Source organism: Rhodanobacter sp. Root627, from assembly GCF_001427835.1.
GTDB lineage: Bacteria > Pseudomonadota > Gammaproteobacteria > Xanthomonadales > Rhodanobacteraceae > Rhodanobacter > Rhodanobacter ginsenosidimutans.
Window position 1 is genome coordinate 779,273 of sequence record NZ_LMGW01000001.1, and the last position, 226,984, is coordinate 1,006,256.

The following is a 226,984-nucleotide window of genomic DNA, read 5'->3' on the forward strand; positions in this document are numbered from 1 at the left end:
GATGCCCATCGGCCGCACCAATGGCTGGCCTACGCCGAGGCCGGGCGGCACGAAATCCCGGTTCCGGAACACCTGGTTGTACAGCCGCACGATGGCCGCCTGCCGCGGCACGCCCACCTGGAACTCCACCGTCATTAGCGCCATGCCCGGCCGGCTCACCGAATAGACGTGCTTGACGCCCTCGATCTCCGACAGCTTCTGCTCCAGCGGATAGGCCACCAGATTCTCGACGTCGTGAACATCGGCGCCCGGAAACGGCACCATCACGTTGGCCATGGTCACGTCGATCTGCGGCTCTTCCTCGCGCGGGGTGATCATCACCGCCGCCAGCCCCAGCAGCAGCGCCGCGATCGCCAGGATCGGTGTCAGCGGAGATGCCTGAAACGCGCGCGCAATACGGCCGGAGAAGCCCAGTCGCGGTACGCTCATGGCGTGGTTTCCGCACGATGCGCAACCAGCCAGCGGGCGGCCGCGGCCGGGTCGGTGGCGATGCGCTCACCATCCTCCAACCCGGCCAGCACCTCGACCTTGTCACCGTAACGGTGACCGATGCGCAGCTGACGCAGCGCCACCTCGTGCTCACCCAGCACGTACACGCCCGGCAATTCCCCGCGTTGCACCAGTGCACTGGCCGGCAGCAGCAGGCGCCTGGCCTCGCCGCGGGCAAAGGCGACCCTCACCGTCATGCCCGGATACAGCCCGGTGGTGCCGGCCGGCAACAGCAGGCGCACATTGAAGGTGTGCGTCTGCGGATCGGCATACGGAAACACGCTGACGCTGCTGGCCTTGATGCGGTGTCCGCCCTCGCCATCGAGCAGCACCTGCGCCGCGCCATAGCGGCGGATCGCCTCGACGGCCGCCTGCGGCACCTGCACGTTGACGCGCAGCGCGTCCAGCGATTGCAACGCGATCAACGGCTGCGGCGATGGCGGCCCGGCCTGCACCGCCTCACCCACCTGCACGAAACGGCGGGTGATGATGCCGGCATACGGTGCGCGCACCACCGTATAGTCCAGCGCCTGCCCCACCTGGTCGCGTTGCGCCCGCGCCGCCGCCAGCGCCGCCTGCGCTGCGTCACGCTGGGCACGCTGCTGATCCATCTGCGCGCCGGACACGAAGCCCTTGGCATAAACCGCCTTGATCCGGTCATACGAGGCCAGCGCTTCGCGGTACGCCGCCTCGGCCGACACCACCTGTGCTTCGGCGGCGCGACGCGAGGACTTCTGTTCCACGTCGGTGAAACGCACCAGCACATCGCCCTTGGACACCACGTCGTTGACGTCGTGGGGCAGTTCGAGCACGCGTGCATTCGTCTGCGCGGTGATGGTGGCCTGGTTCACCGCCTCCACCACGCCATCCCATACCTGCTCGTCATGCACCGATTGGGCGTGCACGACCATGCCGGCGAGCGCGGGTGGCTGGCCGGCATGCTCGGTCGCTGGCTGGCCTTTGCCGCAAGCGGTCAAGGCCACAACAGCTAGCGACATGACGACATGGCGCAGGAGGGGTTTCATCAGGACGGGCTCTTGCTTGGAGGAACGAGGGGAGGCAGGCCTGCGGATGGATCGCTCAGGACTTTTTGCGCAGCGGCAGCATCCGGCGCAGGGTGTCGTCCTGCACGAAGTAGTGGTGGTACAGCGCCGCCGCTGCATGCAGGCCGATGAGGTAGTAGCCCAGGGTGCCGATCGTGCCGTGGAGATCCTCGATGGATTCCGCCAGCGCCTTGTCCGGCCCGATCAGCGCGGGCAGCTCCAGCCCGAAAAACGGGATCGCCTTGCCCGCGGCACTCAGCGTGAGCCAGCCAAGTAGGGGCATCAGGATCAGAAACGCATACAAAGCGCCGTGCATCAGGTGCGCCAGGTGTCGCTGCCACGCCGCTATCTGCGGGTTCATCTGCGGCGACGGCGTGACGAAGCGCACCGCGAGGCGCAGGAACACCAGCGCAAACACCGTCAGGCCCAGCATGAAGTGCCAGGTCTTCAGGTCCGCGCGCAAGTCGCTGCCGCGTGGCGCCAGTTCGTGCAGGTTGATGCAGGCGTAGACGCCGATCAGCAGCGCCAGCATCAGCCAGTGCAGGCTGATCGACAGTGAACCGTAGCGGTGGGTGGTGTTGTTCCAGTTCATCGGCAGTCTCTCGGGCAAAGGGTTTCGGGGCGGTGCTCAGGTTACGGCAAGGGGCTACGGGGATTTTCCGTCGGCTTGAGCCGCTCGATACCAAGCGCCTTCATCACGTATTTCTCGTAGATCGGCTCGGTCTTGCCCACGCGGATCTTGTGCATGAAGTATTTCTCGAACGCCACCTTGGCCACGTGCACCCACTTGCCCTCCCGCGCCCAGGTCACGTTGCGCGGCGGAATCTGCGGAATGGCCACGAATGCCGCACCGCTGTCGCCCATGTCGGCCAGGCACACCGCGTTCCAGGTGGCCTCGGCGGTTGCCGGTTTGCCTTCGATCGCGGACTTGATGTTGGTCGCCAGCGCCGTGACCATCGACTCGATCATGAAGCCGGTCTTCGGTGCGCCGGTCGGTACGGGCGTCACCTCCACCGGTGGGATCGCCACGCAGACGCCGGCGGCATAGATGTTGGGGAAGGTCGGGTTGCGCTGGTACTTGTCGATCAGCACGAAGCCGCGCGGATTCACCAGCCCTACCACCCCGAGCACGGCCGCCACACCGGTGAACGCCGGAATCAGCATCGCGTACGCAAAGGGCAAGGCATGCTGCTGCACCGGCTGGCCATGGGCATCGTGTTCGCTGACCAGCATCTGGCTGGGCTCGACCTTGTCGACACGGGCGTTGGTCACCCACTTGATGTGGCGCTCGCGCAGTTGCTTCTCCAGCAGGCCTTTCGAGTCACCCACGCCGCCCAGGCCCATGTGGCCGATATACGGCTCCGGTGTCACGAAGGTCATCGGCACCTTGTCGCGCAGCTTGCGCCGGCGCAGGTCGGTATCCAGCAGGAACGCGAATTCATACGCCGGGCCAAAACAACTGGCACCTTGCGCTGCACCCACCACGACGGGCCCGGGCGCCTTCAGGAACGCCTCGTAGGCAGCCCAGGCGCGGGTTGCATGCGGCGTCGTGCATACGGATTTGGTGTAGCCATCTTCCGGTCCGAAACCGGGTATCTCGTCGAAGGCCAGGCGTGGTCCGGTCGTGATGACCAGGTAGTCGTAATGCAGTTCGCGCCCATCCTGCAGCCGCACGAGGTTCGCCGCCGGATTCACCGCGCTCGCTGGCGAGTCGAAAAAATCGATGTCGTGCCGGGTCAGCGCCGGGCCGGCGTCGATCTGCACCTCGCCCGGCTTGCGCCAACCGATGCCCACCCAGGGGTTGGACGGCGTGAAGGAGAACTGGCCGCCCTCGCCCACCACCCTGACCCGATGTCCGCCACCCAGCGCATCCTTGATCTCGTACGCCGCGCTCATGCCACCCAAACCCGCACCCATGATGATGACATCACTCATGACAGACTCCTGCTTGGTCGGTGCCCACAGCATGGGCTGGCGCACCTTGCGGGGACTTGATGCTGGTCAATTCGATGGCGGGCGGCAGTCGCGACAAAACATCGCGGCAGCGCTGGCAGCGCGCTGTCAGCGTGCTTCGTCGATGATGCGGGTCAGGGTTTGCTCGACCTCGCCCGCAATCGCTGCAAGTGCGAGGTCGCTGGACAGCATGGCCAGCATCGGCCCCGGCCGGATCATGCCGATCCAGGTCTTGCCACCGTCGGTATAAACCGAAACACGACACGGCAAAGCCATGTTCATCCGCATGTCGGCGGCCAGCACTCCCGCCGCCTGCTTCGGATTGCACACCTCGAAAACCTGGCACTCGCGCTCGAACGCGATGCCCTTGCTGCGCAAGGTCGTGCCCAGATCGTGCACGTGCAGCAAACCAAAACCGTTGCGCGCCACCGCCTCGGTCAGATCGGTTGCCGCCTGTGCCGGCGACTTGGCAGTCTCAACGATGTAATACATGGCTCACTCCGTTCGGACCGATCAAACAATGCGGGAAGGAAAGGCGCAGCCGGGTTTCATGCCCAGCTTCTTCAGCATCAGCGCCAGCGGGCAGAAGCCGGTGAACGATGATTGCAGCAAATTGGCACCCACAAAGACCGACACCCAGATCCAGCCGGGCGCCACGAAATGCGCCAGCGCGATGCCCAGCAGCACAACCGCGCCGGCAAAACCGATGACCATGCGATCGACATTCATGACCCGAGGCTCCTGTGGTGGAAAAGCTTCGCGGCGTGTACGCCCCGGCGGGGCTGGTTCGGCGCGCCTTGAAGTTAGACATTTACTAAATTAGATATAGCTTAATTAGCTATCCATGCTAAAGTCAACCATATGAAACAACCAACGCCATCCATCGCCAGGGCCCGGGCATGAACCTTCCTGCCCACGCGGATATGAATCTCATGCAGTCGCGTTCCGAAGATGCCGCGCGACTGCTCAAGACGCTCGGCAACGCGCAGCGGTTGCGCGTGCTCTGCCTGCTGCTGGAAGCGGAAATGTCGGTGGGACAGATCAACGAACAGTTGCCCGAGCTGAGCCAGTCGGCGCTGTCCCAGCACCTCGCCCGGCTACGCAGCGACAACCTCGTGACGACGCGGCGCGAGTCGCAAACCGTGTGGTATGCGCTGCCACCGGGGCCGGCCCACTCCATCATCGCCGCGCTGTACGAGATCTATTGCATGCCCGATGCCGGCACCCGTAAGCGCAGCAGTCGGAAACGCCGTTGAGCAGGTTCGCGGAGCCCATCGAAAAAGATTTGATGCACGGACACGCGCGGAACTGACCCACGTCAACGCAGCCACGCAAGACAACCGCCACGATGCGCGCCGAATTCACGGTATCGAGGTGCTTATGCAACTGGTCTGTCCTGCCGGCAACCTGCCCGCGCTGCAAGCGGCAATCGATGCCGGCGCCGATGCGGTCTACGCGGGTTTCCGCGACCAGACCAACGCGCGTGCCTTCCCCGGCCTCAACTTCAGCGACGAGGAACTGCGCGCGGGCATTGCCTACGCGCACCAGCGCGGGCGACAGGTGTACCTCGCATTGAATACCTACCCCGACAGCGCGCGGCTGCAGCAGTGGTACACGGCGGTGGACAAGGCGGCGGAGTTCGGTTGCGACGCGATCATCGCCGCCGAGATGGCGGTGCTCGATTACGCCACGCGCAGGCATCCGTCGCTGAAGCGGCATCTGTCCGTGCAGGGTTCGGCGACCACCGCGCCGGCACTGCGCTACGCGCACGAGCGCTTCGGCATCAGTCGCGCGGTGCTGCCGCGGGTGCTGTCGATCCAGCAGGTGGAGCGCCTGTGCGAAGGCTCGCCGGTGCCGATCGAGGTGTTCGCGTTTGGCAGCCTCTGCATCATGGTCGAGGGCCGCTGCCAGCTCTCCAGCTATGTCACCGGCGCCTCGCCGAACCGGCACGGCGTGTGTTCACCCGCCAGTTTCGTGCGCTGGGAGGAGCACGACGACGGCCGCCGCAGCGTGCGCCTGAACCAGGTGCTGATGGACAAGTTCGAGCCCGCCGAACCGGCCGGCTACCCGACCGTGTGCAAGGGCCGCTTCGACGTCGGCGGCGAGATCTTCCACGCGCTGGAGGAGCCCACCAGCCTCAACACGCTGGAGCTGCTGCCGCGCCTGGCGCAGGCCGGCGTCGCCGCATTGAAGATCGAAGGCCGCCAACGTGGCGTCGCCTATGTGGCATCCGTCACCCGCACCTGGCGCGAGGCGCTGGACCGCCACGGCGCCGCGCCCGCCGCGTGGAAACTGCAGTCGGAGTGGCAATCGTCACTGTCCCGCCACGCCGAGGGTCACCAGACCACGCTCGGCCCCTATCACCGCTCCTGGCATTGAACCGATGACGACGATGAAACTGAGCCTGGGCCCGCTGCAATATTTCTGGCCACGCGAACGCACGCTGGCGTTCTATCGCGAAGCCGCCGGCTGGCCACTGGACATCATCTATCTGGGCGAGACGGTGTGCAGCAAACGCCGCGAGCTGGGCACGCGCGACTGGATTGCACTGGCCGCGGAGCTGGCCGAAAGCGGCAAGCAGATCGTGTTGTCGTCACTGGCATTGATCGAGGCCGAGTCCGAACTGGGCGTGCTGCAGCGGCTGATCGACGAGGGCGGCTGCTGGATCGAGGCGAACGATCTCTCCGCCGTGCAGTTATGCCGCGAGCGCGGCATGCCGTTCGTGGCCGGCCCCACGCTCAACATCTACAACCACCACGCGCTGACCATGCTGATGGACGACGGCCTGCGCCGCTGGGTGCCCGGCGTGGAACAGGGCTACACCCTGCTGCGAGAACTGTGCGACGCGATGCAGGCCGAGGAACAACCCATGCCCGAACTCGAGGTGATCGCGTTCGGCCGCCTGCCCCTGGCCTATTCCGCACGCTGCTTCACCGCCCGCGCCCTGGACGTGGCCAAGGACCAATGCGATTTCCGCTGCATCGAATACCCCGACGGCATGCCGCTGGCCACCCGCGAGGGACGCCCCTTCCTGCGCATCAACGGCATCCAGATCCAGGGCGAGGAAGTGACCGACCTCGGCCCCGAAATCCTGCAACTGCGCGAACTCGGCGTCGACGTGCTGCGCCTGTATCCCCAGGCCGAAGGCATGGCCGACATCGTCGACCACTACCACCTCGTCCGTCGCTCCCCATCGCCACCACCGCGCATCGGCGCCCGCAATGGTTACTGGCATGGCGAGCCGGGGATGCGGCCGGTGGTGGCTGAGCAGGCTGTTTCCATTAGTTGAAGGTTGGCCGTATGTGGCAAGGCGTGTTGCGCCAGGCCGGGCGCGACGGGGCCCGGATACGCCAAGCAGAGCAGTTTCGCGTGGCGCATTTGTCTTGGTGTCGTTGTCACCCGCGCGAGCGTGTCGCAACCGTCGAACTACTTGTCCAAGCGGATGGTTACGCCGCCGATCAACCCAAACGTCGTGCCTTCGAAGCAAAGCGCTTGATGCGAGCGTGTCGTTGCACTAACGTCGAGTCGCTGCGAGAGCAGAGCTGGTCCGAGCAATTCGGTCAGTCACCGATGCCAATACCGGCCGGTGCCCGCCTCTGATCCTAAAGACATGCGGGACTTCATTTTTCCTCTGGAGTCCATGCCATGTGCAAGTCACTTGCTCGCGCGCGAGCAATCGCTGCGTACCACCAAAGCTTCCGCTGCTTCTACTGCGGCCTCCCAATGTGGTCAAACAACGTAGTGTCGTTTGCCGCCAAATACGGCCTTTCGCGAAGACAAGCGCTTCAACTCCAATGCACAGCGGAGCACCTTATCCCAAGGTCTATGGGTGGTACTGCGTCTTCAGTCAATATCGTTGCAGCCTGCGCATTCTGCAATCACAAGCGTCACGCACGGCTCACTGCTCCCGAGCCTGAGGCGTACAAACAATTCGTCCAGCAGCGCGTTCGTCGTGGTCGTTGGCTGCCCGCGAGCCTGCCCGGTACGCTGCGCCCGTGCAATTTGGCATGACCGCTCGCTCAACCGGATGTAAACCCGCTGTGCGGATTCCTTCTGCTTAAGTCCAAGCCCCCGAGATAGCTGAAGGGCCGGGGTCATTTTGCACGGAGAACACCGAGTTGGTTCCGCGTGATGCGAACGTCACTTCTCTGTCCCGATACACCAATAACCGCGCGCTGGCCGGCGCTCAAGCCTTCGGCCCGTGGCTGGCAAACACCCGCGTGGTTCCATCCTTTCCGATCAGCATCACGTCGTAGTGCTGCGGCGTGCCCATTTCCATGCCGGGTGAACCCATGGGCATGCCGGGTGCGGCCAGGCCGCGTGCGTCAGGGTGTTCGGTGAGCAGGCGCTGGATGTCTTCCGCGGGGACGTGGCCTTCGATCACGTAGCCGCCGATTTTCGCGGTGTGGCAGGACGCAGCGTCGGCCGGCACGCCCAGACGGGTCTTGACGGCGGCCATGGCCGGCTCTTCGTGCGAGTTGACGGTGTAGCCCTGCGATTCCATGTAGCGAATCCAGTTGACGCAGCAGCCGCAGGAGGGGTCGTGGTAGACCTCGATGGCGCTGGTCATGGCCACGGCGGCGACGGGCGACAGGGCCGCACCCAGGACGAGGGTACGCAGCAAACGGGACAAGCGATGTTTCATGGGATCTTCTCGGTCAATGGTGTGGCTCGATGCTGGATGATGCCAGTTTTGCCGGTACCTGCCTGCTTGAGCCAGAGCCCGACTTAAAACGCATAACCCAGCACCGTGAAATAGTGGCAGCCGGTGCCGGCGAGTACGAACAGGTGCCAGATGAAGTGGCTGTAGCGCAGCCGTTCGTGCAGCAGGAAGAACACCACGCCCAGCGTGTAGGCGGCACCGCCAGCGAACAGCAACGTCAACCCGGCAGCGGGCATGTTTTGCCATAGCGGGCGGATGGCGATCAGGGCCATCCAGCCCATGCCCACGTACAGCGCGGTGGACAGCCGCTCGAAGCGCGCGCCCACCAGCAGTTTGAATACCAGCCCCAGCAAGGCCAGGCTCCAGATCACCGCCAGCAGCGCCAGTCCCCAGCTGTTGCGCAATACGCCGAGCGCGATGGGGGTGTAGGTGCCGGCGATCAGCAGGTAGATGGCGCCGTAGTCGAGGCGTTGCAGCCAGGCCTTGGCACGCACGTGGGAGACCGCGTGATACAGGGTCGAGGCCATGTACAGCAGGATCGCGCTGCCGCCGAACACCGCCGCACCCACCATCGCCGCCGTGCTGCCGATGCGCACCGCGTTGACCACCAGGATCGGCAAACCCACGATCGCCAGCAGCACGCCCAGCCCGTGGCTGATGCTATTGGCGATTTCCTCGCCCATGGTCGAGGGGCGCGATTCGGATGTGGCAGGTGTCGACATGGGCAGGCCTGTGGGTGTGAAAGGTCAACGACTGGACGTTCAGACGTCCATTTCGGGTGCTGCGATGTAGTGGGCGCCGAGGCTTTCATGGCGTTGCAGGGCCGCGTCCAGCAGCGATTGCGCCAGCCGTGCCTGCCAGCCCTGTCCTTGCCATGCCATCAGCTGCAACAGGTAATGGCGCAGCGACTCGGTTCGACGCACCGGCCCGGCGGCTTGCCACAACAGGTCGCGCAGACGGGACAGATCGGTTGCCGCCAGCGCGCTGCCGCGTTCCGCCCAGCGGTGTTCCCCGCGTCCGACGACCGCCGGCGTTGCCGCCAGCACGGCACCGAGACGGCGGCCGCAGAGGATCCCTTCCAGCAGCGAGTTGCTCGCCAGGCGGTTGGCGCCGTGCACGCCGTTGCAGGCCACCTCACCCGCCGCGTACAAGCCGGGGACACTGGTGCGGCCATCGCCATCCACCACCAGGCCACCCATGTGGAAGTGGGCGGCAGACGTCACCGGAATCGGTTGTCGACGCGGGTCGATGCCGTGTCTCAGGCAAGCCGCCAGCACGGTGGGGAAAGCGCTCTCCCACTCGCCCGTGATCGCACTGGCATCGAGCCATGCGCGGCCGTCGTCGTGCCGGGCCTGCCACACGCGCCGCGCCACCACGTCGCGCGGGGCAAGGTCGCCCAGCGGATGCAGGCCTTCCATCAGCAAGCGGCCGCCGGCATCGCGCAGGCGCGCGCCGGCGCCGCGCAGGGCTTCGGTGATCAGCGGCAGGCAATGTGCGCCGGGCACGTCCAGCGCGGTGGGATGGAACTGCACGAACTCCAGGTCGCGTGTACGCGCGCCGGCCGCCATGCCCAGTGCCAACCCGCTGCCATCGGCGCCGGATGGATTGCTGGTGCATGCGAACAGCGCACCGATGCCACCGGTGGCCAGCACCACCGCCGAGGCCTCGATCACGTGCTGCCTCCCCTGCCCGTCGATGGCGCGCACGCCACACACCGCGTCGTCGCGCAGCAGCAAGGCATCGGCATTGAGCCCACCACGCCACTGGATATGTGCGGCGCATTGCGCCTTGGCCAGCAAGGCCCGCAACAGCACCGCACCGCTGGCATCGCCACCGGCATGGACGATGCGCGCCACCCGGTGACCGCCCTCGCGGCCCAGTTTCAGCGCACCGCCCGCGTCACGGTCGAACGCCACGCCTTGCGCCTGCAACCAGGCGATCGCCTCGGGCGCCTGCGCGCACAGCCAGCGGACCATGGCCACGTTGTTGTGATGGGCGCCGGCTACCAGCGTGTCCTCGGTGTGCGCCAGCGGGCTGTCGGCCGGATCGAGCGCGGCCGCGATGCCGCCTTGGGCCAGCGCGCTGGCACTGCCGGTGCCGTCGATGGCGCGGCACAACAGACGCACCGGCGCCGGCGCCGCCGCCAGCGCCGTAGCCAGCCCGGCCACGCCGCCGCCGATCACCACGATGGGTGCGCGCGGATGTTTCACACGCTTTCGCGCCGACCCACCGCCAGCATGCGTTGCAGCGCGGCGCGCGCTCGTGCGCTGACATCGGCGGGAATCTCGATGGCGTGTTGCAGGTCGCGCAGGCAGGCGTAGATGTTCTGCAGGGTGATCCGCTGCATGTGCGGGCACAGGTTGCACGGCTTGATGAACTGCGTGGTGGGAAACTGCGCGCGCAGGTTGTCGGCCATGGAGCACTCGGTGATCATCGCCACCCGCGCCGGTTTCTCGCGTTCCAGCCACTTGCCCATCGCCGTGGTGGAGCCGACGAAATCCGCCTCGGCCAGCACCTGGGGCGGGCACTCCGGGTGCGCCACCAGCTTCGCATCGAATTGCTCGCGCGCATGCCGCGCCTGCTGCGCGGTGAACTTCTCGTGCACCTCGCAGCGGCCATGCCACAGCACCAGCTCGACGTCGGTCTGGCCGGCGACATGACGACCCAGGAATTCGTCGGGCAGGAAGATCACCTTGGGCACGCCCAGCGATTCCACCACCTGCACCGCATTGGCCGAGGTGCAGATGACATCGGACTCCGCCTTCACCGCGGCGGAGGTGTTGGCGTAGCTGACCACCGGCACGCCCGGATGCTGCGCACGCAAGGCCAGCACATCGGCGGCGGTGATTGACGAGGCCAGCGAGCAGCCGGCTTCCAGATCCGGAATCAGCACGGTCTTGCCGGGCGCCAGGATCTTCGCGCTCTCGGCCATGAAGTGCACGCCGCACACCACGATCAGCTCCGCATCGCAATCGGCCGCCGCCTGGGCCAGGCCCAGCGAGTCGCCGGTGATGTCGGCCACGCCGTGGAAGATCTCCGGCGACTGGTAGCTGTGCGCCATGATCACCGCGCCGCGCTGCTGCTTCAGCGCGTTGATCGCGTCGATCCACGGCAGGTGCATCGGCACTTCCAGACACGGCAGCAAGGGTTCCAGGCGTTCGACCAATGCTGCGTATTCGAGTGGCAAGTCATCGCGCCAGGCGGGCACGGGCAAGATGTCAGTCACGGTCATGCGTTTCGCCAACAGGGGGAACGGTGGATGTCAGACAGCCTGGCCGCGATGGGCGGCGCGGGCGCTGCGGGCAAATCGCGCGCCCCGGTTCAGCGCGATACGCAAGCCCAGCGGCACCGATTCCCACGGCAGCCGTTCGAGCAGATTGCGCGCGGTGAGGCCCAGTTCGGTATCACCGGTAAGCACCAATGCGCGCTGGAAGAACAGCGTGTCGGCGTCTTCCAGTCGGCTGGCCAGAAGCAACAGATCGGTGGCACTGCCGCGCACGCTGGCCTCGGGCTCTTCATCGACGACGCCCAGGCAGTCGCCACGCAGGGTCAGCACCCAGCGCAGGCCCAGGTCGGTCACTTCGATGGCGAGTTTGCGCCCGCGCATGAAGTCGAGTGAACCGTCGTGTATCGGCGTGGCCAGCACGCGCGCCATGGCCGCCTCCAGCCATGCGCGTTGCCAGCGTTGTGGCACGACGATGCGCAGCACCGGCTGCAAACGCCGTGGTGGTGGCAGCAGGCGCAGCAGTCGCGGCGCGAAGCGTTTGGATGGCTGTGGCAAAAAATTGGCAGTGAGCATGATGGCGCGCATCATCGCCGCGATTCGCAGGGTGTTGCCTTGACCCACATCAACAACGCGGCAAGCATGCGCGCCCTGCGTCAATCGGTGGCGTCGACGATGTGCCCCGCCGCCACGGCCAACGCATGCGCCGCCGGCAATACGTTGTTGACGTAGACGTGTTGCGCTTCCCCCGGATCGAAGTCGGCGTGCTTGCGCTTCTTGACGCCATAGTCGGACAGCACCAGATGCGTATCGGCCACCACGCCGGCATTGGCCAGGCAGGCCGAGGCGCATTTCAGCACGCAGCCATCCAGCGCCAGGATGCGGCGGCCGCTTTGCGCGGTGCGCACCAGCCCGGTGACGCCGCCACCGACGCCGGCGATGCAGGACATTTCCGCAACGCCTTCGCGATCCAGTTTCAGCGCAAGATCGTTGGCCATCTGCGCGGCGCTGGAACAGCCCGAGCAGGAATAGACCAGCGGCATTGAAGTACTCATGCATTGTTCTCCATCGTTGACACCTCTCGACTCGACACGAAACGGCGGGCACGGCGGTGTACGCCACGCATCGCCAGCCACACGCCCAGCCACGCCAGCACGACCGCCGCGCCGGCAAGCCGTGCCAGCCATGGCGACGGCCACAGCACCGCCGCCGGCAACAGCAGCAACGGCACATGCGCCAGCAGCGCCCGGTGCTTGTCGCTGTCCGGCAGCAGCCGTTGCACGCCGGGCACCTGCACGCCGCGGCCGCAGTGGCGGTGCAACTCGATCCAGCCGATGAACGCCACGATCTCCATCGCCATGCACGCCACCAGCAGCGGCAACGCGATACCCACGCCTAGCGCCGCGGCAAGGCGACCGCCGCCAAGCAGCAGCGCCAGCGATGCCACCAGCAGTACGCTCAGTCCCGCGCGCCAGCCATGCAGCAAGGGGCCGCGTCGCGGTCGCGGCGCACGCCATTGCAACCACAGCAGCGCCGCCGCCAACAGCGCGCCGAACACACCAAGCATCAGCCGCAGGCCAACGTCGTCGCCCTGCTGCAGGCGCCATGCAGCCGCCAGCGGCAAGCCGATCACCACGCCGACCAGCCAGGCCGTCTGGACGGCCGAAGGCAGCGTGCCGGTGCCCTGGAACATCGGCATCACCACGCGCGATACCGTGGCGATCAGCACCACCACCCAACCCAGCACACCCCAACTGGCATGTACGTCGGTCAGCGCCAACGCCGGCCATGTCAGCCAGCCGCCCAGCGCCAGCGTGAGGCCGCCGCCCAGCAATGCCGTAAAGACCGCGCCAAGCAAGGCCACGACGAAACCCGCCCGCAACAAATGTTGTGCAGCCGCGGTCAGCAAACCGGGCAAGGTCATGCCGGCCAGCAGCAGGAAACTTGCGGGCAACAACACGCCGGCAGCACCCAGCGCAAAGCGCCAGTGATGATGCAGGCCGACCACCAGCAACACGCTGCCGAGATTGAACAAGCCGTGCAGCCACCTGCCCCAGCGCAGCCCGCGCACTTGCACGTCGGCGGCTGCGGGCAGGAACTGCAGCACGCTGCCGAACATCGCGTTGCCCAGCACGCCGAGCGTGAACACATGCACCAGCGCCAGCGTGCCCGGGTTCCAGCGCGAGCGCAGCAGTGCGTCGCCATCGAGAATCAGCAACAGCCCCGCGAACATGCCCCACCACGGCATGCAAAGCAGGAAGCGTCGCGGCAAGGCGGGCGCAGGCGCCCGCTCAATCGTCAGCCGGGCCATGCGGATCGGGGCGACGAATCCACACGCGCGCGCCGTGGTCGGGCAGCAGCTCCGCCTCGGCGTGCAGGCCGCGTTCGGCCAACACCTCCAGCAACGGCAGCGGCATGAACGGGGTGAGCACGCTCAGCGCGCCGCCGGGTGACAGCGCGTCGGCGGCGGCCAGCGCGCGTTCCATCGGTTCGGGCATGGGCAGCGCGCGCAGGTCGAGTTCGTCGACAGGCGCGGCAACCGGCGGGGCGACAGCGGATCGGTTCGGGAAGAAAGCCATGCCGTCATTGCAACGGCATGGCCACGGCCGCGCGCTGATCTGGGTCAACGCAGCAGGGGTTGCCTCCCATGCCATTCCAGCTGCAACCAAAGCCGCGCATCGTCGCGACCGAAGCCATCGGCACGGTAATCGGACACCTTCACCAGCGCACTGAGCCCGTCTGTCAAAGGCGCGGACAGCGACGCATTCCACTCGCTGCCGTAATGCCTGTCGCCGTCCGTGCGATGCGTGGCGCGATAGTCATGCCAGCCCACCACCCAACCGAGCCGCGCCGCAACGCCGTGCTGACCGAGGTTGCCGTTGAACGCGACGTAGCGATCATCCAGCCCGCCGGCCGGCGTCACGTTGAACTGGTCGGCCCAGCCGTTGAACGCATGCAGCGTCCCCGGCGGCGTTTGCAAGGCGTGGTGACCGTTGCCACCGAGATGCTCCCAGCCCAGCTTCGCGGTGACGCCGTACTGCGTCCACGACGGCTCCGCCAGCCAGTACGTATGGGCAAACGATTGCGGGTTGCTGGCGTAATCGCGTTGCTGCGCCGCCTCCAGTGCCCAGCCGAAACCGCCATCGGTCGCGGCGGGCTTGCCGGTCCAGCGCAGGCCCGAGGTCACGGTGGAGGCAGTGGCCACATCGCGATCGTCATGCAGGTAGGTGTAGCCGGTCCATTGTTGTCTGCCGTGCACGTAACTGGCGTTGAGCAGATGGGTGTCGAGCCGGCGCTCGCGGGCCTGCGGGTTCAACGCGTCGCGACCGGCCACGCGATGCACGCGATCGAGCCAGTCGTAGCGCAGGGTCCAGCCGCTGGCCGGTTGCCATTGCACGCCGATGCCGTCGAAGGTTTGTTCGTGCTGACGCCAGCCGCTGTTGCCCACCCAGCGCTGGTTGTCCAGCAACAGGCGGCGGCGCCCGGCGGTCACACCGAAAGTGTCACCCTGCCAGGCAAGCCAGGCCTGGTTGAGCTCGCTGCCGCGAGGATCGGTGATGCCGGGATAACGCGTGCGTCCGTTTGCACCGCTGTTGTAGTCGTTGCCCGCGCTGGCCACGCCGGCGCCTTCCAGCAGTGCGCTCCAGCCATCGCCGAAACTGGCGCGCAGGCCCAACCGCAGGCGCAGCGTATCGGCGCGTGCGTCACGACTGAAGGCGTCGTTGTCGACCTGCTCGTGGCGGGCGCGCATATCCCATTCCAGTTGCAGTGGGGCCGCTGCTGCATCGGTTGTTGCTGCGTGCGCGGGCAACGTCAGCATGCCCACTGCCAGCAGGCAGCTTGCCGAAAGAACCTTGTGCTTCACCGTCATCACCATGCTCCCTTGTGGATGGGGAGCAGTCTCTGCGCGGTCCGGGTGATGCCGTTTGACGGCCGTCAAATCCGCACGAAAAAAGCGGCCGGCGTGACAACGCGCCACACCGCCGCCGCCGCGACATGCATGCCATCGCGAGCGCGGATGACCGCACATTCCGGGGGATATATATTCAACGACATTCAAACGGGATGGCCGCATGAAACAAACCAGGCGTCGATGCCTCGCGCTGCTTTTCGTGCTGCCGATGGCGTGCATCAGCGCTACCGCCTGTGCGGCGGATCTGGTGGTTTCCGCGGCGTCCAGTCTCACCAACGCCTTCCAGGAGGTGGCGCGCGCCTACGAGGTCGTCCACCCCGAAACGCATGTGGTGTTGAACTTTGCCTCGTCCGATACCTTGATGCGCCAGATCGTGCAGGGCGCGCCGGTGGACGTGTTCGCCTCGGCGGACCAGACGGCGATGGATCGCGCGCAGGCGCAGGGTGTACTGAGCGCCGGCAGCCGCGTCGATTTCGCGGCCAACCAGCTGGTGCTGATCGTGCCCTCCTCCAGTCATGCACGCGTCGACGCGCTGAAAGATCTGTTGGGGCCAATGTTCAAGCGCGTCGCCTGGGGCAACCCCGCCTCGGTACCGGCGGGACGTTACGCGCGACGCGTACTCGACGATGCGGGGCTTGCCGGTGCGCTTGAGTCGCGAGCGGTACTGGCACAGAACGTGCGCCAATGCCTGGACTACGTCCGCCGTGGCGAAGTGGATGCGGGTTTCGTCTATGCCACCGATGCGGCGATGGCGCGCGAGCAGGTGCGGATCGCCTTGCGGCTGGATTCGCCCACGCCGATCACCTATCCCATGGCGATCGTGGCGCAGGCCGCGCATGCGTCCGCAGCGCGATCGTTCCAGCACTTCGTACTTTCCGCTGACGGGCAGGCCCTGTTGGCGAAGTACGGTTTCCTGAAACCGCACTGATGGCGCCGGATATCTGGCAGCCGTTGTTGCTGTCGCTGAAAGTGGCGCTGTGGGCGACCGGCCTGAACCTGTTGCTGGGCGTGGCCACCGCGTTCGCCCTGTCGCGCTGGCGATCGCGGCTGAGCCCTCTGCTGGATGCGATGTTCACCCTGCCGCTGGTGTTGCCGCCGACCGTGCTGGGTTACTACCTGCTGGTGCTGCTGGGCCGGCGTGGCGCGTTCGGCGCGTGGCTGGAGCATTGGGGGATCAACCCCGTGTTCACCTGGCAGGGCGCGGTGATCGCCTCCACCCTGGCCGCGTTTCCGTTGGTGCACAAGGCTGCCAGGGCGGCGTTCGAGAGCGTCGATCCGCAGCTGGAAAGCGCGGCGCGGGTGTTGGGTTTGTCGCGACTGGCGGTGTTCTTCCGGGTCTCGCTGCCGTTGGCGTCGCGCGGGATCGTGGCCGGTGCCCTGTTGGCTTTTGCGCGTGCGCTGGGCGAGTTCGGCGCCACCTTGATGATCGCCGGCAACCTGCCCGGGCGCACGCAGACGTTGTCGGTGGCGATCTATTCGGCGATCGAAGCCGGTGATGAAGCCGGCGCCAATACCCTGGTGGTCGTCGCCTCGCTCACCTGCATCGTGGTGCTGTTGCTGGCCGGTCGACTCACCCGGGGACATGCCCCGCAGCGGGTGATTTGAGCATGGTGATCGATGTCGACATTCGCCGCACGCTGGCTGGCCCGCATCGACCGTTTTCGCTGGACGTGCGGTTTCGCTCGGAGCATGCGCGCATCGTTTTGTACGGACCGTCCGGCTCGGGCAAGAGTCTCACCCTGCGCGCCATCGCGGGACTGATCACGCCCGATCAAGGCCGCGTCGCGGTGCATGGCCAGACCTGGTTCGATACCGACCAACACATCTGCCTGCCCGCGCCCGCGCGTCGTGTGGGTTACCTGTTTCAGGACTACGCGCTGTTTCCCCATCTCACCGTGGGCCAGAACGTGGCGTTCGGCCTTGGCGCGGGTTGGCGCAATCCGTCGCGTCGTTCCTTGCCCGACGCGGCGCGGCATTGGCTGGCGGCGTTCGAGCTGGATGACCTCACCGATCGCTACCCCTGGCAGATTTCCGGCGGACAGCAGCAGCGCGTGGCATTGGCGCGCGCCTTGGCGCCGGACCCTCAATTGCTGTTGCTGGACGAACCCTTCGCCGCGTTGGACCCACCGTTGCGCGCACGCATGCGCGAGCACCTGCTCGCGCTGCAATCGCGGCTGGGCCTGCAGATGCTGATGATTACCCACGACCCATCCGACGTGGAGGCACCGGGCGAACACGTGCTGGAGATCCGCGAAGGGCGCATCCACGCGGACTCGCGAACAGCAGACGTTACGGGCTGAAGTCTGGTCCGGCGCTCAGGCACAGCGGTGTCGCCAGCTCAAGACTGGCGATCTCCACCGGCATGCCGGCAGCGCAGTCGCCGGCCTGCTCATCCAGCACGATCCAGGCGTCGGCGTTTGCAAAAGGCTGGATGCGAAACGGCTCCTGTCGCTCGACGGGGCGTGCCTGCAGCTGGCCGCGATCGTCCAGCCACAGCGTGGCGCGCAGGAAATGGCGCAACCCGGGTTTGGGGTGCTGCGGCGAAGCCAGCACGGCGCGAAGGGTTGGCTCACTGCCCTGCCCGCCCATCGCACGCAGCACGGGCGCCACGAAGAAACGGGCGCCGACGGCCACCGCCATCGGCGTGCCCGGCAAGCCAAGCACCAGTGGGCCGGTGTGCAGGCGCGCAGCGAGCAGGGGTTTGCCCGGACGCATCGCGACCTTGTGGAACAGCACCTGCGCGCCAAAGTGGCGCAGTGCTGCAGGCACGAAGTCGTATCGGCCCATGGATACCGCGCCGGTGCTGATCACCAGGTCGACGCCCGCCTCGACGGCGCGCTGCAAGGCTTCCAGGTACGGGTGCACCGTGTCGTCGACCGTTTCGCAAGACACCACCTCGGCGCCCGCGCGCTGGAGTGCCGCCGTCAGGTACGGGCCGTTGGAGTTGTGGATCTGGCCATCGCGCAACGGTGCCGGCGGACCGGTCTGCAATTCCTTGCCAGTGCAGATGATCGCCACGCGCGGACGACGGACCACGGCGACGTGGGCGACACCCAGCGCCGCCAGCAACATGACCTGTGCCGGCTCGATGCATGTCCCCGTGGCCAGCACGTTCGCACCACGCGGCACGTCCGTGCCCATGCGGCGCACGTTCCGACCGTGCGCGATGTCATCGAGCAAACGGATGCGATGCGGCGTGCCATCGGGCCGCGCCTGCAGCATCTCGGTGCGCTCCACCGCGACCACCGCGTCGAATCCCTGCGGCAGTCGGGCGCCGGTCATGATTTCGCAGACATCCGCTCCCGCGATGTGGCCGTCGTCGCCCGCCGCCCGGGAGCCGTGAACGTGATGCTCGGAACCGCCGCGTGACCATGCGCCCGCCTTCAGCGCGTAGCCGTCCATGGCTGCGTGATCGAAGGACGGCAAGGCCGACGGGCTGGTTACCGTATCGGCAAGCACGCGGCCGGTGGCATTGGCGAGCGCGCAGGTTTCCGATGGCAGGACCGACAGCGGCGCGAGCAGGCGTTCGATGGCGTCGCGGTAGGAAATCATGGCCGTCCAAACGTTCCAATCATGCGCATACGGCGCTGTAGCGCAGCGCGTTCAGGCCGCCCACCAGCGAGTACGCCTCGACGCCACGCTGGCGCAGTTGCCGCGCGGCATGGTGGCTGCGCTTGCCACTGGCGCATACCAGCAGCACGTCGCCGTGGAAGGGACCGAGCGGACACGTGGCGATCTCGCTGGCGGGGATGCATAGCGACGCGACCGGTAGCGGTGACGCATCGATTTCGTCCGCATCGCGCACGTCGACGACCACGAAGCCACGGGCCACCACGTCCGCCAGATCGTCGAAACGGCGATCGATATCCACCATGGCGGCATCGAGTGCCCGTTGTGCCACGACCGTGCAGCCACCATGCAGGACACAGCCGCTGGCCACATCGACCGGCAGGCGTTGGCGGGTGCCTTCGAGCAGGTCGACCAGTTGCAGTGACGAATCGCCGGCGCCAGGCAGACCAAGCAGCAGCTTCAGCGCCTCCATCGCCTGCAGGGTGCCGAGCACTCCGGGCACCGGACCCAGTACACCGGTCTCGGCGCAGCTCCCGGCCAGGGCTGGTGAGGGTGGCTCGGGCCACAGGCAGCGCAGGCAGGCGTGGCCGGGGAGCGCGCTGACCACCTGGAGCTGGCCCTCGTACTGGTAGACGCTGGCCAGGATCAAGGGCGTGCCGGTGAGCACGGCGGCGTCGTTGGCCAGGTAGCGACTACCCAGGTCATCGGTGCATTCGACCACCAGGTCGAACTGCGCGAACACGTCCGCGATGGTGTCCGCACGCAGGGGCTCGGCGAAGGTCTGCACTTTCACCGCAGGATTGAGCGCCGCCACCCGGCGCGCCGCGAGACCCACCTTGCGTTGACCGATATCGCGCGCGTCGTACATCACCTGGCGATGCAGGTTGCTGGCCTCCAGCACATCGTCGTCGACGATCCCCAGCGTGCCCACGCCCGCACCGGCGAGGTAGCTGATGACCGGGCACCCCAGCCCACCTGCACCGATCACCAGCACGCGGGCCGCGGCGAGCTTCGCCTGGCCGGTATCGCCGACGTCGCGCAGCCGGGTCTGGCGCGAATAGTCGGGCGTGAAGGTGGATGGCGCGTGTATGTGGCTTTCGTGCGAATGGCCGTCTGGATGGTCGTCTGCTTCGATATGCGCCGCGTGCGTGCAGGCAACCCAGGCGGTGTCGCCCTCGATGTAGTGCTCTTTCTTCCAGATCGGCAACCGGTGCTTGATCTCGTCGATGATGTAGCGGCAGGCCCGGAACGCTTCGTCGCGGTGCGCGGCGGACACGCCGATCCACACCGCCAGGTCGCCGATCCTAAGGTCGCCCACCCGGTGCACGCAGTGGGCGGCCAGCACGCCGTAGCGTGCCACCGCCTCGTCCACCACGCGTTCGCCTTCGCTGATGGCCAGCTCGGCATAGGCCTCATAGGCAAGGCCGCTGACCTCGCGTCCTTCGTTGTTGTTGCGTACCCAGCCCTCGAACGAGCAGAAGCCGCCGGCGCCGGAATGCTTGAGCGTGTCACGCAAGGTGGCGACGTCGACGGGTTCGGTGGCGAGCGTGAAGCGCGTCATCCGCCGGCCACCGGTGGAATGAAGACGATGGTGTCGCCGTCGTCGATCGCCCTGCCCCAATCGCTGAAGCGGACATTCACCGCCACCTTGAGCTCGTCGGTGGGCAGCGTGAAGCCATGCCGGCCGCACAGTTCGTCGTAGAGGTCGCGCAGCGTGGTCGCCGCGGTATCGATCTGTTCGATGCTGGCGCCCGCCTGTTCGCGCAACTGGGCGTAGTACTGCACGGTGATCCGGCTCATGAAAGCACCTCCAACTGGCGTTGCATCTGTTCGAATTCCTGCGGCGTGTTGATGTTGTCCAGTGTGTTGCCAGGCGGCGGCAGCAAGCGGATGTCGGCCTGGATCAGCACCTTGCGCGGGCAGTAGCTGCCGGCCTCATAGCGCTGTTTGAGCCGCTGGTGGATCGGTGGCTCCCATAGCGTGCACAGCGGCTCGGGCAGGCCGTCGAAGCGGCTGGCGAAGGCGGTGGCTTCCTTCGCCGGATCGCGTGCAGCGATCAGCGTGCGCAGCGTGGTTTCATCCAGCAATGGCAGGTCGCAGGCGATCACCAGCCAGGCGGCTTCCGGGAAGGCATCGTGCGCCGAAAGGATGCCGGCCACGGGGCCGACCGCGTCGTACGTATCGATCAGTTGCGGCAGGCTGGCGCGCAATGGCTCGTCGTGCTGGCTGTCGCGCACCGAAACGAAGGCGCGTTCGGTGAACGCCGTCAGCAACCGCCATGCGCGCAGCAGTTGCGGCTCGCCGCTGTAGTTCAATTGCGCCTTGTCGCGCCGCATGCGACGGCTGGCACCGCCGCACAGCAACAGGCCGTGGAGTGGCGCGGCGCTCATGCGGATGTTCCCGCGCTGTGGTCGACATCGCGCTTGCCGCCCGTCTTGCCCAGCAGGCGGATCTCGGCGATCACGATGTCGTGCGACAGCGCCTTGCACATGTCGTAGATGGTGAGCGCGGCGACGCTGGCGCCGGTGAGCGCCTCCATCTCCACGCCGGTGCGCCCCTGGCACGACACGGAGCAGGCGATCAGTGCGTCGTCGCCCTGCATGGTGATGTCGATGTGGCAGCGGTCTAGCGCCAGCGGATGGCAAAGCGGTATCAACTGCGCGGTGGCCTTGGCGCCCATCACCCCCGCGATGTTGGCCACGGTGAGCACCGCGCCCTTGGCCGTGACATGCCCGGCGCGATGCAATTGCGCGGCGACCTCGGGCGGAAACTTCACCCGCGCCAACGCCTGCGCGGTGCGCCGGGTCACCACCTTGGCGCCGACGTCGACCATCGCCGGCCGGTTCGCGTCATCGACGTGGGAAAGCGTTTGCGCTGCTGCGGTCATGGGCGTTCTCGGACAGTAGTTCGTGGAAGGGAGTCAGCCACCGATGTAATGCATTTCGATCTTGCGCACGGCGCGCAGGCGGCGCTCCCTGCGTTCCTCGCTGTAACGGTCGTTGCGGCGAAGCCAGGTGTGGCGCAGGCGTTCGCGCAAGGCCTCGTCGTTGCTGCCGTCGCGCAGCAGGCTGCGCAGGTCGGTGCCTTGTGCCGCGAACAGGCAGGTGTAGAGCGAGCCTTCGGACGACAACCGCGCCCGCGAGCAATCGCCGCAAAACGGTTCGCTGATCGAGGAGATCACGCCGATCTCGCCCTGCCCGTCGCGGAAGCGGAAGCGTGTGGCCACCTCGCCTTCGCAACGGGGCGGCAGCGGCTCCAACGGCCAGCGCGCATCGATGGCCGCGATCAGCTCGGCCGATGGCACCACCGCATCGCGGCGCCAGTCGTTGCGGTTGCCGGTGTCCATGTATTCGATCAGGCGCGGCACGATGCCGCTGCCGCGGAAACGCTGCACCAGGTCGAGCACCGTGTGGTCGTTGACGCCGCGTTGCACCACGGTGTTCAACTTGATCCCGCCGGGAAAGCGGGCCGCCTGCGCCGCTTCGATGCCTGCCAGCACCTCGTCCAGTGCGCCACGACCACCGCTCATGCGGTGGAACAACGCCGGGTCCAGCGTATCCAGGCTCACCGTCACCCGATCCAGCCCGGCCTCGCGCAGCGCCGTGGCATGGCGTCCCAGCAGCACGCCGTTGGTGGTCATCGCCAGGTCGGTGATGCCGTCGATCTGGCGCAAGCGTGCCACCAGCTCGTGCAACTTCGGGCGCAGCAGCGGTTCGCCGCCGGTCAGCCGCAGCTTGCTGACGCCGAGCGACGCGGCGATGCGGCACAGCCGCTCGATCTCGTCGAAGCTCAACCGTTGCTGGTTGTCCAGGAAGGTGTAGTGGTCGCCATAGATCGACTCAGGCATGCAATAGGTACAGCGAAAGTTGCAGCGGTCCATCACCGATATGCGCAGGTCGTGCAGCGGCCGGCCACGCTGATCTTTCAGCGCGGGCGACGCGGGGAATACATCGGTGCGGGCGAGTGGAACGCTCATGTCACCACCTGTGCAGATCACCACCTGTATAGAGCCGCAACGGTGCCGACGGGTGCGGCGCCAGCGGCGGGCGCCAGCTCGACCACGCCGTGGGTTTGCGGCAACGAGGAAAAGTCGCCCGAGGTGGGGCTGGGTTGCGGCCGCGCCATGGCCCGGCCGTGGTCGTCGTGTTGCACGTCCACCGGCACGAAACAGGTCAGGGCCGGATGCGTGGCGGCCGCGTCCGCCAGCACGACCTTGACCGGCGCAGCCGCGGTCAGGCCGATGGCGTGCTCCAGCGCCGGCAGCAGGTAACGCACGGCACACACCAGCGCCGACACCGGGTTGCCCGGCAACGCGAAGATCACCTGCCCCTGTGGCCCGATGCCAAACCACATCGGCTTGCCCGGCCGCTGGGCGATGCCGTGCAGCACTTCCTGCACGCCAAGCGCGTGCAGCGCGGCAGGCACAAAGTCGCGCTGGCCGACCGAGACGCCGCCGCTCAATACCAGCACCTGTCGGGTTGCCAGCAAACCGGCAAGCACCTGGGTGGCGATGTTCAGATCGTCCGGCAGCCAGGTGCGCTCCACGTCGTCGAAGCCTCGCGTCGCCAACGCCGCGGCCAGGGCGCGGTCGTTGGAGCGACGGATCTGCCCCGGCGCCAGTGCCTGATCGACCTCCCGCAATTCGTCGCCGGTAGCGACGATCGTCACCGATGGCCGCTTTGCCACCTCGACCTGCGCCGCGCCGTTGGCTGCCAGCACGGCGACCTCGGGCGAGCGGATGCGCGTGCCCGATCGCAGCAGGAGTTCGCCTTCGCCACAGTCGGCACCGCGCGGATGGATGAACTGGCCGGCTGTGGGTTCATAACCATCGCTCAGCACGAATCGTTCGCCATCGCGCCGCGTCTGTTCGATGGGAACCACGCTGTCGCAGCCGCGCGGAAGCATCGCGCCCGTGGTCACTTCGATGCAGGCGGCGGGATCGTCCAGCACCTGCTCGTCCATGCCCGCCAGCGCCAGTCCGGCGCGCCGGAAGCGCTGCTGGGTGATCGAGCTTTGCTCCCTCCCCTGCTCCGCAGGGGAGGGCTGGGGAGGGGTTGCTTTTGATCTGAAAGGCAGAAGCCTTACCCCCTCCCAGCCTCCCCCTGCGGAGCAGGGGGAGGAGAAAACGGTAGCGATCGCGATGCCATCCATCATCACCCGGTCGAACGGCGGCTGGTCGCGCTCGGCCTGCACGCTCTGGCGCAACACCCGACCCGTCGCCGCATCCAGCGCCACGCGCTCGGTGCCGAACGACGGCATGTGCGCGTGGATGCGCTGCTCCGCTTCAGCAACGCTCAGCAGGCTCTTCATCAAGCTGCACCGCCGTGCGGCAAGCGCGACGCCTGCCATGCCGCAGCGATCACGTTGACCAGCGGTTTCAGGTGGAAATTGCGCTCTGGGCGCAGGATGGTGCGGACACCCAGCTCGCGCAGCGTCGTCTCGATCACCGGGCCGATGGCGGCGATCGGCATGCGGGTGAGCGCGTGCAGCAGCGTGTCGCGCAGGCCAGCGTCCCTGGCCACGCCGAGCAGCCGGGTGAGCTGGGCCGAGCTGGTGAACGCCACCATGTCCAGTTGCCCGCCGACCAGTTCCTGGATGGCTTGCAGCACCTCGGTGGTGTCGCTGTCGGAGGCGTAACGGTAAGGCGTCACCGGGAACACGATGGCGCCGCGCGCGCGCAAGCCGTCGAGCAGCGGCAGGCCTCCATCACCCGGATACAGTTGCAGGCCGAGCCGACGGCCGGTCAGATCCTCGGCGGCAAACGCCTGCAACACGCCTTGCGAGGTGGGTTCCGGTGCCGGCAGCCACGGTGCGGGCAGACCCAGTTCGCGCAGGGCGCGGGTGGGCTTGGGACCGCGGGTGATGGCGCGGCTGCGCTTGAGCGCGGCGATCACCGCATCGCGCCGGCCGATTTTCTCGGCGATGCCGACCAGGTGGTGAATACCGTCGCCGGTCATCCAGATCACGTCGCGAAAGTCCCCGGCCAGCAGTTGCCCGATCCACGCCTCGGCCTCGGTGCTGTCCTCGAGATCGAGGATCTGCACCAGCGGACAGCGGCGCGTGGTGGCGCCCTTTTTCTCCAGCATGCCGGCGAACAGATCCAGCTCGCGGCTTTCCGGCACGAGGATGCGCAACTGGTCGAGCGGTCCGCTGATCATGCCTGCACTCCGGTCTCGATGACGTTCAACGCCAGCATTTTCTTCAGCTCGGGCAGGCACGAACCGCAGTTGGTGCCGGCGCCCAGCAGCGCGCCGATCTCGGCCGTGCTGGTCAAGCCATGATCGCGGATGGCCTTGCGGATGCTGGTCTCGCTGACCGACATGCACGAGCAGACGATGTTGCCTGATGTTTGCGGCCCCGCTTCCAGGCCGGCAAGCAGGCCCAGCCGCTTCAATGCATCTAGCGGCCGGCCGAGCAAGGCGCTGGCGGCTTCGGCTTCGGGAAACGTGGCTTGCGGCGCGGCGAAGAACACGCAGGCGTCGAGCTTTCCATCGACCAGGCCGGCGTAGCGGAAGACGGATTTCTTGGGGTCGGCGTAGGAGATCAGCTCGGCCGCGACATCGATCTGCAGCAGGTGGCGAAGCGTCTGTTCGGAATCGATCAGCGCCTGCAATGCGGTGAGGCCGGACAGCTCGTAGCGGAAACCCATGGCGATCGGCGCCTTGCTCCACAGCCCGTCGTCACCCAGCGACAGCTGCCCGTCGCGACGTCGCAGCAGCACGCCACGCCAGGTTTCGCTCAATGCGCTGACCTGCACCGGCGTGCCCTTGAGATCCGGCTGGCCCGATACCGGATCGGTCAGCGCATGCACCAGCCGGTCGGTGGGACCGCTGGAGGCGAACTGGTCGGTCCAGTGCATCGGCGCGAATACCTGGCCCTGGCGCAGGCCCGGATCGATTTCCACCCGCAGGCTGGTCTGCCCTTGCACACTGGTGACCCGCGCCAGGCCACCGTCGACGATGCCACGCAGCATCGCGTCGCGCGGATGCAGTGCGAGTCGCGGGCCGGGGCTGTGCGTCATCAGGTGGGGGATGCGCCCGGTGCGGGTCATGGTGTGCCACTGGTCGCGCACGCGACCGGTGTTGAGGATCAGCGGAAAGCCGGCCAGTTTCGCGTCGGCGCGGATCGCCAGCGGCAGCATGCGCGCGCGTCCGTCGGCGGTGGAAAAGCGGCCGCGTGCGAACAGACGCGCGTGGCTGGCGCCCTGCCCTGATGCGGGACACGGCCACTGCACGGGGTCGAGCGCCTCGTAGGCGTCGTCGTCCAGCGTGGCCAGCGCACCCAGGTCGAGCCGGCGTTGGCCGTTGTTCTCGAACGCGGTGAGCGCGGCATGCTCGCGAAAGATCGCCGCCGGCGTCTCGAACGCAAACGCCTCGCGCCAACCCATGCGCTTGCCGACCTCGGCAAACATCCACCAGTCCGGGCGCGCCTCACCGGGCGCCGCGCGAAAGCGGCGCTGGCGCGAGATGCGGCGTTCCGAGTTGGTCACGGTGCCGTCCTTCTCGGCCCAGCCGGCGGCGGGCAGCACGATATCGGCCAGCGCCGTGGTGTCGGTGGGCCAGGCGTCGGAGACGATCACCAGCGGACAGGCGCGCAAGGCATCGCGCACGAGATCCGCGCGCGGCATGCTGTTGGCCGGGTTGGTGGCAGCGATCCAGATCGCCTTCAGCCGACCATCCGCCGCGGCCTCGAACAGGTCCACCGCCTTGTAGCCGGGCATGCGCGCCACTTGCGGCGCGTTCCAGAAACGGCCGACCCGATCCACGCTTTCCGGCTCGAAACCCATGTGCGCGGCCAGCTGGTTTGCCAGCCCGCCAACCTCGCGACCGCCCATGGCGTTGGGTTGCCCGGTGAGCGAAAACGGTCCCATGCCGGCGCGACCGATGCGTGCCGTGGCCAGGTGGCAGTTGAGGATGGCGTTGACCTTGTCGGCGCCATTGGCGGACTGGTTCACGCCTTGCGAGTAAAGCGTCATCACGCGCTCGGTGCGCGCAAAGCTGTCGTAGAAACGCAGCACGTCGGTAGGGTCGAGATCGGTGGCCGCGGCCACCAGCTCCACCGAGCCGGCTGTGGCGCGGGCAGCGGTGACGGCCTCGTCGAAACCGGCTACATGCTCGCTCACCCAGTCGCGATCGACCTTCCCCGCATCCACCAGATGCACCAGCAAGCCGTTGAACAGCATCACGTCGCCGCCGGGGGCCAGCGGCAGATGCAGGTCGGCCATGTCGGCGGTGGCGGTGCGGCGCGGGTCGACGTTGATCAACTGCGTGCCGCGCTTCTCGCGCGCGGCCATCAGGCGCTGGTACAGCACGGGATGGCACCACGCCATGTTGCTTCCCACCAGCACCACCAGGTCGGCTTCCTCCAGGTCCTCGTAGCAACCGGGCACCACGTCTTCGCCGAACGCACGCACGTGGCCGGCCACGGTGGATGACATGCACAGCCGCGAATTGGTGTCGATATTGCCCGCGCCGATGAAACCCTTCATCAGCTTGTTGGCGACGTAATAGTCCTCGGTGAGGAACTGGCCGGAGACGTAGAAGCCGATCGCATCGGGACCGTGCGTGTCGCGGATGCGGGTGAACTCGGCGGCGATGCGATCCAGCGCCTCGTCCCAACCGGCAATGCGTCCGCCGATGGTGGGTTGCTGCAGCCGGTCCGGCAGGTTCAACGCATCTTTCAGCGCCGCGCCCTTGGAGCACAGCCGCCCGAAATTGGACGGGTGCTCGCGATCGCCGCGCGGCACGCCGCCCTCCACCGTCACGCCGCAGCCCACGCCGCAATAAGGACAGGTGGAGCGGATGGTGCTCACGCGATGGCCTCAACCGCCGGCTCGGGCAGGTAGACGTGGATGTTGCCGTCCACCACGCGTAGCGGTATCGACCTTGCCCTGCCCTCGTCCGGCGCCACGGCTTCGCCGGAGTCCAGCGCGATGCCCCAGTTGTGCAAGGGACAGGTGACGGTCTTGCCCGAGACGATGCCCTCGGACAGCGGCCCGCGCTTGTGCGGGCATTCGTCGATGAGGGCGAACACCTCGTCGTCGCGGGTGCGGAACACCGCGATCGGCCGGCCGGCCTGGCGCAGGCACAGGCGGCGGCTGCCGCTGCGCGGGATGCTTTCCAGCGGGCCGATGTTTTTCCAGTCGTGTGCGCTCATGCCAAGGCTCCCGCGAGTTCCGGCAGGGGTTGAAAGGCTTCGGCCGCCACGCCGCTGGCGCGTTCGTGCCAGGGGTCGACGCGGGCGAAGGTTTGCGAATACAGGAAGCGCTGGCACAACTGCTCGCGTCCTTCGGCGTCCTCCACCAGGCGCCGCTTGACGTAGTCGATGCCGACGCGGGCGATCCATGGCGCGCTGCGTTCCATGTAATGCGCCTCCTCGCGATACAGCTGCATGAAGGCGCCGGCGTATTGCAGCACCTCCTCCTCGGTGGATACGCGCACCAGCAGGTCGGTGACGCGCACGTCGACGCCGCCGTTGCCGCCGACCAGCAGGTCGTAGCCCGCGTCGATGCAGATCACGCCCAGGTCCTTGATGCTGGCTTCGGCGCAGTTGCGCGGGCAGCCGGAGACGGCGAACTTCACCTTGTGCGGCGTCCATGAGCCCCAGCACATCTTCTCCAGCTTCACGCCCAGCCCTGTCGAATCCTGCGTGCCGAAGCGGCACCATTCCTTGCCGACGCAGGTCTTCACCGTGCGCAGTCCCTTGGCGTAGGCATGGCCGGAGACCAGCCCGGCCTGGCCCAGGTCGCTCCACACGGCAGGCAGGTCTTCCTTCTTCACGCCCAGCAGGTCGATGCGCTGGCCGCCGGTGACCTTGACCGTGGGGATGTTGAATTTTTCCGCCACGTCGGCGATCGCGTGCAGCTCGGCCGGCGTGGTCAGGCCGCCCCACATGCGCGGCACCACGCTGTAGGTGCCGTCCTTCTGGATATTCGCGTGCAGGCGCTCGTTGACGAAGCGCGAGCTGGCGTCGTCCTGGTATTCGCCCGGCCATTCGCACAGCAGGTAGTAGTTCAACGCGGGGCGACACTTGTGGCAGCCCTCGGGTTTCTTCCACGCCAGTGCCGTACGCACTGCATCCATGCTCTTGAGCTGCTGCGTACGGATGGCGGCGCGCACCTCGTCGTGATCCGCCTCGGTGCAGTCGCATACGGTCTTCTTCGTTGCCTTGGCATCCACGCCGGCGGCGTACGCCAGGATCTCCTCGACCTGGCCGGTGCACTGCCCGCAGGAGGCCGAGGCCTTGGTGTGCGCGCGCACTTCGGACAGCGTGGTCAGCTTGAGCGTGCGGATCGCCTTGACGATGTCGCCCTTGCACACGCCGTTGCAGCCGCAGATCTGGGTGTCGTCGGGCATGGCCTCGTAATCGACCGCTTGCGCGCCGCCGCTTTCCGCCTCGGCGAAGGCCTTGCCGAACACTAGTCGTTCGCGCAAGGCGGAAACGTCGTCCTTGTCGCGCATCAGTTTCAGGTACCACTGGCCATCGACGACGTGCCCGTACAGCACCACGCCGACCAGGCGTCCATCGCGCAACACGATCTTCTTGTAGACGCCGCTGGACTCGTCGCGCAGCATGATCTCTTCATCGGACTCGTCCGCCGCCATCAGCGCGCCGGCGGAAAACACTTCCACGCCGGTGATCTTGAGGCTGGTCGACAAGGCCTTGCTGGCGAAGATGGCCGCCTGGTCGCCTGCCAGCCGCGCACCGCACACCTTGGCCTGATCCCAGATGGGCGCCACCAGGCCGAACACCTGTCCCCGATGCTCGACGCACTCGCCCACCGCAAAAATGAGCGGGTCGCTGGTGCGCATGTCATCGCCCACCACGATGCCGCGGTTGATCTCCAGCCCGGCGGCAACGGCCAGCTCGATGCGCGGACGAATGCCGATCGCCAGCACCACCAGGTCGGCGGGAATCTCGCGCCCGTCTTCCAGCAGAACGCTTTCGGCGTGATCGACACCGGTGATCTCCTTGGTCTGGCCCTCGGTGAAGAAGGCGATGCCCCGACGATCGAGATCACGCTGCAGCAACTGGCCGGCGGCGGCATCGAGTTGGCGCTCCATCAAGGTCGGCATCAGATGTACCAGGGCCACCGACATGCCGCGCTGGCGCAAGCCCCACGCCGCCTCCAGCCCCAGCAACCCGCCACCGATGACCACCGCGTGCCTGTGGGTGCGCGCGGCCGTCAGCATCTTGTCGACGTCGGCAATATCGCGGAACGCACACACGCCAGGCAGCTCCAGCCCCGGAATGCGCGGCGCCAATGGCTTGGAGCCGGTCGCGATCAGCAGGCGGTCGTAAGGCACGCAGATGCCATTCGCCGAAGTCACCGTGCGCGCATCCCGATCGATGGCGGTGACCTCGTCGCCGGTGATCAGGCGGATGCCGTTTTCCTCGTACCACTCGCGCGGGTTGATGACGATCTCGTCGAGTTGCTTGTCGCCGGCCAGCACGCTGGACAGCATGATGCGGTTGTAATTGACGTGGGGCTCGGCGCCGAAGACGGTGATGCGATAGCGCTTGCCGCCTTCGTGCTTGAGCAGTTCCTCCACCGTGCGCATGGCGGCCATGCCATTGCCGATCACCACCAGTTGCGCGATGGGTGGAATGCGGGCGAGATCGTCGTTGATGTACATGGAGTCGCTCCGGTGGTGTGAGGGAGATGGGCTGAGGGAGATGCGCTTGGGGTCGGCCATGGGTGGCGTCCTCAGACGCGCACGCCGCTGAGTACCGCGACGCCGCGCCAGCGCAGCCGCACGCTGGCAATGCCGCCCCAGGCCAGCAGTGCCAGCAGCGCGAAGGTGCCGAAGCCATAGCCGTAGTTGCCGGTGAATTGCCGGGCGTAACCCAGCCCCGCGGCGAGGCAGAAGCCACCGACGCCGCCGGTCATGCCGACCAGGCCGGTGAGTAGGCCGACGTCGCCACGGAAGCGTTGCGGCACCAGCTGGAACACGGCGCCGTTGCCCATGCCCAGCGCCGTCATCGCCAGCGCCAGCGCAGCCAGCGCGCCGAAGGCCGGCTGGTGGCCGAAGGTGATGATCGCCAGCATCAACGCCACAAACGCGTAGACCATGGACAGCGCGCGGGTGCCGCCGATGCGGTCGGCCAGCGCGCCGCCCAGCGGCCGCACGAACGAGCCCACGAAGACGCAGCCCGCCGTGAAGTAACCCGCGGTCACCGCGGACAGGCCGTACTGGTCGTTGAAGTAGATCGGCAGGAACGAGGACAGGCCGACGAAGCCGCCGAAGCTGATGCCGTAGAAAAACATCAGCCACCACGCATCGGGCGTGCGCAGCACGCGCCGGTAATCCGCCAGCGTTTTCGGCGGCGGCGAGTTGGGGCTGTCCCGGGCGAACAACACGAACGCCAGCAGCACCACCAGCAACGGCAAGGCCGCCAGGCCAAGGGTGTTGCGCCAGCCGATCGCCAGCGCCAGCGCGGGTGCGAACAACGCGGCGAACACGGTGCCGGAGTTGCCCGCGCCGGCCAGCCCCAACACCACGCCCTGGCGTTCCGGCGGATACCAGTACGACACCATCGGCAAGGCAATGGCGAACGAAGCGCCGGCCACGCCCAGCACGACGCCCAGCGTCAGCATCTGGCCGAACGAATGCAGGCCCAGCCACCACGCCAGCAGCAGTCCCACGATCACCACCAGCTGCATCGCGATGCCGACCCGGCGCGCCTTCCACTGGCCGATCAATACGCCGTTGAGCACCCGCAGCAAGGCACCGGCCAGCACCGGCGTGGCCACCATCAGGCCCTTCTGGTCCGGCTGCAGATGCAGGTCGTTGGCGATCAGCACTGCCAGCGGCGCAAGCAGCACCCAGACGGCGAAGCTGAGATCGAAATACAGGAAGCAAACGGCCAGCGTGGGGAAATGACCGGCCTTGAAGAAGGCTTTGCTCATGGCAATGGCTCGCGGTTTCAGCGCTTGCAGCGCTGCCGGATCTACCGGTTGCGAACCGCCATTAGCTCGCGAGGAACTGCATTGTCAGTAGCCAGATCAGCCCGCCATTAGGCTGTCTTCCTCGATCGTACCGGCGGTGCGGGAACCGCGGGTCACGGTTTATGTTGTAGTGCAACAAATCGTCAAAGGCAAGCGTTTTTTATGTGGATTGTCGTTTACCTCCACGCTCAACGCGTGGCGTCGTTTCCGTCGTTGCGTGCGCGGATGGGCATCGCACTCTCGCCCAGCGGCGGCAGCGCGTCGGGGTCGAAAACGGTGCCGTCGCAGAACCGGTCGGACGGCATCGGGATCGGCAGCGGCGTGGCATCGAGCGACCACGCCGCCGCGTGTGCGCCCTCCACTTTCCAGTCCGCCCGCGGTACCGATTCGCCTGAAGGTGACAGCGCGGCGCGATACAGGTCGGGCCGATATACGCGCTCAGCCAGGGTGCGCAGGTCGATGCTGTCGTCGATCAACTGCCAGCGCCGCATCTGGCTGAGAAACCACAAGCCCTGCGAGCGCCAGGGGAACGTCGCCGCGCCACGATGGAACACGCAGCCGTTCGACGTCTCGGCACCGCCGGGCAGGCTCGCCAGGATGGCGTGCGAACCGAGGTTCAGATAGCGCCGACGCGACAGCAGCGAGGCGATGTAGGCGGTGTTTTCGGCGTCGTCGCAGAAGCGGGATGAACGATGCAGTGCGCGCAGCACGCCGGACAATGCTTCGGGATGCTGGTTCGCCCAGCGCGCGCTCACGGCGAACGCCTTCTCTGGCGCGTTGCTCCAGATCTGCTGCGAGCCGGCGATCGAATGGCCCACGCTGTTGCGCCGTGCCACCTCGCCCCACGGTGCGCCCGCACAGAAGCCGGAGATCTGCTTTTCGCGCAGCGCTTCCACGGCACGCGACGGTGGCACCACCGCCAGCTTCACATCGCGATCCACCTCGATGCCGACGCTGGCCAGCCAGTAGCGGCACAGCAGGTTATGGGTGGAAAACGCATGCACCACGCCCAGCGTGAGTGGCTGCTGGCGCAGGCAGGCGGCCAGCGCGGGCAACGGGTCCAGATCGTCGCTTTCGCCCAGCGCGCGCACCCGTGTCGCCAGCTCGCGCTCCAGCGTGATGGCCACGCCGCCCACGCTGAGCGTGTAGGGAATCAGCATGGGTTGCGCCACGCCGCGCAGGCCCAACTGCACCGCGAACGCCAGCGGCGGCACGATCACCGCCGCGTCCAGCGCGCCGAAGGCCAGCTTGTCCGCGATGTTGGCCCACGAGGGCTCGACTGCCAGCTCCACCTCCACGCCTTCGTCGGCAAAGAAGCCGAACTCGTGCGCGGTGACTACCGGCGCGCTATCGGTAAGGCGCAACATGCCGATGCGCAGCTTCGGCGCCGTGCCGCTGCTCGATGGTGTCGGCGCATTCATGGCTGTCTCCCCTTTCCCTTGTGCGAATCCGTGCCCGCGTCGTGCCGGGTCACGAAGGCCGCGACCACCTCGGCAAGTTTCCGGTTCTGGTTCATCGCCGTTTTCTGCAGCCAGCGATACGCTTCCGGTTCGGTCATCCTGCGACCCTGCATCAGCAGCGCCTTGGCGCGCTCCATCAGGTGCCGCTCCTCCAGCCTGGCCTGCGCTTCGGCCAGCTCGCCCTCGACCTTGCGCAGGCGGCGGAACAGCGCGATGGCCGAGGCCATGATCGGCTTGATGTCCTGCAACGGTACGCCGGAGAGGTTGTACGAGCACACGCCCGCGTCGATCGCCTCTTCGGCAAACGCCGGATCGTCGCTGCCGGCAAACATCACGATGGGGTGGCCGGACGATACCAGGCGCAAGTCTTCCAGCGCGTCGCGATCGGGCAACGCCATGTCGACAATGATCAGATCCGGCTTGATGTCCTCCACCGCAGCGATCCGCCCTGCCCCTTCCGGCACCCGCACCACCTGGGCAAAACCGGACTCGCACAGGATCTCCTCGAGCGCGCGCGCACGGCCGGCGTCAGTGTCGATGAGAAGGATTTTCAGGGACATCGGTGGGTGCGATTTCCATCAAGCCGTGATGACGCGTTGAAACATCCGGCGGTGTTATTGCTATGCAGCACGCGCATCAGCCGGCGAAACGCCATTCGTCAAAGTTGTCGTGACCATGGTTCAAATCCGGTTCGATCCATCTTGCTGCGTTGCCACATTCATTGATTGATCTGTTATAAGAAAAGCACGGCGCGTTGTCATTTTGCACACTTGCCTGGCATCCGTATACGGGCGTATGGATGGCCAAATGATTTTCTTGAAATGCACCCGAATACACCAACGCAATCCCCGAATCGGGGAAAGCCCCGCCCCGGAGACACGACATGCGCCTGTATCCCTTGTTTGCGGACTTGAACGGCTTGCCGGTACTGGTAGTGGGCGGCGGAAACGTGGCCGAACGCAAGGTTGCCGCCCTGCTCGAGGCCGGTGCCGTGGTCCGTGTTGGTGCACCGCACTTGCTCCCGGCCCTGGCTGAACAGGTGGCCGATGGACGCATCGCGCACATCGGCGGCGACTTCGAGCCGTCGTGGCTGGACGATGTCTGGCTGGTGATCGCCGCCACCGACAATCGCCAGCTCAATGCCGAGGTCGCCGCCCACGCCACCGAAAGGCGCATCCTGAGCAACGTGGTGGACGACCCGGCGCTGTCGCGTTTCCAGGTGCCGGCCGTGGTGGATCGGGCACCGCTGACCATCGGCATTTCTACGGCTGGCGCCGCGCCCATGTTCGCTCGCCGCGTGCGTGAAACGCTGGAGTCACACCTGGACCCGGCGATCGGCCCGCTGGTGGCATTGGCGCAACGGCATCGCAAGGCGATTGTCGACGCGTTCCCCGATCTTGCCGCCCGGCGCCGGTTTTACGATGCGTTGTATGACGGCCCGGTGCTCCAGCTGCTGCGCCACGCACGCCACGCCGAAGCCGAGGCGGCGTTGCTCGACGCGCTGGATCACGATGCCCCACCCGTACCCGGTTCGGTCGTGCTGGTCGGCGCCGGCCCCGGCGATCCGGGCTTGTTGACGCTCGCCGGGTTGCGCGCGCTCAACCGGGCCGACGTGATCCTGCACGACCAACTGGTCAGCCCCGAGGTCCTGGCGATGACGCGGCGCGATGCCGAGCGCATCGATGTCGGCAAGCGCGGCGGCGGCCGGCACACCCCGCAATCGGAGATCAACGCGTTGTTGCTGCAGCATGCCCGCGCCGGGCGTTACGTGGTGCGGCTGAAGGGTGGCGACCCGTTCGTGTTCGGTCGTGGCGGCGAGGAGATGCAGTACCTGCGGCGCCATGGCGTGGCCTGCACGATCGTGCCCGGCGTGACCGCGGCCGTGGCCTGTGCCGCCTACGCGGGCATCTCCCTCACCCACCGCGAACACGCCCAGTCGGTGCGGCTGCTCACCGCGCACTGCAAGGATTCGATGGACACGCTGGACTGGGCCGCGCTGGCGGGCGAGCGGCAGACCCTGGCGGTGTACATGGGCCTCGCCCAGCTCGCTCATCTCACTGAGCGCCTGCTGGCGCATGGCCGCGATCCGGATACGGCCTTTGCGCTGATCGAGAACGGAACGCTACCGCAGCAACGCGTGCTCCGGGGTGAACTCCATGCCCTGCCCGCGCTGGCATCGATGCACCACATCGAGGCACCGGCCTTGTTGATCATCGGCCAGGTGGCGATGATGGCCGACGAGCTGGGCTGGTTTGGCGAGACGGTCGATACGGCCAATGCCGAACTGGCCGCGTAGCGATGCCGACTGGGCGCATCCGCTCAGTCATCCCAACGCGACACCTCCGGAAAGCCGCAGCGGTAATACCAGTCCAGCACGGGCTCGGGCACCAGGGCCTGCAAGTCGTTTCCCAGCGCGACGTAAGCGTCGAGGACGTCGCGCAACACTTTTTCGGCCCGGCCGTTGCGCTGGTCCAGCGGGATATTGAAGTGCTGGTACTCGATCATCTCCAGCATGCGCGACGACCAGCCGAACAGCAGATCGCTCCACTCATCGAACCGGGCACGGACCCAATCGCGAAGCGGTGCGTGCAAGGTCAGCCCTTCCTGCACGCAGAGCTTGTGCGCCAGCACGCTGACGGGTAAATAGGCGCCGCGGTACCACTCGGTGTGACCGGCAGCCGATCGCGGCACCACCAGTGGCGCCGGTGCGCGGAAATCGGCGAAGGTGGTAATGAACAACCGTTCGATCCGACGCGCATCGCGCAGGCGGTCGGTGTGGATCAGCAGGCCGCGGTCCAGGTCGAAGAATTCAAAAAAGCGCGGATGCAAGGTGCGGAAGCGGTCCACGGGATCGCGCGAGAAGCCGACTTTCAGGATGTCCTCATCGCGGCATGGCAGCACGTAGACATAGGTTCGCCCACGGCTGGTGAAACGGGGAAAGGCAACGTCGTCATTCACGGAAGTCAGGCCGGCAGCACTTGCTTGGGTGTACCGCATTCCCCCGCGCCCGTCGTGGCATGGCGGCAGTGGTTCCATCCGCAGCTAGGGCTGCGGATGGCGAAACATTCAATCGTCGCTGGGAGCCTTGGCCGGAATGAACGGTGAAACGGGATCGCTCGCCGGAAAGGTCTCCTCCAGCGCCTGGTCCTGGTTGTCGCTCTCCTCCTTCTTGCGTGCGGCGCGCTCCGCCTCGGTCTCGGTGTGCTTGGGCAGTTCGTCAGGGCATCCGACGTCTTTGCGGTCGTGTGTGGACATGGTGACTCCTCTGGCGGGAGGCTTCAGCGTGCAGTGCGTGCTGTTAAAAGCGCATGCGTTTTCCGTCTAGACACCGCCGCCGGTCGGGATCATGAATGCGGGGTTTTCACCAGCGGCTCACCGGGGCTCCTGTTGCATGGCGGGAGGCATCGGCGAGCGGAAGGTGATGGGCAAATCGCGTATCGGCATTTCCGGTTGGCGCTATGCGCCGTGGCGCGGGAAGTTCTACCCGGAGTCGCTGGTGCAGCGCGACGAGTTGCACTACGCATCGCGGCAGGTCGCCACCATCGAGATCAACGGCTCGTTCTATTCGTTGCAGCGGCCGGAGAGCTACACGCAATGGCACGACCAGACCCCGCGCGGTTTCGTGTTCGCGGTGAAGGGGCCGCGCTTCATCACCCATGTGCTGCGGTTGCGCGACATCGAACGGCCGCTGGCGAATTTCTTCGCCTCCGGCGTGCTGAACCTGGGGGCGAAACTTGGACCCATGCTCTGGCAATTCCCGCCCAATTTCCGCTACGACAGAAAGCAGTTCGGCGACTTCCTGGCGTTGCTGCCGCGTAACACCCATCAAGCAACCCAACTGGCAACCAGGCACGACAGCCACCTGAAACATCCTGCCGAAAGTTTCCCGGAGGCATCGCACCGCCTGCGCCATGCGGTGGAAATCCGCCACGAGAGTTTCGTCGACCCCGATTTCATTGCCCTGCTCCGCCAGCACGGCGTGGCCCTGGTGGTGGCGGATACGGCCGGCAAGTGGCCGTTGCTGGAAGACGTGACCGCCGGCTTCATGTACCTGCGCCTGCACGGCGACAAGAAGCTCTACGCCAGCGGATACAGCGATGCCGCGCTGGACGACTGGGCTCGCCGCATCCGCGCGTGGCAGCGCGGCGCGCAACCGCGCGGCGCCCGTCGCGCCAGCGGCAAACCGCCGCCCGCGCGCCAATCGCGTGACGTGTACTGCTATTTCGACAACGACATCAAGGTGAAGGCGCCGTTCGACGCCATCAAGTTGCGCGGACGGCTGGACGGCCGTTCATAAGCCCCCAACGGCCGTTAGCCGCAGCCGCACATGCGCATCAAAAGAATGCGTTGGGATTGATCCCGAAGCGGGCGGACAGGTTGCGGATGTGGTGCGCCGTAAGGCTGCGCTGCCCCGCGAGGATTTCGGATACCTCGCTCTGGCGGCCGATTTCCGGCAGCTGAGCCAACTTCAGGCCGTGCTGCTCCATCAGGAAACGCAGCACCTGGGCGCTCTGCGGCGCCGACATCGCGTTGTGCCGCTGGTCGTAGGCGTAGACGAGATCGTTGAGCGTCATGAACAGCAAATGCTGTGGATGCGTCTCCTCCATCGCGCCTTCACTGATCAGCGCATCGGTCAGCTGGATGGACGCCTCATAGTCCTGGTCATCCGCGATGTGGCCGACGTGCGAGATCGCGTGGAAATGGTTCCAGGCGTCAGCAATGGGGGCGATGGCAAGCGGCTGATTCATTCCATTTCCTTGGTCGAGTCGGGGCGAGGGTCAGGACATCGGGCGTTTCACCACGGCGAAGGTAGCACCACTCGGGTAAGCACATCAGCCACGGTCATGCCGATCAACACGGCCAACCAGGCAAAACCCACCGCCGCGGCTATCCGCAACAGCGGCGGGCCGTGGCGCAGGCGCATGAAGAACGCCATCACCAGCAGCGTCTTGAGCACGGAAATGCCCAGCGCGATCAATGTGTTGAACACTCCAATGGGCAACAGCGCCAGGCCGGCGCTGGTCAGCAGCAGCACCAGCAGGGTCGCCAACACGGTCAGATGGAAGCGCAGCGAAGGTGGCGAAACTGGTTTCGTCGGTGTGTTCATCCGGCCCTCTCCACCAGGTAAATCAGCGGATAGACAAAGATCCACACGATGTCGACCAGATGCCAATACAGCGCCGACAGCTCCAGGGGTGTGTAGTGTGCCGCGCTGAATCGCGCGCGCTGGGTGCGGTGGGCCATCACCAGCAGCAGGATCACGCCGATGCCCACATGCAGGCTGTGGAAGCCGGTGATGAAGTAATACAGGCAGAAGAACAGCTGCATCGGCGTGGCCAGCGGGCCTTGCTGGGTGTAATGGATGCCCGGCATCAACCCCTCGCGGTATTCGCTGTAGTACTCGAAGCCGTGCATCACCAGGAAGCTCAGGCCCAGCGCTGAGGTCAGCACCAGCAGCCACACGGCGATGCGGCGGCCACCCAGTTGCACGTCGCGCAAGGCCAGCGCTACGGCGCAGCTGCTGGTCAGCAGCACGGCGGTTTCGATCGTGCCCAGCAGCATGTCGGTATGCCGGCTGCCCGCCGCGAATGCCTCGGGAAAGCGCACGCGGCACACCGTGTAACCAGCGAACAGTACGCCGAAGAACAAGGCCTCCGTGGCCAGGAACGTCCACATGCCCAACGCCGACGCGTCGCGCTGCTGCGCGGCATCGTCGAACTGTCGGGCCAGCATGGCGTTGCCGCTGTTCATGCGTCCTCGTAGGCGTACGGCCCTTCGGTGACCACAGGCGTGACCTCGAAATTGTGCGTGGGCGGCGGCGAGTCGGTGAGCCATTCCAGCCCCTTCGCGCGCCAGGGGTTCGGCCCGGACCGCGGGCCGCAACGCAGCGACCAGCCCAGGTACACCAGCGGCAGCAGATAGGAAACGGCCAGGATCGACGCACCCGCCGACGACAGGATGTTCAGCACCTGAAACTGCGGCAGGTACTCGTGATAGCGCCGCGGCATGCCCTCGTAACCCAGCAAGTACTGCGGGAAGAACGTGAGGTTGAAGCCGAAGAACATCAGGATCGCGGCGAAGCGCGCCCATGCCTGCGAATACAGCCGGCCGGTGACCTTGGGCCACCAGAAATGGATGCCGCCCAGGTAGGCCATCACCGAGCCGCCGACCATGATGTAGTGGAAATGCGCCACCACGAAATAGGTGTCGTGCAGGCTCACGTCCAGTGCGGTGGCGGCCAGGAAGATGCCGGTCATGCCGCCCAGCATGAACAGGCCCACGAAGCCCAGCGCGTACAGCATCGGGGCGTTGAAATCGATGCGTCCCTTGTACAGCGTGGCCGTCCAGTTGAAGACCTTGATCGCCGACGGCACCGCGATGATGAAGCTCAGTATCGAGAACACGATGCTGGCGTACATCGACTGCCCGGCCACGAACATGTGGTGGCCCCAGACCAGGAAGCCCACCACCGAAATGCCCACGATGGCCCACACCATGAACTTGTAGCCGAAGATGCGCTTGCGCGCCCCGGCGGTGATCAGCTCGCTGACCACACCCATCGCCGGCAGCACCATGATGTAGACGGCCGGGTGCGAATAGAACCAGAAGAAATGCTGGAACAGCAGCGGGTCGCCGCCCAGCGCCGGGTCGAAAATGCCCACGCCGAAGATCCGCTCCAGCGCGATCAGCGACAGCGTCATCGCCAGCACCGGCGTGGCCAGCACCATCACCAGCGCCACCGCGTACATCGCCCATACGAACAGCGGCAGGCGCATCCAGGTCATGCCCGGCGCGCGCATGCTGTGGGTGGTGGCGATGAAATTGATGCCGGTGAGGATGGAGGAGAAACCCACCACGAACACGCCCACCACGGTCAGCATCACGTGACCGTTGGAAAACATGGTGGAAAAAGGCGTGTAGAACGTCCAGCCCGTATCCACCCCGCCCAGCACCAGCATCGCCAGGGTGAACAGCCCGCCGATCATGTACAGGTACCAGCTGAAAAGGTTCAGCCGCGGAAACGCCATGTCCCGCGCGCCGATCATCATCGGCAACAGAAAGTTGCCCAGCGTGGCGGGGATCGACGGGATCAGGAAAAACCACACCATCACCACGCCGTGGAAGGTGAACGCCTTGTTGTATGCGTCGGCGGTCAACAGGTCGCCGGCCGGCGTGATCAGCTCCAGCCGGATCAGCAGCGCCGCGAAACCGCCCAGGAAGAAGAAAAACGTGATCGCCAGTGCGTACAGGATCGCGATGCGCTTGTGGTCGTGGGTGAACAGCCACGAACGCAGGGTATGACCGTCATCAAGATAGCTGCGCGGCGGCGGTACGGCGGATTCAATGTTGTTCACGTGCAGCCTCCGTCGCGGTGCGGCGCGATTTGAGATAGGCGATCAGGGCCAGTACGTCGTCCTCGCCGATGCGGCCGCTGTAGCTGGGCATGATCGGCGCGTAACCGGCCGCCACCTGCTTGCGCGGCAACATGATCGCGTCGTGGATGTAGCGGTCGTCGGCGCGTACCTGGCTGCCATCGGTCAGCGGTACGGTGCTGCCGTAAAGCCCATCCAGGTCGGGTGCATGCACGTCGGACTGGCTGCCGTGGCAGCCGCTGCAGCCGAAGCGGCGGAAACGTTCGGCGCCCTGCTCCGCCAGGCCGGTGCTTGCGTGTGCCTGCAGCCAGCGCGCGTAGTCGGCCGGTTTCATCACGCTGACGGTGCCGGTCATGCGGGCGTGGTCGGTGCCGCAATATTGCGAGCACAGCAGCGGGTAATCGCCCTCGCGCGTGGCGGTGAACCACAACTGCGTGTAGCGCCCGGGCAACACATCCTGCTTTTGCCGGAACGCGGGCACGTAGAAACTGTGGATCACATCCTGCGACGTCATCACCAGCCGGATCGGCTGATCCCGTGGCACGTGCAGGCTGTCGATCTCACGCTGGCCGCCCGGGTGTTGCACCTTCCACATCCACTGCTTGGCCACCACGTAGATCGGCGCCGCGTCAGCCGGCGGCGTGCGCATGCGGCTCCACAGGCTGATGCTCCAGCCGAACAGCGCCATGAACATCACGAACGGCACCAGCGTCCAGGTGATCTCCACGCCCACGCGCGTGCGGTTCGCGCCGGTGCGGTCGGCATGGCTGCGGCGGCGATACTTCACGCAGAAGAAGATCATCACCACGAACACCGCCACCGACACCGTGCCGGTCAGCGCCAGCATCATGTCGAACAGCGTGTCCACGCTGCCGGCCAGACTCGACGCCTGCGGTGGCGCCATCGCGATCATGTCGTCCTCCGCCGCCGATGCAGCCACCACACGGCGGCGCCCAGCACGATCGCAAAGCCGATGCCGACGAACTGCATCACGCGTCCGATCAGCAGGCTGTAACGGCCGGTGCTGGGGTCGTAGCCGCAGCACAGCAGCACCAGTTGATCCACCAGGCCGCCGAGTTTTCCGCGCGAGGCATCCACCAGCGCCAGCCGCAGCGAGCGCGGCGGGTAGTCGACGCCGAACATGTACTGGGTCACGCGCCCTTCGGCGGACAGCACCACCACGCCGGCGGCGTGGGCGTATTGGTTATTGCGTGGGTCGAGGAAATAACGGAAGCCGATCGCACGGGCCAGCGAATGGATGTCTGTTTCGTTAGCGGTCAGGAAATGCCAGCGATCGACCTTCGCCGCTGGCTGTTCCCGCGCCAGCATGCGCTGGCTGGCGGCGGCGTCGGCGGGCAGCTCGCGTGGATCGATGCTGACGAACACCATCTCGTAGTCCTGAGCCGGCCGCAGCGTCAGCTTCGCCACGGCGTGCGCCATCCCGTGCAACACCGCATCGCACAAGTTCGGGCAGCGGTAATAGCCCATGGCCAGCAGGATCGGCTTGCCGTTGGCGACCTGGCGCAGCGAGCGCGACTGGCCGTCGCTTTCCCGTAAGTGCAGTTCCATCGGGACCTGCGCACCCAGACGCTGGTCGAAGCCCGCGCGCTGGTCGAGATCGGCCGGCGCCATCGGTGCATGCGCCAACGCGGCTGCACTCAGCCACAGACAGGCGCAGGCGATGAGGGCGCGGCGGATCATCGGGAATCCTCCGCGTCGGATGTCGCCGGTGTGGCATGGTTTGCCACCAGCAAGGCCATCGCCCGCTCGATCGGGATCTGCGCGATGCCGGCATCGCGATCCACCCAACCGTAACGCTCCAGCCGTTGCCGCTGCTGCGCGCGCTCGGCCGCCAGATCCGCCGCGGGATCGGCCTGCAACCGCGGCGCAGGCGGCGGTGCCTGCAGGCCGGCGGTGAGCTGCGGCGCCAGCCAGAAGCGCAGCAGCGGATACATCAGCGCCGCGATCAGCACCAGCGCAATGCCAAGGCCCAGCGCCACCCGATGCAGCAGGCGCGCATTGATCCACGCGGATTCGTGGCGGTGATTGTCGTTCATGGCCATGCCCTCGCGGCGGACGCGTTCACGGGTTGCACGACGGCACGCCAGCGCGCATCGAACAGCACCCACCACCAGCCACCGATGCCCAGCCACGCCAGCGGATCGCTCCACGCCAGGGCAAAACCGCCCGACCGAAAACTGGGCACCACCAGCCAGAACACATAGACGTAATGCATGACCAGCAACAGCGCCGCCACGGCCAGCAACCAGCCCGCGTGATGTTTGGCCTGCCGCGACAACAGCACAGCGAATGGCACGGCCAGATGAAACACCACCAGTGCCACGCCCAGCGCGCTCCAGGAGGTTTTCAGCCGCGGCAGGTACCACACGGTTTCCGCCGGCAGGTCGCCGATCCATGCGGTGAGGTAATCCATGAACGCCAGGTACGACCAGGCCAGCACCAGCGTCAGCAGCAGGTTGCTCACGTCACCGAGCAAACGCGCGGGCTCGGCCGGCGGATGCGATGGCACATCAATGCGCCGATGCCGCAGCGCTGCGTACAACACCGCCAGCGCGGCGGCGGCCAGCAACTGGCTGGTGGCCACGATCAGCCCGAAGATGGACGAGCGCCACGCGGGCACCAGCGACATCACCCAGTCCACCGCGGCCGTGGTCACCGTGAGCAGATAGACGATCAACCCCAGCGCCGCGAAGCGTGACAGGCCGGCGTCGTCGGCGCGATCCAGCCGCCGCCGCAACGCCGAGGCCAGCCACAGCCACAGGCCGAAGCACACCAGCATGCGCACGATGAAAAAGCCGTCGTCCAAGTACCAGCTTTGCCTGCGCAGCGCGGCATTCGCCATGGCGCCCGGCGCCGCCCACGGATAGAGCAGATGCATGCCCAGCAGCAGCGGCAGCCACAACACCGCCAGCCACGGCAAGGGCCGCAGCGCCGCCAGCAGTTGCGGGCGCAGGTACCAACCCCAGCCACCGCCGGTCAGCACGTGCACCATCAGCAGCGCCATCGATCCCAGCGACAGCGACAGGCCGAACATGCCCGCCACCAGATACGACAGCAGCGCCTGTCGCGGTGCATGCCAGCCCAGCAGCAGGCACAGCAACAGCGCGATGGTAGCCACGCAGGCCACCGCCACATGGACGCGCCGCGCGTGCCGTTTATCCATCGCCGGCATCATCGGTGGACTCCCGCGGCGCTGTTTTGCAGTTGCGCACGGTCGCTGGCATCCAGTTGATACACCGGCGCATGGCGGCTCAACTGCAGCGCGCGGATGTACGCCACGATGGCCCAGCGATCGCGCACCGGCACCCGGTCGGCGTAGGGATACATCACGCCGTAGCCGTGGGTGATCACCTGGAAGAAGTGGCTGTCCGGCGCGTTGCGCAATCGCTCGCTGTGATACGACGGCGGTGCCGGAAAGCCGCGCCGCACGATCATGCCGTCGCCATGGCCCGCCGACCCATGACAGACCGCGCAATAGATGTCGTAGCGCTGTTGCCCGCGTTGCAGCAGCGCCATGGTCAGTGGCAGCGGATTGGATTCGGCGCGCCCGCCCACGTCGCCCTGCGCCAGGCTGCGGCCCTGCTCGTCCAGCGGCAACGCGGGCGCAACCGACGTCGCCGCCATCATCTGGCCGCGTTGGCCGCTGCTGCTGTCGGCCGTCTCACCTACCGCAGTTGCCACGCTCCCAGGCGGTGGCGTGCGGGCGGAGTTGCCATTGGCGAACAGCGGGCTGGGTGCCAGCGATTTGTACTTGGGCTGGTCGTACATGTCGTGCATGCCGCGCTCGCAGCCGCTGAGCACCAGCGCGATGACCAGCAAGCCGAGCGCGCGGCGGATCATGCAGGCACCTCATCGACAGATAGTGGCGCCAGATCCAGCAGTGCCTGCCGTGCGTCGTCGTAATGCGGATCGTCAGCCCGGATCACCAGGAAGAAGCCATCGCGGCTGGCCTCCGCGAAACGCGCCACGTTGAACACCGGGTGATAAAGCTGCGGCAGGCCATTCCCCAGCAGCATGCCGACCACGCCGGCCAGCACCGCACAGAGGATCGTCATCTCCAGCGCCGCGGGAATGAACGCCGGCCAGCTCGCCGCAGGGCGGCCGCCCACGTCGATCGGGTAGTCGATCACCGCCGAGTAGTACTGCAGCGCCAGCGTGCCGATGCCGCCGAACAATCCGCCCAGCAGCACCAGCAACGGCAGGCGGTTGCGCGTCGGCCCCAGCGCCTCGGCCAGTCCTTCCACGGCAAACGGCGAGTACGCCTCCAGCCGGGTGTAGCCGGCGTGGCGCAGTTGCAATGCCGCGCCGCGCAAGGTCTCGGCGCTGTCGAACCGGGCCATGCAGCCGTAGACGTTCGCGCCGGTCATGGCCGTGTCCCCTGCAGCCGATGCACCAGCTTGCGCATGTCCGACATCGACACGATCGGCAACACCCGCACGAACAGCAGAAACAGCAGGAAGAACAAACCGATCGAACCGGCGAGGAACGCGATGTCCCAGAAGGTGGGATAGAACATGCCCCAGCTCGACGGCAGGAAGTCGTGGTACAGGCTGCTGACGATCAGCATGAAGCGTTCGAACCACATGCCGATCAGCACCAGTACGCTAATGCCGAACAGCGCGGCACGATTGGCGCGCACCCGCGGCCACCACAGCGCCTGGATCGCCACCACGTTGCACGCGATCGTGGTCCAGAACACCCACGCGTACGCACCGCTGAACCGCTGCATCGTCATCGCCACGTCGTAGCGGTCCATGCCGTAGAACGCGGTGAAGATTTCCATCAGGTAGCTGTAGTCGACGAACAGGCCCGCGGCCAGCATCATCTTCGCGAGGTTGTCGATGTGGCGCGGGGTGATGAAATCGCCCAGCTGGAACCAGTGCCGCAACGGCAGGCCCAGCACCATCGCCATGGCGAAGCCGGAGAACAGCGCACCGGCCACGAAGAACGGCGGGAAGATGCTGGAATGCCAGCCCGGCAGCAGCCCCTCGGAAAAATCCAGCGCCACCATCGAGTGCACGGAAAACACCAGCGGCACCGCCAGTGCTGCCAGCAGCAGGCTCAGCGTCTCAAAGCGCTTCCAGTGCCGCGCCTCGCCGCGCCAACCCAGCGCCAGCAAGCCGTAGAACACCTGCCTGCCCCGCGTCGTGGCGCGGTCACGCAACGTGGCCAGGTCGGGGATCATCGACACGTACCAGTACAACAGCGACACGATCAGGTACGCCACGATGGCGAAGAAATCCCACAGCAGCGAACTGCGCCATTGCGGCCACACGTTCATGCGGTCTGGGTACGGCGCCAGCCAGTAGAAGAACCAGGGCCGGCCCAGATGCAGGATCGGAAACAGGCCCGACACCGACACCGCGAACACGGTCATCGTTTCGGCGTAGCGGGTCAGCGGGCTGCGCCAGTCCTGGCGCGTGAGGTAGAGCGCGGCGCTGATGAAGGTGCCGGCCATGCCGATCGCGATCCACCACACGTAGTTGGCGATCGCGAACGCCCACGCCACCGGCATGTCCAGCCCCCAGATCCCCACGCCGCGCATCAACAGCCACACGATGCCGGTGGCCAGCAGGCCGGTGAGGGCAAGCGACAGCGCAAACGCCGCCAGCCACAGACGGCCGGTGGGGCGTTTAAGCACGATGTCGCTGACATGGTCGGTGACGCCGGCCAGGCTCTGGCCGGGCTCCAGCAACGGTGCGTTGTCGAGGGCGTCGGTCATGCGTCGTCCTCCAGCGCGGGGTTCGGGTTGCGCAGATGCGCGCCGTAGCTGGTGCGTGGCCGCGTATTGAGTTCGGCCAGCAGTGTGTAATCCAGCGGCGAGGCCTTGGCCTTGCTTACCGCGCTGTCCGGGTCGGCGATGTTGCCGAAGGTGATCGCCTGCGTGGGGCACGCGGCCTGGCAGGCGGTGACGATCTCGCCATCGGCGATCTCGCGACCGTCACGGTCGGCGGCGATGTGGGCGGTCTGGATGCGCTGGATGCAGTAGGTGCATTTCTCCATCACGCCGCGGTTGCGCACAGACACGTCCGGATTGCGCCGGGCCTTCAGGCTCTCGGTTTTTACATCGGCGTATTGCAGGAAGTTGAAGCGGCGCACCTTGTACGGGCAATTGTTGGAACAGAAACGCGTGCCCACGCAGCGGTTGTACACCTGCAGGTTCAGCCCCTCGGCATCGTGCACGGTGGCGCCTACCGGACACACCACCTCGCACGGCGCGTGCTCGCAATGCATGCACGGCACCGGCTGGTGATGCGTGTGCGGCGCCTGCGCGCTGCCTTCGTAGTAGCGGTCCACCCGGATCCAGTGCATCTCGCGGCCGCGTTTGACCTGGTCCGCCCCAACCACCGGGATGTTGTTCTCCGCCTGGCAGGCGATGGTGCAGCCCTTGCAACCGATGCAGGCGTTGAGGTCGATAGCCATGCCCCACGCGTATTCGCCCGGCGGCTTCGGCGGATACAGGCTGGGCGGCGTGGCGGGCTCATCGGGTTGCAGGAACCGGGCGTTGTGCAGGTATTCGTCCAGCGTGCCGGCACGCACGGGTGCGCGTCCTTCCATCGCATGGTGATGCTGGGTGGCGGCAAGTTCGACGTGCTCGCCAGTGGCGTGCAGCTGCAGGCCGCCTTCGCGCCACGGCGCCAGGTGGCTGCGCAGCACATTGGCGTCGAAACCCACCCCGTCGCCCACGTGGCCCGCATGCCGGCGGCCATGGCCCAGATGCACGGTGACGCTGCGCGCGGCCTGGCCGGGCATGATCCACACCGGCGCGCGCAGGTGCCGTTCTCCCACGCGCAGTTCCACCACGTCACCATTGGCCAGCTTGCGCTCGGCGGCCAGCGCGGGGCTGATCAAGGCCGCATTGCCCCAGGTCAGCTGGCTCAGCGGCTTGGGCAACTCCTGCAGCCAGCCGTTGTTGGCGTAGCGGCCATCCCACAGCGTGGGGTCGGGACGGAACAGCAGTTCGAGGTCGCCCGATGATGACGTGGATGGGGCAGGAAAGTCGGTGCTGATCGCGGAGGGTGTGGCGGGTGTCGTGGCGCTGTCGGCGATCACGCCTTCGCGCAGGCTGCGGTCCCAGCCCTCGTCATCGCCGGCATGCCAGCGCGACTGCAGCAAGGCGTGGATGTCCGTCGGCTGGCCGAGCATCGCCGCCAGCACCTGATGCGCGGAACGGCCCGCATACAGCGGCTCGATCAGCGGCTGCACGATGCTGGCCGTGCCGTCCCATGCGCGCAGATCCGACCAGCTCTCCAGCGCATGCGCCATTGGCAGATGCCAGTCACACAACCGCGCGGTCTCGTCGCGGTAAAGACCCAGATGGAAGCGTTGCGGCACCTTGGACAACGCCTGCGCGAACGACAGATCGGCGGGCGCGTCGTAGACCGGATTGGCGTCCAGTACCAGCAGGGTCTGGACGTCGCCTGCGTCCATCGCTGTACACAGGGAAGCCAGCGAATCGTCAGACGCGGCGGTTTGCATCGGCGCGATGTACTCGACCGTGTGCCCGATATTGCCCAGCGCCTGGTTCAACCGATGCGCCAGCGCGTGTACCGGCGGCGGCTGAGTTTCGCCGGCGAGCACCAGCGATTGACCTTTGTGGGCACGCAGGTCGTCGGCCACCGCCCGCACCAGATTTTCGTCCGCACCCGCGTCACCGACGCCGCCGACACCGAGCAAGCTGGCAAGCTGGCGCGCGAAGGCGCCAACGCCGTCGTGCGACAGCGGCCAGCAGTGGTCGGCCATCGCGCCGGTCAGCGAAGGTGTGGGCTCCACCGCATACAGCCGATTCATCTGCGGCGGTTTGCGTTGCCGCGCGAAGGCGCGGGCATAGGCGAGCCGGCCCGGCATGCTGCCCAGGAAATCGGCATCCAGCGCCAGGATGCGTCGCGCCTTGTCGAAGTGATAGATCGGTTGCAGCGGCGTGCCGAACGCCAGTGCGGCGCCGGCCAGCATCTGACCCTGCCCTGCTGCTTCGTACTGATGCCAGCGGGCACCGGGAAACTTTTGCAGCAGGGCATCGCGCTGGGCCGCCAGCGTGGGCGAGACGATGGTGCCGCTGAGTATGCGCAAGCCGCGGCCATCACCGCTCGACAGCCTGGCCAGTTCGGCAAAAAAATCGTCCCACGTTGCCGGCACGCCACGATGCAGCGGCGTCTGCGAACGGTCCGGGTCCCACAGTTCCAGCACCGCCGCCTGCAGCGCCGGCGCACTGCCGCCCAGGCTGGCCGGGTGTGCGGGGTTGCCCTCGATCTTGGTGGGGCGGCCCATATGGGTTTCCACCAGCACACCGCTCACATCGCCTGCGCAGGCCAGCGTGCTGGCGTAGAAGCGCGCACTGTCGGCGGCCATGCCTTCGGGCTGGCGCAGCCACGGCACCATCTGCTCCTGCGGCGGCGAGCTGCAGGCGGCGAGGCCGGCCAGCGCCAACGACGCGCCCAGCAACTTCAGGAAGCGACGCCGATCCATCGGCGCCAGCGCGGCCAGTTGCGGCATGGCGACGTGCAGGGTTGCGCGCCAGTGCGCATCATCGGCCAGTTCCTCCAGCGCGCGCCAGAAGCGCGGGCCGCTCGCGCCCTCGCCCGCCGTGGCGCTGGCCATGCGCTGGCGCAGCGCCTGCATCGCGGCCTCGGCGGCGGGTGTCGTGGCGGCGCTCATCGGTGGCATACCGAACAGTCGGACAGGCGGGTATCAATCTGGTAGCGCCGCACCAGCGCCATGCCCAGCGCGGCCTGGTCTTTCGCCTGCCAGGTCATGTCGAACACCTTGTTGCGCGGACGCAGGTATTTCTGTGGTGCGCGATGGCAATCAAGACACCACTGCATCGACAGCGGCCTGGCGCGCCAGGTCAGCGGCATGCCGTCCACCCGGCCATGGCAGGTAACGCAACCCACGCCCTTGGCCACGTGGATGCTGTGATTGAAATACACGAAATCAGGCAACTGGTGCACCCGCTGCCAATGTAGCGCCACGCCGTGGCGCCAGCTGTCGACCACGGGCTTCAGCGCGGCGGTGTCGGTGTAGAGCTGGGAGTGACAGGTCATGCAGGTGGACAGCGGCGGGATGCCGGCGAAGGCACTGGTCTCCACCGAGCTGTGGCAATAGCGGCAGTCGATGCCGTCGTCGCCCACGTGATGCTTGTGGCTGAAAGGCACGGGTTGCTCCACCGCCTCACCGACGCCATGCGGTTCGGCTGTACTCGCGCGCCAGATCAAGGCGCCGCAAACCAGCGACACGAGAACGGCGAGCAGCGCGAGTTGCACGTACAACCCGAAACGCGGATGAAAAACCTGACCCATGGATGTTCCATTGCAACACCGCGCGATCGCGCGGGATTCACCCGCGACGCGACGCGCGGACGCCCTTGCTCACGTCATCAACGTGGGCTTGTCGAACGGCAACGGCGTGGCGGAGGTGGCCGCCAGTGCGGTATCGGCGCGTGCCAGCATGTCGTCCGCGCCGTCTACTACCACCAACACGTGACCGGCGGCGATCTCGTCCTCGAACGTGCGGCGCACCGTGTCGGGCTCCTCGGTACCGGTGAGCATGCCCATCCAGCCGCCCACGGCTGCTCCCACCAGGGTCATCGCAGCCACGCCCGCGAGCGTCAGGCCGAGCGGCGCAATGGTGACCGCCACGATACCCGCAAGCAGGCCGCTGGCGCCGCCGCCCACCAGACCTTTCACACCACCGCCAGCGAAGTCGCCGCTGGTCTCCTGGTGATCGTCCGGGATCGCCTCTCTCTCGATCCTGTCGCTGGCGATCAGCGAAATATCCTCTTTCGGAATGCCCGCGCGGCGCAGCGCATTGACCGCCTCTTCGGCCGCACGGACGTCGGGCGTGGTGAATACATGGCGTGTCTTCATGTCACCTCCTGCGCAGTCGACGGATACCGTCGATCTTGGTGGCGGCGCGGTGACCAGTGCGTGATGGACGGCTGAATCGCACCTTCGCTGCGGCGCTCACGGCGCATCCGCATCCATCCTGATCAAGGCCAGGGCGGCGTCGGGATCGAAGCGGCGATGCAGATGCGCCGGTGTTTCCGTCACCACCACCTCCAGCGTGGGGCGTACGTGGCCCTCCAGCAAATGGCCGCCCAAAGCCTGGCCGTCCGGCTGGCCCAATACCGCGTGCATGTGCAGTTTCGGCTCGCCATCCTTCAACGCCACATCGCCCAGCAGCGCCACCACCTCGCACTGGTTGTCCACGGGATTGCGCCGGTAGGTTTTCCTGTCCCACTCGAAGTAACCCAGCACGGCGCGCTCGAACGCGCCGATCGCGGTGAGGTGCGCGGCGCTGAGCTTCTGTGCCGTGGCGAACGACTGCAGGCAGGCGGTGACCTCGTCGCCGGTTTCCAGAATCACCACCCAGGTCTTGCTGCCATCGTCGTGGATCAGTTTGTGTTGCATGGTTGCCTCCGCGTTGATGACCGTTTCAACGGTTGCCCGTATCGAGCGACTGGAACGCCGCGCCTTCGTGCTGCCGCAACGCCATCGCCAGCACCTGCGCCATGCCCAGGGCTTCGCGGCCGGTGCATTGCGCGATCTGCTGGCGGCAGCTGAAGCCGTTGGTGATGATCAAGGTGTCCGCGCTGGCGGCGCGCACCGCCGGCAGCAGTTGCAGCTCGCCGATGGCGCGGGACACGTCCACATGGCGCGCATCGAAACCGAACGAGCCGGCCATGCCGCAGCAGCCGGCATCGAGGAACTCCGCATCCAGGCCCAGCTTGTCGAGCAGATGTTTTTCCGCATCGGTGCCGATCACCGCGTGGTGGTGGCAATGCGCATGCACCAGCGCCTTGCGCTTCAACGTCGGTGGCGCGTAGCCGATCTGGTCCAGGAATTCGCTGAGCAGGAAGGTGTTGCGCGACAGCCAGTGCGCCCGTTCGTCGCCCGGAAAAAGATTGGGCAGCTCGTCGCGGAAGCTGGCTATGCACGACGGCTCCAAGCCCACCACCGGCAGTCCCAGGTCGATGTCCGTTGCCAGCGCCTGCATGCTGTCACGCAGTTGATGACGCGCCAGATCCAGCATGCCTTCGGCATAAAGCGGACGGGCGCAACAGACGGCGGGTCGCGGCACGCGCACGGTGTAGCCGATCGATTCGAGCACGGCGACGGCGTCTTTCAGCGGCTCGGGGTGCAGGTAGTTGTTGAAGGTGTCCGGCCACAGCACCACGGCGGGCTTGTCCGCGTCGCCGGGCGGGCGCGCGAAGAACCAGTCGCGGAATGTCTCGCTGGCGAATCGCGGCAGGGTGCGATCGGCAGCGATGCCGCCGATCGCCTTGAACAGGCGCGACACGCCCGGTGCACGCAGGAAGAAGTTCGCCAGCCAGGGAACCTTCGAGGCGGCGCGCGCCCACCAGAAGATCAGCCCCATCGCATACGCGGCGCGTGGCCGCAGTCGGTGGCGGTAGTGATGCGACATGAACTCGGCCTTGCAGGTGGCCATGTCCACATTCACCGGGCAATCGCTCTTGCAACCCTTGCAGGCAAGACAGAGGTCCAGCGCGTCGCGTACCGGTTCACTACGCCAGCCGCCGCGCATCGGATCGCCCTGCAGCATCTCGAACAGCAGATGGGCGCGGCCGCGGGTGGAGTATTTCTCCTCGTGGGTGGCGCGATAGCTGGGACACATCACGCCGCCGCGCTTGTTGCGGCAGTTGCCCACGCCCACGCAGCGGCGCGTGGCCTGGGCAAAGCTGTTGCCGTCGTCGCGCCAGGCAAACGCCGTTTGCAGCTTGGGCGGCCGGTAGCCGGGGCCGGTACGCAGGTCGGCGTCCATCGGGTTGGGGTCGACGATCTTGCCCGGATTCATGCGGCCATGCGGATCCCACAGTGCCTTGAACTCGCCGAACGCGCGCACCAGTTCATCGCCGAACATCTTGGGCAGGAACGACGCCCGCACCTGGCCGTCGCCGTGCTCGCCGGAGAGCGAGCCGCCATAGCTCAGTACCAGGTCCGAGGCCTCGTCCATGAACGCGCGCCACTGCGACACGGCCTCGGGCGTGGACAGGTCGAAGTCGATCCGGCAATGGATGCAGCCATCACCGAAATGACCGTACAGCGCGCAGGTGTAATCGTATTTGGCCAGCAGTTGGCGGAAGTCGCGCAGGTACGCGCCCACTTTGTCCGGCGGGATCGCCGCATCCTCCCAGCCCGGATGGCCATCCGGTTGGCCTGGCACCCGAGCGGTGGCGCCGAGGCCGGATTCGCGGATCAGCCACAGCATCTTCTCCTCGGCCGGATCGTCGAACAGTTTCATGCTGGGTGCGTCGTCCCTGCCCTTGAGCGCCTCCATCAACTGCCGCGCCTTGCCGTCGGCCTCATCCTTGCTGTCACCGCCGAACTCCACCAGCAGCCAGCCGCCGCCGGGCGGCAGCAGTGCGCGATCCTTCGGGTGCATGTCCTTGCGCTTCATGTCGGCGATCAGCGCGTCATCGATACCTTCCAGCCCGATCGGCCCGAAACCCAGGATCTGTGGCACGTGGTCGCCGGCCAGGAACACGTCGCGATAGCCCAGCACCAGCAGCGAGCGCACCGGCGGGCTGGGCACCAGCCGCAATTCGGCCTCGAGGATGGTGACGCAGGTGCCTTCGGTGCCCACCAGCGCGCGCGCCACGTTGAAGCCATTCTCCGGCAGCAGTTCGTCCAGGTTGTAGCCGGATACGCGACGCGGGATCTTCGGGTAGCGGGCACGGATCAGGTCGGCGTAACGGTCGCGGATGGATTTCAGCCCCGCGTAGATTTCGCCGCGTCGCCCGCCGCCACGGATGATCTCCTCCAGCTCGTCGTCGCCGGTCGGCCCGACGTGCATGCGCACGCCGTCGCAGGTGACGATGTCCAGCGAGTGCACGTTGTCGGCGGTGCGCCCGGCCATCACCGAATGCACACCGCAGGAATTGTTGCCGACCATGCCGCCGAGCGTGTTGTGCGCGTGGGTGGAAGGATCGGGGCCGAAGGTGAGGTGGTGCTTTTCCGCCGCATCGCGCAGGTCGTCGAGCACGCAGCCCGGTTCCACCCTGGCGCGTCGCGCGTCCACGTCGATCGCCACGATGCGATCCAGGTGACGCGAGAAATCCATGACCACCGCCGTATTGCAGCACTGCCCGGCAAGGCTGGTGCCGCCGCCGCGCGAAAGCACCGGCGCGTCGTGCGCGGCGCAGATGCGCAATACCGCCAGCACGTCGTCCACGTCGCGCGGCATCACCACGCCGATGGGAACCTGACGGTAGATCGAGCCATCGGTGGCATACAGCGCGCGGCTGCCATCATCGAAGCCGACCTCGCCCTTCACCTGCTGCCGCAGGTCGTTCGCCAGCGCGGCCGCCGCATCGGCGGAAAACGCACCATCGCTGCTGTGGCTGTGGTGTACGCGCGGCGGCGGCAACGGCAGGCCTTCGGCCGAAGCGCTGTTGGCACGACGCGAGCCCAGCCGCTGCGTGTCGGCCTGGCGCGGCGGGCGCAAAGCGGGATCCGCCGTGCGTGGGTTCACGCTGGTGTTGTCCGTCGCACCAGACGATTGCTCCGGCTGCCGTGGATCAGTGAACATGATCGGCCTCCTGATCGCTCGCCACGCGGTAACGCTGCACGTCGGCCTGCTTCAGCACCAGGCCCAGGCCGGCGCGATCCGCATCGACCCGCAGCGCGCCGTCGCGCAGCGTCGGCAGGCCATCGAAGAACATCGCTTCGATGCGGCTGTGGTCGTGGAAATATTCCAGATGCAGCACGTTGTCGAGCGCGCTGCACACGTGGGCGTGCAAGGTCGGCGCGCAGTGCGCGGACACCGGCACGCCAAAACCACGTGCCAGCGATGCGGCCTGCAGGAAACCGCTGAAACCGCCGCAGCGGGTGCTGTCGATCTGCAGCACGTCGACGGCGCCGGCGGCGAGCATGCGGCGGAAGTACCAGGTATCCCAACCGTATTCACCGGCCGCAATCGCCATGGAGCGCGGCGCACGATCGCGCAGCAGCCGCAGCCCTTCCAGATCGTCGGACGACACCGGCTCCTCCAACCAGCACACTTGCTCCCGCGCGTATGCATCGGCCAATGCCAGCGCCTGCTGGCGCGTGTAGGCGCCGTTGGCATCGACCATCAGATCCACTTCGGGACCGATCGCCGCGCGTGCCGCGTGCACGCGTGCCGGATCGTCCTGCGGCTGGCTGCCGACCTTCATCTTGACGCGCGCGATGCCGTCGTTTGCCCAGCCAGCGAGTTGTTGCTGCAACCGTTCGGTCGTGTAGGACGTGAAGCCGCCGCTGCCGTACACGGGCACCGCGTCGCGCGCCGCGCCGAGCAGGCGCAGCACCGAGGTTTCATGCAGCCGCGCCTTCAGGTCCCACAAGGCGTGATCGACGGCGGCGATGGCCATCAGGCCGATGCCGGGGCGGCCGATGTTGCGCAAGGCGCGGTTCATCGCACCCCACAAGGCGGGGATGTCATCGGCATCGGCGCCCAGCAGGCAACCGCGCAGCGGGTCGGCGATCAACGCGGCCGCGGCGGCGTGGGCGTAGGTGTAACCCAGCCCGCACTGGCCGCCCGCGCTCACCTGTGCCAGCACCAGGGTGGTGGCGTCCCAGGCGATGGTGCCGTCCGCTTCCGGCGCGTCGGTGGGGATGCAGTATGCAGTGGCCTCGACGCTGGCGATCCGGCGCCCCGCCGCGATGGGCGGGGCCGCGGTCACGAGCCGGCCTTGTCGCTGTCGTCCCTGTCGCCACGCGGCAGGATGCCGGCCAATACCTGGCGCAGGCTCTGCTTGATGATGCCCAGCTCGTCCGGGTCATTCTTTGTCAGCGCGGTCATGTACGCGCGCGCCTGCTGGAAACTGATGTGCGGCGGCAGCGGCGGTACGTCGGGGTCGCTGATGAACTCCAGCACCACTGGCCGATCGGCGCTGAATGCCTGCTCCCACGCCTCGGCGATGTCCTCGGGCTTGTCCACGCGGATGCCCTTGAAGCCCAGCATCTCGCCGTAGCGCGCATACGGGAATTCCTCCACATCCTGCGCGGCGGAGAACTTGGGATCGCCGGCCAACGCCCGTTGCTCCCAGGTCACCTGGTTCAGGTCGTTGTTGTGCAACACCATCACCACGAAGCAGGGGTTGCCCCAGCGCTTCCAGTATTCCTTGACGGTGATCAGCTCGGCGTTGCCGTTCATCTGCATCGCGCCGTCGCCCACGATAGCCAGCACCGGGCGATCGGGATAGGCGAATTTGGCGGCGATCGCGTACGGCACGCCGCTGCCCATGGTGGCCAGCTTGCCGGACAGCGACGCCATCATGCCGCGGCGCAGTTTCACGTCGCGGGCGTACCAGTTGGTATGCGAGCCGCAATCGCCGCAGATGATCACGTTGTCGGGCAGGCGCGGCGACAGCTCCCAGAAAATGCGCTGCGGGTTGATCGGGTTGGCTGGCTCCATCGCCTTGGCTTCCAGCGCGCGCCATGACTTGCGCACGTTCAACTCGATCCGCTCGCGCCAGTCGGGATCGGTTTTCGCCTCCAGCAATGGCAGCAGCCGGCGCAGCACCTCGCCGCTGTCGCCGATCAGGTTGACCTCGGTGGCGTAGCGCATGGACACGTTGCGCGGCGCGATGTCGATCTGCACCGCGCGCGCCTGGCCGTCCTCGGGCAGGAATTCGGAATACGGGAACGTGGTGCCGATCATCAGCAAGGTGTCGCAGTCGTTCATCATCTGCCAGCTGGCCTTGGTGCCGAGCAGGCCGATGGAACCGGTGACATACGGCAGATCGTCGGGCAGCACCGCCTTGCCCAACAGCGCCTTGGCCACGCCCGCGCCCAGCCGTTCGGCCACCGCCGCCACGTCGTCTCCCGCACCCAGCGCACCGGCACCGGCCAGGATCGCCACCTTGCGACCCGCATTGAGCACGTCGGCGGCGGCCTGGATCTCGGTATCGCTGGGCACCGGATGGGCGTTGGCATAACCGATGCCGGAGTAGACGTCGCCATGCTTGCGCGGCGGGCTTTCCACCGCGGGCAGTTCCTGCAGATCGTTCGGCAGGATCACGCAGGTGACGGTGCGCTCGGCCGCCGCGATACGCACGGCGCGGTCGATCACGTGACGCACCTGCACCGGCGACACCACCGTTTCCACGTAGCCGCAGACGTCCTTGAACAAGGTCTGCAGGTCCACCTCCTGCTGGAAATCGCTGCCCAGCGACGAGCGCGTGGCCTGACCCACGATCGCCACCACCGGCATGTGATCCATCTGCGCGTCGTACAACCCGTTCAGCAGATGGATGGCGCCGGGGCCGGAGGTGGCGAGACACACGCCCACCTCCCCGGTGAACTTGGCGTGGCCGCCGGCCATGAACGCGGCCATTTCCTCATGCCGCACGCGCACGTATTCGAAACGGTCGGCGGCGCGGCCCATCGCGCCCATCAGGCCGTTGATGCCGTCGCCCGGAAAGCCGAACACGCGCTTGATGCCCCAGTCGGTAAGGCGTTGCAGGATGAAATCGCCGACGGTTTCGCTCATGGCAGGGTCCTCGCGGATGTGCAATGGAGAGGTCGGGATCGGCTGGCGCGTGGATCCCGGGAATCCGGTGGCCGTGGGCCTGCGTCGCGAACGGACGCGAGGGGAGCGGCGGAAAGCAGGCAGCTACCTTCGCGCCGCGGAAGTCATGTGGGGGTGAAGTTTCTGGGAGGCAGGGATTCGGGGATTCGGGGTTCGCGCTTCCCCCAAACCGTTCACCCTGAGCGTAGCCGCGCAGCGGCGAAGTCGAAGGGCGTACGCGGGAAGCTTCGACGTCGCCGCAGTGCGGCTATGCTCGGCCCGACCAGCGGGAGGGAATGCGAAGGGTGGCGCCCGGCAGTTACCGCGCCCCTCCCCGTTCTGCGCATCTCAGGCCTTTTCCACCGCACCTGCCTGCACGCTGCCGCCGATCATGTCGCCGATGCGCCGTGCCAGCAGTTCGACGGTGAACGGCTTGGTGATCAGTTGCATGCCCGGCTCCAGGAAGCCGTCGGGCACTGCTGCTTCCGAGGCGTAACCTGTCATCAACAGGACCTTGAGGCCGGGCCGCTGCTGGCGCGCCATCCCCGCCATCGCGCGGCCATTCATGCCCGGCAGGCCGATATCCGACACCAGCAGGTCGATCGGCTGGCTGGTGTCGATGATCCGCATGGCCGCTTCCGCATCGACGGCTTCGAGCGCCTGGTAGCCGAGCTGGTGCAGTACTTCGACCACCAGCAGGCGAACCATCTCCTCGTCCTCCACCACCAGCACCACCTCGCCACTGCCTTCCGGATGCGTCGCGTCCGCTGCCGGCGCTGACGTGGTGGTCTCGTCATCGGTCGTGCGCGGCAGGTAGAGCGTGATGCGCGTGCCCTGGTCGATATGGCTGTCCAGCTCGCAGTGGCCGTTGGACTGGCGCGCGAAACCGTAGACCATCGACAAGCCCAGCCCGGTGCCCTTGCCGCTCGGCTTGGTGGTGAAGAACGGATCGAACGCGCGTCCGGCCACATCCGCCGGCATGCCGGTACCGGTGTCGGAAACCTCGATGCCCACGTACTGGCCGCGGTCGCCGACCTGCCAGGTGCGGGCACGCAGTTGATCGACTTCGACGTTGCGCGTGCGCACCGTCAGCAAGCCGCCATCGGGCATGGCGTCGCGCGCGTTGATGGCGAGGTTGAGCAGCGCGTTCTCCAGCTGGTTGGGGTCGCACAGCGTGGCCCACAGGTCGGCGGCCAGGTCCAGTTCGATGCGGATGTGTTCGCCCATCGTGCGGCGCAGGAACTCCTCCATCGAGGCGATTAGCGGGTTGGCCTGCACGCGCCGCGGGTCCAGCGGCTGCCGCCGCGAGAAGGCCAGCATGCGGTGGGTCAGCGCGGCGGCCCGGTTGGCCGAGGTCAGCGCGCCGTTGATGAAGCGGCCGAGGCGCTCGTCGTCGTTGTCGCGCACGCGCATCTCGACCAACTCCAGCGCACCGATGATGCCTTGCAACAGGTTGTTGAAGTCGTGCGCGATACCACTGGTGAGCTGGCCGATGGCGTCCATCTTCTGCGCCTGCCGCAGTTGCGACTCGACCAGGATCTTCTCGCTGAGGTCGCGGATGAAGATGTTGAACCAGTCACCGCTGCTGAGCCGCAGCGCGCTGATCCGGAACTCCACGGTGAAGGTCCTGCCGCCACGGTGCACGGCCTCGAACTGGTCGTCGGCACCGTGCTGCAGCGTGGCGCCGGTCACCGTGGGAAGGGCTTGCAGGAAGCGTTCGCGATCCTTGGTCGCGATGGCCAGCTCGACGAAGTCACGGCCCAGTACCTCCAGCCGATCCCAGCCGAAAAGGCTTTCGGCGCGCGGGTTCCATTCGGTGATACGACCGGACTCGTCCAGTTGCGCAAAGCCGTCCAGTGCGGTGTCGATCACCCCGCGCGCCTGTTGCTCGCTTTCGATCAGGGCCAGTTCGTGCTCGCGCCGTTCGGTGATGTCGCGGGTGATCTTCACGAAGCCGACCAGCTTGCCTTCGTCGATGGTGGTGTGGATCACCACGCTAGCCCAGAAGCGGCTGCCGTCCTTGCGCACGCGCCAGCCCTCGGCGCCGAAAGTGCCGTTGCGTCGTGCCGCCGCAAGTGCGGCCAAGGGCAGGCCTTTGTCGCGATCCTCCGGCGTGTAGAAGGTCGAGAAATGCCGGCCCATGATCTCCGCCGCGGTGTAACCCTTGACGCGTTCGGCGCCTTCGTTCCAGCTGATGACGTTGCCGTCGGGGTCGAGCAGATAGACGGCGTAGTCGGTGGCGTTTTTCACCAGCAGCTCGAAATGGCTTTCGCTGCGGTGCAGTTTCATGAACATCTTCTCCACCGTGTTGGTGCGGTGGACCACGCGTTTCTCCAACGTGTTGTTCAAATCCTGCAGGGCCTGCTCGATCTTGCGGTGCTCGGTGATATCCACCATCAGGTTGACGGCGCCGACCAGCTGGCCGGCCTCGTCGAACAACGGCGTGGGATAAGCCTTGAACGCCAGGCGCAGGCCGCCGGGCTGTTCGGTGATCGCCTCCTCGCCGTGCAGCGGCCGCGCCTCGCGCAGCGCGGTGGCCATCGGGCCTTCGCTGTGCGGCATCGGCCGACCATCGAGATGGAACAGTTTCCAACTGATCGACCACGGCTCACCCAGCTTCGGCGCGCGCCCCACGAAGTGGACGGCGGCATCGTTGAAGAACGTGACCCGGCCTTCGGCATCGGTCATGTAGATGGCCACGGGCAACGCCCGCAGCACGCTGCGCCACAGCTGGTCGCGTTGGCGCGCGGCGGCGCTGAAATCATGGCTGCGGCCACCCGCCTGATCGGCGTGGGGAATCATGCCGATCCCGACCGAGGCCTTACCGTTCTCGACGTCCACCATCTGGAAACTGTTGACCACGCCCCACAGCGCGCCATCGTCATTGACCAGTGGAACCACGCTCGCGATGGCGCGGCGCGGCGGGCCGTCCGCGGGTTGAATCAAGGCCTCGACGTCACGCAGCGGCTGTTGCTGGCGTCGCACGCACGCCATCGGGCTCTCGGCGGGTGGCGCATCAGGCTGCGATGGAAAGAAACCCTCCCCCGCGGCGCCCTCGCACATGGCGTCGCCCCACAATGCGCGTGCATGCGCATTGCAATCGATGACGGTGCCGGCAAGGTCGCAGGCGAAGGCGGCGCCCGGCATCGCCTCCAGCAACGAATGGCCCAGTTCACAACGTGACGGCGGTTGCGGGCCGGTGCAGCCCTGCGTTGATGCCTGTTTCCCCGTCACGACTGGTCTCCGGAATCACGATGGCTGGATGATAACCGGCGCCGCGTCGGCCTCGCCTGGTATCAGGGCGAAGGCGTTGCGGCTGCGGCGGCGTTGAGTGCAGCCGCCAGCGCCGCATCGCCATTCACCAGGTCGGACCAGTACAGCTCCAGTCCTTTGCGGCGGCCCTTTTCCACCAGCTTCAGCCCCTGCGGGTCGATGGTGAGCGTATACGCCGCGTCACCCACGGCAAGCGAACGCTTCAGCGGTCGATCCAGCGGCGTCACGATTGCGCACCTTGCATGTGGCTTGATGGGATGCGTTGTGCATTCATGACTTGCTCCGTCTAGCGCAGCCCGGTATTCAGGGCCGCCCGCCGGGGGCGCCCCCCGTTTCGGCCGTCTATGCCGCCGCTTTCGCTTCGCTCTTGAACTGCTTCAGCAGCTCGGCCTTGCGCGTTTCCATCTGCTCACCCAGGGTCTTCAGTTCCGCTGCGCTCATCAGTTTCTTCGCGCGCTTGAACATCTCCTTCTCTTCCTCGTCGGCGTGGTGTTCGACCAGTTCCTTGAGCACCTTGGCACGACCGGAGAATTTCTCGCTGTCCGGAGCGGTACCTTGCAGGTCAGGCAACACCAGATCGCCGGCGGCGCGGTGTTCCTCCATCGCCTCGAAGTACATCTTGGCATCGTCGGACTTTTCGCCCGCCGCCTTGAATGCGGGATAGAAAATCTCTTCCTCGATGGTGGTGTGCGCCTTCAGCTGCGTGGCGATCTGCGATAGAAGTTCGCCGCGCTTCTTCACCGCGCGCGTCGTCGTCTCGGCCAGTTCGCTCAGCAGGGTGCGAACGGCCTGATGATCCTGGGTGAGCAGTTTGATGGCATCCATAACGTGTCCTGGTGAGGTGGTGGGAGCCATGAGGTTCCCTTACGCCGGATCAAAGCCGCGTCAATCACAACCGCGCCGAAGCGGGCTGCGAACGGGAGAACAAAATCTCCAGCCTGCCGAAGGGGGTGTGGCTGCTCTCCCATGGTTGCCTCCGGTTCCTGATGATTGGCCGAGGTGTCGCCGTACACATTCACGCGCCGGCGATTCCCCCGGCGCCATGCTTGCGCGCGCTCCAACGTTCCAAAGGGGAACCCGCATGCACAACCCATTGCCCCCGCCGGCGCCTCCGGCGCAAACTGGCCAGGCGTGATTCCCTCCCTCTCCCCGGTACTTGCGGCATTTCTGAGCGGCTGCGTGGCGGCGGCGGCCACGGCGGCAGGCACCTTGCCTGCGCTGTTCGCGCGCACCATCGCGCAACGCACGCAGGACACCATGTTCGGTTTCGGCGCCGGCGTGATGCTGGCGGCCAGCGCATTCTCGCTGGCCCTGCCCGGCATCCACGCGGCGCAAAGCCATGGCGCCGGGCCGTGGCATGCGGGCGGCATCGTGGCGGCGTCGATCCTGGTCGGCGCGTCGCTGCTGCTGTTGCTGGACCGCGTCGTGCCGCACGAGCATTTCATCAAGGGCCCGGAGGGGCTTTCCTCGCAGCGGATCAAGCGCGCGTGGCTGTTCGTGTTCGCCATCTGCCTGCACAACCTGCCCGAGGGCCTGGCCATCGGCGTGGGCTTTGCCGGCACCGATACGGCACACGGCCTGGCGCTGGCCACCGGCATCGCGATCCAGGACATACCCGAAGGGCTGGTGGTGGCGGTGGCGCTGATGGCCGCCGGCTATGCGCGCGGCTATTCGGTGATGGTGGGCATGGCCTCAGGCCTGATCGAACCGGTGGGTGCGGTGATAGGCGCCGGCGTGGTGGTCGATTTCCCGCTGCTGCTGCCGGTCGGCCTGGGCTTCGCCGCCGGTGCGATGCTGTTCGTGGTGAGCCACGAAATCATCCCCGAGTCACACCGCCAGGGTCACGAGAATTTCGCCACTGGCGGCCTGATGGTCGGTTTCGTGATGATGATGATGCTGGATACGGCCTTCGGTTGATGCTGCCGCGCCCGGGCCGGTTCGCGGCCCGGGCAGGTGGTCGATTTACTTGCGTTTGGTCTTTTTGGCGGATCCCAGATCGACACCGGTACGCGGGTCGGCCTTGGGATCGGACGTGGTGCGCTTGGCCATCCGGTTGAGCGCCTTCTGCTCCTCCGCGGCAAGCGTGACTTCGGGCAGGCCGCTGCCGCCATCCATCGCCAGGAACCGCTCGCGATCGCTGAGGTAGTCGAAGTTGTCGTCGCTGTTCCAGGAGCCGCGCATGTCGCCTTCGCCCTGGGAGGTGTTCACGTAGACACTGGCGAATTCAGGCATCCCCGGCAGCTTGCCCGGCGGGAAGTTCGGCTCGATCGAGTACAGCGCCTTCTCGAACGATTTCTGATGCGACATTTCCCGCGTCATCAGAAACCCCAGCGCCTCCTTCACTCCCGGGTCGGCGGTGACGTTGATAAGGCGCTCGTAGACGATCTTGGCGCGCGCCTCGGCGGCGATGTTGGAGCGAAGGTCGGCAGTGGGTTCACCGATGCTGTCGATGTAACCGGCAGTCCACAGCTGGCCGCCTGAATTGGTGAGCGCCGGCCCGCCGCCGTACAACACCTGGGTGACATGCGAATCGTTGCCGGCTCCTTGCAGCGAGCGGAACAGTTCGGCTTCCTCCTCGACAGCTTCGGCCAGCTTGCCCTTGGCGCCCTTGTTGAGCATGGCCACGATCGTGCCGATGATCTCCAGGTGGCTCAGTTCCTCGGTGGCGATGTCCAGCAGCATGTCCTTGCGCCCTGCATCGTCCTCGGCAAGAGCCTGGGTGAAGTAGCGCATCGCAGCGGCGAGTTCGCCTTGCGGGCCACCGAATTGTTCCAGCATCAGGTTCGCGAGGCCGGGGTTGCACTCGGAAACGCGAACGGAATATTGCAAACGCTTGTTGTGGGCGAACATGGAGCTCTCCTGTGGCAGGTGGGCCTCGAATTACATCGTTGCCTGTTCATCCATGAGTGACCGGTCACGTGCTGCCGGCAGGCGCCGGCCATGTCGACGAAGGGACCCGACCGATCACCGGCCGTACTGGAAGGTCCCGGGAACTGTCGGCGAAGCTCGCCGACATCCATGTCGAGGTGGATGCATTGGGAGGATCGCCAGCCTTGCCCATCCAGCATCAATGGCCCGTCAAAAGTACGTGTCATGAACCGTAATCAACCGCGCCCAACGACATGACAGGTGTTGAACATTGCCTAGCCATCGTCGTCACGCGTGCGCTTGTCTACTGATCCGGCACGGCGACTCCCCCTCGCCCCAACCCGGCAGGCGCCCGACGCCTGGCACAAAGGAGAGCAACACATGAACAATGATCACGACATCAAGGTGTTGAACAGCCTCGTCGAAACCACCCTGGATAGCGCCGAAGGCTATGCCGAAGCGGCGAAGGACGCCAAGAGCACGCAGCTCGTCTCGCTGTTCCAGGGGCGCGCCGGCGAACGCCGCCTGGCCGCCTCGACCCTGCAGCAATGCGTGCGATCGCTGGGTGGCAAGCCCAAGGACGATGGCACCGTGCTCGCATCGGCCCACCGCATGTTTGTGAACCTGCGTACCAGCGTCACTTCAGCGGACAACACCGCCGTTGTCGACGAAGTGGAACGCGGCGAGGACCACATCAAGCACAAGTTCGAGGACGCCATGAACGACAACGAATTGTCGCCACCGGCGATGTCCGCCATCAGTGACGTCTACGTTTCCGTGCGCAATGGTCACGACCAGATGCGCGACCTGAAGAAGATGCTGCACGCGGCCTGATCGATCTCGCGGGAGGGACGGCCGCTGGCCGTCCCTCCCCCAGGGCCCAAACGCTTTCCGCGAGGCCGGCTTCAACCAGGCTATCGCACAAACCCGTCGAGCGACCGCTCCGGGCATGGCGAATCCCCCCCCGGCGTTACCCGCCCACGCAACGCCCCCGCTGGCAAACGCCGCGTTCACTGTCCATGTGCGATTTCATGCCTACTGCCTGATGAGGGACCCTCATGCGTGTATCGCAATTCGTCGTCGCCGTACGCAAGGCCATCAGCGGTGTCGGTGAAGATGCGCTGTTGACCCGCGCGGCGGCCATCGCGTTCTACTCCGCGCTTTCGTTCGCGCCATTGATCGTGTTGCTGCTGTGGGTGCTGGCTGCGCTGCGTCCGGAGTGGCAGGGGCAGCTCACCGATGGCCTCGCTTCCATGCTGGGCGAGAAGGCCGCGGGCGCCATCACCCTGGTGCTGCAGAACGCGGAATCGCAACCCACGCTGGGCAATATCGCGGGCATCGTCGGCCTGGGCATCACCCTGTTCAGTGCCTCCGTGGTGTTCGCGCAATTTCAGGAATCGTTGAACGCGATCTGGGATATCGAGGCGAAACCGGGCAAGGCGATCACGGCGTGGCTGTGGGCCCGGGCGCGCGCCATCAGCCTGCTGGTGGGTATCGCCTTCCTGCTGATCGTGTCATTCGTGGTGAGCACCCTGATCCACATTTTCGTGCCCGCCGATTCGCTGGCCTGGATCATTGCCGAGCGGGTCATCTCGCTGCTGGTGTTCATTGCCGCGTTCGGTGCGATGTACCGCGTATTGCCTGATGCCCACATCGCCTGGGCGGACGCGTGGCGTGGCGCGCTGTTGACGACAGTACTGTTCATCGCGGGCAAATACGTGATCGACCTCTATATCCAGCACGCCAGCGTGGGTGGCGCCTACGGCCCGGCCGGCGCCCTGGTGGTGCTGCTTACGTGGGTCTACTACGCCGCCACCATCGTGCTGGTGGGTGCCGAACTTACCCACGGCCTGTCCCTGGCCCGCGGCGAACCGGTAAGACCCCAACCCCAGGCGGACAAGACAGACGACACCCATCCGCCAGGCTGAGTCTGCAAGCCCATCGACCATGTTTTCACTGGCGGTATGCAACATCTGCCATCCCCTTCCCCGAGGATGACACGATGAGCGACGACAAGACCCTGCGCACGCCCGCCGACGCCCAGCGCGTGAACGTGGGCGAGGATTACGAAGTGCGGTACTGGACCAACAAGTGGAACGTGACGCCGCAGCAATTGCGCGCCGCCGTCGACAAGGTCGGCGTGATGGCCGATGACGTGGAGCGTGAATTGCGCAGGTAGCGTGGAGCGCCCCCTTCCGCCCTATCGGGCACCTTCCCCCGCAAGCGGGGGAAGGAAGCTTGCTGTTTCGAGGGTATGACTGCTTCCTTCCCCCGTGCAACGGGGAAGGTGCCCGGCAGGGCGGATGGGGCGGCCTTCAGAACCGGAAGCGCGCAAACAGCGACGGACCCGAGAATTTCATGTCCAGGCCGTCATTGAAGTGCTCGCGATGCTGGTGCAGGGAAATCCTGCTGTATCCGTACTCGGCGCCCAGGCCCACGTGCTCCCAGGGAAACCATTCAAACCCTACCGATGCGTTGTAGATATGTCCGCCCAGGCGGCTGCTGTTGCGCTTGACGCCGGAGAGGTCGACGTACATGCGCATGGTGTTGGCAAAGGCATGCCGCCAGCCCAGCTGCAGCATCGGCGCCCACGCGTTTTCGCTGGAACTGCTCGATGCCTGCACTACTTCGTCGTTGAGCCGCGCTTTGCCGCTGATGCTCGCATGCACGCCGTAGTAGGCCGCACCCAAGCCGATGCCGAAGACGTCGTTGCCACTGCCCATCCACCAGCGATAGGCGGCGCTGCCGAAATTGAAATTGAGCTTGCCGCGGGCCGATGCCGAGGCGATGTAGTTGGTGCCGCCGTAGGAGAAATCGCGGGTCATCGATTTGGAGCGGGTACGCCGGGCATCGTAATAGTCGAACGAAAAGCCCTGGTGGTCGCCGATGAGGAAATCCAGCCTGGCGCGTGGCGTGGTCTTGCGGGAGTCGAAGCCGAGGTCGTTCTCCAGATCCACCGAACCGTAGTGGTCACCGCTCTTGTCGCTGGCGCCAATCACCGTGTCCATGTGCGTGTAATAGCCACCCACCCACAAACTGGCGCGATCGAGTGCTGGCGAGTGTTGGGCCAATGCTGCGGTACTCATCATGGCCAGCGGAAACAACAGCAGGCTGCGGGCGCGACGATGCGCGCAAGTGGAGAAACCTCGATTCATCTTGTTTCGGACTCCGGGGATGGGGAGTTCGCAATCTAGTCAGCGCGTCGTGTACGCGTTGTTGATGGGCGGCCTCGACAATGAACGGCTGCGCGGTTCATTCATCACGCAGCACAAACCTGGATGGCGACACTGTGTCGTTTGTGCCGCCCATCGTGTGGTGGTCGGTGCGACAAACGCCGACGCCCCTGCTTTCAGCACTGCACCAACCTGCGAGGTAATCGATGATCATCTTCAATGGCTCCTCCCTGATGACCCGGTTCGCGGGCAGCGACATGAAGTACGTGCCGCCCGGCCCACCCCCGCCCACGCCAACCGATCCCACCCGACCGGGTGAACCGGCACAGACGCCGCCGGAACCCGAGCTTCCACCCGTCGAACCGCACAACCCTGACCTGCCCGAGCGCCCCCTGCGCGCTGGCATCCGGCGACTGACGCCATAAGCGTCAGCGCTCAGGCCGATTTGCGACGCGTGGTTTTTTTGGCCTTCTTTACCGCTGGCTTCTTCTTGCTGGCCGACTTCTTGGCCGCCGCCTTGCGCGGCACCTTCTTTTCGGCCGTCTTCTTTCCTGGCGCCTTGCTGGCCGGCGTGCGGTGCTTCGTTTCCAGGCTTTTCTGCAGCAAAGCCATGAAGTCGACCACGTTGGTGCTGGCGTTCTCGGGTGCCTCACCTTCATCCTCGGTCGGCGGTGTGACCACGCCCTTGGATTTCATACGCTTCTCGATCACCGCGCGCAGGCGCTCACGGAATTCGTCGCGGTAATCGCCGGGCGTCCACTCGTCGCTCATCGAATCGATCAACTGCTCGGCCATTTCCATTTCCTTGGACGTGATGCGGTAGTCCGACACGTCGCCCTCGGGAATCTTGTAGTCGCTGGCGTCGACCAGCTCCTGCGGGTAGCGCAGCAGCATCAGCAGCAGGCCGTTGTCGCGCGGCATAACGGCCGAAAGATATTCGCGGGTGCGAATCACCACCCGCGCGATGCCGATCTTGCCGGTGCGCTTGAGTGTCTCGCGCAGCAGCACGTAGCCCTTCTCGGCCTTCTTGCCGGGCACCAGGATGTACGGCTTCTCGAAATACTCCGGCCCGATCGAACCGGCATCGACGAAAGTCTTCACCTCCACTGCCTCGCGTCCTTCGGAGGATGCCGATTTGATGTCGTCCGGCTCCAGCACCACATAGCTGCCTTTTTCGTATTCGAACGCCTTGACGATTTCCTTCCACGGCACCTCCTCGCCGGTTTCCGCGTTGACGCGCTCGTAGCGCACCGGTGTGTTGCTGCGGTTGTCCAGCATGCGGAAATGCAGATCCACGCTGCGCTCGCCCGACATCAGCGAGACGGGCACGTTGAGCAATCCGAAGGAGAGGGTTCCGGTCCAGATGGGACGCGCCATGGTGTGTGCTCCGGCGAGGGATTCGCCAACCGACTATGGCCATTGACCCGTGGAGGGGCTGTCAAGTTTTCACCCCGGATCAACGTGGCGCTGGATAGCGTCGAACGTCCTGCCACCGCACGGGTTTCACCATGGCCACCAGCAAGAACACCCCGCATAAAGCCCGTACCCGCAAGACCGCGGAGAAAGCGCGGGATATCCAGCGCGGCGTGGAACGCAGGGACCAGGACAAGCCTGCCAAATCGGCAAAAGCCGCCAAAAAAAGTGCACCACAAACCGCCGAGCGCAAGAAGCCGGAAAACCCGTTGCCGAAGCAGCATCAAAGCAAGCCCGGCAGCGAAAAGGATCTGGACCCGCGGCCCCAATTCACCGCCCCCACCTATGCCGGCAGCGGCAAGCTGACCGGCATGACCGCCATCGTCACCGGGGGCGACTCGGGTATCGGTCGCGCCGTGGCCGTGCTGTTTGCCCGCGAGGGTGCCGACGTGGCCGTGGTGTATCTGTGCGAGGACGAAGATGCCGCCGAAACCCGCGATTACGTGGAGGCGGAAGGCCAGCGCTGCCTGCTGATCCGTGGCGACGTGAGGGACGCAAAGTTCTGCAAGAGCGCGGTGGAGAAAACGGTGAAGGCGTTCGGCAAGCTGTCGATCCTGGTCAACAACGCCGCGTTCCAGCAGCACGCCGAATCCATCGAGGACGTCACCGACGAGCATCTGGACCAGACCCTGCGCACCAACCTGTACGGCTATTTCTACATGGCGCGCGCCGCGTCCCCGCACCTGGGCAGCGGCGATTCGATCATCAACACCGGATCGGAAACCGGCCTGTTCGGCAGCAGCAAGTTGCTGGATTACTCGATGACCAAGGGCGGCATCCATGCGTTCACCAAGGCACTGGCGTCCAACCTGGTGTCGCGCGGCATCCGCGTGAACGCGGTGGCGCCGGGCCCGGTGTGGACGCCGTTGAATCCCGCCGACAAACCCGCGGAGAAGGTGAAGGATTTCGGCAAGCACAACCCGATGGGGCGCCCCGCCCAGCCGGAGGAACTGGCTCCCGCCTACGTGTTCCTGGCCGCGCCCTCGTGCGCCAGCTACATCTCCGGCGCGGTGATTCCGGTGATGGGCGGGCCCACCGGCTGACCACCACACCGTCGCCGTTATACGCGACCACTCGCCGGACAGGCACGATGACCGAACTGCAGGAATACCGCCGCAAGCGCGACTTCAGCAAGACCCGCGAACCCGCGCCGGACGCGGCGGTGGCGCTGGAGCGGCGCTCGCTGTTCGTGGTGCAGCTGCATCACGCCAGCCGCCGCCATTTCGATTTCCGGCTGCAGGTGGGCGACGTGCTGAAAAGCTGGGCGGTGCCCAAGGGCCCCAGCTACGACCCGGAGGTGAAGCGCCTGGCGGTGGAGGTGGAAGATCATCCGGTGGCCTATGCCACGTTCGAGGGCGACATCGAGCACGGCTATGGCAAAGGCCATGTCGACCAGTTCGACTTGGGTGTGTGGACCACCGAAGGCGACGCCGAAGCGCAGATACAAAAAGGCCACCTGCGTTTCGAGCTGTTCGGCAAGCGGCTCAAGGGTGGCTGGCACCTGGTGCGCAGCGGCCGCAAGGAGCGCCAACCGGCGTGGTTCCTGATCAAGGCCAGGGATGCCTTCGCGGGCGACGTGGAGGCGGACGATCTACTGGACAAGAAGATGATCGCCAGCACCAAAGCCGCCGCGAAAACCCCCGCCACCAGGGCCGTCGCCAGGAAATCCACGGCGCGCAAGAAGGCCATTCCCAAGGGCACGAAAAAGATACCGCGCGCCCGCCTGGTTAACATCGCCGCCGGCCTGGATGGCGCGCGCAAGGCCAAGGCCAGCAACGATTTCTTCAAACCCGAACTGGCGCGTCTGCGCGACACGGCGCCGGCCGGTGACGACTGGCTGCACGAAGTGAAGTGGGACGGCTACCGCATTCTCACGGCGATTGCCGATGGCGAGGTGAAGCTGTGGTCGCGCAATGCCCTGCCCTGGAACGACAAGCTGCCCGACATCGTGCAGGCGCTGGAGTTGCTGGGACTGCAATCGGCGCAACTGGATGGCGAGCTGGTGGCGCTGGATGCGCAGGGGCGCAGCGATTTCAACGCGCTGCAGAAAACCCTCTCCGGCGAGATGCAATCGCCGCTGGTCTACATGCTGTTCGACATGCCCTACTTCGAGGGCTTCGACCTGTCGCGCGTCGCCCTGCTCGATCGCAAGGATCTGCTGCAACAACTGACGGCACACGCGCCACGCCACCTCGCCTTCAGCACGCATGCCATCGGCAACGGCGAGCAGGCGTTCAAGATGGCCAGCGAGCAGCAACTGGAAGGCATCATCTGCAAGCGCGTGCAGTCCACGTATCACCCGGGCCGGGGCGACGACTGGATCAAGGTGAAGCGGCTGGAAAGCGACGAGTTCGCCGTGGTGGGATACACGCCACCCAAGGGCAGTCGTAGCGGTTTCGGCTCGTTGCTGCTGGCCCGGCCCGATCCCGACACGCCCTCGGGCTGGATCTATGCCGGCCGCGTGGGCAGCGGCTTTTCCGACGAGCAGCTGCGCGCGCTGAGCAAGACCATGGACGAAAAAGGCAGCCCGAAGCCCACGGTGGCGCTCGCCGGCGTGGACCCGCTGCTGCGCAACGCGCGCTGGATCAAGCCGACCGCTGTCGCCGAGGTGTATTACCGCGGCATCGGCAACCAGAACCTGCTGCGTCAACCGAGCCTGAAAACCATGCGCACCGACAAAAGCCCCGCCGACCTGCTTGATTCCGACCGCGCCACCGGCAAGGCCAAGGGCAAGGCGACGAAGAAAGCCGCCAAGGCCAAACCGCGCACCAACGCCACCAAGCCGGCGGATATCACCATCAGCCATCCCGATCGGGTGGTGTTCGCCGAAGGCAGCATCACCAAGCAGGATGTGGCCGACTATTACCTGGCGGTCATGAAGTGGTTCCTGCCCGGCGTGATCGATCGCCCCACGTCGGTGATCCGCTGCCCCGAGGGCGCGGGCAAGGCCTGCTTTTTCCAGAAGCACCTGATGCAGGGCCTGAAGCATGTGGGCAGCGCCAAGCTGAAAGAGGAGTCGGGCGCGCAGGCCGTGTACATCTATCCACTGGATGCCAGCTCGGTCATCGAGCTGGTGCAGTTCGGCGTGCTGGAATTCCATCCCTGGGGCTCGACCGTGGAGAATCCCGACAAGGCCAACCGCGTGGTGTTCGACCTGGATCCCGGCGACAACGTGGCGTGGGAGCGCGTGGTGGCCGCCGCCCGACTGGTGCGCAAGCTGCTGACGCAGCTGGGCCTGGAATCGTTCCTGCGCACCACCGGCGGCAAAGGCCTGCACGTGGTGGTGCCGCTCAACCCCGGCTGCCCCTGGCCGATGGTGAAAGGCTTTGCGCAGGCATTCGCCTCCACCCTGGCGCAGGCGCATCCGCTGGATTTCGTGGCCACCGCCACCAAGTCGCAGCGCAACGGCAAGATCTACGTGGACTACCTGCGAAACAGCCGCGGCGCCACCAGCGTGGCCTCGTATTCGCTACGCGCCCGTGCCGGTGCGCCGGTAGCCGTGCCGCTGCGCTGGAACGAGTTGGGCAAGCTGAAAAGTGGCCACGATTTCGATATCCATTCCACGCCCAAACGGCTGGCGCGACTGCGCTCGGACCCGTGGAAAGGCATCGACGATGTGCAACAGAACCTGGACAACGTGATGAAGCGCCTCGCCTGATCTACCGATATGGACGTCCATTCAAACCCCCGCCACTGAACGGAGCAGCTCATGCCGGATACGGATCGACCAAAACAACCACCAGGTACCTCGGGCTATCCCGAGCCGCAGCCAAGACCGAAGCACGATCCCGCGCAAATGCCCGACGCAGATACGCCGCACGAGTCGCAGAATGTGCCGGAGAGCAAACCCGATCAGCCCAAGTAAGTGTGCTTGACGGGAGGTTCGAGGGCGCCCTTCGACTTCGGCCCTGCGGGCCTACGCTCAGGGTGATCGGTGGTGAAGCATCAGCGCCTCACACTCCACCGATCACCCTGAGCGTAGCGAAGCGAAGTCGAAGGGCAATCCATCGCCAGGAACGATCTACACGCCACCCACCTCTTCCAGCGCCGCCATGACCGCACCCGAAAACGCGGGAATGTCCTGCGGTTTGCGGCTCGTGATCAGCTGGCCGTCGCGCACCACTTCGCTGTCTTCCCATTGAGCGCCGGCGTTTTCCAGATCCTTGCGCAGCGACGGCCACGAGGTGAGCTTGCGCCCCTTCACCAGGCCCGCGTCGATCAGCGTCCATGGCCCATGGCAGATCGCGGCGATCGGTTTGCCTGATTCACCAAACCGGACGATGAAGGCAATCGCATCGGGTTCCAGCCGCAGCTTGTCCGGGTTCATCACGCCGCCGGGCAATACCAGCGCGTCGTAGTTTTCCGGCCGTGCGTCCTTCAGCGCCACATTCACGTTCACCGAGTCGCCCCAGTTCTTATTGTCCCAGCCCTTGATCTGCGTGGCGCCGCCCGGCGCGATCACGTCGACATGGGCGCCGGCCACTTCCAGCAGGCGTTTGGGTTCGGTCAGTTCGGATTGCTCGAAGCCATCGGTGGCGAGTACGGCAACACGGCGGCCGCTGAGTTTTTCGGATTCGGTCATGGCGTTTTTCCGGGGTGGGGAGAACGCGCAGCTTCGGCCTTTTCGCATGGACGTCGCGTCAAGTTTCTTTGACGGGGCATGCACGAGGGGCTTGCCATGGTGCATGCCGTGACAGGCGCCACGCCTGCACCCGCATCATTCGCTCATCACTCAAGGACGCTGCCATGTCGATGTCACTTCTGCTGATCATCGTGCTGATCATTTTGCTGATTGCCGCGTTGCCCACCTGGCCGTACAGCCGCTCGTGGGGTTATCGCCCGATGGGCGGGTTGGGCATCATCGTGATCATTGTCATCGTGTTGTTGCTGCTTGGCGTTTTCTGACCGGCGGATGCGCCAATGAAGGCCGCCACCGTGGTGTCCGGGCGTGCCGCAGGCACTGCAGGAAACGCCCGGCACCTTCCCTTGGCCAAGCCCGTGGCGGAGATCCCCACGGGCAAGCTGGTGACGTTGCGCCGCAAGGCGAAAACCTGTCGTGCCTGCCCGCTGTGGCGCAACGCCACCCAGACCGTATTCGGCGAAGGGCCCGCCTCCGCCAAGGCGATGTTGATTGGCGAACAGCCAGGCCTGCAGGAGGATCAATCGGGCAAACCGTTCGTGGGGCCGGCCGGACATTTGCTCGATCGCGCCCTGGACGAAGCCGGGCTGGATCGCGACACGCTTTACCTCACCAATACCGTCAAGCATTTCAAATACGAAATGCGTGGCAACACCAAATTGCACAAGCGCGCCAACGCCTCCGAACAGGCCGCGTGCCGCATGTGGCTGGCAGCCGAACTGCTGCGGGTGCAGCCGCGGGTGGTGATCGGGCTGGGCGCGATGGCGGCCCAGACACTGTTCGGCGATGCCTTTCGCATCACCCGCGAGCGCGGGCAATGGCGCGAACTGGGCGAAGAGGTACGCGGCATGGCGACCTGGCACCCTTCCGCGGTGCTGCGCATGCCCAAACCCGACCAGCGCCATCAGGCTTACGCGGAACTGGTGGCCGACCTGCGTGACGTGGTCGCCGTGCTGGCGGACATGGCGTGATGTTCGACCTGATCCACAAGCGCAGCAGGAGGCTGTCATGAAAAAGCGCCGCCGATGGATAGGGCTTATCGTGCTGATGGCCGCCCTGGTCACGATCCTGGCGATCGGCTTCTATCGCAGCGTCACCGGCCAGGATACCCATCCCGAGGACAGCAGCTCGCCGACTGAATCGTCCAAACCCTTGTAGGAGCGCACCCTGTGCGCGATCGCTCGTCGTCACGTCACCAAAAGCATTTGCGCACAGAGTGCGCTCCTGCAACAAACGGGGCACCCTGCGCCTAATGGAAATCCCGTGAGCGCGTATCCAGTGCACCGAGCAGCGGGGTGAGATCCTTGAGCCGGTGCGCGATCAGGTGGCTGACGCCATCCACCTGCTCCCACTGCCCTTCCACCGCTAGCAACCGTGCCTGCAGCAGCGGCAGTCGCTGGGCTTCAGCCACATGACGCCATATCACTACGTTGATCAGCCCATGCTCGTCCTCCAGCGTCACGAAGATGATGCCGCTGGCGGTTTGCGGTTGCTGGCGTGATGTCACCAGGCCGGCCACGCGCACACGGCTGTTGTGGGGTTGCCTGCGTAGTGCCTTTCCATCGATGCAGCGTGCGGCATTCAATCGACTGCGGATCTGCCGCAGCGGATGCACGCCCAGACTGAGGCCGGTGCGTGCGTAGTCCGCCAGCGTGTCTTCGGCCTGCGTGGGCAATGGCAGGATCACGGCTTGCTCGGTCGGACTTGCGTTGCCGAACAACGGCAGTTGCGGTTCGACCCCGGCCACGGCCCAGCGCGCTCGATGGCGATGGCCGGCCAGCCCTCGCAGGGCCGCCGCATCGGCCAGCAGTTCCTGGTGACGACGATCGAGACCGGCCCGCGAACACAGGTCGGTGATGTCGGTAAAAGGCCGCTGAGCACGCGCGTCCATCAACCGCAGCGCGGCCTTTTCGGAGCATCCACGCACCATGCGCAGGCCCAGGCGGATGGCGCGGGTGCGGGTGTTGCCATGTGGATCGGGCTCCAGCGTGCAATCCCAGTCGCTGAAACGCACATCCACCGGATGTACTGCGATGCGGTGGCGCCGCACGTCCTGCACGATCTGGCTGGGCGCGTAGAAACCCATCGGCAGCGAATTGAGCAAGGCGCAGGCAAACGCCGCCGGGTAATGGCATTTCAGCCAGCACGAGGCATAGACCAGGTTGGCGAAACTGGCTGCGTGCGATTCGGGGAATCCGTAGGAGCCGAAACCCTTGATCTGCTCGAAGATGCGGGCGGCGAATTCCGCCGTGTAACCGTTTTTCAGCATGCCCCGCATCAGCTTGTCGCGATGCGGTTCCAGCCCGCCGTGGCGTTTCCATGCAGCCATCGAGCGGCGCAGCTTGTCGGCCTCGCTATGGGTGAAGTCGGCCGCCACGATGGCCAGTTGCATCACCTGCTCCTGGAACAGCGGCACGCCGAGCGTGCGTTGCAACACCTTCTTGAATTGCGGCGATGGATAGTCGACGGTTTCCTCGCCATTCCGCCGCCGCAGGTACGGATGCACCATGTCGCCCTGGATCGGGCCGGGCCGCACGATCGCCACCTGGATCACCAGGTCGTAGAAAGTCGCCGGCCGATGCCGCGGCAGCATCGCCATCTGCGCCCGGCTTTCGATCTGGAACACGCCGACGGTATCGGCGCGCTGGATCATGGCGTAGGTTGCCGCGTCGTCTGGCTCGATGGTGGCGATGGTCTTGACGACGCCATGCTCGCTTTCCAGCAAGCCGAAGCATTTGCGCAGGCAGGTCAGCATGCCCAGCGCCAGGCAGTCGACCTTCAGCATGCTCATGTAATCCAAGTCATCCTTCTCCCACTGGATCACGGTGCGATCAACCATCGCCGCGTTTTCCACGGGCACCATCTCGCTCAGCGAGGTGTTGGAAATCACGAAGCCGCCCACGTGCTGTGACAAATGCCGCGGCATGCCGATCAGCTCGTAGGTGAGTTTCAGCACGCGGCGGATGATCGGGCTGTCCGGATCGAAACCCTGTTCGCGCAGCCGCTCCTCCGCCGAGCTGTCGCCCCAGCCGCGCGCAAAGATGTCGCTGAGCTGGTCGACCTGATCCAGCGGCAGGCCCAACGCCTTGGCCACGTCGCGCACCGCGCTGCGGCCGCGGTAGCAGATCACGGTGGCGGCCAGCGCGGCACGCTCGCGACCGTATTTTTTGTAGATGTACTGGATCACTTCCTCGCGCCGCTCGTGCTCGAAATCGACGTCGATGTCGGGCGGCTCGTCGCGGTCTTCGCTGATGAAGCGCGCCACCAGCAGTTCGTTGACCTCCGGGTCCACCTCGGTCACGCCCAACGCGAAACACACGGCGGAGTTGGCCGCCGAGCCGCGGCCCTGGCAGAGAATTTCCTTGCTGCGCGCGAAGCGGACGATGTCGTGGACGGTGAGGAAAAAGGCTTCGTATTCCTTCGACGCGATCAATGCCAGTTCGTCGTCGATCAGCTGGCGCACCTTGGCGCTGATGCCGTTCGGCCAACGCCACTGGATGCCTTCTTCGGCCAGATGGCGCAGCCAACTGCTGGGCGAGTGGCCTTCAGGTACCAGCTCAGCCGGATAGTCGTAGTGCAGCTCGCTCATGTGGAAGGTGCAACGCTCGGCGATGCGCACGCTTTCCTGCAGCAGGGCATCGGGATAGAGCTCGGCCAACACATCGCATCGGCGCAGGTGTCGTTCGCCATTGCGGAAGATCAGCGCGCCCGCCTCGGCGATCGGCACGCGATGGCGGATCGCGGTGAGCGTGTGCTGCAAGGCCAGCCGTCGGCGCACGTGCATGTGCACGTCGCCGCTGGCTACCAGCGGCATTCCGAGCGTGTGGCCAAGCGCCTGCAGTTCGCGCAGGCGGGCGGCATCGTCGGGGCCGCGATGCAGTTCCACTGCCAGCCAGGCGCGGTCACCGAAGGTCTCGCGTACCCAGCGGCCGTGCGCGACATCTGGTTGCAGCCCGGGCATCCACAACGCCAGCGTGCCCGGCATGCCGCTTTCCATGTCTGCCCGGGTGAGCCGATACGTGCCCTTTTCCGAAGCGCGGCGGCCGCGCGTGATCAGTCGGCAGAGTTCGACATAGCCCTGCTTGTTCTCGCACAGCAGCACCAGCTTCGGACCATCCTCGAGCTGGAATTCGGCGCCCACGATCAGTTTCAGGTCGAGCTCGGTCGAGGCCTGGTAGGCGCGCACGATGCCGGCCAGCGAGCATTCGTCGGTGATCGCCAGCGCGTGGTAACCACAGGCCTTGGCGCGCTCGAACAACTCGCCGGCCTTCGAAGCGCCGCGGCCGAAGGAGAAATCGGACAGGCAATGCAGCTCGGCGTAATCCGTCATGCGAACCAGCCCTGCAGCATCCAGCCTGCCTGCTCGCCCGGCGCGCAGAACGCCCACGCGTACTGGCCCAGCGACGTCTCCACCACGTAGTAATCGCGACACACCTCGCCGCCATCCCACCAGCCGGTTTCCAGCCGCTCGGGGCCGGCCAGGATGCGTGGCTCGGTGCCGCGCAAGGGAATGGGGCGACCGAGCAGCCAGGTGGGGCGTGGTCCAATCCCCTGTAGGAGCGGCTTCAGCCGCGACGCTTTTGAAGCCGAGGCAGATTGAGAAGCGTCGCGGCTGAAGCCGCTCCTACAGGGATTTCCCGCAATCGACTGCGCCCGCTCAGGCCGCGGATCGGTGGTGCTGTCCAGTTGATGCACGGCGCGATCGCCCAGCCGTGCGCGCAGGCGTTCGCGCAACTGATCGATCGGCAGCGCGTTGGCAGGACGGTCGTCGAACAGGTCGCGGCCGGCTGGCACGAACGGCGGCAGTTCGCGTGCCACCAGCCGCATCGCCAGCACCGGCTCGGGCAGTTGCACCTGATCCAGCCGCCCGCGCGCCAGTTCAAACAGCATGCCAGGTTCGCGCTCCGGCGTGAGCAGGCCCACCGGCACCTCGGTAACCCTGCCGTCACGATGTTCCAGCCGCAGCGTGAACCGCTGCACGCCACCATCGCGCCCCGCCAGATAGGCGGCCAGATCGCCGGTCATGCGACGCAGGGGGAACACCAGCGAGGCGATGTTTTCCACCTCGTGCATCAACTCGATGCGCAGGTCGAAAACGTCGGGCGGACGATAGGCATCGAGCCCCGCGGGCAGATCGCCGGTCAGCCGATCGAGTGCCTCCAGCAGTTCGGTGCCGAAACGTCGGCGCAGGCCATCGCGCGGCAGCGCCAGCAATTGCCCCAGGCTGCGGATGCCCATGCCGGGCAAGGCTTCGGCCGCCAGCGCCGGCAGGCGGCTCTTGGCGATAGGCACGCCTTGCAGCGCGCGGCGCATGGCATCGGACGTCAGCACCGCCTGCCCGTCGCTGACGCCGGCCAGCACATACGCGGCGTGCGGCGTGGGCGCAGCGGTGATGCGGTGGCGAAAACCCAGCGCGGCAAGATCCGCGCGCAGCATCGCCTCCAGCCGTGGCCAGGGACCGAACAGGCCCATGCTGCGGCTTACCTCAAGCACGATCGCATGCGGCAGCAGGCTGACCTCGGAGCTGTAGCGATACGCCACGGCCGCAAGGAAATGGTGCCAGCGATCCACCGCATTGCGGTCGTATGGCACGGCATCGAAACGGGTCAGCAGGGCCTGCGCGGCACTCAACCGCTGACCCACGTGCAGGCCCGCCTCGCGCGCCTCGCGATTGGCGGACACGATGCTGCGCGCGTTGACCGGGCCGCTCACCAGCACCAGCGGCCCGGTCTGGGGGTTACGACGAAGGACGCCGTCCAGCGCCAGGTGCGGCAGCACGATGCAGGCCCACAACATACCGGCCGACCATCAATGCAGGGCGCGGCCGAGCGGCACCGGCTGTGCCGGCACCGACCCGCCACGGCATTTGCGCACCCACACCTGGGCGCGGGGCGCAGCTTCCAGCTCCAGCCGCAGGGCCGCCGGCGACGCGTGCGGCAGGTGCTTGCGATCGCGGAAGGCGAACGCCAGCGCCTGGCCGTGATCCGCCGCCACCTGCAGTCGCCGCAGCGTGCGGTCGTCAGCCTGGCGCGGCCACGCCAGCACCGCCGCGCAACTGCCCGAGCGCAGGCATTGCTCCATCGCCCAGGCCACGTCGTTGTCGCCCGCGGCGACGATGTCCACGCGGCGCATGTCCACACCCTGCTGCTGCCAGCCGGCCACGCACGGCAGGTAGGGCGGCGCCACGATCACCACCGTCCGCCCGCCCTGGGTGAGGCGCGCCAGGCTGGGCAGCACCAGCCGCAGCTCGCCCACGCCATCGGCGGGCAGCAGGATTTCCGACAGCGCTGCCGGAGGCCAGCCGCCAGCCGGCAGCACATCATCGAGCGCGGCCCAACCGGTGGGCTGCTCGCCCGCCGGCAGCGGCGCCGCTCGCCCGCGCCAGACCTGCTGGGCATCCAGCAGCGTGGACAAGGCCACCACGGCGCCCATCAGCTGCCCCTCAACAGGCCTGCGAACAGACCTTCGATGGCGAAATCCTCGGTGGGGTCAGGATCGATCGGCTGATAGCCCGGGCTGTTCGGCAGCAGCCGGATCACGTCGTCCTGCCAGTACAGCCGCTTGATGGTGAAGCGGTCGCCGCCCACCCGCGCCGCCACCACCTGGCCGTGGCGCGCCACCGACGTGGCGTGCACGCCCACGATGTCCTGGTCCAGAATGCCTTCGTCGCGCATCGAATCGCCCACCACGCGCACCAGGTAATCCGGCTTCAGCCGGAACAGCCAGCTGGATACGCGCAGCGTGCGCTCCACCCGTGCATCGGAAAACAGCGGCTCGCCGGCGGCGATACGGCCCACCAACGGCAGTTCCATGGTGTCCGCGTCCAGCGGGTCGGCCGAGGTCACCAGGCGGATGCCGCGCGAGCGGTTCGGCTCGATCTGCAGCCGCCCTTTCGCCTCCAGCGAGCGCACGTGTTTCAGCACCGCGCTGACGTTGGCCAGGCCCATGGCCTGGCCGATCTCCTCCAGCGTGGGCGCCTGGCCGGTGTGGTCGAGGCGGTCGCGGATGAAATCCAGGATGTTGGATTGGCGGGCGGTGAGCTGCAGGGTCATGGCTGGTATCTTTTCACCTTTTGTGGTGAAAATGAAGAAGGGAAAGATGAACGTCGCGGTTCGACCGAGTCTCGCCCTGCGTGATCTCAGCGGATGAGACCGCCCCTTGCTGTCATGCCGCCCTGCTTGCCGAGATCCGCCGATGAATGCCCTGCCCGACCGTTACCACGCCGCCGACGAACTGGTGCTGCGCAGCCCCGGCGATGGCCGTTCGCTGGCGCAACGGCTCAACAAACGCTACGGCGCGCGCATCACCGGCGCGTTCGTGCTGCCCGCGCAGGAAGGCCGCTACGCGCCACTGCCGCCCGACCTTCCCCCGGCCCTGGCGCAGGCGCTGCGCAGTCGCGGCGTAAACCAGCTCTACAGCCACCAGGCCGAGGCCTGGGCCGCCACCCAAACCGGCGCGCACGTGGCCGTGGCCACGCCCACCGCGTCGGGCAAGTCACTGTGCTACACGCTGCCGGTGATCAGCGCGGCGATGCAGCAGCACGCCAAGGCGCTGTACCTGTTCCCCACCAAGGCGCTGGCGCAGGACCAGGTGGCCGAGCTGCTGGAGTTGAACAACGCCGGCGAGCTGGGCGTGAAAGCCTTCACGTTCGACGGCGACACGCCCGGCGACGCGCGCCAGGCAATCCGCCTGCATGGCGACATCGTGGTCAGCAACCCGGACATGCTGCACCAGGCGATCCTGCCGCATCACACCAAGTGGGCGCAGTTCTTCGAGAACCTGCGCTACGTGGTGATCGACGAGGTGCACACGTATCGCGGCGTGTTCGGCTCGCACGTGGCCAATGTGATCCGCCGGCTGAAACGCGTGTGCGCGTTCTACGGCGTCACCCCGCAATTCATCCTGTGCTCGGCCACCATCGGCAACCCGCAGCAACACGCCGAGGCGCTGATCGAGGACGCCGTCACCGCCATTGTTGAAAGCGGCGCACCGGCCGGCGAGAAGCACGTGCTGCTGTGGAATCCGCCGGTGGTGAATCCCGACCTGGGCCTGCGCGCATCGGCACGTTCGCAGACCAACCGCATCGCGCGGCTGGCGATCAAGTCGGGCCTGAAGACGCTGGTGTTCGCCCAGTCGCGCAGCATGGTCGAGGTACTCACCAAATACCTCAAGGACGTGTTCGACCACGACCCGCGCAAGCCACCGCGCATCCGCGCCTACCGCGGCGGCTACCTGCCGAAGGAGCGCCGCGCGGCCGAACGCGACATGCGCGCGGGCAGCGTCGACGGCATCGTCAGCACCTCGGCACTGGAGCTGGGCGTGGATATCGGCTCGCTGGACGTGGTGGTGTTGAACGGTTACCCCGGTTCCGTCGCCGCCACGTGGCAGCGCTTCGGCCGTGCCGGGCGGCGCCAGCAATCCGCACTGGGCGTGCTGGTGGCCAGCTCCGATCCGCTGGATCAGTACCTGGTGCGGCATCCGGAATTCTTCCAGGGCGCCACGCCCGAGCACGCGCGCATCCAGCCCGATCAGCCGCTGATCCTGCTCGACCACATCCGCTGCGCCGCGTTCGAGTTGCCGTTCGCAGGCGAGGAGATGTTCGGCAACGAGGTCGCCACGCCGTGGCTGGATGTGCTGGGCGAGGAAGGCGTGCTGCATCGCGAGGGTGACCGCTGGGAATGGATCGCCGACAGCTACCCCGCCATCGCGGTGTCGCTGCGCGCGGTGGCGGACGGCAATTTCGTGGTGGTGGACCGCACCAACGGCCGCCAGACCATCATCGCCGAAGTCGATTACTCGGCCGCGCCGGTGACGCTGTACGAAGGCGCCATCCACATGATCCAGTCGGTGCCCTACCAGGTGGAACGGCTGGACTGGGAAGGCCGCAAGGCCTACGTCACGCGCACCGAAGTCGACTACTACACCGACGCCATCGACTACACCAAGCTGAAAGTGCTCGATTGCTTCGACAGCGCTGGCGCCGGCCGCGGCCAGGCGCATCACGGCGAAGTGCACGTGGTGCGCCGCGTGCCCGGCTACAAGAAAATCCGCTTCTACACGCACGAAAACATCGGCTACGGCCCGGTCAACCTGCCCGACCAGGAACTGCACACCACCGCCGTGTGGTGGCAGTTGTCGCAGACGGTGCTGGCCTCGGCGTTCGAGGATCGGCAGCAGGCGCTGGATGGTTTCCTGGGCGCCGCGTACGCACTGCATATCGTGGCCACCGTGGCGGTGATGGCCGAAGCGCGCGACCTGCAGAAATCGGTGGGCAGCGGCGACGGCGCATGGTTTGTCAGCGCCGACCTCAGCGGTCGCGGGCAGTTGCGCGGCAGTGACGGCCAACCCACCGCGCTGGCGCCCGATGCGCCGTTCACGCCCACCGTCTATCTGTACGACGCCTTCCCCGGCGGCATCGGCCAGAGCGAGCCGCTATTCCAGCGCCGCGAGGATCTGGTGGCCCAGTCGATCACCCTGATCGAACGCTGCGATTGCCGCGCGGGCTGTCCCGGCTGCGTGGGGCCCATACTCGCGGCCGACGAGCACCATGACGAAATGGACGTCCAGACGCCCAAGGCGCTGGCGTTGCGTGTACTGGCGCTGCTGGTGGCGCTGTGAGTGCCCTGGCCACCAAGCTGCGGCAATTGCGGGCGGATGCGGGGCAAACGTCTTCCATTGCTTCCGCTCGCTCCCCTATTACCGTTCTTCCTGAGCGTAGCGCAGCGAAGTCGAAGGACACGTCGCCGAGCACGCACAAAACCCTCTCCCCCGACCTCCGCCGCCTGCTGCAACGCCACGCCCAGCTCAAACGTGGCCCGGCGTACCTGGCATCCAATGACCGCGACGTTCCCGGCATCGAACTGTCCCCCGGCCTGCGCTACACCGAAGCCAACGTCGACTGGCTCGCCCCGCCCGACATCGTCGACGCGGCCTTCGCCCGCATGGAGTCGATACACCATCGCCGCCTGCTGCATTTCGACACCGAGACCACCGGCCTGGCCGGCGGCACCGGCACCCGCGCCTTCATGATCGGCGCCGCCGACTGGCACGACGGACGCTTCCGCATCCGCCAGCTCACCATCACCAGCATGGCCGCGGAAACCGCCATGCTGCGCACCTTCGCCAGCTGGCTGGCCGACGACACCGTGCTCGTCAGCTACAACGGCAAATGCTACGACTCGCCCCTGCTGAAAACCCGCTACCGCCTGGCGCGCCTGCCCGATCCGCTGACCGGGCTGGGCCATCTGGACCTGCTCCACCCCGTGCGCCGACACTGGAAAGGCCAATGGGAAAACTGCCGCCTGGCTACCGCCGAACGCGAACTGCTCGGCGTGGTGCGCGAAGATGACCTGCCCGGTTCGGAAGCCCCGGCCGCGTGGCTCACCTACCTGCGCGGCGGCTCCGCGCGAAACCTGCGGCGGGTGCTGGCCCACAACAACCAGGACCTGAAGAGCCTGGCGGGTGTATTGCTGTACATGGCGCGGCTGCCGCACCAATGAATACGCTGGTGTCCCGCGCGCCTCACGGCAAACTCGATGCGGCCCTCCCCCAACTCACTCCGGAGCCATCCCCATGACAGCGATCAATCACGCAGCCACCTTCCGCCAATTGCATCAGCACGGCTTGCTCCTGCTCGCCAACGCGTGGGACGCCGGTAGCGCCCGGCTGATTGAAAGTCTCGGCGCCAAGGCCATCGCCACCACCAGTGCCGGTGTGGCTTGGGCCAACGGTTACGCCGATGGCAGCCACTTACCCATGCAGCAATCGATCGCCACGATCGCCAATATCGTCCGCGTCATCCGCGTGCCGCTCAGTGTCGATTTCGAGGACGGCTACGCCAGCGATCCCGCGACTGTCGCCGACAACGTCGCCCGCGTGATCGACGCCGGCGCGGTCGGCATCAATATCGAGGATGGCGCCGACAGTCCCGACCTGCTCGCCAGCAAGATCGAGCGGATCAAGCGCATGGCGGCCCAGCGCGGCGTGGACCTGTTCGTCAACGCCCGTACGGACGTCTATTTGCGTGGCCTCGCCAGCGACGATCGGCGCGTCGAGGAAACGCTCGCCCGCGCAGCGCGATATCGCGCGGCCGGCGCCGACAACCTGTTCGTGCCCGGCGTGGTCGATGCCGACGACATCCGCCGCATCGTCGCGAACGCGGGGTTGCCGTTGAATGTGATGAGCCGGCCTGGCCTGCCCGGCGTCCCGGAACTGGCCGCCCTGGGTGTGCGACGGCTGAGTGCAGGAGCGTCGATTTCGATAGCGACCCTGGATTGCGTGGCCGGGCTCACGAGCAGTTTCCTGCACCACGGCGAGGGCAACCCGGTACCCGGCAAGGCGCTGGATTACGGCGTGATCAACAAGTTGTTCGACGGCATCGAGGCCAGGCAACAGTAACGCCGCGCTCGTCGTACGACGCCATGCCCCGGGCGCTGGGTCGCAACCGATCCGGCCGGGTATCTGCAGTGGCCGAGCGTTTCAGGCGCCCCGGACCTCCCGTTCGCCCAGCCGATTGCGGTCATGCGGAGCGTCGAACGCGGGGACCGGGCCGATCGACACGATGCCGTACGGGTTGAGCGTCTTGTGACTGCGGAAGTAGTGGTGGCGGATGTGATCCATCCACACGGTATCGGCCACGCCAGGCAGCTGATGGATGTCGCGCAGCAAACCCTCGAGGTTGGGGTAATCGCGGATTCGCTTGCGGTCGCATTTGAAGTGCGTCGCGTACACCGCATCGAAGCGCACCAGTGTGGTCCACAGGCGCAGGTCCGCTTCGGTCAGCGTATTGCCGACCAGGTAGCGGTGTTGCCCCAGGCGCTGCTCGAGTGATTCCAGCGTGGCAAAAAGCGCGGCGACCGCCTCGTCGTAGGCTTCCTGGCTGGTGGCGAAACCGGCCTTGTAGACGCCGTTGTTGACGTTGTCGTACACGGTCGCGTTGATGGCGTCGATGGCGGCGCGCAGGTCGTCGGGATAGTAATCGCCCGCCCGCGCGCCGATGCCGTCGAAGGCTGTCCCAAGCATGCGGATGATTTCCGACGACTCGTTGTTGACGATGGTTTCGCGCTGCTTGTCCCACAGCGTCGGTACGGTCACCCGGCCGCTGTAGTGCGGGTCGGCTTTCAGGTAAAGCTCGTACAGCTTGTCGAAGCCATGGAGCCGGTCGCCGGTGGCACCCTCGAAGTCGGTGCGCAGTTCCCACCCGTTTTCCAGCATCAACGGATGTACCACGGATACGTCGATGTGTTTTTCCAGGCCTTTCCACGCCCGCATCACCAGTGCGCGATGCGCCCACGGGCAGGCGTAGGACACGTACAAATGGTAGCGACCGCTTTCCGCCTTGAAACCGTCCTGCCCGGATGGCCCGGCGCTGCCGTCGGCGGTGACCCAGTTGCGGAACCGGCTTGCCGAGCGTTCGAAACGCCCGCCCGTGCTGCCGGTGTCGTACCACTGGTCGTGCCACTTGCCGTCTACCAGCAATCCCATGATGGTCTCCTCATCGCGTGTGCAGGTTGCCACCTGCCGGGCCGAGCCAAGGCGGTGACGTCGCGTACAACTCCTGTACCAGTTGCTTGATCAACACGATGTAAGGCGAGTCGTCATCGCGACGGTGGCTGAGGATGATCGGCGAGGTCGCGTGTTCGTCGGCGATCACGCGGTAATGCAGATCCTTGCGGTGCAGGCTGGCGGTGTACGGAACCACGCAGATACCGGTGGCAGCCGCGGCCAGGCCCAGCGCGATCTGCATCTCGCTGACCTCGTGCACGTTTCCAGGCCGCACCCCGTGATCCTCCAGCAGGGCCAGCACCTGGTCGGCGAATGAGGGGTGCTGGCCTTTCGGGTAGACGATCAGGTCCTCGTCCGCCAGCTCGGCGATCGCCACTGGCGCATCACTGTCGGCCAGCCGGCTGCCCGGCGCCACGGCGAGCACCAGCCGCTCCTCGCGCAGCACGGTGCGTTCGACCGCCGCGTCGTTGCGGCGGATGCGGCCGAAGCCGACGTCGATACGGCCAGTCTTGAGCGCCTCGATCTGCTGCACCGACATCATCTCCACCAACTGGATGTCCAGCTCCGGGGCGTGCTTGCGCAGCTCGCGCACCAGCGCGGGGACGCCGCCGTACAGGGTGGAGGCGACGAAGCCAATCGAGAAAACACGCCGCTGCTGATGCCCCACGCGTTGGGTCGCAACCTTCATCTGCTCTACGCGGCCGAGGATCTGCAGGGCCTGTTCGAGGAACAACTTGCCCGCATCGCTAAGCCGCAACGGACGGCTGGCGCGGGAGATCAGGGTCACGCCCAATTCCTCCTCCAGCAGCTGGATCTGGCGGCTCAGCGGCGGCTGGGCGATATGCAGCTTTTCGGCAGCGCGGGTGAAGTTGCGCTCGCGGGCGACGGCGATGAAATAGCGCAGCTGACGCAGGTCCATGGCTGATCTACCGTTAAGTTTTCATACCCTGAATGAACTCAGGCGTGGCTCGAAGCGGCCACGTGGCGCCCGTTTCGGCATGACTATACCTTCAAGGTATTCATGAAGAGTTATTCAGTGTTGGACGGCAAGGGTGCGGACAGCCGATAACCGAATCGTGATGAAACTCTCCCCTGCCCCCGCCATGCATCCTTCCGCCACGATCGAGCGCATCGAGACCGTGCTGCTCGACCTGCCGACCATCCGCCCGCACCGACTGTCGGTGGCCACGATGAACGGCCAGACCCTGATGCTGGTGCGCATCCACTGCTCGGACGGCGCGGTCGGCGTCGGCGAAGGCACGACCATCGGCGGGCTGGCCTACGGCGGCGAGAGCCCCGAGGGCATGAAGCTCGCGGTCGACACCTATTTCGCGCCGTTGCTCAAGGGCGCCGACGCCACCCGCGTGCCGGCGTTGATGGCGCAGTTGGACCGGTCGATCAAGGACAACCGCTTTGCCCGCAGCGCGGTCGAAACCGCCCTGCTCGACGCCCACGGCAAGCGCACCGGCCTGCCGGTGTCGGAGTTGCTGGGCGGCCGTCGCCGCGAGCGCCTGCCGGTGGCGTGGACGCTGGCTTCCGGCGATACCGCGCGCGATATCGAAGAAGCCGAGCGGATGCTCGACCTGCGCCGTCACAACGTGTTCAAGCTGAAAATTGGCGCGCGCACCGTGGCCGAGGATGTCGCCCACGTCGCCGCGATCAAGCGCGTGCTGGGCGACCGCGCCGCGGTGCGGGTCGACGTCAACATGGCCTGGAGCGAATTGCAGGCCGTGCGCGGCATCGCCGCCCTGGCCGATGCCGGCTGCGAACTGGTCGAGCAACCGGTGGCCACCGCCGGCGCATTGGCGCGGCTGGTGCGGCGTTTCCCGGTCGCCTTGATGGCCGACGAATCCCTGCACGGGCCGCGCTCGGCATTCGAGCTGGCGAAGGTCGCCGGCGCGGACGTGTTCGCGGTGAAGCTGGAGCAATCCGGCGGCGCGTACGCCGCGCAGCACGTTGCCGCGATCGCCGACGCCGCGGGCATCGAACTGTACGGCGGCACCATGCTCGAGGGCGCGGTCGGCACCGTCATCTCGGCCCATGTGTTCGCCACCTTCGCCAATCTGCAGTGGGGCACCGAACTTTTCGGCCCGCTGTTGTTGACCGAGGAAATTCTCACCGAGCCGCTGGACTACAGCGACTTCCAGCTCACCGTACCCGCCGGCCCTGGCCTGGGCATCAGCCTGGACGAGGACCGCGTGCAGTTCTTCTGCCGTGACCGTGCCACGCGCGCGGTGAGCCTCGCCGACACCACCACCAAGGGAGGTTAAGCCATGCTTTTCCAGGTACGAATGGACGTCCAGATTCCCGCCGACCTGCCGGCCGACGTGGCCAACGACATCAAGGCGCGCGAGAAGGCGTACTCGCAGGAGCTGCAGCGCAGCGGCAAGTGGCGCCACATCTGGCGCGTCGTCGGCGAGTACGCGAACTACAGCATTTTCGATGTCGACAGCAACGAGGAACTGCACGAGCTCCTGACCGGGCTGCCGCTGTTCCCCTACATGCGGATCGCGGTGACCCCGCTGTGCCGGCACCCGTCGTCGGTCCGCGAGGACGACCGCCAGGAATAGCAGCGACCGGGGCTTCCGCGAGGAGCCCGGGGCCGCCAACGCAAACTCGAGAGGAGTGGAACCATGAGCGTCAAGATCTTCGAAACCACCGAAGTGCAGGATTTCCTGAAAACCGTCGCCGGGCTGGACAAGCAGGATGGCGATCCGCGCACCAAGCAGATCATCCACCGGCTGATGTCGGACCTGTACAAGGCCATTGACGACCTGGACATCACCCCCGACGAGTACTGGACCGCGGTCGCCTGGTTCAACGCGCTGGGCACCGCCGGACAGGCTGGCCTGATCTCCCCCGGGCTGGGACTGGATCACTTCCTCGACCTGCGCCTGGACGCCAAGGACGCTGCGATCGGCGTGGAGAACCCCACCCCGCGCACCATCGAGGGGCCGCTGTACGTGGCCGGCGCACCGGTCGAGCAGGGTTATGCGCGGCTGGACGACGGCAGCGACACCGACGGCCAGCCGCTGGTCATGCACGGCACCGTATACGACGCCAGCGGCAAGCCGGCACCGGGCGCCAAGGTGGAGGTGTGGCACTGCGACACCCGCGGCTTCTATTCGCATTTCGACCCGACCGGCAAGCAGGCGCCGTTCAACATGCGCCGCACGATCATCGCCGACGAGCGGGGCCAGTACCGCTTCCGCAGCATCCTGCCCTGCGGCTACGGCGTGCCACCGGGCAGCCCGACCGAGCAGTTGTTGAGCGCGCTCGGCCGCCACGGCCAGCGTCCGGCGCACATCCACTTCTTCATCAGCGCCGACGGGCATCGCAAGCTGACTACCCAGATCAACCTGGCCGGTGATCCGCTGGTCAACGACGACTTCGCCTACGCCACCCGCGACGAACTCGTGGCCGAGGCGATCGGGCACACCGATGCGGCGGCTATCAAGGCCGCCGGCATGGAAGGCCCGTTCTCCGAGATCGCGTTCGACTTCCGGCTCAGCGCACTGGTGGACGGCGTCGACAACCAGATCAACGAAGCCCGCGTGCGCGCGGCCGGCTGAGCAAACCTCTCGGCGACTGCACGCCGCCGAGCGGCCACGTCATCCTCCCATGCCCCAAGGGGCGTCATCGGAATACTCCAGGAGACCGTCATGTCCGCAGTGATCGACAAAGCCCGGGATCTCGACCAACTGCTCGCCACGGCCGTGCAGGACGACAAGGACGCGGGCGTGTTCCGCTGCCGCCGTGACATCTTCACCAATGCCGACCTGTTCGAGCTCGAGATGGAGGCCATCTTCGAGAGCAACTGGGTCTACCTGGCGCACGAAAGCCAGATCCCCGAAAACAACGACTACTACACCACGAGCATCGGCCGCCAGCCGGTCATCGTCACCCGCGACAAATCGGGCGAGCTGCATGCGGTGATCAACGCCTGTGCGCACAAGGGCGCGATGCTGTGCCGGCGCAAGCGCGGCAACAAGGGCAGCTTCACCTGCCCCTTCCACGGCTGGACCTTCTCCAACAACGGCAAGCTGCTCAAGGTCAAGGACGCGAAGACGACGCAGTACCCGCCGCAGTTCGACCAGCAAGGCTCGCACGACCTGCGGCGCGTCGCCCGCTTCCAGAACTACCGTGGCTTCCTGTTTGGCAGTCTCGATCCGGACGTGCAGTCGCTGGAGGATTACCTGGGCGAGACCCGGGTGATCATCGACCAGATCGTCGACCAGTCCCCGCATGGACTGGAGGTGCTGCGCGGCAGCTCGTCCTACGTCTACGAGGGCAACTGGAAGCTGCAGATGGAGAACGGCTGCGACGGCTATCACGTCAGCAGCGTGCACTGGAACTATGCGGCGACCATGAACCGGCGCAACGCGGAAGGCACCAAGGCCGTCGACGCCAACAGCTGGAGCAAGAGCACGGCTGGCGTCTACGGTTTCGAGCATGGCCACATGCTGCTGTGGACGCGCACGATGAACCCGGAGGTGCGGCCGGTGTATGGACGTCGCGACGAGATCGCGGCGCGCGTGGGCGCGGACCGGGCGGATTTCATCGTCAACCAGACCCGCAACCTGTGCCTGTACCCGAACGTGTTCCTGATGGACCAGTTCTCGACCCAGATCCGGGTGATCCGCCCGATCAGCGTCGACCAGACCGAGGTCAGCATCTTCTGCTTCGCGCCCCGGGGCGAGAGCGCCGAGGACCGTGCCATGCGCATCCGCCAGTACGAGGACTTCTTCAACGTCTCGGGCATGGGCACCGCCGACGACATGGAGGAGTTCCGCGCCTGCCAGGCCGGCTACGCCGCCACCTCGGCAGCGTGGAACGACATGAGCCGCGGCGCGCCGCTATGGATCGACGGCCCCGACGAGAACGCCAGGCGCATGGGCCTCAACCCCTCGCTGTCCGGCGAGCGCAGCGAGGACGAAGGCTTGTTCGTGCGCCAGCACGCGTACTGGGCGAAAGTCATGCGCGACGCACTGGAACGGCAGCGCGAAGAGGTGTCGGCATGAGCTTCGACTACCAGCGGATATGCGCCTTCCTCTACCGCGAAGCGCGCCTGCTCGACGAGCGCCAGTGGGACGAATGGCTGCTGACGTACGCCGAGGACGTGACCTACTGGATGCCGGCATGGGACGACGACGACCAGCTGACCGAGGACCCGCAGTCGCAGATCTCGCTGATCTATTACCCCGACCGCTCGGGCCTGGAGGATCGCGTATTCCGGATCAAGACCGAGCGCTCCAGCGCATCCATGCCCGAGCCACGCACCGGCCACGGCGTGCACAACGTGGAACTGTTGGCAGAACGCGGCGACGAGGTCGACCTGCGCTACAACTTCCACACCCTCAGCCACCGCTACAAGGTCACCGACCAGTACTTCGGCACCGTGTTCGCCACCCTGCGCAAGGCGGGCGACGGATTCCTGATCAGCCGCAAGAAGATCGTGCTGAAGAACGACTACATCCGCCAGGTCATCGACATCTACCACGTCTGACAGGTGTCGTTGCCTGCGAGGAGGCCACATGAATCACAGCATCGCTTTGAATTTCGAGGACGGGGTCACCCGCTTCATCCAGTGCCGGGAAGGCGAGACGGTACTCGACGCCGCGTACCGCAGCAGGATCAACCTGCCGATGGACTGCTCCGATGGCGTGTGCGGCACCTGCAAGTGCCGCGCCGAGAGCGGCAACTACGACCTGGGCGACGACTACATCGACGACGCCCTGGGCGAGGATGAAAAGGACAACGGCCTGGTGCTGACCTGCCAGATGGTGCCCTCGTCGGACTGCGTGATCGCGGTGCCGGCGGATTCCACCGTCTGCAAGACCGGCAACGCGAAGTTCAACGCCACGGTCGCCCGGGTCGAGCAGCACAATGACGCCGCGATCGTGCTGGAGCTCGACGTGGCGGATGACGCGCCGGCGTTCCTGCCGGGCCAGTACGTCAATATCGACGTACCGGGCAGCGGCCAGCACCGCTCCTACAGCTTCAGTTCGGCGCCGGGCGAGCGACGCATCAGCTTCCTGATCAAACGCATCCCCGACGGATTGATGAGCGACTGGGTGGGCAAGGCCCAGCCGGGGCAGGCGCTGGAATTGACCGGGCCACTCGGCAGTTTCTACCTGCGCAAGGTCGACAAGCCATTACTGTTCCTGGCCGGCGGCACCGGTCTGGCGCCATTCCTGTCGATGCTGGAGACACTGGCGCGCACCGGCGCGGACCAACCGGTGCACATGATCTACGGCGTGACCCGCGACGCCGACCTGGTTCTGGTCGAACAGATCGAGGCCTACGCGGCGAAGCTGCCGAACTTCAACTTCATCACCGTGGTCGCCGAGGGCGCGAGCGCGCATCCGCGCAAGGGCTGGGTCACCCAGCACATGCCGGCCGAGGTGCTGCACGACGGCAACCTCGACGTGTACCTGTGCGGGCCGCCGCCGATGGTCGATGCGGTGCGCAAGCACTTCGACGACTGCGGCGTGACGCCGGTCAGCTTCCACTACGAGAAGTTCACGCCGAACGCGCCGGCGCGGGACAAGGCGGCATGAACGCACCGCGCTTCGCCGGCAAGGTCCTGGTCGTGACGGGTGCCGCGCAGGGCATCGGCCGTGAGGTTGCCCTGCGCGCGGCGGCCGAGGGCGGCAAGGTCGTGTTCGTGGACCGCGCGGACTTCGTCGGCGAGGTGGCCGCCCAGGCGCAGGGTGAGAGCGCCGCTTTCCATGCGGATCTGGAAACCCACGCCGGCGCCGAGGCGGCGATGGCGTTCGCCGCGGCGACCTTCGGCGGCATCGACATCGTGATCAACAACGTCGGCGGTGCAATCCGCATGCGCCCGTATGCCGAGTTCGAACCGGAGCAGATCGATGCGGAGATCCGCCGTTCGCTGATGCCCACGCTGTACTGCTGCCACGCGGCGCTGCCGCACCTGTTCGCGCGCGGCGGCGGCACCATCGTCAACGTGTCGTCGAACGCCACCCGCGGCATCCACCGCGTGCCGTACTCGGCGGCGAAGGGCGGGATCAATGCGATCACGCAATCGCTGGCGATGGAGCTAGCGCATCGCAACATCCGCGTGGTGGCGACCGCACCGGGCGGGACGGATGCGCCGCCGCGCCGGATACCGCGCAACGCCGTCGACGAGAGCCCGGCCGAACAGGCATGGATGGCCGAGACCGTGGCGCAGGTCGTGGGCTCCAGTTTCCTCAAACGCTATGGAAGCATCGCCGAGCAGGTCGCGCCGATCCTGTTCCTGGCCTCCGACGAGGCGTCCTACATCACCGGCAGCGTATTGCCGGTGGCGGGCGGAGATCTGGGATGAACACCCCGGCATCGCTCCACTCCGCATCGACAGGAGAGACAAGACAGCCATGATCGACAAGACGACCTGGACCCTGCAGTCCGCGGTGGCCGACATCCCCGATGGCGCCAGCGTGATGGTCGGCGGTTTCGGCACCGCCGGCATGCCCGATGAGTTGATCGATGCGCTGATCGCGCATGGCGCGCGCGAGCTGACCATCATCAACAACAACGCCGGCAACGGCGACGCCGGGCTGGCTGCGCTGATCGCCAACAAACGGGTGCGCAAGGTGGTCTGCTCGTTTCCGCGGCAGACCGACTCGTGGCATTTCGACGCCGCCTACAAGGCCGGCGAGATCGAACTCGAATTGGTCCCGCAAGGCAACCTGGCCGCGCGCATCCACGCTGCGGGCAGCGGCCTGGGCGCAATCTTCACCCCCACCGGCTACGGCACCGAACTGGCCGCCGGCAAGGAGACACGCGAGATCGACGGCCGGCACTACGTGCTGGAGTACCCCATCCACGCCGACTTCGCCCTGATCAAGGCCGACCGCGGCGACCGCTGGGGCAACCTTGTCTACCGCAAGACCGCGCGCAATTTCGGCCCGCTGATGGCGATGGCCGCCAAGTGCACCATCGCCCAGGTTTCAGAAGTGGTCGCGCTGGGCGAACTCGATCCCGAGTCCGTGGTGACGCCGGGCATCTTCGTGCACCGCGTGGTCGCTGCAGGAGGCAAGTCATGAGCCGCTTGAACCGTGAACAGATGGCCGCGCGGGTGGCGCGCGACATCCCCGAGGGCGCCTACGTGAACCTGGGCATCGGCCTGCCGACCCAGGTCGCCAACTACCTGCCGGCGGACAAGGAGATCTTCCTGCAGAGCGAGAACGGCCTGCTCGGCATGGGCCCGGCCCCGGCGCCCGGCGAGGAAGATCCGGACCTGATCAACGCCGGCAAGCAACCGGTGACGCTGCTTACCGGCGGCTGCTATTTCCACCACGCCGACTCGTTCTCGATGATGCGCGGCGGGCACCTGGACATCTGCGTGCTGGGCGCGTTCCAGGTTTCGCAGCACGGCGACCTGGCCAACTGGAGCACCGGCGCGCCCGACGCCATCCCCGCCGTGGGCGGTGCGATGGATCTGGCGATCGGTGCCAAGCAGGTGTTCGTGCTGATGGAACTGCAGACGCGCAAGGGCGAGAGCAAGCTGGTCGCCGAATGCAGCTACCCGCTGACCGGCCTGCGCTGCGTGTCGCGCATCTACACCGATGTCGGCGTGTTCGCGCCTGGACCCGAAGGTGCGCGCGTGATCGAGCTCGTCGACGGCGTGAGCCTCGACGAGGTACGTCAACTGACCGACCTGCCGCTGGAGATGATCGAATGAACCACGCTTACATCTGCGATGCCGTGCGCACGCCGATCGGCCGCTACGGCGGCATCCTCTCCGCGGTGCGCGCCGATGATCTTGGCGCGCTGCCGCTCAAGGCCCTGCTGGAGCGCAACCCGGGCCTGGACCCGGCGGCGATCGAGGAAGTGTTCTACGGCTGCGCCAACCAGGCCGGCGAGGACAACCGCAACGTCGCCCGCATGAGCCTGCTGCTCGCTGGGTTGCCGGCTTCGGTGCCGGGCGTGACGCTCAACCGGCTGTGCGCCTCGGGACTGGAGGCGCTGGGCCAGGCGGCGCGCGCGATCAACACGGGGGAAATGGAACTGGCGATCGCCGGCGGCGTGGAGTCGATGACCCGCGCCCCGTTCGTGATCGGCAAGGCCGACCGGGCGTACGGGCGCGGCCAGCAGCTCGAGGACACCACCATGGGCTGGCGCTTCGTCAACCCGGCCCTGGACACACGCTACGGCACCGAAAGCATGCCGCAGACCGGCGACAACGTAGCCGCGGATCACGACGTCAACCGTGTCGACCAGGATGCGTTCGCGCTGCGCAGCCAGCAACGCGCCGCGGCGGCGCAGGCATCGGGCTTCTTCGCCGAGGAAATCATCCCGGTCACCGTGCCTGGCGCCCGGCGCGGGCAGACCGAATGGGTCGATATCGACGAGCACCCGCGCGCCGACACCACCGCCGAAGCGCTGGCCAAACTGAAGCCGCTGTTCCCGGGCGGCACTGTCACCGCCGGCAATGCCTCGGGCATCAATGACGGCGCCGCCGCGTTGGTGATTGCCAGCGAAGAAGCGATCCAGCGCTTTGGCCTGCGCCCGCGCGCGCGCATCCTCGGCATGGCTGCCGCGGGCGTGGAGCCGCGGGTCATGGGCATCGGCCCGGTCGCGGCCACGCAGAAACTGATGGCACGGCTGGGCCTGCAGATTGGCGACTTCGATGCGATCGAACTCAACGAAGCCTTCGCCAGCCAGTCGCTGGCCGTCATGCGTGCACTCGGCCTGCCCGACGATGCGAAACACGTGAACCCCAACGGCGGTGCGATCGCGCTGGGTCATCCGCTGGGCATGAGCGGCGCGCGGTTGGCGCTGACCCTCGTGCACCAACTGGAAAAGACCGGCGGCAGGCGCGGCCTGGCCACACTGTGCGTCGGCGTCGGCATGGGCCTGGCGCTGGCTGTCGAGCGGGTCTGAGGCACGCGATGGCTTTCCTCAACCTCCCCACCCACCGCCTGCGCTACCGCATCGACGGCGAGCGCGGCCCGTGGCTGACGTTCTGCAACTCGCTTGGCACGGACCTGAACATGTGGGATGCGCAGGTCGGCGTGCTGTCCAATACATTCCGCATATTGCGTTACGACCGCCGCGGCCACGGCGCGTCAGGCGCACCGCCCGGTCCCTATTCGATCGCCGATCTCGGCGGCGATGTACTTGCGCTGCTTGATTCACTGGCGATCGGACGCACGCATTTCTGTGGCCTGTCGATCGGTGGCATGGTCGGCCAGTGGCTGGGCATCCATGCCGGCGACCGCGTGGATCGCCTGGTGGTCTGCGCGACCGCAGCCCGCATCAGCACTCCCGAAAGCTGGCAGGCTCGCAGCGAACAAGTTCGCGAGCACGGCCTGGCGCCGCTGATGGAAACCACCGCCGAACGCTGGTTCACCCCTTCCTTCAACGCCTCCCACCCCGCGGTGGTCCGCGACATCCTGCAGCGCTTTGCCGGAACGTCGGTCGACGGCTATCGCGGTTGCTGTGCTGCGCTGGCGGGCACCGACCTGCGAGCGGAACTGGGGCGGATAGAAACACCGCTGCTGGCGATCTCCGGCAATGACGATCCGGTGTGCACCCCGACCGACCTGCAGGCCATAGCCGGCGGCGTGGTCAACGGAAGCCATCTGTCCCTGCCCGGTCGCCATATCGTGAACATCGAATCGGCGCAGGAATTCAACGCCGCGCTGCAGGATTTTCTGGTGTCACCTGACAGCGGGAATATCGACAAATCCCGCGATAGAAGCGCGAGTGCCCGGCGCCTTTCGGTGCCGGGCACTTCGTGACGATACGACTCAGCGTGACCGGTTACGGTCCGGCATGACCTTCGCCGGCCACGCCACTCACATCACTGGGTGTTGGCAAGCTGGCCGCAATCGCCTTGCTTGCAATCGAAATCGACCTTGATGCCACGACCCACGATGACGCCGACATTAAGGTGCTTGACCACGGGCTTGCCGTTTTCCTCCAGCGTTACCGTGTAAACACCCACCGGCAGCGAGCTGAGCATATAGCGGCCTTTTTCGTCCACCTCGACGTGACGCTGCATGCCGTTGGTCGTGCTTTTTGCCCGCACGGTGTCGCCCGCCGGTGCCTTTCCGAAGATGTGGCCCGCGGTGGCCTGCGCCTGGACAGCGACAGATCCCACCATGCCGCAGATGCCGATGACAGCCGCAACCGCCAGGCCACGGAAGGAGACGCGCTGATGGGAACGACGGGGAGAGGGAGAGCTGAAATGGTTCATGGGATTTTCCTTCTTGTTTTCCATGCGTGGGGATGAGCCGCCATGGGGTTGGCAACCAGCTCATGCGGAGTTGAAGTGTCGATCTGCTGCCGATGGAATCACTGTCACCGGAACCAGATCGACGCGCGCAGCGTATGTCGCGCAAACACCTTCCACGAAGGGTCAGAGGTCACGAACAGTACATGACGTATGGGGGAGGACGAAGGCGTTGCTTGACGATATCCACGACTCGCCGGACGATCTGTCGGCGCTTGCCGCGATCACGAAACAATGGAAGCCACACACATGCGAACGCACGGAACGCTGGTGAAATGGAATGACGATCGTGGCTTCGGTTTCATCGAACCGGCGGCAGGTGCGGAAGAAGTTTTCGTCCACGTTTCCGCATTCCCGCGCGACGGCATCCGACCGCGCATCGGCGAATTCGTATCGTTCGGGATTGACCTTCGAGAGGACGGGAAAAAACGCGCCGTCCGCATCATGCGTCCCGGCAAAAACAACAATACCGTGCGTCGGGCGACACGCGATGTACCGTCGGCGACGAGTCGCTCCGGCGCGTTAACCACGATCCTGGGTTTGCTGACGCTGATCGCCATCGGCTGGTATGGCTATGCGTCGTTTGCATCGAAACAGATGGCGCCTGCGGAGCCCATGTTGCCCGCGACACGTGCCCTGCCCGCGTCCGCGCCAAGTTTCAACTGTGATGGCCGCACCCGCTGCTCGCAGATGACCTCATGTGCCGAGGCGACCTATTTCCTGAAGCAATGCCCTGGCACGCAGATGGATGGCGATGGCGACGGTGAACCGTGCGAAAGCCAGTGGTGCGGCGCCAGTTGGTCGGATTGATGGCGGCCCGCACCGCCAACGTTCTAGGCGTTGACGGCGCGAACCACGCGCGCATGCTTGATCCGGCGCAACCAGTCGTAGCCGTTCAATTCGACCGGCATGGTGGTCGCCGCGCGGCGGGACGCCGGTGCAGCGGCGGGAGCCGCTCCATCGAATTCGGAGCGCTTGCCCTGCAACAGATTGGATAGATGACGTTTCATCGAAGTTCTTCCCGGTAAGAGCCGCTGTGACAACGGCGCATGACGTGTTCTCTGTGTGTCCAGATATCGGCGCGAAACCGCTGGAATCAACGATTCGCCACGCGATCAAAGCGTTTCCCGTCGCGAACAAATCGGCGCCGGCATCAACCAGCCCCCTGCTCCGCCCGGTGATCGAAGCGCTACACCGGCAGGGAACGATTGTTCGCATAGCGAAACACTTTGGGCGCGATTTGCGGGGTTTTGCCCGGCCTCGCCGGTGCCCATCTATCGGCACTCACGCACATTCGAGTGCCGCGCCATGCGCAAATCACTATCTTCAAGGCTATTGCCCACGCTGTTGTTGTTCGTCCTCGCCTTCGCGGCGATCGCGTCGCCGGGTGTCCGCGCGGCCACGCTGTACGGCACAGGCTACGCGCGGGTTGGCGTGCCGGATCTGGCACAGGCGGTCACGTTCTTCCAGGACGTGCTGGATTGCCGCGTGATCGGTCCGAGCTTCACGAAGAAGCCGGCCACCTCCCGTTTGCTGTCCTGCGACACGGGTTCCATCGTGGAACTGTTCGACAACGGCGACGCCTCCGCCACGCCGGGCCAGCCCTTGCGGTTCGTCTCCGACGACGTACGGCATGGCGGCGAGTGGCTGCGGCGTGCGGGCGCCACGGTGAATGGTTCGCCGCACCGACTGACCTCCGGTTCACTGGCGGGCCGGATGGTGCTCGATTTCAAGTCGCCGTGGGGCATGCCGCTGCAGTTGCTCGACAGCCATGCCTACAACCCGGTGGACGGAACCCTGGCCACCGTCGCGGCGGATTGATCGCTCAGAGTCTGTGAGGAAAACCACTTCCTGTGGTTTTCCTCTATCGCGCGTCCGGCGATGCATGGGCGGTTCGACAGGTTGAACAAATCCAACCGCTCAGCGGCGGGCGCGGAAGAACTCGCGCAACATGCTGGCCGATTCCTCGGCCAGCAGGCCACCGGATACCTCGATGCGATGGTTGTGGCGGGCGTCCACCAAGGTGTCGAACATGCTGCCGGCAGCGCCGGTCTTGGGATCGATCGCCGCGTAGACGACGCGACCGAGCCGGGCGTGGATCATCGCCATCGCGCACATCGCGCACGGCTCCAAGGTGACGTACAGCGTGGCGCCGGTCAGTCGGTGATTGGCCAGTTTCTCGCCGGCCGCGCGCATGGCCATCACTTCGGCATGGGCGGTCGGATCGTGCAGGGTGATGTTGCGGTTCCAGCCAAGGCCGACGACCTCGTCCCCCTGCACCAGCACCGCACCCACCGGCACCTCGCCCTCGGCGTCGCGGGCATGCCCGGCCAGTTGCAGGGCATGACGCATATGCCGGACGTCGGCCGCCGAAAATGCACTTGGGGTTTCAGGGCTTTCGTCAGTCATTTCAATGCATTGTGGTTCATACATGAGAAAGCCGGCAAGTTGCCGGCCTCCTCGGATGCGTGCAAGTGACTGATTTTACTATTCCCACTCGATCGTGGCAGGCGGCTTGCCACTGATGTCGTAAACGACGCGAGAAACACCACGCAACTCATTGATAATTCTGTTGGAAACCGTGCCAAGAAACGCGTACGGAAGGTGCGCCCAGTGCGCCGTCATGAAGTCGATGGTTTCCACCGCGCGCAGCGCGATCACCCATTCGTAGGCGCGCGCATCGCCCACCACGCCCACCGATTTCACCGGCAGAAACACGGCGAACGCCTGGCTGGTGGTGTCGTACAGGTCGGCCTTGCGCAGCTCGTCGATGAAGATGGCATCGGCCTGCGCCAGCAGTTCGGCGTATTCGCGTTTCACTTCTCCCAGGATGCGCACGCCCAGGCCCGGGCCGGGAAACGGATGGCGATAGACCATCGCGCGCGGCAGGCCCAGCGCCACGCCGATGCGGCGTACTTCGTCCTTGAACAGTTCACGCAGTGGCTCGACCAGCTTCAGCTTCATGTGCGCCGGCAGGCCGCCGACGTTGTGGTGGCTCTTGATGACGTGGGCCTTGCCGGTCTTGCTGCCGGCCGACTCGATCACGTCGGGGTAGATCGTGCCCTGCGCCAGCCACTTCACCTTGCTGCCGTCGGCGGTGATCTTTGCCGACTCCTCGTCGAAGATCTCGATGAAAAGCCCGCCGATGATCTTGCGCTTGGCTTCGGGATCGGCCACGCCTTCGAGCGCCGTGAAATAGCGATCGGCCGCGTTGACACGGATGACCTTGACGCCCATGTGCTCGGCCATCGTGGCCATCACCTGGTCGCCCTCTTTCCAGCGCAGCAGGCCGGTATCGACGAACACGCAGGTCAGCCGATCGCCGATGGCCTTGTGCAGCAGCGCGGCCACCACCGAGGAATCGACGCCGCCGGACAGGCCCAGCAGGACGTGGTCATCGCCGACCTGCTCGCGCACGCGGGCGATCTGGTCATCAATGATGTTGGCTGCCGTCCACAGCGTGGCGCAGCCGCAGATCTCGCTGACGAAGCGCTTCAGCAGGGGCTCGCCCTGCTTGGTATGGGTGACTTCCGGATGGAACTGCACGCCGTACCAGCGCTTGTCGTCGTTCTCCATCACCGCGACGGGGATGCGCGCGGTGCGGCCGGTGACCACGAAACCGGGCGGCGCGGTGGCGACGTGGTCGCCGTGACTCATCCACACATCGAGCTTGTGGTCGCCCGGATGGTCGTTGAGGCCGTTGAACAGGCGGCTGGGCGCGATGATGTCCACGCTGGCGTGGCCAAACTCGCGCGCCTCGGCCGCTTCGGTGGCGCCACCCAGTTGCGCGGCCATTGTCTGCATGCCATAGCAGATGCCGAGGATCGGCACGCCCGCATCGAACACCTGCTGCGGTGCCTTCGGTGCATCGGCCAGCGTGGTGGATTCCGGCCCGCCGGACAGGATGATGCCCTTGGCACCGAACGCGGCGATCTGCGCCGGGTCGTGGTCCCACGCCCAGATCTCGCAATACACGCCGATCTCGCGGATGCGCCGCGCGATCAGCTGCGTGTACTGCGCACCGAAATCGAGGATGAGGATCTTGTCGTCGTGGAGCCGGGATTGAGGATTCGGGATTCGGGATTCGGTCATGACGGCGTTTCAGCAGGGAATCGGGAATCGGGAATCGGGAATGGGAAAAGCGTCAAGCCCGAGCGCTGGCCATGACGCGCAGGGAACCGATCTACCGATTCCCCATTCCCTATTCCCCATTCCCGGCACACTCAGGAATTCAGCCGATAATTCGGCGCTTCCTTGGTGATCTGGATGTCGTGCGGATGCGCCTCGGTGACGCCGGCGGAGGTCACTTTCACGAACTGCGCCTTGTTGCGCACGTCTTCGATCGTGGCCGCGCCCAGATAGCCCATCGAGGCACGCAGGCCGCCGATCAGCTGATGGATGATGTTGCGCAGCGGGCCACGATACGGCACGCGGCCTTCGATGCCCTCGGGCACCAGCTTGTCCGCGTCGGCCTCTTCCTGGAAATAACGGTCCTTCGAACCCAGCGCCATCGCGCCGATCGAGCCCATGCCGCGGTAGCTCTTGTACGAACGGCCCTGGAACAGCTCGACCTCACCGGGTGATTCTTCGGTACCGGCAAACATCGAGCCGAGCATCACGCTGGAAGCGCCTGCGGCGAGTGCCTTGGGAATGTCGCCGGAATAGCGGATGCCGCCATCGGCGATCAACGGGATCTCGTCCTTCAACGCGGTGGCAACCATGTCGATGGCGGTGATCTGCGGCACGCCGACACCGGCAACCACGCGCGTGGTGCAGATCGAGCCCGGGCCAACGCCGACCTTGACGGCATCCACGCCCACGTCGAGCAGCGCTCGCGCCGCCTCGCCGGTGACGATGTTGCCGGCGATGACCTGCACGTTCGGGTAGTTCTTTTTTACCCAGCCCACGCGATCGATCACGCCTTGCGAATGGCCATGCGCGGTGTCCACCACCAGCACGTCCACACCGGCATCCACCAGTGCCGCCACGCGCTGCTCGGTGTCACCGGATACGCCAACGGCAGCACCGACCAGCAACGCCTCGTGGTGATCCTTCGCCGCGTTGGGGTTGTCGCGGGCTTTCTGGATGTCCTTCACCGTGATCAGCCCGCGCAACTGGAACGCGTCGTTGACCACCAGCACTTTCTCGATGCGGTGCTTGTGCAGCAGCAACAACACTTCGTCCTGGCTGGCGCCTTCGCGCACGGTCACCAGTTTGTCCTCGCGGGTCATGATGTTGCGCACCGGGTCGTCGTGCTTGCGCTCGAAGCGCAGGTCGCGACTGGTGACGATGCCGACCAGCTTGCTGCCCTCGACCACCGGCACGCCGGAGATGTTGTGCGCATGGGTCAGCCGCAGCACTTCGCGAATGGACGTCTCGGGGTTCACGGTGATCGGGCTGCGGATCACGCCGGCCTCGAATTTCTTCACCAACCGAACTTCGGCCGCCTGCTGCTCGGCCGTCATGTTCTTGTGGATGATGCCGATGCCGCCGTTCTGCGCCATGGTGATGGCGAGGCGGGCTTCGGTCACGGTGTCCATCGCGGCCGACACGATGGGAATGTTCAGACGAAGGTCGCGGGTAAACCGGGTGGAGGTGTCGACGTCGCGCGGCAGCACGAGGGAGTGGCCCGGAACCAGGAAAACGTCGTCGTAGGTCAAGGCCTCGGCGAGGATGCGCATGCGAAAAGTCCCGCTGGCAAAGAGGGAATTATACGCGTCCCACCATGCTGCTCGCCAGATGGCTCGCCAACCATCGCGCCTTTTTCAGGCGGATCGCGTGGAAACAGCGCCCGCTTCCGCCGCTTCCAGTGTGTTTTCCAGCAGCGTGGCCACCGTCATCGGACCCACGCCACCAGGCACCGGCGTGATCCAGCTCGCGCGCTCCGCGGCCGCCTTGAAATCCACATCGCCCACCAGCCGACCATCGTCCAGGCGATTGATGCCCACGTCGATCACCACCGCGCCGGGCTTGATCCAGTCGCCTTTCACCAGCCCCGGCTTGCCCACCGCCACCACCAGGATGTCGGCCTGGCGCACGAAGCTTTCCAGGTCTTGCGTGAAACGATGGCAACAGGTCGTGGTGCAACCGGCGATCATCAACTCCAGCACCAACGGGCGCCCCACGTGATTGGACACGCCAACCACCACGGCATGCTGTCCGCGCACGGGGCGATCGGTGTGCCCCAGCAAGGTCATCACGCCCTTGGGTGTGCACGGGCGCAGGCCGAAACGGCGCAATGCCAGGCGGCCCACGTTGATGGCCTGGAAGCCGTCGACATCCTTGGCCGGATCGATCCGGTCGACCATCGCGTCTTCGTCGATATGCGGCGGCAGCGGCGACTGCACCAGGATGCCGTGCACCTCCGGATCGGCATTGAGCCGGTCGATCAGCGCGAACAAGGCCTCCTGGGTGGTGTCGGCCGGCAGGTCGTGTGCGAACGAGCGAAACCCGACCTGATCGCAGGCCTCGCGCTTCTTGCGCACATACACCAGCGAGCCGGCATCCGTCCCCACCAGGATCACCGCCAGGCCCGGAGGCGGCAAGCCGAGTGCCTTGCGCGCCGCAACGCGACGGCCGATGCGCCCCAGCAATTCCTGCGCAATACGTTTGCCGTCGAGAATGCGTGCGCTCATGATCGTGCCTGTCGATAAAGGCAAGCATTATCGATGCTAGCCGACACGCACACAAACAAAAGGGAGCCTGGATGCCTGCCGGGACCGCGCCGCCCATCGAACTCGACGGCAAGGGCTTGCACCTGCGCCCCTGGCAATCGCGCGATGCCCGGGCGTTGTGTGACGCCGCGCAGAGCTCGCTGTCCACGGTGGGCCGCTGGCTGCCCTGGTGCCACGCCAGTTATTCGCTGGATGATGCGCGCGCGTGGGTCGCTTATTGCGAACAAGGCTGGGCGAATGCGGAGGATTTTGCCTTCGCGGTGTTTGACGATCGCAACGGCGAATTGCTCGGCGGCGTCGGGCTCAATCAACGCAACCCGATGCATCGCAGCGCCAACCTGGGTTACTGGGTGCGCCAATCGCGGCAAGGTGAAGGCATCGCGGCGCGTGCCGCATCGCTGGTTGCCCGTTTCGGGTTCGAGCAGTTGGGATTGATCCGGATCGAGATCGTCACCCTGCCCGACAATGGCGCCAGCCGGCGCACTGCGGAAAACATCGGTGCGACGTTCGAAACCCTGGCCCGCCATCGGTTGTGGGTGCGCGGGCAACCGATGGACGGCGTCGTGCACGCACTCATTCGCGCGGACATGACGTAAGCGTCGCGGCTCATTCGACGGGTTGGCGCTGCGAGGGCGCCGTGGAGCGGCGCAACCTCAGCGGGTGCGCTTGATCAGGTCGCTGACCCGGCGTCGCGCCTTCTTTTCCTGTTCCTTGGTCAGTACTTTCTTGCGGCCGGCGTACGGATTCTCGCCTTCGCGGAAGGCAATGCGGATCGGCGTGCCTTCCAGCTTGTAGCGCTTGCGGAAGAAGTTTTCCAGGTAACGCTGGTAGGCCGGTGCGATGTGTTTGGTGCGCGTGCCGTGGATCACGATGGTCGGCGGGTTGTTGCCGCCCGGATGCGCGAAACGCAGCTTGGGCGAATGCCCGTGCACCAATGGCGGCTGATAGCTTTCGTACGCCTTTTCCAGCGTCTTGGTGAGGTCGGAGGACGCCAGCACCTTGGTCGCTGACGCGTGCGCACGCACCACGGCGCGCATCAACTCGCGCAGGCCCGAACCGTGCAGTGCGGAAATCTGCACCTGCTTGGCCCAGTCGACGAACACCAGCCGGCGATCCAGCGCGCGGCGGCATTCGTCGCGCTGGTATTGATCCATGTCGTCCCACTTGTTGATCGCGATGACCAGCGCCCTGCCCTCGTCCATCGCATAGCCGATGAGGGTGAGGTCCTGGTCGGCCAGGTTTTCGCGGGCGTCGATCATCACCACCACGACCTGCGCCGCGGCGATCGACTGCAGTGTCTTGATGACGCTGAATTTCTCCACCGCCTCCTCGACCCGCGCCTTGCGCCGCACGCCGGCGGTATCGATCAAGGTATAGCGCTTGCCGTCGCGCTCCAGCGGCACGCGGATCGGGTCGCGCGTGGTGCCGGCCACGTCCGACACGATCAGCCGGTCCTCGCCCAGCAGGCGATTGATCAGGGTAGATTTGCCCGCATTGGGGCGGCCGACGATGGCAACGCGGATGGTGCCATCCTCGCCGTTGGCATCGGTGGCGTCTTCCTCGTCGGCCGGCAGCAACGGCAGCACGACGCGGATCAGGTCATCGGTGCCGCGATTGTGCGCCGCCGACAATGGCAAGGTGGTGGCGACGCCGAAAGCGGAAAACTCGGCCAGCACGGCCTGCTCGTCGAGCCCGTCGGTCTTGTTGGCCACGGCGATGATCGGCTTGCCGCTGCGGCGCAGCTCGCCAAGGATCACGTAATCCTGCGGCAGCAGCCCGTCGCGGGCATCGACCACGAAGACCAGGATGTTGGCTTCCTCGATCGCCAGGCGCACCTGCTTTGCGGTGAGCACATCCATGGCGTCCTCGACGCCCGACAGGCCGCCGGTGTCGACCACCACGAACGGCCGATCGCCACTGCGGCAAATGCCGTAATGGCGGTCCCGGGTAACCCCCGGCATATCGGCCACCAACGCGTCGCGACTGCGCGTCAGTACATTGAAAAGGGTTGATTTACCGACGTTGGGACGACCAACCAGAGCGACGACAGGCAACATGATGGAAGGTCGGTTCCCGGATCAGCGCGCGGACAGACGGTAGGCGCCGATGCGGCCTTCCACGTCTTCCACGTAAACGATGTCACCCACCACCAGCGGCTGGGCACGGATGGCTTTCCTGGAGAGCCGCTTGGTGGCCGCGAGCGCGCCGTCGCCGGTTTGCAGCCAGTGCACGTAGCCTTCCAGATCACCCACCACCACGTAATTGCCCTGCACGGCAGGGCCGGTGACCCAACGGTACTTCAGCGCGTCGTTCTTCCAGATATCGGAGCCGCTGTTCTTGTCGAACGCCCAGACCTGCGACTCGTCGTTCACGGCAAAAATGGCGTTGCCATTGACCGCGAGCCCATCCGTCGTCGAAAACTGGTGGGCCCACAGCGGCCGACCGCTGGGGCCATCGATGGCCACCAGGTTGCCGTGGTAGGCGCTGCCATACAGGGTGGTGCCGTCGAGCAGGATGCCATTGTCGGCGTCATTCAGGCGCTCGATGTCGGTGCGGCCTTCGCCAGTGGAGAGCTTCTGCTCCCACAGCTTTTCGCCGTTGTCCTCGCGCAGCGCCACCAGCTTGCCGTCGTCGGTGCCGAAAAACACCACGCCGTTGGCAGCCAGCAAGGCGCCATTTCCACGCAAACTGAGCAGCGGCACGCTACCCTGGTCGTACACCCAGCGACGTTCGCCGGTGCCGGCATCCAGACCATAAATCCGGCCATCCTGGGTGCGCACCAGCACCAGCCCGCCATTGATCAACGGCGAGGCCAGCACTTCGGAGTTGAGCGTCGCATCCCAGCGCGGGCTGCCGTCCTTGGCGTTGATGCCGTAGACGTGGCCATCCAGCGTGCCTACGGCGAGCAGATCGCCACTGACCGCCGGGCCACCCGCATAAAACGCGTCCGGGCGCTTCTTGTCGCCCCAACCGAACCAGCCGTGGGTCTTCGAGCTTTTCGACCAGAGCTTCTTGCCGCTGACCGCATCCATCGCCACCAGCTTGCCATCGGTGCTGTCGGCGTAGAGCACGCCGTCGACCACGGTCGGGCGCAGCCGCGCGCCACTGTCGCCAGCGCCTTCACCGACGCTGTTGCTCCACAACTTTTCCACCTGCACCGTCGGCTTGAAATCATCCGGCAGCGGTGTCGGTGGCTGGATGTTTTCCTTCTTGAAGGAATGGCAGCCGGCGATGGCAAACGTCGCCACAATGGCGAGCAGGCCCAGCGAATGTCGTTTCATGGATCCGGATTTCATGCGCCCTGCTTTCCGGCCGCGGCCAGATCATCGAGTTTCATCTGTAAGGCGGCGCGCTGCGGTGCTGCCTCGGTCAGTATCGACAACGCAGCCTGGTAGGCCTTGCGTGCCTCGTCGATACGCCCAAGCTTGACCAGTGCATCGCCGCGGAGTTCCTGGCTCAGGCCCTGATACTGCCCGGCAGGAATGCGGTCGAGCGCCGTCAGCGTGGCCGCGCCATTGTCACGCGCCAACTCGACCCGCGCGATGCGCAATTCGGTCAGCGACTTGAGCGCCTCATCACTGGCATGGCTGGCAGCCCACTGCAGCGAGGCTTCGGCCTTGTCCAGCTGGTTGGCCTCCAGTTGCTGGCGCGCGCGATCGCTCACCGCAAACACGGTGAAAGACGATTTCTCGAAATCCTTCATCATCTTGTCGACAAGCTGATCCGCGGCACTGGTTTTGCCGGAAGCCAGCGCGGTTTGCAGCTGCTGGTAGATTTCCGCCGCCTCGCCCTGGCTGCGCGCCTGATGGCTGCGCCATTGCTGCCAGCCGAAGATACCGACCAGTCCGATCACGATGCCCACGATGATGGAGGCGCCGTTTTCGCGCAGCCACTTCAGTACCAGCTCGCTCTGTTCGTAGTCGTCGTATGCGTCAAATGCCATGCAAAAATCCTTCGGAAGTCCGCGCCCCGCCGGCGTGCTCGGAAGCCGGCGTGGAAGATAAAAGCAAAAAGCCCACCGATACCGCTCGGTACCGGGCGGGCAATGGGCAAGCATAACCGAAATGTGGCACCCGGACGGAGCCGGGCGCGTGGATCAGAGGGCGGTCGGGGTGGCCTTGCCGTCGCGGATTTCAACGCTGAAGTGCGCGACGTTGGCGTGCCGGAAATCGTCGAGGCCAACCGGCTGCCCATCGATGGTGGCGCTGGCGCCGGAAACGTTCCCGATGCGCACGTCGAGCGGCTTGTCGCTCTGATAGATCTTGTGGCTGCCCGCGGGCAGCAAACCGTATTCCAGCCGCACGCCGGCCGCGTCAGTCACTTCGACCCAACTGGCGGAGGTGAGGTTGAGCTCGAGGTTGTGGCCGCCCACACCTGTCTCGACCGCCGCGGGCGGGGCCAGGACAGACGGCTTCTTCGATGCCGCGCTGCTGTCGAGGTTCGGAAAAGCGGCCATCGAGGCAAGCAGGGGTTGTTCCTGCACCGGAGGCGGCAGCGCCACGTGACTGGGCAGCCGGGCTGCGTCATTCACGGCGGATTCCGGGGCATCAACCTGCGCAACCGGCGTCGCATCCAGGGGAGCTAGATGGCTGAGGTCGCGATTGAGCGTGCCGCGCACACCCATCCACACCATCGGTACCACGATGACGGCGGTCAGCACCACATACGTGGCAGCCGTCGCGTAACGGTCGAGCAGAAAACGTGAATGCGAAATGCCGCCGGTGGCCACCAGGGTGGGCTCGGTCTGCTTGATGCGGTCGAGCTCGGTCTGGATCAGCGCCGGATCCATGCCGAGATAATGGCCGTATTTACCGATGTAACCGGCCAGATAGACCTTGGAATCGATGTCCTGATAATCGTCGCGCTCCAGCCGCCGCAACATACGGACCGGCAATCTGAGTGCGTGGGCGCAGGCTTCGATTTCCAGTCCCCGCGCTTCACGCGCCTCACACAAAAGGGCGCCGAAACTGGGGCTTCCCAGGGTTGCTGCTGAAGCCGGCTCCGCATTTTGGGGAGCATCAAAGACGATCGACTCGCTGGCATCCTGGCCAGGGAAATTGGGTTGCATGGTCATTGGCTGACGTTGTTGTCCAGAGCACGCGCCTGTTCCGAGTCCGGGAAACGGCTTTGCAGACGCTGATTGTAAGTGCGAGCGCCTTCCAGGTCGCCCAGACGAGATTCGATATCGTGACCGAGTTTCAAGGTCGCGGCGTCAGCCGCGCCCAGCCCCTCCCGGCGTTGCAGAAACGCGCGGGCGTGAAAGGCATCATTGCTCAAAAAAAGCAAGTTTGCCAGTTGATATAGTGCCTCGGCGTTCTTGGGGTTACGCACGAGCGCGTCACGAAAGCTCTGTTCCGCACCCTTCGAGTCGCTCATCTGCATCTGGCACACCCCGGCGTTGGTCAGTGCCACATCCGGGGTTTGATAGAAGGGATCGGTAACAGCCTTGCGGAAATAACCGATCGCTTCGCCGCCCCTGCCGGTATGGCAAAGGAAGGCGCCGAGGTTGTTGTTCGGCGCACCCTTGGTCGGATCCAGCGCAACCGCCTTGCGGTAATGCTGCTCGGCTTCGGGAAGCTTGTTGATCCGCTCATACAGCACCGCGATGACGGTGTGCGCGGGCACGTAATCGGGATCGAACTGCAGCGCCTTGGTCAGTTTGCCAAGCGCTTCCTGCAGGTCGCCGTTGGCCATGTAGCGCTGGCCCAGTTCGGTATGTACCCGCGCCGCATCGACGGCCTGTTGGGCCTTGGACGTCTTGGGCATGTGCGCCCCCAACGCACTGCTGTTGGTGTGCGTCGTGACACAGCCCGCCAGGGTCAACGCCAAGGCAACAACCAGGACCCGCTCAGCTCGCATGCAATGTCCCCTCGTCCTGCCGCTTGCGAATATCGGCGCTGCGCCGGGTGCGGTCCGTCACCTGCCCCGCCAACTGCCCGCACGCGGCATCGATGTCGTCACCGCGGGTGCGGCGCAGCATGGTAAGTACGCCGGCGTTGAGCAGCCGCGTCTGGAAATCGTGGATGTCGTTGGCGTCCGAGCGCTGGTACTGGGTGCCCGGGAACGGGTTGAACGGAATGAGATTGACCTTGCAGGTGGGCAATTTGCGCATCAGCTTGATCAGCTGGCGAGCATGCTCAGGCTGGTCGTTGATGCCCTTCATCAAGGTGTATTCAAAGGTGATCGAGGTGCGCGGCTTGCGCGCGATCCAGCGCTGGCACGCCGCCAGCAGCTCGGCGATCGGATAGCGCTTGTTGATCGGCATCAATTCCGTGCGCAACTCGTCATTGGCCGCATGCAGCGATACCGCCAGCGAGACGTCGATCTGCGCCGAAAGCTGGTCGATCAGCGGCACCATGCCCGCCGTGGAAAGCGTCACGCGCTTGGCCGCCAGGCCGAAGCCCAGGTCGTCGCGCATCAGGTGCATCGCCCTGACTACGTTGTCGAAATTGGCCAGCGGCTCGCCCATGCCCATCATCACCACGTTGGTGATGCGGCGGTTCTGGTGGGTGACGTTGCCCAGCTGTTTTGCCGCCACCCAGACCTGGCCGATGATCTCGGCGGTGGACAGGTTGCGGTTGAAACCCTGTGCGCCGGTGGAGCAGAAGCTGCAGTTGAGCGCGCAGCCGATCTGCGAGGACACACACAAGGTGCCGCGCGTCGGCTCGGGGATGTACACCGTCTCGATCGCGTTGCCGGAGTCCATGCCCAGCAGCCACTTGTGCGTGCCGTCGGTAGCTACCTTGTTCAGCAGCGTCTTCGGCGCGCCGATGTAGCAGACCTCGGTGAGCTTGGCGCGCAGCGCCTTGCCCACGTCGGTCATGTTTTCGAAGTTGTCTTCCAGGTCGTGGTAGATCCACTTCATCACCTGCTCGGCCCGATACGGCTTCTCGCCGATTTGCGTGAAGAAATCACGCAGACCCCGGCGATCGAAGTCGAGCAGATTGACCTTTTCGGGTGGATTGACCACAACCTGGTTCACAACGCATGCCTCACAAACAGGGGATCGCTCAGCGCGACAGGACGTCCGTCGCGGCGAAGAAATACGCGATTTCCACCTTGGCGGTTTCCACGGCGTCGGAGCCATGCACCGCGTTGGCGTCGATGGAATCAGCAAAATCCGCGCGGATCGTGCCCGGCGCCGCTTCCTTCGGATTGGTGGCACCCATAAGGTCGCGATGAGCCAGCACGGCGTTCTCGCCCTCCAGCGCGGTGATCACCACCGGGCCGGAAATCATGAAATCAACCAGGGCCTTGAAGAACGGGCGCTCACGATGGACCGCGTAGAAGCCTTCGGCCTCCTGGCGCGACAGCTGTTTCATTTTGGCAGCGACGATCTTCAGGCCGGCCTTTTCGAAACGGGCGTAGATCTGGCCGATGACGTTCTTGGCGACGGCATCGGGTTTGATGATGGAAAGGGTGCGCTCCAGCGCCATACGAATCTGCTCCGGTGACGGATAAAAAAGATAAAGAGGGTCGGCCAGAACGGCCGGCGGTGACGTAAACCTTACAAGGATTGAGGGTTTAGCCCCGGAAAGTCTGACAGATTCTAGCTCATACGCAAGTCATATGCAGTTTGCAAGTAGCGAGGCGGTTTGACGTTCGTGAAGTGGGCCGCGTATGCTCAAACGATCGTTTGAACGCCTGTTCACCGCTGACGGATGGAAGCTATCGTGAATCGCTCAAGCTCGACCAAGGACCGCATACTCGGCGCCGCCGAAGTCCTGTTTGCCCAACGCGGTTTCGAAGGCGCGTCATTACGCCAGCTGACCGCCGCTGCCGGCGTGAACCTGGCCGCGGTGAACTACCACTTCGGCTCCAAGGACAAGCTTGTCGAACAGGTCTTCCGGCGCCGGCTGGACACGCTCAACGCACAACGACTCGCTGCACTGGGCAATGCCAGGGAAAGCGGCAACGACCGCCTCGAGGACGTGCTGGACGCGTTTATCCGCCCTGCGCTGAAGCTGTCCCACGAGGATAGCGGCTCGCTGTTCATGCGCGTACTGGCGCGGGCCTTTGCCGAACACGACGACTCGCTGCGCCAGTTCCTGTCCGAGAACTACGGCCACGTGATGCGCCAGTTCACCGCCGAGTTCGCCCGCCTGCTGCCGCATCTCAGCAAGGAAGAGCTGTACTGGCGCATCGACCTGGTCACCGGCGCGCTGACTCACGCCATGTCCGGCTTCGGCATGATCCAGCGCAAGCAAGATGTCAGCGAAGGCGTACATCTCGAACAAACCATCCAGCACCTTATTCGTTTCGCCGTCGCCGGGCTCACCCATCCCTAGATCCGGGTGCGTCAGTCAGGACCTCGCTCGGCACTTCATGTCGGTACTTTCGGAGAAGCCAATGACTACATCCCCCCGCCAATCCCCCTCGACGCCTTCCGCGCTGCGCATCCGCAAGGCCGCCGTGCTGGGCGCCGGTGTCATGGGCGCGCAGATTGCCGCGCACCTGACCAACGCCGGCGTTGAAACCGTGTTGTTCGACCTGCCCGCGAAAGAAGGCCCCAAGAGCGGCATCGCGCTGAAGGCGATCGCCAACCTGGCCAAACTGTCGCCGGCTCCGCTGGCCGACAAGGCGCTGGCCGCCTCGATCATCCCAGCCAACTACGACGATGACCTCGATCATCTGAAAGATGTCGACCTGGTGATCGAGGCGATCGCCGAACGGATGGACTGGAAGCTCGACCTGTACAAGAAGATCGCCGGCCACCTGTCGAAGACGGCGATCATCGCCTCCAACACCTCAGGCCTGTCGATCAACAAGCTGGCCGAAGCGCTGCCCGAGGAAATGCGCCACCGCTTCAGCGGCGTGCACTTCTTCAACCCGCCGCGCTACATGCATCTGGTCGAGCTGATCCCGACCAAGCTCACCGACAAGAACGTGCTGGACGGCCTCGAAGCGTTCCTGGTCACCACCGTCGGCAAGGGCGTGGTAATCGCCAAGGACACGCCGAACTTCATCGGCAACCGCATCGGCGTGTTCTCGATGCTGGCCACCATGCATCACACCGAGCAATTCAAGCTCGGCTTCGACACCGTCGACGCACTTACCGGTCCGGCCGTGGGTCGCCCCAAGAGCGCCACCTATCGCACCGCCGACGTGGTCGGTCTGGACACCATGGCGCACGTCATCAAGACCATGGCCGACACCCTGCCCGACGATCCATGGCACCAGTATTTCAAGGCGCCCGCGTGGCTGGCCGGGCTGATCGAGAAGGGTGCGCTGGGCCAGAAGACCGGCGGCGGCTTCTACAAGAAGGTCGGCAAGGACATCCAGGTGTTGGATGTGGCCAAGCAGGATTTCCGCCCCTCCGAACAGAAGCCGTCCGATGAAGTCGCCGCGATCCTGGGCGTAAAGGACCCGGCCGAGAAGTTCGGCAAGCTGCGCGCCTCCAGCGACCCGCAGGCGCAGTTCCTGTGGGCCACCTTCCGCGACCTGTTCCACTACACCGCCTACCACCTGGCTGACATCGCCGACACCGCGCGCGACGTGGATTTCGCGATTCGCTGGGGCTACGGTTGGAAGCTCGGCCCGTTCGAGACTTGGCAGGCTGCCGGCTGGCAGCAGATTGCCGAATGGATCAACGAAGACATCAAGGCCGGCAAGGCGATGAGCAACGCGCCCCTGCCCGTCTGGGTCACCGACGGCCGCAAGGGCGTGCACGGCAAGGACGGTTCTTACTCGGCCAGCGCCAACGCCGACAAGCCGCGTTCGCAGCACCCGGTGTACCAGCGCCAGCTGTTCCCCGATCCGATCCTGGGCGAGAAGTTCGATACCGGCAGCACCGTGTGGGAGAACGACGGCGTGCGCCTGTGGACGCTGGGCGACGACGGCATCGGCATCATCTCGTTCAAGACCAAGATGAACACCGTCAACGACCACGTGCTCGACGGCATCCAGCACGCGATCAAGCTGGCCGAGGAAAAGCTCAAGGCCGTGGTGATCTGGCAGACCGGCGAACCGTTCTCCGCCGGCGCGGATCTGAAGGGAGCACTGGGCCTGCTGAAGGACGGCAAGTTCGACGACTTCGAGCACATGGTCGCCAACTTCCAGCGCACCAGCATGGCGATCAAGCATGCGCTGGTGCCGGTGGTCTCCGCCGTGCGCGGCATGGCCTTCGGCGGCGGCTGCGAATTCCAGATGCATTCCGCCCGGACGGTTGCAGCACTCGAAAGCTACATCGGCCTGGTCGAGGCCGGCGTCGGTCTGCTGCCCGCTGGCGGCGGCCTGCATGAGCTGGCCGTGCGCGCGTCCAAGGCGAATCCGGCCGACCCGTTCGAGGAGTTGAAGAAGGTGTTCGAAACCGTGGCGATGGCCAAGGTTTCCGCCAGCGCATTCGAGGCGAAGAACCTGGGCCTGCTGCGCGACAGCGACGTGGTCGTGTTCAACGCCTACGAACTGCTGTACGTCGCCAAGAAGGTGGCGCTGTCGCTGGCCGAGGCCGGCTACCGCCCACCGCTGCCCGCCCATGTCACTGTCGCCGGCGATGTCGGCACCGCCACGTTCAAGGCCTCGCTGGCCAACCTGCAGGCCGGCTATTTTGCCTCCGAACACGACGTCGACATCGCCTCGCGCATCGCCGACACCCTCTGTGGCGGCGTGATCGAGCGCGGCTCGACCGTCGACGAGGAATGGCTGCTGGCGCTTGAGCGCAAGCACTTCGTGGAGCTGGCGAAAACGGAGAATACCCAGGCCCGCATCGCCCACACCATGACCACCGGCAAGCCGCTCAGGAACTGATCACGACCCTCCACACCGTCATCCCGGCGAAAGCCGGGATCCAGCGACTCAAGGCACCACCAAAGGCACTGGGTTCCAGCTTTCGCTGGAATGACGAACAAAAACCAAGACGCGTCGCCGCATCCCTGCGCGACGCCACGGAGCAAATCCCATGACCAAGCAAGTGCAAGACGCCTACATCGTCGCGGCCACCCGCACCCCGGTCGGCAAGGCGCCGCGCGGCGTGTTCCGCAACACCCGCCCGGACGACATGCTCGCCCACGTGATCCGCAGCGTGATGGCGCAATACCCCGGCATCGACCCGCACCAGATCGGCGACGTCATCATCGGCTGCGCCATGCCCGAGGCCGAGCAAGGCATGAACGTGGCGCGCATCGGCCTGCTGCTGGCCGGCCTGCCGCACACCGTGCCCGGCGTCACCGTCAACCGCTTCTGCTCCTCCGGCCTGCAATCGGTGGCGATGGCCGCCGACCGCATCCGCCTGGGCCTGGACGACCTGATGCTCGCTGGTGGCACCGAAAGCATGAGCATGGTCCCGATGATGGGCCACAAGGTCGCCATGAACCCGGCGATCTTCCAGGACGAGAACATCGGCATCGCCTACGGCATGGGCATCACCGCCGAAAACGTGGCCAAGCAGTGGAAAGTCAGCCGCGAACAGCAGGACGCGTTCTCGGTCGAGAGCCACCGCCGCGCCCTGGCCGCCCAGGCTGCCGGCGAGTTCAAGGACGAAATCACCCCGTTCCAGCTCGACGACCACTACCCGGATCTCGCCAGCCGCGACATCACCACCGACAACCGCGTCATCGACCAGGACGAAGGCCCGCGCGCAGGCACGACCCCGGAAGTATTGGCCAAACTGCGCACCGTATTCCGCAACGGCCAGTTCGGCGGCACCGTCACCGCCGGCAACTCCAGCCAGATGTCCGACGGCGCCGGCGCCGTGCTGCTCGCCAGCGAAAAAGCCATCAAGCAATACAACCTGCAGCCCCTCGCCCGTTTCGTCGGCTTCTCCGTCGCTGGCGTCCCGCCCGAAGTCATGGGCATCGGCCCGAAGGAAGCGATTCCCAAAGCGCTCGCGCAGACCGGCATCACCCAGGATCAGCTCGACTGGATCGAACTCAACGAAGCGTTTGCTGCACAGGCGCTGGCCGTGATGGGCGACCTCAAGCTCGACCCGGCCAAAGTGAACCCGCTCGGCGGTGCCATCGCGCTCGGCCATCCGCTCGGCGCCACCGGCGCGGTGCGTATCGCCACGCTGGTGCACGGCATGCGCCGCCGTAAACAGAAGTACGGCATGGTGACTATGTGCATTGGCACCGGCATGGGCGCGGCGGGGATCTTCGAGGCACTCTAAAGCTCGTCATTCCGGCGAAGCCTGAATCTGAAACTGGAACGGCGCCGTAGCGATACGGCGCCGTTTGCGTTTGAGCGGCCCTGATCCGCTTGCCACACCTTCTCTGGCCAAGGTGGTGACGTATCCTATGGATAACGGCATGTTCTCGGCGGTGGCGACAAGGGCACACAGCGCAAGGACATCAATGCAGCCCGGAAACTCGCTGCCAGCCTGTGAGGTGAAACATGCGCACCAAGACCCACCCCTTTGACCCCGCCGAACACCTGGGTACCCCCGAAGCCCAGGCTGAATACATCTCCGCCGCCCTGGAAACCGGCGACCCCGCCTTCATCGCCGGCAGTCTCGGTGTGGTTGCACGCGCCCGCGGCATGTCCCAACTCGCACGCGACACCGGCCTGCGCCGCGAAAGCCTGTACAAGGCGTTGTCCGCCGAAGGCAACCCGGAGTTCGCCACGATCATGAAGGTCGTGCAGGCGCTGGGAGTGAAGTTGAGTGCCGAGGCGGCGTAACAGATCTGGTGATGCCGCCACCGGTGATCGGATTAACTTCCTCCGTCCCAGTTACGCCGAATCCGATATGACCCCGGGCTCATCCCCATCACGGTACGGAACCGTTGATTGAAGGTGGACAGGTCGTTGAATCCGGCCGCGAAGGCGATGCTTGAAATGGAGCCGGCCGAGTCGCGCAATTGCTCGGCGGCGCGCTGCATACGTGTGCGCAGCACATATTGATGCGGCGTCATGCCCACTACGCGGCGGAAGACGCGCAGGAAATGCCAGGGGCTGAGATCCGCGTCGTGGGCAAGTTCAGCCAGCGACAGGGTCTCGCCCACCTCATGCGCGTGCGCTTCAATGCGGCGCACGGCATCCGATACACGCTGAGCATCGTGGTTTCGCAATGGACCTGGTCGGGAGCGAAGCCCGGCATCCGCATGCAGCACGGCGCCAGCCAGATCGATGGCGACTTCCTCCAACGCAGCGGTATCTCCCTGCCTGAAGGATGCCAGCCGGGCCAGCATGCCGGTCAGCGAGGCGGCGGGTGGCACATGCGAGTGGGCGAACGTCGCCCGGCGCATGCTGGGCATGGCGGCCACCAGGCTCTCCCAGTAAGTCGGCGTGAAGTGGAACGAAAGGCAGCGATCACCGATGCCATGTTCGTGCCTGCACTCGAAGCATTGGCCATGATTGCCGAGCAGCAAAGCGCCGGGAGCCAGCAGCGCGGCGCCCTGTTCGCTGCGGTACTGGAACGTGCCGGCGAGCACCGCCGCTATCGACACCGTCTCGTGGCGTTCCTCGAACGCGCGGTCGCGCGGCCCGGCGTTGCAGGTTACTTCCTGCACGCTCCAGCCGTTGCCGGCAGCCCATGTTGTGGCATCCATCGTCATCGAATAACGGCTCTTGCGTGGACCGCAATTTTTCCCAAGCCACCCAGCGCGGCAACGCCGATGATCCTGCCACCGACCATCCATGGAGTCACCCATGATCGACCATCTTTCCATCGGCGTTCGCGACATCACGCACGCCAAAGCCTTTTACGACGCCGCGCTGGAGCCGCTCGGTTACCGCTGCCTCAGTGAGGACGCGACCTCACTCGGCTACGGCGCAACTTCCGTGGCGTTATGGGTGTTGCGCAGCGAGGTGCCGGTTGCCGCCAATGACGCCTCCGGCTTGCACATCTGTTTTGCGGCGCCCAGCCGTGCCAGCGTCGACGCCTTCCATGCCGCTGCCCTCGCGCATGATGGCCGCGACAATGGCGGACCTGCATTGCGGCCGGATTACGGCACAAGCTATTACGCCGCATACGTAGCCGATCCGGACGGCTACCGCATCGAAGCGTATTGCAGCAGTGCTCGCTGACCACAGCGGAAAGCTGCCGCTCACATCTGACCAGGAGAATCCTTTGGCTACCGTACGCAAGGACATAGTCACCACGGCACATTCCGACGACGTGTGGGATGCGATCCGCGACATCGGGGCGCTGCACACCCGCCTGGTGCCGGGCTTCGTCATCGACACCCGACTCGAACCCGGTGCGCGGTGGGTTACCTTCGCCAATGGCCACTGCATCCGCGAGCCAATCATCACGCTGGACGAACAGGCGCATCGCCTGGTGTGGTCGGCCGAAGGTGTTGGCGCCACGCATTACAACGCCTCCGCGCAGGTGGTTGCCGAACCGGGGATCACCCGCGTCATCTGGCTCGCCGACTTTCTGCCCGACGACATCAGCGGCGCGATCGAACTCGCGATGGACACGGGTGCCGGCGCCATGAAGGTCGCACTGGACAAACTGGCGCGTTGAGTCGGCGGCATGACAAGCGCGTCGACTCCGTCGGCTGCGAGGGCCACGCCCAGCACGAACAGTCAGTGGGCCGGCCTCCTCAACGTCGTCGCGCCGATACCGGGCTATCGCTGGCATGGAGCGACCACAGTCGCCGCAGTTGGCGTGCCGAGCCCAGGCCGGCGCGTTCGGCAGCGCGCTCTACGCTGTCACCGCTGGCCAGTGCCTGGCGGGCGAGTGCCAGACGCAGACGGGCATGATAAGCATTGATCGACATGCCGCTGGCCTCGCGGAAATGCCTCGTGAGGCTGCGTACGCTCAGGTGGCCGATGTCGGCCAGACGCGCCAGCGGCCAGTCCTGTTCGGGCGCTTTGGCCAGCGTATCCTGTACGTGGTGGATCGCCGTATTCATGTGGTTGCGCCCTTCCAGCCACGGCGACAGCGCGGGATCGCCTGACGCCCGCCGCATGTAGACGGCCATTTCGCGCGCCACCGCGGCGGCCAAGCGCGACGAGCCCAGCCCGGCGATCAAATGCAGTGCCAGGTCGATGCCCGCGGTGATGCCCGCGCTGGTATACACCTCGCCATCCTCGACAAACACACGGCTGTCCAGCACCTCGGCCGTCGGCGTGAGTCGGCGCAGCGCATCGAGCAAGCTGTGGTGTGTGGTGCAGCGCCGGCCGTCCAGCAACCCGGCGGCAGCGGCCAGCAACGCACCCGAACACACACAGGCCAGACGCCGGCCATGGCTGCCGTGTCGTCGCAACCATTCGATGAGCGCCTTGTTGGCGGGCAGTGACAAAACCTGCTCGCCACTGCCGCTGGCGCCGCACACCACGATCATCGCGTGCGTATCCAACTGCGCCGGCAGCGGTTCGATACCGACGAGCCCGACACCCAACGCCGTCATGGCGGTGTCCCCACCCTCGATCGGCGCCAGCATGCGCAAGCGCAGAGGTAGGCCCATCGAGGCGGCGATACGAAACGCATCGGCCGCGCCGGCCAGATCCAGCAGGATCAGGTCCGGCGGCAGCACGAAGCACACCTCAGTGATCGGCGAGGACGTCATCGACGGTGCAGATGCGGGCAAAGCGGCCATCCAGAACCAGTTCCGTGCGTTGCTTGATGTCCTGCGCATCGTAGCGAGTGCCGCTGCCGGCGTGGACCATCGGGAAGGTCAGCGTGGCTTCGGTGACGTAGTCGACGGCGAAGCCGAGATCGGAAGCGACCCGCGTGGTGGTTTCGCAACACTGCTCGGTGCGGATGCCACTGACGATCAGTCGCCCAATGCCACGTTCGCGCAGCCAGGCTTCCAGTTGCGTCCCGGTGAACGCGTTGTGCACCTGCTTGCGGAACACCACATCGTGCGCCTCTGGCACCCACGTCATCGGTTTCACCAGGCCCGACGCCTCGGAAAAGTGTGCATCGCCATCCTCGTGCAGGATGCGCACCACTGGCCAGCCGCGCGCGACCGCTGCATCGATCAGCTTCAACAGGTTCTCGCGGAACACCGGCATATCGTCCTCGCGCCAGTACGGCGCATGCAGAAACGATTGCTGCACATCGATGACCAGCAAGGCGGGGTTATCGAACATGGGACGACTCCATCGTTGAGGGAGCCGTCACTCTAGACAGCCGGGCGATAGTCAACGAGCACCGTGCCGGACCGTGAGCGGACGGATCCGGCCAGGTGTGCATCAACGGCGATCACCGCTTCGCTTCTGGAAAACGTAGTGACGGCTACATCGACGCCGCGATGCGTCCCACCGCCGCCAGCACCGCCTTGCGTTCTGCCGGCTCGGCGTGGGAGCCGGCGTAGTACGCGCTCACCAGCAACGGTTTGCGCCGCGGTGGCCAGATGATGGCCACGTCGTTGGTTTCGCCCTGGCTGCCGCTGCCGGTCTTGTCGCCGGCCGTCCAGTTTGCGGGAAGGCCGGCGCGGATGGCGTCGAGGCCGGTACTGCATCCGCGCAGCCATTGAAGCAGCAGGTCCCGCGATCCAGCGGAAAGCCGGTCACCCAGCAGCACGCGATGCAGGTCCGCCAGCATGGCGTCCGGCGTGGTGGTGTCGCGGATGTCGCCGGGGCTGCCCAGGTTGAGCTCGGGTTCGATGCGGTCGAGCCGGGTGGTTTCGTCGCCCAGGCTGCGCGCAAATGCGGTGATCGCGGTCGGGCCGCCCATGCTGGCGAGCAGGAGATTGGCGGCCGTGTTGTCGCTCAAGGTCACGGCAGCAGCGCAGAGCTCGGCCACGCTCAGGCCCGGCGCGCCTACGTGCTTGCTGGTGACCGGAGCGTAGTCCAGCAACACGTCTTTGCCGTAGACCACGCGGCGATCGAGTCGCTCCCTGCCGCTATCCACCCGCGCCAGCACGGCGGCAGCGGCAAGCCACTTGAACGTGCTGCACATCAGGAAGCGCTCGCCCGCGCGATGCCGGATGCGGCGGCCGCTCTGCGCGTCCAGAATGGAAACGCCCAGCCGCCCGCCATGCTTGCGCTCCAGTTCGGTGAACTGTGCCGTGGCGTCGTCAACAGACGCCGCCCACGCGAATCCGGGGCGGAGTGCCAGCGCAAATGCGCCCATCAAGGTGCCTTTCAACAAATCGCGACGATGCATGGGATGGCCTTTCAAAGAGAAGATGCAGCGGTTATGGGGTCACCAATGGTGGCTGGCATGACCGTCCATTCGCGGCGCAAACCATGGCATTGCCGGGGCAGCACAACCTGGCCACGATTCCCTTCTCATGATGGTGTGGATGGCGCTTCGACTCCGCCCGCTGCGCGGGCTGCGCTCAGTGCGAACGGTTGGGGGGCGGGCGAGTGGTCATCGCATTGCCAAACGTCGCAAGCAAATTGGCGCGGTCCGCTATTGATCGCTCGAACGGATATGGTCCAGCCCGGCCGGGCTCAGTTCGAACCGTTGACGATCCACCTTGTCGCGATCGGTCTGCACCAGGAGCCCAGCCGCCAGCAAGCGGGCGCTGACGTCGGCGGGCACCATCGCCGCCCTGCCCTCGGCCACCCAGGTGAGATAGTCCAGATCGGTCGGATCGCGTTGTTCTGTCATTGGCACGGGTTCCGTTGCTTTGGTGCATGCAGCTTGCCCGCTGCCTGGCGACGATGGCGTCGACGCATCAATCGGCGGGCGCATTGAATAGGGGCGCCTCGTTTACCGATACACCCAATGGCGTGAAACGACGAAGCTGATGACGGCAAGACACGCCTCGACCGCTGGCTTTGCCAGCCACGCCATCTGCAAGCCGAGTTTCGCTTCCACCAGCGTGACCAGAAGGGTGCTGAGCACGGTCAGCGGCAGCCACATGGCCAGGAAGCGCAAAAACCGGTGAGGGCCGAGCCGGGTGGCGTCGGGTGTGCCGAACGTGAAGCGGCCATTCGCCCAGAAGCCCAGCAGCGCACCGGTTATGCGCCCAAGAACATTGGCCACCGGCGCCGGCGTGCCGAGCGCCGTCAACACCACGAACACCGCCCAGTCGGCGGTCAGCAGACCGAGCCCGACCATCAAGAAGCTGACTCCCTGTCGCGCCAAACTCATTGAATCTCCCGCTGGATTGCCGTGTGCAGCAGCAAAGTCTCGCGTACTTGGCGCAGGGGTGGAAGCGTGGCGGTGCGTTCCGTCATCGCATGGGGACACGGCAACACGCGTCGACAACCGTCGGAAGCCCTGACGGCAATGCCATCGGCGGCGTTCCAGCAGTCGTGGACAAGCTTGCTGAAAGCGCAATTGAACTTTGCGATGAATGGTGTGGTTGCGGCATGTGCAAACGCAGACACTCTGTTTGCGCGGCGCCACCCGGCAAACCCGGCGCCGCTCCACCACCCCACCCATCAAGGCCAACATCATGAAGTTCTACTACCACCCGTCCCCCAACCCCGCCAAGGTCGCCTTGTTTCTCGAAGAGTCCGGGCTTGATTACCAGATGGTGCCGGTCGACACGGCCAGGGGCGAGCAGCACGGCGCCGCCTACCGCGCCATCAACCCCAATGGCAAAACTCCGGCCCTGGTCGATGGCGATGCCGTGGTTTTCGACAGCACGGCGATCCTGCTTTATCTCGCGGTGAAGCACGGCAAGTTCCTGCCCGAGAACACGCCGGAAGTTCGCAGCCGGATGTATTCGTGGCTGATGTTCATCGCCACCGGCATCGGTCCGTTCTCCGGCCAGGCGGTGCATTTCAAGCACTTCGCCCCCGAGCCCAAGGCTTACGCGCTCAATCGCTACGACTTCGAGGCACGGCGCCACTGGCGGATCCTCGATGAGCACCTGGCCACCCGTACGTTCATGGTCAACGAGGAATACACCATCGTCGACATGGCCTTGTGGGGTTGGGCGCGCGCCCTGCCCTTCATGTTTGGCGAACAGGGCTGGGTCGACTTTCCCCACGTCAAACGCTTCCTCGACCGCATCAATGCACGCCCGGCCGCCCAGCGCGCCGAAGCGCTGAAGGATGCACACACGTTCAAGACCGAGATGGACCAGGAATACCTCGACGCGATGTATCCCCACAACGCGGATCGCGCGGCGACAGCTGCCGCCTGATTCGCCGGTGCCGTGGTGGCTCCATGGCCACCACGGCATCCCTTGTTCCCCGCCGTCGGATCAGCGTGGCGTCGTCGCCGGCGCTGCCTGTGCCGGCGGCGGGCCGTAGGTGGGCGTGTCGCGGTATTGCGCCGGCACATCCCACATGCGCCCGGCGTAGAAGACCGCCCAGGCCACCACGAACAGGCACATCACCCACACCCACACCGGGATCGACGAACGCGCTTCGGCGCGCCGCGGGTCGAACGGGTCGTCGGTGCTGAAGGCGTCCACGGTCAGGCGCAACTCGCCGCGCCGGGTCGAACCCGGGCGCAGGCCCGACACGATGATGCCGGGGCCGTTCTGCACGTGGAACGGGATTTCCTCCACACCTTCGGCGCCGCTGTGATCCTCGGCGCGGATGATCAGCCGGTGCGGGCCGTCGGCCAGCTTGCGGGTATCGAGGGTCAGTGCGGTCGGCAGTTCGTGATCCGCCACCGGTTGCAGATCGTCGTCGAGGTAGACGCGTACGTGGGGCTTGGACATGGCGGGTTTCCTCAACGGTCCTTGCGCAGGATCTCGTACTTGGCGTGGTGCGGGTCTTTCTCGCCGGGCCGGAAGATCATCCAGAACATCGCGACGAAACAGCCGATGGTGATCGCCCCGGCGATCGCGATGATGGCGACGTTGCCCCAGAACGGCCCGAGAAAAGCATGATGCATGGTGACCTCCTGCTCACGGGCCCTTGGCGCGCACGGCGGCCACGGCGGCCGCGGTCGCCGGCTTGGCGTGGTTGCCCCACGAGCTGCGCTCGTAGTTGACGATGTTGGCGATGTCCGCGTCGCTCAACTGATCGGCGAACGGCGGCATCACGCTGCTGTAGGCCACGCCGCCGATGGTGACGCCGTGCGCACCGTGCAGCACGGTGTGGATGTGCAAGGTCGGGTCGTCGGCATCCACCGCGGCGTTGCCCTTGAGCGGCGGAAACGCGCCTGGAATGCCTTCGCCGGTGGCCTGGTGGCAGGCCGAACAGTTCGCCATGAACAGGCTCTGGCCCTTGCCGGCGTCGTAGCTGTAGCCACCACCGGCAGCCGCGGTTGGCGCCGGTGCCGTTGCGGGCGCCGCCGAGGTCATGCCGCCCATGCCACCGTTCATGGCGTAGCCCGGAATCGGCGTCTGCTTCAACGACAACAGGTACGCCACCAGCGCCTTGGCCTGCTGGGTCGGGATCACCTTGCCCTGCTTCGGCGCAAACGCCGCCGGCACCGGGACTGCCGTCTCGCCGGGCGGCACGGTGGCGACCACATGGAACAGGAACTTGAAGTTCGGCATCACCGACTCGGGCACTACCGCGCGCGGGTCGAACAGATGGATGTACTGCCACACGTCGCTGGGTTTGCTGTTGCCGATATTGGAGAGATCCGGCCCGGTGCGCTCGGAACCGAGCAGCTCCGGCGTCTGGTAGCTGAAATCGCCCGGTGCGGATGGACGTCCAAACACCTTGTCCTCGGCCAGCGGCCGCACCTGCTGGGTATGGCAATACGCGCAACCGTTCGCGGCATACACGACGCTGCCTTCCGCCTGCAAGGCCGTCAATGGCTTCACGCCCGGGCCCGGCGGGGTTTTCGACAGGTCGATGGCCGGGATCACCGCAATCCCCATCACGATGACGATGTAGACAAGCAGCGCACCGCCGGCAATCTGCAGCAACTTTTTCATGCGGCGGCCCCCTCGGTGCGCGCCAGGATGGGTGAGCCCGCATTACCGGTTTGCCCCGACGTCATCCGCCACACGTTCCATGCAAACACGATGTGGGACAGGAACATCAGCAAGCCACCGGCACCGCGCCAGACCCAATACGGCGCCATGTCCGTCACCGACTGAATGAAGGGCCGCTGGTGCAGCCAGTCCAGCCCCTGGATGGTGCCGCCGATCGACAGCGCGATGACGTAGATGAAACTGCCTACCAGCGCCATCCAGAAATGCAGGGCAATGCCCAGCCGGCCCGGACTCTTGTGGGTGGCCAGCGGCAGCAGCGCATAGATGCCACCCCACACCGCAAACGTGACAAAGCCATACATCGTCAGGTGCGAATGCCCGACCGTGAAGTTGGTGAGGTGCCAGATCGCCTGCATCGAGCGGAACGCCTCGACCGTGCCCTGGGTCGAGCCAAACAGGTAGCCGATCACCGCCACGAAAATGAACATCAGCGGATACGAGTGGGTCATGTCGCGATAGCGCCCGCGCATCGTCAGCAGGTAATTCGCGCTGCCACCCCACACCGGCACCAGCATCGCCACGCTGAACACGATCGCGGTGGTCTGCAACCACCACGGCAGCGGGCTGAACAGGAAGTGGTGCCCGCCAAGCAACGGATAAAACAGCAGGTTGGTCCAGAACGCGAACACGCCCAGCGCATAGGAATAGATCGGGCGGCTGAGGATCTTCGGGATCGCGTAATAGAAGACGCCCAACGCCAGCGGCGTAAACCACATGCCCACCGCGTTGTGCATGTAGAAGCCGGAAATAGCGACCTGCCCCAGGCCATGCTGATACCACGGCAGCGTCGCGACGATCGCGATCACGCAGGTCCACAGCACGCCGCACACCGTGTACCAGTTGGAAAGATAGATGTCCTCGGTGGTGCGTCGCGCCACCGTGCCGATCAGATTCCAGCCGGTCACCAGCAACGCGGCGAGGAATACCAGCCGGATCGGCCACGGCCACTCGCGGTATTCCAGATCACCCCAGTTGTAGCCCAGCTCCAGCGCAATGGTGCCGGCGATGGCGGCAAGGTTGAACAGCGCCAGGCCGATCCAGGCCAGCTTGATGCTGTAAAGCTTCGTGCCGCAACTGCGTGCGGCCACGTAATACGCCAGCCCGACCAGGCCGATGCTGGCCCAGCCGTAGAAGGTGTCGTTGGTGTGGATCGGCCGCAACCGGCCGAAGGTCAGGTACTTCGCCGCCCAGAAATCCGGCGCGCCAAACTTGAATGCCAGCAGCAACCCCACCGCCGTGGCAAAGAGCAGCCAGCAGGTGGCCGAAACGGTGTATGCCGAGAACACGGCGGCCAATGCGCGATCATCGTCCGCGCTCACCGCCGAATGCTGTGCCGTGACAGTTGCCTGCATCGTCCATCCCATCGCACGTGGTACGGCGTCCACACGGGCGTCGGGGTTTGTGACCGTATACCCGCACGGAACACACACCCATGATCTGGATCAGAAAATCGCAGCCGAATGTCTGCGCCGTTGGCGCCACGAAGGCAACCGATACGGCAAGTAGTGCACGTACAAACCACCGCAATTAACATCGCGCCACGCGACAATTCCGATACCGCGCAGCGCGCCTGGTCACCTACCGGTTGTTGCTGGTAGCTACCCTGGGGTGGTTGTTGCTGACGTTGGGAACATTCTTGAAGCCGCTCGACATCGGGCCCCTGGCGGGACACGCGATGGACCTGATGAATAAATCGCTATTGCAAGCCGCATTGTTGGCGCGCGCCACGTAGCGCTCATATTCCGCATGCGAGAGGCGATGGTTCGAGCCGCCGTATTGACTGAAGTACGCACGCAGGTCGTACAAAGTCTTGGGCACCTCGGAGCGGCTGACCTCGCCATCCCCGTTCTTGTCGAGTTGGGTGAAACTCGGTAACGCGTCACCCGGATTCTTTGTCTCGGGTTGCTGTGCCCAGGCCACCGACATCGTGGAGACTGCCATAGCCGCAGCAACACAAAGCCCCGCCATTCCATTTCTTCCCATTACCTATCTCCCGATAAGCGACGCATCCAACAAGTCGAGGAACGCCAACCCGTGACGCGTCGCGCCGGATTGGCGAACCCAGCATAGCGCGACTGGGGATGACGAAGGGACGGATTTCGCGCCACGTACACATCATTCTGGTAAGAGGGGCATTTCACTGCCGTTCGCTCCCCGGAGAACCCGCATGACCAGCAAGAACACCATTTGCCTTTGGTATGACGGTACCGCCCTGGACGCCGCCACCTTTTACGCCAGAACATTTCCGGACAGCGCCGTGGGCGCCGTGCATCACGCGCCTGGCGACTATCCGGCCGGCAAGCAGGGCAATGTCCTGACAGTCGAGTTCACGGTCATGGGCATCCCGTGCCTGGGTTTGAACGGCGGCCCGGCATTCCGGCACAACGAGGCGTTTTCATTCCAGGTGGCCACCGACGATCAGGCTGAAACCGACCGCCTGTGGAACGCCATCATCGACAACGGCGGCCAGGCCAGCGAGTGCGGCTGGTGCAAGGATCAGTGGGGCCTGTCCTGGCAGATCACCCCACGCGCCCTGACCGCCGCAGTCACCGACCCCGACCCCGCCGTCGCCAAGCGTGCGTTCGACGCCATGATGACGATGACGAAGATCGACATCGCCGCGATCGAAGCCGCACGACGCGGCTGATTACGGCCACGCCACCATCAGCTTCCTTCCCCACCCGCGAGGGAAGGTGTTCGAGATCGCTGTTCGTGACGTTGGCCCTGACTTCCTTCCCCCGCCCGGTGGAGAAGGTGCCGAAGGCGGAAGGGGCGCTCTTGCTCCTGATCCTTTGCTCCCCCTCCCCCACTACACCGCAAACTCCCTCCAATCCCGCCCCACGGCACGCGCACACCGCCATAACTCGGAGTACCGTCCTCGCCCCTGGGGCTCGAAAAGGAAGCATCCCCGGCATGCATGGGGGCTTCAGCGCTTCGGGTGGATCCCGGCCGTGGTATCAATCAATGCGAGGGCTTGCGATGAAAAGATTGATGAACAAAACGTTGGTGCTGACAGCCTTGCTGCTGCCGTTTCCGCTGATGGCAGCGAGTGCGTTCGATGGCACATGGAAGATCGATGTCAGCAAGATCCACGGCTCCGGAACAGCGGAGGTGATGACGCTCAAGGACGGCCTGTACACCTGCAACTGCGCGCCGCCCATCCACATCAAGGCCGACGGCACCGACCAACCCGTCAGCGGGCGGCCGGACATGGACCACATGGCCGTGAAGGTCGTCAGCGACCACGTCGTCGAGCAGACCGCCAAGAAGGACGGCAAGCTCATCTACAGCCGCACTTATACCGTGGCCCCGGATGGCAAGACCGCCACCTTCGACACCACGTCCGATCGCGGCAAGCACGCCAACTTCCACGGAACCCTGAAGCGCGTTGGTCCCGGTGCACCGGGTTCGAACGCCCTGGCCGGCTCCTGGCAGATTGCGAGCTACCAGAGCGCGTCGGAAAACAGGTTGACCTCCACCTACAAGGTCGATGGCGACACGGTGACCATGTCCAACAAGCTCGGTGAGTCCTACACGGCCAAACTCGGCGGCAAGCCGGTCGCTGTAGCGGGTGACCCGGACCATGACACCGTCGCGGTGAAAATGGTGGGGGAAGCCCTGCAGGAGACCAACTACCGGGACGGCAAGCTCACTTCGATATCGAAGATGACGGTGTCGCCGGATGGCAAGCAGATGACCACCGTGGCCACCTTCAAGCCCACCAACCGTGGCCTCACCCTGGTGGCCAACAAGCAATAACCGAGGGCACCCGCCCGATCGTTCCACCGACGAAAGCCCGGCCAGATGCCGGGCTTTCGTCCGGAACCAGCGCAGATCGAAACCTGCTTTCTCCATGCCGATCCAGCGCACTCGTTCGTCGCTACACGAAGGCGGCCACAACGGACGCCATGACCTCAGGAGACAGCCATGCCCTACATCGACGGTTTCGTCCTCGCCGTGCCCAACGCCAGGCGCGAAGCGTTCACCACGCACGCCACCACGTTCGACACCATCCTGCTGGAATTTGGCGCCACGCGCGTCATGGAGTGCTGGGGTGACGACGTGCCCGACGGCAAGCTCACCGACTTCCGGCGCGCCGTGCAGGCCACCGAGGATGAGTCGGTGGTGTTCTCGTGGATCGAATGGCCCGACAAGGCCACCCGCGACGCCGGCATGGCAAAGTTCATGAAAGATCCCCGGCTGGAAGGCGCCAGCGACATGCCGTTCGACGGCCAGCGCATGATCTTCGGCGGCTTCGTGCCGGTGGTCAGCCTGCCCGGTTAGCCGCCGCGACGCCCTATGCCAGCAACTGCGAGATCGTCTGCACCAACGCATCCCCGCTATACGGCTTGAGCAGCACCTTGGTGCGCGAATCCAGCAGATCGGTATCCGCGTCGAAGCGACCGGTGGTGAAGACCACCGGCAACTCCGCGGTGGTTTGCCGCAGGGTTTTCACCAGATCGATACCGGACGAACCCGGAAGCCTCAAGTCCGCGACCAGCAGATCGATCCGCTCGCGCCGATGCTTCTCGATGGCGGTTTCCGCCGAGCCCGCTTCCACGACGACATATCCCCTCGATTCCAGCATGTCCTTGACCGTGGAGCGAATGGACACGTCGTCCTCGCACAGCAGGATCCTCGACCGTCCCGCGTGGGTGGTGCGCGATGGCCGGGGCCGCGCGAAAAGTGCGGTGTCGGCGGGCGGTCGCGTCGTCCGTGCGGAAAGCACCTCGCGCAGCTTGAGCGCCAACGCTTCCTGCGTGTAAGGCTTGCTCAGCAACTCCACGCCCTGGTCGAGGCGGCCGGCGTGAACAATGGCGTTTTCGGTATAACCCGAGGTGAACAGCACCGCGATGTCAGGCATGCGTTCGCGCGCCTTGATGGCCAGCTCGGGGCTGCGCATCGTGCCGGGCATCACCACGTCGGTGAACAGCAGATCCAGCGCGACGCCGCTTTCGATGATGGACAGCGCACTGCGCGCATCGGGCGCCTGCAGCACGCGGTACCCGAGGTTGCGCAGCAGCGAGACAGCCGTTTCCCTCACCGCCTCGTCATCCTCCACCACCAGGATCGACTCGGTGCCCCCGCGCATCCGATCCGGCGCGCCGATGGCCTGCGCCTCCTCCGCCTGCATGCTGCGCGGGAGATAGATCTTCACGGTGGTGCCATAGCCCGTTTCGCTGTAGATCTGCACATGCCCGCCCGACTGCTTGACGAACCCGTAGACCATCGACAGGCCAAGCCCCGTGCCGCTGCCTTCCGGCTTGGTGGAAAAGAACGGCTCGAACACCTTCTCCAGCAGATCCGCCGGCACGCCGCAGCCGGTATCCGTCACCGCGATGAGCACGTATTGCCCGGCCTTCACTTCATGCTGGCGACGGACGTATTGATCGTCGAGATAGGCATTGCCCGCCTCGATGGTCAGCCGGCCGCGGCCGTCCATCGCATCGCGCGCGTTGATCGCGAGGTTCAGGATGGCGTTTTCCAGATTCGTCCGGTCAACGGACGTGTTCCAGAGCCCGCCACCGATGACGGTCTCGATCTCGATGCCCTCCCCCAGCGTATGTCGCAACAGGTCGTCCATGTCACGGACGAGCTTGCCGGGGTTCATGACCTTGGGCGCCAACGGTTGGCGGCGGCCAAATGCCAGCAACTGCGAGGCCAGTTTCGACCCGCGCGCCACGCTGGCCATGGCATTGTCGATCCGGCGTCTTGCCCGATCGTTGTCCGCAACGTCATCGCCCAGCAGTTGCAGGTTGCCGCTGATGACCTGCAGCAGGTTGTTGAAGTCGTGCGCCACGCCGCCGGTGAGCTGGCCGATGGCTTCCATCTTCTGAGCCTGATGCAGCGCCCGCCGCATTTCGTCCATCGCCTCCTCGGCGCGCAGGCTTTCGGTCGCGTCGCGGGTGATTTTCGCAAAGCCGATCGGGTTGCCCTCGTTGTCGTCGACCCGGTCGATCACCACGTGCGCCCAGAACAGGGAGCCATCCTTGCGCACACGCCAGGCCTTGTTCTCGAAGCGACCGTGCTCCAGGGCGTGCGCCAGCCCTCGCTCGGGTTCGCCCGCCGCGCGGTCGGATTCGGTGTAGAACGTCGAGAAGTGCCGCCCCAGGATCTCCTGCTCCGTATAACCCTTGATGCGCTCCGCACCCGCATTCCACGAATGCACGTGGCCTTCCAGATCGAGCATGTAGATGGCGTAATCGATGACGCTCTGCACCAGGCGACGAAACTGCTCGCCGGTGAATTCATGCGCGTCGGCTTCGGCCTGCTGCTGGGAAAGGTCGCGCGCGACCTCCCACCATCCAATCAGCGCCCCCGTGGCGTCGCACACCGGCTGCACCGTGATGGACATGGCAAATACCGAACCATCCTTGCGCCGAAGCACGCCCTCGATCTTCTGGCCGTCGCCATCGTTCCGGCAGGCAGTCCGGGCAATGGACAATGTCGCCGTCTGCTGCTCATCCGGGTACAGCGCGGCCACCGGCATGCCGATCGCCTCCTGCGGCGAATAGCCGGTCAACTGCTCGGCACCCCGGTTCCAGGTCTCGATGCGCCCTTGGGCGTCCACCATGTAAACAGCAACGTCTTCCAGCGATTCGACCAGAAGCCGATAGCGATCACCAATATCCACGGGTCTTCCTTCAGCGATCACGCACGTCAGCTCGACTCTGCCTCCGCCTGAACTACCGGGCGGGAAGCATGGGCTGACCGAAACGCAGACGATACAACGCGGGGGACGGTCCGGACAGATGTGGCCACGCCCCTTCGCAGGATTGCTTGACATCATGTTTCCATGGAAACAATAATGAGTTCCACGGAAACCATGGCGGGACCGACGATGAAACATCAGGCAGGCCACGCGGCGCCGGACAAGCCGCTCGAAATCCACCTGGGTTACTGGCTTCGACTCGTTTCCAACCATGTCTCTGGAAGCTTTGCCAGCGCCCTGCAGGCCAGGCAGCTCTCCGTCGCGGAGTGGGTGGCGCTGAACCATATCGAAGGGCGCGCCGACATCACGGCGGCCCAGCTCGCTGACGCGATGAACCTGACACGCGGCGCCGTCTCGAAAATCGTCGACAAGCTGGTGAGGAAGCAGTGCGCCGTGCGGGCGTCGAACCCACGCGACAATCGCGCGCAACTGCTCTCGCTCACCCCGTCCGGCAAGCGCACCCTGCCCCGCTTGCGGGCGATAGCCGACCACAACGACGAACACTTCTTCAGCCGACTCGACGCCGCCGAAAGAGCCGAGTTGCGGCGCCTGCTGCAAAAACTGGCGGAAGCTCACGCCATAAGCACCGTTCCAGTCGACTGACCAGCGCCTTTCGGCGCCACGGTCCGATCCCCTGAAAATTACCCGGGAGACACACAATGAGCGAGGCGATTTCCAACCTGCAAGCCGCACAGCAAAAGGCGATGGCCGGACGCCCGCGCGTGGGTGGGTTCCCCTACCTGGCCGAAACCCTCCGGTGCGCCGGTGTAACGCGCAACGTGTGGCACCTGCCCGCCTGCGCGAGCCTGTATCAGACGCGGCTGGGCAGCGTGATCCAGCAAGGCACGCCGCTGGTGTCGGGAACCGTCGATGTGCCGCCCTTCGACGAACAGGCGCTGGTGGCCGCGATCCGCACGGATCAGGCCGGCGAAAGCACGTTCCCGCAGTTCCTGCTGGCCGCCTGGCAGGCGGGTGTCGTTCGCTACGAGGTCGATTTCGCCGAACGTCACGTGACCTATGAAGGGTGTTGCGGGGAGTCGTACGTCGAACGCTACCCGGCCCCGCCGGCACAGGCGGCCGGCTAGCGCCCGCTCCTCACTCCCGCAACGCGGCATCGCCCCAGGTCACCACCAAAGGCAGGTCGCTGGTCGGTGCTTCGCTGCGCGCGACGAGTTCGACGGTTTTCACATTGGCGAGGTCGGCGCTCAGCGTTTGCGCGGCCTGGCCATAAGCCGCCGTGGCCTGGGCAAGCAGGTGGCCGTCACCGAAGACCTGGAACACCACTTTGTCTTTCAGGTTGCGGGTGGAATCGTCCACGCCCACTTTCGCCTCGAAGTGCCTGAAGCCGGCGGCTTTCACTTCCATGCGCGAGTTGGCCAGGATGCCGATGCCGGAGGCGAAGACTTTTCCATCCACGGTCAACGCCTGGTCGTACGGCGTGGCATCGGCGCGGGCGCCGCCCCAGCCGCCATAGCTCGGACGCTCGCCGCTATTGGTGGTGGCGCCCCACGGGTTGCTCATGCGATGGACGATCGGATCGGGCAAGGGCACGATCACGCCATCACGGGCGATGTTGATGGCGCCGGGTATTTCCGACAGGTACATGCCATCGGCAAGCTGCCGTTTGCCCTTGGCCTCGAACACGCGCGACTCGCGCGGCTGCAAGGTGAAGGTCCGTTCGCCGCCCGTCAGCATCATGGTTTTTTTCGACCACAGGTCGGTGAGCGCCACATCGCCCACCATCTTCAGCTGCGCGGGCGTCAGGGTGATCTCGGCAGGCCCCGAACCGCGGTTGAGCAGCAGCACGGCCTTGGTGCCGGAGTCGCTGAGCGTCTTGACGAAGATCTGCACGTCATCCGAGTCGTAGGCCATGACCGCCTGGTGGCCGCCACTGTCCTGGTTGAGCCGCACGATGTCCTTGTTCGACCAGATGTCCATCAACGCTTGCGGCGCGTTGCGCAGGTCGTAGCCGATGATCAGCGGCGCGTCGATCATCGCCCACAGCGAGAAATGCGTGCGCGCTTCGGTGAGGTGGTGCACGTCGAAATCGCCGTGGCCGACGAACAGCATGTCCGGGTCGTTCCAGTGGCCGGGGCCGGCGTAGAGCGCACGCGTCGAGGCGCTGTCGAAGGTGTGCAACATGCGCGACCACTGCGGCGTGATATCGCCGCTGGTGCGCCACAGGTTGCCCACGTCCTTGCCCCACGCGCGCACGTTGGCGGCGCCCCAGGCACAGATGGAATACACGTAGTCGCCATCGGGATTGCTGGCGGCCAGGGCGTCGGCCACTTGCTGGTACAGCGCGCGCACGGCCGGGATATTCGTGCGGTTGATGCTGGCCTGGTCGATCAGCGGCGGATACGCGTTGTACTTGTGTTGCTTCACGAAGGGGCGGTCCGCCCCGTACACGTTGATGCCGCAGGCGTCGACCTTGATGTAGTCGAAGCCCCAGTCGGCGAAATACAATTTGATGTCCTGCTGCACGTGGCCGTGCAGGCCGATCTGCCGTTCGGCGATGGTGCCCTCGGGCAGGTTCGGCGAATGCAGGTCATAGGCCTGCGAACAGGCGTTGCCGCCGATGTCGGTATAAATGCCGGCCTTCAGGCCCATGCTGTGCAGCTTGTCGGTGAAGGGGCGGAAGCTGGATGTCTCGCTGCCGCCCACTTTCGCCGACGGGAAGATCGCGGTGCGCACCTGCATGCGCCCGTCACTGGTGCGCCGTTTCAGCCACCAGCCGTCGTCGATGTTCACGTAGATGTAGCCCAGATCGCGCAGTCCGCTGTCGACCAGCACTTTCGCCGTACCCATCACCTTGGCCTCGTCGACGTCGGTGCGGAACGCGTTCCACGAATTCCAGCCCATCGGCGGCGTGGCGGCGCGTCCTGCCGTGGCGCCCGTCCAGTGGCCCGCGGGAGCGAGCGGATCGGCGGCGGGTTGGGCAGCCGTCGCAGACAGCGCTGTAGCGGCAAGCAAGGTGAAAGCGAGAAGCGTGGCCTTGAGCATGGGTCGTCTTTTTCCCTGATGGATTCGCGGCGGACGTCGGGGTTGTTTCATCAAACCCGGAACAACGGATGATTGTACCCAGCCCCGCGGGACCAACCGGGATGGCGGTTGCAGATCGGCGCCGCCGACGTGGTGCGACGCAACGCTAATCCTCGCGTCGGCCCGTGTGCTCGCGATCGCGCGCGTAGTGATGCGCCAGCGCAAACGGCGGCAGCCAGCTTTCGCGGCGGATGGTCCAGTTCTCGTAGGTCGGCACCAGTTGATCGGGCGCATCCAGCGTCCCCAGGTGCACTTCGACCTCGTCCTCGACGCGGGCGAAAACCGACGAGCCGCAGCGGGGGCAAAAGTGCCGCCCGGCGTAATCGCGCGTTTCGCCTTCGATGACCACCGCGTCCTGCGGAAAGATCGCCCCCGCGTAGAAAAGCGCCCCGTGATGCTTGCGGCAGTCGAGGCAGTGGCACAACCCCACCCGATAAGGCTGGCCCGTGGCGCGCAGGCGCACATCGCCGCACAGACAGCCGCCGGTGAATGTTGTCATGGTGTACTCCTCTTTATGCCGGTAAGCCGCGAGTATCCGGAATTCCTGGTGGCGTCGCCGTGCAGGCCGCACCCGCCCCGAGAAACACGACGCCGACCGCCAGCGGCCCCGGCCGGGTTAAACTGCCCGATTTGCTCCGGAATACATGGCCCAAGCAGCACACCGCCCGCCGGTTCGCGGGCCCACCTTCATCCGCCTGCTGGCGCGCCTGACCGAAGCGGAGCTGGCGCCTTCCGGCCCATCGCTGCCCGACCGGCTGGGCCAATGGCTGGATTGGAAGCACGCGCTGGCGCTGGCGGCAGCGCTCGACGCCCGGCCAGCCGAGGCGGCGGGCGATGCGGGGGCGCCGGACGACCTGCACGCCGAGTGCGCGCGGGCACGCGAGGTGCTGGCGGCCGCGATCAACGACGCCCCGCTGCTTGCGCCGGCGACACCTGCCGAACCGGACTACGCTGCGTTCCGCCAGCTCTGCCTCAACCGCCAGCGCGCCACACAGGCCGCCGTGGGTCGCCTGCGCGGCAAGCTGCGCGACGCGCTCGCGGCGTCACCCGGCATGAACCAGCTGGCCGAGGTGGACGCCGCGATGGAAGTGGCCATCACCCCGCGCGAGCACACCCTGCTGGCCAAGGTGCCCGAGCTGCTGGGCCAGCGCTTCGAACGCCTGCGCACCGCCGGGGACGCCTCAACCACCTGGCTCGACAGCTTCCGCCGCGACATGCGCAGCGTGTTGCTGGCCGAGCTGGATCTTCGTTTCCAACCGGTGGACGCGCTGCTTGCAGCGCTGCGCACCTCCTGACCCGGTACACCATGTTCAAACGTCCCTTGCTTCTTTCCGTATTTGCCCTGGGTCTCGCCGCTATCGGCTGGATCGTGGCCGGCTACATCGGCAACAACCTGCTGGGCACGGCCATCGCCCTGCTGATCGGCGCCTGCTACCTCGCCGGTGCGTTCGAGCTGTTCCGCTACGGACAGGCCACCGCCACGCTGCGCCGAGCGGTGGAGGAACTGACCGAGCCGCCCGCCGAACTTGGCCGCTGGCTGGAGCGCCTGCATCCGGGGCTGCGTCACGCCGTGCGGCTGCGTGTCGAAGGCGAGCGCACCGCGCTGCCGGCGCCCGCGATGACGCCGTACCTGGTCGGCCTGCTGGTGTTGCTGGGCATGCTCGGCACCCTGCTGGGCATGATGGCCACGCTGCGCGGCACCGGCACGGCGCTGGGCAGCGCCAGTGATCTGCAGGCGATCCGCGGCTCGCTGGCTGCGCCGGTCAACGGCCTGGCCTTCGCTTTCGGCACCTCCATCGCCGGCGTCGCCAGCTCGGCCATGCTCGGCCTGCTCTCGGCGCTGGTCCGCCGCGAGCGGCTGGAAACGGTACATGCGCTGGACGCCAGCATCGCCACCACCCTGCGCATCCATTCGCAGGCCCATCAGCGCGAGGAATCCTTCCGCCTGCTGCAACAGCAGGCTGCCGCCATGCCCGCCCTGGTCGAGCGCCTGCAGGCGATGGCCGCGACGCTGGAACAGCAAGGCTCCGCCGCCCACGAGCGCCAGCACGCCGATCGCGAAGCCTTCCATCGCCATACCGAAGAGACGTATACGCAGCTGGCCCGTTCGGTCGAGCAGTCGCTGCAGGCCAGCGTCACGGACAGCGCGCGCACCGCCGCTAGTGTGCTGCAGCCAATAGTCGAATCCACCTTGGCCAGCCTGGCCCGCGAGAGCACCGCCATCCAGGCCAGCGTGGGCGACGCCGTGCAGCGCCAACTCGATGGCCTCGCCGCCGGTTTCGACACCACCGCGCGCACCGTCATCGGCGTCTGGAACGACGCGCTCGCCCAGCACCGGCAGACCAACGAAGCCCACACCAGGGATCTGGGCGACGCCCTCGCCCGCTTCGCCGACACCTTCGAGCAGCGCTCGTCCACCTTGCTGGATGGCGTGGCCATCCGTCTGGATGCCAGCGCCGACCGCGCGGCCAGCGCCTGGCAAACCGCCCTGTCGAAACAGGACGCCGTCCACGCCGAGCTGGCCGAACGCAACCGCCAGGCGCTGGCCGCCGCCAGCGAAACCTTCGCGTCGCACGCGGCCGCGCTGGTGCAGGCGGTCGACCGGTCGCACGCAGCATTGCAGTCGGCGCTGCAAAGCCGCGACGAGGAGCGTCTGGCGGCATGGGCGCAGAAGCTGGAGAGCATCGGCACCGAGCTGGGCGCGCAGTGGAAGGCGAGCGGCGACGTCACTGCCGCTCGTCAGCAGGCGATCTGCGACACGTTGGAACAAACCGCCGGCACCATCGCCGCGCAAACCGAGGCCGCCGCCAGCAAGACTCTCGCGGAGATCGCCCGCCTGGTCGAAGCCGCCTCCGAGGCGCCACGCGTGGCCGCCGAAGTCGTCGGCGAGCTGCGCCAGAAACTCTCCGACAGCATGGTCCGCGACACCGCCATGCTGGAGGAGCGCAGCCGCCTGCTGGCCACGCTGGAAACCCTGCTCGACGCCGTCAACCATGCTTCCACCGAACAACGCAGTGCCGTCGACGCCCTGGTCAGCACCTCGGCCGAGCTGCTCGATCGCGTCGGCACCCGCTTCGCCGCGCAGATCGAAACCGAAACCGGCAAGCTCGACACCGCCGCCGCGCAAGTCACCGCCAGCGCCGTCGAAGTCGCCAGCCTCGGCGAAGCCTTCGGCGCCGGCGTGGCGCAATTCGGCCAGGCCAACGACGCGCTGATGGAACGGCTGCAGCAGATCGCCGGCGCCCTCGACAGCTCGCTCACGCGCAGCGACGAGCAACTCGCCTACTACGTGGCGCAGGCGAAGGAAGTGGTCGAACTCAGCGTGCTCTCGCAACAGCAGATCATCGCCGACATGCAGCAGCTTGCTGGACCCCGTGCGCCGGGCAAGGCGGCGAAAGCATGAGCATGCTGCTTTTCCAATGCCATCATTCCCGCGAAGACAAGCGGCTGCCCAGGATATTCCCGGCGGCCGGATCAGCTCCTCCCCCTGCTCGCAGGGGGAGGTTGGGAGGGGGTAAAGCTCTTGCCTCCAAACCAAAATCACCCCTCCCCAACCCTCCCCTGCATGCAGGGGAGGGAGCCTTCGATCATTGCCGTCCCGCCACGACAACACCATGAGCCACGAAGTCGAAGCCGACGCCGAATCCACCGCCCCCATCTGGGCCTTTGGCGACCTGATGTCGGTATTGCTGGGCGTGTTCGTGCTGATCCTGGTCGGCGTGATCGGCGTGCAGCTGCAGCTCTCGCACAAACTTGAAGTGGCCGAGAAACAGCGCCTGGCCGAACAGCGGCGTCGCACCACGCTGGAGCAGGCGCTGGCCACGCCGCTGGCGCAAGGCCGCGTGACGCTGGTGAACGGCCGCATCGGTATCCGCGGCAATCTGCTGTTCGCACTCAACTCCGACCAGTTGCAGCCCGACGGCCGCCAGCTCATCCAGAGCCTCGCCGCACCGCTGACGCAGTACCTGCAATCGCGCGACGAACTGCTGATGGTCAGCGGCTTCACCGACGACCAGCCGGTGCACGGCGACAACCGCCAGTTCGCCGACAACTGGGAGCTCTCAGCCCAGCGCGCCCTCACCGTCGCCCGCGCGCTGATCGCTGCCGGCGTGCCCGCCAACGCCGTGTTCGCCGCCGCCTTCGGTGCGCAGCAACCGGTCAGCGCCAACACCGACGAAGCCGGCCGCGCGAAGAACCGCCGCGTGGAAATCGCCCCGATCCCCCGCTCCTCGGCCGCCAACGCCGCGCCGAAAGACGCCGACCCTGGCCATGCGCGCTGACACCACCACGGCCATCCGTGCGCGGCTGATCGCGGCGATGGAACAGCGCACCGCAAGTCTCGATGGCGAAGCACGCCGTGCCCTGGAAACGCGGCTGGCCGAACTGCGCGCACCAGACGCGGCGCCCGACAAAACACCCGCCCGCCCGCCGCACTCCGGCTTGCGCGAGCTCATTGCGAATCTCACCCGCGAAGCCTCGCTGCAGAGCGCCGCGTATCCCGACATCCCCGCCCTCGCCGATTTCCGCCAGCTGTGGTCCACCCTCCGTGCCGACAGCCAGCTCCGGCAATCCGTCGCCCATGCCACCACCGACGCCGGCCCGCTCAACTCCACCGCCCTGGCCAACCGCGCCATCGCGCTGATGCGGGAACTTTCACCCACATACCTGCGCGCATTCCTGGCCTACGTCGATGACCTCGCCTGGCTGGAGCAGATGGACAACGCAAGCTCGAGCGTGGGGTCAGCCGGCTCGAAGAAAAAGCGCGCCCGACGCAAACCACCGGGTTGAGCGTTCGTCATTGACGGCGCGCCCGAATCGCAACGAAAACACGCGCGCCTCACGCGGTACGCCGCCCCGTATGGCGCGTGTAAATCAACTTCTCCACCGGATAGCCAAGCGAACGCGCGTACTCGAGGAACGCGTCGCGCGCGGCCGTGTCCAGTTCCGGCTCACGATGCAGCAGCCACAAATACGCATAGTCCGGCGAGCCGACCAACGCCGTGCGGTAGCCTTCATCCACGCGCAGGATCCAGTAGTCGCCCTTGGTGAACGGAATCCAGCGCAACCCTTCCGGCAGGAAGCTCACCTGCAAACGCCCCGGTTCGGCCGGATCGGCCACTGTGGCCACGCCCACCGACTCCTCCAGTTCACCGTCGCCATTGTGGGCGCGGTTGTCCACGCGCAGCGTGCCGTCGGGCTGGCGACTGTAGCTGGCGCTGATGTCGGTGTATTCGGGTGGCTCGTGGCGCATCGGCAGCCGTGCGATTTCGTACCAAGTGCCGAGGTAGCGATCCAGATCCAGCGGAGACACGGTGGGCGGTGGTTGGCGGTCCATACGTTGGCCTCAAGAAAAGAAAACGCAGCTTGGGCGAGCGCGGATGAAGGCCACGACAAAAGGCAAGCCATTACACCGCGTTCGCACGCGCCATGGAAAATGACCGAACATGGCCTGGGACGATATCGACCTCGATGCGTTGAGGCGGCTCCGGAACGTCTCGTACTACTTCCGCTACCCGCTGACCCGGCGCGACTTCCACGTCCTGCGCATGGACGACCGTGCACAAGGGCATTACGCGTCCAAGGCGCTGCATTCGGGCTTCACACCCGATGGACGCGTCGACCGGACGACGCCTTACAACGGCGACATCGCCACCCTCTTCCTGCCGCTCGACGCCCGCGTGCCGGCCGACGCACAGTTGCTGTTGACCCATGTCGATCCGGCGCGGATCGTCCATCCGAATGGCTCGCGCAATTGGGTAGCAATCCGCGATGCGGCGGAAAACTGCATTCGCGAAACACTCCGCCAGCGCGACGCGCGGTGAGCGGGCGGCCCGAGGCGGGAAGAATCCGTTCCTGTTCCGACGATGCCACCGGATTCGACGCGGTGTCGAAATAGCTTACATGTCCGTGGCGCGGAGCCATGACCGTTAATGCGTAACTGACTGTAAACAAAGTTATTTAGTTACTGGCATGAGACTTGCTTAACATAGGTAAATCTTTCCCGCTCTACGGGAGAGGCAACTCGACCTACAGGGATCAACATGAATTTCTTCAAGAAAAAAGCCGGGACCGCTCTTGTACTGTTGGCCGGCCTGCTGGCCGGCGGCGCTGTTACGGCCACGCCCGTCACCATGGACTTCAACGGCCTCAATGCCCTTACGTCTGTGGACAACTACTACGACGGCGGATGCACCAGCGGCGGCTTTTTCTTTGCCAAATGTGGCGGTCCTGACTACGGCGTGGTGTGGAAGAACGCTACCGTAGGAGACGACTTCGCGGGTCTGGCGCTGAAAAACAAAGCCACTATGAACGTGACCTTTGGTTTCACGGACGGTCTGTCGTTCAACTACTACAACTTGACCAACCGTTTTTTTGATGGCGACGTCCGCGTGTACACCGGCAAGAACGGCACAGGGCAACTGTTGGCACAGGCCGATCTGGCCGCGAGCGATCCTTGGGATTTCCTCGAGCTCACCTTCTCCGGCTTGGCCAAGTCGGTAGTCTTCAATGGCTCACCGCTCTTTTCCACCGGCTTCGACAACGTGACGCTGGGCGTGACCACCCCCACCCCGGTCCCGGAACCGGCTGCTCTCGGCGTATTTGGCCTGGGCCTGCTGATGATGGGTGCATTTGTGGGCCTGCGTCGCCGTTACAACTGACGCCTGCTGTCGTACAGGAAGGCACCGACACCCCCGGCAACGGGGGTTGTTCTTTTGGGTTTGAGGAAAAGCAGGGCCACGTTCCAGGCGTCCGGACACTTCCCTTCCTGGCACGTAACGGTGAAGTGCATCCGGCGCCAAAGCAAGTCACACTCGGCGCATGAAAACCATCCCTGCGCTGCTCATCACCCTGCTGCTGGCCACGGCCCTGTTGCCCGGCTGCACATCGCCCGCCACCGACGCGCTCAGCAAGACAAGCGCAAGCGCGACGCCTGCGGAAACCCCGAATATCCTGGTGTTCACCCGCACTGCCGGTTACCACCATGAGTCGATCCCCACCGGCGTGCAGACGCTGCGCGAGCTTGGGCAAGCGGAGGGCATCGACGTGACGCAAAGCGATGACCCGTCCCTGTTCAACGACGCCAGTCTGGCCCGCTTCGATGCGGTGGTGTTTCTCAGCACCACCGGCGACGTGCTCGATGACGCCCAGCAGGCAGTGTTCGAGCGCTACATCGGCAAGGGCGGCGGTTACATGGGCGTGCACGCCGCGGCCGATACCGAGTACAACTGGCCCTGGTACGGCCGCCTCGTCGGCGCCTGGTTCCATAGCCATCCCAAGGGGCTGCAGACCACCGTGGTGCGGTTCGAGGGCGATGAAGCTGCGTTGGCAAACGAGTGGCAAACCACCGACGAGCTGTACAACTACCGCAGCAACCCGCGCGCCGGCGTCAACGTGATCGCCACCGTGGACGAAAGCCGCTATCAGGGCGGCACCATGGGCGCCGACCACCCGATCGCCTGGTGCTCGAACCGCCTGGGCGGACGTGCCTGGTACACCGGCCTCGGGCACACCGACGCGCAATACGCCGATGCCGTCTTCCGGGCACACCTGCTGCGTGGCTTGCGCTACGTGATCGGCCGCGCAAACGCCTGCTGATGGCCTGCCGATAACGGGCAGCTTCGACCCGGTGCCGGAAAGCGCTCACTGCCCCGCGCTTTCGCCGGGTCGAGGCATCGCACCGGACAGCGCCGTCCCATTAAGATGTTCGATCATCCGGACGCAAGGACACATACAATGATGAAGCTGGCGAACGCGGTCTTTCTTGCGGCTCTGCTCACAAGCACAGCTCACGCGCAGACCAACGCAGGCGAGCAACCCGCCGATCCCAACCTCCCCTTCACCATCACCAAGGTGGCAAGCTTCGACCTGCCCTGGCGGATCGCCTTCCTGCCCGATGGCCGCATGCTGGTGACCGAGAAAGTCGGTCGCGTGCAACTGGTCACGCCCCAAGGCGCCAAGACCGAACTCAAGGGCGTCCCGGCCAGCTGGTTCCAGGGCCAGAACGGCATGCTGGGCGTCTACCTCTCGCCCCATTACGCCAAAGACCACAACGTGTACCTCACCTATGTCGCACCGGGCGAGTACGGCGGCGGCCTGGCGCTGGGCCGTGGCCAGCTGGTGCTGGACGACAAGCAACCACGGCTGGACAACTTCCAGGTGCTGTGGCACCAGATGCCCACCGGCAAGGGCGGCCAGGCCGGCGCCGCGGTGGCGTTCTCGCCGGATGGCAAATACCTCTTCCTCACCGTGGGCGACCGCCAGCGCTTCACGCCTGCGCAAGACCCCGACCAGCCGGTCGGCAAGATCCTGCGGCTCACGCTGGACGGCAAACCTGCGCCCGGCAATCCGGGGGCCGGCAAGGTCGGCGCCCACACCATTCCGCTGATCGATCCGCCCGCCGATACCGAGGCGGCCAAGAAAGCGCCCGTGGTCAGCACCTATACCTTTCCCGGCCCCAACCTCACGCCGGCCGAAACCTGGAGCACCGGCCACCGCACGCCGTACGGTCTTGCCTTCGCACCCGATGGCCGACTGTGGGAACTCGAGCACGGCCCGCGCGGCGGCGACGAACTGAACCTGATCAAGCGCGGCAAGAACTATGGCTGGCCGCTGGTCTCCTACGGCATGAACTATGACGGCGTGCCCATCCCCAGCCCCGACACGCGCCCCGATCTGGTCAAACCCGTGATCTATTGGGTGCCGATCATCGCGCCGGGCAACATCATGTTCTACAAGGGCAGCATGTTCCCGCAATGGAACGGCAGCGCCCTGATCAGCGGCCTGGCCAGCGAAGCCATCGTCCGCGTCACGTTCGATGCCAAGGGCGGCGCCACTGCAACCAACCGCTGGAACGTCGGCAAACGCGTGCGCGATATCGAAGAGGCACCGGATGGCTCGCTGTGGATGGTGGAGGATTCCAAACCGGGTGGCTTGTATCGTCTTACGCCGAAGAAATGATTTGGCGCATCGGCCACCTTTGACGTGGCCGACAGGACCTACCAGCTACCAGGAAGCGTAGCTGGCCCGAAACCCATGGGTGTCAGGCAATTGTCCCTGACACCTTTCTTGCCGCTGCCTGGCGGTTGCCCTCGCAAATAGTGCGACGGCCCACGACCGCCAGATAGGCTTCCGCGAGGCGGGCTCCGGCTCGCTTGAGGTTAGCCTCCGATAGTCCGGCGTAGCTGAGCACCAGCGTGACGTGATCGGGCGGCATCCTGTGGAAACACTCCGCCGAACGGATGCGCACGCCGCGCGCCAGCGCTTCGGCCATCAACGCATCGGTGGCATCGCGCGGCAATCGCGGCAAATGCAGAAAGAGCGACCCTCCCGCCACCGAGCCGGTCACTTCCACGGCGTTGCCCAGCCGCGTTTGCAACGTGTCATGCAGGGCGCGATGCCGGGGCGCCAGGCGATGTGCGATGCGCCGCAGATCACGCAGATACTGTCCGCTGGTGATGCACGCAACCAGCACGTGCTGCTGCATCGATATGCTGCCGCGATCGGCCAGCCACTTGACCGCCAGGAACCGCTCGCGCAGCAGCCGTGGTAGCAGCATGTAGCCCAGTTGCAGCGCGGGAAACATGGATCGGGCGAAGCTGCTGACGTGGATCACCCGCCCGTGGCGATCCAGCGACCACAACGACGGCGAGCTGGACACGCCGAAGCGGTGCTCGCAGTCGTAATCGTCCTCCACCAGGCAGGCATCGTGCGCGCACGCCCATTGCAGGAGGGCCCTGCGCCGCTCCTCGGGCATGACTACACCGGTCGGAAACTGGAACGACGGGCTCACGCTCACCAACCGCACACCGTCCAGTGCCGCGGCATGGAGGTCGATATCCAGTCCGAGCGGCCCGACGCTGCACGGCACAATGCGCGCGCCCAGCGCCTCGTAGGTGTGGCTCACGCTCCAGTGGCAAGGTTCCTCAACGCCCACGCCATCGCCTTCGTCGAGCAGGACCCGGGCGATCAGGTCGCGGGCCTGCTGGGCGCCGCTGACGATCAGGATGTCGTCTGGGTCCACCTCGATCGCCCGCTCCACGCTCAGGTAGCCGGCCACCGCCTTGCGCAGCTGGACGGCTCCCTGCAATTCGGGGAAGTCGGGCGCGTCGCGGCGGCGCAGCAGCGCCATCAGGTTTTGCATCCACGCTTTCAGGCTTCGTGGATCGGACTTCACGCGCGGCTGCGAAAGATCGATCGCCTCCCCTTCCAAACCGGCCGGCACACCCGCGGACGTGTTGGGCAACGTGGCGCGCCGCGCCAGGCGGGACAGCCGCGGCTCGTCCGGCGCCCGGGGCTGTTCCTCCACCGATATGCGGCATGCCGGCACGCCGGTGGGAGGCGCGCTCACATAGGTGCCGCTGCCCGAACGCGAATCCAGGTAGCCCTCGCTTTCCAGCTGGTCGTAAGCCATCAGGACGACCGTGCGGGAATACCCCAGGGCTGCAGCCATCGAGCGGCTTCCGGGCAGGCGCGCGCCCACCTGGAAACGACCCGAGTCGATGTCCCGCCGGATCGATTCGGCGATCTGGACATACATCGGTTCATCGTTTCGCCGCCTGTTCCCCATTCATGCTCCCCGGCCGGATCGAAGTGGTGCTATCGAAAAACCCCTCGACCGGTCATTTACGCTCCCGCTCGCCCCAAAGATGATCATGCCACGGCTGGCTGGCAGGCCTGCTCGCGCATGCCGTCTCCACGGCCGTCGCTTCGGGCGGCCGGCCTCCGTCTTTTTCGCCATCGCAACGGCACGCACCGCTGGAACATGCGGCGATGGCGATCGCTACGCGAGCGCCGGGTTCACGTGTTCCGCCCGCCACTAACGCTCTCCAAGGAGGCACCAGGATGAAGCTCTTTACGTTGTCTGTGCGCACGTTGGCGTTGATCGGTTGCGCGGTGTTCGCGGGGCTGGCCAATGCCCACGATGTCGACGATCACAGCCTCGATCCCGCCTACGCCAGGTATTACCAGCAGCAGGTGAACTGGGGCGCGTGTCCGCCGTCGCTGTTCACCGACGGCAGCACCATCCAGTGCGCACTGGTCACGGTGCCAGTCGACTGGGCCGATCCACGTCAGGGTGACATCACCATCGGCATCTCCAAACCGCTCCATCCCTCGCCCTACGCCCGCCTGTTGCTGGTGAACGCGGGCGGTCCGGACAACTCCAGCGCATCCCAGGCGGAGATGCTCGAGCAATGGCAGCCGCAGGTGCTGGTCGATCACCTGGTGGTCGGCGTCGATCTGCGCGGCATCACCGACGGCCTGGGCACCAAGGTGAGCTGCAACTACGCCCGACGCAGCGGCGCCGAAAACTTCATGGACGGGGACAGCCGCAATCCCACGGTCGACAGCGTGCGGGCTCAGCAGGAATGGTGGCATCGGTCGATCAGCGCCTGCCTGCGAAAGCACGCCGCCTTCCTGCGGGGCATCAACACGCCGAACCATGCCCGTGACTTGAATCTGGTGCGTGCCGTGCTGGGCTTCCGCCATGCCGACCTGTTCGGCGTATCGAGCGGCACCGGGTTGATGGCATACGCGGACCGCATGTTTCCCGACCGCTTCGAGCGTGTCGTGCTCGATAGCAACATGAACTGGCGGCACCTGGACTGGCAGCAAGAAGGGTTGCAGCAGGCGTCGATGGACCAGTTGAACCTGCAGCAGGCGCTGATCCCGTTCATGGCCCGTCACGACGACCAGTTCCACATGGGCACCACCCCGATGCAGGTCATGACGACGTTTCGACGGATCTACCAGGCCGCATCCGAGCACCGAATGGGCAGCGTGACGCCGGACCAGGCACTGGGTTCGCTCCAGGGCACCGGCATGTGGGTTTTCTGGGACCTGATGGTGTCGCCATCGCTGAGTGCCATGTCAGCGGCGCTCGATGGCGATCCGGCCCACATTGCCAATGCCGAGCAGATGGCCGCGATGACCTTCGCCGACCTGCGCAACCTGCCGAGCTTCAACCCCATGGCCGATGTCTTGCAGTGCAACGATTCGGGCTCGACCGACCGGCGCAGCATCGCCAGCAAGATCGCGGACGCGCACTCGTACTGGGCCATCGGCTCCTCCAACCTGGTGGACAAGTGCCGGCGCTGGCCGTGGCGTCCGGCGCTCGATCGCGGTCTGGAATGGCGTACCCGAGTGCATGCCCTGATGGTGCAGAACGAGTTCGACCCCTCGACGCCGTACGCCGAGGCGCTCAAGAATCGTCTTGAGAACGGACCTGCCGCGCGGATGGTGCTGGTCGACAACGCCGCCACGCACGCCATCATGTTCGACGACAACGCCTGCATCACCAACGCCGAATCCGCCTACCTCTCTTTCGGGGTCATGCCGGCCAGGGATCTGGTTTGCCAGGCCAAGCCGATGCACTCCTTCGCCATGCAGGACAGCGGCAGCTACGAATACGGCTATCCCGCGGCCGGTGGGCGGCTGCCGCCGCCTCCGAATGTCCGCCAGGTGAGCTGGACGCTGACGCCCTGACGCTTGCTGATTCCATCCCGCAGGGATTCACCCCTCCTGCACCCCAACGAAGGAGGCCCCCGCAACATGGGGCCTCCACGGCTTCGGCGGATGGTGCGGGATCAGCCTGGGTGCTTCTCCAGCCACCTCGTCGATCGACGGCAGGCGGTCCTGGCGGATCATGATGCGGTGCCTGATGTTCGCAATCCCCCAGTCGGCCGCACGGCAGAGCCGGGCGCAATGTACTTCGGCGCGAAGCCTGAGGTTTCACTTCCGCACCCTACTTGTTTGACTGGATCCCTTTCGCAGTTCCCCGCTTGTTCATGTGCCGAATCGGGAACAGCCGTTTCGCGGTCACACACTGGCAGCCATTGGGGCTGCACGACAGCGAGGCACGGCATGAGCAAATACCTGATCTTCTTCAACGAATGGCGCTTACTTAAGCGCCGTTCGTCCTGAGCGTAAGCCGAAGGCTGAAGCGGGCGACACGGACAGATCTCACTTGGCGGCGCTTCGACTTCGCCCGCTTCGCGGGCTACGCTCGGCGAGAACGGGGTAGAACTGTCGCCAGCTCCAGATCAGGTGTCAGGTCTAACGCACGCCAGCAAGCAACTGATCGACGACAGGGGCCATCTTTGATTTCACGCCCTGCCACTTGGCCAGGGAGAGGCCACCCTTGCCCCTGAGGTGATATTCCGCTGATCCGATTTGCAGGCCGTCTTTCCACAAGTGGAGTTCGGCATGTGACAGATAAGGCGAGAAATCCCAGGAACGGAGCGCCGTGTAGGTCAACGTCACCGTGCACGAAGCGGCTTCGTTTTCGTTCACCAGCCTGGTTGGCAAGCCGTGCCGGCTGAAGCCTTCCCGCACGACGTCCACAAAGCCCTCAACAATCACCTTGGGATTGTTGACGATGCACACTTGGGTGCCCGGCGAGACCGAACGGGCCGGCTTCACCTTGACGGACGTGCAGCCGCCAACGGCGACAAGCGCCGCCAGAAAAATCATCTTCTTCATGTTTTCCCCCTGTAAGCGCGTGACGATACACCTTGCAGCGCGACAGCACTCTCCCTGCGGATGGCCCGCACCAAGGTGCATGTAACGAATCGCATGCGCTGAGCGAATACCCCCTCAGCAGCCGTGTCGCAGCCAGCGCCCTTCGTGCGGCCTTGCGACACGACAACGCCAGTGAATGACGTTCGCAGACATGCCCCTGGAGTCGAACATGCACGATCCCACACCACCCCATACGCCGCCACGCCGAATCGGCGCGTGGAGCCTGATCATCGGCATCGTCGTCATTGTCGCCATAGCGTTCGGCTACGTCGGCGGCTGGCTTGCACCGCATCGGCTCACACCGGAAAAGCTGGTGAACCAGTTGCAGCACGACGCCGGTACGTTCGCCGGCTATCGCCGCAACCATGCGAAAGGCGTGTGCGTGGTCGGCCACTTCGACAGCAGCGGTCAGGCGCAGACGTATTCCGTCGCGCAGGTGTTCGCGCCGGGGCAACGCACGCCGGTGGTCGGGCGGTTCGCGATACCCGGTGGCAATCCGTATGCGCCGGATTCCAGCGTGCCGATCCGCAGCATGGCGCTGCGTTTCGCGCTGGCGAACGGACAGCAGTGGCGTACTGGAATGAACAGCATGCCGGTGTTCCCGGTCGCCACGCCGCAGGCGTTTTACGCGCAACTGCAGGCGAAGCAACCGGACCCGGTCACCGGCAAACCCGACCCGGCGAAGATCGCCGCTTTTTTTGCGGCGCACCCAGAAACCGCCGCGTTCCGCGCCTGGGCGAAAACGGCCAGGCCATCGGCAAGCTTCGCTACGGAGAGCTACTGGGGCCTCAACGCTTTCGTGTTCGTCGACGCGGCCGGCCGACGCCAGCCGGTGCGCTGGCGCATGGTGCCCGAGGCGAGTGATGCCGGCGTCGCGACTACGCCGGGCGGCGCGGATTACCTTGCCGCCGACCTCACCGAACGTCTCGCTCGCGGCCCGCAACGCTGGCAGTTGCAGGTGACCCTGGCCAATCCGGGCGACCCGACCAACGACGCGACAAAGACCTGGCCGGACGACCGCCGCACGATCGATGCCGGCACGCTGGTGCTGGAACGCAGCGCGCCGCAGGCCAGCGGCCCGTGCCGCGACATCAACTATGACCCGCTGGTGCTGCCGGCCGGCATCGAGGCTTCCGACGATCCGCTGTTGCCCGCCCGCTCCGCCGCGTACGCGGACTCGTACCTGCACCGTACCAGTGAGGAAGCCCACCTGCCCGGCACCGCCACGCCCAAGCCGGAGACGAGCCGATGAACGCCACCCCCGACCGGTTCACGCTTGCCGCGCGCACCTTGCACTGGCTGATGGCGGTGATGATCGTGGCGATGCTGTTCATCGGCGTCGGCATGGTCGCCACCGTCTCCGCGCGGCACGAATGGCTGCTCGCCATCCACAAGCCGCTCGGCATCGCGATCCTGCTGTTGGCGGTGATCCGGCTGGCGGTGCGCCTGCGCCATCCGCCACCGCCGTTGCCGGCCGACCTGCCCGCGCTGCAGAAACTCGCGGCGCTGGCCTCGCACTGGCTGCTGTACTTCCTGATGCTGGCGATGCCGCTGATCGGCTGGGCGATGCTCTCGGCCGGCGGCTATCCGGTGATGCTGGGCGACTCGCTGCGGCTGCCACCGATCTTCCCCACCAATCCGGTCGCCTTCGCCGTGCTGCGCCACCTGCACACTGCGTTCGCGATGCTGCTGTTCCTCACCTTCCTGGCGCACATGGGCGCGGCGCTTTACCACGGGCTGATCCGCCGCGATGGGGTATTCGCGTCGATGTTGCCCGCGGCGTCACCGCCGGTGGATGGTGATGGCGAAGAAGTCGATGCCGACAACGCTGGTCGTCTTTCCGCCGCCCCTCCGGACGACTGAGGAAAAGGAGGCAGGGGCTAGCTGGGCCACTTCACTCTGAGGCCAGTTTTCTCCGCTCTCCCTTCCAAATCGGGAAGGTGTCATTTGTCCTGAACTGCTTCGACCTGAATGCGGAGGGTAACTTTCATGTCCATCCCGAACGACTTGCCGCCATCAAGTCCGAATTCGTCCCGCTCGAACGTGCCCAGCGCATCGGCACCGCAACGCAGCCGTGGCTTCAGCATGAAATCGGGGACACATTTGAACCTGTCGATGGTGAGCGTCAGCGGCCTGGTCACCCCGCGCAACGTCAATGCACCGATGGCTTTGGTTGGCGCCCCATCAACAAAATCCGTGAGCTTGCCGCGATAGTGCGCTGTCGGATATTTCTCCACGAAGAACGTGCCGCACTCCGTCTGGCACATCGGTGCTTTCGCACCAAGCATTACCTTGTTCAACGCCGGGTTGCCGAAATCGATGCTGGCGATGTCGACGGTCACATCAATCGCTCCCGTTTTACCGGCCGTGTCGAGTGTGGCCGTGCCGGTGCTGTGATCGAACTTGCCGCGCCAGATCGACAGGCCCATGTGATCAGCTTCGAAGCTCGGGTACGTGTGGTCCGGATCAAGGGTGTAATGCACCGGCGTGGGCCCGGCGATGGCCGTGGTTGCGGCCAGCAGCATCAGCAGTGAGGGCGTGAGAAGGCGCATCGTGGGTTCCCCGTGACGTTGACGTGGTTGATCGTGGCCGACCGAATGTCGACTTTCAGAGTTACGACGAACGGCAAGGCTGCAGATCGACACGCCGCGGCAAGACATTTCGCGCCTGCAAAGACGCCTATGCCGCCCCATCCTGTTTCAGCAGGTCACCCACATGGTGTCATCTCTGGGAAACCGGGAAAAACCGGGGCCAGAAAGTGAACCTGGTCCCGGGTTCCGAGATCGTTGATTGCCATGCCCCTAAAGCCATCGGGCAACGCCACCATGATGAGAACAGGTACCGCGATGGCTCATGCTGAAGCTGAATGATCCGTCCCGACACTGTGCAGTTGCACCCGACGGAATCGCTCCATTGGTCGTATGCGCAGGGCGATGAACGTCGAACCCCTCACGGTTCGTGTAGCTTCCCTTCTCCACAAGCGTGGCCACACGGACAGGGGCAGTAAGTGACGTTGAAGGTTCATGCTTCTGCGCCAGCAACGGGCTGGGAGCGGCGCCAAGCACGAGAATCAGCGGGACGAGCCTAAGCATGGAGCGACCTGGGGCAATTCAACCTACCCAGGTAAGCAACAGCCCTGCCAGAACTCGATTGGAAAATCCGGCAAGCCCGGATCTTGGACGCTTAGGCTGAAACTGTCGGCAAGGACGGGGCAAGCTCACTCCGCCGGGCGACGATCGAATTTAAATAGCCCCTTTAATTTCGCTCTTGGACCCCTGTCTTGCTACATCTTGTACTCGACCCTGGCGCTTTTCTTCCCCGAGAGGACCAGATACGCGATAGAGAGGAGCGCGATCAAGGCGCTCAGTTTCGCCACCCTTCCGCAGACCGAAGGAAGCACGCGATACCAGTGGATGGCGGCAACGCAGACCGCCAGCGAAAGAGCAGGAAGTGCCTTGAGATACAACGCAAACCACTTCTTCGGAAACAGCAAGGCAACTATGGCAGGTATCAACAGGGCATCGGCTGTCATGCCGACCGCGAGAAAACCCAGCCCCGCCTCAAAGCACTTCTCCAACGGCCCGGAGTCACAAAAAACATTCGCTACCACGAAGAGTCCAAAACCAAACAAGGTGGCCAACTGTGCCGCCCACAAGCGCACGGCAAGCAGGCCGAACCGGGCGCCCTGCGCCCAGGTCTCCCGAAGGCAAGCCCACTCTTTGGCACGCAAGGCAAGAACCCCCACTTTTCGCACGAGCCATCGCCATGACGACACGAGCGATGATCCCATTGATACCCGATGCGTCCCGTCCACCTCGTCAAGGTCTGACGTCGCGATTTCGACCGCGTTGCGCCTTTCCAACGCTTCCGCGGCGTAACCGCGATCCGCGAGCACCTCCAACAATGCGGCCTCCGCTTCCGGCAACAAGCCGCCGCTGCGGTAACGAGCCAACAGGATGCGCGTGTCCATCGCCCGGTACTGATGAAAAAAATCCTGCGTCCGCTCACTCACAGAGGCAATCTCCGTAGGGCTATCACCCGATTTGCGGGAAAGGGAGGTGGGTGGGTTTACTCCGCACCCTACTTACGTGGATCCGACCCCGTTGACCGGAAAAAAGGGGGCAGAGGCAATTATCCCGAATTAATTGCCCCTTCGCCTTCGCCTTTATTTGGTCCGAAAGCCAAGATCTACCCGGTCAAGGATGAGCTGTTGGCGGGGTTCCACTGAGGTTGAGATATCCGCAAAAGCAGAGGTCAGAGTCGACTTTCCACAACGATCGCCTCAAGAAAGTGCACTCTGACCCCCGTTTTCTTAACTTCCTCCGTCCCTTTTTCCGAATTTAATTAGCCATGCCCCTTTATGCTGTTTTTACTCCGGGAGGATCTGCTTCACAGACGCAGCAAAGGCATCACGTACATCTTCCTTCAAGCAGACGCGACACCATTCCGTCGCCATAGTTTCCCAAACATTTGTCCTGCTCTTAAGAATTTTGTCACCAATCCGTTCCGGCCAAGAATGAAAATCAGCGCTGAGCATGGCATCTTCTAAATATGCGTGTAAACTGCCAGCCCCAATGCCAAATCTCTCATGGAGTTGCCCCCAATTTGCCTGTCGCAGGTCTTCAAACACCACCCGCTCAGGCGCCTTATCACCAGGCAACATGGCGCAACCAGGCTTCATTTCCTGATCGCCGTCTAGAATACCCAGACCAGGCTGCGGCAGTCTTCCTTCAGAAGCCAGCTTGCCCATCATAGCAACGACGTTAGATGGACCTACTGGTGAAATTTTTATGTGAGAAAGCAAGTCTCCCCCTTCGGGATGCGCCGCTAGAATTTCACGTGCCCATATCTCCGCGAAAGGATCCTCGACATAGAGGAAAGCCTCTGGATGCGACACGTCGTCTAACTTAGTTAAAGAGAATTCTGGGCTGGCACCATAGACCACGCTTGGGCCAGTGGATGTCGGAAGAAGCAGGACGCGCGCCTCGGGCGGAAGCTCCTCAAGGATGTAAGGGCTGTGCGTAGATACGATAACCTGAGCACGGCGCAGACGACTCAGCTCGATGAAAAAATTAATTAACCTCCGCTGCGCCTTTGGATGGAGTGAAGCCTCCACCTCGTCGATAATAATGAGAGAATTCTGGGGGACGGCTTGCAGTGCTCGCATCAAATCAAGGGAAGTATCCTCACCTGCGCCTTGATGAAATTGAGATATCTCACCAAACTCCCTGCGCAAAAGACCGACGGTTCTTTTTTCGTTTACATCCGGAGCGGCAAATCTAGCATCTTGATACTCACGACCAAGAATATAAGATAATTTAGAGCGGTATTCGTCACTTAGCGCTTCAGTCGATATCTCACCTGCAGCGAGCCGCGCAACCTTTGCATACCCTGCTGTTGCATCCAAAGGAAGCGTTCTCGCGACGTCAAACCAAAATATGCGCCTGCTATACCGTTTTTCTGGAAAGCTCCATCGCTTGGTTGGCTTTTTAATCTTAAAATTGACCGAATTATCGCCAAGTTTTATGGCATATCCAAGTTCAACTTCGCTTAACGTGTCCCAATGAGTATCTAAGAAAAAATCAGATGGGTAATACCCTGTTTCCTTGGTTCGCTCATAAGCCGAAGCCGCAACTTTTAGAACCGTGCTTTTTCCTGCACCATTCTCGCCAACGATGGCCGTCACGGGGAATTTGAATTGCACGGATTGCCCTTGCCAACCTCGAAGCCCCTTGATGTCAACGCGATCAAGGAACTGAGGCCATAGACCGCCCTGGAATTGATCGCGAATCCGCTGGATTTCCCCTGTATTCATTCGATTTCCCCGTCTTGGCCGAAGGAGCCCCTTAAGTTATCTACGGAATTGACGCAGCGGAAAAGCACTCGTCATCAATCGATAGGCGCACGGCCTGGGTGCTGAAAAAAAGTTCGCCACCGACTGTCGCCTGGACATTCTAAAATTTTTTGACCCACAGAACATCCCGCCACGACCGACGCGTAGTTGGTAAATCAGATTTACTCTCCTAACCCAGTGATTTCACCGCGATAAAGGAGGGACGGGATTCCAGCCCACTCAAACCATCGGCAACTTCAACCTCATCTCTCCCGCACACTCCACCGCCACCTCATAGCCCGCATCCGCATGCCGCATGATGCCTGAGGCAGGATCATTCCAAAGCACCCGCCCAATCCGCTCATCCGCCTCAATCGACCCATCGCAAACAATCACCACCCCCATAAAGGGGTCAGGTTCATATAATCACGCCGCCGCCAACACCTTGCGCACCGTCTTCGGCGCCGCAACCGCCACTTTCAACAGCGCCTTCGCCGCACCGCTCGGCTCGCGCCTGCCCTGCTCCCAATCCTGCAAGGTGCGGGCGGAGACGCCCAGCATCGCGGCAAAGTCAGCCTGGGACAGCCCGAGCTTGAGCCGCGCCTCGGTGGCTTCCGTCACTTGCACGGTAAAGCGCCGGCCGCCGCCGGCCTTGATCTCGCGAATGGCCTGCAGGACTTCCTGCCCGATATCGCGCTTCGCGTCCCGTTCGAAGATTGCCTTGCTCAACTTCTTCATGGTTTCACCACCTGCTCCTTGAGCAATCGGATGACGTTTGCCGGCAAGTTCGCCTGTCGTGACTTGGCGTAGATCGCCAGCAACCAAATGTGGCCTTGCTCAGTCACGCCGTAGTAGATCACGCGTACACCGCCACGCTTGCCCTTGTCATAGGCGCCCCACCGGAGCTTGCGGCAACCGCCCGATGCGGGAATGACGTCGCCAGCATCGGGATGGCTGGACAGGTACCACTGCAAGCCGGCGTACTCCTCTTCCGTGAGGTAGTCATGCACGTATTTCGCGAACACGGACGATTCGATGAACTCGTACATGGCAGACTCCTTTCCGCATGTCGGAACTATACGGCAATGCCGTATAGCCCGCAAACTGGTTCGTGACGATCAAACCATCGGCAACTTCAACCCCTGCTCCTTCGCGCAATCGACAGCAATCTCATACCCCGCATCCGCATGCCGCATCACACCGGTGCCCGGATCGTTCCACAGCACTCGCGCAATCCGCTCGTCCGCTTCCTTCGTACCATCGCAGACAATCACCAGGCCGGAATGCTGGGAGTAGCCCATCCCTACTCCGCCGCCGTGGTGCAGCGACACCCAGGTGGCGCCGCCCGCGACGTTGAGCATCGCGTTGAGCAGCGGCCAGTCACTGACGGCGTCGCTGCCGTCCTGCATGGATTCGGTTTCGCGGTTCGGTGAGGCGACGGAGCCCGAATCGAGATGGTCGCGCCCGATCACCACCGGCGCCTTTAGCTCGCCGTTGCGCACCATCTCGTTGAACGCCAGGCCCAGCTTGTCGCGCAGGCCCAGCCCCACCCAGCAAATCCGCGCCGGCAACCCCTGGAAGCTGATGCGCTCCTTTGCCATGTCGAGCCAGCGGTGCAGGTGCTCGTCGTCGGGGATGAGTTCCTTGACCTTGGCGTCGGTCTTGTAGATGTCTTCCGGATCGCCGGACAGTGCCACCCAGCGGAACGGGCCGACGCCGCGGCAGAACAGCGGGCGTACGTAGGCGGGGACGAAGCCGGGGAAGGCGAACGCGTTTTCGCAGCCGACGTCCTGGGCCATCTGTCGGATGTTGTTGCCGTAGTCGAAGGTGGGAATGCCCTGGGCGTGGAAGGCCAGCATCGCGTCGACGTGGGTTTTCATCGACAGCTTGGCGGCGCGCGCGGTGCCGACGGGGTCGGCCTTGCGGCGTTCGAACCACTGCTCCACGGTCCAACCCTGCGGCAGGTAGCCGTTGACCGGGTCGTGCGCGCTGGTCTGGTCGGTGACGGCGTCGGGCTTCACGCCGCGCCTGACCAGCTCGGGAAGGATGTCGGCGGCATTGCCGAGCAGCGCGATGGATTTCGCCTCGCCCGCTTTCGTGTATTTCTCGATACGCGCCAGCGCGTCGTCGAGGTCGCTGGCCTGCTCATCGACGTAGCGGGTCTTAAGGCGGAAATCGATGCGGCTCTGCTGGCATTCGATGTTGAGGCTGCACATGCCGGCGAGTGACGCCGCCAGCGGCTGCGCCGCGCCCATGCCGCCGAGGCCGGCGGTGAGCAGCCATTTCCCTTTGAGGTTGCCTCCGTAGTGCTGGCGGCCCATCTCGACGAAGGTTTCGTAGGTGCCCTGGATGATGCCCTGCGAGCCGATGTAGATCCACGAGCCGGCGGTCATCTGGCCGTACATCATCAGGCCTTTCTTATCGAGCTCGTTGAAGTGCTCCCACGTCGCCCAGTGCGGCACCAGGTTGGAGTTGGCGATCAGCACGCGCGGCGCGTCCCTGTGCGTGCGGAACACGCCGACCGGCTTGCCGGACTGCACCAGCAGGGTCTCGTCGTCGTTCAGTTCGCGCAGCGACTTCAGGATCGCGTCGAAGCACTCCCAGTTGCGCGCGGCCCGACCGATGCCGCCGTACACCACCAGTTCGGCCGGGTTCTCCGCCACCTCCGGGTCGAGGTTGTTCTGGATCATGCGGAACGGCGCTTCGGTGAGCCAACTCTTGCAGCTGAGCTCGGTGCCACGCGGCGCGCGGATGACGCGGGTGGTGTCGATGCGGGTGGGTGCGCTCATCGATGGGCCTCCGTACGAAGACGATGGAGTATAGGTCACGCGCTGAAGCACGAGCCGCCGCCGCGAGCGTGCGCGGACGTGAATCGACGGTCACCTGGTGCTATGTACACTCGGGCGCCTCATTGGAGAACCCGGACATGCCCACGGTGACGCAATTGGCGGACGAACTGCGCATCGCGAACGAAGCGTTGGCGACGGCGAACAGGAAACTGGCCGACGCCGACGCGCGACACAAGACCATGATCGGCGAACTCAACCACCGCGTGCGCAACATGCTGGCGGTGGTCAGCGCCGTGGCAAACCAGACCCTGGCGAAAGCGGTCGATGAGAACGTGCTGGACGCGTTCCAGGACCGGCTGCAGGCCATGGCGCGCATCTATAAGCTGCTGACGGAAGCGGGCTGGTCGCACCTGCCGTTCCAGGAGCTGGTGCGCGAAACGCTGGCCGCGAACGTCGATCCATCGCGCTTCTCGCTGGACGGGCCACCGTTGAACCTCGCCCCGCGCGAGGCCCTGGCGCTGGGCATGGTCATCCACGAACTGGCGGCGAACGCGCTGAAACACGGTGCGTTGTCCACCGCGAACGGGCATGTGGAGGTGCGCTGGGAAAACCCCGCCGACCGGGCCGATGCCATCGACATCCGCTGGGCGGAATCCGGCGGCCCGCCCGTGGTCGAGCCGCAACATCGGGGCTTCGGCATGCTGATGGTGGAGCGCCAGCTGGCGTACGAGCTGCAGGGTCACAGCACTGTCACCTATGCCCATGGAGGATTGCGGGCCACGCTGCACCTGCCCCCACAGCAGGCGCCCCAGGAGCATGAGCATGAACGCGGCACATCCCGATGGCCAGGTCGTCATGGTGGTGGAGGATGAACTGCTGGTTGCCGCCACTCTCGAAGCCGCACTGGAAGATGGCGGCTATCACGTGCTGGGGCCGGTCGCGACCGTACCGGCGGCGATCGGCCTGCTGCGGACGTCGCAGCCGGACGTGGCGCTGATCGATTACCGCCTGGCAACAACCACCACCGAAACGCTGTTGCCCTCGCTGAAATCGCGGCACATACCGGTTTGCGTGCTGACCGGCTACGGCGCCGGTCAGCTTCCGGCCGCGTACGCCGGGTTGACGGTGCTGGAAAAGCCCTTCCGCATCAAGACGTTGATGGCGACCCTGAGCCAGATCGGCTCCGACAACGGCCCACACGCTGCAACATGATTGCGCTGGCAGAGCGCTCCTCGGCTGCGTATGCTGGTCATCGGGGACACCGATGAAACCGGCACGGCAGGAGTGCACTTATGGACATCGCAGGATTGCGAGTGATGGTGTTCGAGGATGATTTTCTCCTCGCCGGGACGCTAGCGGACGTACTCGGCCGATTGGGCTGCACGGTCGTCCGCTGCATTGCCGCACTTGATCAGGCCATGGAAGCGGCGCGCACGGAAAACTGCGATTTCGCGGTGGTCGACCTGCAACTGCAAGGCGTGATGGCCTACCCGCTGCTGGACTGCCTGGCGCAACGCGGCATCCCCTGCATCATCGCCAGCTGCCAATCGCGCCAGGACATCCCACCCCGTTACATGTCGATGCCGGCGATCTCCAAACCGTATACGACGCGCGAACTGCGCCGCGCGATCGACGTCGCCTGCGGTGCCCAATCCGTGCGCGAATCCTCGGGCGATTCACGCGACTGAACCGCGATGCATTGATGTCCGAAAACGGCGAGTTCGCGCCGCAGCGCAGTGCTAGCCTGCGCACATGGACATCACTTCATCCCTGCCCGACCCGCATATCTGCGAACAGGCCCGGCTCAGCCGCGACGCGCGTTTCGACGGGCTGTTTTTCACCGCGGTCAGCAGCACCGGCATCTATTGCCGGCCCGTATGCCCGGCACCCGTGCCGAAGCGGGCGAACGTGCGTTACTACGCGAATGCAGCCGCCGCCGAAGCGGCCGGGTTCCGCCCCTGCCTGCGCTGCCGGCCGGAGCTTTCGCCGGGCAACGATCAATGGCAGCGCGGCGACCACGTGGTGGCGCGTGCGCTGAAGCTGATCGAAAGCGGTGCGCTGGAGGAAAGCTCGCTGCCGCAACTGGCCACCCACGTCGGCGTCGGGGCGCGCCAGTTGCGACGGCTGTTCGTCGAGCGCGTGGGTGCGCCGCCGATCAGCGTGCACACCACGCGACGGCTGTTGTTCGCGAAACAATTGCTGACGGAAACCGCGTTGCCGGTGACCGAGGTGGCGCTGGCGTCGGGATTCCGCAGCCTGCGCCGTTTCAACGCGGCGTTCGCCCAGGCGAACCGCATCGCGCCACGCGAACTGCGCCGCCACCCGCGCGCGGCTGCCGGCGATGCGCTGGTGCTGCGGCTGGGCTACCGGCCGCCGTACGCGTTCGGCGAGCTGCTGGCATTCCTGCGCACGCGCGCCATGCCCGGCGTGGAGCGCGTGGATGACGACAGCTATGCGCGTGTGTTCGGCCCTGCGGATGCGCCGGGCTGGCTGCGGCTCAGTGCGTGGCCGGGCGAGCATGCGCTGCGGCTGCAATTGCATTGCCCGCAATCGAGCCAGTTGCTCGGCGTGGTGACCACGCTGCGACGGATGTTCGACCTGGACGCGAATCCGCAGGCCATCGCCGATACGTTCCGCGATGACGCCATCCTCGGTCCGCTGCTGGCACGCCGGCCGGGCCTGCGCCTGCCCGGCGGCTGGGACGGTTTCGAGATAGCGGTGCGCGCGATCCTGGGCCAGCAGATCAGCGTGGCGGCGGCGCGCACGCTGGCCACACGCATCGTGCAGCGCTGGGGCCAGCCCCTGGCCGAGGCGCCGATGCCGGGGCTGGAGCGATTGTTCCCGACGCCGGAAGTGCTGGCGCAGGCGGAACTGCGCGAAGTCGGCCTCACCACCGCGCGCGCCGCCACCGTGCGTGGCATGGCGCAGGCCCTGCTGGACGGACGCGTGGACTTTCGCGCGGATCAGTCGCTGGATGAATTCGTGGCCCGCTGGGTCGCCCTGCCCGGCATCGGCGAATGGACGGCGCACTACATGGCCATGCGCGCATTGAGCGAACCGGACGCATTCCCCGCTGCCGACCTGATCCTGCGCCGTGTCGCCACCACCGACCCGACCCCGCTGAGCACGAAGGCGCTCAGCCAGCGCGCCGAAGCGTGGCGGCCCTGGCGCGCGTACACCGTGATCCACCTGTGGCGCGGCACGGCGGATGCACCGCCCGCACCGCGCTCGAAGAAATCGGAGAAGACCCCATGAAAACCCCGACCGACACGATTCACCACGACGAAATGGCGAGCCCGGTCGGCCGCCTGCAACTGGTGGCGGACGCCGATGGCCTGCGCGGCATCTGGTTCGAGCACGAGCGTGATCCGCTGGTCATCCCGCCGCACTGGATTCAGGTGACCGCGGCGCACGCCTCGGCACCGATCGCTATCGCCCGCGCCCAGCTGACGGAATACTTCGCCGGTAAACGCCGCCAGTTCGACCTGCCGCTGCACCCGATAGGCACGCCGTTTCAGCTTGAGGTGTGGGAGGAACTGGCACGCATCCCCTACGGCGTCACCATCAGCTACGCGGACCTGGCCCATCGCATCGGCCGGCCCCGCGCGATGCGGGCGGTAGGCGCCGCGAACGGCCGCAACCCGTTGCCAATCATCGTGCCGTGTCACCGCGTCATCGGCCGCGACGGCAGCCTCACCGGCTTCAGCGGCGGCCTGGAAATCAAGCGCCTGCTACTGGATCACGAACACGCGGCGCCGGCTGGCGACTTGTTCGCGTAGTTTCTGTTTGTCTGCGCAATCCCTGTAGGAGCGGCTTCAGCCGCGATGCTCTTGCTCTGGTGTCAGCAGGTGCAAAAAGCGTCGCGGCTGAAGCCGCTCCTACAAAAAGTGCAGGCTTTCACCCGCCGCTATTTGCCGGCGCCGGTGCCGGCGGCTGCACCGGCACGCCCCAGTAGCGATCGATCAGGCTTTGCTGCTGGGCGCGGTCACGGTCGCGCCGTGCATCGTCCGCACGGTCGAACTGCCGGCCGGCGGACGGATTGTTCGCATAGGGTTGCCTGGCCACGTCCGACACACCTTGCTGCAGTTGTCCGCGCAGCTGGCTTTGCTGGAATTCCTTGCGCAGTTGCTGTTGCTGCACCTGCTGCTGGAATTGCAGATTGGGCCGCGGCGGGATGGGTGCCACCCGCAGCGGCGGCGCGGTTTTCGGCACCGGCGGCGTGGCGGGTTTGCGCTGCACGGATTGTTGCGGCGCGGCCAACGCAATGCCAAGCGGCAACGCCAGGCTGAGGCCGGCGAGCCAGCGGATACGTGCGTCAAAACGTGTGCGTAGCCATGTCATGGTCATGCATCTGCGCGATCATGGAGGAATCATTCCGCTCCATTTTCAGGCATTGCACATGAACATCCTGTTTCGCCTGCTGTGCGCGTTGCTGCTGGCGCTCGGCGCCGGCTGCGCCACGCAGCCGCCCAGCGCGGGCAAAACCGCCAGCACGCATCCGCTCCTGCTGATCTCGATCGACGGCTACCGTCCCGACTACCTCACGCGAGGCTTGAGCCCCACCCTGGCGATGCTGGCGCGCGACGGCGTGCGGGCGCAATCGATGCAGCCCTCGTTTCCGTCGCTGACGTTTCCCAACCACTACACGCTGGTCACCGGCCTGCGTCCCGATCACCACGGCGTGGTCAACAACACCATGTTCGATGCGCGACTGGGCAAGTTTTCGCTGGGCAACCGGCGGGCGGTGAGCGACGGCCGCTGGTGGGATCAGGGCACGCCGATCTGGGAGACTGCCGACCGCCACGGCCTGCGCACCGCCACCATGTTCTGGCCCGGTTCGGAAGCGGATATCCACGGCCACCATCCGGATTACTGGAAGCCGTACGACGGCGCCGTCACACCCGACCAGCGCGTGGATCAGGTGTTGGCATGGCTGGATCTGCCCGCAGACCAGCGGCCTGGTTTTCTCACCTTGTATTTCGATGGCGTCGACCACGCCGGCCATCATCACGGCCCGGATTCACCGCAGGTGGACGACGCGCTGCGCCAAACCGACGCCGCGCTGGCACGGCTGGTGAAGGGTTTGCGGCAGCGCGGCCTGTTCAACCGCATCAACCTGATCGTGCTGTCCGACCACGGCATGGCCAGCGTGCCGCTGCAGAACAGCGTGCTGATCGACAAGCTGATCCCGCTGGATCAGGTACAGACGGTGAGCCTGGGCGTGCTGGCCGGCTTCAATCCGTTGTCCGATTCGCCCGCCGCGCAGGCCGCGTTCACCCGCATCGAGAAGAAACTGGAGCAACCGCAGCCGAACATGGATTGCTGGGACAAGACCCGCGTACCGGCGCGCCTCGCCTACGGCCACAACGCCCGTGTGCCGCAACTGCTGTGTTCGGCGCACGTGGGTTGGCGCATCACCACCACGGCGTACATGACCAGCCACAAGGGCCGCGTCAGCGTGGGCGAGCATGGCTACGACAATGCGGCGCCCGCCATGCAGGCGCTGTTCGTGGCGCACGGGCCGGATTTTCGCGCGGGCCTCACCGTGGCCCCGTTCGCGAACGTGGATGTCTATCCGCTGATGGCACGCCTGCTGGGTATCCCCGCGCTGCCAAACGATGGTGATTACACGGCGGTGGAGGACATGCTGCGTCCGGCGTCACGCTGATACCCGGGGAACGGCCGCCACCCACCTTCCCGCAAGTTACACTTGCCCGCTTGTCTCCACGTCATCGCCGCCGGCGACCGTGCCCGCCGACGCCATGGCGCGGGGCACGCTTCCGCAACGGCAAGATTGCCCTATGTCGAAATCCCTGCCGCACCCGCCCCTGCCCACCACCCCGAAACAGCGCCGCTACTGGTCGCCACCGGATGGCTCGGCGCGCGCGCTGCTGATCGCGGAAACCGCCCGTGCGCATCCGGGGCTGGTGGTCGCGGTGACGCGCGACACCCAACGCGCCCGCGCGCTGGAAGACGAGCTGCGCGTGTTCAGCAGCGGCTTGCCCGTGCTGCATTTCCCCGACTGGGAAACCCTGCCCTACGACGCGTTCAGCCCGCATCCGGAGATCGTGTCGCAGCGCATCGCCACGCTATACCGGTTGCCCAGCATCCAGCGCGGCGTGCTGGTGGTGCCGGTGGCCACGCTGATGCAGCGGATCGCCCCGCGCAGTCACATCACCGGCGCGGGCCTGGTCTTGGACAAGGGCCAGAAACTGGACCTGGCGCACGAGCAGCGACGGCTGGAAGCCTCCGGCTACCGGCACGTGCCGCAGGTCGCCGAGCCGGGTGATTTCGCGGTACGTGGCGCGCTGATCGACATCTACCCGATGGGCAGCGACACGCCCTACCGCATCGAGTTGTTCGATGACGAAGTGGAGTCGATCCGCAGCTTCGATCCCGAAAGCCAGCGCTCGCAACAGCAGGTGGAAAAGATCGAGCTGCTGCCCGCGCGCGAATTCCCGCTCACCGAGGAATCGGCCAAGTCATTCCGCAGCAACCTGCGCGAGCGCTTCCCGATCGACGTGCGCCGCTGCCCGCTGTACCAGGACATCAAGGAAGGCGTCACACCCGGCGGCATCGAGTACTACCTGCCGCTGTTCTTCGAGCAAACCGCCACGCTGTTCGACTATCTCGCCGACGATGCGCTGTTCGTGCTGGGCGAAGGCGCGGGCGAAGCGGCCGACCAGTTCTGGGCGCAGACCGCCGAGCGCTACGACCAGCGCGCCCACGACATCGAGCGCCCGGTGCTGCCACCGGCGGAGCTGTACCTGCCGCCGGAGCAATGGCGCGCGCAACTCAACAAGCGGTTGCGGGTGGAAGTGGTGGAACCCGGCCACGAGCACGCCGTGGCCGTAGGCACCCAGCCTGCGCCGGAGCTGCCGCTGAACCGCAAGGGCGAAGAGCCCGGCACCTCGCTGCGGCATTTTCTGGCCAGCTATCCGGGGCGTGTGCTGATCGCCGCGGATTCGGCAGGTAGGCGCGAGGCCTTGATCGAAACGCTGGCGGCAGCAGGGCTGAAGCCGCAGAACGTGGAGAGCTGGCCTGACTTTCTCCTCCCCCAGGAAGCAGCAGAGGGAATCAAGTTCGCCATCACCATTGCCGGGCTTGAGCAGGGTTTCGCGCTCACCAAGCCGCAGATCACCGTGCTCACCGAACGCGAGCTCTATGGCGAGCGCGTGCGCAGCGAGCGCGACCGCAAGCGCCGCCGCGGCACCGCGCGCGATCCGGAAAGCATCATCCGCGATCTCACCGAACTCACCATCGGCGCGCCGATCGTGCACGTCGATCACGGCGTGGGCCGCTACCAGGGCCTGGTGTCGATGGATGTGGGCGGTATGGATGGCGAGTTCCTCACCATCGAATACGCCAAGGGCGACAAGCTCTACGTGCCCGTGGCGCAACTGGGCCTGGTCAGCCGCTACTCCGGCACCGCGCCGGAGTTGGCCCCTCTGCATTCGCTGGGCGGCGATGCGTGGGAGCGCGCGCGCAAGAAGGCCGCCGAGAAAGTACGCGACGTGGCGGCCGAGCTGCTGGCGATCTACGCCCAGCGCGAGGCGCGCGGCGGCGAGTCGATGCCGATCGATCGGCAGATGGTGGAAGAGTTCGGCCGCGGCTTTCCGTTCGAGGAAACGCCCGACCAGGAAAGCGCGATCGAAGCCGTGCTGAACGACCTGGCCGCACCGCGCGCGATGGACCGGGTGATCTGTGGCGACGTGGGTTTCGGCAAGACCGAGGTGGCCCTGCGCGCCGCATTCGCTGCCGCCACCGCGGGCCGCCAGGTGGCCGTGCTGGTGCCCACCACGCTGCTGGCGCAGCAGCATTACCGTAATTTCGCCGACCGTTTCGCCGATTGGCCGGTACGCGTGGACGTGCTGTCGCGCTTCAAGTCCAGCAAGGAAGTGAACGAGGCGCTGAAGCGCCTGGCCGACGGCCAGATCGATGTGATCGTGGGCACGCACAAGCTGCTGATGCCCGACGTGAAGTTCAAGAATCTCGGCCTGGTGATCGTGGACGAGGAGCAGCGTTTCGGCGTGCGCCAGAAAGAGCAGCTGAAAAAGCTGCGCGCCGAAGTCGACCTGCTGACGATGACCGCCACGCCGATCCCGCGCACGCTCAACATGGCCATGGCCGGCCTGCGCGACCTTTCGTTGATCGCCACCCCGCCTGCCCACCGCACCGCCGTGCGCACCTTCATCGCGGCATGGGACCCGGCCACCATCCGCGAGGCACTGCAACGCGAGCTGTCGCGCGGCGGCCAGGTGTACTTCCTGCACAACGAGGTGCAGAGCATAGAGCGCACCGTGCGCGAGCTGGAGGAACTGGTGCCCGAGGCGCGTATCCGAATCGCCCACGGCCAGATGCCCGAGCGCGAGCTGGAAAGCGTGATGGCGGATTTCCACCGCCAGCGCTTCAACGTGCTGGCCTGCACCACCATCATTGAAACCGGTATCGACATCCCCACCGCCAACACCATCATCATCGACCGCGCCGATCGTTTCGGCCTGGCGCAGCTGCATCAGTTGCGCGGCCGCGTGGGCCGCTCGCATCACCGCGCCTACGCCTACCTGGTGGTGCCTGATCGCAAGTCGATCACCGCCGATGCGCAGAAGCGGCTGGAAGCGCTGGCCTCGCTGGAGGAACTGGGTGCGGGCTTCACCCTGGCCACGCACGACCTCGAGATCCGCGGTGCCGGCGAACTGCTGGGCGATGAACAATCCGGCCAGATCCAGGAAATCGGCTTCGGCCTCTACACCGAGCTGCTGGACCGCGCGGTGCGCGCGCTGAAATCCGGCAAGGTGCCCGACTTCGACTTGAGCAGCGAACACGAGACCGAAGTGGAACTGCACCTGCCGGTGCTGATCCCCGACGACTACCTGCCCGACGTGCACACCCGCCTGACGCTGTACAAGCGCATCGCCAGCGCGCGCAATGAGGCCGACCTGCGCGACCTGCAGGTGGAGATGATCGATCGTTTCGGCTTGCTGCCGCCGCCGGCCAAGCAGTTGTTCGCAGTGGCCACGCTGAAACTGATGGCCACGCCGCTGGGCATCCGCAAGCTAGATCTGGGCGCCGCCGGCGGGCGCATCGTGTTCCGCGAGAAGCCCGAGATCAACCCGATGACCATCATCAACCTGATCCAGCGCCAGCCGCGCATCTACAAGCTGGATGGCCAGGACAAGCTGAAGATCATCATGGATCTGCCGGGCGCGACGGAGCGCGTGCGTGCTGCGCAGGAATTGTTGGTGACGTTGGGCGCGCGGAGGCCGGGTTGAAGCGCGGCCAAGGAGTGAGCGCCTGCTTTTTGCTCGTCATTCGAGCGAAAGCTGGAATCCAGTGCCTTCATGCAGTGCCCGGAAGTCGCTGGATCCCAGCTTTCGCTGGGATGACGGCAATATCCAGCGCCAGCCGCGCATCTACAAGCTGGATGGGCAGGACAAGCTGAAGATCATCATGGATCTGCGGGCGCGACGGAGCGCGTGCGTGCTGCGCAGGAATTGTTGGTGACGTTGGGCGCGCGGAGGCCGGGTTGAAGCGTGGTCCGAACAAGCCGTCATTCCAGCGAAAGCTGGAATCCAGTGCCTTCATGCAGTGACCGGGAGTCGCTGGATCCCAGCTTTCGCTGGGATGACGGCAATGGCCTGTTTCACCAGGACAACGCGCGAGCCTCGATCAGCGCACCCTAAGCATCAGCCGCCAGAGCTGCCGCGGCTTCATTGATAAACCCGGCCAGCTCACCCGGATCATTGGCGATGGCAGTCGCCCCGGCCAACGTCAACTCCTCGCGGCTGCCAAAACCCCACAGCACGCCAAACCCGCGCACCCGGTTCGCCACCGCGCCTTCGATGTCGAAACGGCGGTCGCCGATCATCACCGCATGTTCGGGCGCCGTCTGGAAATCGGCCAGCGCGGCGGCGATCATCGATGCCTTCTCGCAATGCGGATTGCCCGGCTCCGGGCCATACACATGCTGGAAAGCCGCGCCGAACGGCAGGCTTTCCACGATCGGCAACGCGTGCAGCCGCGGCTTGCTGGTGACCACCGCCAGTTGATGGCCAGCCGCCTGCAGTCCTTCTATCAACTGCTCCAGGCCCGGATACACGGCGTGCTCGCGCCAGCCGATGGCGGTGAAGCGGTCGTGGTAATGGCCGATGGCAGCAGTGACTTTCGCCGCATCGTTGTCCATCAGCGCGGCGAAGCCCTGGTGCAGCGGCGGACCGATCCAGTCACGCAAGGCCTCGGGCGCGGGTGCGGGCACCTGCATCTGCACCAGCGCATGGCGGATGCAGCTGAAGATGCCCAGCTCCGAATCGATCAGGGTGCCATCGAGGTCGAACAGGCAAAGCATTATTCCGACGCCCGCGCCTTCAGGGCGGTGACCGCCGGCAGCTCCTTGCCTTCCAGGAATTCCAGGAACGCGCCGCCGCCGGTGGAGATGTAGGAGACGTCATCGGCGATGCCGTACTTGTCCACCGCGGCCAGCGTGTCGCCGCCGCCGGCGATCGAGAACGCCGGCGAGGCGGCGATGGCGCGCGCCAGGGTTTCGGTGCCCTTGCCGAACGCGTCGAACTCGAACACACCGACCGGACCGTTCCACACCACCGTGCCGGCCTTGGCGATCAGCTCGGCGTACATCTGCGCGGTGCGCGGGCCGATGTCCAGGATCATCTCGTCATCGTGCACCTCATCGACCGCCTTCACCGTGGCCGGCGCCTGCGCGGAGAACGTGGGCGCCACCACCACGTCGACCGGCATCGGCACTTCGGCGCCGCGGGCCTTGGCGTCGGCCAGCACTTTCTTGGCGGCGTCGATCAGATCGGCTTCGTACAGCGAATTGCCGATCGGCAAACCCATCGCCGCGATGAAGGTGTTGGCGATGCCGCCGCCCACGATGAGCTGGTCGACCTTGCCGATGAGGTTGTCGAGCAAGGTCAGCTTGGTCGATACCTTGGAGCCGGCCACGATCGCCAGCAGCGGCCGCGCGGGTTGCTCCAGCGCCTTGCCCAGCGCGTCCAGTTCGGCCGACAGCAACGGGCCGGCCGCGGCGACCGGGGCAAACTTGATCACGCCATGGGTGGAAGCCTGCGCGCGATGCGCGGTGCCGAACGCGTCCATCACGAAGATGTCGCACAGCGCGGCATATTTCTGCGCCAGCGCGTCGTCGTCCTTGCCCTCGCCCACGTTCATGCGGCAGTTTTCCAGTACCACCACCTCGCCGCTGGCGACCTCGACGCCGTCGAGGTAATCGGCCACCAGCCGTACCGGCGTGCCGAGCTGCTCGCCCAGCCAGGCGGCCACCGGCGCCAGCGAGGACTCGGCATCGAACTGGCCTTCCTTCGGGCGCCCCAGGTGCGACAGCACCAGCACCTTGGCACCGGCATCGCGGGCGGCGCGGATCGTGGGCAGGGCGGCGTCGAGGCGCTGGGTGGAGGTGATGTGGCCGTTGTCGATCGGCACGTTCAGGTCTTCGCGGATCAATACGCGCTTGTCGCGCAGATCAAGATCGCTCATGCGGGTGACGGACACGGCAGGACTCCAGTGATATGTTTGGACGACCGCCCGGACCAGGGCGGCCGGGCAGGAACCGCCTATTGTCCGGCGCGGCCCGCGCTGACGCAAACCGGGGCACCCTTCCGGACCACCCGCAGGAGCCGAGCCTTGAGCCCTACCCTGACCCTGTACGGTTACTGGCGCTCCAGCGCCGTCTACCGCGTACGCATCGCGCTGAACCTCAAGGCGCTGGATTACCACTACAAGCCGCTGCACCTGTTGCGCGACGGCGGCGAGCAGCACGGCGCCGATTACCGCGCCTTGAACCCGCAGCAACTGATCCCCTGCCTGCTCGACGGTGACCGCGCGATCACCCAGTCGCTGGCGATCATGGAATACCTGGACGAGACCTTCCCCGAACCGGCCCTGCTGCCGGCCGACAGCCGCGGCCGCGCACGGGTGCGCGAGCTGGCGATGGCAGTGGCCTGCGACATCCATCCGCTGGGCAACCTGCGCGTGCTGCAGCGCCTGGAAGCGCAGTTCGGTGCCGACGACGTGCAACGCGCGGAATGGTCGCGGCACTGGATCGCGACAGGGTTCGATGCGCTGGAAGCCATGTTGGCCGACAACCCCGCCACCGGCCGCTTCTGCCACGGCGACACGCCGGGCCTGGCCGACGCCTGCCTGGTGCCCCAGTTCTACAACGCCTTGCGCTGGAAGCTGCCGCTGGAAAACTACCCCACGCTGCAACGCATCCACGCCGCCTGCAACGAGCTGGAGGCGTTCCAGCAGGCCGCGCCGGAAATGCAGCCGGACGCTGTCTAGAAACGCAAAACCCCACGTGATCCCTTCTCCCGCTCGCGGGAGAAGGTGCCCGACAGGGCGGATGAGGGCGCTCTTGCTCTGCGCCGTGAAAAGCGCCCCCCTCAGCCCTCCGGGCAGCTCCCCCCGCGAGCGGGGGGAGCGAAATCCGTCAGATCTTCGGGCAACTCAACCGGGGAGCGACATCATTGTTGCGCCCGCACCAGCAACACATCACTGGGCACCGCCGGCACAATGCGCCGCGAGGTGCCGCCCACCAACAGATGAAAGGCCAGGCCGCGGCGGAAGGCGCTGATCACCACCAGATCCGCCTCTTCCCGCATCACATGGTCGCGCAGCACGATTTCCGGGTGGCCATGTTCGATCAGGGGCACGACGCGCTCCTTCACGTCGGCGGCAAGCGGCGTGTCGTCCAGGAATGATCGCATCGTGGCCATTTCCATGCGGGCCAGGTCGCTGCTGTGTTCCGCATCCAGCCACAACGAGGTGTACGGGATATCCAGCACGTGCATCAACGCCAGCCGAGCCGCGGGAAACCACTTGGCGGCGGTGGTCAGGCCAAAGCGGGATTCCGCGGTGAAATCGGTACCGACCACCACGTTGGCGTAGGCATCGTGCGGCCGGCTCTTGACCACCAGCAACGAAGCCGGCGACTTGCGCAGCAGTTGCTCGGTAACGCGCCCCAGCGCACTCGGTGACGACGGTTCGGACGCGCCCAGCACGATCAGGTCGCAGCCCTGTTGCACGGCGGTGTCGAGAATGGCGTCGGCCGGGTTGCCATCGGCCACGTGGATGGTGAGGCCGGCGATCTCCTGGCGCAGATCACGGCGGATCTGTCGCTCCACCAGGACCGGGCTGGAGTAGCCCTGTCGCCACGACGGCTGGCTGATCGGCGACAACTCGTCCTCGGCGGGACACGACTGCACGTGCACGACATGCAGCGGCACCTGCCACTGTTGCGCCAGTTGCGCGGCGCGATCCAGGGCGCGGTCGCCGTGGCTGCGCAGATCGGTCGCCAGCAGTATTTTTTGCGGTGGCGCGAGGCTTGAAGCGATCGCAGTCATGCGCGCTCTCCGTGGTCCCTGCAGGTTGACATGATGGCGCGGCCGGCTGTTTGAAGCCGACAGCGCGACCACGACTATAGAGCTTTGCGGGTAGATCGACGCGGCCTGTAGACTCGGAAATGGCGCTCGTTTTCGCGACTCATGCCTTCCGTCCGCGGAAGCGCATGGCGATGCGTGCGCTGCGCGACCGGTGCTGCCGGCGTATTCCCCGAACGGTGGCCCGATGCCTTACGACCTCGCTGCACTCGCCATGCTCTGCCTGCCCTTCCTGGCCAGCGTGGTCGTGTTGATGGTGCGTGGGCGGCAATGGGCGACATGGCTGATGATCGCCACCGCGGCGGCGTGCCTGTTGCTGGCGGTGGGCATCTATCCGGCGATGGATGGCGGCCACGCGTTGCGCCACGTCGTCCATTGGGTGCCGTCGCTGGGGCTGGATCTGGTGCTGCGCGTGGATGGCTTCAGCTGGCTGTTCCTGATGCTGATCTGCGGCATCGGGCTGCTGGTGGGTGTGTATGCCCGCTACTACATGCCGCCGGACGATCCGCTCAATCGTTTCTGCGCGCTGCTGCTGGCGTTCATGGGCTCGATGCTGGGCATCGTGATGTCCGGCAACGTGATCCAGCTGGTGTTTTTCTGGGAGCTGACCAGCATCTTCTCGTTCCTGCTGATCGGCTACTGGAACCAGGGCGCGTCGGCGCGCGAGGGCGCGCGCATGGCGTTGATCGTCACCGCCGGCGGCGGCTTGTGCCTGTTCGCGGGGATGATGTTGCTGGGTCACATCGCAGGCAGCTACGACCTGGATGTGATCCTGGCCGCCGGCGAACAGGTGCGCGCCGACGCGTTGTACACGCCGATGCTGGTGCTGGTGCTGCTGGGCGCGCTGACCAAGAGCGCTCAGTTCCCGTTCCACTTCTGGCTGCCGCAGGCGATGTCGGCGCCGACGCCGGTCTCGGCGTTCCTGCATTCGGCCACCATGGTCAAGGCCGGCGTGTTTCTGCTGCTGCGTTTCTGGCCGGTGTTGTCAGGTACCGACGCCTGGTTCTGGCTGGTGGGCGGCGCCGGCCTGCTGACCCTGTTGCTGGGCGCAACCGCAGCCGTGTTCCAGCAGGATCTGAAGGCGGTGCTGGCGTATTCGACGATCAGCCATCTGGGTTTGATCACCATGTTGATTGGCCTGGGCAGCACGCTGGGCGCGGTGGCGGCGATCTTCCACATCGTCAACCACGCTACTTTCAAGGCATCGCTGTTCATGGCCGCCGGTGCGGTGGATCACGAAACCGGTACGCGCGATCTGCGGCGGCTGGGCGGCCTGCGCCACGTCATGCCGATCACCGCCACGCTGGCGGTGATCGCCAGCGCCGCGATGGCCGGCGTGCCCTTGCTCAACGGTTTCCTGTCCAAGGAGATGTTCTTCGCGGTGGCGCTGACCACCCATCGCGGCCCCGCGGTGGACATGGCCGCCGCGGCGATCGCCGTGCTGGCCAGTGCGTTCAGCGTGGTCTATTCACTGCGTTTCGCGCTGGGCGTGTTCTTCGGCCCCGCGCGTGACGATTACCCGCGCCAACCGCACGAACCGCCGCGCTGGATGCGCCTGCCGATCGGCCTGCTGGCGCTGGCCTGCGTGCTGGTGGGCATGTTGCCGGCGCGGGTGATCGGGCCGCCGTTGCGCGCAGCGGCGTATTCGGTACTCGGCGAGGCCACGCCCGCGTTCAGCCTGGCGGTGTGGCACGGGTTGACGCCGCCGCTGTTGATGAGCGCGATCGCGCTGGTGGCCGGGTGTGTGGTCTACGTGGTGCTGCGCGGTTATTTCGCGGGGCGCGAAACGCTGCCGCTGCTCGGCCGGTTCAGCGGCAGGCGGATCTTCGAATGGATGCTGACGCTGCTCACCGCCACCTTGCCGGCCGCGCTGGAAGGCTTGTTCCCCAGTCGCCGGCTGCAACCGCAGTTGCTGTTGATTGTGCTGGCCGCATCACTGGCGGCGGGCATGGCGATGTGGGGTTCGTCGCTGCCGCTGTCGCTGCATGGCTCGGGTGTCGATCCCGCGTTCGCACTGCTGTGGCTGCTCGGGGGCGCCTGCGCGATAGGCGCCGCGACGCAGGCGAAGTTCCATCGACTCGCCGCGCTGCTGCTCACCGGCGGCGCCGGCCTGGTGTCGTGCATCAGTTTCGTGTGGTTGTCGGCGCCGGATCTGGCGGCGACCCAGTTGCTGGTCGAGGTGGTCACCGCCATCGTGATCCTGCTCGGCCTGCGCTGGCTGCCCAAGCGCATCAGCGGCATGGCACCGGACAGCCGCCGTGCCCGCCTGCGCCGCCGTCGCGACATGGTGATCGCCGCCGGCGTGGGATTGGGGCTGGCGACGTTGGCCTATGCAGCCATGCTGCATCCGGTGGCCGATTCGATCTCGCACTTTTTCCTGGAGCGCGCGTACACCGAGGGCGGCGGCCACAACGTCGTCAACGTGATCCTGGTCGACTTCCGCGGCTTCGACACCCTGGGCGAAATCAGCGTGCTGGCGATCGTGGCGCTGACGGTATTCGCGCTGCTGCGCCGCTTCCGTCCGGCGATCGAGAGCGTGGACGCGCCCGCACAGCAACGGTTGCAGGCAGCCTTCGAGGCCAGCGACAACGGCACCGCTTCGGTGGTGGCCGATTACCTGCGCATCCCGGGGCTGATCGTGCAGTTGATGGCGCCGGTGATCGTGCTGTTCGGCCTGCATCTGTTCCTGCGCGGGCACGACCTGCCTGGTGGCGGGTTTGCCGCTGGCATCACCGTGTCGGTGGCGCTGGTGCTGCTGTACATGGCGCGCGGCGCGCGCTGGGTGGAGGTGCGCCTGCGGGTGGCGCCGTTGCGCTGGATCGGCGCCGGCCTGTTGCTGGCGGTGAGCACCGGCCTGGGCTCGCTCGCGTTCGGCTACCCGTTCCTCACTTCGCACTCGCGCCACGCCGACATACCGTTGCTGGGCGAGCTGCCGCTGGCCACGGCGATGCTGTTCGACCTGGGCGTGTTCTTCGTGGTGGTGGGCGCCACGTCTTTGATGCTGGTGGCGCTGGCGCACCAGTCGCTGCGCCGCCCGCGGGTATTGGGCGAGCCCGTGGTCGATGCCGAGGGAGATCGCTGATGGAGGCGGTATTGGCATTGGCGATCGGCGTGCTGGCGGCATCGGGCGTGTGGCTGCTGCTGCGCCCGCGCACGTTCCAGGTGATCATCGGCCTCACCCTGATTTCCTACGCGGTGAACCTGTTCATCTTCTGCATCGGCGGCTTGCGCACGGGCGCGGACCCGGTGCTGCGCAGCGGCGCCGACATCACGCAGTACGCCGACCCGCTGCCGCAGGCGCTGGTGCTGACCGCGATCGTGATCAGCTTCGCCACCACGGCGTTGTTCCTGGTGGTGCTGCTGGCCTCGCGCGGCCTCACCGGCAATGACCACGTCGACGGCAAGGACGGCACGCCATGAGCGCGCATCTGCTGGTATTGCCGATCGTGCTGCCGCTGCTGGTGGCGGCGTTGCAATTGCTGCTGGGCGAACGGCGGCGACGGCTGGTGGCCGCGTTGAGCGTGGCGTCCTGTGTGGCGCTGGTATTGCTGGCCGCCGCCCTGCTGGTGGGCGTGACCGGCGCAGCGGCCGGCGACGGCCTGACGGCGGTCTACCTCATTGGCGACTGGCCGGCCCGGTTCGGCATCGTGCTGGTGGCCGACCGGCTGTCGGTATTGATGCTGCTGCTTACCGCGGTGCTGGCGCTGGCCCTGTTGCCGTGCGCGCTGGGTCGCTGGCAACAGCCCGGCGGCCCGGTGCAGCCGATGTTCCAATTCCTTCTGATGGGTTTGAACGGCACCTTCCTCACCGGGGACCTGTTCAACCTGTTCGTGTTCTTCGAGGTGCTGCTGGCGGCTACTTATGGCCTGGCGTTGCATCGGCCGGGCGCGCGCCGGGTCAGCGCCGGTTTGCATTACATCGCGGTCAACCTGCTCGCCTCGATGCTGTTCCTGGTGGGCGTCAGCCTGATCTTCGGGGTCACCGGCACGCTCAACATGGCGGCGCTGGCCCAACTGATTCCCACGGTGCCGGACAACACGCGCGCCTTGCTGCATGCGGGCGCCGCGATCCTGGGCGTGGCGTTCCTGGTGAAGGCGGCGATGTGGCCGCTGGGGTTCTGGTTGCCGCGCACCTACGCGGCGGCGACGTCGCCGGTGGCCGCGATGTTCGCGATCATGACCAAGGTGGGGGTCTACGTGCTGCTGCGGTTGAGCCTGTTGCTGTTCGGCGATGGCGCGGGCCCGGCCTCGGCCCATTTCGGCGACACCTGGCTGTTGTGGGGCGGCATGGCGACGGTGGTGGTCGGGGTGGTCGGCATGCTGGGCGCACGCGACCTGGGCAAGCTGGCCGGCTACAACGTGCTCATCTCCTCGGGCACCCTGCTCGGCGCGATCGGCCTGCAGCATCCGGCGGTCACGGCGGGCGCGCTGGCTTACCTGGTGATCTCCACCCTGGCGATCGCCGCGTTTTTCCTGCTGGCCGGCATGCTGGCGCCCGACGACGAGGCCGAGGCGACGCCCCTGCTGGAACCGTACGACCCAGCCGGTGAAGCGCTGTACGCGGACGAAGACGAGAACCGCGCCACGCTGCCGGCGCCGGTGGCGCTGCTGGGCATGTGTTTCCTGGTCTGCGCGCTGGTGCTGGCCGGGTTGCCGCCGTTGTCCGGCTTCCTGGCCAAATTCGCCCTGCTGGCACCGATGCTGGAAACCGGGGCGGGCCGCGGCGCAATAGCGTTGTTCACGCTGGTGGTGGTGGCGGGCTTCTGCACGGTAATCGCGATGTGCCGCACCGGCATCCAGATTTTCTGGGCCGATGAGGATTGGACCTTCCCCCCCATCCGCCTGGGCGAGGCCGTATCGGTGCTGATCCTGCTGGGATCGTGTCTGGCCTTGAGCGTGTGGGCCGACGCCCCGCTGCGCTACCTGGCGGCCACCGCCGAGCAATTGCACGCACCGGCCTATTACATCCGCGCGGTGTTCCCGTGAGGCGCTGGCTGCCGCATCCGCTGATGGCCGGCTTCCTGCTGCTGGCCTGGTTGCTGCTGCGGCAGAGCCTGGCGCCAGCCACGGTGGCCAGCGGCGTGGTGATCGCGCTGGGGCTGGCGTGGGCGTTCGGCAAGCTGCGTCCGCCACGGGCGCGGGTGCGTCACTACCCGCTGCTGGGCAAGCTGCTGTTGCGGGTGTTGCGCGACATCGTGCGCTCCAACCTGGCGGTGGCGTGGATCGTGCTGCGCCGACGCGGGCGGTTCACCTCGGGCTTCGTGGCGATCCCGCTGGAGCTCACCGACCATTACGGGCTGGCCGCGCTGGCCTGCATCATCACCTCGACGCCGGGCACGATCTGGGTCGATCACGACTCGGCCCGCAACGTGCTGCTGATCCACGTGCTGGATCTGGTCGACGAGGCAAGCTGGATCGACACCATCAAGCAACGCTACGAGCGGCCCCTACTGGAGATCTTCCAATGAGCCATGGTTTCCTGGCGTTCGCCATCGTGGCGGCGCAATACCTGCTGTTGCTGGCGATGGCCTTTTCGATCATCCGCATGGTGCGCGGGCCGCGCGCGCAGGACCGCGTGCTGGCGCTGGACGCGCTGTACGTGAACGCGATGCTGTTGCTGCTCAGCATCGGCATTCGCACCGGCAGCGAGCTGTATGTGGAGGCGGGCCTGATCATCGCCCTGCTGGGCTTTGCCGGCACGCTGGCGTTTTCCAAGTTCCTGCTGCGTGGCGAGGTGATCGAATGAACCATCTCGACGCGCTGCCACCGTGGGCCGCGGTGATGGTGGGGGTGCTGGTATTGCTGGGCTCGGGCTTTGCCTTCGTCGGCTCGCTGGGACTGCTGCGCCTGAAGGATTTCTACAAGCGCGTGCATGCACCCACGCTGGGTACCACCTTCGGCGCGTTCTTCATGCTGGCCGGCTCGATCATCTGCTTCTCGGTGGCGCACGGGCGGCCGATCTTCTACGAGATCCTGATCGGCGTGTTCCTCACCCTGACCACGCCGATCACGCTGATGCTGCTGGTGCGCGCGGCGCTGTACCGCAATCGGGTGGAGGAAGCACAGGAGCCGCCCCGGCGCACCACGCTGGAATGAGGCGTGGATGTTTGTCCTTGTGGGCGCCCGTTTGGACCGGCGCCCGGTGGCTCAGAAACCCATGCCGTAAGGGTCGTTGCCCGCCAGTTCCGCGTTGCTGCCGCCTTCGGCCAGGCGGATCTTCAGGGCCAGGCCATCGCGTGAATCGGACTTGTTGAGCGCTTCTTCCAACTCCACGCGGCCTTCCTTGTACAGCCGGTAGAGCGACTGGTCGAAGGTCTGCATGCCTTCCTGCAGGCTGCGATCCATCGCTTCCTTGATCTCGTGGGTCTGGCCACGGCGGATCATGTCGCGGATCAGCGGGGTGTTCAGCAGCACCTCGGCGGCCGGAATGCGCCGGCCATCCTTGCCGATCACCAGGCGCTGGCTGATCACCGCGCGCAGGTTCAGCGCCAGGTTCATCAACACGTTCTTGTGCGCCGATTCGGGGAAGAAGTTGAGGATGCGTTCCAGTGTCTGGTCGGCGTTGTTGGAGTGCAGCGTGGCCAGGCACAGGTGGCCGGTTTCGGAGAACGCGATCGCCGCTTCCATGGTGTCGGTGTCGCGGATCTCGCCGATCATGATCACGTCCGGCGCCTCGCGCATCGCGTTCTTCAGCGCCTCGTGGTAGCTGTGCGTATCCAGCCCCACCTCGCGCTGGTTGACGATGGATTTCTTGTGCCGGTGCAGGTACTCGATCGGATCCTCGATGGTGAGGATGTGGCCGGACGAGTTGCTGTTGCGCTGGTCGAGCATCGCCGCCAGCGTGGTTGACTTGCCCGAGCCGGTGGCGCCCACCACCAGGATCAGGCCGCGCGGCTCCATGATCAGGTCGCGGAAAATCGACGGCAGCTGCAGCTGGTCGATGCTGGGGATCTCGCTCTTGATCGCGCGAATCACCATGCCCACTTCGCCGCGCTGCTTGAACACGTTGATGCGGAAACGGCCGGCGTCCTTCACCGCCAGCGCCATGTTCAGTTCCAGGTCGCGCTCGAACTGCGGCACCTGGCCTTCGTCCATCAGCGAATAGGCGATTTTCTTGACCATGCCGTTGGGCAGGCCGGTATTGCCCAAGGGGTAAAGCTTGCCCTCCACCTTGATGTTCACGGGGGCGCCTGTCGACAGGAACATGTCGGACGCGCCCTTGTCTACCATGAGCTTCAGGAAGTAACCGATGTCCACGTATGACCCCTGTAACAGTGTGCGTTGCAATGAAGGATTATGCCTGCACACAATACGCTTCAAAACTCGATTAGGAATGTGATGGTGCACATCTTTTTCCAGCCGGCGCGGGCCTCCCGCCGACTTTTTGCGATGGCGACCGCCCTGGGCGTGGCGCTGATTATTGGCGGTTGCGCCAGCGTGCCGCCACCGGACAATGCGATGAACCTGGCGCAGAACCAGTTGCAGGCCGCACGCGACGCCGATGCGGCCGATTACGCGCCGGTCGACCTGGGGTTTGCGCAGGACAAGTTCCAGCAGGCACAGAACGCGATGGCGCAGCGCAAATATGCCGACGCCGCCAATCTGGCCGATGAATCGCGGGCCGACGCCGAACTGGCCAGGGCCAAGGCACGACTGGGCGCGGCGCGCGCGCAGATCCAGGCCAAGGTGCAGGAGAACGCCCGACTGCGCCAACAGGGTGAGCAGGATGCGTCATCCCCTGCCCCGGCGGAGAACGACTACGCACCCACCGGGAACGCCGCCCCGCAACTCGACGACATGCCGGCACCGGCGGCTTCGGCACTCACCACACCGGCGCCGGGCGAAGGTTTTCAGACCGTACCCAGCACCCCGGCCCAACCCGACCAGACTCCCGATCCCACTGCACAGGGGAGCCAGCCATGAAACGTTTCCCGACCCTTTTCGCCGGCGCACTGCTGGCACTGGCTGGCGCACAAGCCGTGCATGCGGCGCAGGACGACATCGACGTCAACCGCCTCAACAACAGCCTCGATCAACTGGCCAACGATCCCACGTTGGGCAATTACGCCCAGGCCGAACAGGGACGCGCCCACGATGCGATCAACCGGCTGGCCCAGGCGCGTTCGCGCGATCGCGCGCACGAGTTGTATCTGGCCGAGCGCCGGGTGGACCTGGCCAAGGCCGCGGCGCAGTTGCAGGATGCCCAGCTCAAGCTGACCCAGCTCGATCGCGAGCACGACCAGATCCTGCTCGACAACAGCCGCCGCGAAGCCGACCGGGCACGCCGCGAGCTGGAGCGCCAGCGCATGCAGTACCAGATGGCGCAGGAAGAAACCGCCCGTCTGCAACAGCAGGGCGAAGCGTATTCGCAGGCTGCCGAGCAGGCCCGCAACGAAGCCGCAAAAGCCAAGCGGCTCGCCGCCGCCCAGAGCAAGGTCGCCAGGGCCGCACGGCGTGAAGCCGAGCTGGCGACCAAGGTGGCCAAGGCGATGCGTTCACAGATGCAAAGCGGCGACGAAGCACCCGCGGCCACCCCGGCACCGAAACCGAAGAAGCCGTAAATCGCGACGTCGGTTTCCCGCGAGCACCCCCTCTCCTCGCAGGGAGAGGGGGCTATCCGGTGTCCTCGAAGTAGGTCCGTAGCGCCAACGCACCGCAAAGTCCGAAGCGACCCTGACCTCCTCTCCCCCTTGGGGAGAGGACACAGGAGAGGGGCCGGTGCTTGCGAAAATGCCCAAAAATACGGGCACCCGACAGCCCGAAGACCGCGCCACGCCAAGCCCCGTCATCCACTTCCGGGGCCACCTCCAAGCTGAACGCAAAAGCCTGTTTCGACAGGTTTTTTCTTTTAATTTGACCGCGTTCAAACAAGCCATGAAACCAGCTTGCTAACCCCCTCGGGCCGGTGTAGGGTCAAAGTCCCATGGGCACCCTGACCCATGGGTCACTGACCTGAATTCATGCCCATCAGCGTTCACATCCCCACCCGCGATTCCGGAGTCCCGGCGCGGGTCGTTGGTGCGCGCATGCATTCATACGTCTGCGGGCGACCGCAACCAGGCGCCCGCCAGCCCACTCGCGAGGAGGTCGGATCATGTTTGAAAACCAGCAGCGTGACGATGTCGAGGCTTTGATGAAGGCGGATGCCGAATTCCGCCGGCTCTATCAACGGCACAAGCAACTCGACAGCAAAGTCCACGATGCCGACATCGGCGTACTCCCCATCGACAACCTCACCCTCAACAGCATGAAGAAGGAAAAGTTGCAGGCCAAGGCTCGGCTCGAACGGATGTGGGAAAGTCGCAGAACCCTCACGCATTAACCTGCCCGGTTTGACATGACACGCGGCCCCGGCCTCCTTCGAAAGACGGATGCCGGGGCCGCCGCCGTTCTGGCACCACGCGCGCACCGGAATCGCCCATCTGCTCGGCTATCATTGGCGTCTGTCACGCGGCGCATGGCGCCCGACCCCTTCTTGCAACGGAGCAACCATGACGATTCACCAAAGTGTCCTGGAACTGATCGGAAACACCCCGATGGTGCGCACGCAGCACCTCGACACGGGGGTCTGCGAGCTGTTCCTGAAGCTGGAGAACGCGAACCCCGGCGGCTCGGTGAAGGACCGCATCGGCCTTTCGATGATCGAAGGCGCCGAACGCGCGGGCAAGATCAAGCCCGGCGACACCCTGGTGGAAGGCACCGCTGGCAATACCGGCCTCGGCCTTGCGCTGGTGGCGCAGCAAAAGGGCTACCGGCTGGTGCTGGTGGTACCCGACAAGATGAGCCGCGAGAAGATTTTCAACCTCAAGGCGATGGGCGCCGAAGTGGTGCTGACCCGCTCGGACGTGGCCAAGGGCCATCCCGAGTATTACCAGGACATGGCCGAGCGGATCGCCAACGAAACGCCCGGTGCCTACTTCATCAACCAGTTCGGCAACCCGGATAACCCCGCCACGCACATCCAGTCGACCGGCCCGGAGATCCTCGCCCAGATGGATGGCAAGGTGGACGCCATCGTGGTCGGCTGCGGCTCCTCCGGCACCCTGACCGGCCTGTCGCAGTATTTCGCCGAACACTCGCCGGCCACCGAGATCATCCTGGCCGATCCGGTCGGCTCGATCCTCTGCCAGTACATCAATGAAGGCACGCTCTCGACCAAATCCGCCAGCTGGATGGTCGAGGGCATCGGCGAGGACTTCCTGCCGCTGATCAGCGATTTCTCCCGCGTGCGCAAGGCCTATGCGATTGCCGACAAGGAAAGCTTCCTCACAGCGCGCGAATTGCTGGCGAAGGAAGGCGTGCTGGGTGGTTCATCCACCGGCACGCTGGTCGCCGCCGCGCTGAAATACTGCCGCGAGCAGACCGAGCCGAAGCGTGTGGTGACGCTGGTCTGCGACACCGGCAACAAATACCTGTCCAAGATGTACAACGACTACTGGATGCTCGACAACGGCTTCCTGGAGCGCAAGCAGCACGGCGACCTGCGCGACCTGCTGCTGCGCCCCTATGCCGAGCGCGACACGGTGGTGATCGGCCCCAACGAACTGCTGGTCACCGCCTACACCCGCATGAAACTCTACGACGTGTCGCAGTTGCCGGTGATGGATGGCGACAAGCTGGTGGGCATCGTCGACGAGTCGGATGTGCTGATGCACGTCCACACCGACGAGACCCGCTTCCGCGATCCTGTCTCCGTGGCGATGATCAGCGACCTGCACATGCTGGACATGCGCGAACCGATTACCGCGCTGTTGCCGGTATTCGAGCGTGGGCACGTGGCCATCGTGGTCGACGGCGACGATTTCCTGGGCCTGATCACGCGCATCGATCTGCTGAATTACCTGCGCCGCAAGGTCAACTGACCACTTCCGGCGCGTCACCGCGACCCGCCGCCAACCAATCCAAAAGGATTTCTCCGATGTGTGGAATTGTTGCTGCCGTTGCCCAGCGCGATGTGGCGCCATTGCTGATCGTTGGCCTGAAGGCACTGGAATATCGCGGATATGACTCGTCCGGCCTGGCCGTGCTGGCCGGTGGCGATATCCAGCGCGTGCGCGCCAAGGGCAAGGTGCGCGAGATGGAAGCGCTTTACCTGGCCGCCCCCCTGCCCGGCGGCACCGGCATTGCGCACACGCGCTGGGCCACCCATGGCGTGCCCAGCCAGGCCAACGCCCATCCGCACATCGCCGGCCACGTGGCAATCGTGCACAACGGCATCATCGAGAACTACGCCAGCCTGCGCGCCGAGTTGCAGCAGGCCGGCCACGTGTTCACCTCGGAAACCGATACCGAGGTGATGGCCGCGCTGATCGACCGTCAACTGAGCAGCGGACTGAAACTGCGTGACGCCGTGCTGGCTACCGTGCGCGAACTGGAAGGCGCCTACGCCATCGCCGTGGTCAGCAGCAAAGAGCCCGACCGCGTGGTCGGCGCCCGCCGCGGCGCACCGCTGCTGGTGGGCCTGGGCATTGGCGAGAATTTCCTGGGCTCGGACGCGCAGGCGTTGATCCAGGTGACCAACAAGATCATCTACCTCGACGAAGGCGACGTGGTCGAGATCACCCGCGACAGCGTGCAGATCTGCGGCCTAGACGGCCAGTCGGTCGAGCGCGCCATGCACGAAAGCGAGCTGTCCGCCGATGCGGTCGAGCGTGGCGAGTACCGCCACTACATGCAGAAGGAAATCTTCGAGCAGCCGCGCGCCGTGGCCGACACGCTGGAGGCGCGGCTGGGGCCGCACGGCGTGCTGCCCAACATCTTCGGCATCGAGAGCGACGAACTGCTGCGCCGCACGCGCGGCGTGCACATCATCGCCTGCGGCACCAGCTACCACGCCGGCCTCGTCGCCAAATACTGGATCGAGGAATTCGCCCACCTGCCGGTGAGCGTCGAAGTAGCCAGCGAATACCGCTACCGCGACGCGGTGGTGCCGCCGGACACCTTGCTGGTCGCCATTTCGCAATCGGGCGAAACCGCCGACACGCTGGCGGCGCTGCGCGAGTCGACCCGCCGCGGCTATCTCGGCACGCTGGTGATCTGCAACGTGCCCGAGTCGTCACTGGTGCGCGAGGCGGATCTGAAATTGATGACCCGCGCCGGCCCGGAAATCGGCGTGGCCTCGACCAAGGCCTTCACCACCCAGCTCGCCGCATTGGCGCTGTTCGCGCTGGAACTGGCGCAACGCAACGGCATGGACCCGGCGCGTCATGCGCAACTGTGCGCCGAGCTGCAACACCTGCCGCGCGCCATCGAGGACGCCCTGAAACTGGAGCCGGCCATCGTCGAACTGGCGGCCGAATTCATCCATCGCCAGCACGCCCTGTTCCTGGGCCGCGGCGCGCATTACCCGGTGGCGCTGGAGGGCTCGCTGAAGCTCAAGGAAATCTCCTACATCCACGCCGAGGCCTACCCGGCCGGCGAGCTCAAGCACGGCCCGCTGGCGCTGGTCGACGAGAAGATGCCGGTGGTGGCGGTGGCGCCGAACGGCCCGCTGCTGGACAAACTGAAATCCAACCTGCAGGAAGTGCGTGCCCGCGGCGGCCGTCTGATCGTGTTCGCCGACGGCGCGGCCGGCATGGACGACATGACCGAAAACGGCGCCACCTTGCGCGTGGCTTCCGGTGGCAGCTTCATCGCGCCGATCGTGTTCACCGTACCGCTGCAGTTGCTGGCCTACCACGTGGCCGTGCTGCGCGGCACCGACGTGGACCAGCCGCGCAACCTGGCCAAATCGGTGACGGTGGAATAAGCCGGACGGACCTGCGCGGGCGGCAGCACGCCGCCCGTCTCAGGAGCTGCACGAAAGCATCGAGCATCCCGCCTTGTGCCGCGCCCAGTCAGGGCGTTTCTGCGCGAACGCCTCGCGCCCCGGCTGGTCGTCGTAAGGCCGCCGCATCACGTCGAGCAGTTCTTGGATGCCGCTGGCATCACCGGCTTGCGCCCGGTCGATCACGTTCTGCACCAGGTAATTGCGCAGGACGTAGCGGGGATTGGCCGCGCGCATGCGCTCGCGGCGCTGGGCGACGGTTTGCGGATCGGTGGCCAGGCGCTCGACATAACGCTTCAGCCACTCGTCCAGCGCCGGCTCCGCGTCGCGCCGCTTCGAGGCGTCGTAGAACGCGTCGTCCATGGGCGCCAGCGTGGGCGCGTCAGGGTCGATGTCGCTCAATCCGCGAAACCACAGCGTCATGTCCACTTCCGCCCGCGCCATCAGCGTGTGCAGCGACTGCATCAACGCCACGTCCTCGTCGCGGCATTCGACCAGGCCCAGCTTGGTCGCGATGTTGGCGCGGTCGGCCGCGGCATACGCGGCGGCGTAGCGATCCAGCCCGGCCTGCAAGGGTTCGACACCCGAAAACAGCGGCGCCAGCGCGCCGGCCAGCCGGCTCAGGTTCCACCACGCCACGTCCGGTTGCTGGCCGAAGCGGTAACGGCGACGCTGCGCGTCGGTGGTGTTGGGCGTCCAGTCCGGATCGAAGTTGTCGATCCAGCCGTAGGGGCCGTAATCGATGGTGAGACCCAGGATGGACATGTTGTCGGTGTTCATCACGCCGTGCACGAAACCCACCCGCATCCAGTGCGCTACCATGCGCGCGGTGCGTTCGCACACCTGACCGAACCATTCGCCGTACAGCGCCTCGCCCTCCCCGCCAAGCTCGGGAAAATCGCGGCGGATGGTGAAGTCGACCAGTTGCCGCAGCAACGCGTCATCGCCTCGCGACGTCGGCAATTCGAAGTTGCCGAAACGGATGAACGAGGGTGCCACACGGCACACGATGGCACCCGGTTCCGGCGCAGCATGGCCGTCGTAGAACATGTCGCGCAGTACCGGCTCACCGGTGTCGATCAGGCTGAGCGCGCGTGTGGTCGGCACGCCCAGGTGATGCATGGCCTCGCTGCACAGGAATTCGCGGATCGACGAACGCAACACGGCGCGCCCGTCCGCACCGCGCGAATACGGCGTGCGTCCGGCACCTTTCAACTGCACTTCCCAGCGCTCGCCGGCCGCATTGATCACCTCGCCCAGCGAGATCGCGCGCCCATCCCCCAACTGGCCGGCCCAGTTGCCGAACTGGTGGCCGCCGTAATTAGCCGCGAACGGCTGCATGCCCGGCAAGAGCGCGTTGCCGCCGAATACCCGCGCGAAAGCCAGCGTGGTGATGTCCGTCGCGCGGATACCCAGCAGGGCCGCGGTTTCTGCCGAATACGCCAGCAACCGCGGCGCGGCCACCGGCGTGGGCTCGACCAGCGAATACAGCGCGCCTTCCACCTGGCGCAAGCCCGCGCCCCGCTCGGGGTCGGCGGGCAATTCGCGGACAAACGCATTGTCGAAACGCAGCTTGAGCATGCGGAGGCCGATCGGCAGGAGAGACCCATCCTATATCCGGTCGGCGACGATGCCTTGCAAGGCGTCGTCACATGCCGCGAGCCGTAACGCCCATGCGGCTATAGTCCGCCACACCGACATCTGCGGAAACGCCCATGCCCGATACGCCCAGCCTCAACGCCGACGCCCTGCCCGAGGACGCCTCGTACATCGCCGACACCACGCGCTGGGTGGAGCGCGCCGTGATCGGCTTGAACCTCTGCCCATTCGCCCGTGCCCCACACGTGCAGGGCAAGCTGCGCATGCGCGTCAGCCATGCACGCGACACCGACGCGCTGCTCGATGATCTCTGCGGCGAACTGCAATCGCTGAACGCGCTGACGCCCGAAGAGTGCGAAACCGGCCTGCTGATCCATCCTTACGTGCTCACCGATTTCCTGGATTACAACGACTTCCTCGACGTGGCGGATGCGGCATTGCAGACGCTGGGGCTGGAAGGCATATGGCAGGTCGCCAGCTTCCATCCGGACTACCAGTTTGCCGACAGCAGCCCCGACGACATCACCAATTTCAGCAACCGCTCGCCCTGGCCCACGCTGCACCTGCTGCGTGAGGCGAGCGTGGAGCGGGCGATGGAATCGATGAGTGACACCGATGCCATCTACCGCAACAACATCGCCACCCTGGAGCGGCTGGGCCACGCGGGCTGGCAGGCGCTGTGGCGCGACGACAAAGACTGAACGCAACGCGCCATCGCGCAAGGCGCGTGACTTTCGGCAGGCGGCCCTTTTCAGCGCGGTTCTATAATCGAAGCATGCGCGAGAGCGCGCGCCGATCATGGAACCGTGATGCCCAAGATGATGAAGGCGCTGGTCAAGCGCAAGCCCGAACAGGGCATCTGGATGGAAGAAGTCCCAGTGCCGGAGGTCGGCCCGAACGAGGTGCTGATCAAGATCGAGAAAACCGCGATCTGCGGCACCGACCTGCACATCTACAAGTGGGATGAGTGGAGCCAGCGCACGATCAAGCCCGGCCTCACCATCGGCCATGAATTCGTGGGACGCATCGTGGAGATCGGCCCCGGCGTCACCGGCTACAAGATCGGCGACCGGGTCTCGGCCGAAGGCCACATCGTCTGCGGCCACTGCCGCAACTGCCGCGCCGGCCGCCAGCATCTGTGCCCGCACACCGTCGGCATCGGCGTGAACCGCAACGGCGCGTTCGCCGAATACATGAGCATGCCCGCCTCCAACCTGTGGCCGATCCCCGACCAGATTTCGTCCGAACTGGCCGCGTTCTTCGACCCCTACGGCAACGCCGCGCATTGCGCGCTGGAGTTCGACCTGATCGGTGAGGACGTGCTGATCACCGGTGCCGGCCCCATCGGCATCATTGCCGCCGGCATCTGCAAGCACGTGGGCGCGCGCAACGTGGTGGTCTCCGACGTCAACGACTACCGGCTGAAACTCGCCGCCGACATGGGCGCCACGCGGGTGGTCAACGTGGCCAACCAGTCGCTGGGCGACGTGGTGAAGGACCTGCACATCGAAGGCTTCGACGTGGGCCTGGAGGTGAGCGGCAACCCGCGCGCGTTCAACGACATGCTCGACTGCATGTACCACGGCGGCAAGATCGCCATGCTCGGCATCATGCCGCGCGGCGCCGGCATCGACTGGGACAAGGTGATCTTCAAGGGCCTCACCCTGCAAGGCATCTACGGCCGCAGGATGTACGAGACCTGGTACAAGATGACGCAAATGGTGCTGACCGGCTTTCCGCTGCAGAAAGTGCTGACCCATCAGATCGCCATCGACGATTTCCAGCGCGGCTTTGACCTGATGGATGCGGGCCAGTGCGGCAAGATCGTCTGCTCCTGGAGCTGAACGATTGCGACGCATCACCGGCACCCGCATTACGGTATCTGCGTAAACTTCCCGTAGCCGGTCGCCACCGGCCGCAAGGAAGGCCCGGCAGGCTGTTGCCGGCCCATGACGCCACCGGAAAGTTCGCATGAATGCCCTTCGCTCCATGGCAGGTGCCCACCTGGCGACAACCCGCGACAAGACACGGCAGCTGTACCAGTCGCATCGCGCGCGCAAGATCGCGCTGATCGCCGCCATCGTGCTGGTGGTGTTCGGCCTGCTGGGTTTCCTCGCCGCGCCGCCGATTATCCGCGGCCAGATCGAGAAGCGCGCCAGCACTGCCCTGTCACGGCCGGTGACGCTGAGCGCGGTGCACTTCAACCCGTTCACCTTGCGCCTGCAGCTGGACCAGCTGCACATCGCCGACCACGACGGCCGCGCGCCCTTTGTGGACGTCGACGAAGCCGTGATCAACGTCTCGTGGACCTCGCTGTTCCGCCGCGCGCCGGTGCTGGACGAGCTGCGCCTGCAGCACCCGCGGATCCACATCGTGCGCACTGCCGACGGGCGCTTCAACTTCACCGACCTGCTGGAACGCTACGCTTCCGAGCCCGCGGACCCAAAGGCGCCACCGGCGCGCTTCTCGCTCTCCAACATCGGCGTGCACGCGGGTGACATCCAGTTCGATGACCAGCTGACCAAGGCCAGCCACCACGTCGAGCAACTGGAGCTGGGCATTCCCTTCATCGCCAACCTGCCCAGCGACACCGACGTGTTTGTGCAGCCGCTGTTGTCACTGCGGGTGGACGGCAGCCCGTTGCGCATCGACGGCCACACCAAGCCCTTCACGGATACCCGCGAAGCAGTGATGCACTTCCAACTCGACCAGCTGGACCTGCCGCGCTACCTGACCTACGTTCCCGTGCCACTGCCGGTGGCCGTGCCCAAGGGGCGGCTCAGCGGCGACCTGGAGCTGCATTTCGCGCAAACCAAGCCGACGCCCCAACTCCAACTGACCGGACACCTGCAACTGGACGACTTCGCGCTCGCCAGCAATCACGGCGAGCCGATCCTCGAACTCGGCCACGGCCGCGTCGAGCTGGCCGACGTGCAACCGCTGCTTTCGCGCTACCACCTGGGTGCGCTGCAACTGGACCGTGCGCAGTTGCACTACACCCAAGGTGCCAACGGTCACAGCAACTTCGACAGCCTGACCACCAACTCAGCACCAGCCGCGCCCGACGCGACGCCGACCGATCTGCGCATCGCCTCGCTGGCGCTGGCTGGCAGCACCATCCGCTACACCGACGCCGCCAGGCACAAGCTTGATCTGGATGACCTGCATGGCGCGCTGCAGGGCCTGAGCCTGCAACCTGCTCCCGCCGGCCGGATCGATCTGGCCGCCCGGCTCGGCGGCGGCACGTTGTCGACCAAGGGCACGCTGGATCTGGCCGCCGGCCGGCTGGCCGCCCGACTCGGCCTCAAGCAGGTGGACGTGGCCCCGTTGCAAGCCATGGCACCGCCCATGGCCGCTCAGGTCACCAAGGGCAAGCTCGACGCCGACGGTCAGTTGCAGCTCGACTGGGGCAAGACGTTCAACGTGCACCTAGCCGACGCGCACGCCACGGTAAGCGACTTCGCGCTTGAAGCACCGTCGAAGGAACACGGCACGCCGCTGGCCTGGGGCAAACTGCAGGCGGAACTGCGCCTGCTCGACCTGGCCAGCCGCCAGGCGCAATTGGGCACGGTCACCGTCAGCAAGCTCGACCTGAAACTGCAGCGGCAGCACAACGGCGACCTCAGCTTGCTGGAACTGCTGGCAGCACCGGCCGGCCAGCGAAAGGCCGCTGTCGCGGCAGAACACGACCAGCCCTGGCACTGGAGCATCGCCCACCTCGGTCTCGATGATGGCGCGCTCGCCTTCACCGACTTCGCCGCCGGCGCCAAGCCGGTCAGCCTGCAGATGAAGTCGCTCAAGGGCAGCATCGACAACCTGGACGACAAGCTGGGCGACGCACGTCCGTTCAAGCTGCAGGGCGCCATCGATCGCGGCACGTTCGCCGCCTCCGGCAAGCTGCGGCCCTCGCCCTTGGGCGCCGATCTGCAACTGCAAACCAGGCGGCTGGACATCGCCCGCTTCGAGCCGTACATCAGCGTGCCGCTGAACGTGACCGTGGCCGCCGCCCGGCTCACCAGCAACGGCAAGCTGCATTACGACGGTCGCGGCGATACGCCAAAGCTGCGCTACCAAGGCAACGCCGCGCTGGAACGCGTGCGCGTGCAGGACAAGCTCACCGATGACGACTTCCTGCGCTGGCGCACGCTCAGCGCCGTGAACCTCGACGCCAGGGTCGGCGAGGACGCTCCACGCATACACATCGGCGCCCTCGCGCTCACCTCGTTCTACGCCCGCATGATCGTCAACGCGGACGGCAAGTTGAACCTGGCCGACGTGGTTGCCTCACCCGAAGCCGCGCCGGTGTCGGTCACCCGCGCCGCCGGCACCACGCCGGCCACGCCGACACCACTGCCGCAAGCTCCCGCCGCCACGTCGACCGCGACAGTCGCCACCTCCGCGCCAGCCACGCCTCCGCCCGACATCCATATCGGCGACATCACCCTGGTCAACGGCCAACTCAACTACACCGACAACTTCATCAAGCCCAACTACACCGCCAACCTCACCAAGCTCACCGGCAGGATCGGCGCATTCGGCACCACCCCCGGCGATCCGCCGGCCGCGCTGTCGGTGCAGGCGGCGCTGGACGACGATTCGCCGGTGGACATCGACGGCAGCATCAACCCGCTGCAACCAGTGGCCTTCCTGGACATCAAGGGCAAGGCCAACGAGGTCGAACTGACCCGTCTCGCCGCCTACTCCACCCGCTACACCGGCTATCCGATCACCGCCGGCAAGCTCAACGTGGACGTCCACTACATGCTGGACAACCGCAAGCTCAAGGCTGACAACCACATCTTCATCACCCAGCTCACCTTCGGCGCGCGCGACGAAAGCCCGGGCATCAAGCACATGCCGGTGAAGCTGGCGGTGGCCTTGCTCAAGGACACCCAGGGCAACATCGACGTGAACGTGCCGGTGTCCGGCTCACTGGACGATCCGCAATTCAGCATGGGCGGGCTGATCTGGCGCGCCATCGGCAACCTGATCGCCAAGGCCGCCACCGCCCCGTTCCGCCTGCTGGCCGGCGCCTTCGGCGGCAGCGACGAAGACCTCGGTTATGTCGAGTTCGCGCCGGGCTCGGCCGTACTCGATACGGCGGCGCAAGCACGCCTGGGCAAGATCGTGACCCTGCTGCAACAGAAACCATCGCTCAAGCTCGGCATCATCGGCCGGGTCGACCCAAGCAAGGATCAGGACGGCTTGCGCAAGGTCACGGTGGAAAACCTGGTGCGCCGCGAAAAGTTGCTGAACACCGAAGGCAAGGACGCCGACACGTCCGACGCCGCATTGGCGGCAGTCAACGTCACCCCCGACGAGTACGGAAAATACCTGCGCCGCGCCTATCGCCATGACGATCTGCAGGACAAGCCGCGCAACTTTCTCGGCCTGAAAAAGTCGCTCGAACCCGACGAAATGCGCAGCCTGATGGAAACCGATGTGCCAGTGGACGCCAAGGCCATGCGCGCGCTGGCCGAGCGCCGCGCCGCAGCCGTGCAAACGTGGCTGAAGGGCAAGCTGGACGATGCACGCGTATCACTGCAGCAACCGCAGCTCGACGCCAATGGCATCGACGACAAGGGCAAGAGCACGCGCGCGGATTTCAGCCTGAAGCAATAGCGCCCCGCACACCGTGTCGGGCTTCCTTCCCTGCACCGCGCCAAGCGGTCAAAATCGAGCTTTCCCATCGGCCGGAATCCCCATGAGCTACTCAGCCAAGGCACGTTACGCCAGCGAACTCCAAACCATCCGCGAACAGGGCCTGTTCAAGGCCGAACGGATCATCACCTCGCCGCAGTCCGCCGAGATCGAACTGGAAGACGGTCGCAAGGTGTTGAACTTCTGCGCCAACAATTACCTCGGCCTGGCCGACAACGCCGAGGTGATCCAGGCCGCCAAGGACGCGCTGGACACGCATGGTTTCGGCATGGCCAGCGTGCGCTTCATCTGCGGCACGCAGGACCTGCACAAGCAACTGGAGGCGAAGATCGCCGCCTTCTTCGGCACCGAGGACACCATCCTCTATGCCGCCTGTTTCGACGCCAACGGCGGCCTGTTCGAGCCGCTGCTGGGCGAGCAGGACGCCGTCATTTCCGATGCCTTGAACCACGCCTCGATCATCGACGGCATCCGCCTGTGCAAGGCGCAGCGCTACCGTTACGCCAACAGCGACATGGCCGACCTGGAAGCGCAGCTGCAGGCGGCCGAAGCGGCCGGCGCACGAACCAAGCTGATCACCACCGACGGCACGTTCTCGATGGATGGCGTGATCGCGCCGCTGGCTGAGATCACCGCGCTGGCCGCGAAGTACAACGCCATGGTGCATATCGACGAATGCCACTGCACCGGCTTCCTCGGCGACACCGGCCGCGGTGCGGCGGAAGTGCATGGCGTGATGGACAAGATCGACATCTTCACCGGCACCCTGGGCAAAGCGCTCGGCGGCGCGGTGGGTGGCTTCACCACCGGCCGCAAGGAAGTGATCGAACTGTTGCGCCAGCGCTCGCGGCCGTATCTCTTTTCCAACTCGCTGCCGCCGCACGTGGTCGCCGCCGGCATCAAGGTGTTCGACATGCTGGACAGCGCCGCCGAACTGCGCACGAAGCTGCAGGAGAACACTCGCCATTTCCGCAAGCAGATGACCGCCGCGGGTTTCGACATCAAACCGGGCGTGCATCCGATCGTGCCGGTGATGGTCTACGACGCACCCAAGGCGCAGGCGATGGCCAGCGCCCTGCTGGATGAAGGCATCTACGTCACCGGTTTCTTCTTTCCCGTGGTGGCCAAGGGCCAGGCACGCATCCGCACGCAGATGAGCGCGGCGCATACGCGCGAGCAACTCGACCGGGCGATCGCGGCATTCACCCGGGTGGGTCGCAAGCTGGGCGTCATCGGCGGCTGAAGCATCGCGGACAATGTCGCGGCGGGACGTATCACATCCCGCCGCGACGCCCTCCACGCATCACTTTGCGGGTTTGCGGAACCGGTACATGAACTGGTCGGTGTGGCCGCGTATCGACTTGTCGAACACCTTGATGTCGTGCGGATCGGCCGGGTTGCGCAGCGCATCGCTCTCGCCATCGAACACGAAGCCGGCCGATTCCACCTGCGTCTTCACGATCGCCGGATCGATGCGGTGCAGCGTGTTGGTATCACGCATGCCCGAACCTGCCGGCGCCACGTGGTCGATCACCACGAACACGCCACCCGGCTTCAATGCCGCAAACGCTTGCCGATCCAGCGTCACCGGATCGACCTTGCCCATGAACGGGTCGGGATAGTCGTGGTAGTTCTGCGAGGTAAACACCAGGTCGACGGATTCCGGTGCACGCAGCATCGCCGCCGGCTGGGTCAGCACGCTCACATTCGCGTAGTGCGGGTTCGCCGCCAATGCCTTGATCGTCGCGACACCTTCATCGTCGACCTTGGCGTATTCATTCGGCACCACCGCATACACGTGCCCCTGCGTACCCACGACGCCGCTGAATACGCGGGTGAAATAGCCGCTGCCGGGAACCAGCTCCAGCACGTTCTGGCCCGGCTTCACCTCGGTGAAGGCCATGACCTGCGCCACCTTGCGCCGGGCATCATCGGACTTGTCGGCTTGCCGCGCGGGATCGGCAACGGCCTTGGCGACGGCATTGGAAACGATGGGGGCCGATGCTTCGGCCAGGGTTACCGAGGGCAAGGCGAGAACAAGCAACGCCGCGAGAACAGTCAGACGCATGACCTACTCCTGCATCGAAGGGGGAGCGCCGATTGTGCGCCTGATGCGCCGCGTGATCGATAGTCACGAAGGGCGCCAGCCCAGGAGTGTGGACGGCAGAAACGCAAGGGGCTACGGCTTTGCGCTTTTGGCCGGGTTTTCCGCTCCATTTCGTCAGATAGCTACGGCTATCTTCCTCAAACGATCGAAAAACCCGACTCAAAAGCGCTTCGCCTCGCTCCCTTGGTTTCCACCGCCCACGCTCCCAGCCGGCGCCCTTCCCTGTTACCAGGTGATCGGCTTGTCGTCATCCTTGGCGCGCATGGCGGCGGGGAACGCCTCCATCAACGGCCGGATCAGGTCCAGCGGCAGCGGAAACACGATGGTGGACGACTTGCCGGTGTGCGACATGTCGGCCATCGTCTGCAGGTAGCGCAACTGCAACGCCTGCGGTTGCTGCGACAGCATCGCCGCGGCATCGCGCAGCTTCTCGGCCGCCTGCATCTCGCCCTCGGCATGGATCACCTTGGCGCGGCGCTCGCGCTCGGCCTCGGCCTGGCGGGCGATGGCACGCACCATGGTTTCGTTGAGGTCCACATCCTTGATCTCGACGTTGGCGACCTTGATGCCCCACGGGTCGGTGGATTCATCGAGAATGGCCTGCAAGGTCTGGTTGATCGAATCGCGCTGCGACAGGATCTCGTCCAGCTCGTGCTGGCCCAGCACCGAGCGCAGCCGCGTCTGCGCCAGCTGGCTGGTGGCCTGCAGGAAGTTCTCCACCTGCAGCACGGACTTGTCCGGCTCGACCACGCGGAAATACACCACCGCGTTGACGCGCACCGACACGTTGTCGCGCGAGATCACATCCTGTGGCGGCACGTCCATCACGGTGATGCGCAGATCCACCCGGATCATCTGTTGCACCACCGGCAACAGCAGCACCAGGCCCGGCCCACGTGTGCCCGTATAGCGACCCAGCGTCAGGATCACGCCGCGCTGGTACTCCGGCAGGATCTTCACCGCGGAGAACAACAGCAATATCGCGATGATGACCAGGACACCGACAAATCCAAACATGACTCTCTCCCATCAACAGTTTTTGGAACGGCATCGTGGAATGGCCCGCGGCGCCGCTTTCCGAGCGCTTCAGAGGGGCTCGACCCGCAACAGCAAACCCTCCCGCCCGACGACACGCACCCGCGCGCCGCTGGGCAGGGCGGTTGCGCAGCGGGCGCGCCAGCGCTCGCCGCGCACCAGGACCCATGTTTCGTTGTTGTCCCCCACCGGTTCGAGCAGCTCGGCGACATCGCTGCGCATGGCGTCGTCGCCAGTCACCTGGAGCGAGCGGCGCGAGCGGAACACCAGCCATACGACCAGTACCAGCAGACCCGCGGCGCATACCGCGATACCGCCAATGACACCCAGGTTCACCGCATAACCCGGCACGCCGGTATTCATCAGCATGATCGACCCCAACACGAAAGAAACCAGTCCACCCACGCCAAACACTCCGACGGTGGGCGTCACCGCCTCGGCCACCAGCAGGCCGATGCCCAACGCCATCAACGCCAGGCCGGCGTAATTCACCGGCAGCAACTGCAACGCATACAGACCGACCAGCAACGCGATGCCACCCACGATGCCCGGCAACATGGCGCCGGGATGCAGGGCTTCCAGCCCGAGCCCGAAGATGCCGGCCAACAGCAACAGATAGGCAATGGTGGGATTGGTGATGATGCCGAGAAAGCGGCTGCGCGAACCCGGCGCGTAATCACGCACGGTGGCATCAGCCAACTGCAGGGTGACCGTCTCGCCGTCGACCTGCACGCGGCGCCCGCTGGCCTTGGCCAGCAGGTCGGCGGCGTCGTTCGCCACGAAATCGATGACGTGCTTCTGCGCCGCCTCGCTGGCGGTCAACGTGGCGGCGCCGCGCACAGCCTGCTCGGCCCAGGCCGCGTCGCGCCCACGCAGTTGTGCCAGCGAGCGGATATAGGCGATCGAATCGTTGAGGACCTTGTTCGATTCGGCGTCCTCGGACGCCGCGGCCTTGCCCGTACTGGATGCCGCCGCCGGCCCGGCATCCGGCTTCTGCAGTGGCATCGGCGTGCTGCCGCCCAGTTTTACCGGCGTTGCCGCGCCAACATGGGTGGCCGGTGCCATCGCGGCGATCTGGGCCGCATAGAGAATATAGGTTCCGGCCGAGGCGGCTCGCGCCCCGCCCGGTGCCACGTAGGCCAGCACTGGCACCTTGCTCGCCAGCATGCCGGCGATGATCTGGCGCATGGAATCGGAAAGACCGCCGGGCGTGTTCAACTGCAGCACGATCGCTACCGCGCCATCGGCAACGGCGCGTTCCGCGGCATCGTCGAAATATTCCGCGGCGGCGGGGCCGATCGGTCCGTTGAGCGACACGCGGGCGACCATCGGCGAGTTCGCTGGCGTCGGCGCAGGTGCCGCCGTCGCAGTGAGCGCGAGCAAGATCGCCAGCAACAAAAGCCAACGCGTCATCACGAACCTCCTGCATCCATGACGGCACTGTAGCGCGGATCATGTTAGTGATCGGGCAAGTTCAAACCCTACCGGAGTACATGATGCCGAAAATAGATATTGCCAGTGTCCCCGAACGCACCGGCTCGAACTACCCCGCACCTTTCGCCGAACAGGCCGGCAAACGCATCAAGCTGGCCCTGGGCAATGCTGGCAACTTGCAGGACTTCGGCGTCAACCTCACCACGCTGCCGCCAGGCGCCTCATCCAGCCAGCGGCACTGGCACAGCCACGAGGACGAATTCGTGTACGTGCTGTCCGGCGACGTGGTGCTGGTGACCGACGCGGGCGAGCAAACCCTGCACGCCCACGACTGCGCCGCGTTTCCGAAAAACGTGGCGGACGGCCATCAGCTGCTGAATCGCGGCAAGGTCAACGCGGTGTATCTGGAAATCGGCTCGCGCCATCCGGACGACGCGTGCACCTATCCGGATGTCGACCTGCATGCACCCGCCGGTGACGCTGGCTATACCCACAAGGACGGTTCACCGTACTAGTGCGGCAGCCCGGCGGGCATCTCAGAGCGCGGCGTCCGAACCCCACAGCGCCTCCATGCTTACGTTCATGCCCAACTCGTCGAGATCCACCACCTCGGTCACGGCGTGAGCCGTGGGGTCGCCATGGCGACGAATCGGCGCACCGATGCGCAAACCGTCCTGGGTGGTGATCGAGGACACCCGCGGATTGCGGTCGGTGGCGCCCCGGCGCGTGACCACCGCAATGCTGCCGTTGTGCAGACGCACGCCGGTGCCCGGCGGGTAAATACCCAGGGTCTTGATGAACAGCGCCGCATGATGCTCGTTCACCGCCGCCCCCTCGTTGAGAAAGAGCCGCCGCAAGGCCACGTTGGGCAGCATGGCACTGCGGCAGGCGCGGCTGGAAACCCGCGCGCAATAGACGTCGGCCAGCGATACCAGCTGGGTCAACGGGTGAATGGCGTCGCCGGATTTCTTTGCGGGGTAGCCGCTGCCATCCGGGCGCTCGTGATGGTCGCGCACGATTTCCAGCCAGCGTTCGTCGCCAACGCCGCGCTGCTGCAGCCAGTCCACGCCGCGTTCGCAATGACCGGTCACGTCACGACGCTGGTCGTCGTTCAACTCGCCCACTTCCTGCAGGCGTTGCTGCAGATCGAGCATGCCGAAGTTCATGGTCAAGGCCCCCGCCACCACGGTGGCGAGGTCGGCCGCAGAGAACGACATGGCCACGCCGGCGATCTGGCATGCGATGGCCGCGTTCACCGAATGGCGAATGGCGTAGGAACCCTCGCGATGCATCAGGATCGAAGCCAGCGCGACATCCGCGTTGGCCCGGCAGGCACGCTGCACCGTGGCGGCCACTTGCAACAGCGGCGTGGAGACCTCGTCTCCGACCGGCGCGGCGGACAACAACTGCAACTGGCGTCGTGCACCGAGAATGAGCGACAGCGGCGACGGGTTTCGGTCGGGTTCCGGCGCCGCGGGCTCGTGGGTGGGCGTCACCCCTGCCCACAACGCATGACGTTCCAGTTTCTCGATCTGGCTTGCGCTGGTTATCACGTGACCGCGGCGCAGGAGAAGCGTGCCCTTCACATCATAGGCATCGCATGGCAACGGTTCGCCAATCTTGAGATCCGATGGATCGATCAGACGCTTTTGCACATTCGCCCCGCTTTCAGGTACCGAGCGGTCGAAGCGGTGTGCTCCCGGGTCGATGGTCTCAACCAACCGACCCTCCATTGCGGCAGGCCTTGCAACTGCAACCGCAACCAGCACCGTGTACCTGTACATACCTGATCGGCGGATGCGCCGTGATCTTTAGCCTGGGCCGGAAGAAGCACCAGGCGCGGGACGTCCGGCGGCCGGCAAATCGGTGCCGACAAGGATCGCGCGGATGGCACGCAGCTTTGCCTTGATCAACGCCTCGTTGGCCGGCCCCGTACGCAACAGAAGCCTCTGGCCCGCCGAAAGGGATTCCAGCGCGGGATCCGCGAACACGTAATGGCTCTTCGATCGCAACAGGAGTGCCGGCTGTGCCAGCTCCGGCGCCGCCAGCAGGTCGTCGATCACCACAATCAACCGGTCGTTGAAATAACCATGGGGGTAGCCAAGCTCCTGATAAGCCTGCTGGAACATGGGGTATGCACGCGCATACCAGGCGACCAACTGCGCCGGATCGACATGCTGCATCACCTCGATATAAGGCGTATAGCGGTCACTGTTCTGCGCGGCCACGGTGATATGGCCATCGGTTTCGACCGTCGCAAACGCACCCTTGGGCGGGTGCGCGGGCAGCATCAACGTACCCATTGCACGCCGCGGCAAGGCATCGATGGTGGCGACGATGCGCGCCACCACCCGTGTCGATACCAGCAAATCACGCCCCTGGTCTCCACCTGTCAGCGCCATGAGCGCGGCGATCACGTCGTCGTCGCTTTCACCGAGCGGCGGCAGTGAGGCAGTGGACGCAGTAGCTGGCACCGCCGCCTGCGTGATCGGATGGCGGGGTGACGTCGCCGTCGCTGGTGCGACCTGCGTTGTGGCCGATGGCGCCGTTTCACCGGCCGCGGGCGGTTGCTGCTTCATCTTGTGCGACACATAAAGAGCCACCACCGCAACCACCAGCACCACGACCACAGCCAGCACCCAACTTGCCACCGATGTTTTCTTTTTCACGCGTACTCCGTCGTTGCCATTGCACAAGCGGTTCGACTGAAAGCGGTCCGGATCGTTCACGGCCCCGCGTCACGCCGACGACACCAGCATGTCCGAAGTGGCCTGCGCATGCGTTGATCTTTCGTTAGCCGCCGTGCTTTCACCTCGCGTGTCCATGTATTTCCGCACCATGGCACCTCCTGCACACCGCGCTGCCTTCATGCCCGCCTCCCCCATCCGCTTCGCCGGCGAACGCGCTCCACGGGCCTGATCATGAAGCAGGCCAGTCTTTTCGATGCGGGCGGCACGCGGATACTGCTCGACGATGTCAGCGGCAAGATCACGCTGACGCCGGACCTCATCGATGCGCAAACCGCAGCCCAGTGGTTCCGGGCGTTGCACGACGGCATCGTGTGGAAGAGCGGCCGTCGGGTGATGTACGAACGTGAAGTGGACGTACCGCGATTGCGTGCGCATTTCCGCACCGACGACCCGGCGCTTCCCGACGTGTTGCAACAGGCCCTTGGCCGTGTTCGCGCCGCCTTCGGCGCACCGTTCGACAGTATTGGCCTGAATCTCTACCGCGACCAGCACGACAGCGTGGCGCCACACAACGACAAGCTCGCGGATATCATCAGAGGCCAGCCGATCGTGTTGCTGTCGCTCGGCGCCACCCGCACCATGACGATCCGCGGCAAGCAGCCGCCGCGCCATGTATTGCGGGTGGATCTGGACGCCGGCAGTGCGCTGTTGATGAGTTGGGAAACCCAGCTCCACTACGACCACGCCATTCTCAAACAGCGCGCTCCCATCGGACCGCGCATCAGTCTGGCCTTTCGGGTGCGCGAAGCGGGCAAGACTGGCGATGTTTCCTAACGGCTGTCGCCCTTGGGAAAGCGCACCCGCTCCGGCTCGGCGTTGAGCCGCTGCAGCATTGCGGCGATCAGGCGGGATTTGACGCTGCCGGCCTGTTTGGGATCCACCACGTAGCGCACGATCGCGTCGATCCAGGTATTGGCGTTGACCCGAAACAGCACCGACGGCCGCTCGTGCACCTGCACCTGGTCCACCGGGGTGGACGCCAGGATGTCGCGGAAAACCTGCACGCGTTCGATCATCGCCTCGCCCAGTTCCGCCTCCGCCGCCTCGCGCATCACCCGGCCCACGAACTCAAAGTCGCTGTCGTAGCCCACCTGGAAGGAAATCTCGTTCCAGATATACGGAAAAACCGGCCATGAATAGTTGTAGATGGCGCTGGTCAGCACGTTGGCATTGGGAAACTTCACCAGGCGCCCGCTCGGATGATCGGTGGAGACATAGGGCCCGCCAACCTCCCACAGCGTCGTATCCAGGTAGGTCACGTCGATGACATCGCCGGTGGCCTCGCCGATGCTTATGCGGTCGCCCACGCGATAGGGCTCGCGCGCAAGGATGTAGATCCAGCCGATGAAGCTGGTGATCGGCGTCTGCAACGCAAAACCCAGCACCAGCGAGATAAGTCCCAGCGAAGCGGCGGCCGCGTACCAGTTGGCGAACAACACCGAAACCACGATGGACGCCAGCACCACGTACACCACCAGGCGCAGGATGCGACGCAGGTTGTAGCGGGTGACCGCCGTCTCCGCCCGCTCGATGGCGTAAACGCGCACCAGCCTGGCTGCCGCCAGGGTCAACACGATTGCCATCGCGCCCCCGCTGGCTCGCCGCAGCAGCGGGACGTAGCGCGCGGCGAAATCGAAGTAATGCAGCCGCAACAGGTAAAACACCACCGCCAGCACGATCAACGCCAACGCATAGGTCCCCAGCCAGAACTTGTGCCGGCGCGGTACCGCCGGCGGCTTTTCATCGCCGCAGTCGCGCGAGCGCTGCCGCATGGCGCGCTGTACCTGTTCATCCTGGGCCTTCGCCGGGTCGAGGGCGCTGTTGGCGACGGATGGGGAGGGATCGGTCATGCATGCTTTCCCGGCTGGCCGAAGTACGGCGTAGGGCCAGCGAACTACACCGGCGGTACCGATAAAGTGAAAGCCAGCGCCTGCATGCTCACTGCGCGTGCACCATCGCGCCCGCTAGCATCCGGCAGTCCATCCCGATGGAGCCGTCGCGTGTCCCCGCTCAAGCTCGCCACTTTCAATATCAATGGCATCCGCTCGCGACTGCCGATCCTGCTGGCATGGCTGGAGCGCGAGATGCCCGACATCGTCTGCCTGCAGGAACTGAAGGCGCCCGATGATGCGTTTCCGATCGCCGAGATCCGCGCCGCCGGCTACGGTGCGCTGTGGCAGGGGCAAACCTCCTGGAACGGCGTGGCGATTCTCGCCCGCGGTGGCGACCCGGTGGAAAGCCGGCGCGGCCTGCCCGGCGATCCGGCCGACAAGCAGAGCCGCTACCTGGAAGCGGCGGCGCATGGCGTCATGGTGGGTTGCCTCTACCTGCCCAACGGCAACCCGCAACCGGGGCCGAAATTCGACTACAAACTGGCGTGGTTCGAGCGGCTGATCAAGCACGCCGCGCGGCTCTACAAGAGCGGCCACCCAGTGGTGCTGGCGGGTGATTTCAACGTGGTCCCCACCGACGAGGACATCTACAACCCGCGCTCATGGCTGAAGGATGCCCTGCTGCAACCGGAAAGCCGCGCGTGCTATCAGCGACTACTGGCGCAAGGCTGGACCGACGCCTTGCGTGCCCGTCACCCGGATGATCGCATCTACACGTTCTGGGATTATTTCCGCCAGCACTGGCCGCGCAATTCGGGCCTTCGCATCGACCATCTGCTGCTGAGCGCCGATCTGGCGCCGCGGCTGAAAGATGCCAACGTCGATCGCTGGGTACGCGACCTGCCCCATCCCAGCGATCACACACCGACCTGGATCACGCTGGACATGGCGGCCCGGTGCAAATCCGCCGCGCCGCGCAAGACCGCCCGCCCGCAGCCGGCCAGGCCTTGACCAGGCAACGAGCGGGCGCGATGGCTGCAGCCCCATCGATTTCTCGGCAAGCGGCCGGTGACAACCGACCCTGGCCAATCCCTGGCCGGGCCATCAAGCGCCGTCAATGGCGACGGTCGGCTTCCCGCTTGGCGTCGTCGTTAGCCTTGCCAACCTTTTTCTGGACTTTGCCGACGTTTTTCTCCACGGCGCCCTTTGCTTCCTGCCATTTGTCACCCGTGACCTTGCCGGCCACTTCCTTCACGGCACCCTTGACCTCGTGCTTCGTACCCTCGACGCGATTGTGATCCATGCCAACTCTCCGCAAGCCTGCGGCGTGCAGGCGCTTCGTTTGTACGACGAGGGCGGTCGACAGGCCGTGACCGGCCTGTTTGCACGATGTTTGCGGGTGCCGATGCGCACGTTGCATTCACGGTCCGGGCCGGCAAGCTGTGTGACCACCTCGTCCGGACGCTCCGCATGGCCCACACCTACGACTGTCTGATCATCGGCGCCGGTCCCGCGGGACTCACGGCGGCGACCTACCTGGCGCGGTTCCGGCGCGACATCGTGGTGCTGGACGGTGGCCAGAGCCGCGCCCGCTGGATTCCGGCCAGCCACAACTGCCCCGGCTTTCCCTTCGGCGTAGCGGGCAACGAATTGCTGGCACGTTATCGCACCCACGCACGGGAATACGGTGTGCCGATCGTGGAAACGCAGGTAGAGACCCTGGCCAGAGAGGGCCCTGCCTTTGTCGCCGGTGATGGAACGCGCGAATGGCGGGCGCGTCATGTGATCCTGGCCACCGGCGTGGTCGACCGGCTGCCCGAAATGGCGGATGTGGAAGACGCCATCCACAGCGGCGTGGTGCGCTTGTGCGCGGTTTGCGATGGCTACGAAGCCCGCGACGAAGCGATCGGCGTACTCGCCCCGGCCGCCGACGCGCTCGACCACGCCGAATTCCTGCGCACGTTTTCACGCAAGGTCGCCGCCTTGGTCATGGATGAACCCGGCATGCTTGATGACGCATGGCGGCGGCGCGCGGACCGTGCCGGTATCACGTTGTACCCCGCGCCCACCCGGCTGTCGCTGCGCGACGGCGGTTGCCAGGCGGATTTCAGCGACGGCACCACGCTGCGCATGGATACGCTCTACCCCGTGCTTGGCGCCGAAGCGCAATGCGCGCTGGTTCGCGCACTCGGCGCGCGGCTCGATGCCGTTGGGGCGCTGCATGTGGACGAACGGATGCACACCAGCGTGGAGGGTTTGTATGCGATTGGCGATGTGGTCAGCGGGCTCAACCAGATCAGCGTGGCGGTGGGCCATGCCGCGCTGGCCGCCAGCGCAGTGCACCAGCGTCTTCCGCCAAACCCCCGGTGAGGATCGGTTCCCCGCGCCGTGCCGACAGCCGAGGCCACGGCTGTGCGGGTAGAAGATCAGGTGTTGATCAAGGGCGCGACGTTGCGAACCGACACGCGGTGGTATCGGCAAAAACCAGCCAACGGCAATGCCCGGGAAAGCGCATATACGCGCGAATCAATTCACCGTACCGGCGCCACCACTTGCGGATCGGGGCGAACGACGACGGAATGTTCGAGCCATCGGACTGACGATGTATTCAACACCGCCGGAAAACTTGCATATACTTCCGCCGCTGGGGGCAGCAGGGGCGGCGGCATATAACCGTGCGTCAGGGAGATTCGCCAAGTACCGCCGATATACACCACCGCCCATCACCTGGGCACGACGCGGATGGCGGACGACCCGAAGAAAGGCGTGGTCGATCGCCACGGCAAGGTGCATGGCGTAGCCAACCTGCACATAGCCGGCAGTTCCGTGTTCCCGACCGGCGGCTGGGCGTTTCCGACACTCACGATCGTCGCGTTGAGCCTGCGCCTGGCCGAAAACCTCAAGGCGAAACTGCGGTCGGACGCACTGGCCGAGATGGGGGATCAGGCGAACGCCGCCTGACTCCCTTCATTACAGAATTCTCGGGTGTTGCAAACACTCGCCGCCTGGCGCCATGGCCAGGCGGCAGCGGTCGCTGCGACGTTCAGGCCAGGTGCCGGCGCACCCATGCCACGTAACGGTCGACGAAGTCCTGCAGGAATTTTTCGGTGCCGTCGTTGCTGATGTGGCCCTTCTCATCGATCAAGGTATCGTCCTTGAAATGCACGAAAACCTCCGGCTGCGCCAGCGTCGACACGTCCAGATAGGCCAGCGTGTTGCGCAGATGCTGCTGTGCCATGGCGCTGCCCACCGCGCCGATCGAGGCGCCGATCACCGCCCCCGGCTTGCCCGCGAACGAGTTGGTGCCCCAGGGCCGGGACCCGATATCAAGCGCGTTCTTCAGCACGCCGGGCACCGAGCGGTTGTATTCGGGGGTAACGAACAACAGCGCGTTGGCGGCCTCCACCTGGTGTTTCAGCCGCTTGCACTCGGCCGGGTAATCGCCGTCGAAATCCTGGTTGTAGAGCGGCAAGTTGTCGATCCGGATGTGCTCGAACTCCACCCCTTCGGGCGCCAGCCGCTCCACGGCCAACGCCAATCGGCGATTGATGGATGCCTTGCGCAGGCTGCCGACGAATACCGCTACCTTGATCTTACCCATGTGTTTGGCTCCGACAGGTTGAGGTCCATTTTGATGCGCCGACCAGTATAGGTTCCTCCGCGTTAGGCACCGTGATGACGCCCGGTTTGGCCCGAAACGACCCAGTGGCACGCCGATTGCTTTGTCGATCTCACGGATCACACTGATTTTTCAGGTTTTCTTGCCGACCCACCCCGTGCAACAATGGAGAGACGCCAGAGCTCATGCCCAGGGCATGACGGACTTGTTGCAGGGAATACGCATAGTCCGGTGAGGGGAAGTCAACGTTCAAGGAACGGTCGATGGCCAGGTCGAAAACAATCAGCGCTTTTTGCCACCTCCCGTGGCTCGGCTGTCTGATGCTGAGCCTGCTGTCGATTGGCATTGTCCGCGCCGCCACACCACTGGATGGCGCCTGGCGCACGGTGCATGCGGGCGATACGCCGCAACAGGTGCTGCAGGATTTTCACAACGGCACGCTGACCCGCTTCGATCCCGCCATGCTGCAGCAGTTCCCGCGCAGCAACCTTGGCAGCTGGGTCGTGCTTGCGCCGCAACCCCCCTGGGTCGATGAAGAAAGGGTGCTGGCGATTTACCCGCCCCCGGCCGGCGTCATCACCATCTATCCCGCGGCAACCGACGTCGTCGCCCCCTTGTCGCGCAGGGATTTTTCGGCACCGGCCCATGGCCACGGCCGGCTGGCGTGGTACGTGCCGACAACACAACCGCCCTCCGCACCGATTGTGCTGAAGTTCGAACCCACGACCGCCGTCGCCGCGCCCGTGCGGTTCGACCTGCAGCCGTGGGGCGAATACCTGCAGAAGGACGCCAGCTGGCTGGTCTTCGCCACCGCGTGCTTCGCCGTGATGCTGGCGATGGTGCTGATGGCACTGTGTTTTTCGCTGATGCTGCGCGACGTCACCTACACCTGGTACGCGGGCTACATCCTCTGTTATGCGCTGATACAGGCCGCGCAGAGTGGCTTCCTGTTTCATCCGCTGGAGTGGCATTGGCTGGACGGGATAGCGCCCGCGCTCGAAGCCATAGCCACCGCCGCCTCGGTGGCATTCGCGTCGCTGTTCATGGTGCGGTTCTGCGAATTGCAGCGCTACGCACCGCTGCTGCGTGTTCTCATCGGCGGGCTGGCCGTCTGCATGGCGGCACTGGTCATCATGCAAGGTAGCCGCATCGACCTGCTCCAGCAGAGGATGTCATTGCTGCTCAATCCGCTGCTGTTGCTGGGGGCCACCTTGCTGTCCATCGCCGCCATCATCGCCGCCGCACGCGGTTCGAGGCATGCGTGGTTTTTCCTGGTCGGTTGGGTACCGCTGCTGGCGCTTACGGCAATCAGCAGCGCACAGATGAACGGCGCGCTGCCCAGCCTGGGCTGGATCAACCAGGCGGCGCTTGGCGTAGGTGCGTTCGAGGCCATCGTGTTGTCGCTGGGTCTGGCCGACCGTGCGCTGGTGCTGCGCCGCGACCGCGACACCGTGCGCGTACTGGCCGAACGCGACATGCTGACCAATGCCTTCAACCGCCGCGCATGGATCGAGCGCGCCGAGAAAGCGCTGGCCAGCGATCCCCCGCAATCACTGGCCGCCCTGTTCCTGGACCTGGATCACTTCAAGCAGCTCAACGACCACCACGGCCACAGCGCGGGCGATCACGCACTGACGTCGGTGGCGGCAGCGCTTGAAACGGAGCTGCGGCCCGCCGACTTGTTCGGCCGCTATGGCGGCGAGGAATTCGTGGTTTTGCTGACCGGTGCCACGGTGGCGCAAGCGATGCAGGTGGCCACCCGGCTGTGCCGCCGCGTGCACCGGCTGGAGATTCCGGTGGACGAGGGAGAGCAGCGGCTCACGATCAGCATCGGCATCGCCATGCGTATCGAGGGCGACACCGTTGCGTCACTGGTGGATCGCGCCGACCAGGCCATGTACAAAGCCAAGCTCGGTGGTCGCAACCGCACCTTTCTGCATCGTGTCGCCACGCCACACTCGGCACGACCACGGTTGCATATCATCGATGGAAACGGCCGGTAACAGGCTTTCGCCGCCGACGCCCACACTGGCGCCTGCTTGAGCCTCTGGTTCGGTCACCCCAGCTCGCGGGCAGCCGCCACCACATCGTCTACACCCGGCAAAACCAGCAAGGCGGCACTCGCCAGCGGCGTGAAGGTGTCGGCGCCCACGACCCGGCGCAACGGCGTGGCACCGCAGCCACCTTCGACGATGGCGGTGATCACGCCCTCGCCCACGCCCGCGCTCTTGCGGCCTTCATCCAGCACCAGGATGCGCCTGGCGCTCTTCGCCTGTGCCGCGATGAAGGCATCGTCGAGCGGCGCCAGCCAGCGCAGATCGACCACGCGCACCTGCCACTTCAGCTCCGCTTCGATCGTGCGCGCGGCGCGCAACGCCATCGGCACGCCGTTGCCGAAGGTGAACACCACCAGGTCGTTCGCCTTTTCGTTGTAGACACGGCCCTCGCCCAGCGTCATCGCCTGGTCGGGCGCCGGATAGTCGAACTGCCACTGGCCGTCGCCGGCCTCGTACAGATCCTTGGTCATGTACAGCGCGATCGGTTCGAGGAAGGCGCAGACGCGGCCATCGACCTTCGCCAGCGCCATCAGCGTGCGCAGCATCATCGCCGCGTCGTCGCCGCGGCTGGGGCAACCGACCACCAGGCCGGGGATGTCGCGCAGCGCGGTGATCGAGTTGTCGTTGTGGAAGTGGCCGCCGAAACCCTTCTGGTAACCCAGCGAGGCCACGCGCATCACCATCGGATTGCGGTACTGGCCGTTGGAGAAGAACTGCAGCGAGGCCGCCTCGCCGCGGATCTGGTCGCAGGCGTTGTGGAAATACGCCAGGTACTGGATCTCCGGAATCGGCAGCATGCCCATGTTGGCGTAGCCCTGGGCCAGGCCCAGGATCATCGTCTCGTCGAGCAGCGTGTTGAACACGCGGCTGCCCTTGAAGGTCTTGTTGAGGCCCTTGGTGACGGTATACACGCCGCCCTTCTGCGCCACGTCCTCGCCGAACAGCAACGCCTCCGGATACTTCGCCATCAGGTCGTGCAAAGCCTGCCCGATCTGGATGGCCAGATGCCGTGGCGGCAGTTTTTCCGGCAGCTTCGCTTCGCCGCCGAACACTTTCAGGCGCTGCGCCGCGTAGTCGGCGCGCGTGGCCTCGGCCTTCACCGCGGCCGGCGTGTACGGCGCCAGCGGCTTCATCACGTCGTCCAACGAGGTCAGGCGATGGCGCGAATCCGCATCCTCGGCGGCAGCGAAGCAACGCTTGCGGGTGGCCTCGTAGAGATTCAGCAGGTCGTCCTTCGAATACAGGCCAGACGCCAGCGCGATGGCGGCCGAGCGCAGCAGCGGATCGGAGCATTCGACCGCAAAGAGTTCCTCGATGCTGCGCCACTCGATCTCGAAATCGGTGCCGGCGTGGCCCATCACGCGGGTGGTCTTCAGGTGCAGGAAGGTTGGCCGGCGCGTGCTGCGGCAATGCTCCACCGCGCGCTGCACCTGGGCGTAGCCCTCGGCCACGTCGAGGCCGTCGGCGAAGAAGTAGTCGAGATTGGCGCGATGCTGGTAATTGTTGGCGACCCAGCCCGACGGCGTCTTCACCGAGATGCCGATGCCGTTGTCCTCGCACACGAACAGCACCGGTGCGGGCAGTTTCTGGTACGCCGTCCAGGCCGCTGTATTGAACGCGGTCTGCGCACTGGCATGGTTGCTGGAGGCATCGCCGAACGAGCAGATGGTGATGCTGTCATCAGGAATCGGCAGCTGATGGCCGATGCGGCGCGCCTGCTCGATCGCCACCGCGGTGCCCAGCGCCTTGGGCAGGTGCGAGGCGATCGTCGAGGTCTGCGGCAGCACCCACAGCGGCTTGGAACCCCACACCTTGTGGCGGCCACCGGAGGCCGGATCGTCCTTGCTGGCGGCGAAGGACAGCGCCGAGTCCATCACCGGGTCCATGCCCGGGATCTTGCGGAAACGTTCGGCCATGAAGGCGCCGGAGCGGTAATGCAGGAACGCCGGATCGGTGTGGCGTGCCAACCGCGCCACCATCGCGTTGCCTTCGTGGCCGGACGAACCGATCGTGTAGAACACCTTGTTCTGCACGCGCAGCACGCGCGCCATCAGGTCGAGGTGGCGCGAGATCAGTTGCGATTCCAGCAACTCGCGGAAGCCGCGCGCATCCAGCGCACTGCCCGGCAACACCGCCTCGTCGTCGCGTGGCGCGGCACGGGTTTCGCCCTGCCACAGCTGCACGAACTCCAGAAAATTCTGGTCGACGACTTCGGCGCGATTGAAGCCCTTGTGGCGAGCGCCGAGGGCGAAGGGAATGGCTGTCATGGTGTGGTCGTTCTGATCGGGCGGTAGTCAACGGGAAGACAGGACAGGAATGGTGAAAGCAGCAGGCGTGAGTGCCCGCAACGCTTCGGCGTGCCGCATGTCCTTTTCCCGTCCGAAACTTTTGAAGAGGCGAATCTGGTCGTCGAGGGAAGGCACCGGTACCGCCAGGCCGTTCACGCCCACCAGCACCAGGCGGCCGGGCGATACCGCCTGCCAGCGCTCATCGGCATGAACTTCAAGCGCGCCCATGATCTCCACCGCCGCGCCGGGAAAACGGAAACGGGCGAAATGCGAACGGAAGCGGCCGGCATCCGGCGGCGTGAACGCGGTTTCGCGCTGCGATGCCCAAACCGCCATCAACGTCTCGGCATCGGCACGCGAGGTCAGCACATCCACATCCGCCGCGCTTGCCTGCGCGCCGAGCAACAAAGCCGCGGTGCTGCCGATCAGGCACCACGGATCGACGCAGTGCACGTGCAGGTCGGGCACGATCTCGGCCAGGGTGGTGTAAAGCGCTGGCGAGAGGTGGCTCATGCGCGTCGCCTGCGCCATTGCTCGCGCGTCTGCGCCCAGATCTCGGTGGGCGAACCCTCGTGCGGTGCGGGCAGCTTGCCGGGGCCGCGGAGGGTCGAACCCAACCGCCGCGCCAGTGCCTGCGAGGCATGATTGTCGGGATGGATGGAGTGGATCACTTCATCCCAGCCGAGTCGGTCGAAGGTCCAGTCGATCGCCGCGATACAGCCTTCCAGCGCATAACCCTTGCCCCAGGCGTGGCGCGCCAGGCCCCAGCCCACTTCGGTTCCCGGCCACCCTTCCGGATGCCATGGGCCCAACTGGCCGATCCATTGGCCACTGGTCTTCTCGATCACCGCGAACATCGAGAACCCCTGGATCGTCCATGCACCGGCTTTGCCCAGGAAACTCCGCCACGCCAACGCCCGCGTCTGCACGCCGCCGGTGAAGAGGGTTGCCTCCGCATCCGCCATCTTCGCCGCATAGGCGTCAAAATCCTGCGCAAGCGGCGGGCGCAGGATCAGCCGGTCGGTTTCGATGCGCAGCGAATCGAGGTCCATGCGCCACATCCTTTCAGAACGCGTTGATGCCGGTCAGCTCGCGGCCGACCACCAGCTCGTGCACGGTTTCGGTGCCTTCATAGGTGATCACCGATTCCAGGTTCAGCGCATGGCGGATCGCACCGTGCTCGGTGGTGATGCCGGCGCCGCCGAGGATGTCGCGGCACTGGCGCGCGATGTCGATCGCCATGCGGCAGTTGTTCCATTTCGCCAGCGACACCTGGGTCGGCTGCATCTTGCCGGCATCCTTCAGCCGGCCGAGCTGCAGCGACAGCAACTGCGCGGTGGTGATGCGCCGGGCCATGTCGGCCATCTTCAGCTGCACCGCCTGGTTGGAGGCCAGCGGCTTGCCGAACAGGATGCGCTCGGCGGTGTAGTCGAGCACTTCCTTGAGGCAGGCCTGCGCAGCGCCGATCGGGCCCCAGGTGATGCCGTAGCGCGCTTGGGTGAGGCAGCCCAGCGGACCCTTCAAGCCCCTCACGTTCGGCAGGCGCGCGCTGTCCGGCACGCGCACGTTGTCGAAGAACAGCGCGCTGGTGACCGAGGCGCGCAGGCTCATCTTCTTGTGGATTTCCTGCGCCTTGAAGCCGGCCGTGTCAGTCGACACCACGAAGCCCTGGATGCCGTCGTCCGTCTGTGCCCACACGATCGCGATGTGCGCCAGGTTGCCGTTGGTGATCCACATCTTGGCGCCGTTGATGACCCAGTCGTCGCCATCCTTCTTCGCATGGGTCTTCATGTTGGCCGGATCGGAGCCGCCGTGCGGTTCGGTCAGGCCGAAGCAGCCGATCACTTCACCCGCGGCCATCGGCGGCAGGTAATGTTTTTTCTGCTCCTCGCTGCCGTAGGCGAAGATCGGGTACATGCACAGCGAACTCTGCACCGAGGCGAAGCTGCGCAGGCCGGAATCGCCGCGCTCCAGCTCCTGGCAGATCAGGCCATAGCTGACGCCGTTCATGCCGGCGCCACCGTATGCCTCGGGAATCGTGGCGCCGAGCAGGCCCAGGCCGGCGATCTCCGGGATCAGCTCCTTCGGGAAGCGGCCCTGGTCGAAGCAATCGCCGATGATCGGCAACACGCGCTCATCGACGAAACGGCCGACGGAGTCTTGCACCATGCGCTCCTCGTCGGTGAGCAGCGAGCGGACATCATAGAGATCGAGCGGGTCGAGACGGGTAGCCATGCAATGGAGTCCGTAGGTCAAGGCAAGCTTCGCATTCTAGTCCGGCCGTCCGGAGCGGTCATGGCAAGCTGCAGCATCGGCGATAGGCGCAGCGGCAGGGCCGTGGGACAATCGTCGCGCCCGCCTCATCGCGCTGCACGCATGCTGCGATCGAAGTTTCCCCCGCCCTCTTCGGATACCCATGTTCAAAGGCATCCTGCTCGGTTTCCTGGCCTTTGCCGCCTTCGCGCTCAGCGACGCGTTCGTGAAGCTGTTGCACGGCTCGCTGCCTGCTTATGAGGCGGTGTTTTTCGGCGCCTTGTTGGGCCTGAGCGCACTGCCCTTCATCAAGGGAGAGGGCGACCGCTGGCGCGAGGTGCTGCTCGCGCAACGCCAGGGTTTGTGGGTCGTGCGCGCCGTCGCCAGCGCCATCGGTACGACCGCCGCCGTGATCGCGTTCACCGCCCTGCCGATGGCCGAGGCTTTCGCGCTGATCTTCCTGATGCCGATCTTCGTCACCATCCTGTCGGTGCTGGTATTGAAGGAGCATGTCGGCTGGCGCCGCTGGTCGGCGGTGGTGGCGGGTTTCCTCGGCGTGCTGGTGGTGTTGCGGCCGGGCTTCCGTGAACTCGGCGCCGGCCATCTTGCCGCGCTTGTCTGCGGCCTTGCCGGTGCCATCTCGATGATTGCCCTGCGCCTGTCCGGGCCACACGAAAAACGCATCACGCTGTACGGCGCCGGCGTGATCGGCTCGACGACGCTCGCCGGCATGCTGATGCTGACCAACTTCCGCTGGCCGCATTTGAGTCAATGGCTGTTGCTGCTCGGCTACGGTTTGCTCGCCGCACTCGGCGCGGTGCTGCTGATGCTGGCCACGCGCAGGGCGCCGGCGAATCACGTGGCACCCACCCAGTACAGCCAGATGCTGTGGGCCGTGCTTCTGGGCTATGTGCTGTTCGACGACCAGCTGGATTGGCCCATGGCAGTCGGCATTGCCATCATCCTCGGCGCCGGCCTGTTCACCTTCGTACGCGAGGACAAGGTCACGCGCTGGTGGAAGCGAACTCGCGTGGTGTGACGATCGATGGCGCGATACCGCAGCGGCTCAGCGGTTGCTGACGCCATGCGGGACATGCCCGGTCGCCACGTGCTTGCGTGCGGATTCCACGTTGGCCGGTGAGTCGTCGAAAAAGATGTCGGCACCGAAGGCATCCAGGAACGGGCCCTTGTCGCGGCCACCCAGGAACAGCGCCTCGTCGATGCGCACGCCCCAGCGGCGCAAGGTGAGGATGACGCGCTTGTGTGCGGGCGCGGAACGGGCCGTGACCAGGGCCGTGCGGATCGGTGAATCTTCGGCGGGAAACGCCGCCTGCAGGCGGTGCAGCGCGGTAAGAAAACCGCGGAACGGGCCCACCGAAAGCGGTTCGGCGGCGTGCTCGGCCTCGCTGCGATGGAACGCTTCCAGCCCTTCCTCGCGCGACACCCGTTCGCCCTCGTCACCAAACAGCACGGCATCGCCATCGAATGCGATGCGCAACTGCTCGCTGGCGCGCGGCGGCGCGGTGCTGGGCAGGATGGTGGCGGCGGCGACACCGGCGGCGAGCGCGCGGCCGACGTCCTCGGCATTGGCGGAAAGAAACAGATCCGCCTTGAACGGCGCGATGTAATCGGACGTCGGCGCGCCGCTGGTAAACGCGGCGCGGCTGATCTCCAGCTTGTAATGCTGGATCGCGTTGAAGATGCGCAGGCCGGTATCGCCCGAATTGCGCGACAGCAGGATCACCTCGACCGGCGGCACGTCACCGGCCAGCTTGTTGAGCCCCAACAGTTTCTGCACCAGCGGAAACGCCACGCCAGGCTGCAGGATCTCGTTCTCGTGCTCGATCTGGAAGTTGCGGTATGCATCCAGCCCGTCGCGCTCGAACAGCGAGTGGCTGTCACCGAGGTCGAACAACGCGCGCGAGGAAATGGCCACGACCAGTCGGTTGTCGCCGGCAGCTACCGGATCGTGCGCGTCGACGGGAGGAGTGGTCATGCGTCCTGTGCCTGATGGGAGGGATGGTTTTGAATCTAGCAAAGGTGGGGGTATGGGTGGGTGGAGAAGAGCTTGCCCTCATCCGCCCTGTCGGGCACCTTCCCCCGTAAACGGGGGAAGGGAGCTGGCTGGTTCGGGGGAGCTCGATGATCCGCCGTTTACGGGGAAAGTGCCGCAGGCGGATGGGGGCAGCTCTTCACTCCGCCGCGAACTGCTCATCCAGTATCCGCTGCTCAAGATTGTGCTCGGGGTCGAACAGCAGCCGCACGCCCTGATCGCCCGATTGCCGGATCGTCACGGTCAGCACGTCGCGCACTTCATGGAAATCCGCGGTGGCGCTGACCGGTCGCTTGCCCGGGTCGATGACGCGAAACGCCACTTCCGTGCGATGCGGAAGAATGGCGCCGCGCCAGCGGCGGGGGCGGAACGGGCTGATCGGGGTCAGCGCCAGCACGTTGGCATCCAGCGGCAGGATCGGGCCGTGCGCGGACAGGTTGTAGGCCGTGGAGCCAGCGGGGGTCGAGACCATGATGCCGTCGCACACCAGTGAGGTCAGCTTCACCGTGCCGTTCAACTGCACTTCCAGATGGGCGGCCTGGTTGCTCTGGCGCAGGAGCGACACCTCGTTGAACGCCTTGGCGACATGCGCGCGGCCGGCCACGTCGGTCACCCGCATTTCCAGCGGAAACAGCGACGCCACGTGCGCCCGCTCGATGCGTTCGGGCAGGTGGTCGAGCTGGTGCATGTTCATCAGGAAACCGACCTGACCCAGTTTCATGCCGTACACCGGCACGTCCAGGTCGCGATAGGCATGCAGGGTGCGAAGCATGAAACCATCGCCGCCCAACGCCACGATCAGTTCGGCCTGGGCTGGCGGTACATCGCCATACCGTTGCACCAAGGCATCGCGCGCCTGTTGCGCGACGGCGGTGTCGCTGGCGACAAAGGCAAAACGCATCGGGAACCCTGACTGGCGGGAGAAGGCTGAAGGATACGACAGAGGGGGAGCTGCGCCCTAAAGTCCCGAGCGTCCCCGCACGCCCGCCCCCTCCCAACCTCCCCCTGCCAGCAGGAGGAGGAGCCAAAAGCCGCAAACACCGAACACGAACCACCACAAAGCCAGAGCGTGCCGTAATACCCTCCCCTGCTCGCAGGGGAGGGACGGGGTGGGTCAACCCGCGGGGAACTCCAACCGAAGCCTCAAACCGGCAACTGCGCCAGTTGCGCCAGTCGCCTCACGGCCACCGATGCAATCGGGTAATCGGCATTCTGGGTGAGGATCTCGGCCAGCATGCTGCGCGTGTGTTGCAGCGTGGCGTCGTCGCGTTGCAACCATGCCTGCACCGCGGAGACATCGCCGCTGTCGTCGACGCCCATGCTCAACACCTGCTGTGCCAGCGCCCGGTGCTGCTGGTTCAACTCATCCAGCAGCGAGCCGCGCGCCTGCGCATGCCAGTGGCCTTCCACCGGCAACGCCTCGATCTGGTCGCGCAACCAGCCCAGATCCAGCGCTTCGCCCAGTTCATAGAAGATGCGCGCCACTTTCTCGATCGGCTCGTCGCTTTGGCGGGCGATCTCGGCCATGTCCAGCGCCGCGCGCAGGTCTGGCATGCGGGCCAGCCGCAGGGCCAGTGCCGATGGCATGCCAAGGCCTTCCCATTTCTCGCGGTCGCAGGTGAAGTCGCCCTGGCCCGCCTTGCCCAGCACGTGCGGCAAGGCCTTGCGCAGATCCGACACCACGCCCTGGTAGCGCTCGACGTTGGCGGCGATATCCAGCGTGCCACCGGGTCGGTTCAACAGCCAGCGCGTCATGTGCCGCAGCAACGCCCAGATTTTCAGGATCGCGTCGGTCTGGGTGCCTTCGGCCACCTTGCTGTCCAGCGCCTCAAGCTCGGCCCACAGCTCGCGGGCATCGAGAATCTCGCGCGCTGCGGTGTACGCCTTGGCGATGGCGGCGGGCCGCTGGCCGGTGTCCTCCTGCATGCGCATCATGAAGGTGGCGCCCATGCGGTTGATGGTGGAGTTGGTGACCGCGGTGGCGATGATCTCGCGCTTCAGGCGGTGGCGCTGCATGTGCTCGGCGTACTTCTCGTGCAGCGGCTCTGGGAAATAGCGCACCAGCTCGCGCGAGAGGTAAGGATCTTCCGGTACGTCGGAATCGAGCAGTTGCTGGAACAGCCGCATCTTGTCGTACGACAGCAGCACCGCCAGCTCCGGCCGACTCAGGCCCTGCTCCCGGCTCTTGCGCTCGGCCAGCTCGGCATCCGATGGCAGGTTCTCCACCTGGCGGTCCAGCGTGCCCTCAGCCTCCAGCGTGCGGATGAAATGCGCCATGGAACCGAGCCGGCGCACCGACTGGTGCTCCATCAGCGTGATCGCCTGGTTCTGCCGGTAGTTGTCCCACAGCACCAGCTTGCCGACCTCCTCCGTCATCGACGCCAGTTGCTCGTTGCGGGCGTCGACGCTGAGCTCGTTGCGCTTCACCGCATCGTTCAGCAGGATCTTGATGTTGACCTCGTGGTCGGAGGTGTCCACGCCCGCGGAGTTGTCGATGAAGTCGGTATTGAGCAGCACGCCGTTCTGCGCCGCCTCGATGCGGCCCTTCTGGGTGAAGCCCAGGTTGCCGCCCTCACCCACCACCTTGCAGCGCAGCTCCCCGCCATCCACGCGCAGCGCGTTGTTGGCGCGGTCGCGCACGTCGGCATGGCTCTCGCTGGCGGCCTTGACGTAGGTGCCGATGCCGCCGTTCCACAGCAGGTCCACCGGCGCCCGGAGGATCGCGCTGAGCAGTTCGTTGGGCGGCAGGTGCTCGACATCGGCCTTCAACCCCAGCGCGGTACGCACCTCGGCCGAGATCGGGATCGACTTGGCGCTGCGCGGATACACGCCGCCACCGCTTGAGATCAGCGAGCGGTCGTAGTCGTCCCAGCTGGAACGCGGCTTGTCGAACAGGCGCTGGCGCTCGGCAAAGGAGCGTGCGGCGTCGGGCGTGGGGTCGAGGAAGACATGGCGATGATCGAACGCCGCCACCAGCTTGATGTGCTCGGACAACAGCATGCCGTTGCCGAACACGTCGCCAGACATGTCGCCGATGCCGACGCAGGTGAAATCCTGCGACTGCGTGTCCACGCCCAGCGAGCGGAAATGGCGCTTCACCGACTCCCATGCGCCACGCGCCGTGATGCCCATGCCCTTGTGGTCGTAGCCATGCGAACCACCGGAGGCGAACGCGTCGCCCAGCCAGTAGTCGTGCTCGATCGAAATGGCGTTGGCGATGTCGGAGAACGATGCCGTGCCCTTGTCGGCGGCCACCACCAGATACGGATCGTCGCCGTCGTGGCGCACCACATCCTGCGGGTGCACCACCTCGCCCTCGACCAGGTTGTCGGTGATGTCGAGCAAGCCGTTGATGAAGATGCGGTAGCAGGCGATGCCTTCGGCCAGCTGTGTGTCGCGGTCGCCATCGACCGGCGGCCGCTTGACGAAGAACCCGCCCTTGGAACCGACCGGCACGATGACGGTGTTCTTCACCATCTGCGCCTTGACCAGGCCCAGCACCTCGGTGCGGAAATCCTCGCGCCGGTCGGACCAGCGCAGGCCACCGCGCGCCACCGCGCCGAAGCGCAGGTGGATGCCTTCGACGCGCGGCGCGCAGACCCAGATCTCGCGGTAGGGGATCGGCTTGGGCAGCCCGGGAACCTGATGCGGATCGAGTTTGTAGCTGATGTAATCGCGCGGCGCACCCTCGTGATGCTGGAAGAAGCTGGTGCGCAGCGTGGCACCGATGACGCTGACGAAGCTGCGCAGGATGCGGTCCTCGTCCAGGCTGGCGACGTTCTCCAGCAGCACGCCGATGGCGCTTTCCACGGCCTGGATCTGCTCCGCGCGCGGCCGCGACAGGGCGGCGCCGAGATCGGCGATCAACGAAGGCTGCGCGCTCTGCACGTTGGTCGGGATCAACGCTTCCATCTCGGCCGCCAGCGTGGCGCCAGCCGCCTTCAAGGCCTCGGCGGACATATCCTCGCGGCGCGGATCGAACCGCGCCAGGAACAGCTCCACCAGCAAGCCGGCGATCGCCGGATAGCGGTTGAGCGTGTCTTCCATATACGCCTGCGAGAACGCCGCGCCCGTCTGCAGCAGGTACTTGCAATAGCCGCGCAACATGGCGATCTGGCGCCAGCTGAGCTTGGCGCCCAGCACCAGCCGGTTGAAACCGTCGTTCTCCGCGTTGCCGCGCCAGATCTGCTCGAAGGCTTCCTCGAACAAGGTACCGACCTGCTCCACGCTGAAGGTGAGCTTGCCGGCCGGTTGCACCTCGAAATCCTGGATCGACAGCGACGCGCCATCGCGCGGGATGTCGTAGACGTGCTCGGTGAGCACGCGCAGGCCCAGGTTCTCCAACTGCGGCAATACCTCGGACAGGGCGATGTCGCCGCCACTGCGGTAGACCTTGAAACGCAGCGTCTCCGGCGCCTTCAGCGGATGGTAGAACGACATCCGCAGCGCGTTTTCGCCCGACAGCAGCGATAGCGCGCGGATGTCCTCGGCGGCCACGGCGGGGCTCACGTCATCGACGTAACCCGGCGGCATCGCCTTGCCGAAACTGTTGGCGAGCAGCATGCCCTCGTGCTCGCCCTGCGAACGCACCAGCGCATCGCGCACATCGTCGTGCCAGTTGCGCACGATCGCCTCGACACCCTGCTCCAGCGCGCCCAGGTCGTAATCGGGGTGATCGCCGATGCGCGGCCGCACCACCACGTACAACCGGGTCAACGCGGCCTCGCCCATCTGCACCGACGAATCCACCTGCTCGGCATGCAACGCCTCGCCCAGCAGCGCCTCGATGCGCTCGCGCACCGAGGTGTTGAAGCGTTCGCGCGGCACGAATACCAGGCAGGCGAAGAAACGGTCATAGCGGTCGCGGCGGACGAACAGTCGGGCGCGCGCGCGCTGGCGCAGCTCCAGGATGCCGCTGGCGGTGGCAAACAGCTCGTCCTCGTTGCTCTGGAACAGCTCGTCGCGCGGCAGCACCTCCAGGATGTGGCGCAGCGATTTGCCGGAGTGGGAATCGCGCTTGAGCTCCGAACGCACCAGCACCGATTCGACCTTGTGCCGCACCAGCGGCACATCCTGCGGCCGGGTCATGTAGGCACTGGAGGAGAACATGCCGATGAAGCGTTCCTCCGCCACTGCCTTGCCATCGGCATCGAATTTCAGCACGCCCACGTAATCCATGTAGCCGCTGCGATGCACGTGCGAGCGGGCATTGGTCTTGGTGAGGATGATGGCGTCGGTCGCACCCGAGTGCGGCAGTTCGCTGGCCGCCAGCGAGCGCACCGACCGCGGCGCCAGCGAATGATCGCTGTCACGCAGGATGCCCAGCCCGGTGGAATCCACCGCGCGCAGCACCTGCTCGCCATCGGCCGCCACCACCTCGTACTGGCGGTAACCGAAGAAAGTGAAGTTGTCGTCGGCCATCCAGCGCAGGAAATCCGCCGCCTCGCGCACGGAATCCTCGTCCAGCGAAAGCTTGCGGTGCGGCAAGTCGGCGGCGATCGCCAAGGCCTTGTCGCGCATGGCCGACCAGTCGCCCACGGCCTGGCGTACATCATTAAGTGCGTCGGCAACCTGTGTCTGCAGGCGCGAGCACAGCGCCTCGTCGACGATGCGGTCGATCTCGAAATGCATGATCGACTCGGGCACGCCGGACTCGTCACCGAGCCGCAGGAGCTGCCCCTCGGCGTCGCGCACGGCGTTCAACACCGGGTGGATCACCGCCTGAATCGACTGCCGGTTCTCCGCCACGATCATGCTGACGGTGTCCACCAGGAACGGCATGTCATCGGTGACCACCTGCAACAGGCTGCGGCCGGGGTGACCAGGCACCGCATCCAGCACCCGCACCAGCGCCTGCCCACGGGGTCGGCGTTGCATGAATTGCAGCAAGCCCGCGATCAATCCGGCCCACTGCTGCGGCGTGTGTGCGGCCACGTCGCCCGGCGCCATGCGGGCAAAAAAGACGTCGGTGAAGATGTTCGCCCCCGCCAACTGGGAGGGTTCGAGCCCCTGTGCTTTCAGGGCGTCGAGTACGGCATTGCGGGGGGATGTTGCGGTGGTCGCTTGGATCGCATTCATGGCTTCTACTGGGTAGTGAAAACAAAATGGCGTCATGCAACGTCGCCCCAGAATACTGCCGCGTCGCGAAGCACCACCACCGACCTCCGCCACTTGCATATTTCGCGCGGACAGTGATCCAGTTACGTGGCGCGCAAACGCGTGCGGCATCGGCTGCCTGCCGGCGCTTGTCCATACCACCACACCCGGTGTCAACGGGTGGATTCACACCTGATTTAAAATGTAAACTGTCCGGTATAGTCTTGCCGGCCAAGGCCCGATGCTCCGCGAGGATTCGCGAAGCATCCGTCGGGCGCCCCTACCGTCGGCAAGACCCAAAGACATGAGGCAGCCGAGGCACGGCGCTGTATCGATCCCCTGGATCGGCAGCCGCGCACCGGTGCATCCCCACTCTTCCCCGATTCGAGCATCGTTCTGGAGCCGCCATGAAGTCCTCCCTACTGCGCGCACCGTTGTGCCTCTGCCTGCTTGCCCTCGCGGCATGCGGCGGCAAAGGCAAGGAACAAGGCCCGCCGCAAATGCCCCCGCCGGAAGTGGGTGTGCTGAAGGTGCAGCCGCAAAACGCACCCCTGACGCGCGACCTGGTGGGGCGCCTGTCGCCCTATCGCAGCGCCGATGTACGCGCCCGCGTTGCCGGCGTACTGCTGAAGCGCACGTACGAGGAAGGCACCGACGTCAAGAAAGGCCAGCTGCTTTTCCAGATCGACCCGGCGCCGTTGAAGGCATCGCTCAATGCCGCGCAGGCATCGCTGGCGCAGGCGCAGGCCACGGCAACCAACGACAAGGTCACCGCGCAGCGGGTGCGTGAGCTGGCCCCGAAGGGCTACGTGTCGAAAGCCGATCTCGACAACGCGCTGGCCGCCGAACGCAATTCCGCCGCCGCCGTGCAGGCTGCACGCGCCAACGTGGAAACGGCCCGCATCAGCCTGGGCTACGCCAACGTGACCTCGCCCATCGATGGTCGCGCCGGCCAGCAGCAGGTGACTGAAGGCGCGCTGGTGGGCAATGGCGAAGCCACCCTGCTCACCACGGTGGACCAGATCGATCCGCTGTACGTGAACTTCACCATGAGCGTGGCCTCGCTGGAGAAGATGCGCAGCGCGCAGCGCAGCGGCGACGTCACCCTCGCCGGCGCAAACAAGACCAGCGTGCGGATCACCCTGCCCGATGGCAGCACCTATGCGGAATCTGGCGTGCTGGATTTTTCCGACACCTCGGTCAACCCGGCCACCGGCGCGGTGAACCTGCGCGCCACCATCCCCAACCCGCAACGCACGCTGTTGCCCGGCATGTACGTCACCCTGACCGCCAACCTCGGCCAGCAGCACAAGGTGTTCCTGCTGCCGCAGGCGGCGGTGCAGCGGGACACGGTCGGCGCCTACGCGATGGTGGTTGGCGCCGATGGCAAGGTCGTGCGCAAGGACCTCACCACCAGCGACATGCGTGACGGCCAGTGGGTGGTCAACGACGGCCTCGCCGCGGGTGATGCGGTGGTGGTCTCCGGCCTGCAGAAGGTCAAGGCCGGCGCACCGGCCAAGGCCACGCCGTGGCAGCCTGCGCCACCCGCCGGCGCCAAGTCGGCCGCCAAAGCCCCGAGCGGCAAGTAACGGAGCGCGATCATGCCGAGTTTCTTTATTGACCGCCCCATTTTCGCGTGGGTGGTGGCCATCCTGATTTCGCTGGGCGGTGTGCTGGCGATCCTCAACATGGGCGTCGAATCGTACCCGTCGATCGCCCCGCCGTCGGTCACCGTCAGCGCCACCTACCCCGGCGCCAGCGCGGCCACCACCGAGAAAACCGTCACCCAGGTGATCGAGCAGCAACTGACCGGCATCGACCACCTGCTGTATTTCAGCTCGTCGTCCAGCGCCAGCGGTCGCGCCAGCATCACCCTGACGTTCGAAAGCGGCACCGACCCGGACATCGCCCAGGTGCAGGTGCAGAACAAGGTGGCGCTGGCCACCCCGCGCCTGCCCTCGGAAGTAACCCAGCAAGGCGTGGTGGTGGCCAAGGCGAACGCCGGCTTCCTGATGGTGGTGGCGCTGACGACGGACAATCCGGAGATCGACCGCAACCGCCTCAACGACATCGTGGGTTCCAGCGTGCTGGACCAGATCGCGCGCGTACCCGGCGTGGGCAGCACGCAGCAGTTCGGTTCCGAATACGCCATGCGGATCTGGCTGAACCCGGACAAGCTGCAAGGCTACAACCTGTCCGCCACCCAGGTGCTCGCCGCGATCCGCGCGCAGAACGTGCAGTTCGCCGCCGGTTCGCTGGGCTCCGACCCCGCGCCGGAAGGCCAGGGCCTCAGCGTCACGGTATCGACCGAAGGGCGCTTCACCACGGCCGAGCAGTTCGCCGACATCGTGCTGCGTGCCAACAGCGACGGCACCACGGTCAAGCTGGGCGACGTCTCGCGGATCAGCTTCGGCCCCGGCAGCTACGGCTTCGACACCAGTTACGAGGGCAAGCCGATCGGCGCCTTCGCGATCCAGTTGCTGCCCGGCGCCAACGCGCTGGACGTGGCCACCGCGGTACGCGCCAAGATGGACGAGCTGGCACCCAGCTTCCCGCAGGGCGTGACCTGGTTCAGCCCGTATGACAGCACCAGTTTCGTGCGGATCTCGATAAACGAGGTGATCCACACGCTGATCGAGGCGATCATCCTGGTGTTCCTGGTGATGCTGCTGTTCCTGCAGAACTTCCGCGCCACGATCATCCCCACGCTGGTGATCCCGGTAGCCCTGCTGGGCACGTTCCTGGGCATGCTGGTGCTGGGCTTCACCATCAACCAGTTGACCTTGTTCGGCATGGTGCTGGCCATCGGCATCGTGGTGGACGACGCGATCGTGGTGATCGAGAACGTCGAACGCATCATGACCGAGGAAGGCCTCTCGCCGCGCGACGCCACGGTCAAGGCGATGGGCCAGATCACCGGCGCCGTGGTGGCGATCACGGTGGTGCTGGCGGCGGTGTTCGTGCCCTCGTCGCTGCAGCCGGGCGCCACCGGCGTGATCTACAAGCAGTTCGCGCTGACCATCGCGGTGTCGATGGGCTTCTCCGCGTTCCTGGCCCTGTCGTTCACGCCGGCGCTGTGCGCCAGCTTCCTGCAGCCGGAACACCACAAGAAAAAGAACATCGTTTTCCGCAAGTTCAACGACATGTTCACCTGGATCACGAAGACCTATACCGGTCACGTCCACGGTGCGGTGAGTCATGCGCCACGCTGGATGATCGTGTTCGTGGCGGTGGCCGTGCTGGGTGGTTTCCTTTACTCCCGCCTGCCCGGCAGCTTCCTGCCCGAGGAGGACCAGGGCTACGCGCTGGCCATCGTGCAGTTGCCGCCAGGCGCCACCCTGCAGCGCACCACCAAGGTGATGAAGCAGATGCGCGAGATCCTGGACAAGGACGACGCGGTCGCTGGCGTGCTGCAGGTCACCGGCTTCAGCTTCGTCGGCGCCGGCGAAAACGTCGGCATGAACTTCATCAAGCTGAAAGACTGGGCCGACCGCGATGCCTCCGCCACGGAGTTCATCGGCCGCGCCAACGGCGCCTTGCAGCAGATCCGCGACGCGCAGGTGTTCGTGGTCAACCTGCCGACAGTGCAGGGCCTGGGGCAGTTCGGCGGCTTCGACATGTATCTGCAGGACCGCAGCGGTGCCGGTCGCGACGCGCTCACCCAGGCGCGCAACACCTTGCTGGGCAAAGCCAGCCAGAGTCCCGTGCTGGTGGGCGTGCGTCCCAATTCGCTGGAGGATGCGCCGCAGTTGCACCTGGATGTCGACCGCATCCAGGCGCAATCAATGGGCCTGTCGGTGGGCGATATCTACAACGCGGTCGGCCTGATGCTGGCGCCGGTCTACGTCAACGACTTTGCCTACGGCGGGCGCGTCAAGCGCGTGATCATGCAGGCCGATGCACCGTATCGCATGGGCCCGGATGCGCTGGAGCACTTCTTCACCCCCAGCTCGCAGCTCACCGCCAACGGCACACCGGCGATGATCCCGCTGTCGAACGTGGTGCATACCGACTGGATCGTGTCGTCGCCGTCGCTGACCCGCTACAACGGCTATTCCGCGGTGGAAATCGTCGGCTCGCCCACGCCAGGGCATTCCTCGGGCGAGGCGATGGCCGAGATGCAGAAGATCGTCAACGACGACCTGCCCAAGGGCTTCGGCTACGACTGGACCGGCCAGTCCTACCAGGAGATCCTCTCCGGCAACGCCGCCACCTTGCTGATGGTGCTGTCGATCGTGATCGTCTTCCTGGCTTTGGCGGCGCTGTACGAAAGCTGGTCGATCCCGATCGCCGTGTTGCTGGTGGTGCCGCTGGGCATTCTGGGCGCGGTGGTATTCACCCTGTTGCGTGGCCTGCCCGACGACATCTACTTCAAGATCGGCATGATCACGGTGATCGGCCTGGCCGCGAAGAACGCGATCCTGATCGTGGAGTTCGCGGTGGCCGAACAGCAGGCCGGGCGCACCCTGCGCGAAGCCACCGTCGACGCGGCCCGACTGCGCCTGCGGCCGATCCTGATGACCTCGCTGGCCTTCATCCTGGGCGTGTCGCCGCTGTTCTTCTCCACCGGCGCCGGCGCCAACGCCCGCCACGCCATCGGTACCGGCGTGATCGGCGGCATGCTGTTCGCCACCTTCCTGGGCGTGCTGCTGATCCCGGTGTTCTACATCGTGGTGCGACGCCTTCTGGGCGACAAGCTGGATGGCGATACGCCGGCCAAGCCCGCACTGGATGGGCCGAGCACGTTCGACTCCGATCCGCGACGGGGCGCCTGATCCCCGGCAACAACGAAAAGCCCGGCAGGAAACTGCCGGGCTTTTTTGTGTCATCGCCAGCGCAGGGCCGCCGCCAAATCCCGTTCATCCTGAGCGTAGGCCGAAGGCCGAAGTCGAAGGACATGCCAGTGCGCAGCCACGTTTGGCGGCGCTTCGACTCCGCCCGCTGCGCGGGCTACGCTCAGCGCGAACGGTTGGGGGGTTAGTCAACCGCGGCGGGTGCCTGCTCCCGCGTGCCAATCAGCGCAACCCTGTTTCGGCCCGCGCAATCACCATCCGCTGGATCTCGCTGGTACCCTCGTAGATCTCGGTGATTTTCGCATCGCGGAAGTAGCGCTCCAGCGGCATTTCTTTCGAATAACCCATGCCGCCATGGATCTGCACCGCCTGGTGCGCGATCCACATCGCCGCTTCCGAGGCAGTGAGCTTGGCCACGGCCGCCTCGGTGCCGAAGCGGCCACCGCGTTGCTCAGCTTCGCCCTTGGCCCACGCCGCGCGCAGGGTCAGCAGCGTGGCGGCGTCGAGCTTGCACTTCATGTCGGCGATCTTGGACTGGGTCATCTGGAAGCTGCCGATCGGCTGACCGAAGGCCTTGCGGTCGCGCGACCATTGCAGGGTGGCCTCGTAGGCGGCGCGGGCGATGCCGACTGCCTGCGACGCGATGCCGATGCGCCCCGCGTCAAGCACGCCCATCGCGATCGAGAAGCCCTTGCCCTCCTCGCCCAGCAGGTTCTCCTTCGGCAATACGTAATCGGTGAACTCGATCTCGCAGGTGGCCGAGGCGCGGATGCCCAGTTTCGGTTCTGTCTTGCCGGCGTGGAAGCCAGGTAGTTGCGTGTCGATGATGAAGGCCGACACGCCCTTCGCGCCGATGCCCGGAGTGGAGATGGCAAACAGCACGATGTAGCGCGCCACGGGGCCGGAGGTGATCCAGCTCTTCTTGCCGTTGATCACCCAATCGCCAGCGGCGTTCCTGGTGGCGCGCGTGTGCATGGCCGAGGCGTCGGAACCCGATTGCGGTTCGGTCAACGCATACGCGCCGATCGCCTCGCCGGTGGCGATGGCGCGCACGTACTTCTGCTTCTGTTCCTCATTGCCGTGCTTGAGGATGCCGTGGCAGAACAGCGAGTTGTTCACGCTCATCACGGTGGCGGTGGCCGCGTCGGCCGCGGCGATCTCGATCATCGCCAGTACGTAGGCGATCGGGTCCATGCCGGCGCCGCCGTAGGCTTCGGGCACTTCCACGCCCATCAAGCCCAACTGGCCCATTTCGCGGATGTTCTCCAGCGGAAACTCGGCGCGGGCGTCGAACTCGGCCGCCACCGGCGCAATGCGCTTTTGCGCGAAATCACGGGCGATCGACTGGATCGACAATTGCTCTTCGGTAAACCGGAAATCCACGGGCGCCTCCAAAGTTACGTCAGCAACCATTTTAGAACGTAAGAAGTGAAAGCCTCTGTGCGAACGCAACATGGCCCGACAGCGGGTTGCGGCATGGCCTCTGCTTGACGCATCGCACCACCCGGCCTAGCCTTGTCATCTTTCTATCGCGATAAAGGGATGACGATGGATCTCGCTACCGCCTCCGGCGTGCTGCGGCTACTCGCCGATCCCACCCGGGTGCGCCTGCTGGCCCTGCTCGAAAACGAGGAGCTGACCGTCGCCGAACTGGCCGCCGTGCTGCATCTGGCGCAGCCGCGCGTATCGACCCACCTGGCCAAGCTCAAGGAAGCCGAGCTGGTGCGCGACCGCCGCGCCGGCGTGTCCGCCTATTATCGCGCCAACAACGAGGGCGACGAACACCAGCATGCGCTGCTGCGCTCGCTGCGCGAAAGCATCGACGACGCGTTGCTGCGCGAGGACGCCGCGCGCCTGCCCGGCGTACTGGCCCAGCGCGCCCGCGAACAGGGCTGGGCCGACACCGTGGCCGGCGACATGGAGCGCCACTATTCGCCCGGTCGGACCTGGGAAACCGTGGCCCGCTCGCTGCTGCAATTGCTGGCCACCGGCGACGTGCTGGACATCGCCTCCGGCGACGGCGTGACCGCCGAACTGCTGGCCCCGCATGCGCATTCCATCGTCTGCGTGGATTCCAGCGAGCGCGTGGTCGAAGCCGCCGCCAAGCGACTCAAGCCGTTCACCAACGTGCAGGTGCTGCAGGGTGACATGCACGCACTGGAGCTGGGCGACCAGCGCTTCGACCTGGTGTTGATGCTGCACGCCCTGACCTACGCCGAGGACCCCGCCGGTGCCATCGCCGAAGCGGCCCGCATGCTGCGCCCCGGTGGTCGTCTGCTGGCGGCGACGTTGGGCCGGCACGACCATCGGGCCGCCGTGGAGCCCTTCGACCATCGCAACCTGGGATTCAGCAGCGACCAGCTGGAAGGTTTCGCGCGCGCCGCGGGGTTGGAGGTACTGAACTGCTCCCGCCTCAGCCGCGAACGCAAGGCCCCGCATTTCGAGGTCATCAGCCTGCTGGCACGCAAACCGTCATGACCCCCGACTTTCCTTTTCGCCACCCTGATCAAACGAGCATTGCCCCATGAGCGCCCTCCCCTGGATCCACCCCGAACGCGTCGCCCTGCTGGAGGCGGCACTGGCCACGCGCATCCTCATCCTCGACGGCGGCATGGGCACGATGCTGCAGGCGCATCAACTGGATGAAACCAGCTTCCGCGGTGAGCGCTTCGAGCACGGCCACGACGGCCACGCGCACGACCATGCCGGCAGCTGCGATCTGAAAGGCAACAACGACCTGCTCTCGTTGACCAAGCCCGAGATCATTCGCGGCGTGCACGACGCCTACCTCGAAGCCGGTGCCGACCTGATCGAAACCAACACCTTCAACTCCACCCGCATCAGCCAGGCCGACTACAAACTGCAGCACCTGGCGCAGGAACTGAACCGCGAAGGCGCCAGGCTGGCCCGCGCCGCCTGCGACGCGATGACCGCGAAAACGCCGGACAAGCCGCGCTTCGTCATCGGCGTGCTCGGCCCCACCAGCCGCACCGCCTCGCTTTCGCCGGATGTCAACGATCCGGGTTTCCGCAACGTCACGTTCCAGGAACTGGTGGAGAACTACACCGAATCGGCGAACGGCCTGATCGAAGGCGGCGCCGACGTGCTGATGGTGGAAACCATCTTCGACACCCTGAATGCCAAGGCCGCCCTGTTCGCGCTGAGCGAACTGTTCCACCAGCGCGGCGCACGCATGCCGGTGATGATCTCCGGCACCATCACCGACCGCTCCGGCCGTACGCTCTCGGGCCAGACCGCCGAAGCGTTCTACTACTCGGTGCGCCACGCGCGGCCGCTGTCGGTGGGTTTCAATTGCGCGCTGGGCGCCGAGGACCTGCGCCCGCACCTGCAGACGCTGGCGGGCGTCGCCGAAACCTACGTCAGCACACATCCCAACGCCGGCCTGCCGAACGCCTTCGGCGAGTACGACGAAACGCCGGAGGAGATGGCCAGCGTGATCGGCAGCTTCGCCCGCGAAGGCTTGCTGAACCTGGTCGGCGGCTGCTGCGGCACCACGCCGGCGCACATCAAGGCGATTGCCGAAGTGGTGCGCGATTGCGCACCCAGGGCGCCGCTCTCACTGGCCACGGAGGCCGCATAACATGACACGCCACACCCGCCTCTCCGGCCTCGAACCGCTGGTGATCACGCCCGACCTGTTGTTCATCAACGTGGGCGAGCGCACCAATGTCACCGGCTCGGCGCAGTTCAAGAAACTGATCAAGGAAGAGCGCTACGACGAGGCCGTCGAAGTCGCCCGCCAGCAGGTCGCCAACGGCGCGCAGGTGATCGACATCAACATGGACGAGGGCCTGATCGACTCCGAGGCGGCGATGACCCGCTTCGTCAACCTGATCTCGTCCGAGCCCGACATCGCCCGCGTGCCGTTCATGATCGACTCGTCCAAGTGGACGGTGATCGAGGCCGGCCTGCGCTGCCTGCAGGGCAAGGGCATCGTCAATTCCATCTCGATGAAGGAAGGCGAAGCCCCGTTCCTGGAGCAGGCGCGCAAGGTGCAGCAATACGGCGCCGCTGCGGTGGTGATGGCGTTCGACGAACAAGGCCAGGCCGACACCATCCAACGCAAGGTGGAGATCTGCTCGCGCGCCTACGAATTGCTGACGAAGGAACTCGACTTCCTGCCCGAAGACATCATCTTCGACCCCAACATCTTCGCCATCGCCACCGGCATCGAGGAGCACAACAACTACGCGGTGGACTTCATCGAAGCCACCCGCGAGCTGAAAAAACGCTTCCCGGATTGCCACATCTCCGGCGGCGTCTCCAACGTGTCGTTCTCGTTCCGCGGCAACAACATCGTGCGCGAGGCGATCCACTCGGTGTTCCTGTACCACGCGATCCGCGCCGGCATGGACATGGGCATCGTCAACGCGGGCGCGCTGACGATCATGGACGACATCGACCCGCCGCTGCGCGAGCGCGTCGAGGACGTGGTGCTGAACCGCCGCGAGGACGCCACCGAGCGCCTGCTGGAGATCGCCGACAACTACAAGGGCAAGCGCGGCGCCGCCGAGGTCGAGACGCTGGAATGGCGCGAGAAGGACGTGCGCTCCCGGCTCAGCCACGCGCTAGTGCACGGCATCGACCAGTACGTCACCGAGGACACCGAGGAAGCGCGGCAGATGTCGACGCGCCCGCTGGACGTGATCGAAGGCCCGCTGATGGACGGCATGAACGTGGTCGGCGACCTGTTCGGCGCCGGCAAGATGTTCCTGCCCCAGGTGGTGAAATCCGCCCGCGTGATGAAAAAGGCCGTGGCCTACCTGCTGCCCTACATCGAGGCGGAAAAACTGCGTACCGGCGACACCGGCAAGAACAACGGCAAGATCGTGATGGCCACGGTCAAGGGCGACGTGCACGACATCGGCAAGAACATCGTGGCCGTGGTGCTCCGCTGCAACAACTTCGAGGTGATCGACCTGGGCGTGATGGTGCCCGCGCAGAAGATCCTGGAAACCGCGATCGCCGAGAAGGCCGACATGATCGGCCTGTCCGGCCTGATCACGCCGTCACTGGAAGAGATGGCCAACGTGGCCAAGGAAATGCAGCGGCAGAACTTCCACGTGCCGCTGCTGATCGGCGGCGCCACCACCTCGCGCGCACATACGGCGCTGAAGATCGAGCCGCACTACAAGGCCGGCACGGTGTGGGTGAAGGACGCCTCACGCGCGGTCGGCGTGGCACAGTCGCTGGTGAGCAAGGACCTGGTCGGTGATTTCCTGGCCAAGGTGCGCGTGGAATACGCCGACGTGCGCGAACGCCATCGCAACCGCGGCCCCGGCAAGAAACTGGTGTCGCTGGAGAAGGCACGCGCGCAGCGCTTCAGCTGCGACTGGGCCGCCTACGAGCCGCCGCAGCCCAAAAAACCCGGCATCACCGTATTCGACGACTACGACCTGTCAGTCATCCGCCGTTACATCGACTGGACACCGTTCTTCCAGGCATGGGAGCTGGCCGGCCACTACCCCGCCATCCTCACTGACGAGGTCGTCGGTGCCCAGGCCACCGAGCTGTTCCGCGACGCCCAGGCGATGATGGACAAGATCATCGGCGAAAAATGGCTCACCGCCCGCGCCGTGGTCGGCCTGTGGCCGGCCGCCAACATCATGGATGATG

Annotated in this window: 217 protein-coding genes and 1 pseudogene (2 of these 218 cut by a window edge); 94 read left to right on the top strand and 124 right to left on the bottom strand. The window is 65.7% G+C overall.

Translation table 11 applies throughout. The annotated features are described in order from the left end of the window. The 6 genes from ASD68_RS03715 to ASD68_RS03740 form a co-directional block, all read right to left on the bottom strand. Nucleotides 1-429: the beginning of an efflux RND transporter permease subunit gene (locus ASD68_RS03715; RefSeq protein WP_056603545.1), read on the bottom strand. The gene continues 2,814 nt to the left of window position 1, outside the view; only the first 429 of its 3,243 coding nucleotides appear in the window; the start codon lies at nt 427-429; its stop codon lies off the left edge, out of view. Next, nucleotides 426-1,514, bottom strand: a complete 1,089-nt coding sequence (locus ASD68_RS03720) for an efflux RND transporter periplasmic adaptor subunit (RefSeq protein ID WP_056603548.1) — start codon at nt 1,512-1,514, stop codon at nt 426-428. The genes ASD68_RS03715 and ASD68_RS03720 overlap by 4 nt, the downstream gene beginning before the upstream one ends. A 55-nt stretch (nt 1,515-1,569) precedes the next feature. Continuing rightward, nucleotides 1,570-2,124, bottom strand: a complete 555-nt coding sequence (locus ASD68_RS03725; RefSeq protein ID WP_056603552.1) for a cytochrome b — start codon at nt 2,122-2,124, stop codon at nt 1,570-1,572. A gap of 41 nt (nt 2,125-2,165) precedes the next feature. Then, entirely contained in the window at nt 2,166-3,467 is a 1,302-nt protein-coding gene (locus ASD68_RS03730; RefSeq protein ID WP_056603556.1) for an FAD/NAD(P)-binding oxidoreductase, read from the bottom strand. A 126-nt stretch (nt 3,468-3,593) separates the two neighbouring features. Further along, nucleotides 3,594-3,977 (bottom strand): DUF302 domain-containing protein, encoded by a 384-nt coding sequence (locus ASD68_RS03735; protein ID WP_056603559.1) that lies wholly within the window; start codon nt 3,975-3,977, stop codon nt 3,594-3,596. A 21-nt stretch (nt 3,978-3,998) separates the two neighbouring features. Continuing rightward, nucleotides 3,999-4,214, bottom strand: coding sequence for a DUF2892 domain-containing protein (locus tag ASD68_RS03740; RefSeq protein ID WP_056603562.1), 216 nt, complete (start codon nt 4,212-4,214; stop codon nt 3,999-4,001). Between the two features lie 203 nt (nt 4,215-4,417). Here ASD68_RS03740 and ASD68_RS03745 point away from each other — a divergent pair, with 203 nt between their 5' ends. The 4 genes from ASD68_RS03745 (at nt 4,418) to ASD68_RS17380 (ending at nt 7,496) form a co-directional block, all read left to right on the top strand. After that, nucleotides 4,418-4,741, top strand: a complete 324-nt coding sequence (locus tag ASD68_RS03745; RefSeq protein WP_235578622.1) for a metalloregulator ArsR/SmtB family transcription factor — start codon at nt 4,418-4,420, stop codon at nt 4,739-4,741. Nucleotides 4,742-4,865: 124 nt separating this feature from the next. Then, nucleotides 4,866-5,864, top strand: a complete 999-nt coding sequence (locus tag ASD68_RS03750; protein ID WP_056603568.1) for a peptidase U32 family protein — start codon at nt 4,866-4,868, stop codon at nt 5,862-5,864. Between the two features lie 13 nt (nt 5,865-5,877). Further along, nucleotides 5,878-6,774, top strand: coding sequence for a U32 family peptidase (locus ASD68_RS03755; RefSeq protein ID WP_056605125.1), 897 nt, complete (start codon nt 5,878-5,880; stop codon nt 6,772-6,774). Between the two features lie 434 nt (nt 6,775-7,208). Beyond that, on the top strand, nt 7,209-7,496 hold the full coding sequence (locus ASD68_RS17380) for an HNH endonuclease (protein WP_255357719.1): 288 nt from the start codon (nt 7,209-7,211) through the stop codon (nt 7,494-7,496). A gap of 175 nt (nt 7,497-7,671) precedes the next feature. On the opposite strand, the gene ASD68_RS03760 is transcribed toward ASD68_RS17380, so the two are convergent. From ASD68_RS03760 to ASD68_RS03800, 9 genes are all read right to left on the bottom strand, one after another. Beyond that, nucleotides 7,672-8,130: a DUF411 domain-containing protein gene (locus tag ASD68_RS03760; RefSeq protein ID WP_056603571.1), complete on the bottom strand. Its 459-nt coding sequence runs from the start codon at nt 8,128-8,130 to the stop codon at nt 7,672-7,674. Nucleotides 8,131-8,213: 83 nt separating this feature from the next. Then, nucleotides 8,214-8,870, bottom strand: coding sequence for a hemolysin III family protein (locus ASD68_RS03765; RefSeq protein WP_056603574.1), 657 nt, complete (start codon nt 8,868-8,870; stop codon nt 8,214-8,216). Nucleotides 8,871-8,909: 39 nt separating this feature from the next. Further along, a complete protein-coding gene (locus ASD68_RS03770) occupies nt 8,910-10,358 on the bottom strand; it encodes an FAD-binding protein (RefSeq protein ID WP_056603577.1) in 1,449 nt (482 codons plus the stop codon). Further along, nucleotides 10,355-11,380 (bottom strand): quinolinate synthase NadA, encoded by a 1,026-nt coding sequence (gene nadA, locus ASD68_RS03775; protein ID WP_056603580.1) that lies wholly within the window; start codon nt 11,378-11,380, stop codon nt 10,355-10,357. The genes ASD68_RS03770 and nadA overlap by 4 nt, the downstream gene beginning before the upstream one ends. Nucleotides 11,381-11,410: 30 nt before the next feature. Next, nucleotides 11,411-11,947, bottom strand: coding sequence for an SCP2 sterol-binding domain-containing protein (locus tag ASD68_RS03780; protein WP_235578623.1), 537 nt, complete (start codon nt 11,945-11,947; stop codon nt 11,411-11,413). An 80-nt stretch (nt 11,948-12,027) separates the two neighbouring features. Beyond that, a complete protein-coding gene (locus ASD68_RS03785; RefSeq protein WP_056603583.1) occupies nt 12,028-12,426 on the bottom strand; it encodes a putative zinc-binding protein in 399 nt (132 codons plus the stop codon). After that, nucleotides 12,423-13,682, bottom strand: coding sequence for a hypothetical protein (locus ASD68_RS03790; protein ID WP_056603586.1), 1,260 nt, complete (start codon nt 13,680-13,682; stop codon nt 12,423-12,425). The genes ASD68_RS03785 and ASD68_RS03790 overlap by 4 nt, the downstream gene beginning before the upstream one ends. Beyond that, nucleotides 13,663-13,950, bottom strand: a complete 288-nt coding sequence (locus ASD68_RS03795) for a DUF2249 domain-containing protein (protein ID WP_056603589.1) — start codon at nt 13,948-13,950, stop codon at nt 13,663-13,665. The genes ASD68_RS03790 and ASD68_RS03795 overlap by 20 nt, the downstream gene beginning before the upstream one ends. A 44-nt stretch (nt 13,951-13,994) precedes the next feature. Next, entirely contained in the window at nt 13,995-15,242 is a 1,248-nt protein-coding gene (locus tag ASD68_RS03800) for an alginate export family protein (RefSeq protein ID WP_056605128.1), read from the bottom strand. A 250-nt stretch (nt 15,243-15,492) separates the two neighbouring features. Here ASD68_RS03800 and modA point away from each other — a divergent pair, with 250 nt between their 5' ends. Genes modA through ASD68_RS03815 form a run of 3 tightly spaced genes read left to right on the top strand, consistent with a single transcriptional unit; the run spans nt 15,493 to nt 17,584 of the window. After that, nucleotides 15,493-16,212 carry a molybdate ABC transporter substrate-binding protein gene (gene modA, locus ASD68_RS03805; RefSeq protein ID WP_200945346.1) on the top strand — a complete coding sequence of 240 codons (720 nt, stop codon included), beginning with the start codon at nt 15,493-15,495 and terminating at the stop codon, nt 16,210-16,212. Next, nucleotides 16,212-16,889, top strand: a complete 678-nt coding sequence (gene modB, locus ASD68_RS03810; protein WP_056603594.1) for a molybdate ABC transporter permease subunit — start codon at nt 16,212-16,214, stop codon at nt 16,887-16,889. Before modA ends, modB begins: the two co-directional genes overlap by 1 nt. Before the next feature lie 2 nt (nt 16,890-16,891). Then, nucleotides 16,892-17,584: an ATP-binding cassette domain-containing protein gene (locus ASD68_RS03815; RefSeq protein WP_056603599.1), complete on the top strand. Its 693-nt coding sequence runs from the start codon at nt 16,892-16,894 to the stop codon at nt 17,582-17,584. Here the strand turns inward: ASD68_RS03815 and glp are convergent. The 15 genes and pseudogenes from glp to ASD68_RS03885 form a co-directional block, all read right to left on the bottom strand. After that, entirely contained in the window at nt 17,574-18,836 is a 1,263-nt protein-coding gene (glp, locus tag ASD68_RS03820; protein WP_056603602.1) for a gephyrin-like molybdotransferase Glp, read from the bottom strand. The two genes, ASD68_RS03815 and glp, sit on opposite strands and share 11 nt — an antisense overlap. A 19-nt stretch (nt 18,837-18,855) precedes the next feature. Further along, nucleotides 18,856-20,034: a HesA/MoeB/ThiF family protein gene (locus tag ASD68_RS03825; RefSeq protein WP_343123436.1), complete on the bottom strand. Its 1,179-nt coding sequence runs from the start codon at nt 20,032-20,034 to the stop codon at nt 18,856-18,858. After that, nucleotides 20,023-20,415 (bottom strand): annotated as a pseudogene (locus ASD68_RS17455) (molybdenum cofactor biosynthesis protein MoaE); the annotation flags it as partial. The pseudogene ASD68_RS17455 and the gene ASD68_RS03825, both read right to left, overlap by 12 nt. Then, nucleotides 20,412-20,654 carry a MoaD/ThiS family protein gene (locus tag ASD68_RS03830; protein ID WP_056603608.1) on the bottom strand — a complete coding sequence of 81 codons (243 nt, stop codon included), beginning with the start codon at nt 20,652-20,654 and terminating at the stop codon, nt 20,412-20,414. The gene ASD68_RS03830 and the pseudogene ASD68_RS17455, both read right to left, overlap by 4 nt. Further along, a complete protein-coding gene (locus ASD68_RS03835) occupies nt 20,651-21,244 on the bottom strand; it encodes an NTP transferase domain-containing protein (RefSeq protein WP_056603611.1) in 594 nt (197 codons plus the stop codon). The genes ASD68_RS03830 and ASD68_RS03835 overlap by 4 nt, the downstream gene beginning before the upstream one ends. After that, entirely contained in the window at nt 21,241-21,741 is a 501-nt protein-coding gene (gene moaC, locus ASD68_RS03840; protein ID WP_056603615.1) for a cyclic pyranopterin monophosphate synthase MoaC, read from the bottom strand. Before moaC ends, ASD68_RS03835 begins: the two co-directional genes overlap by 4 nt. Nucleotides 21,742-21,774: 33 nt before the next feature. Beyond that, entirely contained in the window at nt 21,775-22,830 is a 1,056-nt protein-coding gene (gene moaA / locus ASD68_RS03845) for a GTP 3',8-cyclase MoaA (RefSeq protein ID WP_056603618.1), read from the bottom strand. Nucleotides 22,831-22,847: 17 nt separating this feature from the next. After that, the gene (locus ASD68_RS03850; RefSeq protein WP_056603621.1) at nt 22,848-24,164 is read right to left on the bottom strand and encodes a molybdopterin molybdotransferase MoeA; all 1,317 of its coding nucleotides are present in this window, start codon (nt 24,162-24,164) and stop codon (nt 22,848-22,850) included. After that, nucleotides 24,164-25,012: a uroporphyrinogen-III synthase gene (locus tag ASD68_RS03855; protein WP_056603624.1), complete on the bottom strand. Its 849-nt coding sequence runs from the start codon at nt 25,010-25,012 to the stop codon at nt 24,164-24,166. The genes ASD68_RS03850 and ASD68_RS03855 overlap by 1 nt, the downstream gene beginning before the upstream one ends. Continuing rightward, nucleotides 25,009-27,666: a nitrate reductase gene (locus tag ASD68_RS03860; protein WP_056603627.1), complete on the bottom strand. Its 2,658-nt coding sequence runs from the start codon at nt 27,664-27,666 to the stop codon at nt 25,009-25,011. The genes ASD68_RS03855 and ASD68_RS03860 overlap by 4 nt, the downstream gene beginning before the upstream one ends. Beyond that, a complete protein-coding gene (gene nirD / locus ASD68_RS03865; RefSeq protein ID WP_056603630.1) occupies nt 27,663-28,010 on the bottom strand; it encodes a nitrite reductase small subunit NirD in 348 nt (115 codons plus the stop codon). The genes ASD68_RS03860 and nirD overlap by 4 nt, the downstream gene beginning before the upstream one ends. Then, nucleotides 28,007-30,490, bottom strand: coding sequence for a nitrite reductase large subunit NirB (gene nirB / locus ASD68_RS03870; protein ID WP_056603633.1), 2,484 nt, complete (start codon nt 30,488-30,490; stop codon nt 28,007-28,009). Before nirB ends, nirD begins: the two co-directional genes overlap by 4 nt. 71 nt (nt 30,491-30,561) lie before the next feature. After that, nucleotides 30,562-31,764 carry an MFS transporter gene (locus ASD68_RS03875; protein WP_056603636.1) on the bottom strand — a complete coding sequence of 401 codons (1,203 nt, stop codon included), beginning with the start codon at nt 31,762-31,764 and terminating at the stop codon, nt 30,562-30,564. 227 nt (nt 31,765-31,991) lie between these two features. Continuing rightward, complete coding sequence (locus ASD68_RS03880) at nt 31,992-33,224, bottom strand: CmpA/NrtA family ABC transporter substrate-binding protein (RefSeq protein ID WP_056603639.1); 1,233 nt, start codon at nt 33,222-33,224, stop codon at nt 31,992-31,994. After that, a complete protein-coding gene (locus tag ASD68_RS03885) occupies nt 33,221-33,823 on the bottom strand; it encodes an ANTAR domain-containing protein (protein WP_056079001.1) in 603 nt (200 codons plus the stop codon). Before ASD68_RS03885 ends, ASD68_RS03880 begins: the two co-directional genes overlap by 4 nt. 323 nt (nt 33,824-34,146) lie before the next feature. Between ASD68_RS03885 and cysG the strand changes: the two genes are divergently transcribed. After that, nucleotides 34,147-35,559 (top strand): siroheme synthase CysG, encoded by a 1,413-nt coding sequence (gene cysG, locus ASD68_RS03890; protein ID WP_056603641.1) that lies wholly within the window; start codon nt 34,147-34,149, stop codon nt 35,557-35,559. A gap of 23 nt (nt 35,560-35,582) precedes the next feature. On the opposite strand, the gene ASD68_RS03895 is transcribed toward cysG, so the two are convergent. Both ASD68_RS03895 and ASD68_RS03900 read right to left on the bottom strand, forming a co-directional pair. Then, a complete protein-coding gene (locus ASD68_RS03895; RefSeq protein WP_162247404.1) occupies nt 35,583-36,221 on the bottom strand; it encodes a GIY-YIG nuclease family protein in 639 nt (212 codons plus the stop codon). 108 nt (nt 36,222-36,329) lie between these two features. Further along, on the bottom strand, nt 36,330-36,518 hold the full coding sequence (locus ASD68_RS03900; RefSeq protein WP_056079009.1) for a hypothetical protein: 189 nt from the start codon (nt 36,516-36,518) through the stop codon (nt 36,330-36,332). A gap of 166 nt (nt 36,519-36,684) precedes the next feature. Between ASD68_RS03900 and ASD68_RS03905 the strand changes: the two genes are divergently transcribed. Continuing rightward, the gene (locus tag ASD68_RS03905; protein WP_056605131.1) at nt 36,685-37,560 is read left to right on the top strand and encodes a DUF72 domain-containing protein; all 876 of its coding nucleotides are present in this window, start codon (nt 36,685-36,687) and stop codon (nt 37,558-37,560) included. A 37-nt stretch (nt 37,561-37,597) separates the two neighbouring features. Here ASD68_RS03905 and ASD68_RS03910 read toward each other — a convergent pair whose 3' ends face one another. The 21 genes from ASD68_RS03910 to ASD68_RS04010 form a co-directional block, all read right to left on the bottom strand. Beyond that, nucleotides 37,598-38,011 carry a transcriptional regulator gene (locus tag ASD68_RS03910; protein WP_056603646.1) on the bottom strand — a complete coding sequence of 138 codons (414 nt, stop codon included), beginning with the start codon at nt 38,009-38,011 and terminating at the stop codon, nt 37,598-37,600. A 47-nt stretch (nt 38,012-38,058) separates the two neighbouring features. Then, nucleotides 38,059-38,370: a cytochrome C oxidase subunit IV family protein gene (locus ASD68_RS03915; protein WP_056603650.1), complete on the bottom strand. Its 312-nt coding sequence runs from the start codon at nt 38,368-38,370 to the stop codon at nt 38,059-38,061. Then, nucleotides 38,367-39,014: a cytochrome c oxidase subunit 3 family protein gene (locus ASD68_RS03920; protein WP_056603652.1), complete on the bottom strand. Its 648-nt coding sequence runs from the start codon at nt 39,012-39,014 to the stop codon at nt 38,367-38,369. The genes ASD68_RS03915 and ASD68_RS03920 overlap by 4 nt, the downstream gene beginning before the upstream one ends. Beyond that, nucleotides 39,011-40,618, bottom strand: a complete 1,608-nt coding sequence (ctaD, locus tag ASD68_RS03925; protein ID WP_200945324.1) for a cytochrome c oxidase subunit I — start codon at nt 40,616-40,618, stop codon at nt 39,011-39,013. The genes ASD68_RS03920 and ctaD overlap by 4 nt, the downstream gene beginning before the upstream one ends. Continuing rightward, complete coding sequence (gene coxB / locus ASD68_RS03930) at nt 40,605-41,549, bottom strand: cytochrome c oxidase subunit II (RefSeq protein ID WP_056605137.1); 945 nt, start codon at nt 41,547-41,549, stop codon at nt 40,605-40,607. The genes ctaD and coxB overlap by 14 nt, the downstream gene beginning before the upstream one ends. Further along, on the bottom strand, nt 41,546-42,337 hold the full coding sequence (locus ASD68_RS03935) for an SCO family protein (RefSeq protein ID WP_056603655.1): 792 nt from the start codon (nt 42,335-42,337) through the stop codon (nt 41,546-41,548). The genes coxB and ASD68_RS03935 overlap by 4 nt, the downstream gene beginning before the upstream one ends. Further along, entirely contained in the window at nt 42,334-42,693 is a 360-nt protein-coding gene (locus tag ASD68_RS03940; protein ID WP_056603658.1) for a hypothetical protein, read from the bottom strand. The genes ASD68_RS03935 and ASD68_RS03940 overlap by 4 nt, the downstream gene beginning before the upstream one ends. Continuing rightward, nucleotides 42,690-43,820, bottom strand: coding sequence for a hypothetical protein (locus ASD68_RS03945; protein WP_056603661.1), 1,131 nt, complete (start codon nt 43,818-43,820; stop codon nt 42,690-42,692). Before ASD68_RS03945 ends, ASD68_RS03940 begins: the two co-directional genes overlap by 4 nt. Before the next feature lie 8 nt (nt 43,821-43,828). After that, complete coding sequence (locus ASD68_RS03950) at nt 43,829-44,497, bottom strand: cytochrome c (RefSeq protein WP_056603664.1); 669 nt, start codon at nt 44,495-44,497, stop codon at nt 43,829-43,831. Continuing rightward, entirely contained in the window at nt 44,494-45,024 is a 531-nt protein-coding gene (locus ASD68_RS03955; RefSeq protein ID WP_200945325.1) for a DUF3341 domain-containing protein, read from the bottom strand. The genes ASD68_RS03950 and ASD68_RS03955 overlap by 4 nt, the downstream gene beginning before the upstream one ends. Further along, complete coding sequence (gene nrfD / locus ASD68_RS03960) at nt 45,021-46,379, bottom strand: NrfD/PsrC family molybdoenzyme membrane anchor subunit (protein ID WP_056603667.1); 1,359 nt, start codon at nt 46,377-46,379, stop codon at nt 45,021-45,023. Before nrfD ends, ASD68_RS03955 begins: the two co-directional genes overlap by 4 nt. Then, nucleotides 46,376-49,312, bottom strand: coding sequence for a TAT-variant-translocated molybdopterin oxidoreductase (locus tag ASD68_RS03965; protein WP_056603670.1), 2,937 nt, complete (start codon nt 49,310-49,312; stop codon nt 46,376-46,378). The genes nrfD and ASD68_RS03965 overlap by 4 nt, the downstream gene beginning before the upstream one ends. Further along, the gene (locus ASD68_RS03970; RefSeq protein WP_056603673.1) at nt 49,309-49,953 is read right to left on the bottom strand and encodes a cytochrome c3 family protein; all 645 of its coding nucleotides are present in this window, start codon (nt 49,951-49,953) and stop codon (nt 49,309-49,311) included. The genes ASD68_RS03965 and ASD68_RS03970 overlap by 4 nt, the downstream gene beginning before the upstream one ends. Nucleotides 49,954-50,022: 69 nt before the next feature. Beyond that, entirely contained in the window at nt 50,023-50,520 is a 498-nt protein-coding gene (locus ASD68_RS03975; protein ID WP_056603675.1) for a hypothetical protein, read from the bottom strand. 96 nt (nt 50,521-50,616) lie between these two features. Next, entirely contained in the window at nt 50,617-51,063 is a 447-nt protein-coding gene (locus ASD68_RS03980) for a PPC domain-containing DNA-binding protein (RefSeq protein ID WP_056603678.1), read from the bottom strand. 25 nt (nt 51,064-51,088) lie between these two features. After that, a complete protein-coding gene (locus ASD68_RS03985) occupies nt 51,089-54,202 on the bottom strand; it encodes an FAD-binding and (Fe-S)-binding domain-containing protein (protein ID WP_235578624.1) in 3,114 nt (1,037 codons plus the stop codon). After that, a complete protein-coding gene (locus ASD68_RS03990; RefSeq protein ID WP_082545936.1) occupies nt 54,192-55,334 on the bottom strand; it encodes an enolase C-terminal domain-like protein in 1,143 nt (380 codons plus the stop codon). Before ASD68_RS03990 ends, ASD68_RS03985 begins: the two co-directional genes overlap by 11 nt. Next, a complete protein-coding gene (locus ASD68_RS03995; protein ID WP_056603682.1) occupies nt 55,331-57,145 on the bottom strand; it encodes a thiamine pyrophosphate-requiring protein in 1,815 nt (604 codons plus the stop codon). Before ASD68_RS03995 ends, ASD68_RS03990 begins: the two co-directional genes overlap by 4 nt. Before the next feature lie 366 nt (nt 57,146-57,511). Further along, nucleotides 57,512-60,397 carry a PAS domain S-box protein gene (locus tag ASD68_RS04000; protein WP_235578625.1) on the bottom strand — a complete coding sequence of 962 codons (2,886 nt, stop codon included), beginning with the start codon at nt 60,395-60,397 and terminating at the stop codon, nt 57,512-57,514. 62 nt (nt 60,398-60,459) lie between these two features. After that, on the bottom strand, nt 60,460-60,663 hold the full coding sequence (locus tag ASD68_RS04005; RefSeq protein WP_056079021.1) for a hypothetical protein: 204 nt from the start codon (nt 60,661-60,663) through the stop codon (nt 60,460-60,462). A 115-nt stretch (nt 60,664-60,778) separates the two neighbouring features. Further along, nucleotides 60,779-61,261, bottom strand: a complete 483-nt coding sequence (locus tag ASD68_RS04010; protein WP_056079024.1) for a hemerythrin domain-containing protein — start codon at nt 61,259-61,261, stop codon at nt 60,779-60,781. Nucleotides 61,262-61,567: 306 nt separating this feature from the next. Here ASD68_RS04010 and ASD68_RS04015 point away from each other — a divergent pair, with 306 nt between their 5' ends. Further along, nucleotides 61,568-62,353 carry a ZIP family metal transporter gene (locus ASD68_RS04015; RefSeq protein WP_056079027.1) on the top strand — a complete coding sequence of 262 codons (786 nt, stop codon included), beginning with the start codon at nt 61,568-61,570 and terminating at the stop codon, nt 62,351-62,353. Between the two features lie 45 nt (nt 62,354-62,398). Here ASD68_RS04015 and ASD68_RS04020 read toward each other — a convergent pair whose 3' ends face one another. Further along, nucleotides 62,399-63,286 carry a manganese catalase family protein gene (locus ASD68_RS04020; protein ID WP_056603685.1) on the bottom strand — a complete coding sequence of 296 codons (888 nt, stop codon included), beginning with the start codon at nt 63,284-63,286 and terminating at the stop codon, nt 62,399-62,401. 399 nt (nt 63,287-63,685) lie between these two features. Here ASD68_RS04020 and ASD68_RS04025 point away from each other — a divergent pair, with 399 nt between their 5' ends. From ASD68_RS04025 to ASD68_RS16500, 3 genes are all read left to right on the top strand, one after another. Beyond that, nucleotides 63,686-64,138 carry a PA2169 family four-helix-bundle protein gene (locus ASD68_RS04025; RefSeq protein ID WP_056079035.1) on the top strand — a complete coding sequence of 151 codons (453 nt, stop codon included), beginning with the start codon at nt 63,686-63,688 and terminating at the stop codon, nt 64,136-64,138. A 224-nt stretch (nt 64,139-64,362) separates the two neighbouring features. After that, a complete protein-coding gene (locus tag ASD68_RS04030; RefSeq protein ID WP_056603688.1) occupies nt 64,363-65,232 on the top strand; it encodes a YihY/virulence factor BrkB family protein in 870 nt (289 codons plus the stop codon). A 74-nt stretch (nt 65,233-65,306) separates the two neighbouring features. Further along, complete coding sequence (locus ASD68_RS16500) at nt 65,307-65,483, top strand: DUF3606 domain-containing protein (RefSeq protein WP_082520106.1); 177 nt, start codon at nt 65,307-65,309, stop codon at nt 65,481-65,483. Between the two features lie 136 nt (nt 65,484-65,619). Here ASD68_RS16500 and ASD68_RS04035 read toward each other — a convergent pair whose 3' ends face one another. After that, nucleotides 65,620-66,459, bottom strand: coding sequence for an autotransporter outer membrane beta-barrel domain-containing protein (locus ASD68_RS04035; protein WP_235578626.1), 840 nt, complete (start codon nt 66,457-66,459; stop codon nt 65,620-65,622). Between the two features lie 224 nt (nt 66,460-66,683). On the opposite strand from ASD68_RS04035, the gene ASD68_RS04040 reads away from it, so the two are divergent. Continuing rightward, on the top strand, nt 66,684-66,902 hold the full coding sequence (locus ASD68_RS04040; RefSeq protein ID WP_056603691.1) for a hypothetical protein: 219 nt from the start codon (nt 66,684-66,686) through the stop codon (nt 66,900-66,902). A 10-nt stretch (nt 66,903-66,912) separates the two neighbouring features. On the opposite strand, the gene ASD68_RS04045 is transcribed toward ASD68_RS04040, so the two are convergent. Beyond that, on the bottom strand, nt 66,913-67,854 hold the full coding sequence (locus ASD68_RS04045) for a Ku protein (protein WP_056603693.1): 942 nt from the start codon (nt 67,852-67,854) through the stop codon (nt 66,913-66,915). Nucleotides 67,855-67,985: 131 nt separating this feature from the next. Here ASD68_RS04045 and ASD68_RS04050 point away from each other — a divergent pair, with 131 nt between their 5' ends. Both ASD68_RS04050 and ligD read left to right on the top strand, forming a co-directional pair. Continuing rightward, nucleotides 67,986-68,993 (top strand): SDR family oxidoreductase, encoded by a 1,008-nt coding sequence (locus ASD68_RS04050; protein ID WP_056079043.1) that lies wholly within the window; start codon nt 67,986-67,988, stop codon nt 68,991-68,993. Nucleotides 68,994-69,040: 47 nt separating this feature from the next. Continuing rightward, nucleotides 69,041-71,608, top strand: coding sequence for a DNA ligase D (ligD, locus tag ASD68_RS04055; RefSeq protein WP_056603697.1), 2,568 nt, complete (start codon nt 69,041-69,043; stop codon nt 71,606-71,608). A gap of 363 nt (nt 71,609-71,971) precedes the next feature. Here ligD and ASD68_RS04060 read toward each other — a convergent pair whose 3' ends face one another. Next, complete coding sequence (locus ASD68_RS04060; RefSeq protein ID WP_056603700.1) at nt 71,972-72,532, bottom strand: type 1 glutamine amidotransferase domain-containing protein; 561 nt, start codon at nt 72,530-72,532, stop codon at nt 71,972-71,974. Nucleotides 72,533-72,702: 170 nt separating this feature from the next. Between ASD68_RS04060 and ASD68_RS16505 the strand changes: the two genes are divergently transcribed. The 3 genes from ASD68_RS16505 to ASD68_RS16760 are packed head-to-tail and all read left to right on the top strand — an operon-like array spanning nt 72,703 to nt 73,747. Next, nucleotides 72,703-72,855, top strand: a complete 153-nt coding sequence (locus tag ASD68_RS16505; protein ID WP_200945348.1) for a DUF3309 family protein — start codon at nt 72,703-72,705, stop codon at nt 72,853-72,855. A 15-nt stretch (nt 72,856-72,870) separates the two neighbouring features. Then, entirely contained in the window at nt 72,871-73,560 is a 690-nt protein-coding gene (locus ASD68_RS04065; protein ID WP_056603703.1) for a UdgX family uracil-DNA binding protein, read from the top strand. A gap of 37 nt (nt 73,561-73,597) precedes the next feature. After that, nucleotides 73,598-73,747: a hypothetical protein gene (locus tag ASD68_RS16760; protein ID WP_156458326.1), complete on the top strand. Its 150-nt coding sequence runs from the start codon at nt 73,598-73,600 to the stop codon at nt 73,745-73,747. A gap of 91 nt (nt 73,748-73,838) precedes the next feature. On the opposite strand, the gene ASD68_RS04070 is transcribed toward ASD68_RS16760, so the two are convergent. From ASD68_RS04070 to lexA, 4 genes are read right to left on the bottom strand one after another with little or no spacing between them, the layout of a single operon-like run. Continuing rightward, on the bottom strand, nt 73,839-76,919 hold the full coding sequence (locus ASD68_RS04070) for an error-prone DNA polymerase (RefSeq protein ID WP_056603706.1): 3,081 nt from the start codon (nt 76,917-76,919) through the stop codon (nt 73,839-73,841). Beyond that, nucleotides 76,916-78,385, bottom strand: coding sequence for a DNA polymerase Y family protein (locus ASD68_RS04075; RefSeq protein WP_056603710.1), 1,470 nt, complete (start codon nt 78,383-78,385; stop codon nt 76,916-76,918). The genes ASD68_RS04070 and ASD68_RS04075 overlap by 4 nt, the downstream gene beginning before the upstream one ends. Before the next feature lie 12 nt (nt 78,386-78,397). Next, on the bottom strand, nt 78,398-79,021 hold the full coding sequence (gene imuA / locus ASD68_RS04080; RefSeq protein WP_056603713.1) for a translesion DNA synthesis-associated protein ImuA: 624 nt from the start codon (nt 79,019-79,021) through the stop codon (nt 78,398-78,400). Next, nucleotides 79,021-79,641 carry a transcriptional repressor LexA gene (lexA, locus tag ASD68_RS04085; protein WP_056603715.1) on the bottom strand — a complete coding sequence of 207 codons (621 nt, stop codon included), beginning with the start codon at nt 79,639-79,641 and terminating at the stop codon, nt 79,021-79,023. The genes imuA and lexA overlap by 1 nt, the downstream gene beginning before the upstream one ends. Nucleotides 79,642-79,783: 142 nt before the next feature. Here lexA and ASD68_RS04090 point away from each other — a divergent pair, with 142 nt between their 5' ends. The 3 genes from ASD68_RS04090 (at nt 79,784) to ASD68_RS04100 (ending at nt 83,986) form a co-directional block, all read left to right on the top strand. Beyond that, on the top strand, nt 79,784-82,207 hold the full coding sequence (locus ASD68_RS04090) for a DEAD/DEAH box helicase (RefSeq protein WP_056603720.1): 2,424 nt from the start codon (nt 79,784-79,786) through the stop codon (nt 82,205-82,207). Further along, a complete protein-coding gene (locus ASD68_RS04095; protein WP_056603723.1) occupies nt 82,204-83,088 on the top strand; it encodes a ribonuclease H-like domain-containing protein in 885 nt (294 codons plus the stop codon). The genes ASD68_RS04090 and ASD68_RS04095 overlap by 4 nt, the downstream gene beginning before the upstream one ends. Before the next feature lie 73 nt (nt 83,089-83,161). After that, nucleotides 83,162-83,986 carry an isocitrate lyase/phosphoenolpyruvate mutase family protein gene (locus ASD68_RS04100; protein ID WP_056603726.1) on the top strand — a complete coding sequence of 275 codons (825 nt, stop codon included), beginning with the start codon at nt 83,162-83,164 and terminating at the stop codon, nt 83,984-83,986. A gap of 81 nt (nt 83,987-84,067) precedes the next feature. Here the strand turns inward: ASD68_RS04100 and ASD68_RS04105 are convergent, their stop codons facing one another. Next, nucleotides 84,068-85,072 carry a glutathione S-transferase family protein gene (locus ASD68_RS04105; protein WP_056605155.1) on the bottom strand — a complete coding sequence of 335 codons (1,005 nt, stop codon included), beginning with the start codon at nt 85,070-85,072 and terminating at the stop codon, nt 84,068-84,070. A gap of 10 nt (nt 85,073-85,082) precedes the next feature. Further along, nucleotides 85,083-86,012 (bottom strand): LysR family transcriptional regulator, encoded by a 930-nt coding sequence (locus tag ASD68_RS04110; protein ID WP_056603729.1) that lies wholly within the window; start codon nt 86,010-86,012, stop codon nt 85,083-85,085. Between the two features lie 160 nt (nt 86,013-86,172). Between ASD68_RS04110 and ASD68_RS04115 the strand changes: the two genes are divergently transcribed. The 11 genes from ASD68_RS04115 to pcaD all read left to right on the top strand — a co-directional run bounded on the left by ASD68_RS04115 (nt 86,173) and on the right by pcaD (nt 95,844). Next, on the top strand, nt 86,173-87,363 hold the full coding sequence (locus ASD68_RS04115; RefSeq protein ID WP_156458327.1) for a muconate/chloromuconate family cycloisomerase: 1,191 nt from the start codon (nt 86,173-86,175) through the stop codon (nt 87,361-87,363). 3 nt (nt 87,364-87,366) lie between these two features. After that, entirely contained in the window at nt 87,367-87,663 is a 297-nt protein-coding gene (gene catC, locus ASD68_RS04120) for a muconolactone Delta-isomerase (protein ID WP_056079082.1), read from the top strand. Nucleotides 87,664-87,726: 63 nt separating this feature from the next. After that, nucleotides 87,727-88,665 carry a catechol 1,2-dioxygenase gene (catA, locus tag ASD68_RS04125; RefSeq protein WP_056603735.1) on the top strand — a complete coding sequence of 313 codons (939 nt, stop codon included), beginning with the start codon at nt 87,727-87,729 and terminating at the stop codon, nt 88,663-88,665. A 90-nt stretch (nt 88,666-88,755) separates the two neighbouring features. Then, nucleotides 88,756-90,114 carry a Rieske 2Fe-2S domain-containing protein gene (locus tag ASD68_RS04130; protein WP_056603737.1) on the top strand — a complete coding sequence of 453 codons (1,359 nt, stop codon included), beginning with the start codon at nt 88,756-88,758 and terminating at the stop codon, nt 90,112-90,114. Further along, a complete protein-coding gene (benB, locus tag ASD68_RS04135) occupies nt 90,111-90,599 on the top strand; it encodes a benzoate 1,2-dioxygenase small subunit (RefSeq protein ID WP_056603740.1) in 489 nt (162 codons plus the stop codon). The genes ASD68_RS04130 and benB overlap by 4 nt, the downstream gene beginning before the upstream one ends. 28 nt (nt 90,600-90,627) lie before the next feature. Further along, nucleotides 90,628-91,653, top strand: coding sequence for a benzoate 1,2-dioxygenase electron transfer component BenC (gene benC / locus ASD68_RS04140; protein ID WP_056603742.1), 1,026 nt, complete (start codon nt 90,628-90,630; stop codon nt 91,651-91,653). Next, on the top strand, nt 91,650-92,423 hold the full coding sequence (benD, locus tag ASD68_RS04145) for a benzoate diol dehydrogenase BenD (protein WP_056603745.1): 774 nt from the start codon (nt 91,650-91,652) through the stop codon (nt 92,421-92,423). The genes benC and benD overlap by 4 nt, the downstream gene beginning before the upstream one ends. 49 nt (nt 92,424-92,472) lie before the next feature. Next, entirely contained in the window at nt 92,473-93,144 is a 672-nt protein-coding gene (locus ASD68_RS04150) for a 3-oxoacid CoA-transferase subunit A (RefSeq protein ID WP_056603747.1), read from the top strand. After that, nucleotides 93,141-93,782 (top strand): 3-oxoacid CoA-transferase subunit B, encoded by a 642-nt coding sequence (locus ASD68_RS04155; RefSeq protein ID WP_056603750.1) that lies wholly within the window; start codon nt 93,141-93,143, stop codon nt 93,780-93,782. The genes ASD68_RS04150 and ASD68_RS04155 overlap by 4 nt, the downstream gene beginning before the upstream one ends. Continuing rightward, entirely contained in the window at nt 93,779-94,984 is a 1,206-nt protein-coding gene (gene pcaF, locus ASD68_RS04160) for a 3-oxoadipyl-CoA thiolase (RefSeq protein ID WP_056603753.1), read from the top strand. The genes ASD68_RS04155 and pcaF overlap by 4 nt, the downstream gene beginning before the upstream one ends. 8 nt (nt 94,985-94,992) lie before the next feature. Beyond that, on the top strand, nt 94,993-95,844 hold the full coding sequence (gene pcaD / locus ASD68_RS04165; RefSeq protein ID WP_056603756.1) for a 3-oxoadipate enol-lactonase: 852 nt from the start codon (nt 94,993-94,995) through the stop codon (nt 95,842-95,844). Between the two features lie 62 nt (nt 95,845-95,906). Here the strand turns inward: pcaD and ASD68_RS04170 are convergent, their stop codons facing one another. After that, entirely contained in the window at nt 95,907-96,326 is a 420-nt protein-coding gene (locus ASD68_RS04170) for a carboxypeptidase-like regulatory domain-containing protein (RefSeq protein WP_235577501.1), read from the bottom strand. 282 nt (nt 96,327-96,608) lie between these two features. Between ASD68_RS04170 and ASD68_RS17420 the strand changes: the two genes are divergently transcribed. Beyond that, on the top strand, nt 96,609-97,148 hold the full coding sequence (locus tag ASD68_RS17420) for a cold shock domain-containing protein (RefSeq protein WP_304437671.1): 540 nt from the start codon (nt 96,609-96,611) through the stop codon (nt 97,146-97,148). 23 nt (nt 97,149-97,171) lie between these two features. Here the strand turns inward: ASD68_RS17420 and ASD68_RS16765 are convergent, their stop codons facing one another. Next, nucleotides 97,172-97,348, bottom strand: a complete 177-nt coding sequence (locus ASD68_RS16765) for a hypothetical protein (protein ID WP_156458328.1) — start codon at nt 97,346-97,348, stop codon at nt 97,172-97,174. Between the two features lie 298 nt (nt 97,349-97,646). Here ASD68_RS16765 and ASD68_RS04180 point away from each other — a divergent pair, with 298 nt between their 5' ends. Continuing rightward, a complete protein-coding gene (locus ASD68_RS04180) occupies nt 97,647-98,159 on the top strand; it encodes a VOC family protein (protein ID WP_056603759.1) in 513 nt (170 codons plus the stop codon). A 99-nt stretch (nt 98,160-98,258) separates the two neighbouring features. Here ASD68_RS04180 and tadA read toward each other — a convergent pair whose 3' ends face one another. From tadA to folD, 4 genes are all read right to left on the bottom strand, one after another. Next, a complete protein-coding gene (gene tadA / locus ASD68_RS04185) occupies nt 98,259-98,747 on the bottom strand; it encodes a tRNA adenosine(34) deaminase TadA (protein ID WP_056603763.1) in 489 nt (162 codons plus the stop codon). Between the two features lie 78 nt (nt 98,748-98,825). After that, entirely contained in the window at nt 98,826-100,430 is a 1,605-nt protein-coding gene (guaA, locus tag ASD68_RS04190) for a glutamine-hydrolyzing GMP synthase (protein WP_056079117.1), read from the bottom strand. A 131-nt stretch (nt 100,431-100,561) separates the two neighbouring features. Beyond that, entirely contained in the window at nt 100,562-102,019 is a 1,458-nt protein-coding gene (gene guaB, locus ASD68_RS04195; RefSeq protein WP_056079120.1) for an IMP dehydrogenase, read from the bottom strand. A gap of 84 nt (nt 102,020-102,103) precedes the next feature. Continuing rightward, nucleotides 102,104-102,973, bottom strand: coding sequence for a bifunctional methylenetetrahydrofolate dehydrogenase/methenyltetrahydrofolate cyclohydrolase FolD (gene folD, locus ASD68_RS04200; RefSeq protein WP_007080973.1), 870 nt, complete (start codon nt 102,971-102,973; stop codon nt 102,104-102,106). Nucleotides 102,974-103,044: 71 nt separating this feature from the next. On the opposite strand from folD, the gene ASD68_RS04205 reads away from it, so the two are divergent. Next, on the top strand, nt 103,045-103,608 hold the full coding sequence (locus tag ASD68_RS04205) for a GNAT family protein (protein ID WP_056603766.1): 564 nt from the start codon (nt 103,045-103,047) through the stop codon (nt 103,606-103,608). 57 nt (nt 103,609-103,665) lie between these two features. Here ASD68_RS04205 and der read toward each other — a convergent pair whose 3' ends face one another. From der to ndk, 7 genes are all read right to left on the bottom strand, one after another. Further along, complete coding sequence (gene der / locus ASD68_RS04210; protein ID WP_056079124.1) at nt 103,666-105,069, bottom strand: ribosome biogenesis GTPase Der; 1,404 nt, start codon at nt 105,067-105,069, stop codon at nt 103,666-103,668. A 21-nt stretch (nt 105,070-105,090) separates the two neighbouring features. Further along, a complete protein-coding gene (gene bamB / locus ASD68_RS04215; RefSeq protein ID WP_056603769.1) occupies nt 105,091-106,293 on the bottom strand; it encodes an outer membrane protein assembly factor BamB in 1,203 nt (400 codons plus the stop codon). Between the two features lie 11 nt (nt 106,294-106,304). Beyond that, complete coding sequence (locus ASD68_RS04220) at nt 106,305-106,955, bottom strand: tetratricopeptide repeat protein (protein WP_056079130.1); 651 nt, start codon at nt 106,953-106,955, stop codon at nt 106,305-106,307. Nucleotides 106,956-107,108: 153 nt separating this feature from the next. Continuing rightward, complete coding sequence (locus ASD68_RS04225) at nt 107,109-108,086, bottom strand: helix-turn-helix domain-containing protein (RefSeq protein ID WP_235578627.1); 978 nt, start codon at nt 108,084-108,086, stop codon at nt 107,109-107,111. Next, a complete protein-coding gene (gene pilW, locus ASD68_RS04230) occupies nt 108,083-108,841 on the bottom strand; it encodes a type IV pilus biogenesis/stability protein PilW (protein WP_235577506.1) in 759 nt (252 codons plus the stop codon). The genes ASD68_RS04225 and pilW overlap by 4 nt, the downstream gene beginning before the upstream one ends. Before the next feature lie 19 nt (nt 108,842-108,860). Next, entirely contained in the window at nt 108,861-109,994 is a 1,134-nt protein-coding gene (gene rlmN / locus ASD68_RS04235) for a 23S rRNA (adenine(2503)-C(2))-methyltransferase RlmN (protein WP_056603774.1), read from the bottom strand. Between the two features lie 28 nt (nt 109,995-110,022). Then, nucleotides 110,023-110,448: a nucleoside-diphosphate kinase gene (gene ndk / locus ASD68_RS04240; protein ID WP_056079141.1), complete on the bottom strand. Its 426-nt coding sequence runs from the start codon at nt 110,446-110,448 to the stop codon at nt 110,023-110,025. Nucleotides 110,449-110,673: 225 nt separating this feature from the next. Here ndk and ASD68_RS04245 point away from each other — a divergent pair, with 225 nt between their 5' ends. The 4 genes from ASD68_RS04245 (at nt 110,674) to ASD68_RS04260 (ending at nt 115,624) form a co-directional block, all read left to right on the top strand. Continuing rightward, a complete protein-coding gene (locus ASD68_RS04245; RefSeq protein WP_056079143.1) occupies nt 110,674-111,300 on the top strand; it encodes a TetR/AcrR family transcriptional regulator in 627 nt (208 codons plus the stop codon). Between the two features lie 61 nt (nt 111,301-111,361). After that, nucleotides 111,362-113,758: a 3-hydroxyacyl-CoA dehydrogenase/enoyl-CoA hydratase family protein gene (locus tag ASD68_RS04250; protein WP_056603776.1), complete on the top strand. Its 2,397-nt coding sequence runs from the start codon at nt 111,362-111,364 to the stop codon at nt 113,756-113,758. A 151-nt stretch (nt 113,759-113,909) separates the two neighbouring features. Beyond that, a complete protein-coding gene (locus ASD68_RS04255) occupies nt 113,910-115,115 on the top strand; it encodes an acetyl-CoA C-acyltransferase (RefSeq protein ID WP_056603779.1) in 1,206 nt (401 codons plus the stop codon). A gap of 224 nt (nt 115,116-115,339) precedes the next feature. Beyond that, the gene (locus ASD68_RS04260) at nt 115,340-115,624 is read left to right on the top strand and encodes an addiction module antidote protein (protein WP_056603782.1); all 285 of its coding nucleotides are present in this window, start codon (nt 115,340-115,342) and stop codon (nt 115,622-115,624) included. 32 nt (nt 115,625-115,656) lie between these two features. Here the strand turns inward: ASD68_RS04260 and ASD68_RS04265 are convergent, their stop codons facing one another. Further along, entirely contained in the window at nt 115,657-116,499 is an 843-nt protein-coding gene (locus tag ASD68_RS04265) for a helix-turn-helix transcriptional regulator (RefSeq protein ID WP_056603785.1), read from the bottom strand. Between the two features lie 94 nt (nt 116,500-116,593). Between ASD68_RS04265 and ASD68_RS04270 the strand changes: the two genes are divergently transcribed. Together ASD68_RS04270 and ASD68_RS04275 are read left to right on the top strand one after the other, a co-directional pair. Beyond that, nucleotides 116,594-116,971: a VOC family protein gene (locus tag ASD68_RS04270; protein ID WP_056079161.1), complete on the top strand. Its 378-nt coding sequence runs from the start codon at nt 116,594-116,596 to the stop codon at nt 116,969-116,971. Nucleotides 116,972-117,014: 43 nt separating this feature from the next. Beyond that, nucleotides 117,015-117,413 (top strand): SRPBCC family protein, encoded by a 399-nt coding sequence (locus ASD68_RS04275; protein WP_056079165.1) that lies wholly within the window; start codon nt 117,015-117,017, stop codon nt 117,411-117,413. A 79-nt stretch (nt 117,414-117,492) separates the two neighbouring features. Here ASD68_RS04275 and ASD68_RS04280 read toward each other — a convergent pair whose 3' ends face one another. From ASD68_RS04280 to ASD68_RS04300, 5 genes are all read right to left on the bottom strand, one after another. Further along, nucleotides 117,493-118,491, bottom strand: coding sequence for a DJ-1/PfpI family protein (locus ASD68_RS04280; protein ID WP_235577508.1), 999 nt, complete (start codon nt 118,489-118,491; stop codon nt 117,493-117,495). Further along, a complete protein-coding gene (locus ASD68_RS04285; protein ID WP_056603788.1) occupies nt 118,439-118,987 on the bottom strand; it encodes an isochorismatase family protein in 549 nt (182 codons plus the stop codon). Before ASD68_RS04285 ends, ASD68_RS04280 begins: the two co-directional genes overlap by 53 nt. 145 nt (nt 118,988-119,132) lie before the next feature. Continuing rightward, nucleotides 119,133-120,005, bottom strand: coding sequence for a class A beta-lactamase (gene bla / locus ASD68_RS04290; protein ID WP_056603791.1), 873 nt, complete (start codon nt 120,003-120,005; stop codon nt 119,133-119,135). A gap of 249 nt (nt 120,006-120,254) precedes the next feature. Beyond that, nucleotides 120,255-120,455, bottom strand: coding sequence for a hypothetical protein (locus ASD68_RS04295; protein WP_056079173.1), 201 nt, complete (start codon nt 120,453-120,455; stop codon nt 120,255-120,257). A gap of 102 nt (nt 120,456-120,557) precedes the next feature. Further along, nucleotides 120,558-120,941, bottom strand: a complete 384-nt coding sequence (locus ASD68_RS04300; RefSeq protein WP_056079176.1) for a GtrA family protein — start codon at nt 120,939-120,941, stop codon at nt 120,558-120,560. Nucleotides 120,942-121,164: 223 nt separating this feature from the next. Between ASD68_RS04300 and ASD68_RS04305 the strand changes: the two genes are divergently transcribed. After that, entirely contained in the window at nt 121,165-121,944 is a 780-nt protein-coding gene (locus ASD68_RS04305; protein WP_235578628.1) for a glutathione S-transferase family protein, read from the top strand. 60 nt (nt 121,945-122,004) lie between these two features. Here ASD68_RS04305 and ASD68_RS04310 read toward each other — a convergent pair whose 3' ends face one another. The 5 genes from ASD68_RS04310 to ASD68_RS04325 form a co-directional block, all read right to left on the bottom strand. Beyond that, complete coding sequence (locus ASD68_RS04310) at nt 122,005-122,469, bottom strand: hypothetical protein (protein ID WP_056603795.1); 465 nt, start codon at nt 122,467-122,469, stop codon at nt 122,005-122,007. An 11-nt stretch (nt 122,470-122,480) separates the two neighbouring features. Continuing rightward, nucleotides 122,481-122,645 carry a hypothetical protein gene (locus tag ASD68_RS16770; protein ID WP_156458329.1) on the bottom strand — a complete coding sequence of 55 codons (165 nt, stop codon included), beginning with the start codon at nt 122,643-122,645 and terminating at the stop codon, nt 122,481-122,483. A 13-nt stretch (nt 122,646-122,658) separates the two neighbouring features. Then, nucleotides 122,659-123,642 (bottom strand): cbb3-type cytochrome c oxidase subunit II, encoded by a 984-nt coding sequence (locus tag ASD68_RS04315; RefSeq protein ID WP_056603799.1) that lies wholly within the window; start codon nt 123,640-123,642, stop codon nt 122,659-122,661. Continuing rightward, nucleotides 123,639-125,054 carry a cbb3-type cytochrome c oxidase subunit I gene (locus tag ASD68_RS04320; RefSeq protein ID WP_056603802.1) on the bottom strand — a complete coding sequence of 472 codons (1,416 nt, stop codon included), beginning with the start codon at nt 125,052-125,054 and terminating at the stop codon, nt 123,639-123,641. Before ASD68_RS04320 ends, ASD68_RS04315 begins: the two co-directional genes overlap by 4 nt. Before the next feature lie 226 nt (nt 125,055-125,280). After that, nucleotides 125,281-125,628 (bottom strand): hypothetical protein, encoded by a 348-nt coding sequence (locus tag ASD68_RS04325; protein ID WP_156458330.1) that lies wholly within the window; start codon nt 125,626-125,628, stop codon nt 125,281-125,283. A 241-nt stretch (nt 125,629-125,869) separates the two neighbouring features. Between ASD68_RS04325 and ASD68_RS04330 the strand changes: the two genes are divergently transcribed. From ASD68_RS04330 to ASD68_RS04340, 3 genes are all read left to right on the top strand, one after another. Further along, nucleotides 125,870-126,349, top strand: a complete 480-nt coding sequence (locus tag ASD68_RS04330) for a VOC family protein (RefSeq protein WP_056603808.1) — start codon at nt 125,870-125,872, stop codon at nt 126,347-126,349. Between the two features lie 344 nt (nt 126,350-126,693). Further along, entirely contained in the window at nt 126,694-127,461 is a 768-nt protein-coding gene (locus ASD68_RS04335) for a hypothetical protein (RefSeq protein ID WP_056603811.1), read from the top strand. A gap of 168 nt (nt 127,462-127,629) precedes the next feature. Next, nucleotides 127,630-127,986, top strand: a complete 357-nt coding sequence (locus ASD68_RS04340) for a DUF1428 domain-containing protein (RefSeq protein WP_056603814.1) — start codon at nt 127,630-127,632, stop codon at nt 127,984-127,986. Between the two features lie 13 nt (nt 127,987-127,999). On the opposite strand, the gene ASD68_RS04345 is transcribed toward ASD68_RS04340, so the two are convergent. Next, nucleotides 128,000-130,627, bottom strand: coding sequence for a PAS domain S-box protein (locus ASD68_RS04345; protein ID WP_343123437.1), 2,628 nt, complete (start codon nt 130,625-130,627; stop codon nt 128,000-128,002). Between ASD68_RS04345 and ASD68_RS04350 the strand changes: the two genes are divergently transcribed. Then, the gene (locus ASD68_RS04350; RefSeq protein WP_056605167.1) at nt 130,544-131,017 is read left to right on the top strand and encodes a MarR family transcriptional regulator; all 474 of its coding nucleotides are present in this window, start codon (nt 130,544-130,546) and stop codon (nt 131,015-131,017) included. The two genes, ASD68_RS04345 and ASD68_RS04350, sit on opposite strands and share 84 nt — an antisense overlap. Nucleotides 131,018-131,073: 56 nt before the next feature. Further along, nucleotides 131,074-131,499 (top strand): DUF1398 family protein, encoded by a 426-nt coding sequence (locus tag ASD68_RS04355; protein WP_056603817.1) that lies wholly within the window; start codon nt 131,074-131,076, stop codon nt 131,497-131,499. Nucleotides 131,500-131,509: 10 nt separating this feature from the next. Here ASD68_RS04355 and ASD68_RS04360 read toward each other — a convergent pair whose 3' ends face one another. Continuing rightward, complete coding sequence (locus ASD68_RS04360; RefSeq protein ID WP_056603820.1) at nt 131,510-133,417, bottom strand: NPCBM/NEW2 domain-containing protein; 1,908 nt, start codon at nt 133,415-133,417, stop codon at nt 131,510-131,512. A 145-nt stretch (nt 133,418-133,562) separates the two neighbouring features. Then, entirely contained in the window at nt 133,563-133,955 is a 393-nt protein-coding gene (locus ASD68_RS04365) for a GFA family protein (protein ID WP_056603823.1), read from the bottom strand. 145 nt (nt 133,956-134,100) lie between these two features. Between ASD68_RS04365 and ASD68_RS04370 the strand changes: the two genes are divergently transcribed. The 4 genes from ASD68_RS04370 (at nt 134,101) to ASD68_RS04385 (ending at nt 138,244) form a co-directional block, all read left to right on the top strand. After that, nucleotides 134,101-134,751, top strand: coding sequence for a DUF3348 family protein (locus ASD68_RS04370; RefSeq protein ID WP_056603827.1), 651 nt, complete (start codon nt 134,101-134,103; stop codon nt 134,749-134,751). A gap of 11 nt (nt 134,752-134,762) precedes the next feature. Then, entirely contained in the window at nt 134,763-136,859 is a 2,097-nt protein-coding gene (locus ASD68_RS04375; RefSeq protein ID WP_056603830.1) for a DUF802 domain-containing protein, read from the top strand. A gap of 211 nt (nt 136,860-137,070) precedes the next feature. Further along, nucleotides 137,071-137,736 (top strand): OmpA family protein, encoded by a 666-nt coding sequence (locus ASD68_RS04380; RefSeq protein WP_056603833.1) that lies wholly within the window; start codon nt 137,071-137,073, stop codon nt 137,734-137,736. After that, the gene (locus tag ASD68_RS04385; RefSeq protein WP_056603836.1) at nt 137,726-138,244 is read left to right on the top strand and encodes a DUF2894 domain-containing protein; all 519 of its coding nucleotides are present in this window, start codon (nt 137,726-137,728) and stop codon (nt 138,242-138,244) included. The genes ASD68_RS04380 and ASD68_RS04385 overlap by 11 nt, the downstream gene beginning before the upstream one ends. 49 nt (nt 138,245-138,293) lie before the next feature. On the opposite strand, the gene ASD68_RS04390 is transcribed toward ASD68_RS04385, so the two are convergent. Next, the gene (locus tag ASD68_RS04390; RefSeq protein ID WP_056603839.1) at nt 138,294-138,791 is read right to left on the bottom strand and encodes a lipocalin family protein; all 498 of its coding nucleotides are present in this window, start codon (nt 138,789-138,791) and stop codon (nt 138,294-138,296) included. A 109-nt stretch (nt 138,792-138,900) separates the two neighbouring features. Between ASD68_RS04390 and ASD68_RS04395 the strand changes: the two genes are divergently transcribed. The 4 genes from ASD68_RS04395 (at nt 138,901) to ASD68_RS04410 (ending at nt 142,414) form a co-directional block, all read left to right on the top strand. Further along, entirely contained in the window at nt 138,901-139,278 is a 378-nt protein-coding gene (locus tag ASD68_RS04395; RefSeq protein ID WP_056603842.1) for a hypothetical protein, read from the top strand. A gap of 219 nt (nt 139,279-139,497) precedes the next feature. Then, nucleotides 139,498-140,115, top strand: a complete 618-nt coding sequence (locus ASD68_RS04400; protein ID WP_056603845.1) for a PEP-CTERM sorting domain-containing protein — start codon at nt 139,498-139,500, stop codon at nt 140,113-140,115. A gap of 160 nt (nt 140,116-140,275) precedes the next feature. After that, nucleotides 140,276-141,052 (top strand): ThuA domain-containing protein, encoded by a 777-nt coding sequence (locus ASD68_RS04405; RefSeq protein ID WP_082545937.1) that lies wholly within the window; start codon nt 140,276-140,278, stop codon nt 141,050-141,052. A 138-nt stretch (nt 141,053-141,190) separates the two neighbouring features. After that, the gene (locus tag ASD68_RS04410; protein WP_056603848.1) at nt 141,191-142,414 is read left to right on the top strand and encodes a PQQ-dependent sugar dehydrogenase; all 1,224 of its coding nucleotides are present in this window, start codon (nt 141,191-141,193) and stop codon (nt 142,412-142,414) included. An 82-nt stretch (nt 142,415-142,496) separates the two neighbouring features. On the opposite strand, the gene ASD68_RS04415 is transcribed toward ASD68_RS04410, so the two are convergent. Next, the gene (locus tag ASD68_RS04415) at nt 142,497-143,993 is read right to left on the bottom strand and encodes a PLP-dependent aminotransferase family protein (protein ID WP_235578629.1); all 1,497 of its coding nucleotides are present in this window, start codon (nt 143,991-143,993) and stop codon (nt 142,497-142,499) included. A gap of 305 nt (nt 143,994-144,298) precedes the next feature. Here ASD68_RS04415 and ASD68_RS04420 point away from each other — a divergent pair, with 305 nt between their 5' ends. After that, complete coding sequence (locus ASD68_RS04420) at nt 144,299-145,939, top strand: alpha/beta fold hydrolase (protein ID WP_056603854.1); 1,641 nt, start codon at nt 144,299-144,301, stop codon at nt 145,937-145,939. Between the two features lie 570 nt (nt 145,940-146,509). Here ASD68_RS04420 and ASD68_RS04425 read toward each other — a convergent pair. Next, the gene (locus tag ASD68_RS04425; protein ID WP_056079230.1) at nt 146,510-146,935 is read right to left on the bottom strand and encodes an Sbal_3080 family lipoprotein; all 426 of its coding nucleotides are present in this window, start codon (nt 146,933-146,935) and stop codon (nt 146,510-146,512) included. A gap of 208 nt (nt 146,936-147,143) precedes the next feature. Between ASD68_RS04425 and ASD68_RS04430 the strand changes: the two genes are divergently transcribed. Then, nucleotides 147,144-148,226 carry a catalase family peroxidase gene (locus ASD68_RS04430; RefSeq protein ID WP_056605173.1) on the top strand — a complete coding sequence of 361 codons (1,083 nt, stop codon included), beginning with the start codon at nt 147,144-147,146 and terminating at the stop codon, nt 148,224-148,226. Further along, a complete protein-coding gene (locus ASD68_RS04435) occupies nt 148,223-148,837 on the top strand; it encodes a cytochrome b (RefSeq protein ID WP_056603857.1) in 615 nt (204 codons plus the stop codon). The genes ASD68_RS04430 and ASD68_RS04435 overlap by 4 nt, the downstream gene beginning before the upstream one ends. Nucleotides 148,838-148,917: 80 nt before the next feature. Here the strand turns inward: ASD68_RS04435 and ASD68_RS04440 are convergent, their stop codons facing one another. The 8 genes from ASD68_RS04440 to hutU all read right to left on the bottom strand — a co-directional run bounded on the left by ASD68_RS04440 (nt 148,918) and on the right by hutU (nt 155,596). After that, complete coding sequence (locus ASD68_RS04440) at nt 148,918-149,526, bottom strand: YceI family protein (RefSeq protein WP_056603861.1); 609 nt, start codon at nt 149,524-149,526, stop codon at nt 148,918-148,920. A 249-nt stretch (nt 149,527-149,775) separates the two neighbouring features. Further along, the gene (locus ASD68_RS17460; RefSeq protein WP_082545938.1) at nt 149,776-150,066 is read right to left on the bottom strand and encodes a DUF3761 domain-containing protein; all 291 of its coding nucleotides are present in this window, start codon (nt 150,064-150,066) and stop codon (nt 149,776-149,778) included. Nucleotides 150,067-150,257: 191 nt separating this feature from the next. Further along, nucleotides 150,258-150,986, bottom strand: a complete 729-nt coding sequence (locus tag ASD68_RS04445) for a hypothetical protein (RefSeq protein WP_156458332.1) — start codon at nt 150,984-150,986, stop codon at nt 150,258-150,260. Nucleotides 150,987-151,343: 357 nt separating this feature from the next. Further along, nucleotides 151,344-152,789, bottom strand: a complete 1,446-nt coding sequence (locus tag ASD68_RS16515; protein ID WP_082545939.1) for an AAA family ATPase — start codon at nt 152,787-152,789, stop codon at nt 151,344-151,346. Nucleotides 152,790-153,047: 258 nt separating this feature from the next. Next, entirely contained in the window at nt 153,048-153,212 is a 165-nt protein-coding gene (locus ASD68_RS16520) for a hypothetical protein (protein WP_082545940.1), read from the bottom strand. Nucleotides 153,213-153,233: 21 nt separating this feature from the next. Continuing rightward, nucleotides 153,234-153,545, bottom strand: a complete 312-nt coding sequence (locus ASD68_RS17465) for a helix-turn-helix domain-containing protein (protein WP_056603867.1) — start codon at nt 153,543-153,545, stop codon at nt 153,234-153,236. Next, on the bottom strand, nt 153,542-153,856 hold the full coding sequence (locus ASD68_RS04455; RefSeq protein ID WP_056603870.1) for a hypothetical protein: 315 nt from the start codon (nt 153,854-153,856) through the stop codon (nt 153,542-153,544). The genes ASD68_RS17465 and ASD68_RS04455 overlap by 4 nt, the downstream gene beginning before the upstream one ends. Before the next feature lie 69 nt (nt 153,857-153,925). After that, nucleotides 153,926-155,596: a urocanate hydratase gene (hutU, locus tag ASD68_RS04460; RefSeq protein ID WP_056603873.1), complete on the bottom strand. Its 1,671-nt coding sequence runs from the start codon at nt 155,594-155,596 to the stop codon at nt 153,926-153,928. A gap of 137 nt (nt 155,597-155,733) precedes the next feature. Here hutU and ASD68_RS04465 point away from each other — a divergent pair, with 137 nt between their 5' ends. From ASD68_RS04465 to ASD68_RS04485, 5 genes are all read left to right on the top strand, one after another. Next, nucleotides 155,734-156,468 (top strand): sensor histidine kinase, encoded by a 735-nt coding sequence (locus ASD68_RS04465; protein WP_056603876.1) that lies wholly within the window; start codon nt 155,734-155,736, stop codon nt 156,466-156,468. After that, nucleotides 156,419-156,808, top strand: a complete 390-nt coding sequence (locus ASD68_RS04470) for a response regulator (RefSeq protein ID WP_162245059.1) — start codon at nt 156,419-156,421, stop codon at nt 156,806-156,808. The genes ASD68_RS04465 and ASD68_RS04470 overlap by 50 nt, the downstream gene beginning before the upstream one ends. Nucleotides 156,809-156,888: 80 nt before the next feature. After that, nucleotides 156,889-157,284, top strand: coding sequence for a response regulator (locus ASD68_RS04475; RefSeq protein ID WP_082545942.1), 396 nt, complete (start codon nt 156,889-156,891; stop codon nt 157,282-157,284). A 64-nt stretch (nt 157,285-157,348) separates the two neighbouring features. Further along, nucleotides 157,349-158,851 carry an AlkA N-terminal domain-containing protein gene (locus ASD68_RS04480; RefSeq protein ID WP_056603882.1) on the top strand — a complete coding sequence of 501 codons (1,503 nt, stop codon included), beginning with the start codon at nt 157,349-157,351 and terminating at the stop codon, nt 158,849-158,851. Beyond that, nucleotides 158,848-159,375 (top strand): methylated-DNA--[protein]-cysteine S-methyltransferase, encoded by a 528-nt coding sequence (locus ASD68_RS04485; protein ID WP_056603885.1) that lies wholly within the window; start codon nt 158,848-158,850, stop codon nt 159,373-159,375. The genes ASD68_RS04480 and ASD68_RS04485 overlap by 4 nt, the downstream gene beginning before the upstream one ends. Nucleotides 159,376-159,493: 118 nt before the next feature. On the opposite strand, the gene ASD68_RS04490 is transcribed toward ASD68_RS04485, so the two are convergent. Continuing rightward, entirely contained in the window at nt 159,494-159,937 is a 444-nt protein-coding gene (locus ASD68_RS04490) for a hypothetical protein (protein ID WP_235578630.1), read from the bottom strand. A gap of 58 nt (nt 159,938-159,995) precedes the next feature. Between ASD68_RS04490 and ASD68_RS04495 the strand changes: the two genes are divergently transcribed. Both ASD68_RS04495 and mfd read left to right on the top strand, forming a co-directional pair. After that, the gene (locus ASD68_RS04495) at nt 159,996-161,264 is read left to right on the top strand and encodes an ectonucleotide pyrophosphatase/phosphodiesterase (RefSeq protein WP_056603890.1); all 1,269 of its coding nucleotides are present in this window, start codon (nt 159,996-159,998) and stop codon (nt 161,262-161,264) included. Nucleotides 161,265-161,397: 133 nt separating this feature from the next. Beyond that, entirely contained in the window at nt 161,398-164,868 is a 3,471-nt protein-coding gene (mfd, locus tag ASD68_RS04500) for a transcription-repair coupling factor (RefSeq protein WP_056603893.1), read from the top strand. Nucleotides 164,869-164,935: 67 nt separating this feature from the next. Here the strand turns inward: mfd and ASD68_RS16775 are convergent, their stop codons facing one another. The 3 genes from ASD68_RS16775 to ASD68_RS04510 all read right to left on the bottom strand — a co-directional run bounded on the left by ASD68_RS16775 (nt 164,936) and on the right by ASD68_RS04510 (nt 167,119). Next, nucleotides 164,936-165,181, bottom strand: coding sequence for a hypothetical protein (locus ASD68_RS16775; RefSeq protein ID WP_156458333.1), 246 nt, complete (start codon nt 165,179-165,181; stop codon nt 164,936-164,938). Between the two features lie 94 nt (nt 165,182-165,275). Then, a complete protein-coding gene (locus tag ASD68_RS04505) occupies nt 165,276-165,941 on the bottom strand; it encodes an HAD hydrolase-like protein (RefSeq protein ID WP_056603895.1) in 666 nt (221 codons plus the stop codon). Next, nucleotides 165,941-167,119: a phosphoglycerate kinase gene (locus ASD68_RS04510; protein WP_056603898.1), complete on the bottom strand. Its 1,179-nt coding sequence runs from the start codon at nt 167,117-167,119 to the stop codon at nt 165,941-165,943. The genes ASD68_RS04505 and ASD68_RS04510 overlap by 1 nt, the downstream gene beginning before the upstream one ends. 132 nt (nt 167,120-167,251) lie before the next feature. Between ASD68_RS04510 and maiA the strand changes: the two genes are divergently transcribed. Beyond that, entirely contained in the window at nt 167,252-167,908 is a 657-nt protein-coding gene (gene maiA, locus ASD68_RS04515; protein ID WP_056603901.1) for a maleylacetoacetate isomerase, read from the top strand. A 182-nt stretch (nt 167,909-168,090) separates the two neighbouring features. On the opposite strand, the gene ASD68_RS04520 is transcribed toward maiA, so the two are convergent. Further along, on the bottom strand, nt 168,091-168,969 hold the full coding sequence (locus ASD68_RS04520; protein ID WP_056603903.1) for a universal stress protein: 879 nt from the start codon (nt 168,967-168,969) through the stop codon (nt 168,091-168,093). A 223-nt stretch (nt 168,970-169,192) separates the two neighbouring features. Between ASD68_RS04520 and ASD68_RS04525 the strand changes: the two genes are divergently transcribed. From ASD68_RS04525 to mnhG, 6 genes are read left to right on the top strand one after another with little or no spacing between them, the layout of a single operon-like run. After that, nucleotides 169,193-172,087 carry a monovalent cation/H+ antiporter subunit A gene (locus ASD68_RS04525; protein WP_056603906.1) on the top strand — a complete coding sequence of 965 codons (2,895 nt, stop codon included), beginning with the start codon at nt 169,193-169,195 and terminating at the stop codon, nt 172,085-172,087. Next, nucleotides 172,087-172,425 (top strand): Na+/H+ antiporter subunit C, encoded by a 339-nt coding sequence (locus ASD68_RS04530; protein WP_056079278.1) that lies wholly within the window; start codon nt 172,087-172,089, stop codon nt 172,423-172,425. Before ASD68_RS04525 ends, ASD68_RS04530 begins: the two co-directional genes overlap by 1 nt. Continuing rightward, the gene (locus tag ASD68_RS04535; protein WP_056603909.1) at nt 172,422-173,990 is read left to right on the top strand and encodes a monovalent cation/H+ antiporter subunit D; all 1,569 of its coding nucleotides are present in this window, start codon (nt 172,422-172,424) and stop codon (nt 173,988-173,990) included. Before ASD68_RS04530 ends, ASD68_RS04535 begins: the two co-directional genes overlap by 4 nt. Then, a complete protein-coding gene (locus ASD68_RS04540) occupies nt 173,987-174,472 on the top strand; it encodes a Na+/H+ antiporter subunit E (RefSeq protein WP_056603912.1) in 486 nt (161 codons plus the stop codon). Before ASD68_RS04535 ends, ASD68_RS04540 begins: the two co-directional genes overlap by 4 nt. Continuing rightward, nucleotides 174,469-174,750: a K+/H+ antiporter subunit F gene (locus tag ASD68_RS04545; RefSeq protein ID WP_056079290.1), complete on the top strand. Its 282-nt coding sequence runs from the start codon at nt 174,469-174,471 to the stop codon at nt 174,748-174,750. Before ASD68_RS04540 ends, ASD68_RS04545 begins: the two co-directional genes overlap by 4 nt. After that, a complete protein-coding gene (mnhG, locus tag ASD68_RS04550) occupies nt 174,747-175,100 on the top strand; it encodes a monovalent cation/H(+) antiporter subunit G (RefSeq protein WP_056079293.1) in 354 nt (117 codons plus the stop codon). The genes ASD68_RS04545 and mnhG overlap by 4 nt, the downstream gene beginning before the upstream one ends. Nucleotides 175,101-175,151: 51 nt before the next feature. On the opposite strand, the gene ASD68_RS04555 is transcribed toward mnhG, so the two are convergent. Beyond that, nucleotides 175,152-176,261 (bottom strand): PilT/PilU family type 4a pilus ATPase, encoded by a 1,110-nt coding sequence (locus ASD68_RS04555; protein WP_056079296.1) that lies wholly within the window; start codon nt 176,259-176,261, stop codon nt 175,152-175,154. A gap of 132 nt (nt 176,262-176,393) precedes the next feature. Here ASD68_RS04555 and ASD68_RS04560 point away from each other — a divergent pair, with 132 nt between their 5' ends. The 5 genes from ASD68_RS04560 (at nt 176,394) to glmS (ending at nt 181,752) form a co-directional block, all read left to right on the top strand. Next, complete coding sequence (locus ASD68_RS04560) at nt 176,394-176,927, top strand: DUF4398 domain-containing protein (RefSeq protein WP_235578631.1); 534 nt, start codon at nt 176,394-176,396, stop codon at nt 176,925-176,927. Further along, nucleotides 176,924-177,565 (top strand): hypothetical protein, encoded by a 642-nt coding sequence (locus ASD68_RS04565; protein ID WP_056079299.1) that lies wholly within the window; start codon nt 176,924-176,926, stop codon nt 177,563-177,565. Before ASD68_RS04560 ends, ASD68_RS04565 begins: the two co-directional genes overlap by 4 nt. Before the next feature lie 533 nt (nt 177,566-178,098). After that, nucleotides 178,099-178,326 carry a YdcH family protein gene (locus ASD68_RS04570; protein WP_007081045.1) on the top strand — a complete coding sequence of 76 codons (228 nt, stop codon included), beginning with the start codon at nt 178,099-178,101 and terminating at the stop codon, nt 178,324-178,326. Between the two features lie 169 nt (nt 178,327-178,495). Further along, nucleotides 178,496-179,866 (top strand): pyridoxal-phosphate dependent enzyme, encoded by a 1,371-nt coding sequence (locus ASD68_RS04575; RefSeq protein ID WP_056603915.1) that lies wholly within the window; start codon nt 178,496-178,498, stop codon nt 179,864-179,866. Nucleotides 179,867-179,922: 56 nt separating this feature from the next. Next, nucleotides 179,923-181,752: a glutamine--fructose-6-phosphate transaminase (isomerizing) gene (glmS, locus tag ASD68_RS04580; protein WP_056603918.1), complete on the top strand. Its 1,830-nt coding sequence runs from the start codon at nt 179,923-179,925 to the stop codon at nt 181,750-181,752. A 39-nt stretch (nt 181,753-181,791) separates the two neighbouring features. Here the strand turns inward: glmS and ASD68_RS04585 are convergent, their stop codons facing one another. Next, on the bottom strand, nt 181,792-183,351 hold the full coding sequence (locus tag ASD68_RS04585; protein WP_056603919.1) for a YdiU family protein: 1,560 nt from the start codon (nt 183,349-183,351) through the stop codon (nt 181,792-181,794). A 134-nt stretch (nt 183,352-183,485) separates the two neighbouring features. On the opposite strand from ASD68_RS04585, the gene ASD68_RS04590 reads away from it, so the two are divergent. The 4 genes from ASD68_RS04590 to kbl all read left to right on the top strand — a co-directional run bounded on the left by ASD68_RS04590 (nt 183,486) and on the right by kbl (nt 190,273). Then, entirely contained in the window at nt 183,486-184,070 is a 585-nt protein-coding gene (locus ASD68_RS04590) for a DUF1415 domain-containing protein (RefSeq protein ID WP_056603922.1), read from the top strand. A gap of 120 nt (nt 184,071-184,190) precedes the next feature. Next, nucleotides 184,191-185,213: an L-threonine 3-dehydrogenase gene (gene tdh / locus ASD68_RS04595; RefSeq protein ID WP_056605179.1), complete on the top strand. Its 1,023-nt coding sequence runs from the start codon at nt 184,191-184,193 to the stop codon at nt 185,211-185,213. Between the two features lie 127 nt (nt 185,214-185,340). Then, on the top strand, nt 185,341-188,991 hold the full coding sequence (locus tag ASD68_RS04600; protein WP_056603925.1) for a DUF748 domain-containing protein: 3,651 nt from the start codon (nt 185,341-185,343) through the stop codon (nt 188,989-188,991). 82 nt (nt 188,992-189,073) lie between these two features. Next, nucleotides 189,074-190,273, top strand: coding sequence for a glycine C-acetyltransferase (kbl, locus tag ASD68_RS04605; protein WP_056603928.1), 1,200 nt, complete (start codon nt 189,074-189,076; stop codon nt 190,271-190,273). A gap of 60 nt (nt 190,274-190,333) precedes the next feature. Here the strand turns inward: kbl and ASD68_RS04610 are convergent, their stop codons facing one another. From ASD68_RS04610 to ASD68_RS04620, 3 genes are all read right to left on the bottom strand, one after another. Beyond that, nucleotides 190,334-191,098 carry a class I SAM-dependent methyltransferase gene (locus ASD68_RS04610; RefSeq protein WP_056603931.1) on the bottom strand — a complete coding sequence of 255 codons (765 nt, stop codon included), beginning with the start codon at nt 191,096-191,098 and terminating at the stop codon, nt 190,334-190,336. A gap of 264 nt (nt 191,099-191,362) precedes the next feature. Continuing rightward, entirely contained in the window at nt 191,363-192,154 is a 792-nt protein-coding gene (locus tag ASD68_RS04615; protein ID WP_056079319.1) for a slipin family protein, read from the bottom strand. A 69-nt stretch (nt 192,155-192,223) separates the two neighbouring features. After that, nucleotides 192,224-193,585, bottom strand: coding sequence for a nodulation protein NfeD (locus ASD68_RS04620; protein ID WP_056603934.1), 1,362 nt, complete (start codon nt 193,583-193,585; stop codon nt 192,224-192,226). An 83-nt stretch (nt 193,586-193,668) separates the two neighbouring features. Here ASD68_RS04620 and ASD68_RS04625 point away from each other — a divergent pair, with 83 nt between their 5' ends. Next, nucleotides 193,669-194,121 carry a cupin domain-containing protein gene (locus tag ASD68_RS04625; protein ID WP_056605182.1) on the top strand — a complete coding sequence of 151 codons (453 nt, stop codon included), beginning with the start codon at nt 193,669-193,671 and terminating at the stop codon, nt 194,119-194,121. A gap of 21 nt (nt 194,122-194,142) precedes the next feature. Here the strand turns inward: ASD68_RS04625 and ASD68_RS04630 are convergent, their stop codons facing one another. Further along, nucleotides 194,143-195,159, bottom strand: a complete 1,017-nt coding sequence (locus ASD68_RS04630; protein WP_235578632.1) for an HD domain-containing phosphohydrolase — start codon at nt 195,157-195,159, stop codon at nt 194,143-194,145. Nucleotides 195,160-195,417: 258 nt separating this feature from the next. After that, nucleotides 195,418-196,335, bottom strand: a complete 918-nt coding sequence (locus tag ASD68_RS04635) for a DUF3014 domain-containing protein (protein ID WP_235578633.1) — start codon at nt 196,333-196,335, stop codon at nt 195,418-195,420. Nucleotides 196,336-196,527: 192 nt separating this feature from the next. Here ASD68_RS04635 and ASD68_RS04640 point away from each other — a divergent pair, with 192 nt between their 5' ends. Next, complete coding sequence (locus ASD68_RS04640; RefSeq protein WP_082545944.1) at nt 196,528-197,130, top strand: alpha-ketoglutarate-dependent dioxygenase AlkB; 603 nt, start codon at nt 196,528-196,530, stop codon at nt 197,128-197,130. Here ASD68_RS04640 and ASD68_RS04645 read toward each other — a convergent pair. Beyond that, on the bottom strand, nt 197,127-198,206 hold the full coding sequence (locus ASD68_RS04645) for a mechanosensitive ion channel family protein (RefSeq protein ID WP_056603940.1): 1,080 nt from the start codon (nt 198,204-198,206) through the stop codon (nt 197,127-197,129). The genes ASD68_RS04640 and ASD68_RS04645 overlap by 4 nt on opposite strands. A 150-nt stretch (nt 198,207-198,356) precedes the next feature. On the opposite strand from ASD68_RS04645, the gene xth reads away from it, so the two are divergent. Further along, nucleotides 198,357-199,199 carry an exodeoxyribonuclease III gene (gene xth / locus ASD68_RS04650; RefSeq protein ID WP_056603943.1) on the top strand — a complete coding sequence of 281 codons (843 nt, stop codon included), beginning with the start codon at nt 198,357-198,359 and terminating at the stop codon, nt 199,197-199,199. Between the two features lie 103 nt (nt 199,200-199,302). Here the strand turns inward: xth and ASD68_RS04655 are convergent, their stop codons facing one another. Beyond that, on the bottom strand, nt 199,303-199,491 hold the full coding sequence (locus ASD68_RS04655; RefSeq protein WP_056079336.1) for a CsbD family protein: 189 nt from the start codon (nt 199,489-199,491) through the stop codon (nt 199,303-199,305). 167 nt (nt 199,492-199,658) lie between these two features. On the opposite strand from ASD68_RS04655, the gene ASD68_RS04660 reads away from it, so the two are divergent. Together ASD68_RS04660 and ASD68_RS04665 are read left to right on the top strand one after the other, a co-directional pair. Beyond that, complete coding sequence (locus ASD68_RS04660; protein ID WP_056605188.1) at nt 199,659-200,558, top strand: NAD(P)/FAD-dependent oxidoreductase; 900 nt, start codon at nt 199,659-199,661, stop codon at nt 200,556-200,558. A gap of 336 nt (nt 200,559-200,894) precedes the next feature. Next, nucleotides 200,895-201,149, top strand: coding sequence for a GMC family oxidoreductase (locus tag ASD68_RS04665; RefSeq protein ID WP_255357720.1), 255 nt, complete (start codon nt 200,895-200,897; stop codon nt 201,147-201,149). An 82-nt stretch (nt 201,150-201,231) separates the two neighbouring features. Here the strand turns inward: ASD68_RS04665 and ASD68_RS04670 are convergent, their stop codons facing one another. Next, the gene (locus tag ASD68_RS04670) at nt 201,232-201,789 is read right to left on the bottom strand and encodes an NAD(P)H-dependent oxidoreductase (protein ID WP_056079337.1); all 558 of its coding nucleotides are present in this window, start codon (nt 201,787-201,789) and stop codon (nt 201,232-201,234) included. A gap of 338 nt (nt 201,790-202,127) precedes the next feature. On the opposite strand from ASD68_RS04670, the gene ASD68_RS04675 reads away from it, so the two are divergent. Further along, on the top strand, nt 202,128-203,810 hold the full coding sequence (locus ASD68_RS04675) for a diguanylate cyclase (RefSeq protein ID WP_056603949.1): 1,683 nt from the start codon (nt 202,128-202,130) through the stop codon (nt 203,808-203,810). 53 nt (nt 203,811-203,863) lie between these two features. Here the strand turns inward: ASD68_RS04675 and ASD68_RS04680 are convergent, their stop codons facing one another. From ASD68_RS04680 to ASD68_RS04695, 4 genes are read right to left on the bottom strand one after another with little or no spacing between them, the layout of a single operon-like run. Beyond that, a complete protein-coding gene (locus ASD68_RS04680; protein ID WP_056603953.1) occupies nt 203,864-206,131 on the bottom strand; it encodes a thiamine pyrophosphate-dependent enzyme in 2,268 nt (755 codons plus the stop codon). A 27-nt stretch (nt 206,132-206,158) separates the two neighbouring features. Then, complete coding sequence (locus ASD68_RS04685) at nt 206,159-206,683, bottom strand: hypothetical protein (RefSeq protein ID WP_056603955.1); 525 nt, start codon at nt 206,681-206,683, stop codon at nt 206,159-206,161. Continuing rightward, nucleotides 206,662-207,204 (bottom strand): GNAT family N-acetyltransferase, encoded by a 543-nt coding sequence (locus ASD68_RS04690; protein ID WP_056605191.1) that lies wholly within the window; start codon nt 207,202-207,204, stop codon nt 206,662-206,664. Before ASD68_RS04690 ends, ASD68_RS04685 begins: the two co-directional genes overlap by 22 nt. A 13-nt stretch (nt 207,205-207,217) precedes the next feature. Next, entirely contained in the window at nt 207,218-208,387 is a 1,170-nt protein-coding gene (locus tag ASD68_RS04695) for an acyl-CoA dehydrogenase family protein (protein ID WP_056603958.1), read from the bottom strand. Nucleotides 208,388-208,568: 181 nt separating this feature from the next. Here ASD68_RS04695 and ASD68_RS04700 point away from each other — a divergent pair, with 181 nt between their 5' ends. Continuing rightward, complete coding sequence (locus ASD68_RS04700) at nt 208,569-209,444, top strand: DMT family transporter (RefSeq protein ID WP_056079346.1); 876 nt, start codon at nt 208,569-208,571, stop codon at nt 209,442-209,444. Between the two features lie 27 nt (nt 209,445-209,471). Here ASD68_RS04700 and ASD68_RS04705 read toward each other — a convergent pair whose 3' ends face one another. From ASD68_RS04705 to ASD68_RS04715, 3 genes are all read right to left on the bottom strand, one after another. Then, nucleotides 209,472-210,401 carry a 5'-nucleotidase gene (locus ASD68_RS04705; protein WP_056079349.1) on the bottom strand — a complete coding sequence of 310 codons (930 nt, stop codon included), beginning with the start codon at nt 210,399-210,401 and terminating at the stop codon, nt 209,472-209,474. A 196-nt stretch (nt 210,402-210,597) separates the two neighbouring features. After that, nucleotides 210,598-211,359, bottom strand: coding sequence for an NAD kinase (locus tag ASD68_RS04710; RefSeq protein WP_056603960.1), 762 nt, complete (start codon nt 211,357-211,359; stop codon nt 210,598-210,600). A 242-nt stretch (nt 211,360-211,601) separates the two neighbouring features. Then, nucleotides 211,602-216,536: an NAD-glutamate dehydrogenase domain-containing protein gene (locus ASD68_RS04715; protein ID WP_056603963.1), complete on the bottom strand. Its 4,935-nt coding sequence runs from the start codon at nt 216,534-216,536 to the stop codon at nt 211,602-211,604. A gap of 425 nt (nt 216,537-216,961) precedes the next feature. On the opposite strand from ASD68_RS04715, the gene ASD68_RS04720 reads away from it, so the two are divergent. Then, nucleotides 216,962-218,143 (top strand): efflux RND transporter periplasmic adaptor subunit, encoded by a 1,182-nt coding sequence (locus ASD68_RS04720; protein WP_056603966.1) that lies wholly within the window; start codon nt 216,962-216,964, stop codon nt 218,141-218,143. Between the two features lie 12 nt (nt 218,144-218,155). Further along, entirely contained in the window at nt 218,156-221,329 is a 3,174-nt protein-coding gene (locus ASD68_RS04725) for a multidrug efflux RND transporter permease subunit (RefSeq protein ID WP_056079360.1), read from the top strand. A 240-nt stretch (nt 221,330-221,569) separates the two neighbouring features. On the opposite strand, the gene ASD68_RS04730 is transcribed toward ASD68_RS04725, so the two are convergent. Continuing rightward, on the bottom strand, nt 221,570-222,760 hold the full coding sequence (locus ASD68_RS04730; protein ID WP_343123433.1) for an acyl-CoA dehydrogenase family protein: 1,191 nt from the start codon (nt 222,758-222,760) through the stop codon (nt 221,570-221,572). A gap of 135 nt (nt 222,761-222,895) precedes the next feature. On the opposite strand from ASD68_RS04730, the gene ASD68_RS04735 reads away from it, so the two are divergent. The 3 genes in view from ASD68_RS04735 to metH are tightly spaced (at most 46 nt apart) and all read left to right on the top strand, a layout consistent with a single transcriptional unit that may run on beyond the window. Next, nucleotides 222,896-223,825 (top strand): metalloregulator ArsR/SmtB family transcription factor, encoded by a 930-nt coding sequence (locus ASD68_RS04735; protein ID WP_056080957.1) that lies wholly within the window; start codon nt 222,896-222,898, stop codon nt 223,823-223,825. A 46-nt stretch (nt 223,826-223,871) separates the two neighbouring features. Continuing rightward, on the top strand, nt 223,872-224,948 hold the full coding sequence (locus ASD68_RS04740; RefSeq protein ID WP_056603969.1) for a homocysteine S-methyltransferase family protein: 1,077 nt from the start codon (nt 223,872-223,874) through the stop codon (nt 224,946-224,948). Between the two features lies 1 nt (nt 224,949). Beyond that, nucleotides 224,950-226,984: the 5' portion of a methionine synthase gene (gene metH / locus ASD68_RS04745; protein WP_056603972.1), read on the top strand. The gene runs 656 nt beyond the window's last position; only the first 2,035 of its 2,691 coding nucleotides appear in the window; it begins with the start codon at nt 224,950-224,952; the stop codon falls past the right edge of the window.

Excerpts from the sequence above, each read along its gene's own strand:
- ASD68_RS03720 (WP_056603548.1), bottom strand. The coding sequence starts at position 1,514 with ATGAAACCCCTCCTGCGCCATGTCGTCATGTCGCTAGCTGTTGTGGCC.
- ASD68_RS03725 (WP_056603552.1), bottom strand. The coding sequence starts at position 2,124 with ATGAACTGGAACAACACCACCCACCGCTACGGTTCACTGTCGATCAGC.
- ASD68_RS03730 (WP_056603556.1), bottom strand. The coding sequence starts at position 3,467 with ATGAGTGATGTCATCATCATGGGTGCGGGTTTGGGTGGCATGAGCGCG.
- ASD68_RS03735 (WP_056603559.1), bottom strand. The coding sequence starts at position 3,977 with ATGTATTACATCGTTGAGACTGCCAAGTCGCCGGCACAGGCGGCAACC.
- ASD68_RS03740 (WP_056603562.1), bottom strand. The coding sequence starts at position 4,214 with ATGAATGTCGATCGCATGGTCATCGGTTTTGCCGGCGCGGTTGTGCTG.
- ASD68_RS03745 (WP_235578622.1), top strand. The coding sequence starts at position 4,418 with ATGCAGTCGCGTTCCGAAGATGCCGCGCGACTGCTCAAGACGCTCGGC.
- ASD68_RS03750 (WP_056603568.1), top strand. The coding sequence starts at position 4,866 with ATGCAACTGGTCTGTCCTGCCGGCAACCTGCCCGCGCTGCAAGCGGCA.
- ASD68_RS03755 (WP_056605125.1), top strand. The coding sequence starts at position 5,878 with ATGAAACTGAGCCTGGGCCCGCTGCAATATTTCTGGCCACGCGAACGC.
- ASD68_RS17380 (WP_255357719.1), top strand. The coding sequence starts at position 7,209 with ATGTGGTCAAACAACGTAGTGTCGTTTGCCGCCAAATACGGCCTTTCG.
- ASD68_RS03760 (WP_056603571.1), bottom strand. The coding sequence starts at position 8,130 with ATGAAACATCGCTTGTCCCGTTTGCTGCGTACCCTCGTCCTGGGTGCG.
- ASD68_RS03765 (WP_056603574.1), bottom strand. The coding sequence starts at position 8,870 with ATGTCGACACCTGCCACATCCGAATCGCGCCCCTCGACCATGGGCGAG.
- nadA (WP_056603580.1), bottom strand. The coding sequence starts at position 11,380 with ATGACCGTGACTGACATCTTGCCCGTGCCCGCCTGGCGCGATGACTTG.
- ASD68_RS03780 (WP_235578623.1), bottom strand. The coding sequence starts at position 11,947 with ATGCTCACTGCCAATTTTTTGCCACAGCCATCCAAACGCTTCGCGCCG.
- ASD68_RS03785 (WP_056603583.1), bottom strand. The coding sequence starts at position 12,426 with ATGAGTACTTCAATGCCGCTGGTCTATTCCTGCTCGGGCTGTTCCAGC.
- ASD68_RS03790 (WP_056603586.1), bottom strand. The coding sequence starts at position 13,682 with ATGGCCCGGCTGACGATTGAGCGGGCGCCTGCGCCCGCCTTGCCGCGA.
- ASD68_RS03795 (WP_056603589.1), bottom strand. The coding sequence starts at position 13,950 with ATGGCTTTCTTCCCGAACCGATCCGCTGTCGCCCCGCCGGTTGCCGCG.
- ASD68_RS03800 (WP_056605128.1), bottom strand. The coding sequence starts at position 15,242 with ATGACGGTGAAGCACAAGGTTCTTTCGGCAAGCTGCCTGCTGGCAGTG.
- modA (WP_200945346.1), top strand. The coding sequence starts at position 15,493 with ATGGCGTGCATCAGCGCTACCGCCTGTGCGGCGGATCTGGTGGTTTCC.
- modB (WP_056603594.1), top strand. The coding sequence starts at position 16,212 with ATGGCGCCGGATATCTGGCAGCCGTTGTTGCTGTCGCTGAAAGTGGCG.
- ASD68_RS03815 (WP_056603599.1), top strand. The coding sequence starts at position 16,892 with ATGGTGATCGATGTCGACATTCGCCGCACGCTGGCTGGCCCGCATCGA.
- glp (WP_056603602.1), bottom strand. The coding sequence starts at position 18,836 with ATGATTTCCTACCGCGACGCCATCGAACGCCTGCTCGCGCCGCTGTCG.
- ASD68_RS03830 (WP_056603608.1), bottom strand. The coding sequence starts at position 20,654 with ATGAGCCGGATCACCGTGCAGTACTACGCCCAGTTGCGCGAACAGGCG.
- ASD68_RS03835 (WP_056603611.1), bottom strand. The coding sequence starts at position 21,244 with ATGAGCGCCGCGCCACTCCACGGCCTGTTGCTGTGCGGCGGTGCCAGC.
- moaC (WP_056603615.1), bottom strand. The coding sequence starts at position 21,741 with ATGACCGCAGCAGCGCAAACGCTTTCCCACGTCGATGACGCGAACCGG.
- moaA (WP_056603618.1), bottom strand. The coding sequence starts at position 22,830 with ATGAGCGTTCCACTCGCCCGCACCGATGTATTCCCCGCGTCGCCCGCG.
- ASD68_RS03850 (WP_056603621.1), bottom strand. The coding sequence starts at position 24,164 with ATGAAGAGCCTGCTGAGCGTTGCTGAAGCGGAGCAGCGCATCCACGCG.
- ASD68_RS03855 (WP_056603624.1), bottom strand. The coding sequence starts at position 25,012 with ATGATCAGCGGACCGCTCGACCAGTTGCGCATCCTCGTGCCGGAAAGC.
- nirD (WP_056603630.1), bottom strand. The coding sequence starts at position 28,010 with ATGAGCGCACACGACTGGAAAAACATCGGCCCGCTGGAAAGCATCCCG.
- nirB (WP_056603633.1), bottom strand. The coding sequence starts at position 30,490 with ATGTACATCAACGACGATCTCGCCCGCATTCCACCCATCGCGCAACTG.
- ASD68_RS03875 (WP_056603636.1), bottom strand. The coding sequence starts at position 31,764 with ATGAGCAAAGCCTTCTTCAAGGCCGGTCATTTCCCCACGCTGGCCGTT.
- ASD68_RS03880 (WP_056603639.1), bottom strand. The coding sequence starts at position 33,224 with ATGAATGCGCCGACACCATCGAGCAGCGGCACGGCGCCGAAGCTGCGC.
- ASD68_RS03885 (WP_056079001.1), bottom strand. The coding sequence starts at position 33,823 with ATGTCCCTGAAAATCCTTCTCATCGACACTGACGCCGGCCGTGCGCGC.
- cysG (WP_056603641.1), top strand. The coding sequence starts at position 34,147 with ATGCGCCTGTATCCCTTGTTTGCGGACTTGAACGGCTTGCCGGTACTG.
- ASD68_RS03900 (WP_056079009.1), bottom strand. The coding sequence starts at position 36,518 with ATGTCCACACACGACCGCAAAGACGTCGGATGCCCTGACGAACTGCCC.
- ASD68_RS03905 (WP_056605131.1), top strand. The coding sequence starts at position 36,685 with ATGGGCAAATCGCGTATCGGCATTTCCGGTTGGCGCTATGCGCCGTGG.
- ASD68_RS03910 (WP_056603646.1), bottom strand. The coding sequence starts at position 38,011 with ATGAATCAGCCGCTTGCCATCGCCCCCATTGCTGACGCCTGGAACCAT.
- ASD68_RS03915 (WP_056603650.1), bottom strand. The coding sequence starts at position 38,370 with ATGAACACACCGACGAAACCAGTTTCGCCACCTTCGCTGCGCTTCCAT.
- ASD68_RS03920 (WP_056603652.1), bottom strand. The coding sequence starts at position 39,014 with ATGAACAGCGGCAACGCCATGCTGGCCCGACAGTTCGACGATGCCGCG.
- coxB (WP_056605137.1), bottom strand. The coding sequence starts at position 41,549 with ATGATCGCGATGGCGCCACCGCAGGCGTCGAGTCTGGCCGGCAGCGTG.
- ASD68_RS03935 (WP_056603655.1), bottom strand. The coding sequence starts at position 42,337 with ATGATCCGCCGCGCCCTCATCGCCTGCGCCTGTCTGTGGCTGAGTGCA.
- ASD68_RS03940 (WP_056603658.1), bottom strand. The coding sequence starts at position 42,693 with ATGAACGACAATCACCGCCACGAATCCGCGTGGATCAATGCGCGCCTG.
- ASD68_RS03945 (WP_056603661.1), bottom strand. The coding sequence starts at position 43,820 with ATGGATAAACGGCACGCGCGGCGCGTCCATGTGGCGGTGGCCTGCGTG.
- ASD68_RS03950 (WP_056603664.1), bottom strand. The coding sequence starts at position 44,497 with ATGATCCGCCGCGCGCTCGGCTTGCTGGTCATCGCGCTGGTGCTCAGC.
- ASD68_RS03955 (WP_200945325.1), bottom strand. The coding sequence starts at position 45,024 with ATGACCGGCGCGAACGTCTACGGCTGCATGGCCCGGTTCGACAGCGCC.
- nrfD (WP_056603667.1), bottom strand. The coding sequence starts at position 46,379 with ATGACCGACGCCCTCGACAACGCACCGTTGCTGGAGCCCGGCCAGAGC.
- ASD68_RS03965 (WP_056603670.1), bottom strand. The coding sequence starts at position 49,312 with ATGAGCGCCGCCACGACACCCGCCGCCGAGGCCGCGATGCAGGCGCTG.
- ASD68_RS03970 (WP_056603673.1), bottom strand. The coding sequence starts at position 49,953 with ATGGGTCAGGTTTTTCATCCGCGTTTCGGGTTGTACGTGCAACTCGCG.
- ASD68_RS03975 (WP_056603675.1), bottom strand. The coding sequence starts at position 50,520 with ATGAAGACACGCCATGTATTCACCACGCCCGACGTCCGTGCGGCCGAA.
- ASD68_RS03980 (WP_056603678.1), bottom strand. The coding sequence starts at position 51,063 with ATGCAACACAAACTGATCCACGACGATGGCAGCAAGACCTGGGTGGTG.
- ASD68_RS03985 (WP_235578624.1), bottom strand. The coding sequence starts at position 54,202 with ATGTTCACTGATCCACGGCAGCCGGAGCAATCGTCTGGTGCGACGGAC.
- ASD68_RS03995 (WP_056603682.1), bottom strand. The coding sequence starts at position 57,145 with ATGAGCGAAACCGTCGGCGATTTCATCCTGCAACGCCTTACCGACTGG.
- ASD68_RS04010 (WP_056079024.1), bottom strand. The coding sequence starts at position 61,261 with ATGGATGCCATCAAACTGCTCACCCAGGATCATCAGGCCGTTCGCACC.
- ASD68_RS04020 (WP_056603685.1), bottom strand. The coding sequence starts at position 63,286 with ATGTTCGCCCACAACAAGCGTTTGCAATATTCCGTTCGCGTTTCCGAG.
- ASD68_RS04025 (WP_056079035.1), top strand. The coding sequence starts at position 63,686 with ATGAACAATGATCACGACATCAAGGTGTTGAACAGCCTCGTCGAAACC.
- ASD68_RS04030 (WP_056603688.1), top strand. The coding sequence starts at position 64,363 with ATGCGTGTATCGCAATTCGTCGTCGCCGTACGCAAGGCCATCAGCGGT.
- ASD68_RS16500 (WP_082520106.1), top strand. The coding sequence starts at position 65,307 with ATGAGCGACGACAAGACCCTGCGCACGCCCGCCGACGCCCAGCGCGTG.
- ASD68_RS04035 (WP_235578626.1), bottom strand. The coding sequence starts at position 66,459 with ATGAATCGAGGTTTCTCCACTTGCGCGCATCGTCGCGCCCGCAGCCTG.
- ASD68_RS04040 (WP_056603691.1), top strand. The coding sequence starts at position 66,684 with ATGATCATCTTCAATGGCTCCTCCCTGATGACCCGGTTCGCGGGCAGC.
- ASD68_RS04045 (WP_056603693.1), bottom strand. The coding sequence starts at position 67,854 with ATGGCGCGTCCCATCTGGACCGGAACCCTCTCCTTCGGATTGCTCAAC.
- ASD68_RS04050 (WP_056079043.1), top strand. The coding sequence starts at position 67,986 with ATGGCCACCAGCAAGAACACCCCGCATAAAGCCCGTACCCGCAAGACC.
- ligD (WP_056603697.1), top strand. The coding sequence starts at position 69,041 with ATGACCGAACTGCAGGAATACCGCCGCAAGCGCGACTTCAGCAAGACC.
- ASD68_RS04060 (WP_056603700.1), bottom strand. The coding sequence starts at position 72,532 with ATGACCGAATCCGAAAAACTCAGCGGCCGCCGTGTTGCCGTACTCGCC.
- ASD68_RS16505 (WP_200945348.1), top strand. The coding sequence starts at position 72,703 with ATGTCACTTCTGCTGATCATCGTGCTGATCATTTTGCTGATTGCCGCG.
- ASD68_RS04065 (WP_056603703.1), top strand. The coding sequence starts at position 72,871 with ATGAAGGCCGCCACCGTGGTGTCCGGGCGTGCCGCAGGCACTGCAGGA.
- ASD68_RS16760 (WP_156458326.1), top strand. The coding sequence starts at position 73,598 with ATGAAAAAGCGCCGCCGATGGATAGGGCTTATCGTGCTGATGGCCGCC.
- ASD68_RS04070 (WP_056603706.1), bottom strand. The coding sequence starts at position 76,919 with ATGACGGATTACGCCGAGCTGCATTGCCTGTCCGATTTCTCCTTCGGC.
- ASD68_RS04075 (WP_056603710.1), bottom strand. The coding sequence starts at position 78,385 with ATGTTGTGGGCCTGCATCGTGCTGCCGCACCTGGCGCTGGACGGCGTC.
- imuA (WP_056603713.1), bottom strand. The coding sequence starts at position 79,021 with ATGGGCGCCGTGGTGGCCTTGTCCACGCTGCTGGATGCCCAGCAGGTC.
- lexA (WP_056603715.1), bottom strand. The coding sequence starts at position 79,641 with ATGACCCTGCAGCTCACCGCCCGCCAATCCAACATCCTGGATTTCATC.
- ASD68_RS04090 (WP_056603720.1), top strand. The coding sequence starts at position 79,784 with ATGAATGCCCTGCCCGACCGTTACCACGCCGCCGACGAACTGGTGCTG.
- ASD68_RS04100 (WP_056603726.1), top strand. The coding sequence starts at position 83,162 with ATGACAGCGATCAATCACGCAGCCACCTTCCGCCAATTGCATCAGCAC.
- ASD68_RS04105 (WP_056605155.1), bottom strand. The coding sequence starts at position 85,072 with ATGGGATTGCTGGTAGACGGCAAGTGGCACGACCAGTGGTACGACACC.
- ASD68_RS04110 (WP_056603729.1), bottom strand. The coding sequence starts at position 86,012 with ATGGACCTGCGTCAGCTGCGCTATTTCATCGCCGTCGCCCGCGAGCGC.
- ASD68_RS04115 (WP_156458327.1), top strand. The coding sequence starts at position 86,173 with ATGAAACTCTCCCCTGCCCCCGCCATGCATCCTTCCGCCACGATCGAG.
- catC (WP_056079082.1), top strand. The coding sequence starts at position 87,367 with ATGCTTTTCCAGGTACGAATGGACGTCCAGATTCCCGCCGACCTGCCG.
- catA (WP_056603735.1), top strand. The coding sequence starts at position 87,727 with ATGAGCGTCAAGATCTTCGAAACCACCGAAGTGCAGGATTTCCTGAAA.
- ASD68_RS04130 (WP_056603737.1), top strand. The coding sequence starts at position 88,756 with ATGTCCGCAGTGATCGACAAAGCCCGGGATCTCGACCAACTGCTCGCC.
- benB (WP_056603740.1), top strand. The coding sequence starts at position 90,111 with ATGAGCTTCGACTACCAGCGGATATGCGCCTTCCTCTACCGCGAAGCG.
- benC (WP_056603742.1), top strand. The coding sequence starts at position 90,628 with ATGAATCACAGCATCGCTTTGAATTTCGAGGACGGGGTCACCCGCTTC.
- benD (WP_056603745.1), top strand. The coding sequence starts at position 91,650 with ATGAACGCACCGCGCTTCGCCGGCAAGGTCCTGGTCGTGACGGGTGCC.
- ASD68_RS04150 (WP_056603747.1), top strand. The coding sequence starts at position 92,473 with ATGATCGACAAGACGACCTGGACCCTGCAGTCCGCGGTGGCCGACATC.
- ASD68_RS04155 (WP_056603750.1), top strand. The coding sequence starts at position 93,141 with ATGAGCCGCTTGAACCGTGAACAGATGGCCGCGCGGGTGGCGCGCGAC.
- pcaF (WP_056603753.1), top strand. The coding sequence starts at position 93,779 with ATGAACCACGCTTACATCTGCGATGCCGTGCGCACGCCGATCGGCCGC.
- pcaD (WP_056603756.1), top strand. The coding sequence starts at position 94,993 with ATGGCTTTCCTCAACCTCCCCACCCACCGCCTGCGCTACCGCATCGAC.
- ASD68_RS04170 (WP_235577501.1), bottom strand. The coding sequence starts at position 96,326 with ATGGAAAACAAGAAGGAAAATCCCATGAACCATTTCAGCTCTCCCTCT.
- ASD68_RS16765 (WP_156458328.1), bottom strand. The coding sequence starts at position 97,348 with ATGAAACGTCATCTATCCAATCTGTTGCAGGGCAAGCGCTCCGAATTC.
- ASD68_RS04180 (WP_056603759.1), top strand. The coding sequence starts at position 97,647 with ATGCGCAAATCACTATCTTCAAGGCTATTGCCCACGCTGTTGTTGTTC.
- tadA (WP_056603763.1), bottom strand. The coding sequence starts at position 98,747 with ATGACTGACGAAAGCCCTGAAACCCCAAGTGCATTTTCGGCGGCCGAC.
- guaA (WP_056079117.1), bottom strand. The coding sequence starts at position 100,430 with ATGACCGAATCCCGAATCCCGAATCCTCAATCCCGGCTCCACGACGAC.
- guaB (WP_056079120.1), bottom strand. The coding sequence starts at position 102,019 with ATGCGCATCCTCGCCGAGGCCTTGACCTACGACGACGTTTTCCTGGTT.
- folD (WP_007080973.1), bottom strand. The coding sequence starts at position 102,973 with ATGAGCGCACGCATTCTCGACGGCAAACGTATTGCGCAGGAATTGCTG.
- ASD68_RS04205 (WP_056603766.1), top strand. The coding sequence starts at position 103,045 with ATGCCTGCCGGGACCGCGCCGCCCATCGAACTCGACGGCAAGGGCTTG.
- der (WP_056079124.1), bottom strand. The coding sequence starts at position 105,069 with ATGTTGCCTGTCGTCGCTCTGGTTGGTCGTCCCAACGTCGGTAAATCA.
- bamB (WP_056603769.1), bottom strand. The coding sequence starts at position 106,293 with ATGAAACGACATTCGCTGGGCCTGCTCGCCATTGTGGCGACGTTTGCC.
- ASD68_RS04220 (WP_056079130.1), bottom strand. The coding sequence starts at position 106,955 with ATGGCATTTGACGCATACGACGACTACGAACAGAGCGAGCTGGTACTG.
- ASD68_RS04225 (WP_235578627.1), bottom strand. The coding sequence starts at position 108,086 with ATGACCATGCAACCCAATTTCCCTGGCCAGGATGCCAGCGAGTCGATC.
- ndk (WP_056079141.1), bottom strand. The coding sequence starts at position 110,448 with ATGGCGCTGGAGCGCACCCTTTCCATCATCAAACCCGATGCCGTCGCC.
- ASD68_RS04245 (WP_056079143.1), top strand. The coding sequence starts at position 110,674 with ATGGAAGCTATCGTGAATCGCTCAAGCTCGACCAAGGACCGCATACTC.
- ASD68_RS04250 (WP_056603776.1), top strand. The coding sequence starts at position 111,362 with ATGACTACATCCCCCCGCCAATCCCCCTCGACGCCTTCCGCGCTGCGC.
- ASD68_RS04255 (WP_056603779.1), top strand. The coding sequence starts at position 113,910 with ATGACCAAGCAAGTGCAAGACGCCTACATCGTCGCGGCCACCCGCACC.
- ASD68_RS04260 (WP_056603782.1), top strand. The coding sequence starts at position 115,340 with ATGCGCACCAAGACCCACCCCTTTGACCCCGCCGAACACCTGGGTACC.
- ASD68_RS04265 (WP_056603785.1), bottom strand. The coding sequence starts at position 116,499 with ATGACGATGGATGCCACAACATGGGCTGCCGGCAACGGCTGGAGCGTG.
- ASD68_RS04270 (WP_056079161.1), top strand. The coding sequence starts at position 116,594 with ATGATCGACCATCTTTCCATCGGCGTTCGCGACATCACGCACGCCAAA.
- ASD68_RS04280 (WP_235577508.1), bottom strand. The coding sequence starts at position 118,491 with ATGGCCGCTTTGCCCGCATCTGCACCGTCGATGACGTCCTCGCCGATC.
- ASD68_RS04285 (WP_056603788.1), bottom strand. The coding sequence starts at position 118,987 with ATGTTCGATAACCCCGCCTTGCTGGTCATCGATGTGCAGCAATCGTTT.
- bla (WP_056603791.1), bottom strand. The coding sequence starts at position 120,005 with ATGCATCGTCGCGATTTGTTGAAAGGCACCTTGATGGGCGCATTTGCG.
- ASD68_RS04295 (WP_056079173.1), bottom strand. The coding sequence starts at position 120,455 with ATGACAGAACAACGCGATCCGACCGATCTGGACTATCTCACCTGGGTG.
- ASD68_RS04300 (WP_056079176.1), bottom strand. The coding sequence starts at position 120,941 with ATGAGTTTGGCGCGACAGGGAGTCAGCTTCTTGATGGTCGGGCTCGGT.
- ASD68_RS04310 (WP_056603795.1), bottom strand. The coding sequence starts at position 122,469 with ATGTCCAAGCCCCACGTACGCGTCTACCTCGACGACGATCTGCAACCG.
- ASD68_RS16770 (WP_156458329.1), bottom strand. The coding sequence starts at position 122,645 with ATGCATCATGCTTTTCTCGGGCCGTTCTGGGGCAACGTCGCCATCATC.
- ASD68_RS04315 (WP_056603799.1), bottom strand. The coding sequence starts at position 123,642 with ATGAAAAAGTTGCTGCAGATTGCCGGCGGTGCGCTGCTTGTCTACATC.
- ASD68_RS04320 (WP_056603802.1), bottom strand. The coding sequence starts at position 125,054 with ATGCAGGCAACTGTCACGGCACAGCATTCGGCGGTGAGCGCGGACGAT.
- ASD68_RS04325 (WP_156458330.1), bottom strand. The coding sequence starts at position 125,628 with ATGTCGGTGGCCTGGGCACAGCAACCCGAGACAAAGAATCCGGGTGAC.
- ASD68_RS04330 (WP_056603808.1), top strand. The coding sequence starts at position 125,870 with ATGACCAGCAAGAACACCATTTGCCTTTGGTATGACGGTACCGCCCTG.
- ASD68_RS04335 (WP_056603811.1), top strand. The coding sequence starts at position 126,694 with ATGAACAAAACGTTGGTGCTGACAGCCTTGCTGCTGCCGTTTCCGCTG.
- ASD68_RS04340 (WP_056603814.1), top strand. The coding sequence starts at position 127,630 with ATGCCCTACATCGACGGTTTCGTCCTCGCCGTGCCCAACGCCAGGCGC.
- ASD68_RS04350 (WP_056605167.1), top strand. The coding sequence starts at position 130,544 with ATGAAACATCAGGCAGGCCACGCGGCGCCGGACAAGCCGCTCGAAATC.
- ASD68_RS04345 (WP_343123437.1), bottom strand. The coding sequence starts at position 130,627 with ATGGTTGGAAACGAGTCGAAGCCAGTAACCCAGGTGGATTTCGAGCGG.
- ASD68_RS04355 (WP_056603817.1), top strand. The coding sequence starts at position 131,074 with ATGAGCGAGGCGATTTCCAACCTGCAAGCCGCACAGCAAAAGGCGATG.
- ASD68_RS04360 (WP_056603820.1), bottom strand. The coding sequence starts at position 133,417 with ATGCTCAAGGCCACGCTTCTCGCTTTCACCTTGCTTGCCGCTACAGCG.
- ASD68_RS04365 (WP_056603823.1), bottom strand. The coding sequence starts at position 133,955 with ATGACAACATTCACCGGCGGCTGTCTGTGCGGCGATGTGCGCCTGCGC.
- ASD68_RS04370 (WP_056603827.1), top strand. The coding sequence starts at position 134,101 with ATGGCCCAAGCAGCACACCGCCCGCCGGTTCGCGGGCCCACCTTCATC.
- ASD68_RS04375 (WP_056603830.1), top strand. The coding sequence starts at position 134,763 with ATGTTCAAACGTCCCTTGCTTCTTTCCGTATTTGCCCTGGGTCTCGCC.
- ASD68_RS04380 (WP_056603833.1), top strand. The coding sequence starts at position 137,071 with ATGAGCCACGAAGTCGAAGCCGACGCCGAATCCACCGCCCCCATCTGG.
- ASD68_RS04385 (WP_056603836.1), top strand. The coding sequence starts at position 137,726 with ATGCGCGCTGACACCACCACGGCCATCCGTGCGCGGCTGATCGCGGCG.
- ASD68_RS04390 (WP_056603839.1), bottom strand. The coding sequence starts at position 138,791 with ATGGACCGCCAACCACCGCCCACCGTGTCTCCGCTGGATCTGGATCGC.
- ASD68_RS04395 (WP_056603842.1), top strand. The coding sequence starts at position 138,901 with ATGGCCTGGGACGATATCGACCTCGATGCGTTGAGGCGGCTCCGGAAC.
- ASD68_RS04400 (WP_056603845.1), top strand. The coding sequence starts at position 139,498 with ATGAATTTCTTCAAGAAAAAAGCCGGGACCGCTCTTGTACTGTTGGCC.
- ASD68_RS04405 (WP_082545937.1), top strand. The coding sequence starts at position 140,276 with ATGAAAACCATCCCTGCGCTGCTCATCACCCTGCTGCTGGCCACGGCC.
- ASD68_RS04410 (WP_056603848.1), top strand. The coding sequence starts at position 141,191 with ATGATGAAGCTGGCGAACGCGGTCTTTCTTGCGGCTCTGCTCACAAGC.
- ASD68_RS04415 (WP_235578629.1), bottom strand. The coding sequence starts at position 143,993 with ATGTATGTCCAGATCGCCGAATCGATCCGGCGGGACATCGACTCGGGT.
- ASD68_RS04420 (WP_056603854.1), top strand. The coding sequence starts at position 144,299 with ATGAAGCTCTTTACGTTGTCTGTGCGCACGTTGGCGTTGATCGGTTGC.
- ASD68_RS04425 (WP_056079230.1), bottom strand. The coding sequence starts at position 146,935 with ATGAAGAAGATGATTTTTCTGGCGGCGCTTGTCGCCGTTGGCGGCTGC.
- ASD68_RS04430 (WP_056605173.1), top strand. The coding sequence starts at position 147,144 with ATGCACGATCCCACACCACCCCATACGCCGCCACGCCGAATCGGCGCG.
- ASD68_RS04435 (WP_056603857.1), top strand. The coding sequence starts at position 148,223 with ATGAACGCCACCCCCGACCGGTTCACGCTTGCCGCGCGCACCTTGCAC.
- ASD68_RS04440 (WP_056603861.1), bottom strand. The coding sequence starts at position 149,526 with ATGCGCCTTCTCACGCCCTCACTGCTGATGCTGCTGGCCGCAACCACG.
- ASD68_RS17460 (WP_082545938.1), bottom strand. The coding sequence starts at position 150,066 with ATGCTTAGGCTCGTCCCGCTGATTCTCGTGCTTGGCGCCGCTCCCAGC.
- ASD68_RS16515 (WP_082545939.1), bottom strand. The coding sequence starts at position 152,789 with ATGAATACAGGGGAAATCCAGCGGATTCGCGATCAATTCCAGGGCGGT.
- ASD68_RS16520 (WP_082545940.1), bottom strand. The coding sequence starts at position 153,212 with ATGGGGGTGGTGATTGTTTGCGATGGGTCGATTGAGGCGGATGAGCGG.
- ASD68_RS17465 (WP_056603867.1), bottom strand. The coding sequence starts at position 153,545 with ATGAAGAAGTTGAGCAAGGCAATCTTCGAACGGGACGCGAAGCGCGAT.
- ASD68_RS04455 (WP_056603870.1), bottom strand. The coding sequence starts at position 153,856 with ATGTACGAGTTCATCGAATCGTCCGTGTTCGCGAAATACGTGCATGAC.
- hutU (WP_056603873.1), bottom strand. The coding sequence starts at position 155,596 with ATGAGCGCACCCACCCGCATCGACACCACCCGCGTCATCCGCGCGCCG.
- ASD68_RS04465 (WP_056603876.1), top strand. The coding sequence starts at position 155,734 with ATGCCCACGGTGACGCAATTGGCGGACGAACTGCGCATCGCGAACGAA.
- ASD68_RS04470 (WP_162245059.1), top strand. The coding sequence starts at position 156,419 with ATGAACGCGGCACATCCCGATGGCCAGGTCGTCATGGTGGTGGAGGAT.
- ASD68_RS04475 (WP_082545942.1), top strand. The coding sequence starts at position 156,889 with ATGGACATCGCAGGATTGCGAGTGATGGTGTTCGAGGATGATTTTCTC.
- ASD68_RS04480 (WP_056603882.1), top strand. The coding sequence starts at position 157,349 with ATGGACATCACTTCATCCCTGCCCGACCCGCATATCTGCGAACAGGCC.
- ASD68_RS04485 (WP_056603885.1), top strand. The coding sequence starts at position 158,848 with ATGAAAACCCCGACCGACACGATTCACCACGACGAAATGGCGAGCCCG.
- ASD68_RS04490 (WP_235578630.1), bottom strand. The coding sequence starts at position 159,937 with ATGACATGGCTACGCACACGTTTTGACGCACGTATCCGCTGGCTCGCC.
- ASD68_RS04495 (WP_056603890.1), top strand. The coding sequence starts at position 159,996 with ATGAACATCCTGTTTCGCCTGCTGTGCGCGTTGCTGCTGGCGCTCGGC.
- mfd (WP_056603893.1), top strand. The coding sequence starts at position 161,398 with ATGTCGAAATCCCTGCCGCACCCGCCCCTGCCCACCACCCCGAAACAG.
- ASD68_RS16775 (WP_156458333.1), bottom strand. The coding sequence starts at position 165,181 with ATGAAGGCACTGGATTCCAGCTTTCGCTGGAATGACGGCTTGTTCGGA.
- ASD68_RS04505 (WP_056603895.1), bottom strand. The coding sequence starts at position 165,941 with ATGCTTTGCCTGTTCGACCTCGATGGCACCCTGATCGATTCGGAGCTG.
- ASD68_RS04520 (WP_056603903.1), bottom strand. The coding sequence starts at position 168,969 with ATGACTGCGATCGCTTCAAGCCTCGCGCCACCGCAAAAAATACTGCTG.
- ASD68_RS04525 (WP_056603906.1), top strand. The coding sequence starts at position 169,193 with ATGCCTTACGACCTCGCTGCACTCGCCATGCTCTGCCTGCCCTTCCTG.
- ASD68_RS04530 (WP_056079278.1), top strand. The coding sequence starts at position 172,087 with ATGGAGGCGGTATTGGCATTGGCGATCGGCGTGCTGGCGGCATCGGGC.
- ASD68_RS04535 (WP_056603909.1), top strand. The coding sequence starts at position 172,422 with ATGAGCGCGCATCTGCTGGTATTGCCGATCGTGCTGCCGCTGCTGGTG.
- ASD68_RS04545 (WP_056079290.1), top strand. The coding sequence starts at position 174,469 with ATGAGCCATGGTTTCCTGGCGTTCGCCATCGTGGCGGCGCAATACCTG.
- mnhG (WP_056079293.1), top strand. The coding sequence starts at position 174,747 with ATGAACCATCTCGACGCGCTGCCACCGTGGGCCGCGGTGATGGTGGGG.
- ASD68_RS04560 (WP_235578631.1), top strand. The coding sequence starts at position 176,394 with ATGGCGACCGCCCTGGGCGTGGCGCTGATTATTGGCGGTTGCGCCAGC.
- ASD68_RS04565 (WP_056079299.1), top strand. The coding sequence starts at position 176,924 with ATGAAACGTTTCCCGACCCTTTTCGCCGGCGCACTGCTGGCACTGGCT.
- ASD68_RS04570 (WP_007081045.1), top strand. The coding sequence starts at position 178,099 with ATGTTTGAAAACCAGCAGCGTGACGATGTCGAGGCTTTGATGAAGGCG.
- ASD68_RS04575 (WP_056603915.1), top strand. The coding sequence starts at position 178,496 with ATGACGATTCACCAAAGTGTCCTGGAACTGATCGGAAACACCCCGATG.
- glmS (WP_056603918.1), top strand. The coding sequence starts at position 179,923 with ATGTGTGGAATTGTTGCTGCCGTTGCCCAGCGCGATGTGGCGCCATTG.
- ASD68_RS04585 (WP_056603919.1), bottom strand. The coding sequence starts at position 183,351 with ATGCTCAAGCTGCGTTTCGACAATGCGTTTGTCCGCGAATTGCCCGCC.
- ASD68_RS04590 (WP_056603922.1), top strand. The coding sequence starts at position 183,486 with ATGCCCGATACGCCCAGCCTCAACGCCGACGCCCTGCCCGAGGACGCC.
- tdh (WP_056605179.1), top strand. The coding sequence starts at position 184,191 with ATGAAGGCGCTGGTCAAGCGCAAGCCCGAACAGGGCATCTGGATGGAA.
- ASD68_RS04600 (WP_056603925.1), top strand. The coding sequence starts at position 185,341 with ATGAATGCCCTTCGCTCCATGGCAGGTGCCCACCTGGCGACAACCCGC.
- kbl (WP_056603928.1), top strand. The coding sequence starts at position 189,074 with ATGAGCTACTCAGCCAAGGCACGTTACGCCAGCGAACTCCAAACCATC.
- ASD68_RS04610 (WP_056603931.1), bottom strand. The coding sequence starts at position 191,098 with ATGCGTCTGACTGTTCTCGCGGCGTTGCTTGTTCTCGCCTTGCCCTCG.
- ASD68_RS04615 (WP_056079319.1), bottom strand. The coding sequence starts at position 192,154 with ATGTTTGGATTTGTCGGTGTCCTGGTCATCATCGCGATATTGCTGTTG.
- ASD68_RS04620 (WP_056603934.1), bottom strand. The coding sequence starts at position 193,585 with ATGACGCGTTGGCTTTTGTTGCTGGCGATCTTGCTCGCGCTCACTGCG.
- ASD68_RS04625 (WP_056605182.1), top strand. The coding sequence starts at position 193,669 with ATGCCGAAAATAGATATTGCCAGTGTCCCCGAACGCACCGGCTCGAAC.
- ASD68_RS04640 (WP_082545944.1), top strand. The coding sequence starts at position 196,528 with ATGAAGCAGGCCAGTCTTTTCGATGCGGGCGGCACGCGGATACTGCTC.
- ASD68_RS04645 (WP_056603940.1), bottom strand. The coding sequence starts at position 198,206 with ATGACCGATCCCTCCCCATCCGTCGCCAACAGCGCCCTCGACCCGGCG.
- ASD68_RS04655 (WP_056079336.1), bottom strand. The coding sequence starts at position 199,491 with ATGGATCACAATCGCGTCGAGGGTACGAAGCACGAGGTCAAGGGTGCC.
- ASD68_RS04660 (WP_056605188.1), top strand. The coding sequence starts at position 199,659 with ATGGCCCACACCTACGACTGTCTGATCATCGGCGCCGGTCCCGCGGGA.
- ASD68_RS04670 (WP_056079337.1), bottom strand. The coding sequence starts at position 201,789 with ATGGGTAAGATCAAGGTAGCGGTATTCGTCGGCAGCCTGCGCAAGGCA.
- ASD68_RS04675 (WP_056603949.1), top strand. The coding sequence starts at position 202,128 with ATGCTGAGCCTGCTGTCGATTGGCATTGTCCGCGCCGCCACACCACTG.
- ASD68_RS04680 (WP_056603953.1), bottom strand. The coding sequence starts at position 206,131 with ATGACAGCCATTCCCTTCGCCCTCGGCGCTCGCCACAAGGGCTTCAAT.
- ASD68_RS04685 (WP_056603955.1), bottom strand. The coding sequence starts at position 206,683 with ATGGCGCAGGCGACGCGCATGAGCCACCTCTCGCCAGCGCTTTACACC.
- ASD68_RS04690 (WP_056605191.1), bottom strand. The coding sequence starts at position 207,204 with ATGGACCTCGATTCGCTGCGCATCGAAACCGACCGGCTGATCCTGCGC.
- ASD68_RS04695 (WP_056603958.1), bottom strand. The coding sequence starts at position 208,387 with ATGGCTACCCGTCTCGACCCGCTCGATCTCTATGATGTCCGCTCGCTG.
- ASD68_RS04700 (WP_056079346.1), top strand. The coding sequence starts at position 208,569 with ATGTTCAAAGGCATCCTGCTCGGTTTCCTGGCCTTTGCCGCCTTCGCG.
- ASD68_RS04705 (WP_056079349.1), bottom strand. The coding sequence starts at position 210,401 with ATGACCACTCCTCCCGTCGACGCGCACGATCCGGTAGCTGCCGGCGAC.
- ASD68_RS04710 (WP_056603960.1), bottom strand. The coding sequence starts at position 211,359 with ATGCGTTTTGCCTTTGTCGCCAGCGACACCGCCGTCGCGCAACAGGCG.
- ASD68_RS04715 (WP_056603963.1), bottom strand. The coding sequence starts at position 216,536 with ATGAATGCGATCCAAGCGACCACCGCAACATCCCCCCGCAATGCCGTA.
- ASD68_RS04720 (WP_056603966.1), top strand. The coding sequence starts at position 216,962 with ATGAAGTCCTCCCTACTGCGCGCACCGTTGTGCCTCTGCCTGCTTGCC.
- ASD68_RS04725 (WP_056079360.1), top strand. The coding sequence starts at position 218,156 with ATGCCGAGTTTCTTTATTGACCGCCCCATTTTCGCGTGGGTGGTGGCC.
- ASD68_RS04730 (WP_343123433.1), bottom strand. The coding sequence starts at position 222,760 with ATGGTTGCTGACGTAACTTTGGAGGCGCCCGTGGATTTCCGGTTTACC.
- ASD68_RS04735 (WP_056080957.1), top strand. The coding sequence starts at position 222,896 with ATGGATCTCGCTACCGCCTCCGGCGTGCTGCGGCTACTCGCCGATCCC.
- ASD68_RS04740 (WP_056603969.1), top strand. The coding sequence starts at position 223,872 with ATGAGCGCCCTCCCCTGGATCCACCCCGAACGCGTCGCCCTGCTGGAG.